General features: G+C 35.7%; 198 protein-coding genes, 2 tRNA genes and 1 CRISPR repeat array (1 of these 201 running past the window's edge). Of the genes, 70 read left to right on the plus strand and 130 right to left on the minus strand.

Annotated elements, in window-relative coordinates; all coding sequences use genetic code 11:
• Window positions 1-5: 5 nt before the first annotated feature.
• Window positions 6-78, minus strand: a tRNA-Met gene (locus tag H6W53_RS02605).
• 101 nt (window positions 79-179) lie between these two features.
• Between H6W53_RS02605 and H6W53_RS02610 the strand changes: the two genes are divergently transcribed.
• From H6W53_RS02610 to H6W53_RS02630, 5 genes are all read left to right on the plus strand, one after another.
• Window positions 180-791, plus strand: a complete 612-nt coding sequence (locus H6W53_RS02610) for an L-threonylcarbamoyladenylate synthase (RefSeq protein ID WP_185204746.1) — start codon at window positions 180-182, stop codon at window positions 789-791.
• Window positions 792-843: 52 nt separating this feature from the next.
• Window positions 844-1,545 (plus strand): CPBP family intramembrane glutamic endopeptidase, encoded by a 702-nt coding sequence (locus H6W53_RS02615; protein WP_185204747.1) that lies wholly within the window; start codon window positions 844-846, stop codon window positions 1,543-1,545.
• Window positions 1,546-1,549: 4 nt separating this feature from the next.
• Window positions 1,550-2,308 carry a peroxide stress protein YaaA gene (yaaA, locus tag H6W53_RS02620; RefSeq protein WP_185204748.1) on the plus strand — a complete coding sequence of 253 codons (759 nt, stop codon included), beginning with the start codon at window positions 1,550-1,552 and terminating at the stop codon, window positions 2,306-2,308.
• The gene (gene prmC, locus H6W53_RS02625; RefSeq protein ID WP_185204749.1) at window positions 2,309-3,160 is read left to right on the plus strand and encodes a peptide chain release factor N(5)-glutamine methyltransferase; all 852 of its coding nucleotides are present in this window, start codon (window positions 2,309-2,311) and stop codon (window positions 3,158-3,160) included.
• A 931-nt stretch (window positions 3,161-4,091) separates the two neighbouring features.
• The gene (locus H6W53_RS02630; protein ID WP_185204750.1) at window positions 4,092-6,590 is read left to right on the plus strand and encodes a T9SS type A sorting domain-containing protein; all 2,499 of its coding nucleotides are present in this window, start codon (window positions 4,092-4,094) and stop codon (window positions 6,588-6,590) included.
• 167 nt (window positions 6,591-6,757) lie between these two features.
• Here H6W53_RS02630 and H6W53_RS02635 read toward each other — a convergent pair whose 3' ends face one another.
• A complete protein-coding gene (locus H6W53_RS02635; protein ID WP_185204751.1) occupies window positions 6,758-7,138 on the minus strand; it encodes a helix-turn-helix transcriptional regulator in 381 nt (126 codons plus the stop codon).
• A gap of 144 nt (window positions 7,139-7,282) precedes the next feature.
• Between H6W53_RS02635 and H6W53_RS02640 the strand changes: the two genes are divergently transcribed.
• The 7 genes from H6W53_RS02640 (at window position 7,283) to gwsS (ending at window position 11,406) form a co-directional block, all read left to right on the plus strand.
• The gene (locus tag H6W53_RS02640; RefSeq protein ID WP_185204752.1) at window positions 7,283-7,519 is read left to right on the plus strand and encodes a TIGR04139 family peptide modification target; all 237 of its coding nucleotides are present in this window, start codon (window positions 7,283-7,285) and stop codon (window positions 7,517-7,519) included.
• A gap of 122 nt (window positions 7,520-7,641) precedes the next feature.
• On the plus strand, window positions 7,642-8,052 hold the full coding sequence (locus tag H6W53_RS02645) for a hypothetical protein (RefSeq protein WP_185204753.1): 411 nt from the start codon (window positions 7,642-7,644) through the stop codon (window positions 8,050-8,052).
• Complete coding sequence (locus tag H6W53_RS02650; protein WP_185204754.1) at window positions 8,037-8,519, plus strand: hypothetical protein; 483 nt, start codon at window positions 8,037-8,039, stop codon at window positions 8,517-8,519. Before H6W53_RS02645 ends, H6W53_RS02650 begins: the two co-directional genes overlap by 16 nt.
• Window positions 8,520-8,523: 4 nt before the next feature.
• Window positions 8,524-9,204: a TlpA family protein disulfide reductase gene (locus tag H6W53_RS02655; protein WP_185204755.1), complete on the plus strand. Its 681-nt coding sequence runs from the start codon at window positions 8,524-8,526 to the stop codon at window positions 9,202-9,204.
• A gap of 63 nt (window positions 9,205-9,267) precedes the next feature.
• On the plus strand, window positions 9,268-10,164 hold the full coding sequence (gwsG, locus tag H6W53_RS02660) for a grasp-with-spasm system ATP-grasp peptide maturase (protein WP_185204756.1): 897 nt from the start codon (window positions 9,268-9,270) through the stop codon (window positions 10,162-10,164).
• A 229-nt stretch (window positions 10,165-10,393) separates the two neighbouring features.
• Window positions 10,394-10,969, plus strand: coding sequence for a hypothetical protein (locus H6W53_RS21455; protein WP_228457737.1), 576 nt, complete (start codon window positions 10,394-10,396; stop codon window positions 10,967-10,969).
• Window positions 10,927-11,406, plus strand: coding sequence for a grasp-with-spasm system SPASM domain peptide maturase (gwsS, locus tag H6W53_RS21460; RefSeq protein WP_228457738.1), 480 nt, complete (start codon window positions 10,927-10,929; stop codon window positions 11,404-11,406). Before H6W53_RS21455 ends, gwsS begins: the two co-directional genes overlap by 43 nt.
• 50 nt (window positions 11,407-11,456) lie before the next feature.
• On the opposite strand, the gene H6W53_RS02670 is transcribed toward gwsS, so the two are convergent.
• The 4 genes from H6W53_RS02670 to H6W53_RS02685 are packed head-to-tail and all read right to left on the minus strand — an operon-like array spanning window position 11,457 to window position 17,135.
• The gene (locus H6W53_RS02670) at window positions 11,457-12,110 is read right to left on the minus strand and encodes a rhomboid family intramembrane serine protease (protein WP_185204757.1); all 654 of its coding nucleotides are present in this window, start codon (window positions 12,108-12,110) and stop codon (window positions 11,457-11,459) included.
• Window positions 12,111-12,121: 11 nt separating this feature from the next.
• Window positions 12,122-14,704: a DNA gyrase/topoisomerase IV subunit A gene (locus H6W53_RS02675; RefSeq protein ID WP_185204758.1), complete on the minus strand. Its 2,583-nt coding sequence runs from the start codon at window positions 14,702-14,704 to the stop codon at window positions 12,122-12,124.
• Window positions 14,705-14,715: 11 nt separating this feature from the next.
• Window positions 14,716-15,192 carry a hypothetical protein gene (locus tag H6W53_RS02680; protein ID WP_185204759.1) on the minus strand — a complete coding sequence of 159 codons (477 nt, stop codon included), beginning with the start codon at window positions 15,190-15,192 and terminating at the stop codon, window positions 14,716-14,718.
• Between the two features lie 53 nt (window positions 15,193-15,245).
• Window positions 15,246-17,135, minus strand: a complete 1,890-nt coding sequence (locus H6W53_RS02685; protein ID WP_185204760.1) for a DNA topoisomerase IV subunit B — start codon at window positions 17,133-17,135, stop codon at window positions 15,246-15,248.
• 286 nt (window positions 17,136-17,421) lie between these two features.
• On the opposite strand from H6W53_RS02685, the gene H6W53_RS02690 reads away from it, so the two are divergent.
• The 3 genes from H6W53_RS02690 (at window position 17,422) to H6W53_RS02700 (ending at window position 21,048) form a co-directional block, all read left to right on the plus strand.
• Window positions 17,422-18,138: a LytR/AlgR family response regulator transcription factor gene (locus H6W53_RS02690; RefSeq protein WP_185204761.1), complete on the plus strand. Its 717-nt coding sequence runs from the start codon at window positions 17,422-17,424 to the stop codon at window positions 18,136-18,138.
• Window positions 18,139-18,486: 348 nt separating this feature from the next.
• Window positions 18,487-19,695: a T9SS type A sorting domain-containing protein gene (locus H6W53_RS02695; RefSeq protein ID WP_185204762.1), complete on the plus strand. Its 1,209-nt coding sequence runs from the start codon at window positions 18,487-18,489 to the stop codon at window positions 19,693-19,695.
• Between the two features lie 204 nt (window positions 19,696-19,899).
• Window positions 19,900-21,048, plus strand: a complete 1,149-nt coding sequence (locus H6W53_RS02700; RefSeq protein ID WP_185204763.1) for a methionine aminotransferase — start codon at window positions 19,900-19,902, stop codon at window positions 21,046-21,048.
• Between the two features lie 415 nt (window positions 21,049-21,463).
• Here the strand turns inward: H6W53_RS02700 and H6W53_RS02705 are convergent, their stop codons facing one another.
• Together H6W53_RS02705 and H6W53_RS02710 are read right to left on the minus strand one after the other, a co-directional pair.
• Window positions 21,464-22,228 (minus strand): SDR family NAD(P)-dependent oxidoreductase, encoded by a 765-nt coding sequence (locus H6W53_RS02705; protein WP_185204764.1) that lies wholly within the window; start codon window positions 22,226-22,228, stop codon window positions 21,464-21,466.
• 90 nt (window positions 22,229-22,318) lie between these two features.
• A complete protein-coding gene (locus tag H6W53_RS02710) occupies window positions 22,319-23,257 on the minus strand; it encodes a helix-turn-helix domain-containing protein (RefSeq protein WP_407933583.1) in 939 nt (312 codons plus the stop codon).
• Between the two features lie 151 nt (window positions 23,258-23,408).
• Between H6W53_RS02710 and H6W53_RS02715 the strand changes: the two genes are divergently transcribed.
• Window positions 23,409-23,564 (plus strand): hypothetical protein, encoded by a 156-nt coding sequence (locus H6W53_RS02715; RefSeq protein ID WP_123956691.1) that lies wholly within the window; start codon window positions 23,409-23,411, stop codon window positions 23,562-23,564.
• 18 nt (window positions 23,565-23,582) lie between these two features.
• On the plus strand, window positions 23,583-23,741 hold the full coding sequence (locus H6W53_RS02720) for a bacteriocin (RefSeq protein WP_123956693.1): 159 nt from the start codon (window positions 23,583-23,585) through the stop codon (window positions 23,739-23,741).
• A gap of 78 nt (window positions 23,742-23,819) precedes the next feature.
• On the opposite strand, the gene ychF is transcribed toward H6W53_RS02720, so the two are convergent.
• From ychF to H6W53_RS02785, 13 genes are all read right to left on the minus strand, one after another.
• A complete protein-coding gene (gene ychF, locus H6W53_RS02725; RefSeq protein ID WP_185204766.1) occupies window positions 23,820-24,911 on the minus strand; it encodes a redox-regulated ATPase YchF in 1,092 nt (363 codons plus the stop codon).
• Window positions 24,912-25,118: 207 nt separating this feature from the next.
• Entirely contained in the window at window positions 25,119-25,670 is a 552-nt protein-coding gene (locus tag H6W53_RS02730) for a ferritin (protein ID WP_087711599.1), read from the minus strand.
• A 222-nt stretch (window positions 25,671-25,892) separates the two neighbouring features.
• Window positions 25,893-27,746, minus strand: coding sequence for an alkaline phosphatase family protein (locus H6W53_RS02735; RefSeq protein ID WP_185204767.1), 1,854 nt, complete (start codon window positions 27,744-27,746; stop codon window positions 25,893-25,895).
• A 180-nt stretch (window positions 27,747-27,926) separates the two neighbouring features.
• Entirely contained in the window at window positions 27,927-28,598 is a 672-nt protein-coding gene (locus H6W53_RS02740; RefSeq protein WP_087711603.1) for an HAD-IA family hydrolase, read from the minus strand.
• Between the two features lie 6 nt (window positions 28,599-28,604).
• Window positions 28,605-29,759, minus strand: a complete 1,155-nt coding sequence (locus H6W53_RS02745) for a TIGR03364 family FAD-dependent oxidoreductase (protein WP_087711604.1) — start codon at window positions 29,757-29,759, stop codon at window positions 28,605-28,607.
• Window positions 29,760-29,771: 12 nt separating this feature from the next.
• On the minus strand, window positions 29,772-31,073 hold the full coding sequence (locus H6W53_RS02750) for a DUF5690 family protein (protein ID WP_087711606.1): 1,302 nt from the start codon (window positions 31,071-31,073) through the stop codon (window positions 29,772-29,774).
• Window positions 31,074-31,083: 10 nt separating this feature from the next.
• On the minus strand, window positions 31,084-33,909 hold the full coding sequence (locus H6W53_RS02755) for a TonB-dependent receptor (RefSeq protein ID WP_185204768.1): 2,826 nt from the start codon (window positions 33,907-33,909) through the stop codon (window positions 31,084-31,086).
• Between the two features lie 363 nt (window positions 33,910-34,272).
• Window positions 34,273-34,842: a helix-turn-helix domain-containing protein gene (locus H6W53_RS02760; RefSeq protein ID WP_084196320.1), complete on the minus strand. Its 570-nt coding sequence runs from the start codon at window positions 34,840-34,842 to the stop codon at window positions 34,273-34,275.
• 733 nt (window positions 34,843-35,575) lie between these two features.
• Window positions 35,576-35,824, minus strand: coding sequence for a hypothetical protein (locus tag H6W53_RS02765; RefSeq protein ID WP_185204769.1), 249 nt, complete (start codon window positions 35,822-35,824; stop codon window positions 35,576-35,578).
• Between the two features lie 282 nt (window positions 35,825-36,106).
• Complete coding sequence (locus tag H6W53_RS02770) at window positions 36,107-37,711, minus strand: family 10 glycosylhydrolase (RefSeq protein ID WP_185204770.1); 1,605 nt, start codon at window positions 37,709-37,711, stop codon at window positions 36,107-36,109.
• An 813-nt stretch (window positions 37,712-38,524) separates the two neighbouring features.
• Complete coding sequence (gene typA / locus H6W53_RS02775) at window positions 38,525-40,330, minus strand: translational GTPase TypA (protein WP_087710637.1); 1,806 nt, start codon at window positions 40,328-40,330, stop codon at window positions 38,525-38,527.
• A gap of 189 nt (window positions 40,331-40,519) precedes the next feature.
• The gene (locus tag H6W53_RS02780) at window positions 40,520-40,777 is read right to left on the minus strand and encodes a DUF1294 domain-containing protein (protein WP_185204771.1); all 258 of its coding nucleotides are present in this window, start codon (window positions 40,775-40,777) and stop codon (window positions 40,520-40,522) included.
• Window positions 40,778-40,829: 52 nt separating this feature from the next.
• A complete protein-coding gene (locus H6W53_RS02785; RefSeq protein ID WP_087710641.1) occupies window positions 40,830-41,036 on the minus strand; it encodes a bacteriocin-like protein in 207 nt (68 codons plus the stop codon).
• A 171-nt stretch (window positions 41,037-41,207) separates the two neighbouring features.
• On the opposite strand from H6W53_RS02785, the gene H6W53_RS02790 reads away from it, so the two are divergent.
• Window positions 41,208-41,564, plus strand: a complete 357-nt coding sequence (locus H6W53_RS02790; RefSeq protein ID WP_185204772.1) for a hypothetical protein — start codon at window positions 41,208-41,210, stop codon at window positions 41,562-41,564.
• Between the two features lie 44 nt (window positions 41,565-41,608).
• Here H6W53_RS02790 and H6W53_RS02795 read toward each other — a convergent pair whose 3' ends face one another.
• From H6W53_RS02795 to H6W53_RS02880, 18 genes are all read right to left on the minus strand, one after another.
• The gene (locus H6W53_RS02795) at window positions 41,609-41,749 is read right to left on the minus strand and encodes a hypothetical protein (protein WP_185204773.1); all 141 of its coding nucleotides are present in this window, start codon (window positions 41,747-41,749) and stop codon (window positions 41,609-41,611) included.
• A gap of 16 nt (window positions 41,750-41,765) precedes the next feature.
• The gene (locus H6W53_RS02800; protein ID WP_185204774.1) at window positions 41,766-42,554 is read right to left on the minus strand and encodes an RNA polymerase sigma factor region1.1 domain-containing protein; all 789 of its coding nucleotides are present in this window, start codon (window positions 42,552-42,554) and stop codon (window positions 41,766-41,768) included.
• A gap of 2 nt (window positions 42,555-42,556) precedes the next feature.
• Complete coding sequence (locus tag H6W53_RS02805) at window positions 42,557-43,603, minus strand: AAA family ATPase (protein ID WP_185204775.1); 1,047 nt, start codon at window positions 43,601-43,603, stop codon at window positions 42,557-42,559.
• Window positions 43,604-43,732: 129 nt separating this feature from the next.
• Window positions 43,733-44,494, minus strand: a complete 762-nt coding sequence (locus H6W53_RS02810; protein ID WP_185204776.1) for a LytR/AlgR family response regulator transcription factor — start codon at window positions 44,492-44,494, stop codon at window positions 43,733-43,735.
• Between the two features lie 7 nt (window positions 44,495-44,501).
• Window positions 44,502-45,731 carry an McrC family protein gene (locus tag H6W53_RS02815; protein ID WP_185204777.1) on the minus strand — a complete coding sequence of 410 codons (1,230 nt, stop codon included), beginning with the start codon at window positions 45,729-45,731 and terminating at the stop codon, window positions 44,502-44,504.
• Window positions 45,731-47,590 (minus strand): McrB family protein, encoded by a 1,860-nt coding sequence (locus tag H6W53_RS02820; RefSeq protein WP_185204778.1) that lies wholly within the window; start codon window positions 47,588-47,590, stop codon window positions 45,731-45,733. Before H6W53_RS02820 ends, H6W53_RS02815 begins: the two co-directional genes overlap by 1 nt.
• Window positions 47,591-47,597: 7 nt before the next feature.
• Window positions 47,598-48,299, minus strand: a complete 702-nt coding sequence (locus tag H6W53_RS02825) for a hypothetical protein (RefSeq protein ID WP_185204779.1) — start codon at window positions 48,297-48,299, stop codon at window positions 47,598-47,600.
• Window positions 48,300-48,309: 10 nt separating this feature from the next.
• On the minus strand, window positions 48,310-51,453 hold the full coding sequence (locus tag H6W53_RS02830; RefSeq protein WP_185204780.1) for a type I restriction endonuclease subunit R: 3,144 nt from the start codon (window positions 51,451-51,453) through the stop codon (window positions 48,310-48,312).
• A gap of 56 nt (window positions 51,454-51,509) precedes the next feature.
• The gene (locus H6W53_RS02835; RefSeq protein WP_185204781.1) at window positions 51,510-52,247 is read right to left on the minus strand and encodes a transposase; all 738 of its coding nucleotides are present in this window, start codon (window positions 52,245-52,247) and stop codon (window positions 51,510-51,512) included.
• Between the two features lie 37 nt (window positions 52,248-52,284).
• Window positions 52,285-53,286 (minus strand): HNH endonuclease, encoded by a 1,002-nt coding sequence (locus H6W53_RS02840; protein ID WP_185204782.1) that lies wholly within the window; start codon window positions 53,284-53,286, stop codon window positions 52,285-52,287.
• On the minus strand, window positions 53,273-55,636 hold the full coding sequence (locus H6W53_RS02845) for an AAA family ATPase (protein ID WP_185204783.1): 2,364 nt from the start codon (window positions 55,634-55,636) through the stop codon (window positions 53,273-53,275). The genes H6W53_RS02840 and H6W53_RS02845 overlap by 14 nt, the downstream gene beginning before the upstream one ends.
• A 19-nt stretch (window positions 55,637-55,655) precedes the next feature.
• Entirely contained in the window at window positions 55,656-55,934 is a 279-nt protein-coding gene (locus tag H6W53_RS02850) for an AAA family ATPase (protein WP_185204784.1), read from the minus strand.
• Between the two features lie 152 nt (window positions 55,935-56,086).
• The gene (locus H6W53_RS02855) at window positions 56,087-56,560 is read right to left on the minus strand and encodes a DUF6998 domain-containing protein (RefSeq protein ID WP_185204785.1); all 474 of its coding nucleotides are present in this window, start codon (window positions 56,558-56,560) and stop codon (window positions 56,087-56,089) included.
• 38 nt (window positions 56,561-56,598) lie between these two features.
• Window positions 56,599-57,741, minus strand: a complete 1,143-nt coding sequence (locus H6W53_RS02860; protein ID WP_185204786.1) for a PD-(D/E)XK nuclease family protein — start codon at window positions 57,739-57,741, stop codon at window positions 56,599-56,601.
• 41 nt (window positions 57,742-57,782) lie between these two features.
• The gene (locus tag H6W53_RS02865) at window positions 57,783-59,024 is read right to left on the minus strand and encodes a restriction endonuclease subunit S (protein ID WP_185204787.1); all 1,242 of its coding nucleotides are present in this window, start codon (window positions 59,022-59,024) and stop codon (window positions 57,783-57,785) included.
• The gene (locus H6W53_RS02870) at window positions 59,014-60,597 is read right to left on the minus strand and encodes a type I restriction-modification system subunit M (RefSeq protein WP_185204788.1); all 1,584 of its coding nucleotides are present in this window, start codon (window positions 60,595-60,597) and stop codon (window positions 59,014-59,016) included. The genes H6W53_RS02865 and H6W53_RS02870 overlap by 11 nt, the downstream gene beginning before the upstream one ends.
• A 773-nt stretch (window positions 60,598-61,370) precedes the next feature.
• Window positions 61,371-62,012, minus strand: a complete 642-nt coding sequence (locus H6W53_RS02875) for a DUF6266 family protein (RefSeq protein WP_185204789.1) — start codon at window positions 62,010-62,012, stop codon at window positions 61,371-61,373.
• 1,075 nt (window positions 62,013-63,087) lie between these two features.
• Entirely contained in the window at window positions 63,088-63,354 is a 267-nt protein-coding gene (locus H6W53_RS02880; protein ID WP_228457740.1) for a helix-turn-helix domain-containing protein, read from the minus strand.
• Between the two features lie 364 nt (window positions 63,355-63,718).
• Between H6W53_RS02880 and H6W53_RS02885 the strand changes: the two genes are divergently transcribed.
• From H6W53_RS02885 to H6W53_RS02895, 3 genes are all read left to right on the plus strand, one after another.
• A complete protein-coding gene (locus H6W53_RS02885) occupies window positions 63,719-64,171 on the plus strand; it encodes a T9SS type A sorting domain-containing protein (RefSeq protein ID WP_185204790.1) in 453 nt (150 codons plus the stop codon).
• 15 nt (window positions 64,172-64,186) lie between these two features.
• Window positions 64,187-65,245 (plus strand): hypothetical protein, encoded by a 1,059-nt coding sequence (locus tag H6W53_RS02890; RefSeq protein ID WP_185204791.1) that lies wholly within the window; start codon window positions 64,187-64,189, stop codon window positions 65,243-65,245.
• Between the two features lie 109 nt (window positions 65,246-65,354).
• On the plus strand, window positions 65,355-67,574 hold the full coding sequence (locus tag H6W53_RS02895; protein WP_185204792.1) for an NADP-dependent isocitrate dehydrogenase: 2,220 nt from the start codon (window positions 65,355-65,357) through the stop codon (window positions 67,572-67,574).
• Between the two features lie 202 nt (window positions 67,575-67,776).
• A CRISPR array of direct repeats spans window positions 67,777-74,960; the repeat unit is 47 nt; unit sequence GTTGTGAATTGCTTTCAAAAATTATTATCTTCGTGATGAAGAACAAC.
• A 499-nt stretch (window positions 74,961-75,459) separates the two neighbouring features.
• On the opposite strand, the gene cas2 is transcribed toward H6W53_RS02895, so the two are convergent.
• From cas2 to H6W53_RS02915, 4 genes are all read right to left on the minus strand, one after another.
• Window positions 75,460-75,798, minus strand: coding sequence for a CRISPR-associated endonuclease Cas2 (cas2, locus tag H6W53_RS02900; RefSeq protein WP_007842732.1), 339 nt, complete (start codon window positions 75,796-75,798; stop codon window positions 75,460-75,462).
• A 127-nt stretch (window positions 75,799-75,925) separates the two neighbouring features.
• Window positions 75,926-76,819, minus strand: coding sequence for a type II CRISPR-associated endonuclease Cas1 (gene cas1 / locus H6W53_RS02905; RefSeq protein ID WP_185204793.1), 894 nt, complete (start codon window positions 76,817-76,819; stop codon window positions 75,926-75,928).
• A 1-nt stretch (window position 76,820) separates the two neighbouring features.
• On the minus strand, window positions 76,821-81,035 hold the full coding sequence (cas9, locus tag H6W53_RS02910; protein ID WP_185204794.1) for a type II CRISPR RNA-guided endonuclease Cas9: 4,215 nt from the start codon (window positions 81,033-81,035) through the stop codon (window positions 76,821-76,823).
• Between the two features lie 261 nt (window positions 81,036-81,296).
• Window positions 81,297-81,974: a YceI family protein gene (locus tag H6W53_RS02915; RefSeq protein WP_185204795.1), complete on the minus strand. Its 678-nt coding sequence runs from the start codon at window positions 81,972-81,974 to the stop codon at window positions 81,297-81,299.
• Window positions 81,975-82,605: 631 nt separating this feature from the next.
• Between H6W53_RS02915 and H6W53_RS02920 the strand changes: the two genes are divergently transcribed.
• Both H6W53_RS02920 and H6W53_RS02925 read left to right on the plus strand, forming a co-directional pair.
• Window positions 82,606-84,729 carry a Tex family protein gene (locus H6W53_RS02920; protein WP_185204796.1) on the plus strand — a complete coding sequence of 708 codons (2,124 nt, stop codon included), beginning with the start codon at window positions 82,606-82,608 and terminating at the stop codon, window positions 84,727-84,729.
• Window positions 84,730-84,918: 189 nt separating this feature from the next.
• Entirely contained in the window at window positions 84,919-85,482 is a 564-nt protein-coding gene (locus tag H6W53_RS02925) for an RDD family protein (RefSeq protein WP_185204797.1), read from the plus strand.
• A 416-nt stretch (window positions 85,483-85,898) separates the two neighbouring features.
• Here H6W53_RS02925 and H6W53_RS02930 read toward each other — a convergent pair whose 3' ends face one another.
• Window positions 85,899-87,464: a M20/M25/M40 family metallo-hydrolase gene (locus H6W53_RS02930; protein ID WP_185204798.1), complete on the minus strand. Its 1,566-nt coding sequence runs from the start codon at window positions 87,462-87,464 to the stop codon at window positions 85,899-85,901.
• 236 nt (window positions 87,465-87,700) lie between these two features.
• On the minus strand, window positions 87,701-87,877 hold the full coding sequence (locus H6W53_RS02935; protein WP_076394683.1) for a histone H1: 177 nt from the start codon (window positions 87,875-87,877) through the stop codon (window positions 87,701-87,703).
• Between the two features lie 333 nt (window positions 87,878-88,210).
• On the opposite strand from H6W53_RS02935, the gene H6W53_RS02940 reads away from it, so the two are divergent.
• On the plus strand, window positions 88,211-89,746 hold the full coding sequence (locus H6W53_RS02940) for a peroxidase, FMP-type (RefSeq protein WP_185204799.1): 1,536 nt from the start codon (window positions 88,211-88,213) through the stop codon (window positions 89,744-89,746).
• A 493-nt stretch (window positions 89,747-90,239) separates the two neighbouring features.
• On the opposite strand, the gene pgl is transcribed toward H6W53_RS02940, so the two are convergent.
• The 5 genes from pgl to ribA form a co-directional block, all read right to left on the minus strand.
• On the minus strand, window positions 90,240-90,950 hold the full coding sequence (gene pgl, locus H6W53_RS02945; RefSeq protein ID WP_185204800.1) for a 6-phosphogluconolactonase: 711 nt from the start codon (window positions 90,948-90,950) through the stop codon (window positions 90,240-90,242).
• A gap of 22 nt (window positions 90,951-90,972) precedes the next feature.
• Window positions 90,973-92,454 (minus strand): glucose-6-phosphate dehydrogenase, encoded by a 1,482-nt coding sequence (gene zwf / locus H6W53_RS02950; RefSeq protein WP_185204801.1) that lies wholly within the window; start codon window positions 92,452-92,454, stop codon window positions 90,973-90,975.
• Between the two features lie 9 nt (window positions 92,455-92,463).
• Window positions 92,464-93,882 carry an NADP-dependent phosphogluconate dehydrogenase gene (gene gndA, locus H6W53_RS02955; RefSeq protein ID WP_185204802.1) on the minus strand — a complete coding sequence of 473 codons (1,419 nt, stop codon included), beginning with the start codon at window positions 93,880-93,882 and terminating at the stop codon, window positions 92,464-92,466.
• A gap of 229 nt (window positions 93,883-94,111) precedes the next feature.
• Complete coding sequence (locus H6W53_RS02960; protein WP_185204803.1) at window positions 94,112-95,548, minus strand: SDR family oxidoreductase; 1,437 nt, start codon at window positions 95,546-95,548, stop codon at window positions 94,112-94,114.
• A gap of 48 nt (window positions 95,549-95,596) precedes the next feature.
• Window positions 95,597-96,187, minus strand: coding sequence for a GTP cyclohydrolase II (gene ribA, locus H6W53_RS02965; RefSeq protein WP_185204804.1), 591 nt, complete (start codon window positions 96,185-96,187; stop codon window positions 95,597-95,599).
• Between the two features lie 97 nt (window positions 96,188-96,284).
• On the opposite strand from ribA, the gene H6W53_RS02970 reads away from it, so the two are divergent.
• From H6W53_RS02970 to H6W53_RS03015, 10 genes are all read left to right on the plus strand, one after another.
• Window positions 96,285-96,944: a TetR family transcriptional regulator C-terminal domain-containing protein gene (locus H6W53_RS02970; RefSeq protein ID WP_185204805.1), complete on the plus strand. Its 660-nt coding sequence runs from the start codon at window positions 96,285-96,287 to the stop codon at window positions 96,942-96,944.
• A gap of 441 nt (window positions 96,945-97,385) precedes the next feature.
• The gene (locus tag H6W53_RS02975) at window positions 97,386-98,702 is read left to right on the plus strand and encodes an ABC1 kinase family protein (RefSeq protein ID WP_185204806.1); all 1,317 of its coding nucleotides are present in this window, start codon (window positions 97,386-97,388) and stop codon (window positions 98,700-98,702) included.
• A gap of 311 nt (window positions 98,703-99,013) precedes the next feature.
• Window positions 99,014-99,169, plus strand: coding sequence for a DUF2256 domain-containing protein (locus H6W53_RS02980; protein ID WP_185204807.1), 156 nt, complete (start codon window positions 99,014-99,016; stop codon window positions 99,167-99,169).
• On the plus strand, window positions 99,121-100,419 hold the full coding sequence (locus H6W53_RS02985) for a DASH family cryptochrome (RefSeq protein WP_185204808.1): 1,299 nt from the start codon (window positions 99,121-99,123) through the stop codon (window positions 100,417-100,419). The genes H6W53_RS02980 and H6W53_RS02985 overlap by 49 nt, the downstream gene beginning before the upstream one ends.
• Window positions 100,404-101,882 (plus strand): cryptochrome/photolyase family protein, encoded by a 1,479-nt coding sequence (locus H6W53_RS02990; RefSeq protein ID WP_185204809.1) that lies wholly within the window; start codon window positions 100,404-100,406, stop codon window positions 101,880-101,882. Before H6W53_RS02985 ends, H6W53_RS02990 begins: the two co-directional genes overlap by 16 nt.
• A 168-nt stretch (window positions 101,883-102,050) precedes the next feature.
• The gene (locus tag H6W53_RS02995; protein WP_087710706.1) at window positions 102,051-102,332 is read left to right on the plus strand and encodes a TIGR03643 family protein; all 282 of its coding nucleotides are present in this window, start codon (window positions 102,051-102,053) and stop codon (window positions 102,330-102,332) included.
• Window positions 102,333-102,532: 200 nt separating this feature from the next.
• Window positions 102,533-103,231, plus strand: coding sequence for an SDR family NAD(P)-dependent oxidoreductase (locus H6W53_RS03000; protein WP_185204810.1), 699 nt, complete (start codon window positions 102,533-102,535; stop codon window positions 103,229-103,231).
• Between the two features lie 132 nt (window positions 103,232-103,363).
• Window positions 103,364-104,026 (plus strand): MarR family winged helix-turn-helix transcriptional regulator, encoded by a 663-nt coding sequence (locus tag H6W53_RS03005; protein WP_185204811.1) that lies wholly within the window; start codon window positions 103,364-103,366, stop codon window positions 104,024-104,026.
• Between the two features lie 237 nt (window positions 104,027-104,263).
• On the plus strand, window positions 104,264-104,860 hold the full coding sequence (locus H6W53_RS03010) for a Crp/Fnr family transcriptional regulator (RefSeq protein ID WP_185204812.1): 597 nt from the start codon (window positions 104,264-104,266) through the stop codon (window positions 104,858-104,860).
• An 87-nt stretch (window positions 104,861-104,947) separates the two neighbouring features.
• Window positions 104,948-105,580 carry a ferritin-like domain-containing protein gene (locus tag H6W53_RS03015; RefSeq protein WP_185204813.1) on the plus strand — a complete coding sequence of 211 codons (633 nt, stop codon included), beginning with the start codon at window positions 104,948-104,950 and terminating at the stop codon, window positions 105,578-105,580.
• A 148-nt stretch (window positions 105,581-105,728) separates the two neighbouring features.
• On the opposite strand, the gene H6W53_RS03020 is transcribed toward H6W53_RS03015, so the two are convergent.
• The gene (locus H6W53_RS03020) at window positions 105,729-107,036 is read right to left on the minus strand and encodes a PQQ-dependent sugar dehydrogenase (protein WP_185204814.1); all 1,308 of its coding nucleotides are present in this window, start codon (window positions 107,034-107,036) and stop codon (window positions 105,729-105,731) included.
• Window positions 107,037-107,214: 178 nt separating this feature from the next.
• Here H6W53_RS03020 and H6W53_RS03025 point away from each other — a divergent pair, with 178 nt between their 5' ends.
• Window positions 107,215-107,586: a response regulator gene (locus H6W53_RS03025; protein WP_185204815.1), complete on the plus strand. Its 372-nt coding sequence runs from the start codon at window positions 107,215-107,217 to the stop codon at window positions 107,584-107,586.
• Window positions 107,587-107,962: 376 nt separating this feature from the next.
• A complete protein-coding gene (gene gcvP / locus H6W53_RS03030; RefSeq protein WP_185204816.1) occupies window positions 107,963-110,821 on the plus strand; it encodes an aminomethyl-transferring glycine dehydrogenase in 2,859 nt (952 codons plus the stop codon).
• Between the two features lie 105 nt (window positions 110,822-110,926).
• On the opposite strand, the gene H6W53_RS03035 is transcribed toward gcvP, so the two are convergent.
• The 10 genes from H6W53_RS03035 to H6W53_RS03080 form a co-directional block, all read right to left on the minus strand.
• Complete coding sequence (locus tag H6W53_RS03035; protein ID WP_185204817.1) at window positions 110,927-111,610, minus strand: hypothetical protein; 684 nt, start codon at window positions 111,608-111,610, stop codon at window positions 110,927-110,929.
• A gap of 21 nt (window positions 111,611-111,631) precedes the next feature.
• The gene (locus tag H6W53_RS03040) at window positions 111,632-112,204 is read right to left on the minus strand and encodes a hypothetical protein (protein ID WP_185204818.1); all 573 of its coding nucleotides are present in this window, start codon (window positions 112,202-112,204) and stop codon (window positions 111,632-111,634) included.
• Between the two features lie 98 nt (window positions 112,205-112,302).
• Window positions 112,303-113,184 carry an SMI1/KNR4 family protein gene (locus H6W53_RS03045; RefSeq protein WP_185204819.1) on the minus strand — a complete coding sequence of 294 codons (882 nt, stop codon included), beginning with the start codon at window positions 113,182-113,184 and terminating at the stop codon, window positions 112,303-112,305.
• A gap of 4 nt (window positions 113,185-113,188) precedes the next feature.
• On the minus strand, window positions 113,189-114,013 hold the full coding sequence (locus H6W53_RS03050) for a tetratricopeptide repeat protein (protein WP_185204820.1): 825 nt from the start codon (window positions 114,011-114,013) through the stop codon (window positions 113,189-113,191).
• Window positions 114,014-114,019: 6 nt separating this feature from the next.
• On the minus strand, window positions 114,020-114,733 hold the full coding sequence (locus H6W53_RS03055; RefSeq protein WP_185204821.1) for an ankyrin repeat domain-containing protein: 714 nt from the start codon (window positions 114,731-114,733) through the stop codon (window positions 114,020-114,022).
• Window positions 114,734-114,793: 60 nt separating this feature from the next.
• Window positions 114,794-115,162 (minus strand): hypothetical protein, encoded by a 369-nt coding sequence (locus tag H6W53_RS03060; RefSeq protein ID WP_185204822.1) that lies wholly within the window; start codon window positions 115,160-115,162, stop codon window positions 114,794-114,796.
• An 8-nt stretch (window positions 115,163-115,170) separates the two neighbouring features.
• Window positions 115,171-115,887, minus strand: a complete 717-nt coding sequence (locus tag H6W53_RS03065) for an ATP-binding protein (protein ID WP_185204823.1) — start codon at window positions 115,885-115,887, stop codon at window positions 115,171-115,173.
• Between the two features lie 938 nt (window positions 115,888-116,825).
• The gene (locus H6W53_RS03070; RefSeq protein WP_185204824.1) at window positions 116,826-117,908 is read right to left on the minus strand and encodes a hypothetical protein; all 1,083 of its coding nucleotides are present in this window, start codon (window positions 117,906-117,908) and stop codon (window positions 116,826-116,828) included.
• Between the two features lie 15 nt (window positions 117,909-117,923).
• Window positions 117,924-118,658, minus strand: coding sequence for an endonuclease (locus H6W53_RS03075; RefSeq protein ID WP_185204825.1), 735 nt, complete (start codon window positions 118,656-118,658; stop codon window positions 117,924-117,926).
• Window positions 118,659-118,709: 51 nt separating this feature from the next.
• The gene (locus H6W53_RS03080; protein ID WP_185204826.1) at window positions 118,710-119,255 is read right to left on the minus strand and encodes a hypothetical protein; all 546 of its coding nucleotides are present in this window, start codon (window positions 119,253-119,255) and stop codon (window positions 118,710-118,712) included.
• A 162-nt stretch (window positions 119,256-119,417) separates the two neighbouring features.
• On the opposite strand from H6W53_RS03080, the gene H6W53_RS03085 reads away from it, so the two are divergent.
• On the plus strand, window positions 119,418-120,773 hold the full coding sequence (locus H6W53_RS03085; RefSeq protein ID WP_185204941.1) for a deoxyguanosinetriphosphate triphosphohydrolase: 1,356 nt from the start codon (window positions 119,418-119,420) through the stop codon (window positions 120,771-120,773).
• Between the two features lie 238 nt (window positions 120,774-121,011).
• On the plus strand, window positions 121,012-121,962 hold the full coding sequence (locus H6W53_RS03090) for an SPFH domain-containing protein (RefSeq protein ID WP_185204827.1): 951 nt from the start codon (window positions 121,012-121,014) through the stop codon (window positions 121,960-121,962).
• Between the two features lie 35 nt (window positions 121,963-121,997).
• Here the strand turns inward: H6W53_RS03090 and H6W53_RS03095 are convergent, their stop codons facing one another.
• Genes H6W53_RS03095 through H6W53_RS03110 form a run of 4 tightly spaced genes read right to left on the minus strand, consistent with a single transcriptional unit; the run spans window position 121,998 to window position 125,028 of the window.
• Complete coding sequence (locus H6W53_RS03095; protein ID WP_087710746.1) at window positions 121,998-122,345, minus strand: DUF4377 domain-containing protein; 348 nt, start codon at window positions 122,343-122,345, stop codon at window positions 121,998-122,000.
• A 55-nt stretch (window positions 122,346-122,400) separates the two neighbouring features.
• A complete protein-coding gene (locus H6W53_RS03100; RefSeq protein WP_185204828.1) occupies window positions 122,401-122,739 on the minus strand; it encodes a DUF962 domain-containing protein in 339 nt (112 codons plus the stop codon).
• Window positions 122,740-122,741: 2 nt separating this feature from the next.
• The gene (locus tag H6W53_RS03105) at window positions 122,742-123,353 is read right to left on the minus strand and encodes a hypothetical protein (RefSeq protein ID WP_185204829.1); all 612 of its coding nucleotides are present in this window, start codon (window positions 123,351-123,353) and stop codon (window positions 122,742-122,744) included.
• Between the two features lie 4 nt (window positions 123,354-123,357).
• Complete coding sequence (locus H6W53_RS03110) at window positions 123,358-125,028, minus strand: APC family permease (RefSeq protein WP_185204830.1); 1,671 nt, start codon at window positions 125,026-125,028, stop codon at window positions 123,358-123,360.
• A 249-nt stretch (window positions 125,029-125,277) separates the two neighbouring features.
• Here H6W53_RS03110 and H6W53_RS03115 point away from each other — a divergent pair, with 249 nt between their 5' ends.
• From H6W53_RS03115 to H6W53_RS03125, 3 genes are all read left to right on the plus strand, one after another.
• Entirely contained in the window at window positions 125,278-128,241 is a 2,964-nt protein-coding gene (locus H6W53_RS03115) for a tetratricopeptide repeat protein (protein ID WP_185204831.1), read from the plus strand.
• 106 nt (window positions 128,242-128,347) lie between these two features.
• Window positions 128,348-130,114 carry a TonB-dependent receptor gene (locus H6W53_RS03120; RefSeq protein WP_185204832.1) on the plus strand — a complete coding sequence of 589 codons (1,767 nt, stop codon included), beginning with the start codon at window positions 128,348-128,350 and terminating at the stop codon, window positions 130,112-130,114.
• Between the two features lie 76 nt (window positions 130,115-130,190).
• A tRNA-Arg gene (locus H6W53_RS03125) sits at window positions 130,191-130,262 on the plus strand.
• Window positions 130,263-130,550: 288 nt separating this feature from the next.
• On the opposite strand, the gene H6W53_RS03130 is transcribed toward H6W53_RS03125, so the two are convergent.
• The 16 genes from H6W53_RS03130 to tpx form a co-directional block, all read right to left on the minus strand.
• Window positions 130,551-131,198 (minus strand): J domain-containing protein, encoded by a 648-nt coding sequence (locus tag H6W53_RS03130; RefSeq protein ID WP_185204833.1) that lies wholly within the window; start codon window positions 131,196-131,198, stop codon window positions 130,551-130,553.
• A gap of 420 nt (window positions 131,199-131,618) precedes the next feature.
• Complete coding sequence (locus H6W53_RS03135; RefSeq protein ID WP_185204834.1) at window positions 131,619-131,891, minus strand: hypothetical protein; 273 nt, start codon at window positions 131,889-131,891, stop codon at window positions 131,619-131,621.
• Window positions 131,892-131,978: 87 nt separating this feature from the next.
• Window positions 131,979-132,320, minus strand: coding sequence for a hypothetical protein (locus tag H6W53_RS03140; protein WP_076394606.1), 342 nt, complete (start codon window positions 132,318-132,320; stop codon window positions 131,979-131,981).
• 13 nt (window positions 132,321-132,333) lie between these two features.
• Window positions 132,334-132,888, minus strand: a complete 555-nt coding sequence (locus H6W53_RS03145; protein ID WP_228408211.1) for an RNA polymerase sigma factor — start codon at window positions 132,886-132,888, stop codon at window positions 132,334-132,336.
• 276 nt (window positions 132,889-133,164) lie between these two features.
• Entirely contained in the window at window positions 133,165-133,623 is a 459-nt protein-coding gene (locus H6W53_RS03150) for a hypothetical protein (RefSeq protein WP_185204835.1), read from the minus strand.
• A gap of 98 nt (window positions 133,624-133,721) precedes the next feature.
• Window positions 133,722-134,168 (minus strand): SRPBCC family protein, encoded by a 447-nt coding sequence (locus H6W53_RS03155; protein ID WP_185204836.1) that lies wholly within the window; start codon window positions 134,166-134,168, stop codon window positions 133,722-133,724.
• Between the two features lie 18 nt (window positions 134,169-134,186).
• Window positions 134,187-134,615: an SRPBCC domain-containing protein gene (locus tag H6W53_RS03160; protein ID WP_185204837.1), complete on the minus strand. Its 429-nt coding sequence runs from the start codon at window positions 134,613-134,615 to the stop codon at window positions 134,187-134,189.
• Window positions 134,616-134,654: 39 nt separating this feature from the next.
• Window positions 134,655-135,488: an SDR family oxidoreductase gene (locus tag H6W53_RS03165; RefSeq protein WP_185204838.1), complete on the minus strand. Its 834-nt coding sequence runs from the start codon at window positions 135,486-135,488 to the stop codon at window positions 134,655-134,657.
• 132 nt (window positions 135,489-135,620) lie between these two features.
• Window positions 135,621-136,487 (minus strand): VOC family protein, encoded by an 867-nt coding sequence (locus H6W53_RS03170; RefSeq protein ID WP_185204839.1) that lies wholly within the window; start codon window positions 136,485-136,487, stop codon window positions 135,621-135,623.
• Window positions 136,488-136,634: 147 nt separating this feature from the next.
• A complete protein-coding gene (locus H6W53_RS03175) occupies window positions 136,635-136,787 on the minus strand; it encodes a hypothetical protein (protein ID WP_194304436.1) in 153 nt (50 codons plus the stop codon).
• A 133-nt stretch (window positions 136,788-136,920) separates the two neighbouring features.
• Window positions 136,921-137,334 (minus strand): SRPBCC family protein, encoded by a 414-nt coding sequence (locus H6W53_RS03180; RefSeq protein ID WP_185204943.1) that lies wholly within the window; start codon window positions 137,332-137,334, stop codon window positions 136,921-136,923.
• Between the two features lie 75 nt (window positions 137,335-137,409).
• Window positions 137,410-137,841: a VOC family protein gene (locus H6W53_RS03185; RefSeq protein WP_076394588.1), complete on the minus strand. Its 432-nt coding sequence runs from the start codon at window positions 137,839-137,841 to the stop codon at window positions 137,410-137,412.
• A gap of 343 nt (window positions 137,842-138,184) precedes the next feature.
• Window positions 138,185-138,592, minus strand: a complete 408-nt coding sequence (locus H6W53_RS03190) for a VOC family protein (RefSeq protein WP_087710785.1) — start codon at window positions 138,590-138,592, stop codon at window positions 138,185-138,187.
• Window positions 138,593-138,668: 76 nt separating this feature from the next.
• On the minus strand, window positions 138,669-139,259 hold the full coding sequence (locus tag H6W53_RS03195) for a Crp/Fnr family transcriptional regulator (RefSeq protein WP_185204840.1): 591 nt from the start codon (window positions 139,257-139,259) through the stop codon (window positions 138,669-138,671).
• A gap of 173 nt (window positions 139,260-139,432) precedes the next feature.
• Window positions 139,433-140,644: a DUF763 domain-containing protein gene (locus H6W53_RS03200; protein ID WP_185204841.1), complete on the minus strand. Its 1,212-nt coding sequence runs from the start codon at window positions 140,642-140,644 to the stop codon at window positions 139,433-139,435.
• 121 nt (window positions 140,645-140,765) lie between these two features.
• Window positions 140,766-141,263 carry a thiol peroxidase gene (tpx, locus tag H6W53_RS03205; protein ID WP_185204842.1) on the minus strand — a complete coding sequence of 166 codons (498 nt, stop codon included), beginning with the start codon at window positions 141,261-141,263 and terminating at the stop codon, window positions 140,766-140,768.
• Between the two features lie 161 nt (window positions 141,264-141,424).
• Here tpx and H6W53_RS03210 point away from each other — a divergent pair, with 161 nt between their 5' ends.
• Both H6W53_RS03210 and H6W53_RS03215 read left to right on the plus strand, forming a co-directional pair.
• Entirely contained in the window at window positions 141,425-141,877 is a 453-nt protein-coding gene (locus tag H6W53_RS03210; RefSeq protein ID WP_185204843.1) for a T9SS type A sorting domain-containing protein, read from the plus strand.
• 15 nt (window positions 141,878-141,892) lie between these two features.
• Window positions 141,893-142,990: a hypothetical protein gene (locus H6W53_RS03215; RefSeq protein WP_185204844.1), complete on the plus strand. Its 1,098-nt coding sequence runs from the start codon at window positions 141,893-141,895 to the stop codon at window positions 142,988-142,990.
• A 552-nt stretch (window positions 142,991-143,542) separates the two neighbouring features.
• Here H6W53_RS03215 and H6W53_RS03220 read toward each other — a convergent pair.
• The 4 genes from H6W53_RS03220 to H6W53_RS03235 all read right to left on the minus strand — a co-directional run bounded on the left by H6W53_RS03220 (window position 143,543) and on the right by H6W53_RS03235 (window position 147,334).
• The gene (locus H6W53_RS03220; RefSeq protein ID WP_185204845.1) at window positions 143,543-144,733 is read right to left on the minus strand and encodes an MFS transporter; all 1,191 of its coding nucleotides are present in this window, start codon (window positions 144,731-144,733) and stop codon (window positions 143,543-143,545) included.
• Between the two features lie 75 nt (window positions 144,734-144,808).
• Window positions 144,809-145,810 carry an aldo/keto reductase gene (locus tag H6W53_RS03225; RefSeq protein ID WP_185204846.1) on the minus strand — a complete coding sequence of 334 codons (1,002 nt, stop codon included), beginning with the start codon at window positions 145,808-145,810 and terminating at the stop codon, window positions 144,809-144,811.
• An 88-nt stretch (window positions 145,811-145,898) separates the two neighbouring features.
• On the minus strand, window positions 145,899-146,792 hold the full coding sequence (locus tag H6W53_RS03230; RefSeq protein WP_087710808.1) for a helix-turn-helix domain-containing protein: 894 nt from the start codon (window positions 146,790-146,792) through the stop codon (window positions 145,899-145,901).
• A 119-nt stretch (window positions 146,793-146,911) separates the two neighbouring features.
• Window positions 146,912-147,334, minus strand: a complete 423-nt coding sequence (locus tag H6W53_RS03235; protein WP_194304437.1) for a hypothetical protein — start codon at window positions 147,332-147,334, stop codon at window positions 146,912-146,914.
• Window positions 147,335-147,578: 244 nt separating this feature from the next.
• On the opposite strand from H6W53_RS03235, the gene H6W53_RS03240 reads away from it, so the two are divergent.
• Window positions 147,579-147,866 carry a GNAT family N-acetyltransferase gene (locus H6W53_RS03240; RefSeq protein WP_087710810.1) on the plus strand — a complete coding sequence of 96 codons (288 nt, stop codon included), beginning with the start codon at window positions 147,579-147,581 and terminating at the stop codon, window positions 147,864-147,866.
• Window position 147,867: 1 nt separating this feature from the next.
• Here H6W53_RS03240 and H6W53_RS03245 read toward each other — a convergent pair whose 3' ends face one another.
• Complete coding sequence (locus H6W53_RS03245; protein WP_185204847.1) at window positions 147,868-148,965, minus strand: MBL fold metallo-hydrolase; 1,098 nt, start codon at window positions 148,963-148,965, stop codon at window positions 147,868-147,870.
• Window positions 148,966-149,809: 844 nt separating this feature from the next.
• Here H6W53_RS03245 and H6W53_RS03250 point away from each other — a divergent pair.
• Together H6W53_RS03250 and H6W53_RS03255 are read left to right on the plus strand one after the other, a co-directional pair.
• Window positions 149,810-151,291 carry a S41 family peptidase gene (locus H6W53_RS03250; protein ID WP_317169723.1) on the plus strand — a complete coding sequence of 494 codons (1,482 nt, stop codon included), beginning with the start codon at window positions 149,810-149,812 and terminating at the stop codon, window positions 151,289-151,291.
• A 3-nt stretch (window positions 151,292-151,294) separates the two neighbouring features.
• The gene (locus H6W53_RS03255; protein WP_185204849.1) at window positions 151,295-151,858 is read left to right on the plus strand and encodes a YdcF family protein; all 564 of its coding nucleotides are present in this window, start codon (window positions 151,295-151,297) and stop codon (window positions 151,856-151,858) included.
• A 39-nt stretch (window positions 151,859-151,897) separates the two neighbouring features.
• Here H6W53_RS03255 and H6W53_RS03260 read toward each other — a convergent pair whose 3' ends face one another.
• Together H6W53_RS03260 and H6W53_RS03265 are read right to left on the minus strand one after the other, a co-directional pair.
• Window positions 151,898-152,494, minus strand: a complete 597-nt coding sequence (locus tag H6W53_RS03260; RefSeq protein ID WP_185204850.1) for a hypothetical protein — start codon at window positions 152,492-152,494, stop codon at window positions 151,898-151,900.
• Window positions 152,495-152,511: 17 nt separating this feature from the next.
• Window positions 152,512-153,012 carry an RNA polymerase sigma factor gene (locus tag H6W53_RS03265; protein ID WP_185204851.1) on the minus strand — a complete coding sequence of 167 codons (501 nt, stop codon included), beginning with the start codon at window positions 153,010-153,012 and terminating at the stop codon, window positions 152,512-152,514.
• A 348-nt stretch (window positions 153,013-153,360) separates the two neighbouring features.
• Here H6W53_RS03265 and H6W53_RS03270 point away from each other — a divergent pair, with 348 nt between their 5' ends.
• Complete coding sequence (locus H6W53_RS03270) at window positions 153,361-154,191, plus strand: alpha/beta fold hydrolase (protein ID WP_185204852.1); 831 nt, start codon at window positions 153,361-153,363, stop codon at window positions 154,189-154,191.
• Window positions 154,192-154,493: 302 nt separating this feature from the next.
• Here the strand turns inward: H6W53_RS03270 and H6W53_RS03275 are convergent, their stop codons facing one another.
• Both H6W53_RS03275 and H6W53_RS03280 read right to left on the minus strand, forming a co-directional pair.
• Window positions 154,494-156,122: an NADP-dependent glyceraldehyde-3-phosphate dehydrogenase gene (locus H6W53_RS03275; RefSeq protein WP_185204853.1), complete on the minus strand. Its 1,629-nt coding sequence runs from the start codon at window positions 156,120-156,122 to the stop codon at window positions 154,494-154,496.
• 713 nt (window positions 156,123-156,835) lie between these two features.
• Window positions 156,836-157,531 carry a TonB-dependent receptor plug domain-containing protein gene (locus H6W53_RS03280; RefSeq protein ID WP_185204854.1) on the minus strand — a complete coding sequence of 232 codons (696 nt, stop codon included), beginning with the start codon at window positions 157,529-157,531 and terminating at the stop codon, window positions 156,836-156,838.
• 238 nt (window positions 157,532-157,769) lie between these two features.
• Between H6W53_RS03280 and H6W53_RS03285 the strand changes: the two genes are divergently transcribed.
• Window positions 157,770-158,270, plus strand: coding sequence for a hypothetical protein (locus H6W53_RS03285; RefSeq protein ID WP_185204855.1), 501 nt, complete (start codon window positions 157,770-157,772; stop codon window positions 158,268-158,270).
• 140 nt (window positions 158,271-158,410) lie between these two features.
• Here H6W53_RS03285 and H6W53_RS03290 read toward each other — a convergent pair whose 3' ends face one another.
• The 5 genes from H6W53_RS03290 to H6W53_RS03310 all read right to left on the minus strand — a co-directional run bounded on the left by H6W53_RS03290 (window position 158,411) and on the right by H6W53_RS03310 (window position 162,357).
• On the minus strand, window positions 158,411-158,680 hold the full coding sequence (locus H6W53_RS03290) for a hypothetical protein (RefSeq protein WP_185204856.1): 270 nt from the start codon (window positions 158,678-158,680) through the stop codon (window positions 158,411-158,413).
• A gap of 5 nt (window positions 158,681-158,685) precedes the next feature.
• Complete coding sequence (locus H6W53_RS03295; RefSeq protein WP_185204857.1) at window positions 158,686-159,456, minus strand: hypothetical protein; 771 nt, start codon at window positions 159,454-159,456, stop codon at window positions 158,686-158,688.
• Window positions 159,457-160,456: 1,000 nt separating this feature from the next.
• Window positions 160,457-160,915, minus strand: coding sequence for a hypothetical protein (locus H6W53_RS03300; RefSeq protein WP_185204858.1), 459 nt, complete (start codon window positions 160,913-160,915; stop codon window positions 160,457-160,459).
• 37 nt (window positions 160,916-160,952) lie between these two features.
• A complete protein-coding gene (locus H6W53_RS03305; protein ID WP_185204859.1) occupies window positions 160,953-161,414 on the minus strand; it encodes a hypothetical protein in 462 nt (153 codons plus the stop codon).
• Window positions 161,415-161,430: 16 nt separating this feature from the next.
• A complete protein-coding gene (locus H6W53_RS03310) occupies window positions 161,431-162,357 on the minus strand; it encodes a tetratricopeptide repeat protein (RefSeq protein ID WP_185204860.1) in 927 nt (308 codons plus the stop codon).
• Between the two features lie 483 nt (window positions 162,358-162,840).
• Between H6W53_RS03310 and H6W53_RS03315 the strand changes: the two genes are divergently transcribed.
• A complete protein-coding gene (locus tag H6W53_RS03315) occupies window positions 162,841-163,293 on the plus strand; it encodes a hypothetical protein (RefSeq protein WP_185204861.1) in 453 nt (150 codons plus the stop codon).
• Window positions 163,294-163,431: 138 nt separating this feature from the next.
• The gene (locus H6W53_RS03320) at window positions 163,432-164,418 is read left to right on the plus strand and encodes a hypothetical protein (RefSeq protein WP_185204862.1); all 987 of its coding nucleotides are present in this window, start codon (window positions 163,432-163,434) and stop codon (window positions 164,416-164,418) included.
• Window positions 164,419-164,531: 113 nt separating this feature from the next.
• Here the strand turns inward: H6W53_RS03320 and H6W53_RS03325 are convergent, their stop codons facing one another.
• The 9 genes from H6W53_RS03325 to H6W53_RS03365 all read right to left on the minus strand — a co-directional run bounded on the left by H6W53_RS03325 (window position 164,532) and on the right by H6W53_RS03365 (window position 177,003).
• Window positions 164,532-165,470 carry an alpha/beta hydrolase gene (locus tag H6W53_RS03325; RefSeq protein ID WP_185204863.1) on the minus strand — a complete coding sequence of 313 codons (939 nt, stop codon included), beginning with the start codon at window positions 165,468-165,470 and terminating at the stop codon, window positions 164,532-164,534.
• 646 nt (window positions 165,471-166,116) lie between these two features.
• Window positions 166,117-168,102, minus strand: a complete 1,986-nt coding sequence (locus H6W53_RS03330) for a urocanate hydratase (RefSeq protein WP_185204864.1) — start codon at window positions 168,100-168,102, stop codon at window positions 166,117-166,119.
• 269 nt (window positions 168,103-168,371) lie between these two features.
• Window positions 168,372-168,791 (minus strand): endonuclease domain-containing protein, encoded by a 420-nt coding sequence (locus H6W53_RS03335; RefSeq protein WP_228457741.1) that lies wholly within the window; start codon window positions 168,789-168,791, stop codon window positions 168,372-168,374.
• 188 nt (window positions 168,792-168,979) lie between these two features.
• A complete protein-coding gene (locus H6W53_RS03340) occupies window positions 168,980-173,182 on the minus strand; it encodes a T9SS type B sorting domain-containing protein (protein ID WP_185204865.1) in 4,203 nt (1,400 codons plus the stop codon).
• 203 nt (window positions 173,183-173,385) lie between these two features.
• Window positions 173,386-173,679 (minus strand): hypothetical protein, encoded by a 294-nt coding sequence (locus tag H6W53_RS03345; protein WP_076394522.1) that lies wholly within the window; start codon window positions 173,677-173,679, stop codon window positions 173,386-173,388.
• Between the two features lie 52 nt (window positions 173,680-173,731).
• Window positions 173,732-174,706: a 2-hydroxyacid dehydrogenase gene (locus H6W53_RS03350; protein WP_185204866.1), complete on the minus strand. Its 975-nt coding sequence runs from the start codon at window positions 174,704-174,706 to the stop codon at window positions 173,732-173,734.
• Between the two features lie 106 nt (window positions 174,707-174,812).
• Entirely contained in the window at window positions 174,813-175,040 is a 228-nt protein-coding gene (locus H6W53_RS03355; RefSeq protein ID WP_185204867.1) for a prevent-host-death protein, read from the minus strand.
• A gap of 231 nt (window positions 175,041-175,271) precedes the next feature.
• Entirely contained in the window at window positions 175,272-176,081 is an 810-nt protein-coding gene (locus H6W53_RS03360) for a hypothetical protein (protein ID WP_185204868.1), read from the minus strand.
• A gap of 268 nt (window positions 176,082-176,349) precedes the next feature.
• Window positions 176,350-177,003 carry a protein-L-isoaspartate(D-aspartate) O-methyltransferase gene (locus tag H6W53_RS03365; RefSeq protein ID WP_185204869.1) on the minus strand — a complete coding sequence of 218 codons (654 nt, stop codon included), beginning with the start codon at window positions 177,001-177,003 and terminating at the stop codon, window positions 176,350-176,352.
• Window positions 177,004-177,160: 157 nt separating this feature from the next.
• On the opposite strand from H6W53_RS03365, the gene H6W53_RS03370 reads away from it, so the two are divergent.
• The 7 genes from H6W53_RS03370 (at window position 177,161) to H6W53_RS03400 (ending at window position 184,346) form a co-directional block, all read left to right on the plus strand.
• Complete coding sequence (locus H6W53_RS03370; RefSeq protein ID WP_185204870.1) at window positions 177,161-178,123, plus strand: Gfo/Idh/MocA family protein; 963 nt, start codon at window positions 177,161-177,163, stop codon at window positions 178,121-178,123.
• A 299-nt stretch (window positions 178,124-178,422) separates the two neighbouring features.
• Complete coding sequence (locus tag H6W53_RS03375; protein ID WP_185204871.1) at window positions 178,423-180,144, plus strand: cellulase family glycosylhydrolase; 1,722 nt, start codon at window positions 178,423-178,425, stop codon at window positions 180,142-180,144.
• 270 nt (window positions 180,145-180,414) lie between these two features.
• Window positions 180,415-181,290, plus strand: coding sequence for a CGA/CIA family class A beta-lactamase (gene bla-A / locus H6W53_RS03380; protein WP_185204872.1), 876 nt, complete (start codon window positions 180,415-180,417; stop codon window positions 181,288-181,290).
• A gap of 31 nt (window positions 181,291-181,321) precedes the next feature.
• Entirely contained in the window at window positions 181,322-181,735 is a 414-nt protein-coding gene (locus H6W53_RS03385) for a hypothetical protein (RefSeq protein ID WP_185204873.1), read from the plus strand.
• 24 nt (window positions 181,736-181,759) lie between these two features.
• On the plus strand, window positions 181,760-182,650 hold the full coding sequence (locus tag H6W53_RS03390; protein ID WP_185204944.1) for a 3-hydroxybutyryl-CoA dehydrogenase: 891 nt from the start codon (window positions 181,760-181,762) through the stop codon (window positions 182,648-182,650).
• A gap of 101 nt (window positions 182,651-182,751) precedes the next feature.
• Window positions 182,752-184,068 (plus strand): hypothetical protein, encoded by a 1,317-nt coding sequence (locus tag H6W53_RS03395; protein WP_185204874.1) that lies wholly within the window; start codon window positions 182,752-182,754, stop codon window positions 184,066-184,068.
• A gap of 38 nt (window positions 184,069-184,106) precedes the next feature.
• Window positions 184,107-184,346 carry a hypothetical protein gene (locus tag H6W53_RS03400; RefSeq protein WP_002977986.1) on the plus strand — a complete coding sequence of 80 codons (240 nt, stop codon included), beginning with the start codon at window positions 184,107-184,109 and terminating at the stop codon, window positions 184,344-184,346.
• Between the two features lie 47 nt (window positions 184,347-184,393).
• Here the strand turns inward: H6W53_RS03400 and H6W53_RS03405 are convergent, their stop codons facing one another.
• From H6W53_RS03405 to dnaN, 3 genes are all read right to left on the minus strand, one after another.
• Complete coding sequence (locus tag H6W53_RS03405; protein WP_087706307.1) at window positions 184,394-184,804, minus strand: META domain-containing protein; 411 nt, start codon at window positions 184,802-184,804, stop codon at window positions 184,394-184,396.
• Between the two features lie 481 nt (window positions 184,805-185,285).
• On the minus strand, window positions 185,286-187,688 hold the full coding sequence (pheT, locus tag H6W53_RS03410; RefSeq protein WP_185204875.1) for a phenylalanine--tRNA ligase subunit beta: 2,403 nt from the start codon (window positions 187,686-187,688) through the stop codon (window positions 185,286-185,288).
• A 589-nt stretch (window positions 187,689-188,277) separates the two neighbouring features.
• Entirely contained in the window at window positions 188,278-189,408 is a 1,131-nt protein-coding gene (gene dnaN, locus H6W53_RS03415) for a DNA polymerase III subunit beta (RefSeq protein WP_076394496.1), read from the minus strand.
• A 196-nt stretch (window positions 189,409-189,604) separates the two neighbouring features.
• Between dnaN and H6W53_RS03420 the strand changes: the two genes are divergently transcribed.
• Window positions 189,605-189,976 carry a diacylglycerol kinase family protein gene (locus H6W53_RS03420; RefSeq protein WP_185204876.1) on the plus strand — a complete coding sequence of 124 codons (372 nt, stop codon included), beginning with the start codon at window positions 189,605-189,607 and terminating at the stop codon, window positions 189,974-189,976.
• A 7-nt stretch (window positions 189,977-189,983) separates the two neighbouring features.
• On the opposite strand, the gene H6W53_RS03425 is transcribed toward H6W53_RS03420, so the two are convergent.
• From H6W53_RS03425 to purB, 8 genes are all read right to left on the minus strand, one after another.
• Window positions 189,984-190,598 carry an SGNH/GDSL hydrolase family protein gene (locus H6W53_RS03425; protein WP_185204877.1) on the minus strand — a complete coding sequence of 205 codons (615 nt, stop codon included), beginning with the start codon at window positions 190,596-190,598 and terminating at the stop codon, window positions 189,984-189,986.
• A gap of 33 nt (window positions 190,599-190,631) precedes the next feature.
• Window positions 190,632-191,015 (minus strand): ribonuclease inhibitor, encoded by a 384-nt coding sequence (locus tag H6W53_RS03430; RefSeq protein WP_185204878.1) that lies wholly within the window; start codon window positions 191,013-191,015, stop codon window positions 190,632-190,634.
• A 68-nt stretch (window positions 191,016-191,083) separates the two neighbouring features.
• Window positions 191,084-192,604 (minus strand): hypothetical protein, encoded by a 1,521-nt coding sequence (locus H6W53_RS03435; RefSeq protein WP_185204879.1) that lies wholly within the window; start codon window positions 192,602-192,604, stop codon window positions 191,084-191,086.
• A complete protein-coding gene (locus H6W53_RS03440) occupies window positions 192,604-193,566 on the minus strand; it encodes a hypothetical protein (RefSeq protein WP_185204880.1) in 963 nt (320 codons plus the stop codon). The genes H6W53_RS03435 and H6W53_RS03440 overlap by 1 nt, the downstream gene beginning before the upstream one ends.
• 15 nt (window positions 193,567-193,581) lie before the next feature.
• Window positions 193,582-194,616, minus strand: a complete 1,035-nt coding sequence (locus H6W53_RS03445; RefSeq protein ID WP_087706294.1) for a hypothetical protein — start codon at window positions 194,614-194,616, stop codon at window positions 193,582-193,584.
• 156 nt (window positions 194,617-194,772) lie between these two features.
• Window positions 194,773-198,471: a phosphoribosylformylglycinamidine synthase gene (locus H6W53_RS03450; protein ID WP_185204881.1), complete on the minus strand. Its 3,699-nt coding sequence runs from the start codon at window positions 198,469-198,471 to the stop codon at window positions 194,773-194,775.
• A 42-nt stretch (window positions 198,472-198,513) separates the two neighbouring features.
• Window positions 198,514-199,530 (minus strand): hypothetical protein, encoded by a 1,017-nt coding sequence (locus H6W53_RS03455; RefSeq protein WP_185204882.1) that lies wholly within the window; start codon window positions 199,528-199,530, stop codon window positions 198,514-198,516.
• A gap of 45 nt (window positions 199,531-199,575) precedes the next feature.
• Window positions 199,576-201,003: an adenylosuccinate lyase gene (purB, locus tag H6W53_RS03460; RefSeq protein ID WP_185204883.1), complete on the minus strand. Its 1,428-nt coding sequence runs from the start codon at window positions 201,001-201,003 to the stop codon at window positions 199,576-199,578.
• 229 nt (window positions 201,004-201,232) lie between these two features.
• Between purB and H6W53_RS21695 the strand changes: the two genes are divergently transcribed.
• Window positions 201,233-201,382: a bacteriocin-like protein gene (locus tag H6W53_RS21695; protein WP_273077771.1), complete on the plus strand. Its 150-nt coding sequence runs from the start codon at window positions 201,233-201,235 to the stop codon at window positions 201,380-201,382.
• Window positions 201,383-201,420: 38 nt separating this feature from the next.
• On the opposite strand, the gene H6W53_RS03465 is transcribed toward H6W53_RS21695, so the two are convergent.
• The 4 genes from H6W53_RS03465 to H6W53_RS03480 form a co-directional block, all read right to left on the minus strand.
• Window positions 201,421-201,831, minus strand: coding sequence for a hypothetical protein (locus tag H6W53_RS03465; protein ID WP_185204884.1), 411 nt, complete (start codon window positions 201,829-201,831; stop codon window positions 201,421-201,423).
• Window positions 201,832-201,942: 111 nt separating this feature from the next.
• Window positions 201,943-204,270, minus strand: a complete 2,328-nt coding sequence (bglX, locus tag H6W53_RS03470; RefSeq protein WP_185204885.1) for a beta-glucosidase BglX — start codon at window positions 204,268-204,270, stop codon at window positions 201,943-201,945.
• 176 nt (window positions 204,271-204,446) lie between these two features.
• Entirely contained in the window at window positions 204,447-205,154 is a 708-nt protein-coding gene (locus H6W53_RS03475; protein ID WP_185204886.1) for a prolyl oligopeptidase family serine peptidase, read from the minus strand.
• Between the two features lie 193 nt (window positions 205,155-205,347).
• Window positions 205,348-206,283 (minus strand): sulfate/molybdate ABC transporter ATP-binding protein, encoded by a 936-nt coding sequence (locus H6W53_RS03480; protein WP_185204887.1) that lies wholly within the window; start codon window positions 206,281-206,283, stop codon window positions 205,348-205,350.
• Between the two features lie 85 nt (window positions 206,284-206,368).
• On the opposite strand from H6W53_RS03480, the gene H6W53_RS03485 reads away from it, so the two are divergent.
• The 4 genes from H6W53_RS03485 to H6W53_RS03500 all read left to right on the plus strand — a co-directional run bounded on the left by H6W53_RS03485 (window position 206,369) and on the right by H6W53_RS03500 (window position 210,706).
• Complete coding sequence (locus H6W53_RS03485) at window positions 206,369-207,028, plus strand: YceI family protein (protein ID WP_108411032.1); 660 nt, start codon at window positions 206,369-206,371, stop codon at window positions 207,026-207,028.
• Between the two features lie 131 nt (window positions 207,029-207,159).
• Entirely contained in the window at window positions 207,160-208,170 is a 1,011-nt protein-coding gene (gene pheS, locus H6W53_RS03490) for a phenylalanine--tRNA ligase subunit alpha (RefSeq protein ID WP_076395712.1), read from the plus strand.
• 176 nt (window positions 208,171-208,346) lie between these two features.
• Complete coding sequence (locus H6W53_RS03495; protein WP_185204888.1) at window positions 208,347-210,065, plus strand: sensor histidine kinase; 1,719 nt, start codon at window positions 208,347-208,349, stop codon at window positions 210,063-210,065.
• The gene (locus H6W53_RS03500; RefSeq protein ID WP_185204889.1) at window positions 210,062-210,706 is read left to right on the plus strand and encodes a response regulator transcription factor; all 645 of its coding nucleotides are present in this window, start codon (window positions 210,062-210,064) and stop codon (window positions 210,704-210,706) included. The genes H6W53_RS03495 and H6W53_RS03500 overlap by 4 nt, the downstream gene beginning before the upstream one ends.
• Window positions 210,707-211,218: 512 nt before the next feature.
• Here the strand turns inward: H6W53_RS03500 and H6W53_RS03505 are convergent.
• Both H6W53_RS03505 and H6W53_RS03510 read right to left on the minus strand, forming a co-directional pair.
• Window positions 211,219-213,642 carry a DUF5916 domain-containing protein gene (locus H6W53_RS03505; RefSeq protein WP_185204890.1) on the minus strand — a complete coding sequence of 808 codons (2,424 nt, stop codon included), beginning with the start codon at window positions 213,640-213,642 and terminating at the stop codon, window positions 211,219-211,221.
• A gap of 117 nt (window positions 213,643-213,759) precedes the next feature.
• The gene (locus tag H6W53_RS03510; protein WP_116099000.1) at window positions 213,760-214,530 is read right to left on the minus strand and encodes a DUF3108 domain-containing protein; all 771 of its coding nucleotides are present in this window, start codon (window positions 214,528-214,530) and stop codon (window positions 213,760-213,762) included.
• Window positions 214,531-214,686: 156 nt separating this feature from the next.
• Between H6W53_RS03510 and H6W53_RS03515 the strand changes: the two genes are divergently transcribed.
• Window positions 214,687-215,742: an NAD(P)/FAD-dependent oxidoreductase gene (locus H6W53_RS03515; RefSeq protein WP_076395722.1), complete on the plus strand. Its 1,056-nt coding sequence runs from the start codon at window positions 214,687-214,689 to the stop codon at window positions 215,740-215,742.
• Window positions 215,743-215,804: 62 nt separating this feature from the next.
• Complete coding sequence (locus H6W53_RS03520; RefSeq protein WP_087707626.1) at window positions 215,805-216,134, plus strand: 2Fe-2S iron-sulfur cluster-binding protein; 330 nt, start codon at window positions 215,805-215,807, stop codon at window positions 216,132-216,134.
• A gap of 65 nt (window positions 216,135-216,199) precedes the next feature.
• Here H6W53_RS03520 and H6W53_RS03525 read toward each other — a convergent pair whose 3' ends face one another.
• The 6 genes from H6W53_RS03525 to H6W53_RS03550 form a co-directional block, all read right to left on the minus strand.
• Entirely contained in the window at window positions 216,200-218,350 is a 2,151-nt protein-coding gene (locus tag H6W53_RS03525) for a prolyl oligopeptidase family serine peptidase (RefSeq protein WP_185204891.1), read from the minus strand.
• Window positions 218,351-218,394: 44 nt separating this feature from the next.
• Window positions 218,395-218,976, minus strand: coding sequence for a TIGR00730 family Rossman fold protein (locus H6W53_RS03530; RefSeq protein WP_185204892.1), 582 nt, complete (start codon window positions 218,974-218,976; stop codon window positions 218,395-218,397).
• A gap of 201 nt (window positions 218,977-219,177) precedes the next feature.
• Window positions 219,178-220,623 (minus strand): aminoacyl-histidine dipeptidase, encoded by a 1,446-nt coding sequence (locus tag H6W53_RS03535; RefSeq protein WP_185204893.1) that lies wholly within the window; start codon window positions 220,621-220,623, stop codon window positions 219,178-219,180.
• Window positions 220,624-220,707: 84 nt separating this feature from the next.
• Window positions 220,708-221,199 carry a hypothetical protein gene (locus tag H6W53_RS03540; protein WP_185204894.1) on the minus strand — a complete coding sequence of 164 codons (492 nt, stop codon included), beginning with the start codon at window positions 221,197-221,199 and terminating at the stop codon, window positions 220,708-220,710.
• A gap of 95 nt (window positions 221,200-221,294) precedes the next feature.
• The gene (locus tag H6W53_RS03545; RefSeq protein WP_185204895.1) at window positions 221,295-221,753 is read right to left on the minus strand and encodes a hypothetical protein; all 459 of its coding nucleotides are present in this window, start codon (window positions 221,751-221,753) and stop codon (window positions 221,295-221,297) included.
• A gap of 27 nt (window positions 221,754-221,780) precedes the next feature.
• Window positions 221,781-222,386: a hypothetical protein gene (locus tag H6W53_RS03550; protein WP_185204896.1), complete on the minus strand. Its 606-nt coding sequence runs from the start codon at window positions 222,384-222,386 to the stop codon at window positions 221,781-221,783.
• 178 nt (window positions 222,387-222,564) lie between these two features.
• Between H6W53_RS03550 and recR the strand changes: the two genes are divergently transcribed.
• Genes recR through H6W53_RS03575 form a run of 5 tightly spaced genes read left to right on the plus strand, consistent with a single transcriptional unit; the run spans window position 222,565 to window position 227,342 of the window.
• On the plus strand, window positions 222,565-223,179 hold the full coding sequence (gene recR, locus H6W53_RS03555; protein WP_076395741.1) for a recombination mediator RecR: 615 nt from the start codon (window positions 222,565-222,567) through the stop codon (window positions 223,177-223,179).
• 21 nt (window positions 223,180-223,200) lie between these two features.
• Window positions 223,201-224,355 carry a hypothetical protein gene (locus H6W53_RS03560; protein WP_185204897.1) on the plus strand — a complete coding sequence of 385 codons (1,155 nt, stop codon included), beginning with the start codon at window positions 223,201-223,203 and terminating at the stop codon, window positions 224,353-224,355.
• Window positions 224,356-225,165 carry a glycosyltransferase family 2 protein gene (locus tag H6W53_RS03565; protein WP_185204898.1) on the plus strand — a complete coding sequence of 270 codons (810 nt, stop codon included), beginning with the start codon at window positions 224,356-224,358 and terminating at the stop codon, window positions 225,163-225,165. It begins immediately after the preceding gene.
• An 18-nt stretch (window positions 225,166-225,183) separates the two neighbouring features.
• Entirely contained in the window at window positions 225,184-226,314 is a 1,131-nt protein-coding gene (locus tag H6W53_RS03570; RefSeq protein ID WP_076395747.1) for an NAD-dependent epimerase/dehydratase family protein, read from the plus strand.
• The gene (locus H6W53_RS03575) at window positions 226,311-227,342 is read left to right on the plus strand and encodes a lipopolysaccharide biosynthesis protein (RefSeq protein ID WP_185204899.1); all 1,032 of its coding nucleotides are present in this window, start codon (window positions 226,311-226,313) and stop codon (window positions 227,340-227,342) included. The genes H6W53_RS03570 and H6W53_RS03575 overlap by 4 nt, the downstream gene beginning before the upstream one ends.
• Window positions 227,343-227,419: 77 nt before the next feature.
• On the opposite strand, the gene secG is transcribed toward H6W53_RS03575, so the two are convergent.
• From secG to H6W53_RS03590, 3 genes are all read right to left on the minus strand, one after another.
• Window positions 227,420-227,767 (minus strand): preprotein translocase subunit SecG, encoded by a 348-nt coding sequence (secG, locus tag H6W53_RS03580; protein WP_185204900.1) that lies wholly within the window; start codon window positions 227,765-227,767, stop codon window positions 227,420-227,422.
• A gap of 132 nt (window positions 227,768-227,899) precedes the next feature.
• On the minus strand, window positions 227,900-229,945 hold the full coding sequence (locus H6W53_RS03585) for a M16 family metallopeptidase (protein WP_185204901.1): 2,046 nt from the start codon (window positions 229,943-229,945) through the stop codon (window positions 227,900-227,902).
• A gap of 49 nt (window positions 229,946-229,994) precedes the next feature.
• Window positions 229,995-230,686, minus strand: partial view of a M16 family metallopeptidase gene (locus H6W53_RS03590; protein WP_076395751.1) — the 3' portion only. Its footprint extends 622 nt past the window's final position; the window shows 692 of its 1,314 coding nt (coding positions 623-1,314); its start codon lies beyond the right edge, outside the window; its stop codon occupies window positions 229,995-229,997.

Raw genomic sequence — 230,686 nt, forward strand, 5'->3', positions numbered from 1 at the left:
CTTAGTAGCGGGAACCGGACTCGAACCGATGACCTTCGGGTTATGAGCCCGACGAGCTACCTACTGCTCCATCCCGCGATATTGGACTGCAAATATACGAATTATTTTTAAAACTCCTAATTTTTCTTTTAAATAAAGGACTTTCATGAAAACTATTTTAATATTCGTATCTTTGAGGTATGGCAAAAATATTGAAAATTTATCCGGACAACCCTCAGGAAAACCTTATTAATGAGGTTATTAGAACCTTAAACAATGGTGGATTAATTATCTATCCTTCCGATACCGTCTATGCTTTAGGCTGTAATATTTTTGATATTAAAGCGATGGAAAAGCTTGCCCAGATCAAAAAAATAAAGCTCGAAAAGTCAAAATTCTCTATTATCTGTAATGATTTAAGCCATCTTTCGGATTTTACAAGACCGATTGACACTTCTATCTTCAGATTTCTGAAAAGCCATCTTCCGGGACCTTTTACCTTCATTCTGGATGCCAATAAAAGTCTGCCACTGGCTTACAAAGGACACAAAACAATCGGAATCCGTGTTCCCGATCATCCGATTCCACAATTAATTGTTGAAAAACTGGGACATCCCATAGCTTCCACTTCCATTAAAGATGATGATGAAATCATTGAATATTCTACCGATCCTGAACTGATCGCCGAAAAATACGATCATCTGGTTGATATCGTAATTGATTCCGGTTATGGAGATAATATGGCATCCACGATTGTAGACCTTACTTCGGGAGAACCTGAAATTATCCGTCAGGGAAAAGGAAATATTTAATTATAAAAAAGCTTTGTCTTTTTATTTAAAATGATGGTTGAAGGTTTTTAGTATGAGTCTGAACGGAAAATATTCCTTAGGAATTCTTCTTACATTTGTTTTGCTCGCCGCAGTAATGCTGTATATTTTTCCTTTTATTACGATGATGACGGGAGAAAAAACCTTTACTGCAACTGCATTTTTATATTCCAGAATGGTGCTCTGGATGGTTTTGGCAATTACTTTTCTGTACAGTTTCCTTATCGAAAAACAACCTTTTCTGCTGTGGAAAGACCAAAACTATTCTTTCACGTTTTATCTGAAAAAAATACTCCGTCTTTATTTAATTTGTGCCGTCGGTGGCGCTTTTTTAAATCTTTTCATCAAAATCATCACCCACGAAAATACAAGTGATAAAATCGCACAGCTTTCATTCATTTTTAAAAACAATTATCCATTGATTATTTTTACCTGCTTAACAGCGGGAGTGGTGGAAGAACTTCTGATGCGCGGTTATAAGCAGCCGAGAATTGAAAAAATTTATAAAAATCAATACGCAGGCATTGCAGTTTCCGCTTTTCTATTCGGAATTCTTCACATGACGTATGGAACGATAAGTCAGGTGATCATTCCTTTCTTCATTGGAGTTGTTTTTGCTTTGTTTTATAAAAAATATTCTAACATTAAGATTGTAATCATGTGTCATTTTATGTACGATTTTGTCTCACTGATGATCATGAATCTTATTAATTTCAAACATTTATCTGCCTTTTAACATTATGAAAATAGTTACATCCCCTGCCAAATTAATGAATGTGGAAAATTCAACCGACCTGTTGAAAACCACAACGCCTAAATTCATTGAACAGTCAGAATTTATACACTCTTATTTAAAACAGAAATCGCCGAAATATCTTTCGGAACTGATGGAAATTTCTGCCAAATTAGCAGACGAAAACTGGGAAAGAAACCAAAAATGGAAGGCAAAACCTTCCGCAAAAGAATCCGCCCCTGCTCTATTTGCCTTTACAGGAGAGGTTTACAGAGGATTAGATGCCAAAACATTAGACAAAGATGCAGTAGATTATCTTCAGAAAAACCAGAGAATTCTTTCCGGACTATACGGATTGCTTAAACCTTCGGATAAAGTAATGCTTTACAGACTGGAAATGGGAAGACCTTTTGAATTTGATGAATATAAAAATCTTTACGAATTCTGGAGAGAAAAGATAACGGAACAGCTAAATTATGAAATGAAAAAGAATGAAATCCTCCTGAATCTTGCAAGTAATGAATATTTTAAAGCGGTTGACCGTAAAAAGCTGAATCACCCAATTATTGATTTCGATTTTTATGAAATGAAAGAGGGGAAACTGAAAACCATTGTGGTTTACACAAAACATGCAAGAGGTTTAGTCGCAAGATTTTGCGCACAGACGAACGCACAGACTTTGGATGATGTGAAGGCTTTCAACTACGAAGGTTATTTGATTAATGAAGAAAAATCGACTGAAAACAAACTGGTTTTTGTAAGATAAATGACTATTTCCGCATTAAAAAAACGCTTTAAAACAGAACTTTCCGGGTTGTATACCGATTCGGAAAGCACTTTTTTAAGCTCCATATTCATCGAAAAAATTGTTGGGTTTGATGCTTTTGACCAGAGAAGATTTGCAGAACAGGAATTGCTTTTGGAAGATGAAAAAAGGCTTCTTGAAGTTATTTCAGAGCTAAAAACTTCAAAACCCTATCAACATATTTTAGGCGAAACAGATTTCTACGGAATGACATTTTTTGTGAATGAAAATGTGCTGATTCCCCGTCCTGAAACGGAAGAACTTCTGGAATTGGCAATAAAAAACATTAAAAGTTCAGCGTTTGATGCTCAAAATTTAAAAATTCTGGACATCGGAACGGGAAGCGGGATCATTCCGTTGGTTTTGAAAAAACATTTTCCGCAGGCGGAAGTTAGTTCTATCGATCTTTCTGAAAAAGCACTGGAAGTTGCCAGAAAAAATGCAGCATTTCATCAGCTTACTATCAATTTCATCCATGCGGATTATCTGAATTTTGATTTAAAAGAAAGCTTTGATATCATTATTTCAAATCCGCCTTACATCGCAATCGATGAAGAACAGGAAATAGAACATTCCGTAAAAGGTTTTGAACCGACCATGGCACTCTTCTCTCCTACTTCCGATGCATTGATTTTTTATAGAAAAATTGCCGAAGATTCTAAAAAATACCTGAATAAAAACGGATTGTTATTTTTGGAAATCAACCAGAAATTAGGTTCAGAAACACTGGATTTATATCGTAATGATTTTGAAGAATCAGCATTGATTAAAGATTTATCGGAAAATGACCGGTTTATTTTTGGAAGAAAGTAAATATGAATGGTTGATGACTGTTTAAATAAAACTCTATGGATTTTTATATGTTTAGCAATCATATTCTGGAGATGCTTAGCGTTCCTGAACTTTAACTAATTTAATAATGATGAAAACAATTGGCTTTAGCCAAAGCTATTATAAATTTTGAATATCCGTTAAACAACCTATTACTATGCACTGATATGAAAATCAATTATTTATAACAGGCACTTCGACAAGCTCAGTGTGACACCTCTAATACTAAATGCTTGATTTTTAGCGATGTCAAGCTGAGCCTGTCGAAGCTGTAGGTTAATAAACGGACAATCAAAAAACTTTTTATTTAACCGCAAAACTCACAAAAGATAACTAAACTTTTATTTAAGGCTGATCATTGTAAATGAAAAAGCTCACCATAGTTTTTAAAAATCTTTGATTTTTATTCTTTTGAGTGCTTTGATTATTCTGGAAATTCGCTTTAATATTGTCTTTTGTGCCTTTTGTGGTTAATTCTGAAATTAGTTTAAACAACTTCACAATTAAAGAACACAACATTTTGATAAATTTTAAGCTCATTTTTTGATCTTTTCATTTTAAATAAAAATTCATACAGATTCATCTTTTATTTTAGGTTTCAATTAAACTTGCATATAAACTTTAAAAAACTTAACTGGATTTTAACCAATCTCCGTTTAATTTTTTATAACAAAATAGCTTTTCAGTACTTATATTGATTTTTTGGTAATCCAAAATCATCAGCTTTAATTAAGGTTATACGATTAAACAATTTTCAACAAATCACACCAATCATTGAACAATAAAGGGTTTTAAAACTTTTTTCAAACAAATTTCACAACAAAAAGATTTAATTTAAATATTTATATATATTTGTGTGTAATCGATTACACATTGTTAAATTTATTTTAAAACTATTAAAACATTATTAATCATGAAAAAGCTCTTATCTTTTTTTATTCTGGCTTTCGGCTCTTTTCTGCTGAATGCACAGGTAACGATTACACAGGCTACAGGATGGCTGGAAACAGCTTACGTAAAATGGAATCCCGTAAGCGGAGCCGATAGCTACAGAGTATATTACACAGGCGGCGGTTTTACCAACAAAATAATTGATAATCAGTTAATCAGAAATTACGGTTCTTACTTTCGTGCAGATATTTTAGGATTAAGCCCCGGAAACTACACCATAAAAGTAGCTCCTGTTACAAATAATGTGGAAGGAACTGCCACAGTTTCAGGTTCGGTTACCGTTCTTCCTCATGACAGAAACGGTTTTGCACACAGCAACGGAAGAATTCCCGGTACTTACAATCTGGACGGAACTTTAAAAGCCAATGCCGTTGTTCTTTATATAACTCAAAATAATAAAAATACGGTTTCGCTTAATGTAACGGGAGCTACCGCGAATCCATGTGTTGGTTTGCAGACGATTCTGGATGGTTTTAAAAAGGGATATGACACACGTCCTCTCGCCATCAGATTTATAGGAAACATAACCGATCCCAGTTATCTGCTAAACGGAGATGCGGTTGTAGAAAATAAAAATATCGCTGCAAGTTCAATTACTCTGGAAGGTGTCGGTTCGGATGCCCTGATCAACGGATGGGGAATCAGAATTAAAAATGCCACCAATATTGAAGTCCGAAATCTTGGTTTTATGCTGACTGATGCTGCGGAAGGAGACAATCTGAGTTTACAGCAGGATAACAGTTATATCTGGGCGCACAATTGTGATCTTTTCTACGGAAAACCGGGAGGTGATGCAGATCAGGCAAAAGGAGACGGTGCGCTGGATGCAAAGAAATCTACCTACATTACTTTTTCCTACAACCATTTCTGGGATAACGGAAAGAGCTGTCTTCTGGGTTTAAGCGAAGGAACGACTTCGGGATTGTACATTACTTATCATCACAATTGGTTTGATCATTCAGATTCCAGACATCCGAGAGTGAGGTATTATTCTGCCCATGTTTACAACAATTATTACGATGGAAATTCTAAATACGGAGTGGGTTCTACATTAGGCTCTTCGGTTTTTGTAGAAGGAAATTATTTCAGAAATGCTAAATATCCAATCCTGATCTCCAAGCAGGGAACTGATGTTGCCAATGGTGCAACCGGAACTTTTTCAGGAGAAAACGGAGGCGTTGTAAAAGCTTTTAATAATTTTATGACGGGACAGACTGCTTTCATTCCTTACAATTCTTCCACAGCAGCAAGCCATTTTGATGCTTATGTGGCTTCCTCGAGAAATGAAGTTTTAGGAACCAACATTAAAGCATTACAGGGAAACGGAACGTACAATAATTTCGATACGGACAATACATTGTATGTTAACGCTCTGGTTCCGGATGCTCCAGCAACTGCAAAAGACAAAACAACGCAATATTCCGGCAGAGTTTCCGGCGGAGATATTAACTGGACTTTCAATAACGCTGTTGATGATACTTCTGATGCTGTAAATACAGGATTGATGGCTTTGCTGCAAAATTATACGTCTTCGCTTGTATCCGTGCAGGGAGAAACTGCCGCTCCGGTAAGCTCACAGACTTTAACGATTGCCTCCAATAATGATCAGACCGTCGCTTCGGGAAGCGCAATTGCTCCGATGGTATTTACATGGGGAGGAACAGCAACCGATGCTACGGTAACGGGACTTCCGGCTTCGGGAATCAGCTTTGTTAAAAATACTACGGCAAAAACAATTACTGTTTCCGGAACACCGACTGCGGATCTGGATTTTACGATAACCACAATCGGTTCTTCGGGAACTCCGATCTCAGGAACAGGCAGTATTTCGATTACGCCAACAGGAACCAATCCGCAGGGAAATGAAATTCACAATTTCACAACATCCAATTTAACGAGTTCTTTCTATACGTTTACATCTGCAAATATGAATTCTACGGACGGCTCTGCAACCTATAATGGATTAACTTTAACGAAAAGATTAAAGATAGAATCTGCAACGGGAATTACTTATACAACTACTGCTCCGTCCTCGCTTACACTTGTGTTTGATCCTAGTTTCGGCGGAACAATTAAGGTGGATAATGTTTCTTATACTGCTTCTTCAGGAATCGTGAACGTTTCAAATATTCCGGCAGGTTCGCATTCCATTACCAAAGGAAGCGTAGCAAATTTATTCTACATTAAAACGGAATATGCTTCTGCCACTATTTTAGCGGCTCAGGAAAATAAAGCATCTCAGAAGTTAACAATTTATCCGAATCCTGTAGAAGATTCTTTCAGTATATCCACGAAAGATACTGTGGAATGGGTACAGATTATTAACAACGGAGGTGAAGTCTTAAAGACCATCAGAGGAAATATTAAAAATGTAGACATCAGAGAATTTAACCGTGGTATTTATTTCGTTCAGATCAAAACCAATAAGGAAATGATTCATCAGAAGATTATCAAAAAATAAATAAAATCAGGTCATTAACATTTTGTTGAGCCGTCTCATTTCTGGGGCGGCTTTTTATTTAACCAGTTTATAAAGTAAAGTAAATTGTATTACTTCATAGACCTGTAATTTTTTAATAATTGAAAAGATGTTGGAAAACCAAAATAATTTACAGTTTGTTTTGCTGACTACTTGTTATTCAATTTTTCTTTTAATGCCTTATTTTCTTCTTTGAGTTCTTCAATTTCTTTTTTTAGTAAGTTGATGTATTCCTGTTGATTTTCTAAAATAAACTCCGGAATATTATAGAAGTAATTATTACTTCCAAAGTAATGTCCTTCATTATTATCAAAATTATTGATGATCTGTTTATTTTTGTCTTCTTCTTTTATATCTTCGATATTCATATTTAATATTTTAGCTATTTTTTCCCATTCGAGATCAGAGATCATAATGTCTCCTTTCTCTCTTCTCTGATATTGAGATTGCGTCATGTGTAATTCTCTAGCCATTGCTCCCTGTGTAAATTCTCTTGCTTTTCTTGCGTTAATAAGTTTAGTTTTTATCATTGTGCTTACAAATTATAAATAACAAATGTAATATTTTATGCTAAAATATTCACATAAATTCACATAAAAACCATATATTTATTTCCAACCTCTTTGATATTTTTGAATTGTCAATAGTGGCAAAAAATATTAAAAATTTTTACGATGAAAAAATTATCAGGTATGAAGAAGAATTTTTCTTCTTTGGAAAACAAGAAATTAAAAGATTTGGGCTTAATATCTGGAGGTACAGGCACACAAACGAATGAATCATGGTCAACATCATCTTGTGATCAATGGAATTGTGCCGATATAGATCATTATTTTAATGATGGAACTTCCAGTCAACGCCAAACAGCAGAAGAAGATTGTGGAACTCAAATACCCACGAAAACAACATAGTGAGTATATTCCTAAAGGAACTTTAATCTAAAGAATGAGTTTGTTTTATTTTAAAACAAACTCATTTTTAAATATTTATTACAAGTTCAACATTTTATAATTTGTCCTTAAAATTGTAATCTATGCAAAAAAACTTTTTTTTTGGTTTTATTCTAATCATTGTATTTTCATGTCAAGTAAGAAAGTCTACATCATTAAATCACATCAATTATCTGAATGAAGTTAACCAAATAGACAGCATTTATCGTATAAAAAATGATACTATCAAAGCTCTTGCAATGTATCAAAATTTGTTTAAAAAATATCCTCCTCATAATTCATACCTTATAAAAGAATATGAAACTTATATTTTTCTGTCTGATAAATATCATCAAGATTTTGGTGGGAAAGAAGGTCTTTACAAATTGATTCCTTTGGTTGCTCCTAATTGGAAGTACAACAGGAAGGATAAAGATTTTTTTGCTTTATATAAAAAATATGGAATTGACAGCTTAGAAATAAAGAGTAGGATAACTGATTGGAAAAAAGTTTAAACAAAAGATTAGTAGATTCTTTCTCCATTGCATTTTTCAGGAATAGTGAATTTAGAACTCCTAAATATGTGAGAGAACAGCAAACTATTAATGATAAAAAAAATGCCCAATTATTTGTATGGGCTTTCAATAATTATGGATTCCCCTCTCTTCAAAAAATAGGACTTTGGGGGAATAATGATATTTTTATGCCCATGGGAAATCTTTTAAATCATATGGCAGATGAAAAACAGTATCCATATCTTAAAGAAAAAATATTGCAATATATAAAATCTGGAGAATGTGAACCTGATAATTACGCAGAAATGATTGATAAGCATAGTTTAATGACTAATGAAGACTCTTATGGCACCTATTCTAATGTACCAATAAAGGATTCTGCATTAGTGAATAGAAATAGAAAAAAAATAGGAATGCCAAGTCTGAAGCATAGTAAAAAAATTCATGATGATTATTTAAAATATTAAAACGATGAAAAAAACAATTTCTCTATTTTTTATCTTATTCACAATTTTAGGTTTTTCCCAAAACAAATACTATCTTATAACAGGAGATAAAGCTCTAAATGAAGCTGCTTATAAAAATTTTAAAGACAGCGTTTCTGTAAAGGGAAAAGTTACAGAAGTTATAGCATTGGTTTTTAAAAAAAATGACAGCACTTTTGTTTTGCCCCATTTAGAGATTAAATCAACAAATACAGTACAGCATTACTTTGACTATCAAACCTATTTTGAAAAAATATTTAAAAAGAATGTTAATTTCACTTCGCTAAAAAGCATAAAATCTAACAAAAATATAGACACTTCAAAACCTTATTTTATCAATTGCTGGTTTATTAACTGTAGTCCTTGTGTGGCAGAAATTCCAGATTTGAATAAACTTCAGGAAGAATATAAAGATAAAGTAAATTTTGTTGCCATTACTTTTGATGATGAAAAGCTTGTAAAGAAATTTCTGGAAAAAAGAACATTTAATTTTATCCATTTATCTAATCAAAAAGCTTTATTACATAAAATGGAAATATCTTCATATCCTACAAGTTTGATTTTAGATAAAGAAGGCAATTTTATAAGTTTCTCTTCTTACGGAAGTTCTATAGGACAAAAGTATACAAGAAAAATATTAGAAAAATTAGTAAATAACCAAAAGTAAGGTCTCAAAAACCAAAAATTCTGAACACTTCAAAAAATATAATGATTATTTCAAACAATAATTATGATACTCGTAATTTCTGAAAATAACGAAAGAACAACAACTGAAATCATACGTTGGCTAATTTATTTAAACAAAAAATTCATCCGAGTGCATGAAGATGAAATCTTCGAGACTAAGATCGAAAATAAGCGAATATTTATCCAAAGCCAAAGAAACTGTTTTTTTATAGATGATATTACAAGTGTTTGGTACAGAAGAGGCGGATTAAGATTTGAAAGGATGAAATATATGGATTCTGCTGTTAATTTACACATGAATGAATATCAGCATTGGCTTGAAGATTACGTTAGAAGTTCCCTTGAAAACAAAAGGCACATTAATAAAGAAAGTAATTATCATGTTAATAAACTTATAGTTCTAGATCTTGCAAAAAAAACAGGTTTTGATGTTCCTGAATATTTTCTGGCTGAAAACACAAATCAGGTGAATATTGAGGATACTATTACTAAAACTATAGCAGGAAATTGTATTCTGGAGTTTCCAGAAAATCATGGATTCATTTATACTTCAATAATTGAGAAAAAAGAAAAAGAAGATTTTTTTATTACATTTTTTCAGCAAAAGATTGAAAAAGATTTTGAAATAAGGACTTTTTATCTTCATGGCAAAATGTGGTCGATGGCTATTTTTTCTCAAAATGACAATCAGACAAAAGTAGATTATAGAAGATATAACAAGGAAAAGCCAAATAGAAATGTTCGGTATAATCTTCCTCAAGAAATAGAAAAAAAAATTATCAAACTAATGACCGAGCTTGGTTTAACTTCCGGATCTTTAGATTTTATTAAAAGTGGGGAGAAATTTTATTTTTTGGAAGTTAATGCTATTGGGCAGTTTGGCAATGTGTCGTTTCACTGTAATTATAACTTGGACTATGAAATTGCTAAAAGTTTATGAAAAAATTTATTGAAGAAAAAAATAAGTTACCACTTATATTTAACTATATTGAATTTAAAAAGAGTAAAATAATTATCAAAAATAAATCTAATCTTACTTTTTTTTTAGAATGTGAAAAATATCAAACAGACTATATGGTGAGATCCAAACCTTATAAACATATTACCAGATTATTGTGAATTATTTTAATTTGTTTAGTAACATTCAAGTTACTAAAGGATTCCAAAGAGTGCTAATTTCAGATCTACAGAGAGAAAAGTCGGAATTATACCCTTTAGAAATATATGAGATTATTAATGATCTTAAAAAATTATCCATAGAGCAAGTAATCGCTTCTTATGATCTAGAATCTCAAAAGTTTGTAAAGGAATATATTGAGGTACTGTTGGAAAAAGAATTAGGCTTTATCTCAAAAAATGATTGGGATAATAATTTCCCGCCACTTTCTCACCAGTTTCTTACTCCAAATAATATTACGAACGCTTATATAGAGCTTGATGATATTAAGCTTTTGTCGAAAGTAAGCCATTCATTATCTTTATTGGGTACAGAATATATTGTTATCTATTATTATCGTACATTAGACATTAATGATATTCAATATATTGAACAATCTTTCAAAGATTCTACCATTACTTCTATAGAAATTATTTCTGAATATAAAGAAATTCATAACGAGTTATTTTTTGAAACTGTAGAGAATTTTTGTAAAAGAATTTATCATTTTCCTTTTTACGGCTGTAAAAAAATCCTTTCAAAATTATGGATAAATATAAATTTACAATTTCTTTTACAAAAGAAATGATAAATATAAATTCCTGTGGAAAGGTGGATCTAAAATACTTTAATACGAATATTCAAAAGGTCGTAGAAGCAATGAATTATAATTCTTGTCTTCACAAAAAAATATCAATAGATAAATACGGCAATATTAAAAATTGTCCTGCCATGCCGCAGAGTTATGGTAATATCAAAGAATTATCTTTAGAAGAAGCCTTAAATCATACAGAATTCAAAAAATACTGGAACTTAACAAAGGATAATATTGAAGTATGCAGAGATTGTGAATTCAGATATATTTGTACAGATTGCAGAGCATATACTGAACAATCACATAGTAATTCTGATGGACTGGATACTTCCAAACCCTTGAAATGCGGCTACGATCCTTATACAGGGGAATGGAAAGAATGGAGTACAAATCCATTAAAACAAAAATCTATAAAATATTACGGTATATAAAATAGAAAAGTCAGCAGATTAATCTTGCTGACTTTTTTATAATATATCTTTTATCCAATTCTTTTCTTCACAAAAATCTCATACCCCAAATAAATTAAAGGAAGCGACATGATTCCGAGATACATTGAATTTTCAATCGCCGCCTGTGGCTGATTGGCAACGGCATAAATAAGTCCGAAAAATGCTCCTCCTAAATGGGCGGCATGACCGATATTATCGTTGTGATTAGGATTCAGCATCATATAAACAGAATAGCTGAAATACACAAGACCAAATATATATCCCGGAATTCCGATGGGAATAAAAAACATATAGATTTCTAAATGCGGAATCAAGGCAATAGAGGCGAACAAAATTCCCGAAACTCCTCCACTAGCGCCAATGGCTGAATACCAAGGCTGTCTCTGGTAAACAAATAGAGAAAACATATTTCCCAGCAGGATTGATCCGAAATAAATGATCAGAAAACCCAGATTTCCAAATCCCTTAATAACAACCGGACCGAAAAAATACAAGGTGAGCATATTAAAGACCAGATGCATAATATCGGCATGCAGAAATCCTGAAGAAAGCAAACGGATATATTCTTTCCTGTTTAATATGGCGCCTACGCTGAATTTGTATTTCTCAAAGTTGGCACTTCCCATAGGAGCAGCAAAACTTATTACTGCGGTTATGATAATGATTGCTATTAAAATATTCATTTTCTCAACATTTAATGTTCTGTATTATCGTCATTTTGAAACAGGTTTCCAATGGTTCCGTCTTCATCAAATCCCGCCATAGGCTCCGGTTCTTCATATACTTCCGGTTCTTCTTCCACAGGTTCAGGAATGTTGATGTTGATGGATTTCACCTTGAATTTGGTAAACTGATTTCCGATGGCTTTGATTCCTTTTACGGCAATAAATTCATCGATATTCACTTCTTCCGGCTCTCGTTCTTTGCCTTTGTCTTTTGCGAAAATAATTTCGGCAGTGGCTCCGTTGGCAACAATTACATTTTCAATGAACGATTTCGAATGTTCCGAAGGCATAAAAGTCTGCACATTCGGCGTGTTTTCGAATAAAAACCGTTTGATGAAATAAATATCTTTTTCACCATCGTAATAGATGCAGGTTACCGGCTGATTCGGACGCCATTTTTCCAGCACCAGATATTCGTCATCGAAGCGGTTTCCGAGATCAAAGGAAACTAATTTCGCTTCTCCGTTGGTGTTGATGGTTAAAATTTTATCATCCCCTTTGAAGCTTCCCAGTAAAGTCCCTCTTCCGTCTGCATTCAGCCTTCTCACCGTATCATCAAACCAGATTCGTCGCGGTGCTAATGTAGAAACGCCTTCTTCTTTCAGATCCACTTTCTTCACGGAATATTTGGTTACCAGATTTCCCTTGGAATCACGACCTTTAATCGCGAGTTCTGAGAAATCGATGTCCATTTTATTTTTTCTGATTCTTGGATTGGGTTTCAGAAGAACTGTCACCGTTTCAGCTTCTCCGTTTGGATTTGCCGAAAAATAAAGCACTTCCGATCCTTTTTTATCCGAAGCTAAAGGATAATCCGTATTTCGGGTAACACCAGTTACGGAAAAACGCTTCATATAATAAGGTCCTTCCCTTCCTTCGCGATAGATCATGTTGTAGACCGTTCTTTTATCGTTTTTCTTCCAGATCGCAACATGGAGAATATCTTTGCCGATAAACGTTTTGGCTTCCACTTTTACCACTTTCATGCTTCCGTCTTTTCGGAAGGTGATAATATCATCGATATCCGAACAGTCGAACAAATACTGGTCTTTTTTCAGGGAAGTTCCGATAAATCCTTCTTCGAAATTGGCGTAGAACTTTTCATTGGCAACCGCAACTTTTGTCGCATCGATCGTGTCAAAAATTCTAAGTTCAGTTTTTCTCTGTCTGTCTTTACCATATTTTTTCTGAATGTTCAGATAATAATCAATCGCATACTGAATAAGATTTGCAAGGTGATGTTTCACCTGCTCGATCTTACCTTCCAGCGCAGCGATATTTTCTTTAAATTTATCTAAATCGAACCTTGAGATTCTCTTGATTCTGATTTCTGTCAGTTTTAAAATATCTTCTTCCGTTACGGCTCTTAAAAGATGTCCGGTATGAGGTTTCAGCCCTTCATCAATCGTTTTCAGAACATCTTCCCATGTTTTTACCTCTTCAATATCGTGGTAAATTCTGTTTTCAATGAAGATTCTTTCCAATGAAGAAAAATGCCAGCTTTCCTGAAGCTCATGAAGTTCGATCTCCAGTTCTTTTTTAAGCAAAGAAACAGTATGATCTGTATTCATTTTCAGGATTTCAGAAACATTCAGGAACATCGGCTTATCGCCGACAATCACACAGGCATTCGGAGAAATGGTGACCTGACAATCGGTGAAAGCGTATAAAGCGTCAATGGTTTTATCCGGCGAAACATCATTATGAAGATGGATCAGGATTTCAACTTTATCTGAAGTATTGTCTTCAATTTTTTTGATCTTGATCTTCCCTTTTTCATTGGCTTTAATAATGGAATCAATCAGATCGCTTGTGGTTTTAGAATACGGAAGCTCCGTAATAATAAGGGTATGCTTATCGTAAGGTGAAATTTTGGCTCTGGCTCTTACCTTTCCGCCACGGTGTCCGTCGTTGTATTCTGAAACATCCAGATAACCCGCCGTCATAAAATCGGGGAAAAGCTCAAACTTTTTGCCTTTCAGATATGCTACGGAAGCATTGATAAGTTCGTTAAAATTATGCGGAAGAATTTTGGTTGAAAGTCCAACTCCGATCCCTTCAACGCCCTGCGCTAAAAGCAACGGGAATTTTACGGGAAGATCGATCGGTTCATTATTTCTGCCGTCATAAGATTTTGCCCATTCCGTTGTTTTCGGATTGAAAACCACTTCGAGAGCAAAAGGGGTTAATCGGGCTTCGATGTATCTCGCCGCCGCCGCAGAATCTCCGGTGTAGATGTTTCCCCAGTTTCCCTGTGTATCGATCAAAAGTTCTTTCTGACCGATTCCTACCATCGCATCCGTAATGGAAGCATCACCATGAGGGTGATATTTCATGGTATTTCCAACGATATTGGCAACCTTGTTATAACGTCCGTCTTCCAGCTCCCGCATGGAATGCATGATCCTTCGCTGAACAGGCTTAAATCCGTCATAAACCGATGGAATTGCCCTGTCTAAAATTACATAAGAAGCATAATCCAAGAACCAGTCTTTGTACAGTCCTGAAACTTTTTTTAAGCTTTCGCCTTCATGCGAGTATTCTTCTGTCATTCTTTAATTTATTAACTCTTTTTCTCTTTATTGGCCTTAACGACCTTATTTAAGGAAACTTTTAAATCACTAATTTCTCTTTTGGTAAGATATGAAATTTCATACCTCAAAATGGTAGAACCGCTGTTTTTGCTTGAGATCGTAACATAAAGTCTTTTCATAAAGAAAAGATCTACAACCTCAAATTTTTGCAGTTTGTATTTCGGAAACTCATCACTTAACGGTTTTTGCAGAAAAGGAATAATGTTCCTGTTTCTGAAATGCAGAGCTTCTCCATCACTGTCATATTCAAAGATCTGCCTTCCGTTAAAATAAAAGAGTACTACCAAAATAATTGGAACAAAAATCAATAGTAATTCTTCTCTTCCCAAGATCCTAAACTTATACTCTTCTAAAATATAAGCTCCGATACCTCCGACTAAAAGCATAGCCAATAAAGTACTAATGAAGCTGTATACCGAAGTTTTATTGCGGTTACTAAGTCTCATATTAATATTTGTATTAGTGGATTATTTGTGTTTTTTTAAAATAAAGATTTTAATTAGCTTTCATCTATGACTTCACTCAATATTTCTTTTTTATTAATATCAGGGTCTTCAACTACCAGATTTTCAAGGATAAAAGTTTGTCTGTCCGGTGTATTTTTTCCCATGTAGAATTCCAAAAGCTGATCAATGGTTTGGTCTTTTCCTACCACAACAGGTTCCAGACGGATGTCTTTGCCGATAAAGTGTTTGAATTCGTCAGGAGAAATTTCTCCCAATCCTTTAAATCGGGTAATCTCCGGATTTTTCCCCAATTCATTTAACGCTTTTACTCTTTCCTGTTCTGTATAGCAATATCGTGTCTCTTTTTTATTTCTTACTCTGAATAAAGGGGTCTGAAGAATATAAAGGTGTCCGTTCTTAATCAGATCCGGGAAGAACTGAAGGAAAAACGTAATCATCAGCAGACGAATATGCATCCCGTCGACATCGGCATCGGTGGCAATAATTACCTGATTGTATCGAAGATCTTCAAGACTTTCTTCAATGTTCAAAGCTGCCTGAAGAAGGTTGAACTCTTCGTTTTCATACACTACTTTCTTGGTTAAACCATAACAGTTTAAGGGTTTTCCTTTCAGAGAAAATACTGCCTGTGTTTCCACATCTCTGGATTTTGTGATGGATCCGGATGCTGAATCTCCCTCGGTGATAAAGATTTGGGTTTCTCCTTTTCTTTCGTTTTTCTGATCGTTGTAGTGCTGTCTGCAGTCGCGAAGTTTTTTATTGTGAAGAGAAACTTTTTTGGCTCTTTCTCTCGCTAATTTCTGAATTCCGGAGAGTTCTTTTCTTTCTCTTTCCGAGATTAAAATCTTTCGTTGGATCGCTTCAGCAACTTCAGGGTTTTTATGTAAAAAATTATCTAATTTACTTTTCAGGAAATCAATAACAAAAGTCCTTACGGTGGGTCCGTTCGGTCCGATGTCATTCGATCCTAATTTTGTTTTGGTCTGAGACTCGAAAACAGGCTCTTCCACATTAATGGAAACTGCGGCTACAATGGATTTTCTAACGTCGGAAGCATCAAAATTTTTATTAAAAAACTCACGGATTGTTTTTACGTAAGCTTCTCTGAAGGCATTTAAATGGGTTCCTCCCTGTGTTGTATTCTGTCCATTAACGAATGAAAAATACGTTTCGGTCTGAGATTTATCAGTGTGCGTAATGGCAACTTCAATATCATTGTCCTTCAGGTGAACAATGGGGTAAAGCGTTTCGTTTTCCAGCTCTTCGTCCAGCAAATCTTTCAGACCGTTTTCTGAGAAGAATGTTTCTCCGTTGAAAAGAATTTTCAACCCGGGATTCAGATAGGCATAATTGCGGAGCATTCTTTCGATATACTCTTTTCTGAATTTGAAGTGAAGGAAAATATTGGCATCCGGAATGAAGGAGATTTCCGTTCCGTTTCTGTCTGAAGAATCTTTTTCTTCAAAATTTTCTGTAATAATACCTCTGGAAAATTCTGCGGCTTTCATTCTGCCGTCCCGGAAAGAACGAACCCTGAAATAATCGGAAAGTGCATTTACAGCTTTTGTACCGACTCCGTTAAGACCTACGGATTTTTTGAAGGCTTTACTGTCGTACTTCCCTCCTGTATTCATCTTGGAAACTGCATCCACTACTTTTCCCAACGGAATTCCGCGTCCAAAATCACGGATCGTAACTTTACCGTCGTCTAATTTTATTTCAATTCTTTTACCTGCTTTCATTCTGAACTCATCGATGGAGTTGTCCAGAATTTCTTTCAGTAAAATGTAGATACCATCATCGGCGGAAGAACCGTCTCCCAGTTTCCCGATATACATTCCGGGACGCAGGCGGATATGCTCCTGCCAATCGAGGGTTCTGATATTATCTTCGGAATAGATCGGATTTATTTCTTGTGACATATGTAATTTCAGCAAACATACAAAAGTACGAAATTGAAGAAAATTATCCGAATATTTTGGTTCATTTTTTTGTAAATATTCTCATAGGTATTGCATTATTAATAATGAAATTCTATATTTACATTATTCAATATCAAGTGAAAAACCAGCTTTATTTTATTTTTTTCGTTAAAATTAAAGCTGATTATGTTTCAAATTAATAATCTTAATAACATCAATAAAATATTATCTTATGATTGTCTCTCTATAATTACCTAGTAAAACTGAAACCAAAAACCAAACTCACATGAAAAATAAATTGAACGCCTGTATTATTGACGACTTAGATGAAGGCAAATACGTTTCCCAACTCCTGAAAAAGGAATTTCCTGAATTCGAAACTGATCTTCAGACGAGCTGTATTCTCTTCGCTTCGGATTATTTCACAAAACATTCCACGGATATTTTATTCGTTGATATTCAGAATTTTAAAGAAAACGATATTGAAGCATTAGTGCAGTTTAAAGAAAATGATTTCCCGATTATTCTCATCACAGAATCTGAAAAATCCGCTATTCAGGCAATAAAAAGAGGATTTATCCATTATATTTTCAAACCTTTAAAAAATCTGGATTTCGTTCTCACCGTTAATAAAGCTCTCGAAAAATTCAGAAAAAACAGAATCTCTTCACTTTCAGGTTTCCAAAACAAAATCAATCTTCCTACCCTGCAAGGATTTAAGCGGGTAAATATTGACGAAATCATCCGTTGCGAAGCAGATTCCAATTACACTTCTATTTATCTTTCGGATAAAAGCAAAGTACTAGTTTCCAAAACATTGTGTGATTTTGAGAAAAATCTTTCCGAATATAATTTTTTCAGAATTCATCACAAACACCTCATTAACCTCGAGCATCTTAAAGAATATATCAAAGGAAAAGGCGGACAGGTCGTAATGGCAGACAATTCCGTCCTCGATGTTTCCATTCGCAGGAAAAACGAATTCCTCCATAAAATGGCTTAACGTAAGAAATAATATTTTTTTCATCTTACCTGTGATGTTAGATTACAGGAAACATTCAGTTTTTCAATACTATAACAATATCATTCAGACATTTTAAAATAAACCATTGCCATTTTTTGAAAAGAAAAACACATTTACGTGCAAAAAAACTACACTTACTCAAAATCCATCCGCATTTACTTAGTCACTTTAGTGTGAGATTATTATATGTGATACTTTTAAGGTCTTAACTACATGTAGAAAATTTAATAGCTAAAAGGTGAAAACCAAAATGTATTCAATGAGTATTAATTCTTAAAGTTTTTGTTGGTTTTTGATGTATAAAATCAACTTAGCATCATGGTAAGAATGTATTTTTTAATCTTCTGCTTTCTTTTAGGAAACATAATGCTTTTGGCACAAAATCCTCCCTGTTCAGATTTTAATGATCCTGTAAATCCTTACGGAAACTGGGCTCCCGCTGCTGCACCCAACGGAAATGTAAGTGTAGGTGTAGGTTCTCCGAATCCTCTGGACGGATCGCAGTTTCTTATTATAAAAGACAAGTCGGGAGGATCGTGGTACCAGAACTGGAAAGATTACCAAAAGCTGGGAAACTATTTTTTGGGGCAGTGTCTTTATTTTGATTTTTATCTGGACAATGACAGTGGTTACGGATTGCCTTATCATCCATACATCACACTTTCTGACGGAACCAACAGCGCTACATTTGTAGCAAGTGTAACGGTAACTCCGGGAAGCGGATGGGTTCGTATAAAAGCGCCTATTCAGCTTTCCAGCGGCGGTGTTCTTCCAAGCAATTCGGACGGAGCATGGACGATGAGTCCTGTAAATGCGGCAATTTTTGATAACATCATCATGAATTCCCAGGTTCTTTCCATTACGCCGGATATTACATCTACACAACAGGAAGTGATGTATTTCGATAACATCTGTGTAAAGCCTTGCGAAGGATGCAACGAATGTAATTCTAACTTTAAAATCCAGACAACAACAAGCACATCAGGAAATTACACCACAGCTCAGATATTTCTTGAAAGCACCAATTCTCCAAGTTTATATAAAGTAGACTGGGGCGACGGAACGACAGGAGATGTACTGACTTCGCACATCTACAACACTCCGGGAAGCTACACGGTTTGTGTTATACAGTTTGAAGGAGATCAACCTAAGTGCAAAACCTGTATTTCTATTTGTATTCCGAAACCTGCGGAAGGAGGAAACGCTAAAAACCCTGGCAATTTGAAATCTCCTTTAAAAGATGTTGCCGAAGCAGCAAGAGCTGAATCGGAAACAGCCAGTCAGCCGGAGTACAATCTGGTTCCCAATCCCGCAAAAAACTATGTTGATGTACAGACTAATCTTTCCAAAAGAGGCACTGTAACCGTTAAAATAATGGATACTTCCGGAAAGATTCTGATTAATAATTCCGAAACGGTAGAAAGCGGAAGACAAAGTATTAAAATCAATACCGAAAAACTGATTCAGGGAACTTATATTGTTGAGATACAATCCGAGAACGTAAAATCTTCACAGAAACTGCTCATAACGAGGTAGTGCAATTCATATCTTCAAAAAAGCCATCCGAAATCGGGTGGTTTTTCTTTTTTAAGCAATCCTTTAAACCATTATCAGTCTTTTATTCATCTTTCAACAAACTGAAATCAAATCTCTTTTGTTTTTTGTGATTAATTTAAACCTTTACATATCTTTTGATTGTAAAAAATAAATTAAATTCGAGAGATCAAAAATTTAACCTTAATGATACAACTTCCTTTATCCAAACTTTCCAATGTGGGAACTACCATTTTCAGCCAGATGACGCAGCTTGCCAACGAAAATGAAGCCATCAATCTATCGCAGGGGTTTCCCGATTTCATGCCGGATTCCGAATTGCTGTATTATGTGGATCATTTCATTAAAAAAGGCTTTAATCAGTATGCTCCGATGGGCGGAATGATTGGTTTGAAGGAAGAAATTGCCGGAAAAATAGAAAATTCTCATCAGGCAATGTATCATCCCGATTCTGAAATTACGGTTACTGCAGGCGGAACTCAGGCTATTTTCACTGCAATTGCGACTTTTGTAAAGAAAGAAGATGAGGTGATTATTTTTGAACCGGCTTATGACTGTTATGAACCTACGGTAGAACTTTTTGGGGGAATCGTAAAGCGTTTCGAAATGAAAGCTCCCGATTATGAAATCGACTGGAATGTGGTAAAAAGTTTAGTTTCGGAAAAAACCAAAATGATCATCCTGAATAACCCGAACAATCCTTCCGGAAAGATTTTAAAGGAACATGACATTCAGGAAATAATTAAAATTGTTGAAGGAACTTCTATCCTGATTTTGAGTGATGAAGTGTATGAAAATATTGTTTTTGACGGAAAACAGCATTTAAGCATCTGCAAATATCCCGAACTGAAAAACAGAAGCCTTTTAGTGGCTTCATTCGGAAAACTGTTTCATGTGACCGGCTGGAAAATAGGCTATTGTGCGGCTCCGAAATATCTGACGGATGAATTCAGAAAAATACACCAGTTTAATGTATTCTCCGTGAATACACCGATGCAACTTGCTTTGGCGGAATATATGAAAAATCCGGATCATTATAATCAGCTTAATCAGTTCTTTCAGGAAAAAAGAGATTTTTTAAGACAAGGGTTAGCCAATACTTCTTTTGAATTACTGGATTGCGAAGGAACATATTTTCAGGCTTTAAAATATGATAAAATTTCAGACAAAAGAGATCTTGATTTCGCGCATGAACTCACGATTAATCATAAGGTAGCAAGTGTACCTTTCTCTTCTTTTTATAAAAATAAGCTGAATGAAAACGTAATCCGTTTGTGTTTTGCCAAGAAGCAGGAAACTTTGGAAAAAGCTTTGGAAAATTTGTCTAAACTGTAATTTCGTTGATCGTTGATTTAGCAAATAAGAAGACTTAAAAAAGCTAATTTAACTAATTTTAATTTGATTGTCCGTTTATTAACCTAAAGCTTCGACAGGCTCAGCTTGACATCGCTAAAAATCAAGCGTTTAGTATTAGAGGTGTCACACTGAGCTTGTCGAAGTGCCTGTTATAAATTGATTTTCATATCAGTGCATAGTAATAGGTTGTTTAACGGATATTCAAAATTTTAAATTTAACCGCAGAAAATACAAAAGACTTTATTGAATTTATTTAGAGTATCTCAAAAGTCTGCAAAGAGAAAAAATCTTTGATTTTTTAAACGTATGTGCTCTTTTTTTCCATTTAAGTAGTAAACTTTAAAAACTAAAGTATTACAATTTTTTGCATCTTTTGCAGTAAAAAGTTTAAGCACTATAAAAACATTCCACCGGAAGCTTCAATTCTCTGTCCGTTGATCCATCTTGCCTCTTCAGTACATAGGAAAGCCACTATTCCGCCGATATCGTCGGGAACACCTGCTCTTCCTAAAGCGGTATTATTGGCAACCATAGTGTTGATGTTTTTATCATCCCTTGTTCTTCCGCCGCCGAAATCCGTTTCAATAGCACCGGGAGCCACAACATTGGATTTAATTTTTCTTGCGCCCAGTTCTTTTGCCTGATATTTCGTAAGCATATCAATGGCAGCTTTCATAGAACCATATACGGAAGATCCGGGTAATGCAAACCTTGCCAATCCTGAAGAAACGTTGATGATTCCACCACCTTCATTCATAAAAGGCAAAAACTTCTGAGTCAGGAAAAATACTCCCTTGAAATGAATATCCACCATATCGTCCAACTGCTCTTCGGTAACCTCCGGAATCGGGCAATATAATGCTGTTCCTGCATTGTTGATGAGATAATCGATGTTTCGGCTTCCCGTATTTTCTTCAAGATGATCTCCGACCGTTTTCACAAAAGCATCAAAACTTTTCACCTCTTTTGTATCCAACTGATAAGCAATTGCTTTTTGTCCCAAAGACTGAATTTCTTCTACTACCCTATCCGCTTCTTCCCTGTTGCTTTTATAAGTTAAAATCACATCAAGACCTCTCTGGGCAATTTTAATCGCTGAATTTTTTCCTAATCCTCTGCTTCCTCCCGTAATTAGGGCAATTTTTGTTCTTGTTTCCATTATTTAATGATTTATTTTAATGAGACAAAGTTCAGATAATTTACGGTTCAGGCGTTTGCTTTATTCAAACTTAAATTTGCAAAATTCAAATCATGACCGAAATTCCAAAGGAGCGAGAGATGTCTTCTTTTTGAAAAAGTTAGAGAAGTGTGCAATCTCTTCAAATCCGAGAGCGTAGGAAATCTCAGAAACATTCCACTTGGTCTGTTTCAGAAGAATTTTTGCTTCCTGAATAACCCTTTCTGCAATAATTTCCGTAGTGGTTTTCCCTGTACTTTCTTTCAGTTTTTTATTTAAATAATTTACGTGAACCGCCAATCGGTCTGCATAATCTTTTGCCGTTTTCAGCTGCAGTCTCTGATCCGACGATTCTATGGGAAACTGCCTTTCCAACAGTTCGATAAATAAAGAAACAACACGCAGTGAAGCGTCATTTGACGTTGATAATTTTGAAGCCGGCTGCAACTTTTGTCCATAATGAATAAGCTCCAGAACATAATTTCGGATAAGATCATACTTAAAAATATAATCGGAATTAATTTCTTTTTTCATCTTATCAAACAGGAGTTCTATTTCGTCTGCCAAAGCATCATCAATTTCAAACAAAGGAACATTTCCCGGCTGAAAGATCGGTAGATCTTCAAGCGTATTGTGTGATTTGTCTTTAATAAAAAAATCTTCTGTAAAAACGCAGAAACTCCCCGACTGGAAAGGATCTTCGGGAATCCAGTGATAAGGAACTTTAGGAGTCGCAAATAAAAGTGCATTCCCTTTTATCTGAATAATTTTATCTGCATATTCCGCTCTGTTTCTGCCTCTTATTAAGCTTATCTTGTAATATTTCCTTCTGTTATAAGGCATTTCGGAGGTTGTTTTGATTTTTTCAATCGTTTTGGCGATATCAAAAACATTGAAATGACCAATTTCTTTATGAAGCCCTTTCGGAAAAATGGTTTCGAGATCCGTTCCGAGTTTCGCGGTCATTTCTCTGTAAAAATCATCCAGCGAAGTGTAAGAAGTATGCTGCATTTTTTCCATACCTAAGAATTTGTAAAATTCAAATGTACGGAATATTCTTTCTGAAATCCACAACAATAATTTTATAAATTTATCAAACCAAAGTGATTTATATTGAAATATTTTATAAATTAGTAATTACCAAATTAAAATTATGTCTTATATGAAAAATCAAAATCTATCAAATGGAAAAAAGCTTAATAATAAGCAGCTAAGATCCATCAAGGGTGGACTACAACAATGTGTTGATCCGGAAACAGGACTTTGTAAAGCTTATGGCAGACGTTGTGCAGAACCTGAATGTTTCGAACTTCCTTAATCCTTTAAAATCATCATTATGAAAAATCAAAAGTTACAAAACGGAAAGAAACTGAATAAAAAACAGTTAAAATCTATTACTGGCGGAAAAGAAATATGCACAGATCCTTTTACCAAAGAATGTCTTAAATATGGTATTGGCTGTGTAGAATTAAAATGCCAACTCATTGATTTATAAACTATTTAAATAAATAAAAACGCTTCGAAGCAATGCTCCGGAGCGTTTTTCAATATAACTAACTTTAATACTTTATTCTTATACGTTGAATCTGAAGTGCATGATATCACCGTCTTTTACGATGTATTCCTTTCCTTCTACAGAAAGTTTTCCGGCTTCTTTTACTTTTACCTCAGAACCGTAGTTTACATAATCATCATACTTGATTACTTCTGCACGGATGAACCCTTTTTCAAAGTCGGTATGAATTACACCTGCAGCCTGCGGAGCCGTCCAGCCTTTTCCGATTGTCCAAGCTCTAACTTCTTTTACTCCTGCTGTGAAATAAGTCTGTAATTTCAATAGATCATAAGCTTTTCTGATCAGTCGGTTCACTCCCGGTTCAGTAAGACCAAGTTCTTCAAGGAAAATTTCTCTTTCTTCAAAAGTTTCCAGTTCATTAATGTCTGCTTCAATCTGAGCGGCTAAAACAACTACTTCTGCGCCTTCATTTTTAGCCATTTCTTCAATTTTACCAATCCATTCGTTACCATGCTTGATGGAATTTTCATCCACGTTACAAACGTAAAGAACCGGCTTATTGGTTAACAGTTGAACATCTCCTATAATTGATTTCGTAAGATCGTCTGTTGCAAATTCTCTTGCATTTTTACCGTCTTCTAAAAATTTTTGAAGACTCTGAAGTGTTTCATAAGCCAGAACATCTTCTTTTTTACCGGATTTGATGAACTTTTTAGCTTTCTCAACTGCTTTTCCTACCGTTTCAAGATCTTTCAGCTGAAGTTCGATATCAATGATTTCTTTATCTCTTAACGGATTTACCGAACCTTCTACGTGAACAATATTTCCGTTATCAAAACATCTTAAAACGTGGATAATTGCTTCACACTCACGAATATTGGCAAGAAACTGGTTTCCTAAACCTTCTCCTTTACTTGCTCCTTTTACAAGTCCTGCAATATCTACGATCTCTACAACGGCAGGCAAAACTCTTTCAGGTTTTACCAATTTTTCCAGCTCAAACAATCTGTGATCCGGTACTGAAACAGTCCCCAAATTCGGTTCGATGGTACAGAAAGGATAGTTTGCCGACTGCGCTTTTGCATTGCTCAGACAGTTAAAAAGAGTTGATTTACCTACATTCGGTAAGCCTACGATTCCACATTTCATAACGAAATTTTTATTTTATTTATAATGCTATGTAACCTTTCGGTTTCATATTGTAAAATTCTATGGTTAAGATTAATATTCAAATTGGAGGTTATTCCGATCTGAACTTTCAGCGTGCAAAGATAGTGATTTTAAAGAGAGTTTCATAATAAAAAAATCTGCCATTTTCTGACAGATTTTTCAATAATTTAATTTCAAAAAAGATTGTTAAGGATTATCTCCCGTCGCTTCCTGCGCCAAAGGAACATCTCCCGGAGTTTCCTGTAAAGTTTTATCTAAGGTAAATAAAGATTCATCAGATGCTCTGTCTCCTCCCGCAATTTTTAATTTATCAATTAAATTCTGTGCCAGTGTTTCCTCTTCAATCTGCTCCTGTACAAACCACTGCATAAAGTTCCACGTTGCCCAGTCCTTTTCTTCAAGTGCCATATCTACAATTTTATAAATGGCAGTGGTATTATCTACTTCATGTTTAAAAACCCCTTCAAAACAATCGGTAAGCGATTCCGGATCTGTCGGAGGAGCAGGAATTGCATCTACTTTCGGCTTTCCGCCTCTGTTTAATACATATTCCATGAATTTGATGGAGTGATTTCTTTCTTCCTGAGCGTGCCTGTACAGGAAATTCGCAATTCCCTGATATCCTTTGTCGTCTGCCCAGATTCCGTATGATAAAAAGGTGTGTGAAGCGTGAATTTCTTTGTTCATCTGGTCGCTTAATGCTTTTTCAATGGAATCGGAAAGTCTTTTGGTATTCATAATAGATATTTTTTGTGATTATGAATCTATGGATACAAAAATGGTTCCGAGAAGTTTTTATTTTTAGCCAAAACATTTAAATACATTTACAAGCTCCTGAATTACATTATTTTAAGCTGATAATTTATAGTTATTCTAAAATATGAAGATAAAATTTTTCAGATCAAAAGAAAGCTTCCGGTATAAAACCGGAAGCCTTCTTAAGTAAAAATTATCTCTGTACTATTGTTTTATCAATGTTTTGGTAAGCGACTTTCCTTTTCCTGTTATTTTTATGAAATAAATCCCAGCCGGAAAATGATTAATATTTAGTTTTTCATGGTAATCATCGTTATAAAAATTGACATTTTTTGATAAAACCAATGATCCTTTTGCATCCATAATTTCCAGCTTCATTTCCTTTTCCTTCGATTTGAATTTTATATTCACCTCCTGATTCGAAGGATTGGGATAAATCATAAAATCATTCGTTGTAATCTCTTTTTCTTCGGCAGATAAGCTTCCGTTGGCGCATAGCGGAATTCTGTTGATCCCATCAATTCCCCAAGATGGCTGAACAGGAATACAAAGCCAGTTCAATACAGTCGGCAAATGATCTGTTTCCCGGGTTGTCGATAAATAATTATAAATTTTAAAATTAGTAACCGTGTTCAGATTTCTGGCGGGAGATCCGGTAATCGTAACGGTGTTTGCATTCGGACCAAAATCTGCCAGTGTATTTCCCGAAACCTCATCACATTTCCAGTTGGCAACCAATTGAGAATAATAAGGATGTGAAGCCGTAATATCCTGATTTGCCCAATTCACGATGACCTCATTCGGAAGCGCAGATTTCCACACTCTGATGTCTCTGTAGGAAGCTGCAAGCGTTGGACTGTAGGTATTTGTCCCGTCCTGATTGATCGTAAACGGAAGTCCCGAATCAATATTTCCAATGGTGTTCATTTTTGCAAAAGTTACGGGAACACCATCTTCATACATTGTTACAAGTCCGTCTCTGTCGAAACTTACAGCAATGTGTTTCCATGTATTGAGTTCCATTTTTCCGCCCACAAGATCAATCCTGTTGGTTCCGTCGCCGATATTCATTTTAAAAGTCTGTCCGGAATATCCTGAAATTACAAAACCTTTGTTCTTTCCGTTTGCCCAGTTTTTATTACTGATCATTACAGGATCACTGGTGTAGGCAACGTTCGGTTTCATCCAGAATTCAATTGTAAAATCCTGAGTTGCTCCGAAATTAAATGGAGCCTGATTCGCCGGTTTTGCATACGTTCCTGCCGGAAGATTGAGCTGATTGAACGTTTTAGAAGATTCTGAAATGGTTCTGCTGATTTGCTGAGGAGTAAAATTAGGATTAGAATAGATGGTAAAAATATTTCTTTCTGAAAGATTTCCGCCTCCATGACCGTTATCTACCGCGCCGTGATCCGTGGTTAAAACAACCAGCCAGTCTTCATTACTGTACGTTGATCTGTTTTTCATGGCGTTTATAATTTCTCCGATGTACGTGTCGATGGTTTGTATGGCAGCAACATACTGCGGTACAGAAGACGAAAAACCATAAGAATGTCCGGCGTGATCCACATCATCAAAATCAATAAATAAAATGTCCGGATTATCGTTTTGCAGTGCATTTACAGCAGCATTTTTCACTGCAAGATCCGTTGTGAAATTAGTCTTCACATCGGCGTTCTGAACAATGGTATTGTTAACCGGAGCCCAATGAGCCAGAGAAATGGTTCTTAAATTGGGATTATACGCTTCTGCTCTCGTTAAAAAGTCAGGGTAATTTGCATAGTTCGGACTGGTAAAATTATTGTCCTGCACATTGTGTTTCGTATGCCAGACTCCTGTAAGCATGGTGCTCCAGCCGTTTCCGCTCAAAGTAATTGCGGCACAGAGTCCGTCTAAAGAATAAACTGACTGATCTGCCAGTGCATGAATGTTCGGCGTACCGGAAGACATCATAACATCCGCCCGACAACCGTCGATCCCGATGAAAAGAACTTTCTTCGTCTGAGCTCCGAGAAAACAGCTCATTACGACTGCCATTGAAAATAGTTTTGCTTTCATAATAATAAGTGGGTTTTGAATTTTAAGATTTTACAAACTTTAGGTTGATTGAGTAATTTAAAAAAGGGATGTTCGGAACTTTGGGAACTTTGTCAAAGTTTAAAACTTTGACAAAGTTGATTTCCTGATGTTCAGAAAATAAAAAAGAGGCTGAATTGGGATAAGCGTAATTTGAAAGAATTAGTAAAAAAATCGTTCAGCCTCAGAAATCGTGTTAAAAATATAGTCGGGATTGGATTTTTCAAGTTCAGCCTTGCTCTGTGCTCCGGAAAGGACGGCTACCGTAACTCCGCAGCCTGCATTTTTGCCTTCTTCGATATCAATGACAGAATCTCCTGCTTTTAAAACTTTTTCAGGTTCCTGAATATTGAATTTTTTCATTGCCAGAAGAATCATTTCCGGACTTGGCCGGCTTTCCGAAACGTCATCGGCTGTAATTAAAGCATCAAAGTGGGCATTTTCTTTCCAGCCCAGTTTTTCTAAAAGCTGCAGGGCAATTTCGGAAGTATAACCTGTATTTAAAACAATCTTTTTATCCTGAGCTCTCATCTTGATGAGGAAATTTTCAACGCCGTTAATGGGTTTTACCTCTAAATTCTGATAGGCTGTTTTTAACTGATCCGAAAAGCTTTCAAAAATGGCAGCCGCGTCTTCTTCATTTCCGCCTATTTCTTTTAACAGACTGCTGATTGCTTCCAGTTTTTCCATTCCGGCACAGCTTAATAAGACTTTTTCCAGAGAAACGTTGTATCCGTAATCATTCACGGCTTTCATTAACGTTTTATATACCACGTTATCTTCATCAATGGTGGTTCCAGCCATATCCAGAACCAGTAATTTTATGTTCTTCATTTAATTTTATGCGTAAATTTTATCTATATTAAATTTTGAAAAGCCTCCGCTTCCCGTCATTCCCTTTCCTCCGATTCCCGTTACAATATGAATGTTGGGAGACGGACTGTACTCGAAAATATCTTTTGTTTTGCACTGGGAATACACTCCAAACCATCTTCTCTGGATTTCATAGGTCGGAAGATCTATGATTTTCTTTGCTTCATTAATCATAAATTCATCTATTTCCATATTCAGATCAAATCCTAAATCATCTGCATTTTTAGCATCTGCATATTCATGGGAATCTCCTAAAATAACCGAACCGTCCAAAGCCTGTTTGAATAAAATATGGACTCCGTATTTTTTCTCAAAGGAATTCGGGTCTTCCATTGTTTTGATTTTTTTGAAAGACGGACATTCTTCAAAGGATTCATACCTTCTGATGGAAAGTCCTGTGAGAATATTTCCCTGAAGCTCATAAATTCCCTGTGGTTTTGTCTGAAGCATCTGCAGTTTGCTTACTTCAAGATCACTTTCGTTAAAAACTTCGGGATATAACGTTTTAAATTCATGTCCGCCGCAAATGATTATTTTTGAAGCCATCAGTGCTGTTCCGGCTGCAGTGATGGCAATACATTCTCCGTCATTTTCATGGGTTTCAACAATAGTTGTGTTATAGAAAATTTTAAGATCCAGTTTTTCCTTTAAGAACCGATGAAGTTTTACAATCATTTCAGCAGAATCTACCGATAATTCCTGAGGGAAAAACAATCCGCCCTTACAGTAATCTGAACGAAGACCATCAAATTTGCTGATACATTCGCTTTTTGAAAGAAGAACAGATTCATAATCATTATTTTTATTGATTTCATGCAGCTCATTAATTAGCTGAAGCTCTTCGTCATTGGATGCGATATAGACCGAACCGTTTTTTCGTACCGTTAAATCAGCCTGAAACTGAAGTTCGTCATACATGGCTAAACTTTCTCTTCCGAAGTTCTGCCATTTGAGATCCATTCCGGAAGGTACGACCTGTCCGAAATTTCTTACCGTTGCTCCTTGAGGAACAGAATTTTTCTCTATTAAAGCTACTCTAAGTCCTTTTTTCAGCGCATGATAGGCATGAAAGGTTCCTAAAATGCCTCCTCCTACAACGATTAAATCAAATTTTGTTGTCATTCTTACTATAATTTATATACTTTTCGAAGGATCGAAACTGATGTATGGTTTGTTATTGATTTCACTTTTTCCTGATTTTCTTCTGAATGCGACCAATGCAATGAATGAAGAAACCAGCACAATGGTTACGATAATGTAGTTCAGCCGGATATAAAAATTCAGCCATGAAGTCTGCGGTGAGCCGAAATTTTTGTAAAGCAGAATCAGAACGCTTCCCAGATACCCGAAAGAATCTACGAGATAGATCAGAAATCCTACATTTCCTTTGATATTGAAAGCAGCAATCATTCTGTCGAAATACATTCCGTTGAACGGGATATAACAGAGGTACATTCCGAAACCTGAAAGAACCATCCATAAAAAAGGCGATATAACTTTGCTTTCAAATAAAAAGGTTGAAAAACCTACGGTTAAAATTCCTCCAAAAAGAAGATAATGATAGCAGGCAAAAGCTTTTCTGTTGTTTTTGATCTTTACCATAAAACCTAAGATCAGAAGCACCATAACAGCAATCGGAATTTCCGTTAAGGTAAAGACAGAGCTGCTGAATCTGATGTGCAGATTATCCCAGATCTCGCGGTTGAAATTATCTCTGAAGTCCCTTAAAACCGTAAGACTTACGTACAACAATGTAATGCAGACCATCGGAACCAGAAACTGCTGAATGATTTTTTTTCTTTCTGCTTTATTAAGCGGCTCTCTTTTGTTTTTTAACAGAATGTCTTCTTCCGTAGGTTGCGGAAGTTTTTCCAGCATCAGTCCGAATATGAGCAACGGAATGATGAATAACAATCCTGCCGAAAAGGGCATCCAGAATTCTGAAATACGGAAAGTATCCATTAAAAACTTTCCTGCGGATTTTGTAAATCCTGAAGAAACCACAAAGCTCGAACACAAAAACAATCCGATGATTTCCGTTGTTTTCCTTCCTTCAATATAAGAAAAAACGATTCCCCAGATCATCCCGAGCGGAATCCCGTTAATGAACATACAAAGAATATTGTACGGAGCGGGAATGACGGCAAAGCCCAGCAAAGCAATTTCTGCAAATGCAATAAAGATGAATAAATAGAAGATCCTTTTTTCCGGCTTTAGTTCTGAAATAAACTTAATTCCAAGAAATTTTGAGATAAAATATCCCATAACCTGAGCAATGATTATCAAAACTTTATAATCGATCCCGAAATAAGAAAGTTCTTCGAAGGAGGCGACTGTAAAGGGTTTCCGGAAACCATACATGCAAAAGTACACTCCAAATGCCGCGAAAGCCGCTTTCAGCGTAACTGCTGTTTTTTTATTGACTGCTTTTACCATGATGATCCGGTTAGAAATTAAATTTTATTCCCAAGTTGCATCTTACTCCGTAATATTCAACCTGTTCCGGTCGGGTTTCGTCTTTTCCGAAATGGTAGATCAGCGGTTTATTCAGAATGTTGTTTACGTCTGCATATAACATGAGGTGTTTGGTGAACTGATAGGAACCTCCGAAATCCAGACTGCTGTATTTTCCGTAGTAGGAATCATTGATATCGTCTTCCGCATATTCCACAGCATATTTTCCTTTGTAATTGTACGCCAGTCTTGCGTTGAATCCTTTTTTCTCGAAAAACAACTGAACATTGTATAATTCTTTTGCCTGATAAGGAAGTTTTACTTTCCTTCCGCCTGGTTTTACCATTTCAGAATCCATGAAAGTGGCGTTAAGCTGTGTTCCGAAATATTGCAGGAAACCGGGTAAAAAATCGAATCTTCTGTTGATGCCCAATTCGATTCCGCTTAGTGAAGCGGCTTTTCCGTTATTTGGTGCGGTGAACTGTACGCCGTTTATTCCGTTGTAGTTTCCGATGAAAGAATCCTGAAAAATAGGATCTGTAATGGATTTATAGAATACTCCCCCGCTCAGAATTCCTACGTTTGAAAAATAGTATTCTCCCATCAGATCAAAATTCAGTGAATAGGTCGGATTCAGATTCGGGTTTCCGCCTTTGAATTCGTTGTCTGCTTCGCTGTATGTTCCTCCCGGAGTTAAATCTCCGAAATTGGGTCTGGAAAATGTTCTCGTAGCGGCAAAACGCAGATTTATTTTATCATTTACAGTGTATTTAACATGCAGCATCGGCAAAACGGCAAGGTATTTTTTTGTGTTTTCAACAGGAACCAAGCTATTGTTGATTACATTATATCCTTTTACTTGCGTATTGGTATTTGATAATCTGATCCCTCCTAAAATGGTGATCTTGTCATTCACTTTATACGTTCCCATTCCGTAAGCATCGGCGTGTTTTTCAAAGACATCGAAATTTCTTCCGAGTGCTTTATTATATTCCAGAGCTTCCGAATCGGCTGTATTGATCTTTAAATTTCCCTGATTCTGAAACCAGAACTGATCCATTCCCGATGTCGACAGAACAGGACCGAACGTATTCCCGATGTGGGTGTTCATTTCGCTTAAATATTGAGTTCCATTCGCCTGACTCGTAATATATTGTCCAAAATCTGATAAAAGCGGTGCCGTTCCGTTGTTCCAGTTGTAGAAAATATCGGAGAATCTGGCGTTCCGTTCTTTATCCCTGTATTTGAAACCGTATTTTAAGGTTAAACGGTCTGAAGCATTGATCTCATGGTTAAAAGCAGCGACAATCTTATCCTTTTCTTCAACAAAGACTTTGTAAAATTCCAGATCGGTAAATTTCATTTTGGAAGCATCCATTTTAAAATTGGGATCGCTGTAAAAGCCAAATAACGCGTCCGGATCTTTATAGTCCAATTTTCCGCCATCGGCTTTCCAGTAAGCTCTCGGACCTATTCCGTGATTGGCAATATAAGCCGGATCGATTCCCACTCCGGATTGAGTGTACTTAATGACATAATAGGAGTTGTTCTGTTTATCGGGAATGTTTCCGTATTTGAATTTATTGTCATAATACGATAGATCCCAGTCGATCTTCCCTTTGTTTAACTGATGAACTGCGCCTAAAGAAACCGAGGTTAATTCTGTAATCAGACGGTTATGGATGTTCTGCAATTCCACTCTTGCGGTGTTGTTGGCGGAACTGAATTTATCAAAACGGATTCTGTGTTTGTAGTGCGTTTCATCATCAGACAGCGTTCCATACATTCCTTTGAGATAAAATGTGGTTTTTGGAGACAGCACATATTCAAAAGCCGTGTTGATTCCTGTCGTTTTTCTCACTCCGTTGTAATCGCGAAGCTCTAACCTGAAAACACCTTCATCCCCGCTTCTTCTCGCTTCAAAATTATCGGTAGACCAGTTTCGGATGAAGTGTGCAAAATTGAATAAATACCCGAATTTTTTATCCTTTGTTCTTCCGCCGTAAAGCAGTCCGATGTTGTAGACTCCTTTATCAGATTTAGCATTGTAACCGCTTCCCAGTGTTGCTTTGAACTCGGTTTTCATAGGCGGTGTTTTCGTAATGAAATTCACGCCGCCTCCAATTCCGTCGGCTTCCATATCGGGAGTGAAAGATTTATTTACATGAACATAAGAGATAAGTTCTGTCGGAAAAAAATCGAAAGCGGTTGCTCTGGAAGTGGTTTCCTCTTCCGCAGTCGGAAGCCTGTTTCCGTTGATGGTTGTTGATGCCCAGAATGGCGGCAATCCTCTCAGAGAAACAAATCTTCCTTCTCCCTGATCTCTTTCTATGGAAACTCCCTGCACACGCTGAACGGTTTCCGCGGCATTTCGGTCCGGTAATTTTCCGATTCCGTCGGAAGCAATAACGTTGGAAATATTGATTGCGTTTTTCTGAAGATTTAAAGCTCTTGCCTCGCTGTTTTTCAGAGAGCCGGTAACGATGACTTCATCAATGTTTTTCTGTTTCTGAAGCATGGAGATCATTCCCAGATCCATAGTCTGCTGAGACTTCAGATCTATTGTAATATTCTGATTTTCAAAACCAATATAAGAGATCTGCAGTTCATAATGCCCCGGTTTCAGATCATTGACGGAAAACTTTCCTTCCAAATCGGTCATGATGATTTTAGAGGTTCCGGCAACCTTTACGGCAGCTCCCGGAAGCGGCTGGTTATGGTCTGAAACAATTCCTGTAACGATCTGTTGCTGGGCAGAGATAAAAATACTGCAACAGGCAAAAAGAGAGAATAGAGATTTTTTTATTATCGGCTCCATTGTTTACATATATTAAATTTATACCGCAAAACAAGTCAATAATTTTAATATATGTAATTATTTTATATTAAGTAATGTTTAATAAATGAAGCAGAATTGTTACCTCAGTTTTACCTGCAGAAAGTACCGTATTCTTTTTTCATAATGGAAAAACATGAGTGTTAATCAGTGTTTCAGAAGACGGAACACCATATGCAATGCATATTTGTTTAATAAAATTTTAAAAAAAACAACCGCCCAAAGATTAATTTAAAGTTAAATCAGAAGGTTTGATAAAAAACAGAAAGTTGCGTATTTGTAAACTTTTATGAAAAATAATAATTGAATATTTGTAAATAAACAATTAAAAAAGAGACGTAAAATTTATCCTGAGTAAAAATACAAAACCAGCATAATACAGCTTTCATTACTGATGCTCACCGGAACGTGCGGGAATTTTCCGTTAAAATAAAGAGAATCTCCTTCTTTTAATATAACTTCTTCATTATCGATCAGATATTTTACTTCTCCTTTCAGAATATACTTGAATTCCCATGCATCAGTTATTACTTTTTCTCTTTTGGCATTGGGTTCAAGGGTGAGTAAAACCGCTTCAAAACCTAAAGAATGAAGGCTTTTGCTGAAGATATGCATGTATTTAAACCCTTCGGCTTCCACTTCTTTTTCAATAAGCTGCTGGTTTTCTTTGGGCAGATAAATGAATTTGGCGTTTGATTTTTTCTCAACCCCTTCAAAAAAGTAACTCGCATCAATTTCCAGAGACTGGATTAAATCCAACAGCACGGGAAGCGAAGGAATCGTTCTGCCGTTTTCTATTCTGGAAACAAGCCCGTTGCTTACATTGGCTCTGAAAGCTAATTCGTTAATGGTTAAATTATTTTTTTTCCTGATATCTTTTAGTCTCTTTCCAATGCCTATTAAAAAATCATTCATATCATTACAGTTAGCCAAGATCCGGTTATTATATGCAGAAGCAAATTTACTATATTAAATGATATTTCTTTTATACTATTTCGAATTTGGATATCTTTAATTTTATATTGATGATCTTTTATTCATCATAATGCTGAATTTTAACCCAAAATTGATGAACTATTTTTCAATTATCCATTGTTCTTAGGCTCACAAAGCTATTGTTAAGCAGAGATTTATAATCAGATAAGCTTTTTACATTAACTTCTTTAAAAATAAGATCAAAATCTTTGCTTTTCAAAAAACTAATGTGTTCTTGCAGACAATGCGGCGATGATTTAAAATCTTATGTGGCCTATGTGGTTAAAAAAGTATGTCCCATTCAATCTGCAACGCTGTCATTTTGAGCGAAACGAAGTGGAACCGGAAAATCTAAAAGAACTGCATTTCAAGAGATTCTTCATTGCATAATGCTGCGCAAAATTTCATTCTGAATGACAGGGAAATTTAGGCACAAAAGATAACGATAAAGCTCAGTTTCAAAATAATTAAAATCCTCAAAAGCATAAAAATCAAAGATTTTTAAAAACTGTTATTTTCTTTTATTCTTACGCTTGTTAACTTTTAAAAATGTATCAAAATCTTTTGTGACTTTGTGGTTTAAAAAAAGCTTTCTTAATCTGCAGTACTGTCATTTTGAGCGAAACGAAGTGGAGTCGAAAAATCTAAAAATAACTGCATCTTAAGAGATTCTTCATTGCATAATGCTTCGCAAAATTCCATTCTGAATGACAGGGAAATTTAACCACAAAAGGCGCAAAAGATAATGATAAAGCTCAATTTCAAAATAATTAAAGTACTCAAAAGCATAAGAATCAAAGATTTTTAAAAACTGTTGTGTGCTTTTATTCTTACGCTTGTTAACTTTTAAAAATGTATCAAAATCTTTTGTGACTTTGTGGTGAAAAAAAGTGCTTACATTTTCAACCAATAAAACTGTCATTTTTAAGAGATTCTTCATTGCATATTGCTTCGCAAAATTTCATTCAGAATGATAGGAAAATTTAACCACAAAAGGTACAAAAGATAATGATAAGGCTCAGTTTCAAAATAATTAAAGTATTCAAAAGCATAAAAATCAAAGATTTTTAAAAACTGTTGTGTGCTTTTATTCTTACGCTTGTTAACTATTAAAGATGCATCAAAATCTTTTGTGACTTTGTGGTTAAAATAAAAAAACAGCAGCCTGTTTAATACTGCTGAATTTTATCTTTATTTGCTAAAATTATTTTATTTTCTTGGCAATATAGTCGCTTTCGTTTCCTAATCGGTCAATGGCTTTGATCGCAACTGCATTCAGTACTTTTCCGTCTTTATTTTTAGGAATTTCTCTGGAAAGCTGATCCAGAGTAAGGATTTCAGTTTCCCAGATTCCGTTGTACTGGGTAAAAAGCACCCATTGGAAAACTTCTTTTATATTTTTTACGCTCCAGCTTATCTGCGCAGAATTTCCGTTGTTATTGATGAACAAAGTCGGGGTCTGCAAAGGAATAGCTTTTATCCATGATGTTTTTGGAACCAACGCTTTTTCTTTATAGGGTCCGTTTTTCAGGGTCGGAAGCATGTTGGCATTTTTGGTTAAACCGGCAATGCTCCAATGAATTTCCCCTGCATCTTTCCCTAAAACCTGCCGCGATATTTCGATCTGATTTTTAATCTCAGTCGGACGGTCAGAAGTTTTAATTTCCACCGTATTCAAACCGGGCCACAAATGGCGGTTCATGGTATTTTCGGATTTCCACCAGTTCAATAATCCTTCAAAAGGCTGTCCTTTAGATTCTATCGGCCAGTACAACTGTGGCGAGAAATAATCTACCCAGCCTTTATTTAACCATAATTTGGCATCCGCGTAAAGCTCATCGTACTGAGAAGAACCAACCACACCTTCAGGATAACCGGGTTTCCAGATCCCGAACGGACTGATCCCGAATCGCACATAGTTCTTTTCTGCGTGGATTTCTTTGTAGATTCGTTCAACAAATTTATTCACATTATCTCTTCTCCAGTCGGCTCTCGTTAAGTTTCCTCCATTGCTTACATAAACATTCCATGTTTTATTGTCGGGAAAATCTGCTCCTTTATTATAGGTTGCATAAGGGTAAAAATAGTCATCAAAATGTACGGCATCAATATCATATCTTTTTACAATATCTTTTACCACGTTCGAAACGTGTCCCTGCGTTTTCGGGTCAGCAGGATCAAACCAGTACATTCCGTTTTTCAGGCGGATGACGATATCGGAAAGTTTATTCACCATAGATAAACTGTTGGGTGAGCCTCCGTTCGAATGATGGGCGCGGTACGGATTCAGCCAGACATGAAGTTCTAATCCTCTTTTATGAGATTCTTCGATCCAAAACTGTAACGGATCATAATTTGGATAAGGAGCGGTTCCGGTCTGTCCGGTCAGGAAATATGACCAAGGTTCCAGATTACTGGTGTACAAAGCATCTGCGGAAGGTCTTACCTGAAAAATCACCGCGTTAAAATTGTTATCTTTCAGCATATCCAGCATGGAAATGGCTTCTGCCTTCTGCTGATCGACGGATAAATTATTTCTTGAAGGCCAGTTGATATTGGCAACACTCGCAATCCATGCTCCGCGAAATTCTCTTTTAATTTCCGGAAGATTGGTTCGGAAAGTATCATCTTTCGGAGGTATAGCCGAAGGATCTGTGCTTGTAATAGGAAGAGGAGGTTTTGGTATGGCAGGTTTCGTAGAATTTTTTACGGGTGTGGAAGCTTTCACTGCACTGTTCTGTGTGGAGCACGCAATAAATGATGTAAAAAATCCCGATAAAACGATTATTTTTAGGGTATTCATTCTCATAGTCTGCAAAACTACATTAATTTATTTTGTTGATTTTAAATTACGATAATAAAATGAATTATTTGGACTTTGATTTAAATTATTAATGTTTTAACAGGAAGCAAACAAAGTTTTTTTGACTGCTATCTGTTTTAGGTTTGCTGAGGTATTTCACTCAGGTAAACTCTAAATAATTTCCTTACTTATAGGATGTTTAAACTCATTTTAAAAAGTCGTTTAAAGTAAAATGGCAGAAACTCTATAGAGTTTTTATCTGTGCAGAAAATATATTCACAAGGCGTTCTGCGTTCTTTAGGAACGCTATCTTTAGAAAATTTATCGCAGTATAGATATCAATCCTATGGATTGATTGACGGATTTATTCTTATTTCTACACAGATTCTGCTCCTAAAGGAGAAAATTCTTTTACTTTAAAAAACTTCTAAATTTTACCGCAAAAGACAAAAGACTTTATTGGATTTATTTAAGGTATTTCAAAAGTCTGCAAAGAGAAAAATCTTTGATTTTTTTTTTAACTTGTGTGCTCTTTTTTTCCCCATTTAATTATTAAACTTAAATAATTAAAGTGTTACAATCTTTTGCATCTTTTACGGTAAAAAAGTGTAGACAAGTTTTATATTGAATTCTGACTAAAGCCAGAATTTTTACCGAATATTTAAAGCGAGTAAAATCCTCTCCTATTTTGATTAATTTCTAAAAAGATTCTTCATTTCATAATGCTTCGCAAAATTCCATTCAGAATGACAGATTGAATTTTAATTTAAAACAAAAAAAGCCCCGAAAAATCGGAGCTTTATTATTATAAAAACTGAATTAAGCTTTAGCCGCTCTTTCCACTTTTTTTCTGTCTTCTTCAGAAAGTAATTTCTTTCTCATACGGATGAAGTTCGGAGTTACCTCAATGGCTTCATCACCCTGAATATATTCCATACATTCTTCAAGAGAGAATAAGATTTTCGGAGCAACTCCTGTATCTTTATCTTTTCCTGCCGCTCTCATGTTGTTCAACTGCTTTGCTTCCACGATGTTTACCACAAGGTCACCCGGTTTGTTCTGTTCACCGATGATCATTCCTGCGTAGATTTCCTCTCCCGGATCTACGAAGAACTTACCTCTGTCCTGTAGTTTGTTGATGGAATATTCTGTAGCCGGACCCTGCGTTTTGCTGATCAACACTCCGTTGTTTCTTCCCGGAATAGCTCCTTTGAAAGGCTTATATTCTGTGAAACGGTGTGCCATAATCGCTTCTCCCGCAGTCGCTGTTAACATCTGAGAACGCAATCCGATCAGACCTCTTGAAGGAATCTCGAATTCCATGTGTTGCATTTCTCCTTTTGTTTCCATGATATGAAGGTCACCTTTTCTCTGAGTAGCCAAGTCGATTACTCTTGAAGCATATTCTTCAGGAACGTCTACTACCAAAGATTCGTAAGGTTCGCAGCTTACTCCGTCGATTTCTCTAAGGATAACCTGTGGCTGACCGATCGTCATTTCGTACCCTTCTCTTCTCATGGTTTCAATAAGAACTGATAAGTGAAGAATACCTCTACCGAAAACAAGGAACGTGTTTGCATCATCAGTCTGCTGAACTCTTAACGCTAAGTTTTTCTCTAATTCTTTGGTTAATCTTTCTTTCAGGTGGTTAGACGTTACATATTTACCGTCTTTCCCGAAGAAAGGTGAATTGTTGATGGAGAACGTCATGTTCAGCGTAGGCTCGTCAATTGCCGTTCTTTCCAACGGTTCAGGATTTTCAAGATCTACGAAAGAATCTCCGATCTGGAAAGCGTCGAAACCTACCACAGCACAGATATCTCCTGCCTGAACTTCAGTTACTTTTTTCTTTCCTAAACCTTCGAAAACGTATAATTCTTTTACTTTTCCTTTTGCTATTTTTCCGTCTGCCTGTGCAAGACCGATCCACTGAGATTCTTTAATTTCTCCTCTCGTTACTTTTCCGATTGCAATTCTTCCTAAGAAAGAAGAATAATCCAAAGAAGTAATCTGCATCTGAAGGTTACCTTCTGTAACTTTCGGTGCAGGAACATACTGTAAAATACCATCCAGTAAAGGTAAAATATCTTCAGTCTGCTCTAATGAAGTGTTGAACCATCCCTGTTTAGAAGAACCGTAGAACGTTGGGAAATCCAACTGCTCTTCAGTTGCATCCAAATTGAAGAAAAGATCAAATACCTGATCGTGAACCTCATCCGGACGGCAGTTTGGCTTATCTACTTTATTGATTACCACCAAAGGTCTTAAACCAAGTTCTAAAGCTTTCTGAAGTACGAATCTTGTCTGTGGCATTGGTCCTTCGAACGCATCCACCAACAAAATAACTCCGTCTGCCATCTTTAGTACTCTTTCTACCTCTCCTCCGAAATCGGCGTGACCCGGTGTATCAATTACGTTAATTTTCGTGTCTTTATAAGTAACAGAAATATTCTTGGATAAGATGGTGATCCCTCTTTCTCTTTCAAGATCGTTGTTATCCATAATTAACTCCCCACTCTCCTGATTTTCTCTGAAAATGTTGGTAGCGTGGATGATCTTGTCAACCAAAGTAGTCTTACCGTGGTCAACGTGTGCGATAATCGCAATATTTCTAATGTTTTGCATATAAGATTTTTACGGGTGCAAAAATAGTGATTTTTAATGAAATATTCACCAATAACTTTTGTTAATTAACAAATTCATAATGAGCATCTTAAAAGAAGTTTATTATTTAAACTACTATGAACAAAGCATTTATTGAATATTTGTATTCTTAGAATTTTGAATAATTGATTAAATTTTTAACCATCAATCCTATGAATATTTTTCAAAAAGGTAAATGAAAACCGCCTGTAATAAAACAATGAGTCCAAATTTTAATAAAAAGGAAGTCTTGGAAATTTTATGTCTGAAGAAGATCATTGCCAGTAAAGCTCCGATAGTTCCACCCAAAAAAGAAACCGCCAAAAGCGTATTTTCAGAAATTCTCCGCCGGTGCTTTTCTGCTTTTCTCTTGTCGGCTCCATAAATAATAAAGGTAAAAAGACTGATGGCTGTTAAAAAATAAAACATTGGCAAATCTAAAATAAAAAAGAGTGTTAATAAACACTCCTTTAAATATTTTTTATATACATAAAGTATATTCGCAAGGATCCTGCGGAGGAGCTTCTCCACAAATAATATCAAAAGTACCGCAGTTACTTGATGATCCTCCACCCCATCCCCATTGAACAACGCATGTATTTGGATCTTTACATCTTACCATACCTTTAATGATACCTCCCTGAATAGATTTCATCGCATTTCTAGAAACCTTTTTTAGATTTTTCATGATATATTTTTTATAGTTTGAGAGATAAAAATATAAAAAAACATTAGATCTGCAAAATATTTCAACACTTATTGAATAAAAAATATCCTTAGCAGATTTATTCTAAATAATTGTAAAGAATCCTCTGTAAAATCTCATATTAATTTACATTTGTATGATTAATTAAATTAAATGACAGTACAGGATTTAGCAGGAAGTTATTCTATTCAGGGAAGCAATCAGGAAGAGTTTGCGGAAGTTTCTTATTATGGGATTCTCACCTTATCCATAGACGAAAACCAACGCATCATTGCTGAGTGGATGATTGGGGATCATATGCAGCAAGGCACCGGTTTTTATAAAGACGGAATTCTGGTTATTAATTTCCGCTATGAAGGTGAAGATCTGAAAATCTACAAGGGTGTGGCAGTTTACCGCTGCATCAGCAAAGATATTCTGGATGGTTTCTGGTCTGAAAAATATGGTGATCCGAGATTTCTGGGAAGTGAATACTGTGTGAGGATTTTTGGATCGGAGGTATTGAACTAATTCCTTAATAATTTAAAAAGTCCGGCAATTACCGGACCTGATTATTACGTCTTTTGCTGATTAGGATTCATTTGTTTTCCTCTGTTTCCCTGATTCTGATCATATTGGCGGTTCGTACCATTTGTTCCTTTGTTAGGATTTTTCAAGTTAGCACTGTTTTGTGCAGGAGTGATTTTCTTTTTCATTGCTTAAAAATTTTAATTAGTTATAATTAATTGTTACACCAAGTTTTTTTAATTGTGATATTACACATTCAATAGCCTTTGAATTAACAACTTCCCGGCTGAATATTTTGTTGATATACAGATCACCTTTGTCCTTAGCATCCGCAGGATATCCATAGGCATAAGCATAGTCAGACCATCCTTCCTGTTCTTTAACAGAAAACATCATGCGTCTGAACATCGCCGGATGTGCCAGACAAAAAACTGTTTCAGCCATATTAAGGGTCTGATTAGCTTTTTTTATGCATACATCTACTTCAAATCTTGAGGAGTAAAAAGAACAGGTAGAATTAACAATCACTTCACATCGGTATCCTAACATTTCCAATGCATCTATTAATGCACAAATAACAGCTCCTTTCTTTATGATTACTTCAGGAGAAATGCCAGCTGAGCAGGCAATAGAGCAGACCACTCTTATAATCTTTCCCTGATTTTCATATTCTGCCGGAACAGATTTTATAAAGTATTCCGGAGATCCGCAAAGATATTCCCCGACATCAATCACACCTCCAGCAATACCATATTCCGGCAGGCGTATTTCCATTTTTCCGGTAATAGTCTCCAAAAGGTTCACGCGGATCTTACTTATTTCCTCCAGAACGTCTGTCCATCCGCATATCGCTAAGTTTTTCGCTTCCTGCCAACCTGCTCCCCCATACCAGTCTGAAGACGCTTCTCTTGAGCTTTTTATATATGCTGTGCTTTCTCTGAAAGCACAACTCCAAAAGTCATGCAGGTTATCAAACCTTAAATACTTATTCATGATCAGATATTGTTTTTAATCATTTGTATTCTGGATTTATCTATCCCTTTCCATAAAACAGCCTGCTCTACTTCTTCCCATGCTATATTCATTTTCAGAAGGTCTGCTCCTTGTATAGAAGCTCTTGGACTTATCACGACCCTATCACCTACTTTCTGTACAGCTCTTCTTACTTTCTGCACATGGCTTACCCAGCTATGATTTTTAGCCATTTCATATTCCAGATCTTCATCAATTTCCCAGTTTATCGTAATGAAACGATCCAGACTCGCTGCATCTAACTGATTTCTTCCTATGTACTGGCGGTCCGCTCCTGTCCCAAAAGTATTGGCAGCCGCTACGCAGTAAAAATTTTTATTCTTATAGATTCTGCCATCCGGAAAGTCCATAAAGTCATTTGCCAGGGCAGCATTGAAAGCTAGCAGAGCCTGAGGAAAACTCGCATCAATTTCATCAAAAAGGAAAAGCCCGCCATCTTTGTAAGCTCTTCTGAAATCAGTATTTACCACTCTTCCGCGAGCATCTGTAAAACCTGCTAACTTATGTTCACTGGTAATAGCCCCCGTAAAGTAAAATTCCAGATTCAAAGCTTTGGCAACATTAGCTGCCGCAGTAGTTTTGCCGGAACCTGCAGATCCAACCAAAAAAATGTTATGCTTAGTCTGCAGATATTTCAATAGTTTTTCAAACTGGAAGTGCTGTGCACCCAAATCTTTAACTCTATCATGATCAATAACTCTGATGCTTACATTTCTGTAATTTTTCATCTTATCTATTCTTGTATCCAGCTGATCCGCCTTTTGCTTTAATAGATTATTTTCTTCCTGTAATTGAGAGATCAACATCTGTAGCTTTTTAATTACAGCATTTGCTCTACCTGACTGAGAACTCAGCATTTGTCTTATCTCTTTTTTAAGATTAAGCCTGATATCATCTTCCACCTTCCTTTTAATAAGATCAAGATCCTGATGCAAATAATTTTCAAGAATACTGTTACCATTTTTCTGAGAAGCAAATTTTGAAGTTCTGTGACTTCTTTTAATTTCCATAATTGTTTTTAAATTAGTTGTTATATGATAGATCTATCAAAAAAACATCCGGAAAACAAAAAAATGCGTTTCCGGAAAACATCATCGGAAACGCAGGAACAAAAGCTTTTTTTTGAGGAATAAGAGCGGTTAGCCCAAAAGTTTTTTTATGTCATTCTGATAATTTTCTGACACAGGCAGGTAATGACATTTTGTCTTGTTTTTTTCATCAAATACAATGATTTCTACGTGCTCATCTTTTTTATGATAGCACTGAATGTATTTTTTATTGACTCTGAAAGATTTATGAATCGTTATAAACTGGCTTTTCATCAGTCCTTTATCTTCCATTTTCGAAAAGGAAAAATCAATAAGATTCTCCGTTTTCCGGTTAATGAAATGAATCTGCTTGTTGTTGGATTCAGAGCCGGAAGACTTATCTGCGCTTAAATAGACGATATCATCAATCAGAACCCTGTTTCTTTTTGTTTTATTAAAATCCAGATAAACGTATTGAAGACTAGAAAACAAATACACTTCCTGTAAGAACCTTTTAAAACTTTTAACCAATTTTTCTTCGGTAAAAGGCTTGGTAATATGATCTACACAAATCCCGGAATCGCGCTTCAGATTCTCAATATCTTTGATGTATTCTCTGGTATTGGCACTTGCAAAGAATACCGGAATCCCGATTTCCTGCGCCACTTCCATTCCCGTCATGCTGTCGTTACCCAGATCCAGATCCGCCAGCAAAATATCCGGTTTTACCGTTTTCAGTTCCTCAAAAAAATGATCTGAACTGCTGCTTTTTAAAACAATCTGAACATTGGGAATATGCTGAAGATACAGCTCCAGTTTTTCCATTTGTTTGGGGCTGTCTTCCAGAATGGCAATGTGGTATTGAATAGACATTCTATGGCTAATTAAATAAATTTAATATTTTTTCTCCGATCAAGGCATCAAGCGTATCAGCATCAAAAATTGAAACTTTACCTAATGAGCAGGAGTGTTTATTATCATCAAACAAGATGAATCGTTCTGAATGTAAAGATGTTATCTGTGATGGGTATAAAAGCATTGCTCTGGTTGATTTCCAAAATTCATTGTATACATACATCTGCCTTAAATCATGTGTTGATGGCTGAGACTGCTCAATATTTTTCCATTTGGTATCAATAACTAAAATCTCTTTCTCTGTATCATTGATTTTTTTTTCCAGAACAATATCCGGACGGATGGTTATCCCGTTCCAAAAACCTGTAGAATTTTGTCCGTACACTTGTATGTCTTTATTCTGACAGGCTTGTTTTAATCGAACCAAAATATATTCTTCCCAAAGATTATTCATATCAAACAATAAAGCCAGCATATTTTCAGAACCGCCGCAAAAGTTGGGTGCATAATTCAGAATAATTAACCGTGCTATGGATAATGCCGTTTCATAAGGTGCGGTCTTTCTCGATTTAGGAATTTTACTAAATGTGTTTTCGTTTGCCTGAATGCTTTTCACCTCCGGAAAATCAAGCTGTATGGTTTTGCATTTGCCGTACAGACTATTTCCTTTAGATAACGTTGCGATAATTCCCAAAGCCTGTCCTAAAATCTGGTGAATTAAATGGTCTTTATCATACACCTGATGCGTGGTATAAAACCTTTCTTTATGCACAAGATTTTTCTGAATATGCCCTGCAAATTCGAGTTTTCCTTTTAATGCTTTTACGTTTCCTTTCTCTTTGTAATATTGTTTGATTAAACCCTGATGAATGAGCAATTGCACTTCATTTAGAAACCATTCAAAGTAAATATCCAAGAGATGAATAGATTGTCTGGAAACATTTGCCTGACCTGCCTGCTGAATTTTCAGTTTTTTGGTTACACGCAACATTTCTATTAATACCTTTTGCCACTTTGTTTTGTTTTCCTGATCTTCAGATTCGTAACGGTCTATCTTTGGGAGAATCTCTATTGTGAGATTATCTGCCTGAATAACTCCGACAAACTGTTTGAACACTACTCCATTATGTTTCAAATCAAAATATTGATAATTGTGTAGGGCGTTAAGTTTTGATAACGCTACAAAATGACGTTTTTCAAAACCTCTTTCTCCAATGGTAAGAGAACTGTGTTCAAAAACTTGGATTCTATTCATTATTGATTTGAGTTATTACCCAATAATATGTTTATTGCATTGATGATATTAAAATTTTCATCAATCGTTTTTAATCTAAGAATATTTCCTCCTTCAGGATAATTTTGTGTAGGAAAAGCGGCAAAAAATTTATTATCATATTTTTCTAGTTCTTCAAAAAATCCAATTCCTAAAATCATCCCGATTTTTTCATAGTCTCCATAGAAATATTCCTGCAATAATGGAATGATATTAGTCTTAAAAGTATTTCTAAGATCTTGTTCTGTTTTTACGTTAATAAAATAAGAATGACCAATGGTGTGATCTCGATCCAGTAACACTTCTATTCTTTTATTTATTGTGGTTAATAGTTCGTCTAACTTAACTGTACCAATAATCATATCGTTAAGCAGGTTAGGCTTGGGCAACATTTCTTCAAAACAAAAACGTCTTCTCAAAGCTGTATCTAACGCTTCTATACTTCGGTCTGCTGTATTCATTGTTCCGATGATGTAGAGATTGGATGGTACTCCGAATTCTTTTTTACTGTATGGTAAAGTGACTTTTAATTCTTCCTCGTTCCCAATGCGTTTGCTTTCTTCTATGAGTGTAATAAGTTCACCAAAAATCTGAGAGACATTGCCGCGGTTGATTTCGTCGATGATTAATACAAAATTCTTATTCTGATTTTTGCCGGTGTTTTTTTCATCTTTATAATTATAATCTGGCAACCCAAAATTCTCTTTAATGTATTTAACAATATCCTCCATATCCTTTTGAAATGCTCCGGAAGGTCTTGCCTGCTTATTTTGATATACATCTTGTATATTTTGTTTTGTAATGGTAAATGTATATTGAGAAGGCGAATTTAATGATGAGTACTTTAAAGAGTCTTTTGACGATAAGCCATATTCCCAATTTCCAATTTTAAGAAGTTTGTTATCTGCTATTTTTTCTTTTATTAATACAATTAACTTATTCCAGCACACTTCAAAATTATCAACTACTGTTTCATTTATTTCATTGGTATTTTTACAGATTTCTTTGAAAATTCCATTTTGTACTTCATAACTTAGTTCCCCTTCATCTTCATTCATTATTGGTTTTATCCCTTCTACAAAATCTTCATAGCTCATGCTTTGATGAAATGTGGTAAACACAATTCTGCCATTTTTTACATAATTATCAAATCTTGATTTTAGAACTTCTCTGTTTTCTTTATTAATTTCTTCTTCCGATTTATCTTCTATAATCGATAAACTTTTATTAATGGTATTGTATGTTTTACCTGTTCCGGGAGGACCGTATAGAATTTGGTTGAGAGATGTTATATCTTTTTTATTTTTAGATTCATTAACATCACTATTAATAATATTTTGTGAAACGAGAATACTTTTTAATTGATTGTAATATGGTTTAAAGTACCTTAAATTTTCAACAGTTATATTTATCAAATCATCCCATCCTGAGAAATCTTTTAAATAATATTCTTTAACTATTGGGTTTTCTTTTCTGAATTTATAGTATTTTTGTCTCAATGGATTATTATCAAGCAATCCAACACTATCAATTTTAATTACTATTTTTTCACTTTTTTCTATACTTACTGTATAAGCCAGAATTTTATTATTAAAATCTTCTTTGGTAGGATAAATTTTTGCCCATTGATAAAACTCAAAGACATTTGCTTGATTAGTTGGCTTTTTAGTAATTTTTATTTTACCATCAGGAAAAATTTGTTTTTTAACCTCTAAAGCCCAATGCTCAACTTTCTGATAATTTCGTTGTAAATCGTTGTAAACCGACTGTAATTCATCAGTTTTCATTTTACCTGCATACTGAGTTAATATATTTATCTCTTGTTTATCGAAAAAATTCATTGTTTAATTATTTTATTGGAATATAGATGCCGCCCTTTCCCTCAAGAATTTGCGAGCTAAGATCTTTAATATATTTATTTTTAGATATTTGTTTAAGCTTATTATAGAGAATTTTAAACTCTTCTGAATCCTTTGAAATTTTAGTAAAAAACTTAGATAAAGCAATCTGTGTAGCCCCTCCTGTACCTGAAGAATTATATGAAGTAATTGTTCTATTTTTATATCCTAAAAATTTACTCGGTGCAAAGATTTCCTTTTCAGGCAAGTAATACCAATGATAAAATTGAGAGTATGTTTTTAATACTTTTGATTGGGAAGTACTTTCAAGTTTTTCAAACTCAAGAAAATTATCCAAAATTTCATCCCAATTTTCAATAGTTTCTAATCCATTATCTTCAAAAGTAAATTTATCAGATTGATAAACTAATTTAAACTTATAATTATTTATTAAACTGTTGTCTACTAAATCATCCCATTGACCATTTTTAAATAATTTCCCTTCATAAATAATTTCAGAATTATTATTCTCAAAACTAATAATCAAAAAATCATTTTCCCCCCATTCTCCTATTTCATTTAAAATAAGGTCTACTTCTTTTCTAGCATTTTTTAAATATTTATTTTCAAAGTATATAGAATTGTGTAATTCTAAAAATTCTCCTAATTCATCAATGCTATATACATCAAAGTAAAAATTAATATTTTCCATAATTTATTTTTCACCTATTCCTCTTAAAATTCTCCGCCTGTTCCAGCACATTCTTATACACCTCATCCTGCGTAATCGGCGGATAGCCGAACTGATGAAGCTTGACGATGATTTCCATTTTCAATTGTGCTTTGATGTCTTCTCTGTCGCTCCAGTCCGGGAACTTGGCGGTGTCGTCTACAATTTTTTTAATTTCTCGGGCGAGTTCCAGCATTTTGTTTTTGTCAAAGGTAAAACCGTATTGCGTGCAGACCATATCCAGAATGTCGTAAAAGGCTTTTTCTTCGTAATCAATTCCTAAGTCTTCAAAAGATGCCATTTCGGTACGCAGTTTTAAAATCAGGTCGAGGATCTGTTCGGAAGTATCGGCCTGGATGCCGTCATAATCCAAAATATCCAGTTCGCTTCTTTCGTTGTAGCTGTTAATGATTTTCTGAAGCCTTTCAGAAAACTCGATACCTTTTACTTTATTTACTTTTTTAAAATCAGAGATCGCCTGTTTCAGCAATCTTTCAAGGATTTTAATCTTGGTATTCGGTAATTCCAGCGCATTTACTTTTTCCAGAAACTTATCATTAAACAAATCAATTGCGTTGGCTTTGTTGTCGTCCAGTTTAAAGATTTCTTCCACCCCTTCCGAAACAATGGCCTCTTCTACCATTTTACTCACTTTCGCATTCATTTGTGCGGTGTCGGGCGCTTCGCCTTTGGTCAGTTTTACGACAATTGATTTGATGGCAAAGTAGAAATGAATCTCATCGGTTTCTTTTTCGTTAAAGATTTCTGCACTACAGGTCAGGTTGTAGGCCGCTTTCAGTTTTTTGGTCACCTCTACAAAGAATTTTTCAGATTTCTCTGTCATCAGAACAATTTCAGAAGCCCGGTTTAAGCAATTCAGCTGTTCAATAGGTGAACCTTTAAAATAATCCGTCGTGTCGAACTGATAGAAAAACTGTCTCAAAAGTTCCAGTTGATCTTTCACGATAATAACGGCTTTATCGATGTCTTCAAAATCATCTGCTGCCGTGGTATTATTGAACATTCCCAAAGCGTGATTCAGATTTTTCTTGATGCCGATATAATCGACTACCAAACCTTTGTCTTTCCCTTCAGACTTTCTGTTCACACGGGAAATGGTCTGGATGAGATTATGCGTCTGCAAAGGTTTATCAATGTAGATCGTATCGAGAAACGGCACATCAAAACCAGTGAGCCACATATCCACAACGATGGCTATTTTAAAGTTGGAATGCTTTTGTTTAAACTGTCTGTCCAGTTCCTTTCGGTCTTCTTTCGTTCCGAGGAGATTCCACAGGCTTTCTTCATCATCTTTGCTTCGGGTCATTACCATTCTGATGCGCTCTATGGGCTTAATTTCTTTCTGTTCTTTCTCGCTCAGATGTTCCGCAATGGTTTTCTCATTCCATTCCGGTCTTTGCCTGATAATTTCTTTGAATAATTTATACGCAATTTCTCTGGAAGCACAGACGAACATTACTTTTCCGGCAACGGTCGCTTTTTCCTCGATTCTTTTTTCATAATGACTGATAAAATCCTGCGCAATGGCTTCAATTCTTCCCGGATCTCCCAATACAGCTTCCATTTTGGCAATCGCCTTTTGGCTGGCTTCCACGTGGTATTCCGAAGCGCCTTCTGCAACCGCATTTTGATAATACTGTTCGATTTCCACTACTTTAGAATGGTTCAGATTTACTTTTGCAGCACGACCTTCATAGACCAGGCGAACCGTAATTTCATCGACCACCGATTCAAACATTGTATAAGAATCTACCACAGGACCGAAAACATCCAGTGTTTTATCAATCGGTGTTCCCGTAAAACCTACATATGTGGCGTTGGGAAGCGAATCGTGCAGGTATTTTGCAAACCCATACGATTTCTTTACGCCGTCTTCATCAATGCGGACTTTCAAATCCAGATTCACCTGCGAACGGTGCGCTTCATCGGAAATACAGATGATATTGTTACGCTCGCTCAACACCTCATCATCTTCTGCAAATTTCTGAACGGTTGTCAGAAAAACACCGCCACTTTCCCTGCCCCGCAATCTTGTGCGAAGATCGGCTCTGGATTCTATATTGATGATGTTTTCATCGCCAATAAAGTCTTTGGCGTTGGTAAAATCTCTTGATAACTGATCGTCCAGATCGGTACGGTCAGAAATAATAATGATGGTCGGGCTTGCCAATTGTGTAGAACGCATCAGCAGTCTGGAAAGGTATAGCATTGTGTAACTTTTCCCGCACCCGGTTGCACCAAAATAAGTTCCGCCTTTTCCGTCGCCTTCCGGTTTGCGGTGCTTTTGGATATTGTTGAACAGTTTGTTGGCAGCGTAATACTGCGGATAACGGCACAATATCTTTTCTTCTTTTTTGGAAGTATCGGGAAACCAGATGAAATGATGCAGAATATCACACAGCCTTTCCTTGTTCAGCATTCCGTGAACGATGGAAGTGGCAGTATGAATGCCCGTTAATGCTTTCTTTTCGTCGCCTGTAATTTTATGCCAGCCGTAGAAAAAATCGTAAGGTGCAAACAGAGAACCCGCTTTGTTGTTCACACCATCGCTGATGATGCAGAACGCATTGTATTTCATCAGTTCCGGAATATCTCTCCGGTAACGTTTTGCCAATTGTTCGTAGGCATTAAAAATGGTAACGTTTTCTTCAATCAGTGTTTTAAACTCAAAAACCACCACCGGAATCCCGTTGATGTATACAATCAGATCCGGAATGCGCAGCTCTTTACCCTGAATCTCCAATTGGTTCACCATCTTGAAACGATTGGTTTCTAAAAGACTGGCTGAATCTACATCGATATAACGGATATGCAGATCTTTTTTTGCAGGATTGTTTCGCTTGAAAATCAGACCGTCTGCCAATAGTTTTCCAATGTATTTATTGCTGTCATAGAGATTGGAAGCCGGCTGATACGCCAGTTCATTAATCAGGGTTTCCAGTTCCATCGTTTCCAAATCCGGATAACGCGACAGCAGAAAATCACTCAGATCTTCCCGAATGAGGATCTCCTGGTTTGATGCCCGTACTACCTTTTTGCCATTTACGTACTCATAACCTTCTTTTTTCAGAAGATGGATGAATGATTTTTCTAATTGGGATTCGGTGTATTTCATAATTATTTTTTTTTTATAGCCTACGAACGAAATATCTTTCGTACGTAAGTATCTCATTAAATACCGTTATCATAAAACCTATCTTCTTTCCAAAGAATCGGATTGTTTTTTATGTATTCTGATATTCTGTGGTAATCCTTTTCGTTTCTTATAATGTGGTCATAATAATTCCTTTGCCACACATTCACAACATTGGTATTATTACGCATCCATTTTGTAACCCCGATTTTAAACCCGCGAACAACGGAACCAATTGTTTTTGATGGTGACCGCCATAGGGTCGAAAAATCTTTCGCCCCATTCGCCATTTCCACATTTTTCGCCCCTATATTCGCCATTTCTGCATCTGCATCATTTCCCCCATTCATAACATTTCCCTTTGCATTTGTAATTTCTGCATCTTTCGCCCCATTCGCCATTTCTATATTTTTTCCACCATTCCCCATTTCCGGATCATTCACACCAAAATTATGGGGCAATGGTTGTTGGGGTAATGATTGGTTAGGCGAATAATTATTCGCCCCAACGAATTCAATAATGCCGTGGATATGATTGGGCATAATAATAAATTCGTGCAGCACCACATTTGGAAAATGATTCGGAATATCTAACCAATATTGTTGTGCCTGAATTCCTGCATCATTCAATTGTAAACATTTCTCTGCAATTTTCCCAAACAAATGCGCTCTATCCTGACAACAAATCGTAGTAAAATACAATCCTTCCCGGCTATAATCATAGCCTTGTAACCGTATCGAGCGGCGATGGTGTTTTTGGGGATTGTAGTGATTCATAGATTACTTTTCTAATTGGGATTCGGTGTATTTCATGTCAAGAAAATTTTAATTTGCCACTTTTTTTATAGCTTTCTAACTCTTTATAAAAGTCACTCTTAAATTTATGTAAAGGCATATTCTGTAAATTTTCGTCTGTGTAAGGTGTTTCGGAGATAAAATATTCCAAATCAGCAGATATTCCTTTTTTTACTAACTCTTCAATATGTTCTTCATAAGAGTTAGAATTAAATTTATTATATCTTTCTAACAAATTTTCAATTGGTGATTTATATTCTTTATATAATGATGTCAATTTTAATCTAGTCTCTAATGTAGGATTAATATTTTCGATTTTTAAATCAGTCAAATTTTTAAGATTAGCCTGCCCATTATTAACTTCTAAAACATCTTCAAATTTAAAAACTGGAACATGAATGGAATCAAATGGATTAAAATTAAATTCTGAAAGAGATGCATTTAATTTTCTTTGATTACAATGTCCACAAACGGGCACTAAATTATTAATGCTTAAACTGACCAAAGCATTTAAACTTTTAGGATAAATATGATCTAAATTACCTTTTACATAGATTTTTTGCTTATCAAAACCATAAGAAGTGGTATACTGAGCGAGACAATATACACAATTTTGAAGATCTATTTTACGCAAAACTTTTTTTAAAGTTTGAGTTCTATTTTCTGAATGATAGCCAAAAATAAATTCTAATATATCATTTAAAGTACAGTTATTATACTTTCCCTTTTTTTTCAAATATGGAGCTAATAATTTGAATTTTGTATTAAAAGATCTTAAATCATTGATAATAATAGATGTATCTATCTGTTTCAGTTGTTCAATCTTATTTCTTGGAGCTTTTATAAATGAAGAATCATCTTCAATATTAATTATTGGTTCTAAATCTTTGAAAAAAGATTCAATAGTTTTTATTCTAGAAATTTTTTTTAAATCTGACTTTATCTGATTGTCTATTTCTTTAATATCTTCATCCAGCTCCGATTCTATAGTATCTAAATTATATTCCTTAATTTGTATCATTCTCAGAGCGGTTTCTTAAAATTTTTTGTAATCTCATAATCTCTTTATTTAATATCTCAGTAGAAACTTTATTTTCAATTTGCTTGCTGATGACTCCTTTTAGAAATGGATCCCCAATTAAATTGATAATATTTATATCCTCTTGTTGTATAACATTGTTTTCTAAAATATTAGCTATTTTTTTTGAAGCATACGCACCGATAGCTCCATTTTTCAAAAAGAACTCGTCTTTTAGCAAATCATATATATTTGCTGCAAAAGAATTAATACCATCATTAGGTTCAGGCTTACCATCTTTCAATTTTAAAATATTTTGAGAAGGAATATCGGAAAGAATAAATGGTGAATGTGTTGAGAGAATCACATTAAAAATTAAGCCTTTATATTTTTGCTGACTTAACAAAACAACTAAATTTCTGATGTATTCTCTCTGATATTCGGGATGATTGTATAATTCTATTTCATCTAATATTATATTAATTTTTTGATATGACCTTAATTTAAATCCTTTATTTTCTAATATGGAAAGTAAATTGTCAATATGGTAAGATATGGAGACTGTAGAATGTAATAACTGCTGTTCTCCTGAACTTAAATATTTTAATTCGAACGGTGCATTAGCCTTGCTTTTATTGAACTTAAAAATAGGCTCGAGAAAGGCATTAGGTATTTCTTCAATTGAAAGATTTTTACTTTTCGATAGATATTCCTTTTTGACTGTAAAATAAATTACTTGTGTATCATCGTGTACTGATAAATTTTTCCTATCAGTTACTACCAGATTATCAAAAAAATTAGATTCTTGCATATTTAAAACTTGTCTAAGTTTTAATGTTACATGACTAAAATCTGTAGCTAGCTTATCTAACAATAATTTAATCAACCTATGTTTAATCTCTTTACTGTTTAACAACTCATTGAATTTATTTAAAAAATTATTTATAGAGTCGTATATCGAAATGTAATTATTTGTATCAATATTATTAATATAATCACTTTCATATAAGTCATTAATAAATGATTCTTCATAAAATCTGTAAAAATATTTTAATAGTGATTTTTCAATTATTTTTAACTCGTCTATATCAAAATCAGATCTTTTTTTTGCATCTTCAATTATCTTTACAACATTTAGTTGTTCGTCAACTAAGAATAATTTAAAATACTGATTGACAAATAATTGTCTTAAATTAGAATTAGATTTTAAATCACCGATATTTACTTTTATAAAAATATTTTCAAAGACTTTATAATTCGTATAACTGTGAACTATTTTAATAATTTTTTTAAAAACATATAAATTACTTAAATCCATCCAGATAGGGAAAGAATTTTCATTAACTAGGAAACTATATCTACTATACACATACCTCAAATCTCTAAATATGATATCCTTTTTAAAGACAGTATATAATCTGTTAAAAAAATTTTTGATCTTATATTCATTGATTGATTCAAAAGTATTTACAATAGTTTCAATCTCTGTATGCTCACTTCTTAGGTATAATTTGAGATTTTTATTGATATCTAATTTAAATAACAATTCGTCTACTGAAATATCTTTTATCAAATTGGAAGTATTAAAATCATTAGACTCTTTAGAAGTAGAAAGAAATATTTTTAGAAGGCGTGAATTAGCCAATTCAAATTCTCGATTAACATTTATATTACCATCCTCTCTATATGGATTTAATACAATAGGAGTTTGATAACCGTCATTTTTTATAAAAAGCCTATCAAACCATCTATCTTCGTCCGAATTACTATTCAAACCATATATTGAATAATTTATAACAATATTATATATAGGGATTTGATAATTATCACCTTTATTAAAAGACTCTGTATTAGAATCTCTTTCATACGTTTTATTTTCAGCGTTATATTTATAACTTGTTTTTATGAAGTTATTTATATTATCCCATTCAATGCAATTAATTTCGTCATCTATTAAATAATAAAATTCGAAATGAAATTCTTTCGAATTTATTTTTACTACGTCTGTACCACTTTCTAATAAGCCTTCAGTTCTTGAATATTCAAATAAGAAATAATAGAAAATTTCAAGCAATGAACTTTTTCCACTTCCGTTTTGACCGACTATTGCAGAAATACTAATATTTTCGCCATACAAATTTGATGGCACAATCGGAGTATATTTTATATTTTCTATTTCATGGTACTCATCGGAACCTACTATTTCTTTTCCGTTCTCATTTATATATTTATAATCACTATAAAAAGAATAAATATAATTCTGTTGCAAGCCCTTTAATAATTCTGTTGATGTGCCTTCTAGGGGGCGAATGGCTAATAATTTAAATTCATTATGGTTCTCTAAATTACTCATACTTTCGTTTTCAATAGTTTTAGCTTTTCAAATTTAAATACTCACTCATTTTTCTTTGCAACTGCCATAATAGTAACAATGCCATAGGATCAATAAAATATTGCTTTACGAAATTGTATTGGCGATATTTCATTATTAAAAATAAATTCAAGGCTCTCAAAACATTTGACTTCCCACTATCATTAGCTCCCGAAAAAATATTAAAATCTCCTAATTCTTCGATGTGAACTTTTTCTTGATCTTTTCCACCATCGAATAATCTAAAATGTTTAATCTCAATTTTTGATATAATATCCATAGTTATATTTCTTTTTTACCCACTTCCTCCCCAACCGCGACAACAACAAGCTTTGCAGTTGTGTGAGTTTTTGATTTTAATCTTTATATTTTACCCTGGTAAGATGTTATATTTCCTTTTAGCCATCGAACTCGTTACGAATAAGTTCTGACTTATGAAATCTCAATGATCCTCATTATCCTATCAATATTCTCCTCAGACATATTCAACTCTCTCAATTTTCTCACAGATAATCTGTAAGGATGCTTTCTGTCAGTTGGTAAATGGGCAAGTAATTTATTAAAAAGCAGTTTTCCTGTTCCATTATAAATTTCTTCAAATGTACCATCTTCATAGAGTTGCACTGCAATAAAATATTTTGGTTTTCGATCAATATGTTTAGTAAAATAAAAATACTCTTTAAAGGAAGCTTTTATCTGGACTTCCCTTTCCTTTGAATCTGTCACAAACCCATCGTGAATGTGAGTATTATCTCCATAAAGAGTTAACCCATAATGTTCTGCAACCAGTACTTCTCCTATATCTCCTACCAGCTTTCCATCTAAAGTAAAATTCTTTTTATGATGCCTGTATTTTTCCTTTAATATCTTAATCGTAGTGAACAGTATTTTAAACTCATCTTTCATATTTCTTTATATAACATCACAATAATGATATCAGTTTTCTACACCCCTTCAACCTCTGCCAGCAATTCAAAAAACTTATTGATTTCATTTTTTATAATCGCTTTCATCTCGCCGCTGATAATGGCTTTCATTGCATCAGCCTGCCAATTCTGATATTTAGGAAATCTGGTGTACGCAAGCCTTGCATTTCCGCCTCCTACTTTTTCTTTAATCTTTGAAAGCGCTGATGTATCAACCTGATCATTTTTAGGAGCCAGACCAATGATACAGTTTCTTAGTCCCTGTGCTCCGAATTCTATGAATACTTTGTAATTTTTCCAATGAGGAACTGAAAACTGGAAACCCGCCCAGCTTGTGTTAACGTAGTCTCCAGGATCACTTAGCAGATCAAGTCCCATTTCTTCGCACAGTTGTTCAAGCTGTTTAAGGAAAACAGTATTGATCAGATTATTTTTTACATTGCCGAGATTGGCAGAGATCATAAAAACGGCATCTAAATTTTCCGTTAAGGACAGTTGATCAATTAGTTCTTTATCCATGGCTGAAGTTGTATTTTGATTGGTTAACTCTTTAAGGTGATTGCTGTATTGTATCAGTGTTTCCCGGACGATGGGAGACCTTACCGCTATTTCAATGCACCGCTCCAGCCAGTCTAAGATGACTTCACAATAAGAAACCTGCAGGTAATCTGTTTTATCAGGTGCAGTCTGAGGAGATTCATTCCCCCATAATGTTAAATAAAGCAATTTAAACGCAGTCCCGTATTGCTGGACTCCGAAAGCATGATACCTTTTCAGCTGCTCGAATTGATCGTTTGCATATATTTTATTTTCTATTAAAATAGCTTCGCCCGAAGAATTCTTTATTAAAATATCAAGTCTTCCAAACCGTGTAGCATATTCCCGGTGAACTTCGACATCCTGATATCCAAAAACATATTCCGGAGGCAATATACCCGATTTAATAAGCGTATTGATAAAAGCATCTAAAAATTTATGGTGTAGCTGATGGCTTCCATTGGGATCTAACAGTTCTGCAAGGATGGATGAATGTGTATTTTCATAATGATTAACCCCACAGATCCTGAACATATTAAATGAATCATCATTCTTAGCAAGCTCTGATTTTCTATTTTTAATTATCCAGTTAACTTCCTGAAGAAGCTTTGCGATTTCTTTCATGGTAACAGTTTTCAGGTTTAGTTTTTAATTTTAAAATGTTTTTATGATGCTTCTACTTCCTCCCCAACCGCCAAGCGTGACAACAACAAGCTTTGCAGTTGTGTGAGTTTCTGGTTTTGTTTAGTTTTTAATTTTTTCACTTTATTGACCAATTGAATTTCCTTAGAGTAAAATTCTAAAACTGAAACGCTTGGTAATAAGATTTTGTAATCTAATATCCAATCTTTATCACCTCTTGGCATTTTAGTCCCCTTTGCACCTTGCATTACATAATCAAAGAATTGGTCATTAAAAAGAATATTAAGAGCGAAAAATTGAAAAACAGGTTCTTTTGACCTTAGACATAAAACATCATTCGAACATCCTCCATTTATATCAGCAAACCATATTTTTTTTAAGTAAGGTCGGATGTTTGAAATTAGTATATCGCCTTCAATAAATTCTGAAACATTGTTACCCTCAGGAACATTTGAAATAAAATCTACTCCTCTTTTATCTGCCAACATACTTTCAGTGGAAATATAATTTTGAGAAGTTAATTCTCTCAAACTGATTTTTGTATTGGAATAATAAATTATATTCTTCAATTTCCCAACTTCCCACCCCTCCGGAATTTCCTTCCCAAGTTCTTCGTTCCAAACCATTTTTCCGCCGGAAGATTTATAAGGTTTTTCTATGGCCACCCCGTCCTGCGGACCCCCCTCCGACGGAAGGGAATAGGGAAAATCAAAATCCACAAACCAATGCTTATACAAAGCTTGCGCAACAGCTTCCAGTTTCTCGCAAATCTGCTCGTTCACTTTTATTTTGTTGGCTATGCTTTGGTATTGCGCTACAATTTGTCGCTGTTCTTCGATTGGTGGAACATTCACTTTCATTTCTAAAAACATTTCCCAAGATATACCTCCCCGTACATCGCCTCCACTAATATAACCCACCCAACGATCTGTTTCTGATCTTCTGAACCACATATTTAAATAGTCAGGTAAAATTATATTTTCATTTATAACTTCAAAGACATAATAGGCGGATGAAATAAGTGCAAGACTTTCCTCTTTGTATAAATCTATTGGTAATTGTAAATCACGTCCAACACTCATCAACTTGCAGGCAAATTGATTTTTCTTTATTAAGTTATATTTTGTTAAGTCAACACCATTCAAATTTGCAACCGAAGGAATAAAATTTTTAGAAATACTAACACCAATAACTCTTTTAACTTTTCCATCTGTATTTTTAATATTTACCGATTTAACAAGGTCTTTGAGCTGTTTATAAATCATAGCCTAAAGTTTTAAAAACATTAAAAACTTCTTCTTTCAATTGGTTTTCCTGTTCAAATAAATCTTTTAATTCGTTCTGTAAACTTTGCATCCGTTCATCATAATCCAGACTTTCATCACGGCTAACAAATTCGATATATTTACTTGGCACTAAAGAATAATCTTTTTTGCGGATTTCTTCAAGAGTCGCACTGTAAGAATATTCAGGAATATTATAACCACCCCGTCCTTCGGACACCCCTCCAGTGGAGGGGAATTGCTGCCAGTTGTGATAATGGGCAGCAATCGCAGTGATCTCTTCTTCCCCAAACTGAATGAATTTCTTTTCAAACGGTTCACCTTTCTGTCTCAGATCCATAAAAAGAACTTCGCCTTTGCGGTTACGGTACTTTTTTATACCATCGTTTACTTCAATATTTCTTTCTTCTTTATTTCTATTAATTATCCAAAGTGTAACACTAATTCCTGTAGAATAAAACATACTTTGTGGTAAAATCACCACGGCTTCCACCAAATCATTTTCAATGATCTGTTTCCGTATTTTATATTCTTCGCCGCCGCCACTCAGTGCTCCGTTTGCCAAAATAAATCCGGCAACGCCGTTCTGAGAGAGTTTGGAGATTATATTCAGAATCCACGCATAGTTGGCATTAGATTTTGGGGGCACTTCATAGCCTGCCCATCGTGGATCGGTGGTCAGTTCGTTTTCTGCACGCCAGTCCTTTAAATTAAAAGGCGGGTTGGCCATGATGTAATCGGCTTTCAGATCTTTGTGTTGGTCGTCGCTAAAAGTATCTGCCGCTTTGCTTCCGAGGTTACAGGAGATTCCACGGATGGCAAGATTCATCTTCGCCAGTTTATAGGTCGTATTGGTAAGCTCCTGACCATAGATAGAAACATCTTTTTTGTTTCCCTTGTGTTTTTCAATGAACTTGAGCGACTGTACAAACATCCCACCCGAACCACAGGAAGGATCATAGATTTTCCCTTTGTAGGGTTCTATCATTTCCGCGATGAGGTTGACGATCGATTTCGGGGTATAGAACTCTCCTTTTCCTTTCCCTTCGGCAATGGCAAATTTGCTCAGGAAATATTCATACACGCGTCCCACAATATCGTGGGCTTCATCTTTCAGGGTATCAATATTGTTAATCGTATCCAGCAAAGCCGAAAACTTAGACTGATCCAGCCCGAGACGGGAGAAATAATTATCGGGCAATGCGCCTTCCAGAGATTTGTTGGTACGCTCGATAGTTTTCAGCGCAGAATCTACAATCAGGGTAATATTTTCCTGCTTGGCGTTTTCCATAATGAAAGTCCACCGCGATTCTTCCGGCAGATAAAATACATTTTCTGCCTGATAAAATTCGGGAATATCTAAGAACGCTTCTTTGTGCTCATTAATGAGTTCCTGTCTTCTTCTCAGAAATTTGTCATTCGCAAACTTTAGGAAGATCAGACTCAACACCACGTGTTTATATTCGGAAGGCTCTACAGAACCTCTTAATTTATTGGCAGAATCCCAGAGGATTTCTTCGGTACTTTTTGTTTTTGCAGCTGTTTTCGTTGCCATTGTTAAATCTTAGATATAATAGAACAGCAAATATATCGCAATTCTTCGATTCCTTCCCTCCTGCATATTTCTGAAGTTAAGAATTTTCAGCTTTTCACTTCCAGAAATATAGTGCTGTTTTCATACGGCGGGAATCATCATATGATATCGGTATAACCTATGACGATTGATAATCAATCGAATGTATCGTAAAGATGATCATGGTTCATCGTTTTTTTAAATTATAATTCAAATATAAATAAAAAAAACATTTCACTATTACGGGATACCATAAAAAATATCGTTGGATTTTGTATTTATTCAGCGTGTTTAAATTGATAATTTATTTTTACCCTTAAGGAGTTAAGCCTCTTTAGCTTAAAAACCTAATAAAAATCAATGGATTGATTCCTTAATCAGAATCAGCTTAACCAGCTTGCATTGATGCCGTCTAATCTGAAGATTTCTTAATGCTAAATGTAAGAATAAACAAAGTTTATTGTATATGAGATAATAGACTTATCCATTTTACTCATAAAGGCTTCGACAGGCTCAGCCTGACAATGTTAAAATATTGCGGTGAATATTCCAGATGTCACCCTGAGCCTGTCGAACGGACACTATCAGAAAACCGCCTGCTAATTGTTGTTCTCCAATATCAGGTAAAGGAATAAGTCAATCAGATCATTAAGAAAAACCTGTACAACTTTTATTGAGCAGTATGTAAGCAGGCTCTTAAAATGATATATTTATTGGATAAAAAAACCTCCACCCTTTCAGGCAGAGGCTTTTCTTTAAATCATCGTCATGGCCCCGAGATACGCGCTGTTACACGCAAGGGTTTCTTTCGCATTCCTGAAAAACACCCAGACCTGAACTTCCTTTCCTGTGTAAGAAGCAGGCATCGTGACATCGGCAGTCAATGCTCCCCTTTCGGCAACGGATTCGAAAATTTCAAACGTTCCCAATTCTTCGCAATAACACACCGCATTGGCTTTGTCGATGGTATCTGCGTTTCCCTGTGCGGAATTATCTTCCCAGCTCAGCGTAATGATATTTCCGGTTTGCGGAGCAGCAGCGACGTTCTGGAAACCTGACAGATCACCTTTCGTGATCAGCACCTTGTTGTATACCAGTTCGGGAACATCGCCATTCATCTGTAACGCTTCGCTGATGGTATAGGAAACCGCCATATTCACCCTTGATTTTGAACCGCTCCCCGATCCGAAATACTTCGTCTGGATGTTTTTAAGCGGCTGCAGAAAGCTGATCACCATGCTGAACTTGGTCTGCTGCAGAAGCTGTTTTTCGGTGGGCTGCTTCGAGCTTGGTTTGGGAATGCTTCTGATAATGTCCTGTCCGCGCCAGTTTGCCCCTACAACCGTTCCCACTTTTCCTGAAAATCCTCCAAGGATTCCTTTTGTTATTCGTGCCATTTTGTGCATTTTTATTGGTTAACAGAACGAAGGTATTACAGAATTTTCCCATTTCAGGCACCTGTGAAAAAGATGACGGGTTTTGACTGCTTTTGACCGGTTTGAAAACCCATTTCTTCGGATCATGTTCGGGTCTTCTTCGGATCGGCTTCGGAAAAATGGGATTTTTTCCGAAGAAAGACCGAACAACAGTCGAAGGATTTCGGGAGAATTTTGATTACCGTATTTCTTTAATTGTACGCTTCGGCTCCGCTCAGCGTACTTCAATGCGACTCCATTTTAAACACAGCATTGTAAACCAAACCCTCCACCGTGAGCTGAGCGTAGCCGAAGCGCACATCATCGTAAATAATCATTCCTAAAGTTGTTCAAACCCGCAAAGACGCAATATTTTTTAACTTACTCTATCTATTTAAGGCGCAAAGATTTTATCTCCGATAAAATGTAATACGGATATTTTTCGCTTCGACTCCGCTCAGCGTACTTCATTTCATTCCATTTTAAACAAATCATTGTAAATAAAACCCGCCACCGTGCGCTGAGCGGAGCCGAAGCACACATCACTGCAACACAATTTTAAATAAATCATTGTAGTAAAAAAAGATCCTTCGGCTGCTTAACATACTTAAAAAGCAACTTAAGAAGTTACATTGTACATCTGCGTAATCTCCACAATCTGCTTGAAGTAATCACAAGACAATCAAGACAACAGATTATTGTGATAAGAAAAGAGACCCTTCGACTGCTTACTATATTTAGAAAGTAATTTAATAAGTTACGTTGTGCATCTGCATAATCTCCACAATCTACGTGAAGTAATTGCACGACAATCAAAACAACAGATTATTGTGATAAGAAAAAGAGATCCTTCGACTGCTTCGCGCTCAGGATGACAACGCAGAAAGTCATTGATTTTAGAGTATGGTATTGAATTGAAAGTGTTAGACAATTATTTATTGTAATAAAAGAGATCCTGCGGTGTTTCGCGCTCAGAATAACATAAGAGTGACCGTCGATCCGCATCATTCCGCAGAAACCGGTTTTAATCCCACCAACGAAAGACATAAAAATACCCTCATTTTTTGAGGGCTGTATTGAAAAACGATTTCGGATAGTATATTTTCTTTCCGATTTTTATATGCGGAATATTCTGTGATTTCCGGATTCTGAATAAGGTACTGTCGCTGATATTCAGCAGCCTTTTTACATCGGCACTGTCATAATACTGCGAATCGGTAATCTGCTTTTTCCTGAGGGTATCCAGAATTTCAGAAAAAATGTCCAGAACGGTATGCATCAGCTCTTCATCATACAACGGTGGATTGTTGGGTTTCTTTTTCATCCTGTGCTTTTTTAAAAGAAATAATGTTATTAATTTTTATTTCAAACGTTGAGGAAATATAAAATATTGTTTTATTTTTCTAATAGATAGAGAAGCTGAAAAAACGATAAAATACAATCATTCATTTCTTCGATAAAATTTATGAAAATTTTTTGTTAAAATCTTGGTTATCCGGAATGAGAGGAATGAAATCCTCTGTAAAGATGAATGATATTTACCAGAAAAAAAATATTTTTTTTATGATGGTTGCCAACATTCCGGGTCTTCGGGTTGTAATGATATCAGAACATAACAGTTTTCGGATCCGAAAAGATCTTCAGCATCAAAAATTTATTTATATTCGCAGTCCTTAAAATTATTGACCATGAGAAAAAAAATTACTCTATTCTTATTCGGAGTTCCTTTTTTTGGTTTTGCCCAGTCTGTGATCGGGAATATGAACTCGGGAGCGGTTTCTGCAGATAACTTTACGCATTCGGTGGGAGAAATTTATGTGATTCCTACGGAGCCCGACAAAGCGAATTCCGGAACAATGGGAATGTTTTACCAGTCTGTTTTACAGGTTTTGGGTGTTTCAGAACTTGAAAAAGACCATGTGAAAATCTATCCCAATCCTACTGTTGATTTCATTTATGTTAAACTGAATTCAAAATCAAAAATCGAAGGTGCGGAAATCTATGATCTTTCGGGAAAGCTTGTTTTCAAAACTAAATTAGATTCTGAACAACTGGATCTCAGACCGCTTCAACAGGGAGTTTATATGATCGTTTTCAAAAACTCCGACATCAAACCTATCAAAATTATCAAAAAACCTTAAAAAAACTATTTGAACATGAAAAAGCTTTATGCAACTATAGGATTATTTTTAGCAAGTTTAGTAAGCGCACAGGTTCCGCAGGCTTTCAGCTATCAGACGATTGCTTTCAATGCGGCAGGAGCTCCGATTGCTAACGGAAACGTTTCTTTGAGAATCAGCATTCTGGATAATGCAGCCAACGGAACGGTTTTATATACAGAAACACAAAACAAAACGACCAACGCCAAAGGTCTGGTAAATCTGAATATCGGACAGGGAACGGCTACGACAGGAAATTTCGGAGCAATCAACTGGGGAACCAACGCCAAATTTGTAAAAGTGGAAATGGATCCTGCAGGAGGCTCTAACTATACGAATGTCGGGGTAAATCAGTTGATGAGTGTGCCTTATGCAATGGTGGCAGATAAAGTAAATATGAACTCTAATGGTTCATCCTTAAATGATGATATTGTAGAAAATAAATTTTCAAATTTTGGATTTATTGATTCCTATGATGCCAAAGCATATGTTTTCAACAGTAAAACAGGAACTTGGGTTGCTCAGACATTTAATACCTATGCAAGCCCAACTTTGGTTACGTCCAATGGTAACTTTGCATTTATTGATGCATATAGCGCAAAATCTTATGCTTTTAGTAATAAAACAGGAACTTGGATAGCCCAGACATTTAATGCTTCTGCTAGTCCTACTTTAATTACATCCAATGGTAACTTCGCATTCATGGATATGTATGATGCCAAAGCTTACGTTTTCAACTCAAAGACAGGAATTTGGACTGTACAAGCATTCAATCCTTCTGCCAGTCCAAGTTTAGTTTCATCCAATGGTAATTTTGCCTTTATGGATATGTATGATACCAAAGCCTATGCTTTCAATACTAAAACAGGAACCTGGATCACACAGGCATTTAATTCTTCAGCCAATCCAAGTTTAACAAAATCTAACGGTAACTTTGCATTTGTAGATAGCTATAGCAGTAAAGCGTATGTATTTAATAGTAAGACAGGAACCTGGATCTCGCAGACATTTAATTCTTCTGCCAATCCAAGTTTAATATTGTCAGAATCAAACTGAAAATTAAAAAAGAGGCTCTCGCCTCTTTTTTTATGCAAATGTTTAAATAAAACAATCATAATCACTAAATTTGTGAGTCTTAAAAAATCAAATAATAAATTACAGTATAATGTCAGACAAATCAAAAATCTATTACACGCTTACGGATGAGGCTCCTATGTTGGCTACACACTCGTTTTTACCGATTGTGAAAGCTTTTACAAAATCTGCAAATATTGAGATCGCCGTTCCGGATATTTCTTTGGCAGGAAGAATTTTAGCCAACTTCCCGGAATTTTTGAAGGATGATCAAAAGATCGGTGATGCTTTGGCTGAATTGGGTCAGTTAGCGACTCAACCGGATGCCAACATTATCAAGTTACCGAATATTTCAGCTTCTGCTCCTCAATTGGATGAAGCAATTGCAGAACTGCAGTCTAAAGGTTTTGCAGTGCCTAATTATCCTGCTGAGCCTAAAAATGATGAAGAGAAAGCAATTAAAGCAAAATATGCCAAAGTTTTAGGAAGTGCCGTAAACCCTGTATTAAGAGAAGGAAATTCTGACAGACGTGCTCCAAAAGCCGTTAAAAACTATGCAAAAGCAAACCCTCACAGAATGGGCGACTGGGCTTCTGACAGCAAAACAGACGTTGCTCACATGAACGGAGGAGATTTCTACGGAACTGAAACCTCAACAACGGTAGAAAATGCTACAAAATTTAAGATCGTTTTCAAAGGAAACGACGGTTCTGAAACGCAATTGAAAGATTTTGCCAACCTTCAGGCAGGAGAAGTAATTGATTCTTCCGTAATGAATCTCAATGCTCTAAAAGCTTTTGTACAGGAAGCTATTGAAGAAGCTAAAAACAGAAACGTTCTTCTTTCGGCGCACCTTAAAGCAACCATGATGAAGATTTCCGATCCGATTATTTTCGGAGCGATTGTAGAAACGTTCTTCAAAGAGGTTTTCACGAAATATGCAGAGACATTCAAGTCTTTAGATGTTAATCCAAACAACGGTCTGGCTGATCTTTTTGAAAAAATCAAAGGAAATGCACAGGAAGCGGATATTAAAGCAGATATTGAAGCGGCTCTGGCAAACGGACCGAGAGTGGCGATGGTAAATTCAGACAAAGGGATTACCAATTTCCACGTTCCTTCCGATATCATCGTTGATGCTTCTATGGCTGCATTGGTAAGAGGCGGCGGAAAAATGTGGAGCAAAGACGGAAAAGAAGAAGATACGGTTTGTATTATTCCGGACCGTTCTTACGCAGGTTTCTATCAGTCTGTTATTGATGATATGAAAGCACATGGGAAATTAGATCCTACCACAATGGGTTCTGTTCCGAATGTAGGTTTAATGGCTCAAAAAGCTGAAGAATACGGATCTCACGACAAAACGTTCCAGGCTTCAGCAGAAGGAACCATTGAAGTCCAGGACGAAAACGGAAACGTTCTTCTTTCTCAGAAAGTAGAAAAAGGAGATATTTTCAGAATGTGCCAGACGAAAGATGCTCCGATTCAGGACTGGGTAAAATTAGCAGTAAACAGATCCAGATTATCTGATACTCCGGCTATATTCTGGTTAGATAAAGGAAGAGCACACGACAGAGAAATCATCAAAAAAGTTGAAAAATACTTAGCTGATCACGACACCAACGGATTAGACATCAGAATCATGGATGTAAAAGATGCCATGACGGAAACATTAAAAAGAGCAAGAGAAGGAAAAGATACCATTTCTGTATCCGGAAACGTATTGAGAGATTATTTAACTGACCTTTTCCCAATTCTTGAACTTGGGACTTCTGCTAAAATGCTTTCTATTGTTCCATTAATGAACGGAGGTGGTCTTTTTGAAACCGGTGCGGGAGGTTCTGCTCCTAAACACGTTGAGCAGTTCATCGAAGAAGGTTATTTAAGATGGGATTCTTTAGGTGAATTCCTTGCTTTACAGGCTTCTTTAGAGCATTTGGCACAAACTCAGGGGAATACAAAATCTCAGGTGTTAGCGGACGCACTGGATGAAGCTAATGCTAAATTCTTAGCTACCGACAAGTCTCCTGCAAGAAAAGTAGGACAAATCGATAACAGAGGTTCTCACTTTTATCTGGCAATGTACTGGGCGGAAGCTTTAGCAAACCAGACTGCTGATGCAGAATTAGCGACACAATTCGCTCCGATTGCAGAAGCAATGAAGGAAAACGAAGAAGTAATCAACGCAGAATTAATTGGTGCTCAGGGAAAACCTCAGGATATTGATGGTTACTACAAAACAGATACGTACAAAACGTATGCTGCTATGAGACCAAGTACGGTTTTAAATGAAATCATCGACGGAATTTAATTTCATTTTTGCTTAAAATATTTTTTAGCCATAGCCGACTGTAGTTCGGTTATGGCTAATTTTTTATAGTCTGTAAAATCAGCCTAACTTAATCGAACCCTTTTCGTCGAATCCGCCTACGCCTTTCCTGCAACGGATTTCAAAAATTATTATCTTCGTGATGAAGGACAACCTGACTAAATTAAAAGCTCAATACGATCTCGTTGTGAATTGCTTTCAAAAATTATTATCTTCGTGATGAAGAACAACTTCGCTCATTCCTTTTTTATCCGTAGCCCAGTTGTGAATTGCTTTCAAAAATTATTATCTTCGTGATGAAGAACAACTTTACGGGAAGGCGAGTTTATAGAACTCGAGTTGTGAATTGCTTTCAAAAATTATTATCTTCGTGATGAAGAACAACTTTTCCACTATACCCCAGTTTTGTACTATAGTTGTGAATTGCTTTCAAAAATTATTATCTTCGTGATGAAGAACAACGAGGGCTAAATTTAGCCCTGAACGAATTAAGTTGTGAATTGCTTTCAAAAATTATTATCTTCGTGATGAAGAACAACTAAGGTTAATAAAGGACGGCGCTATTAACGGTTGTGAATTGCTTTCAAAAATTATTATCTTCGTGATGAAGAACAACCATCATACTTTGACTGAGTTTCGGTAGCAGGTTGTGAATTGCTTTCAAAAATTATTATCTTCGTGATGAAGAACAACATTTGCATAATTCTTCACGTCCTGACCAACTGTTGTGAATTGCTTTCAAAAATTATTATCTTCGTGATGAAGAACAACATCATCAGAATCAATACCTTCATCAATATCGTTGTGAATTGCTTTCAAAAATTATTATCTTCGTGATGAAGAACAACCTCAAATGTTACCGCATTAAGATCTGCTGGGTTGTGAATTGCTTTCAAAAATTATTATCTTCGTGATGAAGAACAACGTCAGCGCAATGGGAGGGTTTTGTGTATTGGTTGTGAATTGCTTTCAAAAATTATTATCTTCGTGATGAAGAACAACAGGCATTAAATTTACGCAATTTGCAGATTAGTTGTGAATTGCTTTCAAAAATTATTATCTTCGTGATGAAGAACAACATCTCCTCTTCAGATATTAGCATATCTGCGGTTGTGAATTGCTTTCAAAAATTATTATCTTCGTGATGAAGAACAACTCAAATAGAAGGTGGCATGGTTGGCATTTAGTTGTGAATTGCTTTCAAAAATTATTATCTTCGTGATGAAGAACAACATCATCAGAATCAATACCTTCATCAATATCGTTGTGAATTGCTTTCAAAAATTATTATCTTCGTGATGAAGAACAACCTCAAATGTTACCGCATTAAGATCTGCTGGGTTGTGAATTGCTTTCAAAAATTATTATCTTCGTGATGAAGAACAACGTCAGCGCAATGGGAGGGTTTTGTGTATTGGTTGTGAATTGCTTTCAAAAATTATTATCTTCGTGATGAAGAACAACAGGCATTAAATTTACGCAATTTGCAGATTAGTTGTGAATTGCTTTCAAAAATTATTATCTTCGTGATGAAGAACAACAAGATCGCGGTCTGGTTCCCGCCTAAAAAAGTTGTGAATTGCTTTCAAAAATTATTATCTTCGTGATGAAGAACAACTCATGATCAGATTTTCCGGACGTTTTCCTAGTTGTGAATTGCTTTCAAAAATTATTATCTTCGTGATGAAGAACAACATTAAAGGAGTTAACCCCAGTTCATTGTAAGTTGTGAATTGCTTTCAAAAATTATTATCTTCGTGATGAAGAACAACTAGCTGGACTGGTTGGAATACTTTCATCATGTTGTGAATTGCTTTCAAAAATTATTATCTTCGTGATGAAGAACAACCAGGTAAGTGAATTAGATTTGATTCGGCGGGTTGTGAATTGCTTTCAAAAATTATTATCTTCGTGATGAAGAACAACAATGCGCCCAACCTTAATCAAGAGAGTTGGGTTGTGAATTGCTTTCAAAAATTATTATCTTCGTGATGAAGAACAACTCAATCAATATCTATAAATAACCTAATTAAGTTGTGAATTGCTTTCAAAAATTATTATCTTCGTGATGAAGAACAACTACCTCTGGTATTTATGATCCAACCATTCAGTTGTGAATTGCTTTCAAAAATTATTATCTTCGTGATGAAGAACAACTGCTAAAAAGGGCATTGCATTTACGTCTAAGTTGTGAATTGCTTTCAAAAATTATTATCTTCGTGATGAAGAACAACATCGTAATATCTTTTTAATGGTCTTGTTTTGTTGTGAATTGCTTTCAAAAATTATTATCTTCGTGATGAAGAACAACATCCGGGACCCATTCTTAAACTGTATATAGGTTGTGAATTGCTTTCAAAAATTATTATCTTCGTGATGAAGAACAACTGAGTTTATATTTGCAAAGTATAGGAATGGGTTGTGAATTGCTTTCAAAAATTATTATCTTCGTGATGAAGAACAACGCTGAAATAAAAGTCAGCTTCAGCTTCGTAGTTGTGAATTGCTTTCAAAAATTATTATCTTCGTGATGAAGAACAACTTCAATACACATTTGAATGATTCGAATGCAGTTGTGAATTGCTTTCAAAAATTATTATCTTCGTGATGAAGAACAACTATGAAAACTCCTTTTTTAATACGCTTTAAGTTGTGAATTGCTTTCAAAAATTATTATCTTCGTGATGAAGAACAACTCCCTCGGTCTGCCGTTATAATGTTTTTCGGTTGTGAATTGCTTTCAAAAATTATTATCTTCGTGATGAAGAACAACTTCCAGATTTTGAATATCAATAGTATCAAAGTTGTGAATTGCTTTCAAAAATTATTATCTTCGTGATGAAGAACAACACATAAGTAAGATGCAATTTGTTTTGTTTCGTTGTGAATTGCTTTCAAAAATTATTATCTTCGTGATGAAGAACAACATTTAACGCCTTGTCTACTGTGGGGCGAGAGTTGTGAATTGCTTTCAAAAATTATTATCTTCGTGATGAAGAACAACTTCCATCCTTTAATCATTGATGGAACCGTAGTTGTGAATTGCTTTCAAAAATTATTATCTTCGTGATGAAGAACAACGGATTGTTATGAACACATTTGAAAAACTAAGTTGTGAATTGCTTTCAAAAATTATTATCTTCGTGATGAAGAACAACCAGAAATCTTCTGTAAACCTTGCCATGATCGTTGTGAATTGCTTTCAAAAATTATTATCTTCGTGATGAAGAACAACAGGGCGTTTTGACCTGCAAAACACAACTGAGTTGTGAATTGCTTTCAAAAATTATTATCTTCGTGATGAAGAACAACAATTCCGAAGAATTGCGGTCTGATTTACTAGTTGTGAATTGCTTTCAAAAATTATTATCTTCGTGATGAAGAACAACATATGTTGAAACTTTTAATTGTGATGCTGGGTTGTGAATTGCTTTCAAAAATTATTATCTTCGTGATGAAGAACAACATTTCTATTACAAGAGTTGAAAAAGGAAATGTTGTGAATTGCTTTCAAAAATTATTATCTTCGTGATGAAGAACAACTGGGGTTCTTTTTAAGCTTTTCCGCCCATGGTTGTGAATTGCTTTCAAAAATTATTATCTTCGTGATGAAGAACAACGAATTCCGACGGATCTGCCTTTTTGCTTAAGTTGTGAATTGCTTTCAAAAATTATTATCTTCGTGATGAAGAACAACGTAAAATTGGAATGTTTCCTCCGATTTGAAGTTGTGAATTGCTTTCAAAAATTATTATCTTCGTGATGAAGAACAACTCTAAATTGTTTAGCCAATTCGCTTCAAAAGTTGTGAATTGCTTTCAAAAATTATTATCTTCGTGATGAAGAACAACTTGGCTTTATTATTCCCGTTTTTGTTTTCGGTTGTGAATTGCTTTCAAAAATTATTATCTTCGTGATGAAGAACAACGGACTGGGACGCAATCGAAGACCGTTTGAGGTTGTGAATTGCTTTCAAAAATTATTATCTTCGTGATGAAGAACAACGTTCTTCTTTGTAGTTCCCGACGGGCTTGTGTTGTGAATTGCTTTCAAAAATTATTATCTTCGTGATGAAGAACAACGCAAATGCACACAAATACGACTAATATAAAGTTGTGAATTGCTTTCAAAAATTATTATCTTCGTGATGAAGAACAACTAAAAGGTAAAATAAATTCTGAATATTTTAGTTGTGAATTGCTTTCAAAAATTATTATCTTCGTGATGAAGAACAACTATTTCCAGCCAGTTACTAACATTTGAGTAGTTGTGAATTGCTTTCAAAAATTATTATCTTCGTGATGAAGAACAACTAAACCAACACAGGAGCGAATAGCGAAACTGTTGTGAATTGCTTTCAAAAATTATTATCTTCGTGATGAAGAACAACATTTTACCTGTGAAATACTTAAAACATCTAGTTGTGAATTGCTTTCAAAAATTATTATCTTCGTGATGAAGAACAACTTTGCACAAATCAAATTGTGACACAAACGTGTTGTGAATTGCTTTCAAAAATTATTATCTTCGTGTTTAATTACTTTGTACTGGGTAAGCGTTGGGTTGTGAATTGCTTTCAAAAATTATTATCTTCGTGATGAAGAACAACAAAAGTAATTCCTTTCATTGTAAACTTTGAGTTGTGAATTGCTTTCAAAAATTATTATCTTCGTGATGAAGAACAACCCAGCACCTCAACGGCTATATATTTCTGCAGTTGTGAATTGCTTTCAAAAATTATTATCTTCGTGATGAAGAACAACTCGTCTATTTCACTGTTGTACTGATCTATAGTTGTGAATTGCTTTCAAAAATTATTATCTTCGTGATGAAGAACAACGTTGCAACGGCTGGCAATACCTGCGGCAATGTTGTGAATTGCTTTCAAAAATTATTATCTTCGTGATGAAGAACAACTTAAAATGAGTGGAGGAAACACACGGTATAGTTGTGAATTGCTTTCAAAAATTATTATCTTCGTGATGAAGAACAACGCCGTAAACTTACACCAGACGAAGCTACAGGTTGTGAATTGCTTTCAAAAATTATTATCTTCGTGATGAAGAACAACGTAAAGGACGTAAACCAGTGGAATTTAATAGTTGTGAATTGCTTTCAAAAATTATTATCTTCGTGATGAAGAACAACTATTTTCGACGGAAACGCACAAATTTTCTAGTTGTGAATTGCTTTCAAAAATTATTATCTTCGTGATGAAGAACAACGCGATTTAAAAATACTTATCCTAATCCTTTGTTGTGAATTGCTTTCAAAAATTATTATCTTCGTGATGAAGAACAACAACCGCGTAATTTTCTCCAACGTACGTTAGTTGTGAATTGCTTTCAAAAATTATTATCTTCGTGATGAAGAACAACATACCCAACTGATAATGCTTTTCTTCCACAGTTGTGAATTGCTTTCAAAAATTATTATCTTCGTGATGAAGAACAACATAAACATCTCCATACTCCGTTATCTCGTAGTTGTGAATTGCTTTCAAAAATTATTATCTTCGTGATGAAGAACAACAAATTGAGCGTTTACCAATTCATTACGACGGTTGTGAATTGCTTTCAAAAATTATTATCTTCGTGATGAAGAACAACCCGTAGCAAAGACTACTAAATTTACAGACCGTTGTGAATTGCTTTCAAAAATTATTATCTTCGTGATGAAGAACAACGATAAGAAAAAACAGCCTTTAGAGGATTTAGTTGTGAATTGCTTTCAAAAATTATTATCTTCGTGATGAAGAACAACCTATACACTAAATGGACGGAGGAGGAATTTGTTGTGAATTGCTTTCAAAAATTATTATCTTCGTGATGAAGAACAACAATGCGCCCAACCTTAATCAAGAGGTTGGGGTTGTGAATTGCTTTCAAAAATTATTATCTTCGTGATGAAGAACAACAAAGCTTCCATTGTTTACATCCGGTATGTAGTTGTGAATTGCTTTCAAAAATTATTATCTTCGTGATGAAGAACAACAATTATATCAGACGTTACATTAGGTAATGTGTTGTGAATTGCTTTCAAAAATTATTATCTTCGTGATGAAGAACAACTGACGAAACAAACGCAGCCTCCGCAGCTAAGTTGTGAATTGCTTTCAAAAATTATTATCTTCGTGATGAAGAACAACCTCAAGGGGACCTGTTATAGTCATATCGGAGTTGTGAATTGCTTTCAAAAATTATTATCTTCGTGATGAAGAACAACACCACCAATAGGCTTACCAGCTAATGCTCCGTTGTGAATTGCTTTCAAAAATTATTATCTTCGTGATGAAGAACAACAACCGCTGATCCGATTGTTGCTATCTCCGCGTTGTGAATTGCTTTCAAAAATTATTATCTTCGTGATGAAGAACAACTGTTTATCATTGACGCTGTAGTGGTGTCAAGTTGTGAATTGCTTTCAAAAATTATTATCTTCGTGATGAAGAACAACAACCTTATTAATTTGAAATTAATTGTTATAGTTGTGAATTGCTTTCAAAAATTATTATCTTCGTGATGAAGAACAACCATTACATTCTGCTGAAAGTCTGACATCGGGTTGTGAATTGCTTTCAAAAATTATTATCTTCGTGATGAAGAACAACTTACCGTTTTCCTCGTAAATCTGTGGTGTAGTTGTGAATTGCTTTCAAAAATTATTATCTTCGTGATGAAGAACAACGTACTGTAACTCTTTGGCTGCGTCGTAGTAGTTGTGAATTGCTTTCAAAAATTATTATCTTCGTGATGAAGAACAACAAATACTCCTCTATACCCTCGCCCGTAATAGTTGTGAATTGCTTTCAAAAATTATTATCTTCGTGATGAAGAACAACATAAGTTTGTCGCGCTCCTTTGCCAGTCTGGTTGTGAATTGCTTTCAAAAATTATTATCTTCGTGAGCTACTGCGGTCTTTCCAATGCTGGGACGGTTGTGAATTGCTTTCAAAAATTATTATCTTCGTGATGAAGAACAACATTTTCAAAAATAAATCTACGTGCCTATTAGTTGTGAATTGCTTTCAAAAATTATTATCTTCGTGATGAAGAACAACGTTACTCTTGTAAGGGCTTAAACCCATTATGTTGTGAATTGCTTTCAAAAATTATTATCTTCGTGATGAAGAACAACGTCTCAGCTACTACTGTGATCTTTAGCCTAGTTGTGAATTGCTTTCAAAAATTATTATCTTCGTGATGAAGAACAACTAGCATAGGCTGCCAAGTTAATGGGATCAAGTTGTGAATTGCTTTCAAAAATTATTATCTTCGTGATGAAGAACAACTAGAAGTACCATCAGGATTTGCGTAATTTAGTTGTGAATTGCTTTCAAAAATTATTATCTTCGTGATGAAGAACAACCTCAAAATCTAATCCATTGGTTTTCAATGGATTTTTTTTATATTTTAAAAATAACAAAATCTCTAAAAGTTAATTATAATCTATCTCTAATTATCTTTTTTGATTTTCTATTTGGGAATTGCTTTGACTCAGCCAAATCGAATCCAACGCTTTTCGTCGAATCCGCCCACGCTTATCCGGCTGCGGATTTCAAAATTATTATCTTCGTGATGAAGGACAACCTCAAAAAATAATCCATTGGTTTTCAATGGATTATTTTATATTTTAAAAATAACAAAATCTCTAAAACTTAATTATAATCTATCTCTAATTATCTTTTTTGATTTTCTATTTGGGAGTTGCTTTGACTCAGCCAAATCGAATCCAACGCTTTTCGTCGAATCCGCCTACGATTATCCGGCTGCGGATTTCAAAATTATTATCTTCGTGATGAAAGACAACCTCAAAAAAATAATCTACTGGTCTTCAGTAGATTATTTTTGTTTTCAGGATTTAAAATTCAGAACAATTCGAGCTGTTGGAAGGTCGGTGGCGGTTCTTCTTTATTTCTGGCAAAAAAGATTTCGATGTCTCCAAACTGTTTATCGGTAATGCACATAATGGCTACTTTTCCGGCTTTTGGAAGCATAAATTTCACTCTTTTGATGTGTACTTCTGCATTTTCCCGGCTCGGACAGTGACGCACGTACATCGAAAACTGGAATAAAGTAAATCCGTCATCAATCAATGCCTTCCGAAAACGGTTTGCATCTTTCATATTCGCTTTCGTTTCGGTCGGGAGGTCATATAATACTAAAACCCACATAATTCGGTATGCATTAAACCTTTCGGCGTTCATTTTTGGTGACTATTCTTTGTTTATTGTAATGATCGCAGCCCGACCTGAGTGGAGCTCTTTTTGCAGATTTTTATCCTTCGGCTCCGCTCAGGATAAACTACAGGCGGATAAAGCTGCCATAAAAAAATTAAATCAATTCCGGATAGGAAATCAGTCGCTTTTCTCCTGTATAGCATTTGTAAAGCGATGACGTGGTCATTTTTACAGCAACCAGCAACGGTCTTGTTTTGTCATCGATACGCACATCTTTGGTTGCAACCTGGAGAATATGCGCTTTAAATTCTTTCGTCAGTTCTTCGGTATCCGTATGAATTTTCAGCCACTGCATCACGAGTAAATCAACAAACGGACGATAAGGTTCCATTAAATCATCGGCAAGGCAATACGGATTGTATTTATTTTTATGAAAAATGCCGAGAACAGGCAACAGTCCGGTTTCTACAATGGCTCTTGCCACAATGCTTCTAAGCACGGCATATCCAAAATTAAAAAACTGATTGGGTGAATCTCCAAAACGCTGTCTCAAAAAGTCCAGACTGATGAGGTATTTCCAGTAATGCTGCGCCGCAATCCCTTCCATATTCGTTATATCGCCGGATTTTACGTTTCTCTGATATTCAATCATCGGTTCGTAGTAATTCCCCAGTTTCATCAGGACATTTTTCTGGTTTTCAATCTTGCATTCCACCGTCTGTTTCCAAAGCTGTTTTTTCAGCGGTTCACTGGCTTCCAACTGATCTTTTACCCGGTCGGAATGTTCGGTATGCCCATACAGCGGAAGCATTATTCCGTGCGGTAAATGATGGGCATCGCAACTCACCACCACGACATTATTTCCCATCATTTTCTGAATCAGATGGTGCGAAATGGTAATCTGATAATGATCCAGCATCAACAACCCCAAATCTTCCACAGGAACACTCCCCTTTTCCGTTTTGGTTTCCGGACAGAGGATTTTCAATTGCTCGTCTTTGAGCTTAAGGTAAGCGGGATTGCCGATGTAGATGGAGCGGGTGATCATATTAGAAATTCCATTTTATTGTACCATCAATAAACATCTCAAAATCTTTTCCTTCTATTGCAAAATTCCATTGCCCCTGTCTTAATCTTAAGAATATTTGTTTCTCATTGAAATTTACAGATGAATATTCAGGATTATCTTTTTTCAATTCAGTATCAATACCTGCTGCCAAATGATGACGGAATTTAATTCTACCATCTTTTTCAAATTGATATATTTTAAACATTCTGTTGGATAATTCAGGTTTTTCTAAATCTTTTAATTCGTGAATACTTTCTTTATAAAACAAGACTTTATCACCGCTTTTTAAAACTGCATAAAGAGGCAGATTTATTTTATTTTTTCCTTTACTAGATTCAAAACTTGAGAACTCCGGCTCGGCAAAAAGATTTTGAACATTTTTTAATTTAATTTCCGCCAAATCCACAATAGAAAGAATTCTCATAGCTTTACCGGAATCACTTTTGTAAAACAGACAATACGTGTTCTCACCGTTAGTTGCTAATGTAGATTTTTTGTAATCTTTATCTGAGACAAAACTGTGATTATGAACTTTAATTGCTGTAGTATATTTTAATCCATTTTCGAAACAACGTATTGTTCTGATTTTATTCACTTTGTCACCTTTTTTATCAAGCATGTAAACACCTTCAGTCAAAGCTGTTTTAAAATCTGTTTCTTCAACTTGTTTTTTAATTATTTTAAACAAATCTTTATCAACAATTGCTTTTTCAACTTCTTCAAGGCTTTTGAATCCTGGAGAATTTGCATCCTTTTTATAAACCAAGGGTTTTCTGACAGCCAAATAAATTTCATCATTAAGAATCATTTTTTTATTTTCATCAAACAAAATCTTATTATCTTCATCTCTTACAGGCTGTTTGATGGCTCCGTAAAAAGTTTCTCCGTGCAACTGTCCACGAATTGTATCACCTTTGGCAACTCGTTTTTTTCTATTGCCCGCCTGATCTATGTCGTAAACGATTTTACCTCTTTTTCTTATTATTTTAGATGTTTGAGTAATCGTTCGGCTATCTGTAAGGTTATTAATCAAAACTTTATCTTTTAATTCCAAAATATAATTTTCAGAAAAATTATTCCAATCCATAGGAAGTTCGTGATAGGTTTTGCCCGTTCTGTTATCAATTTCGTTTTGATAAGCTTTGATAATTCTTTCTCTATGAAAAGCATTTGGAATTAAGGTAAGAATTGCAGCATCCTGTGCGTGGTGACTGTGTACGCTTCTGTCTTTTTTAAAATCTTTTGACTGTACTTTATAAACTTTCTTAAAGATATCCGTAACTCTTCCTTTTTCCACAGAAACTCTTTTGAATAAGGTCTTAAAATATGGCAAAGCGTACTTGGTGATAATCTGAGTATCTCTCAACTGATTATTTCTCCATCCTGCTCTATATTCTGTAATGGTAAAAGTGGCTAATTTGGCTTTTAGATAATCCAAATCCATTTTTATGGTGTGATACTTTACAATACAAAAATCTTTGTACTCTTTTGTACTTGCATAAGAAGCCTTCTTTTTCCATTCATCAAATAGTTTTTCAACCTCCTCAATCTTCTTCCAAGTAACTATTCTCTCTGTTTTGCCTTTTAACTCTTTGTATTCTACTTTTCTTTCTCCAAAGAGAAATTCTATATTTCTGATTATTGGATTATAGAATTCACCATTAATAACCTGTTCAATATCATAATTGACTAATTGTGTCGGAAATTTCTTTCCTTTTTGTAAACGGTTATATCCCGAGTCGGCAATCGTGAGATTTTTCAATTCGTTATCAAAACTGATACTTGCAGGAATTGTATGCTCAAAATCATACTTGTTTCCAATGATTAAGTCTGAAAAGGAAATTGGCTTGCCTGTATAAAGGCAAATTTTGTTTTGTTCGTGCCACAATCTGATTTTATGGACTAATGTATCTTCATCGATAAGATTCACATTAGGAAACTGTTCCCGATAAATTGCCAGTTCTTTCCTGTAAGCATCATTTTCTTTTTCTCTTTCCTTTTGCCAAATCTCAATTGCTTTTCTTTTATTCTTATCATTAAGTTCTCTTGCAATTTCAATTACCACTTTTGTTTCTTCATCTATCTTCCCTGCCTGCAAAAGATAATTCACCAAATTTTTCAGTTTATGTAGAGACTTCAGCGCCATAGGATTTTTAAATCCTTTGCTCAGTGGCTCAGGATTGCCTAATAATTTAATTTCCCGACCTTCAAACTCTGCATCGGGATTTCTTGTTAAGAAACCACTTCTGTTATTTTCTTTAACGTAATATTTTTTCTTTCCTACCGAATATTCTAAATAATTGTCAGCTTCAGCATAATTCTCCTGTTCAGAAGGATGCCAAAGATATTTCTTCATATCTTCTGAAATATGATAAGTATCTTTTAAAAAATTAAATATCTTTTCATCAATTCTTTCAGGCTTTACAAAAAGATTTTTCTTATTAAAAAAAGATTTCTTTAAAAACTCAAGGTATTTTCGTGAAACATATGTAACAATATTTGTTTTACTTTCTTCTTCGAGTTTATCCCAGCTTTCCTGTCCGTAATTATCAATAATGCTTTTTAAAACTAGTTTGTTTTCAGTACTATCCAAATCTCTTTCATCAGTAATATAATAACGGTTTTCATCATTAAGCATTTCCGATATCAAACTATTGACAATCGCTGCATTTTTTCTGTTTGTCGAATCCAAATTTAAAATCTTAGAAATCTCTTCAGAAAAATGATTAATTAATGTCTCGGAAATTTCATTTTCTCCAAGCATTTTATATAGATTAGCCATATACACAGCGTGGCTGTATAAAAATCCTTTTTGTAAATAAGGAAGAATTTTCTTAATCGCAGAAAGACTTAAAGTCGCAAAACCTTGTTGTAATTTGATTTTAGAAAATTTATTCGCTTTTTCTTCATCTAAATTTAGTTTTTCTAAAGCAAATTTCTTAAGATTTTCCTGTCCGTCAAAGGTCATTAGAACGTGCCAAACGTCTTCAAAAGTATATTCGGTGTGAGATTTTTTGACAGGCTGTGAGCTTCTTTCTCCATTAATATCCCATTTTAGTATGTCTTTCCAGTTTATTCCAAAAACATCCTGAAATTGTTTAAGTAATTTTACGGAGAGTAATTTTGTTTTTTCGTGATGTTTTGATGTTCTTTTGGCACCGTCTTTCTTTAGTTGTTTATCAATTTCGCTGAGTTCAAAATCAGGTTTTGATTTATAAAATATCGGATAAATCTTAGCTTGGATATATTCCTGTTTATTTTCATCTAAAGGCGGAATGATATTTAAGTTATTAATCAAAACCCAAGTTCTATATTCTTCATACAGAGGATGACTTACAGCCACTCTCTTTTTCCCTTTTTCGTAAATACAGTTTCCAATCAAGCCTTTTTGTGTTCTTAAAGGACGTTGCCAGATGATGGCTTTCCATAGTTTTGAATAGTCATCCTTAGAAATATCGTGTAAATCACAAATCCATTTTAATTCTGCTTCACTGTCTTTTCTTAAGTTATATCTTTGTCTTATTCTTCCTCCGAAGTCTTTTTGATAATGATACAGTGCAGCGCCTAAAGTTTTATGTTTATCTAAATATTCCTCAATATCATTTCTTCCTTTTGTTCCGTTCTTATCACTTCCGGTTAACATCGTCTTAGCTTCTTCCTCATCTCTTCCTTTAAAACCTCTTCTTTGAACAAGCTGATAAAAAACTCTTCCTAAAATTTGAGGATCATTTGTAAATACATCTTTATATTGTGGATTACCTGCGAAGGCTCTGAAAATGTAATAACTTTCGTTTTTATCTTTTCCAAACAAATGAAAGTCTGGTAAACCGTCACCATCAAAATCAAATCTTATCCAATTCAGAAATTCTTCGGATTGGGGATACTCTCTTTTCTTTCCTTTCCTGTAAGTTTTCCAATTATTAAAATCTTCGATAGACAAAGGACACATATTTCTTTCTATAAGAAATTGCAAAATTCCAAACTTTCTGTATTTTTCAGCTTGGTAATTTCTTCTCTTACCTCTACTCTCTGTTCTTTTCTGAACTTTAGGGAATTCATTACCTTTTTCTGAAGCAACACCCTTCTCAAAAGTAATCACTCCAAAATCTTCTATCTGATTGCCTTCTAAGTCTAAATTTCTAATTGCCCAACCTGTGCTATTACTGCCAAGATCAACTCCTAAAACTTTTCTCATAATTATTAGTTTTGGTATTTTATAAAAATAAAAAGAAAAATAATAAAATTTATATGGTTTTCCGTAAATCAGAATTAAAAAACTTGTCTATATTTGTACTAATAATTTTGAAAGCAATTCACAATAAGGCTAAAAGCCGAAGAAAATCTTTAATCCTGCGTACTCCGTGGGATTTTTTCTTAACTACTAAAGATAAATCTCAAACACAAAAAAAGCCGCCTCAAAAAAGGCAGCTTTACAAATCTGAAATATCTAACAATATTATTTTTTAGCTTTTACATCTACAGCGATTTCGATGTCTTTGCTGATCATCCATTCTGCAGGATCCGCTTCGGAAGTTCCGAATTTAATTCCCCAGTCTGCTCTGTTCACCGTGAATTTAGCCTGGATTGCCGCTGAATTTTCTGTTACATCCACTTTGGCTGGGAACGTTACATTCATTGTTTTTCCGGATAACGTAAGGTTTCCGCTTACTGTTTTGTTAGCACCTGCTACTGCATCTTTTGGAGCTTCCTTAAGATCTGCTACGCTTGTAATTTTGAAATCTGCCGTTGGATTTTTTGCCGTGTCGAAGAAATCAGGGTTTTTAAGGTGTGCTTCAAGATCTGCCGGTTTTTTATCTTTTTCCGTTACAGAAGCCGGATCTACTTTAATAGAGTTCATGTCGATCACAAAGTTTCCTGCCGTTACGCCTCCGTTTTCAATGCTCAAATCTCCCGATTTTACCATTAAAGTTCCCCAACGCGGAGCCATTCCTCCTTTGTGGAATGCTTTCCAGTTTACCACAGAACCTACCGTATCTACAGGCAATACTTCCCCTTTGCTTTCTGCTACTTTCTGCTCAGTAGAAGTTGCTGCATTTTCAGCCGATTTTTCTTTGTTACAAGACGCTGCAAGCAATCCTACTGCAACCAATGCAATAACACTTAGTTTTTTCATATTATTTAAATTGTTTAAAGTTTATTCTGAATTCTAAATTCCGGAACCAAAAATAGAAAACATCCCACACTTTTATCTTATCATACATCAAGAAATCAAATTTCAGGGTTTCCATTACTGACCTTTCCGCTAAAATAAGAATTATTAAACACACATGATACAATTAAAATCTTTGTATCAGGTTTAAATTTATTTTTACCATTAAGGAATTAAGACTTTTTAGCTAAAAAACTAAATAAAAATAAACTTATTAATTACAATTAACTGAACTAACTGAAATTCTTAGTGTTAAAATTAAGAAAAGCTATAAAAACTTTTATTTAGCAATATTAAATGAGCTCTTAAAGTAAAGTTGTTTAAAGTAAAATGGCAGAAAACTCTATAGAGTTTTATCTGTGTAGACCCCATATTCGCAAGGCGTTCTGCGTTCCGTAGGAACGCTATCTTTAGAAAATTTATCATATTTAAGATATCAATCCTATGGATTGATTGATGGATTTATTCTTATTTCCACACAGATTCTGCTCCTAAAGGAGCAAACTCTTTAACTTTAAACAACTTCATAATGTAGTTAAACTTAAAATAGGTTTACAAAAGACATTTTGATTATTTTAGCCGTTTAAATTTTAAAATGAACACAACACAATACATACAGCAATCCCTCAACATATTCGAAAAAAGCATCAATGCCACTTTAGAACTATTGGCGGAAGACTGCACCATTCCTTTCATTTCCCGCTACCGAAAAGATAAAACCGGAAACCTTGACGAAACACAGATTGAACAGATTTCGAAACTCAGTAAACAGTTTGAAGAAATTGTAAAAAGAAAAAAATCCATCTTAAAATCGATTGAAGAACAAAATGCTTTAACACCGGAACTGAAACAGAGAATTGAAGAAAGTTTTGATATTCAGGAAATTGAAGATCTTTATCTGCCGTTCAAAAAAAGAAAGAAAACCAAAGCCGATGCCGCGAAAGAAAAAGGACTGGAACCTTTAGCGAAAATGATTATGAGCCAGAAAGTTCAGGATCTGCAGTTTTTGGCTTCAAAATATCTGAACGATCAGGTTGCATCCGAAGAAGAAGCTTTGCAGGGCGCAAGAGACATCATGGCAGAATGGATCAACGAAAATATGTACGTGAGAAAAAATCTCCGCCGCCTTTTTCAGCGAAAAGCAATGGTTACTTCAAAAGTAGTGAAAGCCAAAAAAGACGAAGAAGAAGCACAGAAATTCTCACAGTATTTCGAATGGGAAGAAAGCCTGAACAGAATGCCTTCTCACCGCCTTTTAGCCATGTTGAGAGCCGAATCCGAAGGTTTTGTGAAAACCAATGTGGGGATCGATAAGGAAGAAGCTATTGATTTTATTGAAAATGCCATCATTAAATCCAACAACGAAACATCGGAACAGATTTCACTGGCAATCAAAGACAGCTACAAAAGATTACTGGAACCCGCAATCTCCAATGAAACCTTACAGGAAGCGAAAGAAAAAGCTGATAAAAAAGCCATCGAGATTTTCTCTGAAAACCTCACGCAGCTTCTTCTCGCGCCGCCTTTGGGAGAAAAAAGGATTCTGGCAATTGATCCGGGTTACAGAAGCGGCTGCAAAGTAGTATGTTTAGACGAAAAAGGCGATCTGCTCCACAACGAGACCATTTATCCGCACGCTCCGCAAAATGAAAGCGGAATGGCAATGAAAAAAATCCGCTCTATGGTGAATGCCTATAACATTGAAGCCATTTCCATCGGAAACGGAACCGCAAGCCGCGAAACCGAGTTTTTCATCAAGAAAATTGCATTCGACAAACCTTTACAGGTTTTCGTTGTTTCAGAAGCCGGAGCTTCGGTGTACTCTGCAAGTAAAATTGCGCGTGAAGAATTTCCAAGCTATGACGTGACGGTTCGAGGATCGGTTTCTATCGGAAGAAGACTGGCGGATCCGTTGGCAGAACTGGTAAAAATAGATCCGAAATCCATCGGAGTCGGACAATATCAGCATGACGTAGATCAGACTCAGTTAAAAAATGAACTGGATTCTACGGTGATGAAATGTGTAAATTCTGTAGGAATCAATCTCAATACAGCGAGTAAATCTTTATTAAGCTATGTTTCGGGAATCGGCGAGAAAATGGCAGAAAATATAGTGAACTACCGTACAGAAAACGGAGCTTTTGAAGATAGAAAACAACTTAAAAAAGTTCCGAGACTGGGAGAAAAAGCTTTTCAGCAGGCAGCCGCATTTGTAAGAATCCATAATGCCAAAAATCCGCTGGATAATTCTGCCGTACATCCCGAAGCCTACGGAATTGTTGAAAAAATGGCAAAAGATTTAGGCATAAAAACCAATGAGCTGATCGCCAATAAAGAAAAAATTGCAGTGATAAAACCCGAAAACTACATCACAGGAGACATCGGAATTTTAGGAATCAAAGACATTTTAAAAGAGCTGGAAAAACCGGGACTGGACCCAAGAAAAGCGGCTAAAGTTTTTGAATTTGACCCGAATGTAAAAAGCATCAAAGATTTAAAAGCAGGAATGATTCTGCCCGGAATCGTCAATAACATCACTGCCTTTGGCTGTTTTGTAGATCTGGGAATCAAGGAAAGCGGATTGGTTCATATTTCCCAGTTAAAAGACGGCTTTGTTTCTGATGTGAATGAAGTGGTAAAACTGCATCAGCACGTTCAGGTAAGAGTAACGGAGATTGATGAAGCGAGAAAAAGAATTCAGCTGAGTATGGTTTTGTAAGAATGATTAAGGTTTTAAATTCAAGTCTGTTTAGATGGTTATTTTATTTACGAAATTGTCATTTTGAGCGAAACGAAGTGGAGTCGAAAAATCTAAAATAACTGAATTTTAAATGATTTTGCCTTTATCATTACTAATAAAATTCTGTTCAGCATAACACAAAAGGTTTAAATGGAAACACATGGTAAGATGAAAATTTCAGAGCTTAAAGAAAATAAGACAACAAGAAGGGCAACCCGAAATTTTGATTCGGAAGGAAGACGCATCTATGAATTTTTTGAATATGAAATCTCTTATGATACTACCTACGAAAAGAACCGCAGGGACAGATTCTGTTCCAAAATTATAGACATGATTCCCTTTACCCTGCTTTTTGTTTTCATATTGCATAAACCTCTGATTGTCGCTGTGATTCTTTCAATTCCGTGTGCAATTGTTTTAGGATCAGTAACAGAACATTTTTTCGGGTGTACTCTTGGCAAAAAGATTTTTAAAATAAAAGTGATTGATGATTACGGTAACTATCCCAATATTCTGAAATCATTTGCAAGAAATTTACTTTGTCTGGCAAATCTTTTCTTTTTTTGGATCAATTATGAACATCCCGAAAATGAATCATCAAACAAATCCATGCGGATGGATTTTCATATGCATTTCAACAACGAGATCTGTAAAACCTACATTGTAAAAGAAATAAAAATGGAAGAGATCAGAAAGGTTCTTCATAACCGGTTTTCTCTAAATAAAAAGTGACTCATGAATTGAGTCGCTTTTTTTATTATAAAAATTTTGATTGTCCGTTTATTAACCTAAAGCTTCGACAGGCTCAGCTTGACATCGCTAGAAATCAAGCGTTTAGTATTAGAGGTGTCACACTGAGCTTGTCGAAGTGCCTGTTATAAATAATTGATTTTCATATCAGTGCATAGTAATAGGTTGTTTAACGGATATTCAATTAAAAATTTAAAGTAAAAAAGTTTTGCTCCTTTAGGAGCAGAATCTGTGTAGAAATAAGAATAAATCTATCAATCAATCCTACGGATTGATATCTGCAATTCTCAATGAATTTTCTAAAGATAGCGTTCCTACGGAACGCTGAAAGCCTTGCGAATATGTTTTCTACACAGATAAAACTCTATAGAGTTTTCTAACTTTTCACTTAAACTTTATTAATAATCCTTAAAATCCCTTATCGGTTTTCTCATTTCCGGCCATTGGGTAACCTGCCCTTTATCGTCCAAAGGCATTGCTCTTTTTTCCCTGTTCGAAAATTCGGGATCTTCTGAAGCCATGTACGCTAAAGTTGCCGTTAGAATCACATTGCTTTTCACCTCATCAAAAATGATTTTGTCGTACGTATCTTTTGTCGTATGCCATGTGTAGCCAAAATATCCCCAGTTTAAAGAACCCAATCCGAACGATGGAACTCCTGCTGCCACGAAAGAAGCATGATCGGAACCTCCTCCTCCGGGAATTCCTGGAAAGTCTGTTTTAATCTGGCTTTTAATATTTTTAGGAACCGCATTCAGCCATTTTCCAAGATAATCGTAAGCATGTACAAAACCCTGTCCGCTGATATTTACGATTCTACCTGTCCCGTTGTCCTGATTGAAAACCGCCTGAACTCCCTTTACAATTTCAGGATGATCCGCCACAAAACTTCTCGATCCGTTCAGTCCCTGCTCTTCACTTCCCCAAAGTCCTACAATAATGGTTCTTTTGTTATCTGGATAATATTTCTTAAGAATTCTCATCGCTTCCAACATGGTTAAAACTCCCGTTCCGTTGTCTGTAGCGCCTTGCGCGCCGTCCCACGAATCCAGATGCGCAGAAAGAATGACGTATTCATCAGGCTTTTCTTTTCCTTTAATCGTTCCGATGGTGTTGAACGATTTTGCTTCGGGAAGGATTTTTGATTTCACCTCGATCCTGATCTTGGGTTTTGCACCGTTTTCCGCCATTCTGTACAACATTCCATAATCTTCAAGCTCAATATCGAACATGGGAATATTTTTCGTTTTTGCCTCAAAAACTCTGTTGGCTCCCATAATTCCTGTCCAGTTGGAAATCGCAATTCCTGCCGCACCCGCTTTTTCCAGAGCTTCGGGAAGCGTTTCGTTATTATAGCCGATGCTTTTTATATAATTCTGATACTCTTTGGAAGCCTGTTCTTTCTCTTTTTTGAGTTTCTCATACAGTTCAGGTGTAGCAAATTCTTTAATCTGATCGTCGGAACGACCAATTTTCTGGTATTGTGCCATCAAAACAACCTTTCCTTTCACGGAAGACATCCACTCATCAAATTCAGCTTTGGAAGAAACTTTAGGGAGAATAATAACTTCTGCTTCCACCGCTTCTTTGGTTGCCGGACTCCATGCTAACTGGGTTGCCGATAAACTTTTCATCCGCGGAAACGTCATATCCACATGGGTAATTCCTCTTTGCCATCCTTTCCATGTTCCAAACTGTTGCAGACTGGCTTCAATATCCCATGATTTCAGTTTATTTGCCGTCCATTCATTGGCGGCAAGCATTTCCGGAGTTCCGATCAGACGCGGACCGATTCCGTCCAAAAGTTCATACGCCATCGTTTCAAGCTGAGAATTATTGTTTACCTCATTCACGAAATTCTGAACAACGGGATTAAGTTTTTCCTGAGGAACGGCATTCTGAGCCAAAGAAAATTGAGTCATTGCCATCATAACAGGCAACGTAAGAAATCTGTTTATCTTCATATTAATCATTGATTCGTTAAAGATAAAGAGATTTGCGGAAATGGGAAAATGCAGAAAGGATTTGGTGATGGTGAATTGTTGCTGTGAATGGTGAAAAAGTCAATGGTGAATGTGAGATTCATTTTTGATTTACAATCCACAAATCAAGACTGTATGAAAGTGATGATTTTAAAAACAGAATTTCTTATTTAAAATTCAAATAAAAAAAACCGACTGAAAGCCGGTTTTGGGAACAACTATTTTTTTGATTCTTCAACAGAAACTTTTCTGAATTCCTTGAAAAGCTTGCTTAGTTCCAAAGCTGCTTTACGAGCTCTTGTTCCAGCTGCTTTGTTTCCTTTTTCTGCTTGTTGGTTTGCTTCAGTTGTGAAAGCTTCAAATTCTGCGTTGATTTTTTCAATTAGTTCTTTCATTATTTTTAAAATTTAGGCTGCAAATATAGCTTTTATGGTGATTCCAGCCTAATAGTGAAGAAAAAATTTCCAAGAATTCACAAATAATTTCAATTTTACTACAAAATGCCTGAGATTACTGTAAAATGTAGGGATGTAAAAGATATCAGGGATTGCAAAAGCAAGTTATGATCAACCAATAGAATTAAGTAAAACTACTGAGTTTTTTGTTTCCCAGACTGATTAATTTTGAAGAGTAAAACTGATGATTTCGGAAATCTTTAAATCTCTATTTTGAAGTTTAAAATAATTTTCAGAATCAAAAAAACTAATCATTATAAAAACGAAATTACCATGCTGAAAAGACAAAAAGAAAGTATTGAGCAGGAAAGCCTGTTTCTGAGAACATCCGCAGACAGTTCTCAGGGTTTTCTGGAAAACCTTATGAAAGGGTATTCCAAACTCACGATCGATGATCCGCTGATTCCTTTCAGAGAAAAAAATCTGAACCAGATTGTAGATAATGTAGACTATGGAATTTTAAAGGCTCTGGACGTAACCTGGGTGAGCTACAACGCCGATTACAATAGAAATATCGACAGAACAATGAACGGAAGCGGCGTTCATACCACGATTATGCCTTCACCGGGAACCAATTCGGGAACAATTCCGGGAAAGTTCAGCTTCGAATGTGAAGAATACATTGAAAAACTGGTTTTTTCTCTTGTTCCGGGAGGTGTGCGCAATCGTGGCGGGGCAAATGAGCTTTTCTGCGGGGCTATAAAGTACGAGCAAAGCATTAAAAGTGTAAATACCCAAAAAGATAATCCGGATTTGCTGTACACGCCTATTCATGAAGAAAACGGGATGTATCTCTGGCTGAGTGATGTCTACAATCACGCAGCTACAAAGGAATCTATAGAAAGAGACCGCGGAATTCATGCTTTTGATGAGGAAGATTACAAAAACTACGGGTACAAAGGCGAATACAGAAACGAGCCTTTGGTTCAGGTGAAAGATGAAAACGGAAATCCTCAGTATATTCTGATGAGTGAACTGAAGGAAGGACAGGAATATTATGAGATCATTCCGGCAAAAGAACTAAAACCGGGAGCGGGTAATCGCGGACCGTATTTTATTCCGGATTATTCTATTTCGCGAAGCGGAGTGATTCCTCACGGAAGCACGATCACTTTACTGGGCGACATTGTTCCTTCCCAGTCCAATTATCTTATACAGGGAGCGCCGCAGTTTCCGGAAGGCGATAAGGCATGGAATTATGATTTCCTTTCTGTTTCGCCAACGATGGGAGGAGCAGGAGCGAGTGAAACCCATCCTATCAATCTGGATGAGCCCGCTCCGGCGTGGGTTCACGAAACGCTGAATGACCAAAATGATCCGGGAGAAAATAAAATTTATACGCAGAGAATTCTTGCACACGATCTTTATCCTTATTCGGTAAGACCAGATCTGAGATTAAGAGATACGCTCAGCGGACAGGAAGTTAAGAATTATGTTTTTCTTCAGATGTCTTCCAAAAACAAAACCGGCGCACAGGGCGGGATTTTAAATGTTCCTTTCGTAAACCGTTTTGTTCCGACGGTGGAGGTAAATTTCAGAATGTGGATTGAAACAGTTGTAGAAAACGGAAGAGAGATTCTTCAGCTTCAGTATGAGCAGATTATTCTTTTTGAATTCCATTTCGGAGATGACGGCGGAACGACAAGCTGGCCGCATATTCAGGTGAATACGCTTCGAAAACTGGAGGATATTCCTGAAGATCAAAGAAAAATTATAGAAGAGCAGTTTTTTGAAGGAACAAAAACTCCGGAAAATATATCCTTAAATGCTCCGGCTGCGACATCAGGCTGTCCGTATCACAAAGGGTAAGTAAATATTTATACTATAGTTTTAAAGAAAGCAGCGACGGCACGAGTGCCGTCGCTGCTTAATATATATGCAATATTTATTTAAATACTTATTAATTTAACCTGAGTTCGGGATAAGTCTTCTTAAACGCAAGGCTAAACAAAGAGATTCAATTGTAAATAATTCAGCTTTTAAGATATACAAAGGCGTAAAACTTATCAAAGTAATACCATTTTTGTCTTTTTAAATAAACGAAGTGCCTTTGTTTAGCTAGCTTACAAACTTTCAATAAGTAAAAAAATATTTTGTTTTTCTTTGCGATAAATCAATATAATTTTATAAATCAATTATTTAAATTTATTTATTATCCCGAACTGAGGTAAATTTAATCTGAAAAGATTTTATCTTAACGTGGGTTTGATGTAAAGTTTTCAAATTAAAATTGAACAGCTATACCCATTGCAAAGACGCAAAACATTCAGATAAAGAGTTTAAAAAAGTTTAAATTTAATGATTATCCTTTTGCTTTTTCGTCTGTGAACAATTCTACACAATCTCTTTTTTCAATGAGCTGCATCGGATACTGTTCGGGATTGTAAACTCCGTTTAAAACTTCATTCAGAGCGTGTTTTTTGCTTTCTCCAAAGGTGACGATTAAAATATTTTCAGCGTTGTTAATCACGGGAGCTGTAAGAGTGATTCTGAACATTTCCTGAGGTTTCAGATAATAGGCATCCACCCACTTTTCTTTTTCCCAGAGCACTTTTTCTCCAGGAAAAAGTGATGCTGTATGTCCGTCGTCTCCCATTCCCAGAAGAATAAAATCAAAACGTCCGTCATTTCCCAAAACATTTCTGATCTGATTTTCATATTCCACAGCAAATTCTTCTGCAGAAACTCCTTCTTTATACATCGGAAAAATATGATTTTTATTAACGGAAACATGATCGAGAAGGGTATCGAATGTCATTTTAGCATTGCTTTTCTCGTCATTCAGCGGAACCCATCTTTCGTCTACCCAGAAAAAAAAGACTTTGCCCCACTCTATTTTATCTGCATATTCCCCGGAAGCCAGCAGCTTAAAGATCGCTTTCGGAGAAGAACCTCCGCTTAGTGCCACCACAAAACGATCGTGATTTTTAATGGACTTTTCAGCCAAATCTACAAATCGGTCTGCAGATTTTTTATATAATGTATCTAAATCGTTAAATACGGTAATCTTCATTTTTACTTTTCTTTATTAAATTTTAAACCCAGTGATGCCCCTGTCTTTCTACCAGAGCCGTACTTTCTTCCGGACCCCAGCTTCCGGCTTCATAGTTCGGGAAAGAGGTATCTTTTTCATTTGCCCACGCTTCCTGAATGGTTTTTACCACATCCCATGCTTCTTCCACCTGATCGGAACGCATAAACAGGGTTAAATCTCCTAAAAGAGCATCCAGCAATAACGTTTCGTACGCTTCCGGTGTATCTTCCTGACAGGCAAAATTATCAAAAATCATTTCCACAGGTTTTAAAACCAGAGAAAGTCCCGGCTTTTTTGCCATAAACTGCAGTCTGATATCCATTAACGGCTGAATATTGATAATCAGTCGATTGGCAGACAATTGTTGCGAGCTTTCTGAAAACGTAGAATGCGGAAGCGGCTTAAACTGAATGGTGATGTAAGAATGTTTCTCCTTCATCTTTTTTCCGGTACGAACGTAAAACGGAACACCTTGCCATCTTTCATTATCCAGATAGAACTTTACGGCGGCAAAAGTTTCTGTGTTGGAATCCGGCGCAATCCCTTCTTCCTGCCTGTAACCTTTCGCTTTTTCGCCATTTAACTTTCCTTTTCCATATTGTCCTCTCACGGCATAATGGTCTACTTTCTCCGCAGGAATTCTTCGTATAGATTTCAGGACATCTACTTTACGATCTCTGATTTCTCCGGATTCCAGTGAAGCAGGCGGTTCCATTGCCACCATACAAAGGATCTGCAAGAGGTGATTCTGGATCATATCTCTCAATGCACCGGTCTGTTCATAGAAGCTGCCTCTGGTTTCCACTCCTACTTCTTCCGCTACCGTAATCTGTACAGATTCAATATGTTTACGATCCCACAAAGGTTCAAAAATAGCATTTCCGAACCTGAAGGCAAGAATATTCTGTACGGTTTCTTTTCCCAGATAATGATCGATGCGGTAGATCTGTTCTTCTTCAAATGCTTCTGCCAAAAGGCTGTTCAGTTCAATGGCAGACTGTTTATCGTGTCCGAAAGGTTTTTCGATGATAATACGGTCTTTTTTAGGATCTGAAGCAAGCGATGCATTTTTGATATGATTGGAAATGGTAGCGACAAAATTAGGACCTATTGAAAGGTAAAAAAGTCTGTTTCCTCTTGTTCCGTAGACTTTGTCAAAACTTTCCAGTTTCTGATTAAGATTTTTATAGGAACTCTCTTCATCAAGCTGATGCTGTACATAGGTAATATGTGCCTGAAAACCCGCCCAGTCTTCCGAAGTTACTTTTTTTCTGGAAAAGCTGTTCAGGTTTTCTCTGATGTAATTTTTAAAATATTCGTCGGAATTATCTGCTCTTCCCAAAGCGATGATGTTAAAGCCTTTCGGCATTCTTCCATCTATATACAGGTTGTAAAATGCAGGAAAAAGTTTTCTTTTTGCTAAATCTCCTGTTGCGCCAAAAATGATAATTGTGGTGGGCTGCAAAACTTTATTTTCGCTCATTTCTGAATTTTAATGATTAAAACTTTCCCAGTTGGTGTGAAAAACTCCCTCTCTGTCGGTTCTCTGGTAGGTATGCGCTCCGAAATAGTCTCTCTGTGCCTGAATCAGATTCACCGGAAGAGATTCCGTAGTATAGGCATCGAAATATCCTAAAGCCGTCTGAAGTCCTAAGCTTGAAATACCGTTTGAAACTGCAAAAGCTGCTGTTTTTCTCAATGAAGAAACCTTTTCTTTAACGATAGCTGCGATATTTTCATCAAGCAGAATATTGGAAAGCTGAGGATTTTTTGTGTAGGCAGTATAGAATTTCTCCAATAAAACAGAACGGATAATGCATCCTCCTCTCCAGATCTTTACTACATCTTTCAGAGGAATTTCAAACTGATATTCTTCAGAAGCTTTTACCAGTAAAGCCAGACCTTGTGCATAGCTGATTAGTGTAGATAAATACAGAGCTTCTCCCACTTCATTAATGAAAATTTCTTTGTTCTCAGGAGTTACAACCTCACTGTGAGAATATAGTTGCGACGCTTTTATTCTTTCGTCTTTATAAGCTGATAAAATTCTGGACGTTACCGCAATATCAATCGTCGGAATTGAAACGCCGATTTCCATTGCCTGTTCGGAAGTCCATTTTCCGGTTCCTTTAGCACCTGCTTTATCTAAAATCTGATCAACAAGATAACCATCGGTTAAAGAATCTTTCTGCTGGAAAATGTCTCTTGTAATTTCGATCAGGAAAGAATTCATTTCTCCGTTATTCCATTCTTTAAACACTTCATAAAGCTCATCATTTGTAAGCTTTGCTCCTTTTCTCAGCAAATCATACGCTTCGCTGATGAGCTGCATGATGGCATATTCAATCCCGTTGTGAACCATTTTCACATAATTTCCGGCAGAACCTTTTCCCATGTAGGCTGTACACGCATCACCATCTACTTTGGCTGCAATGGCTTCCAGCATCGGCTGTAAAAGTACGAATGCTTCCTGATCTCCGCCCGGCATAATACTTGGTCCCGTTCTCGCTCCTTTTTCACCTCCGGAAACTCCCATTCCCATAAAATGAAGCTTTTGGGAAGCCAGATCTGCCACACGTCGGTCGGTATCTTTAAAGTAAGAATTTCCGGCATCTATTACGATATCTCCTTCGCTCAGAATCGGTTTAAGATTTTCTAATACCGCATCTACCGGTTTTCCGGCAGGAACCATCAGAATAATTTTTCGCGGTGTTTCCAGCTGCGATACAAAATCTTCCAGAGAAGGTATTCCTTTGATATTCATATCGGAAGTTTTCTGTTCTTCCAAATCTTTTATTTTTTCATGATCAAGATCAAATCCTGCAATAGAAAATCCGTGATCGGCGATGTTGTACAGGAGATTTCTCCCCATAACTCCCAGTCCGATCATACCATAACTGTATTTTTCCATTATGATGATGTATTAGTAAATGTTTAAACGTTTAAAACTTTAAAATTAAGCATTATGAAAGTGATATAGAAATAAGATTCATAAAAATTTTCTATCTGATGTTTAAGGCAATATTTAAAATTTGCTTAAAAATATAATCCTCAATTGTTTACTACAGAAATGTCATACAAAAACTGGCAACACGCTTATGTGCTGCCAATTCTTAAAAAATAATCGGATATATTTGAAATCAAGAAATTTTTCCTGCCAGTCTTCTTACCATCCCTTTAAAGATAATTCCGTGAAACGGCAAAACAGAATACCAATAGAGTCTTCCCGTTAATCCATGAGGTCGGAAAACCGCTTTTTGCCAAAGTTTACCTTTATACACTTTAAACATTAACCACGCTTCTCCGGGAAGTTTCATTTCTGCGAAAAGAATCAGTTTTCCTTCTTCTTTGTTGGCATACAGAACACGCCAGAAATCCAGTGCATCACCTTCGTGAAGTTTATCGGGATGCGTTCTTCCACGTCTCAATCCTGGTCCGCCAACCAATAAATCCATAAAACCGCGAACCTTCCAGAGACTCTGACCGTACCATCCGTTTGCGCCGCCTAAAGAAAAAACTCTGTGGAGACATTTTTCACGGTCATCATATTCTTCAGTTCTTAAATCTACAAAACAGCCGTATTTCGGGACATCAAGATAATCTTTCAGGCTGGAATCGCTTCTGCTACTGATAAAGCTGTCTTTCCAGCTTGAAGCAATTTCATTATCCTGAATTTTAGCCAAAGTTCTTCTTAACGCCGTATCATAAGAAAAAGGCTGAACTCCGGTAATCTGCTTGATTTCAGCAAGGCTTTCCGGTCTGCAGATGACTTCAATCTTCATGCTTCCGACCAATGCAGAAGCTAAATTATAGGATGTTGAAGTAATAAAATACAGCCAGTATGAAGACAGTTTCGGAGTCATTACAGGAACGGTAAAAATCTTTCGTTTCAGTCCTCTGATTTTAGCAAACTCCAAAAGCATTTCTTTGTAGGTCAAAACATTATCGCATCCGATATCAAAATTTCTGTGATATGCCTGTTCTTTAAATAAAGTAAAAATCAGAAAATCCAGAACATTGGCAATTCCGATCGGCTGACATTTTGTGTGGAGCCATTTCGGAGCCACCATCACCGGTAATTTTTCCACCAGATCTCTGATGATTTCGAACGATGCACTTCCTGAACCAATGATAATTCCAGCCCGTAAAACGGTTGCCGGAACTTTACATTTCATCAGGATTTTTTCAACTTCAAATCTTGAACTCAGATGTTGAGAAAGCTCTTTTTCATTCGCCAAACCCGAAAGATAAATAATGTGTTTACAATCTGTGGTTTCAATATAATTTGAAAAATTAACGGCGCATTGTCTTTCAATTTCTGCATAATCGTTGCTGTTGCTCATCGAATGCATCAGATAATACGCTCCCGAAATATCTTTCGGAATATTTTCCAGTGTTTCGGGTTTCAGAAAATCCACTTCCACCACTTCAATCTGGGCATCATCAATATCCACACTTTTAGAAAAACGGTTTTTATCTCTGCAGCAGCAGATTACCTGATAACCTTGTGCAGCGATTACGTTTATCATTCGTTTTCCGATGTATCCGGTAGCGCCGGTAAGCAGAATTTTTTTCATAAGATTGGTTTTGGTGACTGGAATTTGTTTCTCAGCGTAATGAGAAAATTATACCTTTTCTAAGAGATGTCCAAAATAATCTTTCTTTTTTGAAAGATAACTTTCGTTTACCTCGTTAGATTCTATTTCCAAAGGAACTCTATGATTGAGAATAATTCCGCTGTTTTCCAGAGATTTAAGCTTATCCGGATTATTAGTCAGCAAATTAATTTCTTTCACATCCAAAATCTTAAGCATTTCCACCGCTACATCAAAATTTCTTCCGTCTGCGGGCAAACCCAGCTTTAAATTGGCTTCCACCGTATTAAAACCTTTTTCCTGAAGCGCATATGCTCTTAACTTATTGATGATTCCGATATTACGCCCTTCCTGTCGAAGGTAAATAATTATTCCTCCGTTTTCCGACATATATTTCATTGCCGCGTCCAATTGTTGTCCGCATTCACACTTTTTAGAATGAAAAATCTCGCCTGTGATACACTCCGAGTGAAAACGTACATTTACCGTTTTGCTGAAATCTGTATTTTCTGCCACCCAAACCAAGTGCGGATTCCAGTCTTCTTCATGTTCTGAGAATGCATAAACAGTAAACATTCCAAAATCTGTAGGTATATTCGATTGTGCCTGTATTGTCAACATAATTCAAAAATTAAATTGTTTATATAGTACAAATTTATACTTTATTTTAATTAAATGTAAATTTATTTACTAAATTTGTCAATAAATAAATTCTATTATGCAAGAACAAGCCAATATCACGCAGGAAAAAATATTTGAATTATACGGAGACTATCTTTTGAATCACGGAGAAAAACCGAAAAACGTTTACCTTTTTGCGAAAGAAAACAATTTTGAGGAGAAAGAATTTTACCACTATTTCTCAGGATTCGAGCAAATCGAAAGAGAAATAGTGAATCATCTTTTCACGAAATCTCTGGAACTCGCTTCGGAAGTAAATTCCTCGAGCGAAGTGACAACCAAAGAAAAACTCCTGAATGTGTATTACATTTTCTTTGAAAATATGACGATGAACCGTTCATTGGTATTATCTATTTTAGGAAGCAATAAAATTCAGAACATTAAAACGCTTCAGAATCTTAGGGAAACCCACAAACAATTTGTTAATACTCTCAATTTCAACGAATGGGAAATGATTGAAAAAGCGAAGGAAGATATCAGAAAATTCAACGAAAAATCTAGACAGGAAGCACTTTGGCTTCATTTGGTTTCATCCATTGATTTCTGGAAAAAAGACACTTCTCCTGATTTTGAAAAGACTGACATTTTCATTGAGAAAACCATTGACACAGGTTTTGAATTAATGGATAATGAACCGTTAAGAAAAGTTTTCGACCTCGGAAAATTTCTGTGGAAGGAAAAATTTAAAATGAGTTGATGAATAGCGATTGGCAAATGGCTTTTCGTTTCGAATAAGCTAATATTTATTTGGGCAGCTATTTCCGTCCGAAGTTTATCTTGAGTCTGTCGAAGGATTTCCGCTTTTTTGTGCCAATGCTTTTCCCAGTCTTACAAAAAGAGCTCCACTCAGGTCGGGCTGCGAGATTCGCCGGTTCAAAAATTAAAGGTAAAAAAAGAATAAAGCACTTCGTCTGCGAAAATGAATGAAAATAATCTAGAGAATAGTGCGCTCCGTAGGAGCGGAATCTGTGTAGAAATTACGAATAATTGTGTTGAAGAGAACTCCGTAGGAGTTCAAGGTGAATTAAGAATAGCACTCCTACGGAGTGCCTCAAAATGGAAAATAAATTCTTTTTCTACACAGATAAAGCTCCCAAAGGAGCTTTGATTACCAAACACATAAAAATAAGATTTAAAAATGAAAACATTAGATAAAATTCCAACAGGAAAAATTGAACGGACAAGCAGCCTGCTCAAAGCAGGAGCGAAAGTCGGTGTCAATTACCTTAAATATTACGGAAATAAAATAACGAAAGATGAAGATGAGGCACGTAAAATTCTGAACGAAGACAATGCTGCAGACATTTACGATTCGTTAAAAGAATTGAAAGGTTCTGCTCTGAAAGTCGCACAAATGCTGAGTATGGAAAAAAATATTCTTCCGGTGGAATATGTGGAGAAATTTTCGCTTTCACAGTTTTCGGTTCCGCCTTTGTCTGGTGCTTTGGTGAAGAAAACATTCAGAAAATATTTCGGGAAAAATCCGGAAGATATTTTTGATGAATTTTCCGCCGAATCGGTTAATGCTGCGAGTATCGGACAGGTTCATACTGCGAAAAAAGATGGTAAAAAACTTGCGGTAAAAATCCAGTATCCCGGCGTGAGAGAAAGTATTTCGAGCGACCTTAAAATGGTAAAACCGATTGCAATGAAGATGTTCAACATCAAAAAAGAAGGTTCGGAATCTTATTTTCAGGAAGTGGAAGACAAACTGTTTGAAGAGACTGATTACAATCTGGAAATGAAACGCAGTCAGCATTTTGCAGAAGAATGCAGTCATCTTCCGAATGTGAAGTTCCCCCATTATTATCCGGAATATTCGTGTGAGAAAATCATTACGATGGATTGGATGTCGGGAATTCATTTTTCGGAATTTACTAAAAAACAGAATCCTCAGGAAGATTTGAATAAAATCGGACAGACACTTTGGGATTTTTATATGTTTCAGATGCATATTTTGAAAAAAGTTCACGCCGATCCGCACCCGGGAAATTTCCTGATTTCGGAAAACAATGAATTATTGGTTATTGATTTTGGCTGTATCAAAGAGATTCCGGAAGATTTTTACATTCCGTATTTCGAACTGGCGAAAGAAGAAAATTTAAAAAATCCTGAGATTTTCCGTGAGAAATTATTCACACTGGAAATTCTTCGAACAGAAGATTCAGAAAAAGAAAAAGAGTTTTTTGCCAAATTATTCTACGAATTGCTTGAATTGTTTACGAGACCGTTTAATCAGGAAAAATTTGACTTTTCAGACGAATCATTCTTTCAGGAAATTGCTGATTTAGGACAAAAATATGCGAAAGCAAGTGATATGAAAGGAATGAATACCAACCGCGGTTCACGACATTTTATATACCTAAACAGAACGTTTTTCGGATTGTACAATATGATGCACGATCTGAAAGCGAAAGACGTGGCAATTAATAATTTTAAAAATTATTGTAAGTAATATTAACCGCAAATCGAAGATTCGACGGAATCAAAAGTCACAAAAGATTTTGATGAATTACAAGGTTATTAAAAGAGTCGAAAGGTTTGAAAACGATTTTGTTGGAATAAATAAATTATTAACAGGTCGCTCCTACGGAGCTCATATCTTATAAAAATGTTAGCTATTAACAGTCAGCTCCTATCGGAACATTATAAAATTCCGTAGGAATGTACTGTTAATAGAAAACAGAAAGCCGTAAAAAGGAAGCTCCGTAGGAGCGACCTGTTAATATTACAATTGTATTTGAATTAAAGTTTAATATAAAAAATATGCCTTCAGGATTACCTTCCAAAATCTGTGAAGTCTGCGGACTGCCCTTCAACTGGCGGAAAAAGTGGAAAAAAAACTGGGACGAAGTAAAATATTGCAGCGAAAGATGCCGGAAAAACAAAAAATCAACATACTCTGGTTCACCAAAGATTTGAGAACGAGAGATTCAGAATCCTTATACAATGCGATGCAGGAAGACTTACCTTTTCTTGCGGTGTATGTTTTTGACGCTGAATTTTTTGCTCAAAAACAGTTCGGTTCCAAAAAAATCGGAAAATACCGTGCAAAATTTTTGCTGGAAAGTGTAGAAAATTTAAAGCAGAATTTAGCGAAACAGAAGATTCCTTTTTTAGTTAAATACGGCAAAACGGAAGACGTTTTCAAAGACATTTCCGAAGAATTTGAAGTCGTGAAGATTTTCTGTCAGGAAGAATGGACGAAGGAAGAAACCGAACTTCATACAAAAATCCGAAGTGTGGTTCCGGCTGCCATTTGGGAAAAATCGTATTCTCAGTTTCTGGTTCATCCGCTTTTTGTTTTTAAGACTTTGGATAAAATTCCGATGCTTTTTACAAGTTTCAGACAAAAAATCGAAAAAAATCTATTGATTCGCCCTGAATTTGAATCAAAAGATTTAACGTACAACAAACCGGAAATTCATTTTAAAAGTGATACCATTTCGTTAAAATCGCTCGGTTTTGAAGATTTTGAAACGGACGAAAGAACAGCTTTTCCTTTTTCGGGCGGAGAAAATGAAGCATTGAAAAGATTGCATCATTATTTCTCGGAAACACAGAATCTGAGTCAGTACAAGCAAACCCGAAACGGTTTGGTGGGAAAAGATTACAGTTCGAAATTTTCGGCTTGGCTATCAGATGGAAGCCTTTCTGCGGTAACCATTTACCACGAGATAAAAAAATATGAGGAAGAATTCGTAGCCAATGATTCAACGTATTGGTTGATATTTGAATTGCTCTGGCGGGATTTTTTCAGATATGTTTCTTTACAGTATAAAGATTTGATTTTCTGGAAAAGCGGAATTAATCATCAAAAATATTTCGCGGAAAACAATAAAACATTGATTCAAAAATGGAAGGATGGAGAAACGGATTCCGATTTCGTGAATGCCAATATGCTCGAACTGAAAAATACAGGCTGGATGAGCAATCGCGGTCGTCAAAATGTAGCTTCCTATTTCTGCAAAATTGTGAAACAGGACTGGAGAATTGGAGCGGCTTATTTTGAGGAAATGCTGATTGATTACGATGTTCACAGCAATTATGGCAACTGGATGTATCTCGCCGGAGTCGGAAATGACAACCGTGACCGAACTTTCAACCCTGAAAAACAGGCAGAAATGTATGATTCTAACCAAGAATTCAGAAAATTATGGCTAAAACAGTAAAACATACCGCCCAACTGATTTTTCCGCATCAGCTTTTCGAGGATACGGATTATCTGGATAAAAGTCAGCCTGTATTTTTGATAGAGGAATTTTTGTTTTTTAAGCAGTATTTATTTCATCAACAGAAGATTGCATTTCATCGGGCAACTATGAAATTTTATGAAAGTGAATTAAAAAAGGCAGGTTTTGAAGTTGAATATGTTGAAAGTTCATCGAAATTTTCGGACATCAGAAATTTAAATCTGAAACTTGAAAAAGAAAATTTTACAACGATAAAAACAACGGATGTTTGCGACAACTGGCTGGAAAAAAGATTAAAGGAAACGAAATTAGAACTCGAAATTTTTGATAGTCCGCTTTTCATCAACAGCAAAGAAGACCTTAAAGATTATTTTGAAGGTAAAAAAGCCTATCATCAGACTGATTTTTATAAGCAGCAGAGAATTACCCGAAATATCCTGATGAAATCCGGAAAACCTTTGGGCGGAAAATGGACGTACGACACCGAAAACCGGAAAAAATATCCGAAAAATAAAAAAGTGCCCGCAATTCATTTTCCGAAAAACAATGAATTTTACGAGGAAGCAAAACAATACACCGAAAAGCATTTTACGAAGAATTACGGAATTCTTACGAATGAACAGCTCTACCCGACTACTTTTAAAGAAGCGGAAAATTGGCTGGAACAGTTTCTTGAAAACCGCTTTCTGGAATTTGGCGTTTACGAGGACAGCATCGTGGAAAAGGAATACTTCCTTCATCACAGTGTGCTTTCTCCGTTAATGAACGTCGGACTTTTAACGCCGGAAAATGTGCTGGAAAAAGCGATTTCATTTGCAAAAGATCACGATATTCCGGTGAATTCTCTGGAAGGTTTTGTCCGCCAGATTTTGGGCTGGAGAGAATTTGTTCGCGGGGTTTATGTTTATCAGGGAACGTATCAGCGGAATAAAAATTATTGGAAACACAAGCAAAAACTTCCGGAGTCTTTTTACACCGCCAAAACAGGAATCCGCCCGATTGACAGTTCGCTCCAGAAAATCCGGAAAACAGGTTATGCGCATCACATCGAAAGACTGATGATTTTTGCCAACTTTATGAATCTCTGTCAGTTCAATCCTGATGAAGTCTGTCAATGGTTTATGGAAATGTTCATTGATTCCTACGACTGGGTGATGGTTCCGAATGTGTATGGAATGAGCAGTTTTTCAGACGGCGGAAAGATGAGCACGAAACCGTACATCAGCGGAAGCAATTACATTAAAAAAATGAGCGATTATCCCGATGGAGAATGGGCGGAACAATGGGATGCGCTTTTTTGGAATTTCATCAATGACAACAAAGATTTTTTTGCTAAAAATCCAAGATTGGGAATGATGCTGAGAACACTGGAGAAAATGCCGGAAGAGAAACGAAAACAGCATTTTAAAATGGCAAAGGAATTTATTGAAAATCTGAAATGATATTTTAACCACAAAAGACACAAAAGAATTGATTGGTAAAAAGTTTTCAAAAGAGCAAAAAAGATTCTATAAAAAGACTTTGCTGAGTGAAACGCCTTTGCGAACAAAAAATATTTTCAAAATTTTAAAGAAAAATCTTTGCGGACTTTGCGTTAAAAATCAAAAAAAATGAATAAAAACCTCAACATAAAAGAAATCGACAGAATCATCGAAATGGCGTGGGAAGACCGAACACCGTTTGAAGCGATACAATTTCAGTTTGGAATCAGTGAATCGGAAGTAATTGAACTGATGCGTTCGGAGCTGAAAGAATCGAGTTTTAAGCTTTGGAGAAAAAGAGTGAATTCGGGAGTGAGCCAGAAACATCTGAAAAAAAGAAGCGAAGAAATCAACCGCTTTAAATGCAGCAGACAGAGAATTATCAGCAATAATAAAATTTCTAAAAGATAAATTTTACCACAAAAGTCACAAAAGAATTGTTTGAAGATAGAGTGCTTCAAAAGAGCAAAAAAGCATTGTAAATAAAAATCTTAACAAGATTAGTCTCACAATGCAGATTATTAAATGAGCAGTATTAAAGATGTCACACTGAGCTTGTCGAAGTGTCTCTAAATAAAAACCTTCGTGTTCAAAACATTAAAATAAAAATTATGAAAAATATCGTCATCATCGGTTGCGGAAAAGGAATCGGATTAGCAACGGCAAAAATTCTTGCAGAACAACACAAAATCATTGGAATTTCCAGAACGGAAAATCACGAACTGAATCATCCGAATATCGAATTCCACACAATGGATATTCTTTCGGGAAATTTAGATGACATTAATTTCCCTGAAGTGGTGGATGGATTGGTTTATGCACCGGGAAGCATTAATTTAAAACCTTTTAACCGACTTTCTTTAGATGATTTTAAGAATGATTTTGAAATCAATGTTTTGGGAGCGGTTAAAATTATTCAGAAACTGTTGCCGAATCTTAAAAAGTCGGAAAGTGCCTCTGTTGTGCTTTTCAGCTCAGTGGCAGCAAAACTGGGAATGCCTTTTCACGCTTCGATTGCGGCGAGTAAAAATGCAGTGGAAGGTCTTACGAAAAGTCTGGCGGCGGAATTTTCGGCACAGAAAATCAGGGTCAATGCGATTGCACCATCTTTAACGGACACGAATTTAGCATCACAGCTTTTAGCAACGCCTGAGAAAAGAGAAGCCTCTGCAAAAAGACATCCGTTGCAAAGAGTGGGAACGGCTGAAGAAATTGCAGAAATGACGGCTTTCCTTGTTTCGGATAAATCGTCGTGGATTACAGGACAGGTTTTCGGAATTGATGGCGGAATGGGAAGTGTTAAGCTTTAGGGTTAGTGAGTTGTAGAGTTTTAGGGGTTTTAGGGTTGGAGAGTTTGAGAGTTGAAGCGTTGGAGGATTTAGATTCTTAAACCCCTTTTAGATTATAAAAAATATTTAAAATACTTAGATTAAATTTGCACTATGAATACTGATTTTTTCATTGATTTGCTGCATCAGGTTAAAGAATTTGAAAATTCCGAAGCTTATAAACCTCACTCTACGGTCGAGGATTTCCGTCTTTGGCTGAATGATAAAAAATACAGAAAAGAGAGTCCAACCAAGCTTTTTAAAAATGAACAGCATCAGGTTTCGTTCACAGAAAATGAAATCTGCAAACAGGTTCTGCTTTTGGGACGATATTCTAAACAACTGATCCGAAAGGGACTGAATGATTTTCCTGAACTCGCCAATGAAGAATTTACCTATCTCTACCGACTGAAAGACGAACCGAATCTGACTAAAATTCAACTGATTGAAAGAAACGGGCACGAAAAACAGACGGGAACCCAAATCATCAAACGTCTTCTGGAATATGGCTTAATCGAAGAAAAGAACGACAGCGAAGATAAAAGAAGCAAGCGTCTCAACATCACCGAAAAAGGTGAAGATTATTTCCACCGTTCTGTTGAAAAGGTAAATATGACGTCGAGAATTCTTGCCGGAAAACTTGAAAACAAAGAAAAAACCGAACTTCTGGAATTGCTCAGAAAACTGAATGATTTTCATTCGCACGTATACTCGGAGTACAGAAATGAAGATATTGGAAAAGTAATGGATTTGGTTGCCCAAAAAAGGCATTCATAAATATATTCTACCAACAAACTTTAAAATTCGTAAAAACTTTCAGACATTTTTGTTTTGTTTGAAAGTTTTATGCGGAGTTATACATTCACATAGAAAAAATAAATGTCTGAACCTTAGCATAATTTTCCCAATCAGATAACAGAAATTGTGATATTCTTTATAATGGTACGATTTTTTTATTTTTAAATTTAATTAATCCGCTTCCGCCAATACCATTATCATCACAAAATCTTATATATGTTAATATCAGAAGAACTTTTACTCCACTATGGCGCAGAAGAAGAAACTTTCGATCGCCATCAAACCATTTTTAATGAAGGGGAAAAACCGAAGTATTATTATCAGGTTGTAGAAGGCAGAATAAAATTGAACCATTACAATGATGAAGGCAGAGAGCTTATTCTTGCCATTCTGGATAGAGGACTGAGTGTATGCGAACTTTTGCTGTTCATTGATCAGACCTATCCAGTAAATGCCGTTACTTTTGAAAAATGTACCGTATTAAGACTTTCGAAACAAAATTTCGTAAAGCTTCTTGACGAAAATCCTGAAATTTCAAGAGACATCAACAAATTCTTGTCCGAAAGACTTTATTACAAATATATTATGCTGGAAAACAATTCGTCTCTTCGTCCGGAAACAAGAATCGTAGGCGTTTTAGATTATCATAAAAGTTTTTTTGAAGACCAGTCGAAATATTCATACGAAGTTCCGCTGACCCGACAGCAAATTGCCGCTATTACCGCCTTAAGAGTTGAAACAGTGGTGAGAGCTGTGAAAAAGCTGGAAAAAGAGGAATATCTGAAAATCATCAACAGAAAAATCTTTGTCTGATCTTTTCATACCACAGTTCTGGCTTTTACGCTAAAGTGGTCTTATAGTTGCAGATTCACCAGCAACCAAACACTAAAATAGTATATTATGGAAACAAAAACCGCAACTAAAAAAACACCTGCGAAAAAATCAGCACCAGCAAAAAACGCAGCAAAATCAAATGCCAAAACTCCAACAAAGGCAACCTCGAAAACTTCAACAAAAGCAACCTCTAAAACTCCAGCAAAGAAAAACGCGGCAAAAGAGCTAAAAGATCTTTTTGAAGATTCTTTGAAAGACATTTACTGGGCAGAAAAAGCTTTACTGAAAGCGTTGCCTACCATGATGAAAAATGCAACGCATGAAAAACTGAAAAAAGCAATAGAAAATCACATCACAGAAACTGAAGGTCATGTGGAAAGACTGGAAGAATGTTTCAAAGCTTTAGGCAAAAAAGCTCAGGCTAAAAAATGTGATGCCATGCAGGGTTTACTGGATGAAGGAAAAAGCATTATCGAAGAAACAGAACTGGGACCTGTAAGAGATGCAGGAATTATTGCCGCAGCACAGAAAGTGGAACATTACGAAATTGCAACGTACGGAACTTTGGCAGCCTTCGCAAAAGTATTGGAAGAAAAAGAGTGCCTTCAGCATCTTCTAAGTACTTTGGAAGAAGAAAAAAAGTGTGATGAGCTGCTTACAAAAGTTGCAGATACCAATCTTAACAGCAAAGCATTGTAAAATATTTTACGGAAGGTAAAAGAACTTTTAAATCAAATAAATAGAGCTTGATCATTCAGGCTCTATTTATTTTTACTTGCTATGAAAACAATATGGTTAATAAAAAGCAGCCCTGAATGACTGCTTTCTGACACTCTATTGAATTTCATTAATTTTTACGAGATACTCTCCAGACAATTCCTCCTACATCATCTGCGACCAGTAAAGATCCATCTGCTAACTGCAAAACCCCAACCGGTCTTCCGTAAACATCGCCTTTTGCTTCATTTGCTATAAAACCTGTAAGAAAAGGCTGATATGAACCGGAAGGTTTTCCGTTTTTAAAAGGGACAAAAGCAACCTGATAACCTACCAAAGATGAGCGGTTCCATGATCCGTGCTGTCCTATAAAAGCTCCGTTTTTATATTTTTCCGGAAACTGAGAACCTGTATAAAATGTTAAACCTAAAGATGCGGTATGGCTTCCCAAAGGTACATCCGGAACTATTGTTTTCTGTACAAGATCGGGTCTTTCTCCTTTTCTTCGCGGATCTTCGTTTTTACCGAAGTAAGAATATGGCCAACCGTAAAAAGCATTCTGTTTTACACTGGTAAGATAATCCGGAACTAAATCGTCTCCTAATTCATCTCTCTCATTTACAACAGTCCAGAGTTCTCCGGTTACGGGATTCCAGCTCATTCCGACAGGATTTCTGAGACCTGATGCATAAATTTTCTCCCCTCTTCCATCGGGATTTACTTCTAAAATATTGGCTCTTCTCAACTCTTTATCCATTCCGTTCTCCCCTACATTGCTTCCCGATCCTACAGAAATATAGATTTTAGATTTGTCTTTGTTTGCTATTAAATTTCTTGTCCAGTGATTGTTGTATCCACCCGCAGGAAGATTTACGATCTTTTTCCCAGGTTTTGAAATCTTCGTATCTCCCAATTTGTAAGGATAAACCCATAAACCATCGGTATTGGCAACATAAAACTGATCATTGATAATCAACATTCCGTATGGCTGATTTAAATTCGCTAAAAATACGCTGGAAGATTCCGGAATTCCGTCTTTATTGGCATCACGATAGAGAATGATTCTGTTGGCAGATTTTCCTCCTACTTCAGCATCACTTTTTCCACTAATGTCGTTTTTAATTTTCTCCGAAACGGTACGTTCAGAATTAGACAACACCACAAATACGTCTCCGTTTTCAGCCTGAATTATATTTCTGGGGCTTTTAATATTTTCTGCAAATCTTGTTACGGTAAATCCTTCCGGAGCAATAGGCGATTTTCCTTTCGGCCAGCCAAGAACGTTACTAAACTTTGTTTTACTGCTTTTTTCATCCGGTGCAGGAAGTTTCAGCGTATCGGTTTTGGTAACGGCGGTATTGCCCTCTGTTTTTTCTGTTTTATTTTCTTTGCAGCTCAACGTCAGCAAAGTTAACATGGGTAGAAAATAGTGTTTCATATATTTTAAGTTGTGGTTTTGTTTCTCAGAGATTACAAAAAGTATTCCTTTAAGAAAATAACTTATATCGATGAATATTATTAACCGATTTATTCCGAATCAGATAAAATTGATCTTCAATTTTTCATTAATTTAAGATTTCGTTTAAGATTGGCTTTGTTTTTGCGATGCAACGGATATGAAAACAATTTTTATCGTTGAAGATGAGACAGGCATCAGAGATGCATTGCAGCTACTCCTGTCATTTGAGAATTATGATGTACGTTCTTTCGCCAATGCTGAAGTATTTAACAACAGAGATCAATCCGTAGTTCCCGATATTTTTATCATGGATGTGAAATTACCGGATGGTTTGGGAACAGATTTATGCAACCAGATCAAAGAAAATCCCGCAACGTCTCATATTCCCGTAATGATTATCAGCGCTCATGCAAAAGCGGCAAACGTTGTAAATTCCTGCAAAGCGGATATTTTTATCCCAAAACCTTTTGATATTGATGATGTTATTGTGAAGATTGAAGATTTGATAAAACAGCCTAACCTTCAATAAATTAACATTGTCTTACTATAAATAGATCCTCCAAATTTAAATTTTGGAGGATTTTTTAATTGATAATATTATGAATTTCCGTAAACAGATTTGGAAAACTTAACATTTAAATAATTATAAAACCTGGCGAGTTTAAAAATAAGTACTTGTAATATTGATTATTTTTAAATTTTAGAAAATCTAACTGGCAGTAAAATTTATTCTCAACTGCTTTTTTTAACAAATTTTATGTTCAATAACTCAACAAAAAGGCTTTAATTTTAAATAAGTTAAAATACTTTATATTATTTATTTATGATTTTAATTTAGTTGTACAATTTTCTAAAAAATCGTAATTTTACGAATCTTTTTTACAAACAAAATCTAATAAATAAAAATGAATACAGAACAGTTTGTGAGCCGTCACATTTCCTTAAATGAAGCCGATAAACAGGCAATGCTGGAAAAAGTTGGCGTTTCAAGTATCGAGGAGCTTCTCTCTCAAACCATCCCTTCTTCTATCCGTTTAGAAAAAGATCTTGAAATCTCAGAACCGCTTTCAGAATACGAAATGCTGATCCATTCTAAGGAACTGGCGTCGAAAAACACTGATTATACAAGCTACATCGGGTTCGGATATCACAACACGTTGTTGCCATCGGCTATTCAGAGAAACATCTTTGAAAATCCGAGTTGGTACACAGCATATACTCCTTATCAGGCGGAAATTGCACAGGGAAGACTGGAAGCACTTCTTAATTTTCAGACTGTTGTGTGTGATCTTACAGGTTTTGCCTTGGCAAATGCTTCATTATTAGACGAATCTACGGCTGCTGCAGAAGCAATGCATATGTTCTTCAACAACAGAACGAAAGATCAGAAAAAAGCGGGAGCAAACAAATTCTTTGTTTCAGATCTTGTTATGCCTCAAACGGCCTCTGTATTAAAAACAAAAGCGGAAGGTCTTGAGATCGAAATCGTAGAAGGAGATCACAAAACGCATGAGTTTGACGGTTCTTACTTCGGAGTTTTATTACAATATCCCGGGAAAAACGGAATTGTTTTAGATTATACAGAAAACATCGTAGAATATAAAAAATTAGATCTTCAGGTAGTTGTTGCCTGTGATCCGATGGCTTTGGTGAAGTTAAAATCTCCGGCTTCAATGGGCGCTGACTGTGCTGTTGGAACAACGCAGAGATTCGGTATTCCATTGGGTTACGGTGGTCCTCACGCAGCATTCTTCTCTTGTAAGGAAGATTATAAGAGAGATATTCCGGGAAGAATTATCGGAGTTTCTCAGGATGTGTACGGAAGACGTGCTTTAAGAATGGCTTTACAGACGAGAGAACAGCACATCAAGAGAGAAAGAGCAACGTCAAACATCTGTACAGCTCAGGTTCTTTTAGCCGTTATGGCAGGAATGTACGCTGTTTATCACGGTCCGAAAGGATTAAATTATATCGCAGATCAGATTCATTTTAAAGCCAATGCTTTGAAGGGAGGTCTGAAAGCTTTAGGATATGAAATTGTGGAAGAGCCGATCTTTGATACGGTAAAAATCACGATGAATGAAGATGAGAAAGGAAGACTGATGAGAATGATGCTTGATCACAAATTAAATTTAAACTACTTCACGGAAGGAGTGGTAAGTATTGCGATCAACGAAAGTACAACATTGGATAAATTAAATTATCTGATGGCTTCTTTTGCCCAGTTCAAAGACAAGCAGACTTTCAAACTTGAAATTAAAGAAGGATACAGCATTCCGGAAGAGAATTTAAGAAAAGACGAAATTCTTACGGAAGAAGTATTCAACAAATACCATACGGAAACGGAATTGATGCGTTACATCAAGCATCTTGAAAGAAAAGATTTATCGTTGACCCACTCAATGATTTCTTTAGGTTCCTGTACGATGAAACTGAACGCTGCAACGCAGATGTTACCGCTTTCATGGGACAATTGGGGTTCTGTTCATCCGTTTGTACCGGTTGACCAAGCGGGAGGTTATCAGGAAATGATCCGTGAACTGGAGAAAGATTTAGCTGAAATTACAGGTTTCGCAGGAACTTCTCTTCAACCGAATTCCGGAGCTCAGGGAGAATATGCAGGATTAATGGTGATCAGAGAATATCACATTTCAAGAGGTGAAGGTCACAGAAACGTGGTTTTAATTCCTCAGTCTGCACACGGAACCAACCCTGCTTCAGCAGCAATGGCTGGAATGAAAATTGTTGTGGTTAAAAATCTTGAGAACGGAGAAATTGATTTCGAAGATTTAAAAACAAAAACAGAACAGCATTCTGAAAATCTTTCCTGCGTAATGATCACGTATCCGTCTACATACGGATTCTTCGATGCCAACATTAAAGAAATTACAGCTTTGATCCACGAACACGGAGGACAGGTTTATATGGACGGAGCGAACATGAACGCTCAGGTTGGATACACAAGTCCCGGAAACATCGGAGCAGACGTTTGTCACTTAAACCTACACAAAACATTCGCAATTCCTCACGGAGGAGGAGGTCCCGGAGTTGGCCCGATCTGTGTGGCTAAACATTTAGTTCCTTTCTTACCTTCCAATGCCAATATCAGAATCGGATCAAAAGATGCGATTGAAGGTATTTCTGCAGCACCTTACGGTTCTGGATTAATTCTGAATATTTCTTACGCTTACATCAAAATGTTAGGAAATTCAGGTCTGAAAAAATCAACGGAACATGCTATTTTAAATGCCAATTATTTAAAAGAAATTTTAGCTGAGCATTTCCCGATTTTATATTCAAACGAAAACGGAAGAGTTGCCCACGAATGTATCGTAGATTTCAGACAGTTCAAATCTTTAGGAATTGAAGTTGCCGATGTAGCAAAAAGATTAATGGACTATGGATTCCACGCTCCTACGGTTTCTTTCCCGGTTGCAGGAACTTTAATGATTGAACCGACAGAATCTGAAAGCAAATCTGAAATTGACCGTTTTGCAGAAGCTTTAATCGCCATTAAACATGAAATTGATGAGATTGCAAACGGTGAAGCAGACGCAGCCAACAACGTGTTGAAAAACGCGCCTCACACAGAACAACTGGTAATCTCCGATTCTTGGGATAAACCATACAGCAGAGAAAAAGCAGCTTATCCTTTAGACTGGGTAAGAGACCACAAATTCTTCGCTACAGTTTCCAGAGTGGATGAAGCTTACGGAGACAGAAACTTAGTTTGTACCTGTGAGCCGATTGAAGCTTATATGTAATTAAAAGTTTTTTTTTAAATAAAGTAAATCCCTTTCAGTGATGAGAGGGATTTTTTATGTCATTTAAAAGTAATTTCAAAAGATTTACAAGTAAAGCAGCATCAGTTATTTTTTAAAAAAGCTGCCAAAAAGCTTTTTTAGAATAGGTTGTTGATCAGCCATTTCTTCTAAAAAATCAAACACTTCAGATGACTCTTGCTTTTCTGATGAAATATAATCTGAGATTTGACACGGGTTGGTAACATCAACTTTTATATTTCTATCTACAGAGTTGTAACCGTTGCTGTACGCAGCAGAATCGAATTCCTGATACTTTTCAAGGTGATCAGTCCACTGAGAATCCGTTGTAGTAATTCTATAAATAGCCCACGGAATTCTATTATAATCTTTCCAAAATTCTCTCCAGTGTTTATCCCAGGTTTCGTCCCAATCGTCATCATCTTCTTCAAGCCCGTCCTTTTCACATAATTCGTCCATTTGTGCATGCGCCTCACTTTCATCCCAAGGAAGATTATGAGCCTCATAAATAATGGTATCCTTTACATAAAGATCTACCAAATCATCCAGATCATCCGGCTGAAATTTATAGGGGGAAATCGCTTTTCCAAGAGGAGAATTAGGAAACCTGTTAAAACTTTCATCAAAACCATAGGCTTCATGAATCAAAAGCTGTAAGGCGAAATTTTTATCCTGAGGAAAGGGGCCTGCATCCGGATGGCTAAATTTAACAAGCAAGTCAATATAGTCATCCTTCTTTTCCATGACCGTAATTTTCCATAATGTACTCATGTAGTAATTTTTATTGGTTATTTATGTATTGTTATCAATTATTTCACACAAAGCCGTCACCACTTCGCGTTGTTTTCCATTCGGGTATTTTTCCAAATAGTTTTTCTGTAATGCCGAAGAATTGTAGTTATTGTTTTCCAGCAGTTCTTCTGATAAGCTGAAAATGTAATTGAGTTCTTTAGCTTCATCTGCATATTTTCCATTCGGGAAAAGATTTTCGTATTTTTGAACCAAATCATTGGCGGCAATAAATTCGTGCGTATCTTTAATCATCAGTGAACAGAAACCTTCTTCACTGTCAATAAGAAATTTGTAAGAATCTACAGCCGATTCCCAGATGTTTTCTTCACAGGCTTCCGCGTCGAAACCATATTCTAAAGCTTTGGTATAATGCGATGTTGCGCCCCAGTAATCATTCTTGGAAAGATAGATCATTGCGCCGATCTGGTTATGGTAAATGGCTTTATTGTCGGGAAATCTTTCGAGTAAATTTTTAGAAAGGTTTAAAGCTTCTCCATAGTTTCCTGCCTGAATAGTGTTAGAAAGTTCCCAGAAACCGTTTTTCTCTTCTTCTGATGCAAAATTGATTGCCATGGTATATTAGTTTTAAATTTAGAGCCCTAAAGTATTAAAAATGTTTAATTTCAGCTATTATTTAATGAAAACTTTTATATAATTCTAAGATTTTCAATTTATCGTGAAGGTATTTCAGATGATTTTTTAATCGCATCTCCTAATTTGGTCTTTGAATGATTATTGCTGGAAAAATGTACAAAATAACCTACTCTTTCTCTCAAACCATGGAGATTTAGCGTTAAAGAAACATAATCAGTAAAGCTCATTGTAGAATGATCTGTAAAAGAATTGCCGTAGTTATCTCCTTTATACACAGTTGGATCGTCATCAGAATTAAGATCTAAAGCAATCATATTGTACTCCGAATAAAAATCAAATATTTTCAGGTCATCATCAACGTCGAAATGCGCATCCCATTTATCAAATAAAACCGTTTTTAAAGGCAGTATCTGAATGGATCCGATATGATTATCATAAGCATCTAAATTCCAAGCTTTACCCGCTCTTACCCTTCTGTCCACGTAAGGTTCCTTATAATCCCATAAAATTTGAATGTGACCGAATTGGCTGTAAAACTCTTTGACAGCCGAAGGAATTTTCCGTTTTAATTTTTTCTCATATTTTTCAAAATCCTCATTGCTTAGAGGCTTTCCGATCGAAAAATAGTGTATGTAAAGATCTTCACGCTGAAGCAGACCACGGATCATGTTGTAGAAATCTCTTTTAAGATTCGGGAAAAAGCTGAGTGACAAGTGATTTTCCAGCAGTTCATCTTCAAAAAGATAGTTGCGGTTGATGTAACTGTAATTACCGGAAACAAAAAAATCCCGACCGATCAGCAAATAAACATCCTGCTCTTTGTTAAATTTTTTCACTACGGCTCCATAATTCTCAAGCCTATTTTTAACATCACCTTTCTTACCGGCAAGGATAAATTTTTTCGACTCTGTATATACTTCAATCTGTCTTCCTTCGATTTCTTTTCTGATCAATTCCATTCTGCTATTTTTTTTCAGTTATTGAGTTTAGAGTAAATTTTGCAAGCTCAATATTGGCTGTGGTAGCATCAGATGAAAAAATAAGATGTCCTAAAAGGTTTTTGGCTTCTTCCTTCTTTCCATTTTGGTCTAGTAAAATTGCCTTATTTATTTCCAGAATTCCTTTGGTATCTGCGTCAGGATTTTTTAACAGACCTTGTTCAATAGCGTTAAACTTTTCTGCTTTGTTATCCATAAGATTGGCAAGCTCTTTCCATGCAGGAGCAAAATCAGGAACTTTTTCGGTCAGGGTTTTGGTAATTTCTAATTTCTGTTCCTTATCATCCGTCGATTCTATTTGCAGATAAGCTAAATAGATACCTTTAGGAAATTTTCCCGACTGTTCACCCTGAAGAGTGTATAAAGCTGTTTTTGTAGTGAAAAATCCTTTGGGTGAAAGATCATCAGTTTTTTTATAAAATTTTAAAGCATTATCGAAATCCCCTTTTAAAAGATATGTAAAAGCAAGATCATAGATAGGATATGACCAGTCGGGTTGAATTTTTATGGCTTCTTCAAGTTTCGCAATGGCAAGATCATACTTTCCTGACTGACCGAGTTCTCTAGCTTCTGTATGCAGTTTTCTTGCTGTTGGATCAATATTTTTATTATCCATAATTTCATAATCTATTTTTCCTGTTGTATTTTCTAATTCGCTTTTCGTAATCATATGACCTGCTTTATCTTTAAAAACAATATCATTTGTCGCAGATTTTATTTCCTCTGATTTATTTTGGCAGGAATTGAAAATTAAAAGAACATACCCGAAAATAAGGATTGTTTTTTTCATTATTTTTTACTGTAGAAGCTTAACAATTTCTGCGTTATTTTTCTCTTTTGCCATATCCAAAGCTGTTTTGCCGTCCTTATTTTTAATTGTTAAATCAGGCTTATATTGAAGCAGAAATTTTACCGTTTCCAAATTTCCACCCTGAGCACAGTACATAATCGGGGTTTCTTGATCAGCATCGATATTATTAATATCGGCGCCGTTTTTTATAAGATATTCCGCGATGTTTAAATAGCCTTTGCTGATTGCGCTTGCGAAAGGTGTTGCAAGATCTTTTGCTCTGGAGTCTACCGTAGCTTTATTTTCGACTAGAAGTTTTACCACCTCAAGTCTGTTATTTCTTGTGGCAAAACGTAATGCAGTCCATCCGTTAACATCCTGAAAATTTGGATTTGCTTTATTGCTAAGAAGTAATTCTACAATTTTTATAAATCCTTCCTGAGAAGCAAAATTCAGCGGAGTGGCAGTGCTTTCTAAAGGCACATTAACATCGGCGCCTTTTTTTATTAAAAGTTCAACCAGTTTTACGTTTCCAGTTCCTACTGCAGAATATAAAGGCGTTATACCCTCTTTTGATTTTTGATTTATATTTTCTCCTTTCTCCAATAATTTTGTTACCTTTTCGATGTCCTGACTTTCAATAGCATTAAAGATTTTTTGAGAAAATACAGAGCTGAACGTAAATAGAGATAAAGCAACAAAAAGGCTTTTAGTTTTCATAAGGTTAAAGTTTTATTTGAAATTTAAATTTATAATTTCCAAATATAAAACAATATCTTATTAATCAATGATCATTGCCGGATCAAAAATTCTTTTCCTATTCATTAAAATAGAATCAAAATTTATTTTCTCAAAAGAATCATTTCTGTTATAATATTCGAATTTATACTTGTAGATTTCAATAATCTTATCTTTGATTTCCTTAGTAGGTTTCCGATCGTATTCATCACACAAACAAAGTGCTAATTCGCGCAAAGCAGACTCATACTCCCACTGATTTGTAACAGTTCCATCATTTATTTTTCTTTCTTTTTCTTCATCATGCAAAGGATAGTTGACTTTACAGTTTTTAAAAGTTATTTCTCCACTATATTTTTCGGAGCACGAAAGCAAAAACATCAGAAAAACTGAAAAAAATCCTGATTTCATTTAGCACACTATATCTTTTCCGTTTTAGCTTCCAATGATTTAATCAAATTCCCTTTCACCACCGTAAAAGCATGATCTTTCGCCTCAGCAAAAGAAACATCATATTTCCTGTCTATATTTCTTAAATCTGCTGGAAACTTCATCAGTAAATCGTCATAAAAATCATCTAAAAATTGTTTTGAAGGGAGTGCATAATCTATTCTAAGCTGAAAACGTCTTAATAAAGCCGTGTCGATAATTTCAGGATGGTTTGTCGCACACAAAAGCAGGGCATTTTCCGGAAAATAATCAATCAACTGAATAAGAGTATTTACGAGACGTCTCATTTCGCCCACATCTTTATCATCGCTTCCTCTTGCCTTCCCGATCTGGTCGAGTTCATCGAGAAATAGAACCGATCTTTCTCTTGCCGCTTTATCAAAGATCATTTTGATATTCTGCGAAGTCTCCCCGATTCTTGAAGAAACGATATTGCTTAAATTGAGGATAATAATGCTTTTTCCCAAAGCATTGGCAATGGCTTTTGCTGTCATTGTTTTTCCGCAGCCGGAACTTCCCTGAAGAAGAATTTTATTGTTTACCGGAAGTCCGTATTCCAGAAGTTCTTTGGAAAATGTATTTTCTTTAATAAGCTGTACAAGCTGTTCTTTATTTTGGGGATCAAGGAAAACATCATTAAGGCTAACTTCTTCTTTGTCTTGAATAATAAGATTGTACAGATTCATTTTGCTGAAATTATATGCAAAGATAAAGGTTATCCAACAAAAAAGCCGAACAAATGAATGTTCGACTTTCTATCGGCTATTATAAAAATTAAAATTTGTCTTCCTTAGTGTAAAATCTTGTCCTATGTTTTTTGTGCCCTTTTACTCACGCTGAGTAAAAGAGCAGTCAATCTTTGCAGATTGAAAACATATAACAATATAATTTCGTCTTGTGTTCAGAACCTGAATTTCTCCAGTTCAGAACTTTCTAAATTAGTTTCTTTCTCTTCTTGCTGCTGCAAAATAAGAGGCGAATACTACTAAACATGTTGCAATTCCGATGTAAGTGATCATTTTGTTTAATTTTTAATTATTTGACTATTTATTATCAATTTTACATTTGCAATATTACGACTTTCAAACAAGGTTCCAAAATAAATAATCATGATGTATATCAGTGTTTTAAGTGGTTTTTGTTTAAAATTTAGATAAAAATAGTTTACAAATAATTAATATAAAAATGAAAAAATAATACGGCTTTTTTTGATTTATGTGTAAAAAATTATTAATCTGTTAAATATTTTACAGCTTGTATTTAAAAGTTGATAATCCAAAAAAGAAAAAATGCAATACATAATAACATTTTCGGGGACAATAATATCTCACTTATTTTTGATATTTAGCCTCCGCAATATTAAGAAATATTAGCATAGAAACTCTACAAGGCACATTTTCGAGTATTTTTTTGAAAATTTTGTTTTAGAGTAAAGAAAAAAACAGCTTTTTCTCAGGACGAAAAATGATAGTATTTTTTCTCATTTCCTATTAACATAACAGAAATTTTTGAAGAAGAATAATTATTTCCTACAATTTTTTCCGGATGATATTGGAAAATGATAAAAGCGGAATCTATAAACTCACTCAATTATAAAGAGGAATCAGATCCAGAGATCGATAAATCAAATTACGATCGTCTGTGTCTTTTTTAATGTCCATTTACCGCTTTTGAAAACAGCTTCTATAAATCCGCCACCCGCACCACTTCCGTAATTGATCAGAAACCGTTCTTTATCATCGGTTTTTTTGATCCTTCCGATATAATCAGGAAACATTCCGAGACGATAATCTGACTCTAAATGAGATTGTTCTTTTTCAGGATAAATAAGAACTTTGATGCTTTCAGGATATATTTTTTGAAAATAATCGCAGTCAGAAAAATATCCGGCAAAAAAGTAATGGCTTTCAGAGAAATGAAGCTGTTCGTAATCATCATTCACAATTTGAGAATACAGATCCGAAAACTTTGATTTTTCAGATTTGTACAGGGGATTTTTATCGGTAAAATCACTTATTCCGTCTTTATCCGTATCTGATGAATCCGGATTTAACAAAACCAATTTTTCAAACAGGTCATTAAAGCGGTCTTTATCGCTGTCTTTTAAAACTTCTTTCAGATCAATTTCAAAAACCAGCCGGTCTTTTACTGCCTCTTTCGATGGAAATTCGGGATATCCCCAATTTTCGCTTATTCTTACAAAACTTCCGGAAAGTATTATTTTATTACCGGAAACAAAAATTTCAGGCTGCTTTTCATTAAGATAGGTGAATTTACTCAAACCCAGATAATAAGCATTGGGAATATTGTTTTTAATTTCAAGAAGCCAGTATCCGAACTGGTTTTCACCAATTCCGTAGATCAGACCATTTTCTTTCTGAATATTTTTATAATAAAACTGATCACCAAAATTTTTCTCCAGTTCAGAAAATTTCAGTTCATATTCATCCATCCGCTTTTTGCTTTCCTTTTCATCAAAGAAATTACTGTTAATTTCATCCTGTTCTTCCTCAAAACTTTTAACGTTTGCATCGACAGAAAATTTTACATGTTTCGGATTGGATTTGATAATGGTTTCAGGCTGATCCAACTCAAACTCTTTGTATTGAGGTTCTTTTTTATTTCCGCTTTCAAAACAGTTTCTGTCAATTTCATACTGTTTGCAGGAAAACAACACAAGAGGAATTAAAATATAAATGAATTTCATGGCTGATTAATTTTTCTAATACAATTTCTGATCTTTTCCACAGAAAAAACTCGTTCTTTTCCCTTTTCCGGTTTCTTTTTTTACAATTTCCAGACCGCATTTCGGGCATTTTTCCTGATGATACACCTCAAAATGTTTTCTCAGGACATTCGCTTTTTTCCATTTTTTGAAATCGAAACTGTAATTTCTGGCTTCTGCAATCAGTTCCTTTAATTTTTTTGAAGGTAAATTTTTAATAAAAGTTTCAGGATGAACTCCAACTCTGAACAAAGCTTCATTTTTAATGATATTTCCTACTCCAGCAAAAATATCCTGATCCATTAAAGCATCACAAACCATCATTTCAGGATTTGCTTTCAGTCTTTCTTCTGCCTTTTCGGGATTCCAGAAATCACTCATTACATCGGCTTCCCAATCGATATCTTTTAAAAACTTATCTTTTACCGTTTTTACATTACAGGTATAAAAATACATTCCGCCGTTCTTAAAGGTTAAGCCCAGACGAAGATTCTGCGCCTGATCTTTTCTTTCAAATAAGCTGTAAGAACCAAACATCAGCAAATGAATTCGGATATTGGCTTTATCAAAAATTAAAAACGTCTGCTTTCCGAAGGTTTTTATTTCGCGCAAAATATGGTCTTTAATTCCTGCAGTTTCAGTAATCGAATTTCCTTTTACTTCCATTACTTTTTCGCCTGCAAATTTCTGCAGATCTTCTTTCATCAGAACAATCGGTGGACCTTCGGGCATAGAATATGATTTTGAAAATGTACACAACAATTATTTTGCCATGAAAAAAAATTAAGCCCGATGCAATTCATTAAACATTTCAACATATTTTTCTTTGAACAGTTTTTCGGCATTTTCAGGGAAACGGAAACCATCGGGTCCCACGTAAATCTGTCTGGTTGTGTGATCTTGATCTGAAATCCTGATCTGATTGTATTTCGTTAACCACACATCGAAATGTTCGATCAGTTTTGTGGCTTCGTCCAGTAATTCAGGAGGCAAAGCATGACCGTTATTGATGAGCAGATCTCTGATGTGCTGATTGGATTTTAAAATAATTTCATCTTCATAAAATCCGTCATATTTCTGTATTTTGGAATATTTGTTCTGAAAAGCAAGCTTCAAACGGTTCAGATGAATGTAAACCTGTCCTAACAATTCTACGGTATTTTTTCGCCATTCAAAATAAGCCGTATCTTTTTTTGATAACGCTTCAAATTCCCTTTTCAAAACCGAATTGTATTTTTCTGTTCTTTTGTGAAAGAAATAAGCGATTACTGCGGTGAAAAATCCTGTAACAATCGTGCTTCCAAGGATTTGTTTAAAAAATTCGGACATGATTTCAGTTTTTTGGAGTTAATAATCCTAAAATTACGATGAAAATCTGCAAAATGTCACAGGTATTTTACGGAAAAACTAAAGCGGGAAACACGATATTTTTAAGAAAAATTCTTCCGATTAGTTCGTAAAAAATAAAATTTGAAGTAATTTTGAAAAATGATGAACTTAAACCAGATTTTCACGAATCAGCGTACTGGAAACAATCCACAGACAAAGGCTTCAAGAACGGATTTTCAGAGGGATTTTGACAGAATTATTTTCTCTTCAGCTTTTCGCAGACTGCAGAATAAAACGCAGGTTTTTCCGCTTCCGGGAAGTGTTTTTGTACACAACCGTTTAACGCATTCGCTGGAAGTTTCGTCCGTTGGAAGAAGTCTGGGAAGTGTGATGGGTGAGTTTATTCACGATGAATTTAAAAATGATCTCACCGAAGATGCTAAAAGTTTTTACCTTCATAATTTAGGCAACGTTATTGCCGCGGCTTGTCTCTGTCACGATGTCGGAAATCCCGCTTTCGGACATTCCGGAGAAGATGCGATTGCGAGTTATTTTGAAAGAAATGAATCTGATTTAAAACCGAAATTCAACGAAAAAGAATGGGCGGATCTGGTGAATTTTGAAGGAAATGCGAATGCAATAAGAGTTCTGGCGCAACAACAGCAGGGAAAAGATGCGGGAGGAATTCAGCTTACGTTTTCTACTTTGGCAAGTATCGCCAAATATCCGTGTGAAGCCATTGCTAAAAAGAAAGGAATCATTCACCGTAAAAAGTTCGGATTCTTTCAGAACGAAAAAGATATTTTCCTTGAAATTGCAAAAGGCACAAATTTAATTTCAGAAAGCGAAGAACCTTATATTTTTAAAAGACATCCTTTTGTCTGGCTTGTTGAAGCTGCGGATGATATCTGTTACAATATTATCGACATGGAAGATGCGCACCGATTGGGAATCGTTTCCACAGTGGACTGCAAAAACCTGTTCTTTGAACTCGTAAAATCTGAAACCGACGATATAAAAAGAGTAAAAGACAAGCTGGATTCCATCGGAAACGAAAACGAACAGATTTCTTATTTAAGAGCAAAAGTAATCAATGCGTTAATCAACAAATCGATTGGGCTTTATAAAAATAACTTTAATACCATTCTGGAAGGAAATTTAGAAAAAGGTCTTCTTGATATTTATAAGTACGAAAATAATGCTTTGCAGGATATTGAATCTTTCTCGATAGAGAAAATTTACAACCATAAAGCGGTGGTGGAAATTGAAAATGCAGGTTATAATGTAATGTACGAATTGCTGGATCATTTTATTCCCTCCATTCTCAAATCACATGATGAAAGAAAATCTTACGACAAAAAAGCGTTAAAACTATTACCTAAACAGTTTGTATACGACGATGGAACCGATTACCAGAAAGTTTTGGGCGTAATAGATTTTGTCTCCGGAATGACCGACAATTATGCCACCGATCTTTACCGTAAAATTAAAGGAATCGACATCGGAATGACGGTGTAATTGCTTTTTAGTTATACAAAAACGACTATCAGGATTTAAAAAATCAGGAACTTCTTCAATTTAAAATTGTTGAAGTTTTTTTATGCCCTAAACTCACCGTAAATTTCTTTTTTCTCGTGCAAATCAACCGTTCATTGTCATAGCGGTAACGTTTAAATTATTTTTTATATATTTAAACAAACACAGACAAATGTTTTTCAGTTAATTAAAAATTTACACCCCATAAAAAAATCAAATTATGACATATTTAGGAATTATTGTTTTTATCGGATTGGTAACCTTATTTGCTTCTTTTTTCACAGTGAAACAGGAAACCGCGGCAATTGTAGAGCGACTCGGAAAATTTCACTCCGTCCGTCATGCAGGTTTGCAGCTTAAAATCCCTTATCTGGACAGAATCGCAAAAAGAATGAACCTCAGAATCCAGCAACTGGATGTAATTATTGATACAAAGACTCTGGATAATGTTTTTGTGAAAATGAAGATTTCCGTTCAGTTTCAGGTCATCAGAACTCAGGTTGCCGATGCTTTTTACAGGTTGGAAAGTCCGCATGACCAGATTACATCATATGTTTTTGATGTCGTAAGAGCCGAAGTTCCGAAATTAAAGCTGGATGATGTTTTCTTAAAAAAAGATGATATTGCCATTGCCGTAAAAGCAGAACTTCAGGAAGCGATGCAGAGTTACGGATATGATATCATCAAAGCTCTGGTTACAGATATCGATCCGGATGAGCAGGTGAAACACGCCATGAACAGAATCAACGCTGCCGAAAGAGAAAAAACGGCAGCAGAATACGAATCTGAAGCCCAGAGAATAAGAATTGTAGCCGTGGCAAAAGCCGAAGCGGAATCTAAAAAACTGCAGGGACAAGGTATTGCAGACCAGAGAAGAGAAATTGCAAAAGGTCTGGAAGAATCTGTAAGAATGCTGAACAACGTTAATATCAACTCTCACGAAGCCTCTGCGCTTATTGTTGTTACGCAGCATTATGACACGCTTCATTCTGTGGGAGCAAGCAACAGAAGCAATCTTGTTTTACTGCCCAATTCTCCTACCGCAGCAAGCGGAATGCTGAACGATCTGGTTGTTGCCATGACTACTGCCAATACCGTAGGAGAAGCAACCAAAGGAAATTATCCCAAACTGCCGAATGATCACGATCACAATACAAACAGCAACAGATAAAGCAAAACCTCCGGAAATTCCGGAGGTTTTATTGTTTATTTTTTAGTTTTAGATATTTGCTTTACCAAAGTATATTTTATGGAAGATCCGTCTGCCGGAGGATTTTCTATTTTTTCTGTTTTTACTTTTAAAACATATTCGTAACCCGGTTCATAAGTGAAGCCTTCGATATTGGTATAAAAATTCGTCCATGAATCTGAAGCGTTTTCTTTTACCTGAAGACATTTCATGGGTGCAACTCCGGTGCAGTCTGCGGTTTCAGGACCTACAATAAATGTTTTTTCGTTCGCAGCAGCAACGTTGGAAGAAGTTGTACATTGTGTAAGAATCATAACAAAAATTGCCGAAAACGTTACTTTTAAAAATGTTGTGAAATTTTTCATAAATAAAATTTTAGGACAGGGTTGCAATTACTGTGCCGTGAAATGATCTTATAATTTACTTTTCAGCAGGTTTTTTATCTGAAACTCCCCAAAATTTCTGTCTCCCGATCAACAGTTCGAAAAAAAGTCTGAAATCTGAGATCAGCGACCAGAGCGGATATTTAAAGGTTGCAGGTCTGTTTTTTTCAATCACTGCATGACTGAACCATGCAAATCCGTACCCAAAGATCGGCACATACCAGAGAAATCTTTCTTTTCCGGAGCTGATAACATATCCTATGACGAAAAAGACAAGCAAGGTTCCCAGAAAATGAAAGATGCGGGTTCCCGTTTTACTGTGTTCCGTAAGATAAAACTCATAGAACTCTTTGAAGGTTTTAATTCTTTCAGACATGATTATTTGTACTTTAAAGTTCCAATCATAAAAGTTTCAGAAGCATTCAATGCACGTGAATTTTTAGTCAGTTCCTTTATTACCCCTTCATTCTTAATGTAATTGGAATGAATAAAATAAGTATCTTTGTTTTCGCGGGTAATGTAACCTGTATGAAAATCCAGTCCTACAATATAAATCTGATTTTTATTTTTACCTAAAATATAATGCTCCAGATCCTGCCTTTTGCTGAAATATTTTATCTCTGTACAAAGCTTTTTAATCATTACAGATGAAGCCTGCTGCGCGAGATACGTTCTGTTGATATCAAAACCGTAATCCGATAAAGTATTCGTTACAAAATATCCGCAGGCAATACTGCCTTTTTGCGGTTCTCTGGAGGTTCCTGCAAAAGACCATGGCGTTTTTGCCCAGTATTGAGGAACATCATTATTGATAAATTTAAAAAAATACTGCTTTTTCTCTGCTTCTGTTTTTTGATGAATTGCTGTTAAACATTCCTTATAACTCCGTTTTACTTCTGTACGGTTTCTTTGGGAATTGCCTTCATGATCAGATGTCTTTTTACAGCCTCCCAATATCAGAAGCGAAAAAACAAGCAGATATTTCATCATACAATTAAGCTTTTCCCAGTTTGCTGTTTCGGTATCCGTAGCAGAAATAAATTACCAAACCTATAGCAAACCACAGTCCAAACCAGAACCAGTTGTCATGGCTCATTCCGGTAAGAAGATATAAACATGAGCTTAAACCGATTAACGGAATCAGTGAAAGATTTTTAACAAATGCCAATACACAAAGCAGTAAATTAACCAGAATAAAAAAGAAAATAGAAGCTCTGAATTCACCTTCTTTAGGATCTTTCCAGTCCATTAAATTATGAAAAAAATCAGGCTGCCAGAAATAGAAAACCACTAATCCGCCAATAAAAATAAGAGGGAAAATAAGCTTTCCGTTCACATAAGGCAAGTGAAATCTTCCTTTGATCTTTTCTTTTGCCGGAAGCATTAAAACTCCCGCACAAACCAAAACAAACGCGAAAATGGTTCCGATACTTGTAAAATCGAGGATGAAAGATTTATCGGTAAATAAAATCGGAATTCCGACAACAATTCCTGTAACCAAGGTTGCAAACGAAGGGGTTTTATATTTTGGATGTACTTCCTGAAATTTCTGCGGCATCAGTCCGTCACGGCTCATGGCGTACCAGATTCTCGGCTGTCCCATCTGGAACACCAAAAGAACAGTTGTAATCGCTACAATGGCTACAAACGAAACGACAAGTTCCATCCATGCAACATTGGCGTTTCCTTTTTCAAAAATAAAGGAAAGCGGATCTCCAACACCGTCAAATTTTCTGTAATCCACCATTCCGGTAAGAACCAGCGTTAAAGCAATATAAATAAATGTACACAATACCAAAGAAATGATCATTCCCTTCGGAAGTGTTTTCTGGGGATCTTTTGTTTCTTCCGAAAGCACACTTAAGGCATCAAACCCGATATAAGCGAAGAAAACCCCCGAAACCGCACTCATTACTCCCGCAAAACCATTCGGCATGAAAGAAGTAACCTGAGTTTCCGGATTTAAAGGCGTCCAGTTATCTGTATTGATGTAAGCAAATCCCACTAAAATCACTAAAACAATTACCGCTAATTTCAGGATTACCAAAGCGTTATTGAAGTTTTTACTTTCCTTAACTCCTACATAACACAGCCATGTAATCAATCCGTTGATGACCAAAGCCGGAATATCAACGATGAATTTTAAACTTCCGATTAATGGAGCATTTGTCCATGCATTAATCAGTTCTTTGTTTTCGGAACCGCTCATAAAAGCTTTCTTAGCTTCGGTATAACTGCATGTTAGATAATCAGGAATATGCATTCCTAAACGGTGCAGGAAACTTGTAAAATAATCCGACCACGAAAATGCGACGTAGATATTTCCGAAAGAATATTCCATAATCAGCGCCCAACCGATGATCCAAGCAATTAATTCCCCGAAACTTGCATATGCGTAAGTATACGCGGAACCCGCTGTCGGAATTCTGCTGGCAAATTCTGCATAGCAAAGTGCAGTAAAACCGCACGCAAAACCACAAATCAAATATAGTAAGATCACACCGGGACCTCCTCTGAAAACGGCTTCTCCCAAACTGCTGAAACTTCCGGCTCCGATAATAGCGGCAATACCAAAAAATACGATGTCCCAAACACCCAAAACCCTCAATAAACTCGTAGATGTGTCTGTCTCTGAATAGATTTTTCTTCTAAAAAGTTGATTCATTCAATTCTATATTTGATTCGAAAAAAGCAAATGTAATTATTTCTCTGAAATAATTTTTATTTTCTTAATCTTTCTTATCAAAAAGTTAAGAAGTCTTAAAAAAAATTTTGGTTACTAACAATGTGTTAAAACGCTTGCTTATACAATATCTTTTCAATATTTTCGTTGATAAATTGTGGATAAAAATTCCCGTAATTTTAAATATCTGAACCTGATTTTCAGGCTTCTTCATGTTAAAATTTAAAATTAATGAAATCGAAAAAAATACTTTTAGCGGCTGCTGTAATGTATTTCGGGATCTCCGATGCGCAACAGTCTCAGTACTTTACACAAAAAGAAAACTACAGATTCAATCTCGCTGAAAATCTTTATCAGACCAAAATATACAACGCTTCACAATACGAATACGCCAGACAATATTTCTACAATCAGCATTTGTCGCGTTCGAGAAAAGAAGCTGCACAATTTTTTGATAATGTAATCGGCGTTATTCTTCAGAAAAATCATGCGGAAGAAGGATTAACCGCTTTCATGAAAGAGTATCCGAACTCTGCGTATTTTGCACAGGCAAATTTACCGTTGGCTGATTATTATTTGGCTAAAAAAGATTTCGCCAAAGCTCTGGAAACTCTGAAAAAAGTAAACCAGTATCAGCTTTCCAAAGAAGAAAATACACAATACATTCTGAAACTGGGATACGCCAAATTCATGATGGGCGATTCCAAAGGTGCAACAGATGCACTGGAAGAAGCTTATAAAACGGCAGATCAGTCTCAAAAAGGCGATATTGCTTATATGTTGGGACATTTATATTATTCTAACAGGCAGAATGATAAAGCGTTCCGTTATTTTGATTCCATTAAAGAAGAACCGAAATATTCTAAACTGGTGCGTCCTTACTATGTTCAGATGTACTACAATGACAAAGATTATGATAAAGCGATCTCCGAAGGAACTGCTTTACTGAATGAAGATATTTCGGAATCTTACAAAGCTGAAGTTCACAAGATCATTGGCGAAAGTTATTTCATGAAAGATGATTACACTTCGGCTTATCCTCACTTGAAAGATTATCTGAGCGTTCAGCAAAATCCGTCCGAGAATGATCTTTATGAGATGGGATTTGTAGCAGCTCAGCTTAAAAAATATGACGAAGCGGTTTCTTACTACAATCAATTGCTGAACAGCAATTCGGCATTGGCTCAGAATGCTTATTATCAGCTTGGAAATGCTTATCTGGCGGTTGGTAAAAAGCAGGAAGCGCTTTCGGCTTTCCGTTCTGCCTATCAGATGAATTATGATAAGAATGTAAAGAAGCTTGCGCATGAACAGTACGCCAAATTAAGCTACGACATCGGAAATCCGTTTGAAAGTGCTTCTACGGTAATCCAGAATTATATTAATGAAAACCAAAACGGCGCGAATGCTTCGGAAATGAGATCGCTTTTGGTAAAATCCTATTTATATTCCGGAAATTATAAGGAAACGCTGAACGCGATTGACCGTTTACAGAGCTCAACGCCGGAAATCAATAAAATCGATCAGGAAGTTTCTTATCTTTTGGGAACGGAAGAATTCAACAAAGGAAATTATGATGAAGCGGAAAATTACTTCTTAAGAAGTTTAGGATTCAACATCAATAAAGAATTCAACAACAGAGCATTATACTGGTTAGGACAGGTGTATTATCAGAAAGGAAATTATCCTTCCGCAATCGCCCGTTATGAAAAATTACTGGGTGAAAATTTCCCTGAAAAACAACAATTACCTTATGATTTAGGCTATGCTTATTTCAAATCTAAAAAATTCGATCAGGCGGAAACGTATTTCAAGCAATATTTAGCAAACCCGAAACCTGAGTTTAAAAATGATGCAGAACTTCGTTTGGCAGACATCAATTACGCCAACAATAATTTGAACGAAGCGATTGCCATTTATGATAAAAATGAAGACGCAACAGATTATACACTGTATCAGAAAGCAATGGCTTTAGGATTTAAAGGTGATACTCAGGCGAAAATTACCAACCTGAAAAACCTTTTATCCAAATATCCGGATTCTGATTATTATGACGATGCGCAGTACGAAATCGGGACAGCTTACGCAGCGCAGGACGATTTCAGTAACTCGAATGATTACTTTAATAAAGTGATTAAAACTTCATCTGATAAAGATTTGGTTGCCAATGCATCGATTTACAGAGCACAAAACTACATTGACCAGAACCAGAGTGATAAGGCTTTATCTGAACTGAGATCGCTTGGCGAACAGTACAAAAATACAGCCTATGCTGAAAAAATCGTTCAGGCTGCAAAACCGATCTTTACAAAGAACGGAGATGTTTCCGGCTATGAAACTTTCGCAAGAAATTTAGGAGTTAATATTGATGCATCAGAAATTGATGAAATTAATTTATCGACTGCAAAACAGTATTTCACGAAAAAAGATTATAAAAACGCGATTTCTTACTACGAAAAATATTTAACGCAGAATCCTACCGGAGAAGGGCTTTATCATGCAAAATATGAGCTGGGTGAAAGTTATTATCAAACCAAAGACACTACAAAAGCTCTGTTGGTTTTACAGGAAGTTGCCAATGTTCAGAACGATTATCAGGATGATGCACAAACCCGTTTAGCACAAATCTTTTTCAATCAAGGGAATACGGCTGAAGCTAAAAAATATCTTGAAAATATTAAAAACTCATCAGACGTCAACATTAAAAATTACGCCAATGTTGAACTGATGAAAGTTTATGCCGATGAAAAGAACTTCTCTCAGGCTGAAAAATTAGCCGATGCGGTGATTGCAAACAATAAAAACTCCGCGGCGGTTATTGAGACGGCAAAAGTAATTAAGGCAAGAAGTCTGATGAATTCAGGAAAAGACAAAGACGCACAGTCGGCTTACGCTTCGCTTGAAAAATCATCCAATACCTCGGTTGCCGCAGAATCTCTCTACGCGAAAGCTTATTATCAAAACAAAGGAAAAGCGTTTAAATCCTCTAATGAAACGATCTTTAAATTGGCCAATAATTATGCTTCCGAAGAATATTGGGGAGCAAAAGCGCTTGTTCTGATGGCGAAAAACTATGTTGGTCTGAAAGACAATTATCAGGCAAGTTATACCTGTGATCAGATCATTGAAAATTATAAAGATTTCCCTGAGATTGTTGCAGAAGCGAAGGAAGTTAAAAAGCAGATTAAAAAGTAAAAATATATTTAATGTATCAATTTATCAATGTAACAGTTTACCAATCAAACTATACATTGCCGGATTGTTGCATTGATAAATTGGTACATTATTAATACAAAAAGTAATGAATAAAAGAATTCAATTATTATCCATCATATTTTTAGGGGTTTCGTCGGTAGCGTTTTCCCAGATCAAAGAAGAAAAACTGATTCTTAATAAAAAAAGGGAACCGGAAGTAAAGAAGATCGAAAAAAAGAAAACTTCGGTAGAAACCATTAAAAATTATCCGCCGGAAGAAAAATCTCAGAATCCTGTACAGTACAACATTACGGATGTTCCTGCGGTTTCGGATTTTAAAACGTCAACCATTCAGGGAGCAGATGTGACCCCGAAATTCGAAGGTTCGGCGCAAAACAACTATATCCAGTTCGGAATGGGAAATTTCGGTAAAATTCTGGGCGATGCAAATATTTCGAAAACGCTGGAAAATAAAATTGAGGTTGGAGTGGATGCTCATTTTCTTTCAACACAGGGTTTAAAAAAGGAATACGACTGGGATTCTAAGCAGAGTTCAACCACTTTAGGAGCTTTCCTGAATTCTTACGGAGATAAAGGAAAATTCAATCTGAATGCGGAATATGGTTTGAACAGCTATAATTATTACGGAATTTATGCGCTGACTCCGAGCAATGATGTTGATCTGGATCAAAGAGTCAATCAGTTTAAAGTAAATGGTTATTATGACTTTTATTCGAACGAAATTCTGAATGATGTGAGGGTGAAATCTTCATTTTTAAAAGATCATTTTGATGCTCAGGAAAATCAGGCTTCCGTTTTGGCGAATTTCTCGAAACATGGGGTTGAAATCGGCAAATCAGGCATCAGTCTGAATGCAGATTTAGGTGTTGGTCTGGAAACGGTAAAAACTGAATTTTCAATCAGAGATAAAAATTCGTCCAACTTTTTTAATACAAGTCTGAGCCCGAAAGTTACTTTCAGAAAAGGGGATTCTTATCTGAAATTAGGATCGCAGTTTGCGTTTCTAAATGGTAAAAACCAAAATGATCTGATGGCTGAACAAATGAAAAACAACAAGACCTATTGGTTTCCGGAAGCTGAATTTCAGGTTGCTGCTGCACAGGAATTTAAATTTTACGGAGGAGTTGACGGAGGTTTAAAGCTGAATACATATTCGGATTTACTACAGCAGAATCCTTTCATCGTTTCTGACCAGTATTTAAGACCAACTGAAACAAAATATCATTTTTATGTAGGTTTAAGAGGAGATATTGATGAAACTTTTAAGTATGATGTTTCTGCAGGGTACGGAAAAATGAGAGACATTATGTTCTTTAAGGCCAATGATCTTTTTGACACGAATTTCACCCTGAACCGTTCTGCCTATAACTTCGCAAATACTTTTTCTGCGGTGTATGATGACGGAAATGTAGGAGACATCAAAGGTAGTTTACAGTATTTTCCTCTGGCAAATTTAGTGTTGGACGGAGAAGTGAAATTTACCAAGTTTGATCTTAAAAACTACGAAAATATCTACAATGTACCTTTGGTTACTGCCACAATCGGAGCAAAATATACGATGCTGGATCAAAAATTATTGTTAGGTTTTAAAGGGATTTTTGCCAGCGACAGAACCACGAATTCATTTATGATTCAGGGAGTTGGAAGTCCCATGTTCTATCAGTCTACAGAGAACACCAACGATAAAGTGGGAGGTTATGCAGATTTAAATTTGTCTGCAGAGTATAAAATTCACAAAAATTTCAGTATTTTCGCGCTTGGAAATAATCTTCTGAGCTCAAAATATCAAACGTACAAAGGCTATAAAGTTCTGGGTGCACAGATTTTGGGAGGCGTGAAGATTACGTTTTAGAGTGGGAGAGTTTGAGAATTTAAGCGTCTTAGCGTTTAGTTTAACTCTAAAACTCTCAAACTTTGCAACTCAATACGGCTGCATAGTTTAATGGATAGAACTTCGGATTTCGGCTCCGACAGTGAGGGTTCGAATCCTTCTGCGGTCACTTTTAAGGACAGACATTTGATGTTTGTCCTTTTTTATTGATCATAATTGAAGTTGATTTTATTTCTTTGATATAAGTCATTAATTTTTTGTCAAATTTATTATCTGGATTTATTCTAAATTAATATATTTGCATCATGAATATGATCGTTCCTTTCAAAGTAGCTCCGTTAGCTCCTGCTTTTTCAATGAATACCGAAGAAATGTATTGCGGCGATAAGAAATCATGCTGCAAAAAATTTAAAAAGGGAAAAAGATGTAAAAAGTGCCCGGGAAGAAAGAAAATGGCTTAATTAAAGCTTTTTAACAGGAAATAGACCGCCAGAATTAGTAAGACTACCCCGATAATAATTCTCGCGATTTTTGGCTGTCCATGAGGATTTGCAACAGTTCTTGGCTGTGACTTAAATAATTCCTCTGCCTTATCTTTAAATTTTTCCGAATTGTTTTCGAAAACTTCGGTAATCGTAATTCCCTGAACGGCTGTTTTGTGCAGTAGTGAATTCGTAGCGTGAAGCAAAATCTGGAATTTTCCGTCTTTAAATTCTGTTATTTTAAAAACTCTTTCTCCATAAGGTTTTTCCAGTCCGAAAGGTAAAACTTTCACCACATCGGCATTTTGAGTCTGCCAATTAATGATGATCTCCTCCCCTTTTTTCGCATGAATTTTGTTTGCCGTAAAAGTTTTAATAGAAGGCGGAATATTGTACCTGAAGCTTTTCTGATGACTTTCTAAATTCTGATCGTAAGAGTGTCTTCTGCTTTTGTCGCTCAATGTTTCGTAAGCTTCCTGAATTTCACGGAATCGGTTTGCAAAAAAGTCATCGTTATCATTTTTATCAGGATGATATTTTAAAGATAATTTTCTATACGCTTTTTTGATGTCTTCTTCCGAAGCATCGTGAGAAATTCCGAGAAAATAGTAGTAATCTTTCATTAAACTATGCAAAAATAAGGATTTTATTTTCTTTTTTAAACGCAAATGGCACGAATAATTTCACAAAGATCTCGAATAATTTTGTGTTATGCTTTTCAATTCTTTTCTTTTAAAACAAAAAATCGTATAAAGTAAAATTCCTAAAAACTCTTTGGAGTTTTATCTGTGTAGAAATCATATTAAGAGGATGTTCGGCGTTCCGTAGGAACGCTATCTTTAGAACATTTATCAAAATATCTCAAGCTTGCATGTTTAAATCTTTTTGATGTTTCGGTTCAGGCGGCTTCGCCGCCTGAACCGAAATCCTATTTTTTAAGATTGCTTCTTTGCTTTGCTCATCGCAATGACTGTAAAAAATTCCGGCTCGGGAAGCGAAGCTTCCCGAGCCGGAATTAAACAATTTCAATTGAGTTACTTTTATTATGCTTCTGCGACGTTTTCTTTTCTTTCGAAACCTCTGTGGCGGCATCTTGAAGCGAATTCTTTTTTAAACTTACCTTTCAGCTCCTGATATTGCTCGTCGTTCATTTCTCTGATTTTATCCGCCAATCCGAAAGGAGATTTTTCTTTGATTCCGTATTCATCAAAAATACCCTTTACAAATCTTTTTCTCTGCGCTGCTTTTTTAACAACTGCTGCAACTCCTACTACGGCTAAAGCAGCTAAAGCGCCTTTTAATACTGAATTTTTCATTTTCTCAAAATTTTAAATTTTACTACTTCTTGTTTTTTATATAGACGAATAGATTTCCATTTTTCTTTACTACTTCTAAAATTTTCACTATTCGTTTGTTCTGTTGTGCCTGTTGAAAAATCCTGTTGAACAACGGTCTCTCCAAACTTCTTTGAATTTTTCTCTTTCTTCGGGTGTAAGATGCATCATTTTTTCTCTCATTTTCTTTTCTTTAAAATCTCTCATCCCTTTTCCGAAATGGAAACCTCCGAAAAGAATTTTACTAAGAATAAGAATTCCCATTGCCTGCCAGAAAGTAATGGATTTTACGCCCAAAATTTCAGGGAGAAGGCAATTCCAGAGCGCCATCACGATCCATGTAACGCCTAAAAAAATCAATGGCGGACAAAGAATCAGAAAAATCCAGCCTTTTTTATGTTTATGATTCATATCTTTTTATTTACTAACTGTTTAAATCTTCGTATAATTTTTTCAATCGGTTTCTTAAATGTTTTACGGCGTAATTTTTACGGCTGATAATCGTTTTAATGTTTTCGCCATGCTCATCCGCAATTTCCTGAAGGGTTTTGTCATTGAGTTCGTTTTCCACGTAGACGAGTCTTTGTTTTTCCGGCAGTTCATCCAGAGCTTCGAAAAGTTTTTTCCAGATCTCATCCTGAAACATTTTAATTTCGGGACCTGCACTTTCATCCATGAGCAGAATATCTTTAATGGAAAAATCGCCGTCTTCATCTTCGTACACGAAATCTTCAAGATTTTCGGTTTTCTTCTTGCGGTATTTGTCCGTGATTTTATTTGCCGTTACTCTGTACAACCAACCGCCAACATTCACAATCTCAGAAAGATTGGTAAGACTACTGAACTGATACCACACTTCCTGCAGAATATCTTCCGCATCCTCCGTATTTTTCACTTTCGGACGAATGTACGACATCAGCTTTCCTCCGTACTTTGAAACGGTCTGTGAGATGATATTTTCCTTCTCCTTCTGTGGCATTGTTATTTTTTCGACAATCTCCATATTGCTATGACGATTGAAAATTTTGTTTTACTTTAATAAATTTAAAATAATTTTTAAGAGATTAAAATTTTCTTTTATTCATCCGTATTTTAAAACACGAATAACACCAATATTTTTTTCGCTTGTAACACAAATCCTTTTATTATGTTTAATTTTTAATGATGAAATTTTTGAAAGATATATATATCACATTTATATTTAAACAAAAAACGGAAAGCTGAGCCTTCCGTTTCTATTTTAAATGATATGTTTTTAGTTCAGATAAATTCCGAAGTACCAAGTCCAGAGAATTAAAATAATCTGCATCGGAATTCTTTCTTTATACAGATAAGTCATTCCGGGACCTGTGAAATCCGCTTTAAAAATATTGATATTTTTTCGGGATGAATTGATATTGGCAATGAATACCAAAACGTAAAAAACTATCAATAAAATGGCAGTCAGTTCACGAATGGAAGGAATCATCAATCCGATTCCGGCTGCAACTTCAATAATACCTGTAAAATAAACCCAAAATAGTTTTGCAGGGATAAAATCAGGAATCATCATTACCATTCCTTTCTGGAACTTAAAATGAGAAAATCCTGTAAATATGATGAAAACAGCCATTCCCAAATTTCCTGAAAACAAAAAATTCCAGTCGCCCTGAAAAATTTTGGTTGCTACTAAAGCCAAAATGAATGTTGTAAAAAGAATGGTAAGTAATTTCATAAGATTTCTTTTTGTTTCCAGTAGATACTAAGATTTACACTATGATTAATCGTAATTTTATCAACTGTAAATATAGCCTAAAATAAATTCGAAAATAATTATTTTTCGGCAAGATCCTTTACAATTTGCAGACCTTTAGTAAAGCCTGTATTCATATGCTCTTGCCAATCTTTTTCAGTCTGTACTTCGGCATGAAGTTTTGTTTTGCCATCAGAATCAATTAAAAAATATTTTTCAAAGCAGCCGCTCCACTGTTTCACCTCCATGCTTTCTGTGTCTTCGTTACCTTCTTCATCTCGCATTCCCAAATGTTTAAAAACAATCTGATCCGGCTTTTTCAGACTGTCTATTGTAGAAACCATTCCTGCTCCTTCTGCATTTGTAAAATAGGTTTTCCCGTTTACTTTCCAGTCAGATTTCATGAAAGAAGCAGAGTTTGGATTAAAAAATTTTGTCCACTCACTGTATGTATTTTCATTCCACAAAACGTCCCATACCTTTTCTTTGGGAGCGTTGATGATGATTTCGTAAGATAAAGTTTCCATATTGTTTTTATTAAATGTTTAGAGTTGGTTTTCGGATAAATGCTTCACATTGGAAAGGGCATCCGGAAATTTTTCTTCAAAAAAGCTTTTAAACTCTTTTGAAGTCTGGATTTCGACCTGAAGATGAGTTGTATTTTCATCTTCAGTCAAAATGTATCTTTCCGTGGCTTCACCCCAGTTCTGCGGTGCTTCTACTCCATTGTAAATCTCACCGAGATGGAGAAATTTAATTTCCTGATTGGGAATTAATGTAACAATTTTACTGAACATCCCGTTGTTTTGGGGATCCAGAAATTTAATGATCTCATTTTCTTTTAAATTTCCCTGATAAAATGAGCCTTCCGTAAATGCAGAAGTCCACTGTCTGAAGGAAAAATCATCCCAAAGTACACTCCAAACTTTTTCCGGTTCCGCATTGATCTGAATATCAAAATGTAATTTTTCCATAAAAAACTGTATAAACTAGCTGTTATTTTAATTAAGATTTTATCCTCCTACAAAGTCTCCGCCATTAATATGAATGATTTCTCCCGTTATAAAACTGGAATCTTCCGAAGCCAGAAAAACATAAGCGGGAGCAACTTCCGATGGCTGCCCAGCTCTTTTTAACGGATTGTCTTTTCCAAAAGTTGACAGATCGTCGAAAGTTTCCTTTACAAGAGGAGTCCAGATTGGACCGGGAGCAACGCCGTTTACTAAAATTCCTTTTTCAGCAATATTCACAGCCAGAGAACGGATGAAAGTGGCAATCGCTCCTTTCGTAGCCGAGTAATCAATTAAATGATCGCTTCCGCGGTATGCTGTAACAGATGTGGTACAGATAATTCTCCCCCCTTTTTTCATTAATGATAAAAAATCTCTGGTGAAAGCAATCATAGAAACAATATTGGTATCAAAGGTTTTCCGGATCTGATCGTCTGAAATCTTTTCAATGTCATTTTTAGGGAACTGAATTCCCGCATTGTTTACAAGAATATCCACTGTTTTCCAGTCTTTTTTGATCTTCTCCAGACATTTTGTTCTGAAAGTTTTTTTTGAAACATCCCCTTTCAGCAAAATACATTTTCGACCTTCTTTTTCTACGAGTTTTTGTGTTTCTTTCGCATCCTTGTCACTTTCTTTATAAATAACTGCAACATCGGCTCCTTCTCTCGCAAAATGAACCGCAACTGCCTGTCCTATTCCACTGTCTCCTCCGGAAATTACCGCTTTTTTATTTTGAAGTTTTTTACTTCCCAAATAGCTTTTCCGTATAATTTCGGGATAAAGTTCGTCTTTAGGAACTTTAGATTTTGAGTCTGACTTGTTCTGTGTCTTCATAAGCAAATCTTTTATGAATACCCATCAAACAGCAAGCCGAAAAGGAAAATTAAGAATTTGAAGAAGATGAGCAGAAAGTTTTTAAACGGTTAAAAAGCTTCAAACCTTCTGCTTTCTTATTTTATTTGAATACTAAGAATTATAAGCGTCTTCCAGATCCTGAATAACAATTTTGTGCATTCCCATCATCGCCTGAAATACTTTTTGCCCTTTTACCGGATCTGATCCGTTTATCAATTCAAGCAGTCTTTTGGGAACAATCTGCCAACTGAAGCCAAATTTATCTTTCAGCCAGCCACACATACTTTCCCTTCCTCCGTCAATCGTTAAGGCATTCCAGTAATGATCGGTTTGTTCCTGATCATCAGTCATTACAACCATTGAAATTCCTTCATTGAAATCGAACTGATGATCGTAAGAATTGTCCATACAGAAGAAACTGTAGCCATTGATTTCAAAATGGGCATGCTGAATATTTTCAGCAGGTTCGGGAGTCGGATGTCCTTCACTTCCATCACCGTATCTTAAAATATTTCCGATTTTAGAATTCGGGAAAACTTTAGTGTACAATTCCATCGCTTCCATTGCTTTTCCGTTATTTTCGTGGATAAACATCAAAGTAGGAATAATCTTTTGGTCGCTTTGTTTTTCTCCTAAAAATATTTGCCAGGTTACGTCATATTTATCTTTCAGCCAGCCATATTTTTTGCTCCAGGAATAAGAATCCAAAGGCATTAAAGCCATTCCGCCTTCCAATAATCCGTCCCAATATTTTTGAACCTCATCTTCCGTTTCGCAAATCACCATAAAAGAAACCGAAGCATTTTTCTTGAAATGCGGACCGCCGTTCAGGAGCATCATTTTCTGCCCAAAAAGTTCGATGTTCATCACCATTGGAGTATCTGTGGTAATTTTTCCATCAAATATTTTGCAGTAAAAATCTGCGGATTCTTTTGCGTCTCCATCGTACCAGAGACATGGGAAAATATTGTTGTTCATAATTTTAAATTTTATTTTTTGCTTTAAACACTAATAGCCACAATTTTTTTTCACGAATAATCATCAATAGTTCAACAGAATCTGTACTATCGATGAAGCATTTAATCAAAATTTAGAGTGAAAATTTTGTAGATCTCGGTATAATTTCTATTCAGTATCAATTTTAAAAGAAACGTGGTTTTCTTTCATATAAGCTTTAAGTTTCTGCATTGCATTTTTTCCGAAACCGTGAAGCTGCATGATTTCCTTTTCAGAATACTCTGAAAGTTTTTCAAGAGAATCAATCTTTTCCTTTGCCAATGCTCTTTGCGCGGGAGCAGCCAGAATTCCCTGTAAAAAGTTCCGTTAACTACATGACTCACCGCGCAAATGGAACTTAAACATTTTGCCATTATCACTAAATTGATCATGATTCTGAAAATTAAAATCGTTCTTAATTGTTTTCTACATACTTATGAAAATTGTTCAGAATTGCGTACCATCCTTCTCGCTGCATTTCGACAGGATTCTGTGTTTCCGGATCGAAAATAATCTGTACGCTGGTTGTATTTTCGTCCATTTTATCAAAAGTTATCTCTGCTTTTCTTCCGTCTTCCATATGATACCTGATCTTTTCATACGGAATAACTTCATCATACGTTCCCACAAAATCGAATCCGAAACTTTTATCTTTGGCTTCCATTCTGTTTTTAAATTGTCCGCCAACCCTTAAGTCGTTTTCAGAGCTCGGGCATTCCCAGGATTCGTGGGCAAAATTCCATTTTGTAATATGTTCCGGTCCGTTGTAATAATCCCAGACTTTCTGAACGGGAGCCAGAATGGTAATATCAATGTGAATAGGTTCCATCATATTATTTTTAAGTGTATAAAAGGCAACTGATTCTAAGTTGCCCTTTCAATATAATTCAGTTTAAAGATAAGTCTATTTTACGTATTCCTCGTTATAATTGATCATCCAATGAACACCATATTTGTCCTGAAAGCTTCCGAAATAGTCTCCCCAAAATTGGTCTTCAATCGGCATTTCTATATTTCCGCCTTCAGAAAGCCCTTTAAAAAGTCTGTCGGCTTCTTCTCTGGAATCTGGAAAAACAGAAACGTAATTGTTATTTCCCACATTCAGTTGTTGTCCAAAACTTGGGACGATGTCTGAAGCCATGAGCAAATCTCCGCCTACAGGAAGTGCAATGTGCATTACTCTGTTTTTTTCTTCTTCCGATAAATGTTCAGTTCCGGGAGCATTGCCCATTCTGTAAATTTCACCAACGAACTCTCCGCCGAAAACGGATTTATAAAAATTGAAAGCTTCTTCCGCTTTCCCATCAAAATTTAAGTAAGGATTTAATTTAGCCATGATTTTTTTTATTTTTTTTAGTTAAACACAGATAGCACTAATTTTTTCACTAATACCACGAATAATATTTGTGGAATTTGTGTATTAATATTTTAAACACAAATAGCTCTAATATTTTTCACGAATAACACGAATACTATTTGTGGAATTTGTGTAGAGCGTTTGTGTGATTAGTATTTTTATCAAACGTATAATTGTCATTCTGACGAAGGAAGAATCTATTTTATCATTTTTTTAATATCAGATCATTCAAGAGAATTTCTGTTAAAAATGACAAAGAAATATCCCCACAAATTTTATTTTACCAAAATTTATGTAAGAATTAATTGTATTGACTTAAATTTTAGTCTTTAGGCATTTGGGATGGATCTGCAAACATTACATTCCAGCCATGTCCGTTGATGTCCCAAAAAGAATTATGATACATCCATCCGTAATCCTGCGGTTCTTCATGCTGTGTTGCGCCATTCGCCACAGCGGTATTTACCATCTGATCTACCTGTTCACGGGTATCTAAACTGATTGCGACCAAAACCTGTGTTGTATCTCCTTTCGGAACCGGTCTTTCTGAAAAAGTCTGGAAAAACTCTTCCGTTAAAAACATCACATAGGTATTTTCGTTCATAACAACACAAACTGATTTGTCGTTTGACATTTCATCATTAGTTGGGAAGCCTAATTTTGTCCAGAATTCTTTGGTTTTCTGTACATCTTTCACCGGAAGATTCACATAAATCTGATTGATTTTCATTTTGCTGTTTTTACTGTTAAAATTATACTCAAAGTTATCAAGTTAAAATAAAAATCAACTTGCCATAAGACAAGATTTAAATTTTCTTCGGATGGGAAACCAGCTCTTTACGGATTCTGCTTAAGGAAGTATCTGTAATTCCCAGAAATGAGGCAATCTGCTTTAAGGGAGCAAACTGTACTACATGCGGCTTCTGCTCTAAAAGATTGAGATAACGTCTGGTTGCGGAAAGGGTAAATATCTCTACGGAACGCTGTTTCCCGATGAAAAGCTGCTGAGACATCCAGGCTCTTCCCCATTCTCTGAGATTCGGGATTTTATGAAATAATTCCTGAAAAGTTTCAAAATCAAACTTCCAGCATTCGCAGTCTGTAATGCAGACAATATTTTCCTGAGTGGGAATTCTCTGAAACAGTGAAGAAACTTCGATGATGATTTCATTTTCAACAAAAAAATTGATCGTTACTTCATTTCCGTTAAAATCGTTGACAAATGAGCGAGCCAGACCTTTCTCCAGAATATAATATTCGTTGGCTGTTTTTCCTTCTTCCAGAATGAAATCTCCTTTATGAAAAGAAACTTTTTCATGTGCCTGAAATATTTCCTCAAGCTCATCATCCAGAAAAAAAGGAAAATCGTAGCAGATTTCTAAGGCTTTATTGCTCATCAAGTGAATGTTTTTCAAAGCTTTAAAAATAAAATTTTTATTGGAAATGATGAAGTAAATCTTATATAAAGTGATGATTTGCGGAATCATAAACTAATCACGCTCTTACTTTGAGATGCTTCAATCCACTTTGTTCTATTAGGATAACAAATATATTTGATTATTAACAGATTTTAAAACAGAGAAAGCTGAATAGGTTTTGGATTCGAAGGTTTCTGAGCATCTCCGAAAACGGTTTTACCTCCAAAACGCCAGGAATTCTGTCTTTCTTCTTCAATTACTTCCTGAATATCAAAATCGGGAGTAAAATCTTTCTCAGTCGATTCGATAATCTGATGTAACTTGTTTAAGGTTTTTAACTTGTCTGAATTGCCAAGTTTAGATTTTTCAATTCCTGATTTTAAAATCTGTAAGCTTTCATCATAGACTTTGGTAGGAACCGGAAACGGATGACCGTCTTTTCCGCCATGCGCAAATGAAAATCTCGCAGGATCTTTGAATCTTGACGGCGCACCGTGAATAACTTCGCTTACCAAAGCCAAAGACTGCATAGTTCGCGGACCGACACCTTCCAGCATGAGTAAATCTTCGAAATTTTGCGACTGTTGCTCTCGCGTTATGTATAAAAGAGCTCCAAGCCGTTTCAAATCTACATCCGAAGCCTGAATGTCGTGATGATTGGGAAGAATTAATCTTGAGAAATCGCTCATTATTTCCGCGGAATTGGTGTGGGAAATTTCCAGAATTCCTTTTCTGTTCCCGGAAGCTTCCGCATCTGTAAGATTTAAAATAGTTCCTCTTGAAATTCCGTTGATTCCGGTGTGAGGCTCTTCCACAAAGGATTTAATATTTTCTGAATGCCAATGATAGCGTCTTGCTGTTCCGTCCGATTCATGCATTCCCTGCTGAACAACGCTCCAATTTCCGTTATCCGACAGAATAAAATTATGCAGATACAGTTGGTATCCATCCTGAATTGCGGTGTTATCTACTTTCGCCGAAAGTTTGCTGGCTTTTACAAGATCATTTCCGTTTAAACCCGTTTTATCGGCAATCTGAAGGAGTTCTGAAGGTGTTTCGCGGGAAAATTTTCCTTTTCCGCCACAAATATACAATCCCAACGACTGGGAATTCGGATTGATGGAACGCTTCAAAGCGCCCATTACGGAAGTTGTAATTCCTGAAGAATGCCAGTCCATTCCCATCACCGCGCCAAAACTCTGAAACCAGAAAGGATCTGCCAGTCGGCGGAGAACTTCGTCTTTACCATACTCCATGAGAATTACCTCAACGATAGAAAGACCGAGGATCGACATCCGTTCGTAAAGCCAACGCGGTACTTTGCCATAGTGAAGGGGTAAATCTGCGGTTCCGGAACGTTTCATTGTGTAAAGGTAAGCGGAAAGTTTTTAATTTTTAATGATTGTGATCAGTAATTTTATGGAAAACAGGAAAGAAAAAAGTCCTGCAGACTGTGCAGGACTCCGATTTTTTATGGATCGGTTTTTATTTCAACGCAGCTAATGCAGCCTGATAATCAGGTTCATCTGCAATTTCTGATACTTGCTCTGTGTAAACCACTTCATTGTTTTCATCCGCTACAATGACAGCACGGCTTAAAAGTCCTTTCATAGGCGAATCTGTAATGGTTACTTCGTAATCGTCTCCAAAACTGCTTCTGAAATCCGAAAGGGTTTCTACATTGTTCAGACCTTCCGCAGCACAGAATCTTCCCAAAGCAAAAGGCAAATCTTTAGATACGTTGATCACAACAGTATTATCTAAAGCTGAAGCTTCTTCATTGAATTTTCTTGCGGATGATGCGCAAGTCGGAGTATCAATACTCGGGAAAATGTTGAACACTTTTTTCTTTCCTTCAAAAGTTTCCAGAGTTTTCACATTCAGTCCTGCATCTAAAAGAGCAAAATCTTTGATTGTACTTCCTACTGACGGAAGGTTTCCTATTGTGTTTACCGGGTTTCCTTTTAATGTAATACTTGACATAATTTATTTTTTTGTTTTTCAAATTTAGCTAAAAAAGAAAACTTTTCCCATCAAATAATGGTTAAAAAATAATTAAACCGGAAATAAAATAACATAAGTCTGAAAAACCTTTTTGTAATGGAAAATTTATTTATATTCGCAGTCCTTAAAAATGATTAACCATGAGAAAAAAAATTACTCTACTTTTATTCGGAGTGCCTTTTTTTGGTTTTGCCCAGTCTGTGGTAGGAAATATCAATTCAGGAGCGGTTTCTGCTGATAACTTCACGCATTCAGTGGGAGAAATTTATGTGATTCCTACAGATCCGGACAAAACAAACTCCGGAACTATGGGAATGCTTTACCAATCTGTTTTACAGGTTTTGGGTGTTTCAGAACTTGAAAAAGACCATGTGAAAATTTATCCGAATCCTACTGCTGATTTCATTTATGTTAAACTTAATTCAAAATCAAAAATTGAAGGTGCTGAAATCTATGATCTTTCGGGAAAGCTTATTTTCAAAACCAACTTAGATTCTGAACAACTGGATTTAAGACATCTTCAGCAGGGAGTTTATATGATCGTTTTCAAAAACTCCGACATCAAACCTATTAAAATTATCAAAAAACCTTAAAAAAACTATTTGAACATGAAAAAGCTTTACGCAACTATAGGATTATTTTTAGCAAGTTTAGTAAGCGCGCAGGTTCCGCAGGCATTCAGTTATCAGACGATTGCTTTCAATGCGGCAGGAGCTCCGATTGCTAACGGAAACGTTTCTTTGAGAATCAGTATCCTGGATAATGCAGCCAACGGAACGGTTTTATATACCGAAACTCAAAACAAAACGACCAACGCCAAAGGTCTGGTAAACCTGAACATTGGACATGGAACGGCTACTACAGGAAACTTCGGGGCGATCAACTGGGGAACCAACGCCAAATTTGTTAAGGTGGAAATGGATCCAAATGGAGGTTCTAACTACACGAATGTTGGGGTAAACCAATTGATGAGCGTTCCATATGCACAAGTGAGTAAGACAGTTGTAACAGGCGCAGGACAGGGAATTACCCTTACTTCTCCTAATGGAACAACTTATATTTTGGGAGTTGATAATTCGGGTAATTTAAATTTGCCTGTTGCGTCTGGATCATCAAATACTACATTTCCTGCAAATCTTTATATGTTCGGAACTTATAATAATTTTAACGCCTCTTCTGCTGAATTACTTAGAAATAGTTCTTCTAATCAGAAAACAGGATACAAATATTTTCCAGCAAATACACAAATTAAATTCATAGCTGGACAAAATTCTTCTGCGCAGGTTTATGGATCAGATAATCAAAATAATTTAATAGCGAATGGAAGCAGTTTTAATATTACTTCTAATGGATTTTATAGAATAGGTCTTTCTAATTATGGAATGTATTCTGTCGTTTCAACAGAGAATATAAATCCTTCAACGAGTTATCTAAGTTCTTCCATTATTGTATCTAACACTACTTACAATACAGCAACAAATAAATTTACCATAACATTTTCCGGAGTTACTTCATCAAATTTCTCAGGATTTGTAATTACTTTAAGTAATGGTGAACAATTAGGCGATAATCTTAGTGATGGAAGTTTTGATGTAAATGGAAGCAGTATAACAATTCCAAATTTAACGTTAACACCTAAAAATTTCAAAATGGAATTCAGTATCAATTTCGATGCAACAGGAACATACACAATCACACAAATTTAAGCAAGAAATTATTAGCAATGTACTTAACAGAAGCTCCTTTCATAAAGGGGCTTTTTCTATTTAAAAATTACTTTAAAATTTGAAAGGTAAAAACAAATCCTCCCGAAAAGAGAGGATTTATTATGAAAACTATGTCGTAGAAAATTTAAATAAAAAGTCTGTTTAAACTTTTATTTAACCGCAAAAGTCACAAAAGATCTACTATTTTTTTTGATTGTCCGTTTATTAACCTAAAGCTTCGACAGGCTCAGCTTGACATCGCTAGAAATCAAGCATTTAGTATTAGAGGTGTCACACTGAGCTTGTCAAAATGCCTGTTATAAATAATTGATTTTCATATCAGTGCATAGTAATAGGTTGTTTAACGGATATTCAAAATTTTTTTATTTAAAGCTGATCATTATAAATGAAAAAGCTCACAATAGTTTTTAAAAATCTTTGATTTTTATTCTTTTGAGCGCTTTGATTACTCTGGAAATTCGTTTTAAATTATCTTTTGTCCATTTTGCGGTTAATTCTGAAATTAGTTTAAACAAGTTTAAATATAAACTTTTAAGCATGAGCTTTTCTGAATTTAATCATGCTTAAAATAAACAGTCCTAAAAGTCCCAGAATAAAATAGCCTTCCGCAACATGAAGCTGAATCTGAGGTTTTATGAAAGCTGCAATTCCATAGCTCAATGCTGAAGTAATAATGAAGGCTACTCCACCCGTTAAACCACCTGCAATTCCGGCAGAATTGGGAAATCTTCCGATACAGTAGGAAAAATAATTATTGAAAATAAATCCTGCTGTTACGTGAATTAAAAAAGCAAAAGCAACCAGACTGTAAATATTATTGGAGAAATACGAAGCGGCAAACATAACAGCAATCAGAAGCAACTGAATAAAGTTAGCGTTTCTTATTTTCGGTAAAAAAGCTTTATTAATTAATGCCTTTCCTAAAAATCCGCCCGTCATCCACGCAAAACCGAGAATAAGAGAAACATATCCTGCCACAACTTCGGAATAGCCCATTTTATGCTCAATAATAAAGGAACCACAAAGATTAAAAAACATAATCATTGAGTAACTCAAGCCGCACATAATTATTCCGTAGAAAAAATCTTTAGCTTTGAACATGGAGTTGTATTCTTTAATCAGGAATTCCACATGAAAAGGATTCCTCTTTTTTAATGTTTCACCAGAGAATATAAATTCAAGAATCAGCAGCAGCAAACTGTACCCTGCCAAAACGTAAAAATTTGACTGCCATCCAAAGTTTTTCTGCAGATATCCTCCGATAAACGGTGCAACAATAGGTCCAACCGACCAGACAATCGTCATGATGCTGAGATAATGTTTCCGCTCTTCTCCTTCATAAACATCCACAAAAAAAGCTCTTTTGGCAACGACAGCGAAACCCGACAAAACACCCTGCAAAATACGCATTGCATAGATCACAAAAATGTTCTGCGTTGTAGCGGTAATTAAAAAAGAAGCGACAAAAAGTGCCAGAGAAATCATGGAAACTTTATATCTCCCGAAAGAATCTACAATACTTCCGGCAAAAAACTGGGTAAGTCCGTAACTGATTAAAAATATGGATAAAGTAAGCTGAATATTGCTTTCCGTCTGATGCAGTTCCGTTGCCATACTCGGCATAGAAGGCAGATAAATATCCGTTGCCAATCCGGACATCGGAATAACGGCAAATGCTAAAACCGTAGCAATAAATTTGTTTTTTTCTTTAAGGGTAACCATTGCTGATGTTAAAAATTTTCAATTGAAAATCCAGATTTCCGGAAAAAGATCCTGAAAATCTGAATTCATGCAATTTTAATTATTGACTAATTTCATTGATCCTTCGCTGTATCTTTCACCAACGTTGGGATATTTTTTTAAGATTGAATCTATAATTTTCAGGTCTGATTCTGAAAGCTCAATTTTGGCTGCTTCAATATTTTCTTCTAAATATTGGATGCGTTTCGTTCCCGGAATCGGAATGATGTCATCTCCCTGATTCAGAACCCATGCTAAAGCAAGCTGAGTTCCTTTTACGCCTTTTGAAGCCGCAAAATCATTGATCTCCTGAGCTAAATTTCTGTTATTTTCAAGATATTTTTCCTGATAACGCGGTAAAGATTTTCTGAAATCTTCATCCGTAAAATTCTGAGCTTCGTTAATATTTGAAAAAAGTCCTCTTGCTAAAGGTGAATAGGGCACTAAAGCGATTCCCAGTTCGCGGATTACAGGCAGAACTTCACGCTCCACATCTTTCGTAAGCAGGGAATATTCTGATTGCAAAGCTGTAATCGGATGAATTTTATGTGCTTTTCTGATCGATTCCGCAGAAGCTTCGGATAAACCTAAATACTTTACTTTTCCTGCTTTTACCAAATCTGCCATTGCTCCTACCGTTTCTTCCACAGGAATATTGGGATCCACTCTGTGCGCATAATACAAATCGATTTCATCAATTTTGAGGCGCTGAAGGCTTAAATCCACTGCCTTTTTAATCCATTCCGGTGAACCGTCGAAATACGTTCCCGGAGCGCCGCTGTGACCTGCTTGTCCGTCTTTAAAACGGAATCCGAATTTGGTTGCGATAAAAATTTTGTCACGGTTCGGAACCAAAACTTTTGAAATTAATTTTTCATTTTCTCCGTTGGCATACATATCGGCTGTATCCCAAAAGTTGATCCCCAGATCTAGCGATTTATGAAGGGTTTTGATGCTTTCCTGTTCATCTGTGGGTCCGTAAGCAAAGCTCATTCCCATACATCCCAAACCGATGGCTGATAAATCTTTTCCGGTGTTTCCTAATTTTCTAAATTTCATGATAGCTTGTGATTTAAAAGTTACAGTACAAAATTATAACAGCCACTGAATGATTTCAATATAGAATTCAAACGAAGAATTATAAAATTCAAACAAGAGCAGTTCTTACTGCATTGGGGGTCATTCCGGTTTGTTTTTTAAAATAATTGGTAAAATAGGCAGGTTCTTCAAAGCCTAATCCGTAGGCAATTTCAGAGACATTCCAGTCGGTATGTTTTAATAAGGCATGAGCTTCCTGAATAATTCTTGCCGCAATCTGCTGACTTGTCGTTTTTCCCGTAATTTCCTTTACGGAACGGTTTAATGAATTGACGTGAATGGAAAGACTTTCGGCATAATCTACCGGACTTTTAAGTTTTAAAAATCTTTCGGGACTGTCAATCGGAAATTGTCTTTCCAGCAATTCCATGAATAAGGAAGCTACTCTTTGCGAAGCATTCTGATAAGGTTCAAAATTTTCCGCAGGATGCATTTTCATTGTTTCGTGGATCAGAAGATGAAGGTAAGCACGCAGCATATCATATTTATGAAGATAATCGGACTGAATTTCGTTCATCATTTTAATAAAGATATCGGCAACGGTTTTCTGCTGTTCTTCATTGATGAAAAAAACTGGAGTTCCGCCAATTTTGAAGAGCTGGGAATCCTGAAGATTTCCCAGACGGTTTCCGTCATGCACAAAATGATCTGTAAAGAGGCAGAAGAAACCTTTCTGATCATTGTCTTCTGCTTCCCAAGAATAAGGAATTACCGGATTCGAAAAAAGCAAAGCCGGCTGATCCACATAGATCCATTTGTCAGCATAATGCAGTTTTCCTTTCCCGATAATTAGTGAAATTTTATAATAATCTCTTCTGCTGTACGGCGTAATGAGTGAGCAGTTTTCGCGTGAAAAAACATTAAAATGTCCTACTCCGGGAGTTTTGATGCACTCCAGACCGACGCGTTGATAAAATCCTTTTACAGTTTCATTAGATTCCATGCTTCAAAATTATAAAATTCAAACATAAATCTGATCATGAAATAATCATTATAGATAAAATAAAAACGACTGATCTTTCGACCAGCCATTTAAGATTAAATATAATTGATTAATTGGTTTTAATGATGACCTTTTCCGTTTTTATGCCTGTAAACTTTGGCTTTTTTATCCATGTGTTTATAGCGTTTGTCATTATTTTTATTTCTATTGTAAACTGCTACAGGGTTTTGTCCTTTGTAATATCTGTTTTTAAATTTAGCATATTTATCTCTTCCTAAAATTCTTTCCAACTCTACATAACGGTCATTTCTCCATCGATCAGGATTATTATCATATACTCTGTTCCAGGAATCATAATCTCTGTAACGGTCGTTCAGTGCATAAATCTGGTTTGCCTGTGTTGTTGAAAGCACCAGATCTGAAATTACACTCTGCCAGTTAACATCGGTAATACTTCTTCTGTAATCGTTGTAATAATCTGTCTGTGCGTAGGATAAACCAAAAGTTCCTACCAACATCATTGTTATGATTAACTTTTTCATCTTTCATTCAATTTAAATTCTACTGTACAGAAATTTTCAATTTGAATGCCAAAATATTTTTCATCATTTTTAAAGATCATCAAACCAATTATAAATCATTGATTTCCTTATATTTACAATCTATTCATAAATTTTTCTTAACGGTTTTAAAAATTCTTAAAATTTTCGAAGATTTCAGTTTTAATTTGTAATTTTAAAAGAAGAAAGTTTTCAATACTTCTTACTCACCAAAAATCTCAATTGTATGGAAAATATAAAATTTGAAGTATCTCCGTATCAGGATGAATTGCAGATACTTATTGACGGAAAAAAGTCGGGCTATATGTCCATTGAGATCGACGGCAGACTTTTAATTGTCTACTACACCAAACTTGAAGAGGAGCATGAAGGAAAAGGCTACGCCAAAATGCTTCTGGATGAACTTGTTCGCTATGCCGAAGAAAAAGATCTTCTGGTAGATCCAGAATGTGATTTTGTAAGACAGCAGTTTGAAAATCATCCTGCCCGTTACAAAGACATTTGGCACGCGTAAATTAGTCTTTCCACCAGACTCTGAACTTATTATCTGAAGCATTTAGATCAACAGGTTCGCCGATCATGGGTGTTAAAATATTAAGATTTTTATCTTTTCCGAGCTTCGTTACTCTTTCCAGCGGTTCGTTCCAGGCGTGGAGCGCCAATGCGAATTTGGACGAATGCACCGGAATGATATTTTTCGCCTTTACCTCAATACTTGCCTGAATAACATCTTGCGGCAACGCATGAATGTATTTCCATGCTTCATTATACTGTCCGTTCTCCATAAATGCATAATCGAAAGGTCCGTATTTTTCACCGATCATTTTGAAATGGGTATCGTAGCCGCTGTCTCCGCCTAAAAACAGTTTCTTTGTTGGGGTTTCTAAAACATAGGAAGTCCAGAGTGTAACATTTCTTTTGACTTTTCTTCCTGAAAAATGTCTTGCAGGAGTATAAATTATTTTGATATTATTTTTTAAAACAACTTCACTTCCCCACTCGTCTTCGATGAGTTGTTCCGGTTGATATCCCCATCTTTCCAGATGTGAACCGACTCCCAATGGTAAAATGACCTTTTTTACTTTATTTTTAATGGCTTTTACCGTAGGATAATCCAGATGGTCGTAATGATCGTGGGTAATCACCAGATAATCAAGTTCCGGAATATCTGCGGGCTTAAAAATATCGGCTCCGGAAAAGGCTTTGTTGAAAAACTTAAACGGCGAACCGTAAGAACTTAGCACCGGATCAATAAGAAATGAAACGCCATCGGTCTGGATATAATATGATGAATGTCCCAACCACACAAAAATATCTTCATTTTTAGGAAGATTTTTTAAATTTGTATGAATGGATGGAATATTTTTCAGTGGCTTTAAAAGCGGATTTTTTTTGGCAAAGAAGAAATCGAACATTACTTTCGGCATGGAATATCCTTCTGCAAGAGAGGGTGTTTCGCTGAGGTTCTGAAACTGACCGTCTCTGTAATGAGCGGACTGCTGCATTCTTTTTAACCTCTCTCCTTTTGCTTCCGCACCAAAGACTTCCTGTCCTGTAATTACAAAATATAATAAAACCACTAAAACTGCGACTGCAATAATTGTATAAACCATTTCTTGAAATAATTGTCAAATGTATGACTTTATAAGCTATGACGATTTAAAACTGAAATTCCTTTATTTTTTATCTGAACAATTTTTAGTAATTGTTTATAACGTCAAATTAGCAAAGTTTTTTTTCGGAGTTTTTGTGAATGTTTTTTGTTCGCAATTGCGTTTCATTTATTAAACTTGTCTAAACTTTTTTACCGCAAAAGATGCAAACGATTGTAACACTTTAGTTTTTTAAGTTGAATACTTAAATGGAAAAAAGAGGAAGAATTCAATATCAATTATGAAGAAAATAAAAATACAGACAGGGTTTCGCCTGTCTGAACGGGATAAACAATAGCTTTCCAAAAAAATAGTTTAAACAAATTTAAAAAATAATTTGCATATTAACATACCTTTTGAGGTTAAATTTAAAATGAATTAAAAAACTCCATTTTAATAATTAAGTCTGTTTAAACTTTTATTTAACCGCAAAAGTCACAAAAGATCTACTAAATTTTTTATTTAAAGTTGATCATTATAAATGAAAAAGAACACAATAGTTTTTAAAAATCTTTGATTTTTATTCTTTTAAGCGCTTTGATTATCTTGGAAATTCGCTTTAACATCATCTTTTGTCTCTTTTGCGGTTAATTCTGAAATTAGTTTAAACAAGTTTAATACAAAGTGGCGAAATCCAAAATGCTTTATTTAATTTGAAATATGTTAAAATTTTAAATATTTTGATTGTTTTTGGTAAACGTCAACAATTCATTATGTTAAAGTAATTATTTTAGCATTGGTAAAATTGAAAATGCGCCTCAGAAATTATTTCATATTAGTATTAATTGTCTCGCTATGCTCTTGTGTGTCTGTAAAAAAGCACAATGAGCAGCAGAAAGTATGTATTTCCCCCGAAAAACTGAAAGAGGATGTTGATTTTGCGTATTCTAAACTGAAGGAAACGCACCCAAATCTTTATTGGTACATCACCAGAGAAACACTGGATTTTAAGTTTGACAGTCTTAAACAAACGATTCAGGAGCCGCTTACGCCACTTCAGTTTTATTTTAAATTGCAGCCTGTGATTGCCGAAATCCGTGAAGGTCATCTTTCGTTGAGAATTCCGTCTAAAAGAATTAACAAAAAAGAAATTAAAGCACTGGAAGGGAAAAAAGGAATGTTCAGCCGTTTTGAATATTATGTGAAAAACGACAGGCTTTACATTATCGAAAATAAAGATTCGATCCAAAATATAAAGCCGGGAACAGAAATTCTCTCGATTGATAAGGTTCCTGTTTCTGAATATATTAAACGGTATAAAAAACTGATCAGCAGTGATGGTTTCAACACGACTTTTCAGCCTTATTTCCTGAAGGATGTTTTCTTCAATTATTATGTTGCAGAAAAAGGCTACGAAAACCGTGCAACTCTGGAAACGGTTTATCATGGAGAAAAGAGGACTTATGAAATCACAAGGGAATCAAAATCTGACGAGGATCTTAAGAAAGACAAGGAAAACAAAAAGCGGACGCAGGAGAAAAAAGTGAATGATTACGTTGCTTTCAGCAATTCTTATAACCGGAATTTTAAATTTTTAGATCAGGACAGTACGGTTGCGTACATTCAGGTGAAAAGTTTTTCGGGTGTTTTTTCTTCGAAGTTTTATAAAGAAACGTTCAGAAAGATTAAAAAAGCGGATGCAAAATATTTAATTATCGATATTCGGAATAATTACGGCGGTTCGCTTGAAGAAATTAATAATCTGTATTCTTATCTTAGTTCTGAGCCTTATACTTTGATAAAACCGTCACAGGTAATCTCGAAATCGTCGCCTCTGAAAACCAATTATTTCAGAAAATCCGGTTTTTTGCAGTATGCTTTCAAAACATTGATGTATCCTGCATTTTTCTTCGGACAGACTTTCAGCACGTATAAAAAAGACGGCAAATTTTATTACAAAACCAGAGCCGATAAAGTATCTAAACCCAAAAATGATGTTTTTAAAGGGAAAGTTTTTGTACTGATTAATGGCTCGAGTTTTTCAGCATCTTCTATTTTAACCTCAAAGCTTAAAAATGATAAGAAAGCAGTTCTTGTGGGTGAGGAAACCGGAGGAGCCAATGACGGTACGGTTGCGGGATTTTATTCTTTTCAAACGCTGCCTAATTCAAAGATCGATCTGCCTATCGGAGTTCTTCTGGTACAGCCCAATATTACGTTTACTGATACTAAAAAGGGAGTTGTTCCGGATGTGAAAGTTTCTGAAACCATGGAGGATATTCTTGAGAAAAAAGATCCGCAACTGGATTGGATAATCAACGAAATTGAAAAAGAAAAACGTCCATAACTGATGTCAAAAAGTATTTTAAAAATCTTAAAAATCATAGCTACTGCTCTGTTTTTATGGTTTATCATTCACTCCATTTATATTGTTACCGATGGTCTTTCTGATCAGGGAAAACGTGCCGATCTTTCCGTTATTCTGGGAAGTAAAGTGAATGAAGACGGGACTTTATCGACAAGGCTTGAAAAACGTCTGGAAACCGGAATTGCGTTGTATCAGCAACACAGAGTCCAAAAGATTCTCGTGAGTGGCGGATTGGGAAAGGAAGGATTTTACGAAGGGGATAAAATGAAAGAGTTTCTCCTTAGCAAAGGAATTCCTGATTCTGTAATTATTGTTGATAATAAAGGAGATAACACAAGATTAACCGTTGAAAACACGCTTAATCTTGAGCCTCAGTTACATTTTAAGAGTATTATCGTTGTTTCCCAATATTTTCATGTTACCCGAACCAAAAAACTATTTGAAGATCAAGGTTTTGAAAATGTAAGTTCAGCAAGTCCGGCTTATTTTGAATGGCGGGATCTGTATTCGATTTTGCGTGAATTTCCGGCTTATTATACGCAATAAAGGTTTTCGGCGGCTTCGCCGCCGAAAACCAATCAAAATTTATTTTTTCAGTTCAGAGAAAAGCGTTTCAATCTGCTTGATATATTTTCCGTAGAACACATTAAACCAAAGTTTCCCCAGTAAAAGCAGCAAAGGCATCGTGATAATCATGGTAGAAATTAGCGTGATGGCAATCTGTGTATCCGATAAAGGAACCGGTCTTGGTATAAACTCCAGAACGATAATAAGTTCGCAGACTAAAAACGGGACAAAAGCAAGATAAAAAGACAAATAGTATTGCTTATTCAGGTTAAACTGATGCAAAAGATCCTGCAGACTGTCATACGTTTTCATCATCGTCTCGCTCATGTTTTTATACAGCTTAAAAAACTGACTGTAGAAGAAAAAGGTTACAAAAACCATGGATCCTATAAGAATCGTGATGTAAAATTTAAACTTAAAAGATCCTGCACAGACGGCAATTAAGGCAAAAGCAAAAACGAAAATAGCCACGGTGGACCAAAATTCCATCCGCATATTTTTACGGATTTTTTCCAGCGGAAGATGGATTCTGTTTTTCTGCTCAATGCTTATTTCAGGGGTTTCGTCGAAAGAATGATCTTCATTCCATGTATTTTTAAGGTCGTCTATATTCATGATGTCTGATTTAAATGTTATTGTGTATTTGCGTTTAAGATATCTTTCAGCTTGTTTTTGGCGCGGTTCATTTTTACCCTTACATTTCCTTCGGAAATCCCCATTTGTTCGGCAATCTGCTTTCCGGAAAAATCTTCGAGATAATAGAAAATAAAAGCTTTGTCAATAGGATTCAACTGATGAATGGCTTTGTACATGGCATTCAGTTTTTCTTCTTTTTCATGATCAAATTCTTCCTGTATGATTTTATATTCCGAAAAATCTTCAGTTCCTATAAAACTCCTTCTTTTTTCGTTTTTAAGAAAAATAATGGCTGTATTCAGGGCAATTCTGTACAGCCAGGTCGAAAATTCACTTTCTCCTTTAAATTTCGGATAGGCTTTCCAGACCTGATAGGTGATCTCCTGAAAAAGATCATCGCGGTCTTCTTTTTCGCCCATGTACATTTTAGAAATCTTAAAAATGATTCCTTTATGTTTTTCTATTTCTCTTAAAAATTCGTGTTCTAATGAGGTCATAATTTTACGCTCTATAGAATTAGTTTGCCCTTTATAAAAATGTTACAGTTTTTTAATTTAAAACAGCGTAATTTCATCAGGAAAAGCTTTAAAAGCATTTAATATTCAAATGATTGCATTTTACTAATTGTATCAGACTTCTGCTTGATGTAAAGATTCCAAATCAAAATGAATTTATGTTTTGGCTGCAGCTAAATCTTTCTGATTATTAAAATGGATTAAAGCCTATTTCTATCAATATTTCTAAATGCTGCATTTTGTTACAATAATTGTTTTAAATTTTTACATACCACATTGTTATTTATGGCTTAATATTTGAAATTCATCAGTAACACCAAAAATATAAATATGCCTTACATTACAAAACAGGACGATCAGAACGTTCAGCTTTACTATGAAGATTTCGGATCCGGACAACCCATTATTTTAATCCACGGATGGCCGTTAAGCGGAAAATCGTGGGAAATGCAGATTCCGGTACTTTTAAATTTAGGATACCGCGTGATCGCATACGACAGAAAAGGTTTCGGAAAATCTTCACCAACTTATGACGGATACGATTATGACGGACTGGCAAAAGATCTTTATGAAATCATCTCACAGTTAGACCTTAAAAATGTTATCCTCTTCGGATTTTCTATGGGAGGTGGAGAAGTCGTGCGTTATTTAACGAATTATGGTTCAGAAAATGTAGACAAAGTCGCTTTAATTTCATCCATCATTCCGATTGTAAAACAGAAAGAAGACAATCCGGACGGAGTTCCTAAGGAAAAACTGGACGAGATCATGAATGCGCTGAAAACAGACCGAATCACTTTCCTTGAATCTTTCCACAAAGATTTTTATAATTTCGGAATGCTTTCAAAGCCTGTAAGCCAGAAACAACTGGATTTCGACTGGGCAATTGCTTCTTTCGCGAATCCTATTGCCACCATAAAATGTGCTGAAAGCTGGGCAAATACAGATTTCCGTCCCGAATTAGCCAACGTTAACGTAAGAACACTGATTGTTCATGGAGACTCGGATAATATTGTCCCGATTGATACTGCGGGAAAACAGGCTGCACAGGGAATTGCCAATAATGAATTTGTTGTCATTGAAGGTGCGCCTCACGGTTTAAATGTAACCCATGCAGATGATTTAAACAGTATTATCAGCAGATTTTTAACGGAAAAATAACTTTTCTTCCAAATATATGTTTTTGATTTTTACTAATCAAATAATCCGCAGTCCTTTCAGACTGCGGATTTTGTTTTATGGTCTTTATTTAACTAATTTCAAATTAAGCCGAAAAAATAAAGCTAAGCTTAAGAATAATCAAATTGCTTAAAATAGGAAAATCAAAGATTTTCATGGACTAATGTGTTCTAATATTAAGCTTAGAAATTATTTAAAATCTTATGTGACTAATGTGTTTAAAAAAAACTCTTAAGCCTGTTAACTCTTAATAAAGTTCCAAAATCACGTTAAAAGATCATTAATTAAAAAATATAATCCGTACTCAGGAAATTAGAGTCATGATCTCTTACAATTGTGTTCAGGAGATTTTTATTGGAATCTGTAACTTTTGCAGCCACCAAAGAACGGATTGAGAATGAACGAAGCGCATCAAAAACAGAAAGCGTTCCTTCCGCACTGTCTTTTCTTCCGGTGAAAGGAAAAACATCCGGTCCGCGCTGAGCCTGACAATTGATATTCACTCGGCTTACCAGATTCACAAAAGGATCAATTAATCTGGAAACTTCCATCGCATCTTCACTGAAAATACTCACCTGCATTCCATGATCTGCATGAACCTGATACTCGATGGGTTCCTCGATATCATCAAAAGGAACCACCGGAATTACAGGACCGAACTGCTCTTCATGATACAGCTTCATTTCATGATTTACCGGATAAACCACTGCCGGAAAAACAAAAGATTCTTCTGTAAAACCACCGTTTTCATTTAAAACTTTAGCACCTTTCGACAGCGCATCATCTATACATTCTTTCAGATAAGAAGGCTTATTCACTTCCGGAAGCGGAGTGATTTTCACGTCTTTTTCCCAAGGAAGTCCCGGTTTCATGGCAGAAACGGCTTCTGTCAATTTGCGGGTAAATTCTTCTGCCACCTCTTTCTGAACAAAAATCAATTTCAAAGCGGTACATCGTTGTCCGTTAAAAGACAGAGATCCCAAAATACATTCGCTCACGGCAACATCCAGATTGGCGTGTTTTGTAACGACAGCCGCATTCTTAGCATCTAAACTTAAAATCGCTCTTAAACGATTAACTTTCGGATGCAGTTTCTTCAGTCCATTCGCAACTTTACTCGATCCGATGAATGCAAGAACATTCACCTTTCCGCTTTCCATGATCGGTGTGATGATTTCAGAACCTTTTCCGTACAATGTATTTACCGTTCCTTTCGGGAAAGCTTCTTTAAAAGCATTTAATAAAGGGTAATGTGCTAAAACACCATGTTTTGGAAGTTTAAACAGAATGGTATTTCCCATAATCAACGCCGGAATAAGCGTCGTGAAGATTTCATTTAAAGGATAATTGAAAGGTCCCATGCTTAACACCACACCAAGCGGAGCTCTTCTTATCTGGGCAATCGTACCTTCCGCCTGCTGAAAACGGGAAGATTCTCTGTCGAGATCTTTCAGCGCATCAATCGTATGGTTGATGTAATCCACCGTTCTGTCGAATTCTTTCGTAGAATCTGCCAATGTTTTCCCGATCTCCCACATCAGCAATCTGATCACAAGATCTCTCTGCTGAATCATTAAGTATACAAATTTCTGCATACATTTTATTCTCCCTTCCACAGACATTGTTGGCCACTCTCCCAGTCCGTTGTCATACGCTTTTACGCAGGCATCCAAAACTTTCATGGCTTCATCGGGACCGATATTCGGGATGCTTCCCAACAGTTTTCTCTTTAGACCATTTTCTGTACGAATACAGACCGGAGAATAAATATTCTGAATCTCTCCGTTCCATTCTACCAATTCGCCATTGAGAAGGTATTCCCGCTGATGAATTTCAGGAACTTTATATGCTTCGGGAATTTCGTTTTCGGATTTGAATATTTCATGAAATGACGGGGTGTTTGCTGAACTCATAAATCTTTTATTTTTTTAATATAGGTAAGGTTACAATTTGTATATAATAAAGGTAGACCTAAAAATCGGTTTTAAAAAGACGGATGCAATAGATTTGCTCTATTTAAAACAAAAATTAACATTCCGCTTCCAGATTACGAACGTCTATCATTTTTTTCTTCTGTGACCTTCTAAGTATTGAAAATAAAAACTCATGTGATTGATGTGTTATATTTAAAATAATAAAATTGCTCTGTCATTCAGAATGAAATTTTGCGCAGCATTATGCAATGAAGAATCTATTAAGATGCAGTTATTTTTAGATTTTTCAACTCCACTTCGTTGCACTCAAAATGACAGTGTTGCAGATTAAAATGTAAGTGCTTTTTTTTTAACCACAAAAGCCACAAAAGATTTTGATGCATTTATAAAAGATAATAAGCATAAGAATAAAAAGAACACAACAGTTTTTAAAAATCTTTGATTTTTATGCTTTTGAGGACTTTAATTATTCTAAAAATAGGCTTTATCACTATCTTTTGTGCCTTTTGTGGTTAAATTTTTCTGTCATTCTGAATGGAATTTTGCGAAGCATTATGCAATGAAGAATCTATTAAAATGCAGTTGCTTTAGATTTTTCGGCTCCACTTCGTTACGCTCAAAATGACAGCCATATCAATTAAAAAATTTTTGATTAGTATAGTATTTTGCTATTATTATTTACATTGAAAAAATCATTTCGTCTTCACCAAAATAACTCCGTTTTTTCCTTTCTCACCATAAATTGCAGTTGCTGAAGCTCCCTTCAAAATATTCATTGTTTTTATGGACTTCTGGTCTAATTTCCGGAACTTCTTTTCGCTGATGATCTTTCCGTCCAGAACATACAACGGTCTGTAATCATCAATTTTAACGGAATGAATTCCTCCGAGAATCAGCCTGTCCGAATGAATTGTATCACTTATCTTTACACCAGAAGTCATTCCTCTTAATTGAGCTGCAGATTTTTCAGCCGGATGTTCTTCAGAAGTTACTGTTGTAATACCTGTAACCATTTGTTTACATTCTTTCTTAGTAGTAAATCCTGTGAGAATAACCTCATCTATCATTTCCGCTTTTACAGAATCATTAACCATTTTCTTCTGCGCATTCAGTGCGACAAAGCCCGCTGTTGTAAAAACAAAGCCTACTGCAAATTTGGTAAGGAGTGAATTGAGATAAGAATACTGCAGATCTCTGTCGAGTTGAGATTCGTTGAAATTTCCGCAGATATTTTCTGATGTGTTGGAAAAAGCATTGATGATTTCTTCATCCGAAGCGTTCGTAAAATCTCTCACCGTCTTTGAACAGACAGCGCAAAATCGTCCTTTGTCTTCGGGAGTCATTGTCGCCCAGTTTTCGTGACATGGTTTTGGTATCGTGATTTTCATACTGATCTTTTCTTATAAAGATGCATGGCTTGATGAAAAGGTTGGAAAAGGGAATGATTTTTTTTAAACCGGATCAAAATTTTCATTAATAGCAAACCGAAGGTTTAACGAAGTTAAGAGTAACAAAAAGATGGGGATAATAATTTAAGTTTGGATGTAACATATCAATCTACTCAAAAAATTTTACGATATTTCGGAACTTAAAAACAGGACAATTATTTATTGATTTTTAATTACCATGAAGGAAGAAAATATAGAACGGCTTAATTCTCTGTTTTCCAATTTAAAAACGGAAGAACAAAAACTGCAGGAAAGTCTTGCCAAGAAGAAAAGCGAGGAAGATATGTTTATTGAAGGGTTCAGAACGCTGAGTAAAAACCTCATCGAACCCAAAATGCAGGAATTCAGAAGGATGTTGAGAGAAAACGGATTTGGCTGTAGGGTAACTTTTAATGAAGAAAATAAAAACGGTTTGGGCGTCAATTCACAAACCCATATGAAACTTCAGATTTCCAGAAATGTGGAATCTAATTTTTATGCGAATGATAAATTTCCGCACATCATGTTCGTTGCCGATAAAAATCTGAAACGCATCGGAATTCATCAGGACACCATCTTCCAGAACGGAACCGGAACCGCTGCTTTCAAAGAGCAGAAATACACTCTGGAAACAATTACCGAAGAAAATATTGAAAAAGAAATTTTAGAATCGATTGAAAATATACTGATGAACAGATAAAAATAAATTGCCCGTCAATTATTTTATCATAAACCTTCTACAGGCTCAGTGTTACACCGTTGAAAATAACAGTTTGCACCGAAGAAGTCATACTGAGCTTGTAGAAGGATCTTTTTACTTTAAAATTTAAGTCAAAAACTCTAAAAATTCTTGGTATACCAGAAAACAAGTGCCGTAAACATAAAGGTGAGAATAAACCAGACAAAAGCTGTCACTACAATTCCTGCTGCACCATACAGAATAATGCTGAACGTTTTGTTCGCGGTTCCTGAATTTTTCAACAGGGCATAATTTTCGCCTTTAAAGAAACGAACCGTTAAAAATATAAGAATTCCAATACAGCTAACCGTAGAAAACAGCACCCCCATTAAAGGCTCAAAAATAGATCCGCAAGATAAAACAGTCATCATTTTCATTAATTATTTACATTCAGGTGAAAATATCTCGGATCGGGATATTGAAATTCAAAATTCAGTTCTTCCATTAATTTTGCAGGGGAAATTATTCTTCCCGTAGTTCTTCTTTCTCCTTCGTAAGGCAGATCTTTCTGCGCATTGATGACTTCTTCTTTGTTGGGATGAATCGGCGCAACAATATTATAAACTTTAGCCTGAGATTTCTGGTCTAACATTTTTTCAACAACCGAACAGATGTCTGCATAATGAATATGATTCACCAAGTGATCCGGATGGGATATATTGTAATTTTTCAGCAATCTTTCGCCGCCCATTAAACCGCCTAATCTCAGGATATTGGTTTGAGGGAATTTCTCCAGCATAAAGTTTTCACTTTCCACTTCCGCTGCCGGAAGATCATCCTCTGTAAATTCTTTTTCGATATCCGGATAAACGCCTGTGGAACTTGTATAAAAAATCTGTCGGTTAAAATCTCCTATAAAACGAAGCAGGTTTTCCCTTTTTCCCGTCATCGGAATTCTGGAACCTCTGAGTCCCGAAAAAGGAACGGCAACAATAATGGCGTCCAGTTCAGAAGCTGTTTTCCACGGTTTCATGTAAGAATCAATTTCATCGGAAAATTTTACCAGATCCACATGATATCCTTTAGATTTCAGAATATCCAGTTTTGATTCTGTTGTAGTGGTCGCAAAAATTTCATAGTTTTTAGACAGATGCTCCGCCAAATGATTTCCCAACCAGCCACAGCCGATGATCCCGAGTTTCTTCATATTTTTTATTTGCCGAAAATTACAATTTTATTATGACTTCTCAGCGCTGAAAATTGTAAAAAATAAGCTAAGTATGATCACTTTTTTTAACCACAAAAGGTACAAAAGATTTTGATTAAGCTGATTTTTAGAATTATAAAAGTTCTCAAAAGAATAAAAATCAAAGATTTTTAAAAACTGTTGTGTTCTTTTATTCTTACGCTTGTTAACTTTAATGAAGCATCAAAATCTTTTGTGACTTTTGTGGTTAAAAAAAGCCTTCTTAAGCTGCAACACTGTCATTTTGAGCGGAACGAAGTGAAGCCGAAAAATCTCAAATAACTGCATTTTAAAAGATTCTTCATTCCATAATGCTTTGCAAAATTTCATTCAGAATGACAGAGTGATTTTACTGTTTTAAAATATAACACTTAAGTCACATAAGTTTAGTTTAATGAATAATTAGAAGTTCACATAAGAAAAAAATCAAAGATTTTCATAAACTAATGTGTTCTGATCTAAAGATTAAATTATTTAAAATCTTATGTGACTTAAGTGTTTAAAAAAAACTCTTTCATTTAATCTGCAGCACTGTCATTTTGAGCGCAACGAAGTGGAGCCGAAAAATCTAAAAATAGATTTATTTAAAGAAATTCTTCATTGCATAATGCTTCGCAAAATTTCATTCTGAAGGACAGAGGAATTTTACCACAAACGGCACAAAAGATAATGATAAAGCGAAGTTTCAGAATAATAAAAGTTCTCAAAAGTATAAAAATCAAAGATTTTTTAAAACTGTTGTGTGCTTTTATTCTTATCCTTGTTAACTTTAAAAGCTTTTGTGGCTTTTGTGGTTAAAAAGTACGTGTATTTAATCTACAAAGCTTTCATGTTAACAAATTCTTCATTGCATATTGCTTCGCAAAATTTCATTCAGAATGACAGATTTCCTTTACGGATTTCGTGGTTAAATTTAAAACGATTGTTATCTAAAAATTCATTTCAAAAAATTACGTTCAGATCAATCTTCAGATTCTCTGAGATTGTGATGAAAAAATACGGTTAAAAGCAATGGATTGTTGAAATCATCTGCTGTTTCGATCTTCGGCTTTTGTTTAAAAAAAGAATTTCTGAAGCTGAATGTCATCATTAAAGCATCATCCTGAAAACGGTATAAAGAAACATTTATATTGATAAAACCCTTTGATCTGTAGAAATATATTTCGGTATATTGATCCTGATAATGAAATATTCTTTGGTTTACGCGATCAATCATTACGACAACATTTCCCTTTTCATCAAAGTATTCAGTTTTCTCCCAAAAAAAACCTGAATATTTAATTCTGTATATCTGATCTTTGATTTTCAGCCTTTCGTTTGTTGAAAAAACAAAATCAGCAAGCCTTTCCCCAACGATATTCCCTGCTTCATCTAAAAGCTGACAAGAAGATAAAATTTGTTTTATCGTGAATAATTTCATCCTTTAAAAATATCATTTTCCTGATGAAAAACAATTTTTACTTTACAAATAAATCTTCGCAGGTATACTTAAGCTTTTTGTTATTGATGCTTACTCTTCCCTTATATTCGTAGAGAGAAACCGAATCGAAATGCACTGCAATTTTATGAATCTCAATTTCAAGATCCACATCATGGTTGTTCGAAAATCTTAAGATCTGTTTTTTCTGGTTGCCCAATGAATCTGTAATCTTTTTATTCTCGCTTAATTTTACGGTATCTTCATAGACTCTGTAATCTTTTTTCCATCCCTGAAATTCATCAAGCCCGATGTAGAACAATGAATCATTGATCCTTTTTAGGGAAAACAGATCATACATACAGTGCATCGTAAGATCGCTCAGGTTTTCTTTGTTATTAAAACTGCTGTTTAAATAATCCCACTCGTCCTTTTTCACCTCATGATCTTTTTTACAGGAAACCAAAGCCAGAAATAGAAAAATGTAAAATATTTTATTCATAAAAAACAAGTTGAGATTAAAAAATTTTCTTTCTGAATACAAAAACAATCACTCCCGAAAATAGCAGATACGCGATTGCTACACAAAAACTAATCAGTTCGGTTCTTCGTATGGGTTTGGTCTGAAACTTAATTTCCTTAATTGCTTTCTTTTGTACATGATCGATTACAGGCGGTGTATACAACGCCAGTCTTTCTTCAAGAACAGGCTTATTAAAACCGTACTCTTTTGCCATTTTATAAGTTTCTGCAGCTTCTTCTTTTTCCTGCATCAGATAAGAAATATTTCCGAGATCAAATAAAAGCTGTGCTACGATTTTATCCTTCGGTTTTACAAAAGAAATCCTCTCATTAAGCTGGTAATACAATTGCTTTCTTAAAACAAAAAGTTCCCCATTACCTCTTTCCGATTCAGGAAATTTTCCATTCCCAAAATCATTTCCGATTAAAAATCTGGAATTGATCAATTTTCCGCCTTTCATTTTGGCTTTCAGAATATTGATGTGAATCCATTCGGAGCCGTAGTGAGAATTCGGGTTTATTTTTACTGCTTTTTCAATCCAGCGCAACGCTTCGGCATTATTCCCGATCAGTTCATAAGCGGTACCGATATTGGAAGCGGTAGAATATCGGTTGGGTTCCGCTTTTTCAATCTTTTTGTAAAGTTCAATGGCTTCCTTATATTTTCCCTGAATAATCAGGATCAGTCCTTTATCTGAAAGGTAATTCAGTTTTCCTGTTTCCCTGTAACCCTTTTCCAGCGATAACAGTATTTTATTCAGTTCTTCGGTATTGGTAAAAGAATGACCATAAGGAACATATCCTTCATAGTCTTCATAAAGAATAGTTCCGTCTTCGAGATGCAGTGTTTCTCCGTTCAGGCATCCGAATGCAGGAACAGAAAATAAAACACCGAACAGTACACTAAAAAAATATTTCCTCATATCCGATTTCTATGGTTATAAGTTTAAAAAGTTTTTATTTGCAAAAGATACAAAACCTGCTGCATAAAATTAATTTTTATAATTAAATAAGTCACATTATTTTAACCAAATATAAAAGATCACACGAGAAGAAAATCAAAGATTTTTAAAACTAATGTGTTCTGATCTAAAGCTTAGAAATTATTATAAATCTTATGTGACTGATGTGTTTAAAAACACTGTCATTTAATCTGTAACACTGTCATTTTGAGCGCAACGAAGTGGAGTCGAAAAATCTAAAAATAACTGCATCTTAACAGATTCTTCATTCCATAATGCTTCGCAAAATTCCATTCTGAATGGCAGCATAAGAAAATCTACGCGCTTGATTCGGTACGCACATCAAGCGAAATCTCCAATTTTTTCTGGGGTGGTTTTTCTCAACGGTATGAACTGACGGAAAAGGAAGCGGCAGACAAACCGAATCAGTTTTTAAAACAAGGCATGATTAACGAGGACAGCCATATTCAGTTTCTGAAGGATCATTTTTCGGAGTTTAAAACACTGGCTGCACTGGTAGGGAAAAGCAGAAATTTAATTTATGTAAACCAAAGTTCTCTGCAAAGGGTAGATGGTATTTTTAAAGAAAACAATGGATACTGGTCTTATGTGATTCCGCAAAAATCGCCTTTCCCGATCTCGGCAAAAATAAAAGCGGAAGGGAATTACCGCTTCAGCTCCTTGCAGCAACAGATTCTTGAACAGATGAAGAAAGTAAATATTTATTCGATTGTGAAAACAGACTTGGGAATGTTCTTTCTTCTGGACGGATTTTCAGATAATTCTTACGGCTATTATTTTTCTCCGTCGGGAATGCTGGAAAACAACAATCACTTGTTTGAGATCATGAGTTCCCGGAATATCAGCGACGGATTTTACTATTATATTGCGAATTAGGGAGGGTTAAAATTGATATTGCATCGCTGTTTGCCAAATGTATCGTCATTGGTTTCTCGTTAATAATTGGATTATATTTGCTGATAAATCTAATAAACTTAGATTTTCAATATAAAAAACTACAGACAACCATTAATTATGCAAAGACAGACCATAAATGATGCCTATTTTTCAACATTAACATGGACGGATCATCATTTAATAGACCTGGCAAATTCGGCAACTCTTTTTTTACCGGACGAACAGATTAAAAAGCTTGAAAACTATTATTTACCATTTTCTTTTGACAGTGCGTTAAGTTCTTCCGATGGTGTATACTCAGTTGTTTACAACAGACTCGGCACAAAGGGTCTCATCATGAAGAATAAAAAAATCTTAAGAGAAATCAACCGTTCTTATTATCATGCAGGCGTCTACGAGTACCCTATTGCATTCGCTAAACTTAAAGATGGAAGAGATATTCTTATTCACTGCCCAAATGAATACAACAGGCTGGAATTTGAAGAAGTTGAAACAGGATTACTTCTGACAGACCATGCAGACAGAAATCCTTCACATTTTTTTCATTCACGCCTTGAAGTAAGCCCGGATAATAAAACTTTTTTAAGCAAAGGCTGGGCATGGCATCCGTATGATTTTGTGGAAATTTTTGATATTGAAGAATGTTTAGAGAGTCCTAAAGCATTGGATAAAAGCAAACTTATTCCTGATGTTTCTGCTGAAATCTGTACAGCAAGTTTTATTACTAACGAATTGGTTTTAATTGGCTCTCCAAATGAAACGGAGCCTTTTGATGATGAACCCTCCGATCTGCTTGAAAACGGTGAAATTGGGATCTGGAATGTTACAACAAATGAAATATCAGATATAATTAAGCCCAACTGTAAGGTGGGCGGAAATTTAATAGCAATAGATGATACATTCGCTTGGGAATTATTCAGGCATCCTAAAATTATCAATTTCAGAACAGGAGAAATTGTAGAAGAAATAAAAGAAATTTATTCCGGTAAGCAGATTTCATCAATTATACACTCTACATCTGATTTACCTTTAATAACATTTAATAGAAAAACAAAACAGATTGCAATAGCTAAAGATACAACGATTGAAATACTTACTAAATAATATCAATACGAAAGTTTTGAGAACTTTTTAATTAAAAACACATGATAGCAAAATATGCATCATAAATTATATCACTTCATTCATTCTAATTTTTTACATTTTCATACATCAGGTTATAAATTATCTTTCATAATTGAAGAACTGGAGGCAGAAGATATATGTCCAAGTGTTTCTTTAAAATAATCCACTATTTTCTGAATAACAGGAGGTTGAAACCAGAAAATATCTCCATGTCCCGCATCTTTTACCATAACAAGTTTAGCATCGTTATTTTTTGCTTTCAATTGCTCGAACAACTGGATACTCTGTACAGGAGAAACAAGCTGATCTTTGGTTCCGTGCATGATCATAAAAGGAGGATGTCCGGATTTAATATGTCCTACAGGACTTGCAAATTTTGCTTTATCTAAATCCCCGAATACAGTGTTGCCCGGAGAATTGTAAAATGCAGGACCATGAAGCAAAAGAGCCTCCGTAGAAGCCGGTGAACGGTGAAATGCCTTTAGTTTTTCTTCATATCCTTCTCCAATATTAGTAAGATCGCTTATGCCAAACATAGACACCACAGAAGCCACATCGCTATTCTCATCAAGGTACTCTCCTTCTTCGAAAAAAGTTTCGCCCATTGTGGTTCCAAGCATCTGAACAAGATAGCCTCCCGCAGAATCGCCGAGAAGCCCTATCCGTAATGGATCGATGCCAAAATTTTCAGCATGTGCCTTTAGATATCGTATCGCTGCTTTACCATCAACCACAGGCGCAGGAAAAGTATCGGGAATGGTTCTGTATTCTGCTCCTGCAACTACAAAACCTGCCTGAGCTAATGCGTGTCTGATTTCATAAAACTTATTATAATCTGCTGATGTAAAACCACCTCCGGGAAAATAGAGAATAGCCGGTTTCGGTTCGTCGTTTCGCGGAACAAGCACCGTCATCTGCAATGATTTTACAGAACGCTGAGAAATAATCTGGCGGTAAACGATTCCGGTAATCATATCAATCTGTCCGTTACTGATCTCGACACAGATTTCTTCTTTATTCTGGCTGCTCATCTTTAAGGTTTTTAGAGTTAAAAAAAGAATTAACAGATGTCCTGTAATTTTCAAATTCTTATATCAGGAGTTACTCTTGTACACTTAAAAAAGTGCCAAACTTAAAATGATATTAATTTAATGATAATTCTGGTACTGTTATCCGATGTAATTTAAAAAGGAATGTTTTGGTTCTTAGTAACTCCAACAACATAAACTAACCTGAGTTCGGGATAAGAAATAAATTTAAATATTTGATTTATAGTGTTGTATTGTTTTATCGCAAAGAAAAACAAAAGATTTTTTTTAATTATTAAAAGTTGGTAAGCTAAACAAAGGCACTTCGTTTATTTAAAAAAGACAAAAATGGTATTACTTTGAGAAGTTTTACGCCTTTGTATATCTTAAAAGCTGAATTCCTGATAATTGAATCTCATTGTTTACCTTTGCGGTTAAGAAGACTTATCCCGAACTCAGGTTAAACTATTAAAAACAGACCATTAAAATCCTTTACTTTAGCTCAGAATTTTGTTCAGAAGCATTACATTTTAGTTCAGAATGAAACTTTTTGAAAGTCTCTGAATAAAAAAAACCGGTTTTGAAGCCGGTTTGTTGTGAAACTTTGTCAAAGTTCTTAAACTTTGACAAAGTTGATTTCATTTCTAAGTTAAAAAAGATTCTCATCTACAAAATTCGGAAGCGTTACTTTCAGATTCGGCTCCATTTCCATGGCTCTTTTGATGGCGAAAACAGCACCTTCATTTCTTGCCCAGCTTCGTCTTGAGATTCCGTTGTTCACATCCCAGAACAGCATGGATTTTAGTCTTCTGTCGGCATCATCGCTTCCGTCCAGCAGCATTCCGAAACCGCCGTTAATCACTTCTCCCCATCCTACTCCGCCTCCGTTGTGGATCGAAACCCAGGTTGCCCCACGGAAACTGTCGCCAATCACATTGTGGATCGCCATATCTGCCGTAAATCTGGAACCGTCATAAATATTAGACGTTTCTCTGTACGGCGAATCTGTACCGGAAACATCATGATGATCTCTTCCCAAAACTACCGGTCCGATTTCTCCGTTTTTAATGGCTTTATTGAAGGCTTCTGCAATTTTCATTCTTCCTTCGGCATCGGCATATAAAATTCTTGCCTGCGAACCGACCACCAGATTATTTTCCTGTGCTCCTTTGATCCACTGAATATTGTCTTTCATCTGCTGCTGGATTTCTTCAGGGGAATTCTGCTGAATTTCTTCTAAAACCGCACATGCAATATCATCCGTTTTCTGTAGATCTTCCGGTTTTCCGCTCGTACAAACCCAGCGGAATGGTCCGAAACCGTAATCAAAACACATCGGTCCCATAATATCCTGCACATAAGAAGGGAATTTAAATTCTCTTCCCAACGTAGGATTTTCCGCCATTACATCGGCTCCGGCTCTGGAAGATTCCAGCAAGAAGGCATTTCCGTAATCGAAGAAATAGGTTCCTTTTGCCGTATGTTTATTGATGGCTTCTGCGTGTCTTCTTAAACTTTCCTGAACTTTATCTTTAAACAGTTCCGGATCTTCCGCCATCATTTTATTGGATTCTTCAAAGCTCTGTCCCGCAGGATAATATCCTCCCGCCCAAGGATTGTGAAGCGAAGTCTGGTCTGAACCAATATCGATTCTTAAATTCTCCTGATCGAATTTTTCCCAGACCTCAACAATATTTCCCAGATATGCCAGAGAAACAGATTCTTTATTTTCCTGCGCCTGTCGAACTCTTGCAACTAATGCGTCAAGATTTTCATGAATTTCGTTCACCCACTTCTGCTCGTGACGGATTTTGGTAATCTTTGGATTGACTTCGGCACAAACGGTAACACAGCCTGCAATATTTCCTGCTTTTGGCTGCGCGCCGGACATTCCGCCTAATCCTGAAGTCACGAACAGTCCGCCTTTCGGATCTTTATTGATTTTTCTGAACGCGTTCAGTACCGTAATGGTTGTTCCGTGAACAATTCCCTGCGGACCGATGTACATATAGCTTCCCGCCGTCATTTGTCCGTACTGTGTAACGCCCAAAGCATTGAATTTCTCCCAGTCGTCCGGTTTGGAATAGTTAGGAATCATCATTCCGTTGGTTACCACTACTCTCGGCGCATCTTTATGGGAAGGAAACAATCCCATCGGATGCCCGGAATACATGACCAAAGTCTGTTCATCCGTCATTTCAGACAGGTATTTCATCGTTAAAAGATACTGCGCCCAGTTGGAAAATACTCCCCCGTTTCCACCATACGTAATCAGTTCATGAGGATGCTGCGCTACGGCATAATCCAGATTGTTCTGAATCATCAGCATGATGGCTTTTGCCTGCTCCGATTTTCCGGGATATTCAGAGATTGGTCTCGCTTTCATCTCATAATCCGGACGGAAACGGTACATATAAATTCTTCCGTATTTCTCAAGCTCTTCCCTGAATTCCGGCAGTAATTCGGCATGAAATTCTGGCTCGAAATAGCGCAAAGCATTCTTCAGTGCCAATTTTTTTTCTTCTTCCCCTAAAATTTCTTTACGCTTCGGCGCATGATTGATGTTGGTTTCGTAAGGTTTCGGCTGTGGCAAACAGTTGGGTATGCCCTGCTGTATCTGTTGTTGGAATGTCATGTATTTGTTGATCGTTGTTAGTTTAGTAGATTTATTTTTGTGGTTTTAAAGATATTCAAATTAGAAAATCCCTGCAACTAATGTGATAAAATTTGAAACAGCATGAAAGATTCCCCTCCTTTGGAGGGGTGGCGAAAATTCGGAAGAATTTTTGACGGGGTGGTTTTAATAATCACCGAGTGATGTTTTTGTCTATGATTTTATCACCCCGTCTTCTCCCTTTGGTCGAATCCACCCCTCCGGAGGAGGGAAATTTTGTGATGGATATTTTACTCATATTTATAATGTTCAACAATGAAATATTCTAAATCTTTCATCACAACAGACAAATTATGTCGTACATCAAAATCTGTTATCCTGAATATTTTCAGACCTAAAGATTCCAGATATTTCTGCCTTACCTCATCATCAATTTCTTTGGTTTCGTGGCTCCAGCCATCAATTTCTATAACTAACCCCAGCGTTTTCACATAAAAATCAACAATGTAATTTCCGATGATTCTCTGTCTGTCAAAATCAATTCTATGAAATATTCTTGCGCGAACCTGTTTCCAGAAAATGACTTCACTCAAAATTCCGGCTTTACGTTTTCCTTGCAACAGAGGTTTTAATTTTGGATTGTAGGGAAGATTTTCCACAAAATTCCTGCGAACAGGAACTCCATTGATGATGGTAAGGATTTCTTTCATTATTTGTTGTTTTTATTGCTTTGTGTTTTTCAATTAAACCACCCCGTCAAAAATTTTCATCAATTTTTGCCACCCCTCCAGAGGAGGGGAATTTCCATAATGGAAATTTCGAAGGTTTAAGATTTTCAAAAATAAAAAACCTCACTGAACATTTCAATGAGGTTTTAGTATAAAAGGATTTTTTAGATTTAATTATGATTTTTCACCACAACCCAGCCGGTAAATGTTCTGCCGTCCGGTATGGTAATTACGTACCAGTAACTTGCGGTTGGAAGCACTCTTCCTTTTATCATTCCGTCCCAATAGAACTGGGTATTTGAATTCTGTTCAAAAATCAGCATCTGATAACGGTCGAAGATTTTAAGGTTAGACATTTTTGTTCCGAATACCTGAAGATCTTTAATTACCCAATGGTCATTAAGTCCGTCACCGTTTGGTGTAATTGCATTGGTAATATCCAGTACCAGACCGTCTTTTTTAACGATACAGTCGCTGTCGGCAAATCTCACGTAGAATGTGGTAATTCCTGTCGGTAAATTATTGAAGCTGTTGCTTACCTGCCAGTTGATACCGTCTATAGAATACAATATTGTTTTCGAGCCTGTAGCATAAATAATTACATTATTACCGCTAAACTGAATGCTTGTAATAACGGGAACCTCATAATGTTTAATTTCGAAAGTCTTGGTGTAAGAACATCCGTTGTCTGCCGTCACGGTTAATGAATAAGTTCCTACCGTGTTTATTCCTGTAATCGTATTCGTTGTAGAGATGGTCTGCCCTGCAGGATTAGTCCACTGATAGCTTACAATAGTATAATTGGTAATGTTTACAGAATAACTGCTCAGTGAGCCTTCCGGACAGAAATACAATGTCGGAATATCAAAAATAGGCGTTTTCTTCAGTGAAAGCTGAATCTGAACAAGATTCGAGCAAAATCCCGGAACGCTTACTTTTACATAAATGGTACTGGAACCTGACACCTGATTATAAAGATACGCTGAGGGATTGGCAATGGCATTGGTTCCCGCATTAAGATCTGCTAAAGACGAATAATATGTAAACGTAACGTTAGCTCCATTGTAAATCTGTGTCTGAAACTGGGTTAGATTGACCGTCTCAGATCCGTCATTTCCGATATCACAGGTTGCTAAAGGGAAAGGTCCGTTGTTCAGCAGGGTTACTTTATTTCCGTAAGTAAAGGTTATGGTTGCAATATCATTACAGCCCGGAATATTCTGCACATTCACCCACATCTGTGCAGGGAAAGGATTGGGTGTAAAGTTAGAAGGATTGGCAATAGGATTGGTTCCGTTCTGCGCATCCAGAAGTGTAAGATAGAAGGTAAATGTATTCGCAGGATTCGGTGCGTCAACCATTAAATTGGTAAAATTCAAAAGGTTCACTTCATAACTTCCGTCGAGATTTTCATCACAAACTGAAATGGTAGAATTGATGGCTTTCGGAGGGAAATACGTATTCAGCTCAATTGACGCTACGGAATAGCATCCCGTTGTATTCACCTGAAATCTTGCCCAGACCTGAACAGTCGAAATATTGGTTGTAACGGTATTTCCGATCTGGTTGGCAGGGTTTCCTGCATTGGCTTCAGTCTGTGTATTATAATAAGTAACGGTAATGTTTGATAAAGGATAGGTGTTCTGAGCCGGAATAAACATCTGAGAAGTAGCATCACTCAACTGGAAAGTTTCACTTAAGTTAAAATCTTCATCACACTTGTTTAATACCGCATTATTCAGAACTACAGGAGGTAAGAATGACATCTGAATGGTTAATTTAACGGCTGAAAAACAATCGTTGTTATTAAATTTAACCTTTACATAAACTGTTGCAGTTCCTCCGGTAACCACAAACTGGGTAGGGTTTGTAATTTCATTGGTGAAAATGTGTGTCACCGGATCATAGTTCAGATAATATGTAAAATTCACATTGGAACTTGTTGTAATCTGGCTTTGTGCCTGTGTAAGATCATAGATTTCAGTATTGTCATTATTGTTGTCACAAATATTGGTCAGGTTAACTGTTACCTGAGGATTTACGGCAGGTGTAGAAGTTAATCCTACGGTGAAAGGATAAATCTGCTCACAGTTATACGAGTTGATTTTCACAAAAAACTGCTGTGTTCCGGTGAAGGTAACGTTATTCACAGGATTGTTTCCGCTTGCAGCATCTGCAGCAGTAAGGTAGAAAGTTACCGCAGCATTCTGGCTTCCGATCATCGCAGATGAAAATTGTGATAATTGTACATTTTCTGTATTATCATTATTAAAATCACAAACCGTAAAACTGGACTGTTCGATCACCGGATGAACCAAATTGATCGTGATAGGTCTTATGGTATAACACGAATCTGAAATTTCGAAACGTACATAATAGGTCTGCGTAACAAAATTTCCATTGGTCGTGATGATCTGATTCGGGCTTATAGGATTTATTCCGAAACTTGCATCCGGATAATTTGAATAAAACTCTACCACAGGAACTGTTGCCGGAGAAACCAGCATTCCGTTTGAAAGGGTATTTAAATTGATACTGATATCATCCGTTCCGTTAAAGCAGATGTATTCTGTTTTAGAATTCACCACAATTTTATTAAACGTAACATTCAGATTTACGGTAGCAACCGCAATACATCCGTTCGGAATCTGAACTCTGATAAAAATCGTGTAAGTTCCTTCATGCACGGTACTTAAAACTCCTCCTGAACCTGTAAGTGCCTCATTGTAGGTAGCGTATGCGGTAAAAACAGCTCCCGGTTGTGATGAAATCAGCGGTCCGAAAGTTAAAGGAAAATCAAAAGGCTCTGCATCATCATTGTTGATATCACACGTTGAGTAGTTATAGTTAATCGGAGAATTGAGATTAACTCCCGGTTTGAACTGGAAAGTGACCGGTCCTAAAACATAGGTACAGTTTCCTTCCTGCAATCTTACCCAAACCGTTGCACCAGCCGTTACATTAATGGTACTGATTGCGTTGGTGTTGTTCTGAGCATTTGCCTGTGTTGCAAAATAAGAAATTCCTGTAGTTCCGGGTGGGAAAAGTTCAGGATCCAGAAACGATAAATTGTAGTTCGCTTCTACTCCATCGTTATTGGTATCACAAATCTCAACTGTATTTTTGAGTAAGCTTTTCGTCTGTAAATTTAACGTTAAAACAGCAACCCGGTAACAGCCCGGGACATTGGGATTCTGAATTCTTACATATAAAACCGTACTGGCTGTTAAAGTATAATTATTGGGAATCGGACTGACGTTATTTTGAGCATTCTGTAAGCTTGTATGAAAGCTGAAGACAAAATTCGCCGGATTCTGTGTGGTTACATTTCCCTGAAAACTGCTTAAAGTAAGGTTTACGGGATTGTTTCCGCAGTAATCCTGTGTGAAATTTTTAGCAGCGGGATACGTAGGGTCAAATGTTAAAGGAAAATCATCTGTTAAAGTTAGGGTACTGGTTCCGCAGGTATTAAAGACCGCAGTTGCCGTATACACTTCATTCTGGGTAGGGCAAATTGTTGCCTGAATTCCTGTAGCAACCGTCTGTCCTGCGGAATTTGTCCACGTTACATCCGGTTGAATGGCATTTCCAAGCGGATTAAATCTATATCCTTCCTGCAAAGCCTGCCAAACGCCCGTATTTCTGTTGGGAGGAGAAACACCGAGTGTTCCGTCTGCATTAATTACGCCTATTAAAGCATTTTCAAATTTTCTTGTCGGACACGGCGTTGGTTTTTTATCCACGAAAACCTCAATCACATTCGTGGTTTCATGCAGAACAATCTGCGAGGAAGCTCTTTCTGTACATCCTGCAATTCTTCCTTCATAAAAACTGATTACGAATTTTCTGTAGGGAGCCGTTCCGATGGTGGAATAATATATTTCGGAGGGATCATTTGACGAAAAAACCATGTCGTTGTACACTCCGAAAATAGAATTTTTGGGAAGACTAACATTGGGATTCTGCCACTGAATATTGGGATAGTTAATGTTTCCCAACTGGCTCAGATCAAAAGTAACCATTCCGTTCGAGCCGACAACCAAGGCATTGAAATTCTGATTGTAAAAACAGAACTGAAAAGGCAGATCCAGTTTGGTAGGAAAAGCATCATCATAATTAGCATTAAGCGGAGTTCCCTGATTCAAAGCAACGGGAGGGGCAAAAGCCTGTGAAACGACTTCATAATTTGTGGTCTGCTTAATGACAGGATACTCCACATGAAGATCAATACAGCCGTTTGCATTAAGACCATTGGTACAGGTAACATTAAAGCTCTCGTTGCCGACTGCGTCTTTGATGATGATATTTCCGGGAGTTTGGGCAAGCCCGAAAACACTCATCCATACAAGGATAAATTGTAAAGGTTTTATCATAATCAAGTTTTCTTTTTAATCACTATTTATTGATAAATTTACCATTTTTTATGACACAATTATCAATTGTAAACAATTATTTACATGGTATTCATAACAAATTTTTAAATAAGTTCAGAATATAATAATTTACAATATAAATATAGACAAAAAAAACCTTGCCTGAACAGCAAGGTTTACAATTATTTGATACTGAGTTGATATTACGTTAAAACATCGTCATTTTCCTCTTCATGATCGTCGTCATTATCGCTTAGACTCCAGTAGTTATTTTCTTCATCTTCACTCCCGATTTCTTCCATTTCATCATCATCTTCCACTCCGGGAATATCCAATCCTTTATCCAGTTTGTCATCATCATTTTTTTCATTAAAAATCGGTTTTCCGTTTCCGTCTAAGGAAATATGCTCTTCCTGATTAAAAATATCTTCACTGGATTTATACTCTCGCTGTTCCAGTCTTCTTTCCTGTTCCTGTTCGCTGTTTTCGGGTATCATAATGCTATTTTTTTGGTGTTACTTATTATTAAACAAAAATAGTTCCAAGATATTAACCGTAAATTTCCGGATTTACACAGGCTGGCATTTTTTCTCCTTTCGAAAATGCGATAAGATTTTCAACCGCCAGTTTTGACATGCCGTTTCTGGCTTCTTCCGTTGCAGAACCGATGTGAGGAAGCACACAAACGTTAGAAAGTTCTAAAATAGGATCGTCTTTAAAAATAGGTTCAGGATTTGTGACATCAAGCCCTGCTCCCCAGATTTTGTGTCCTGAAAGTGCATCGTAAAGATCTTTCTGATGATGAAAGCCTCCTCTTGCGGTATTGATGAAGATTGCATTTTTCTTCATTTTATCGAAAACAGAAGCATTAAAAAGCTCGTTCTGCTCCGGTTTGAAATTGGCATGAATGCTCAGAACATCGGACTGCTCAATAAGCTCATCAAAAGAAACATATTGGGCTCCCAAATTCTTTTCTGCTTCTTCATTGCGGTGACGATTATGATAAATAATATCCATATCAAAAGCAGCTTTGGATTTTTTTGCCATTTCGTACCCAATTCTTCCGAGACCGAAAATACCTAAAGTTTTTCCGTATAGTTCCTGACCTAAAGCGTGGAGAGGATCAAAATCTCCCCAGTTTCCGGATTTTACTTTTTCAAAATTATAACTTGCTCTTCGTGCAACCGACTGCATAAGTAAAAAAGCAACATCTGAAGTAGCTCTGCTTAACACATTGGGGGTATTTCCGACCGGAATTTTTCTTGCACTTGCCTCCTGAATATCCACATGATCAAAACCTACCGAATATAAAGCGATCGCCTTAATATTTGGGCATTCATTGAAAAAGTCTTTATCGAATTTAAACTCTCCTCCAACGCTTAAAATGACATCATTGCTTTTGCAGTAACTCAGCCATTCTTCATGTGAGAAGTTTTCATGTTCAGGAATGAATATTTCAAGATTGGCTTCTTTAAGAAGTCTGATACCTACTTCAGGAATTCTTTTGTTGATGAATATTTTCATATTTTTTTGTGATGGTTAAATGATTTCTTTAAGTAAAAAACCTCACTTTTCACAAGCAAGGTTTTTCAACTTTAATATTAAAAATTATACTTTAAATTCATTTTTTCTAAGATTCGGATGCCAGTTCTTCTATTTCTTCCCAGATTTCCAGTGCAGATCTTCTTACTTTTCTTTTCGGTTCCAACTTTTTAGCTTTGAAATCCTTTATCTGAAGATTATTTTCGGATTCTTTTTTATCCGGATTATCTTCTGCTCTGTTTCGGAAATTCATTTTAAAACTGTTCTGAATATTACTGAAATCTTGTAATATTTTAAATCTTTTGGTATTCATCATATTAAGATTTTAGTTAATTAGACAATTATGACTATTCAATTTTCGTTCCGAAACGTTATGTAATATTTGTTTTTTTAGTTGATTTTAATAACAGATGATTATAAATCGAAGATTTAAAGGTTAATAATAAGACTTAAAACTATAATATATAAGTCAGTAATAAAGTTTGCTTACAAAAAAAGATACTACCTTTTAAGACAGTATCTTTTCTTATTCTCATTGTCCGGTTAATTAATTGTGATTATACTCGTAATTAGTCGTATAAGTCCCCGTTAATGTATTATTATTGTCATAGCTTTTTAGGACACTCTGTGTAGGAAAATTATTAGAGTTGTACTGATAAGTTTGCGTGAATATATCAGAACTTACACCACTTGACCCACTTCCTGTAGTCGTATTGACTAATTTGTAAGACAGTACATTATGTTCAGATGATTGATCTACCTGATAATAAATCTGAATATTCCTTAAACCTGTAACATTTTTGAAAGGATTGTTTTTATTATCATAAACAATAGGTTGCAGATTACCTGTTCCACTTTCAACCACAGTTCCGTTTTGTGTTGCTTGTATCGTTTGGGTATAGCTTTTTACAGATCCGTCAGTATTTAAATAGGCGTCTCTGGTATATGTTTTTACATAATTTCCACTTGTGTGTTTTTCTATTATGGTAACATGATCGGCAGATAAATAATTAAACGTTGTAACTGTACTGTTCGAACCCGAAATATCCTCCGCTTTTATTAAACGATTAGAACTGTCATAAGTGAAGGTCTCTGTAGAAGGTAATCCGCCGGATGAGATGGTAGCGATTTTTGTAATCAAATCACCCGTATAAGTAAAGTTACTGATATCTCCGTCAACTAAACCTTTTTCCTGTATCATTTTTGAACCATTGTATGTATAAACATAGGTTTCACCATTATCCATCATTTTGGTAAGAAGAATCGGGGTTGAATCTGCAGGATCTACAGTATTTGAATCATTAGAGCATGATATTGCAAGCAATGCAACAAACAGAAGCATAATTTTTGTTCTCATGGAGTTTTTTTAAAAAAATTTCGGCTAAAATAGTTTTTTTAATTGTCTTTTTGATATTTTTTTTGAAAGATTTCTAAGAAGCTGTAGCTGATTACGAAACACACACTGTAATAAAAATCTTCCTTATGTGATAATTATAAAATTTTATTTTCTGAACGTTGACTTATACCATTTTTTATCCTAAAATAAAGCTTTTAATCAAAATTCATTTTTTTTGAAATTTCTAACATTTAAAAAGTTTCAGGGCGTCTGAAATTAGTCTGGAAATTTATTGATTCGTTTTTCCCAGCATCGGAACAAATTTATAAGCCCCGAATTCCTCCTTTTCAAATTCGGTCTGCGAGATTTTTGTAAACCTGTATAAAACCTGCTCATCGGTTGGTCCGAGAGGAATAACCATTTTTCCGCCGACTTTAAGCTGTTTCAGAAGTTCGGTTGGTAAAACTGAAGCGCCGCAGGTCACGATAATTTTATCAAACGGAGCAAAAGTAGGAAGTCCGGCAAAGCCATCCCCGAAACTCTGAAATTTTGGATATAAATTCATTTCACGGAGTTTCTTTTTGGAAAAATCGAAAAGATCTTTCTGTCGCTCAACCGTGTAAACATGGGCTTTCATTGCCATTAAAACGGCGGTCTGATAACCACAACCGGTTCCTATTTCCAACACTTTTTCTCTTTCTTTCACCTGAAGAAGTTCAGACTGTTCGGCAACGGTTGAAGGATGCGAAATCGTCTGATGCGCAAGAATAGGAAAAGCACGGTCTTCGTAGGCAAAATCTTCGAAAATACTTTCAATAAAAAGGTGTCTCGGAACTTCATTCATCGCTGAAAGTACGTTTTCATCCGAAATCCCGATTCTGTTTCGGAGATATTCCACTAAAATCTTTCTTTTTCCTTTATGTACAAACGAATCTTGCGCCATTATAGATAGTAGTTATTAGGTTGCAGGTAACAGTTCGCACAAAAATATGAAATTTTGTCCGGGGTTAAAAACTGTTGCATGCAGTTTTTAATTTTCTGATAGGGGTCTACGTACAACCAACAACAAATTGTTATATTTACAGAAATTTAATACAGCTATGTTGAAAGCAGGTTTGGTAGGAGCCGGACATTTAGGAAAAATACATTTACGACTTTTAAATCAGTCAGATAGATACGAATTCATCGGTTTCCACGATAAAGACGCAGAAAACGGAAAAAAACTGGAAGCGGAATTCGGGTATAGATATTTTGAGAATTTTGAGGAATTGCTGGAGCAGATCGATATGTTGGATATTGTAACACCCACCATTTATCATTACGATTATGCGCTAAAAGCAATTGAAAAAGGTCTGCATTTTTTCATTGAAAAACCTGTAACCCAAACTCTTGAACAGGCGGAAGAAATTCTTCAGAAATGTCAGGAAAAAGGTATCAAAGCTCAGGTGGGACACGTTGAAAGGTACAATCCAGCGTTTATTGCAACGAAAGAGTACATTAAGAATCCGATGTTTATCGAGATTCACCGGTTAGCAGAATTCAATCCGCGCGGAACAGATGTTTCTGTGGTTCTGGATCTGATGATTCATGATCTGGATATTTTATTAAGCATTGCTAAATCTAAGGTTAAAAATATTCACGCAAGCGGCGTTTGTGTGGTTAGCAAAACACCGGATATAGCGAATGCGAGGATTGAATTTGAAAACGGCTGTGTTGCAAATTTAACGACTTCCAGAATTTCGATGAAAGCGATGAGAAAGAGCCGTTTCTTCCAGAAAGATGCTTATATTTCCGTTGATTTTCTTGAGAAAAAAGCGGAAGTGATCCGCATGAAAGATGCTCCTGAACACCCTACTCCATTCGACATGATTATTGAAAATGCAGAGGGAGAGAAAAATCAGATTTTATTTGAATATCCGAATATTCAGCCGAATAATGCCATTTTGGATGAACTGAATTCTTTTGCAGACTCTATTACAGAAGACAAACACGTAGAAGTTTCTATTGAGGACGGAACGGAAGCGCTGAAAGTTGCGTTGGAAATCATGAAGTTAATTTCTTAAATTTTTTAACACAAACCGCACAAATATTTTCACGAATAACACGATAATTTATTGATAGAAACGGGCTAAAAACCCGTTTTTTTTGTTTTCAATTGGCTTTAATCCATTTCATCGAAACAGTACTAATTTTCTCATTCATCCCGATCCGGATTTGCACCACACAATATTCATAATCATCATTATTTTTTTAATTCAATTTCTGTTTTTAATATTATTCAACATATTTTAAATATATTTGCCATTATTCAACAATAATTCCTTTATAACAATCCCTTAACAATTCAATAATTAAAATCACTATGAAAAGAGCCATCCTATTATCCGCTTTTTTATTGTCTCAATTTGGGACATCACAACTTTTAAAAACACAAGGTGAAAATATTATTAATGATAAAGGTGAAAATATTCAGTTGCGAGGCCTTGGCCTGGGAGGCTGGATGCTTCAGGAAGGATATATGCTGAAAACGGCTGACTTTGCAGGTCCGCAATACAAAATCAAGGAGAAAATTGCTGAACTGATCGGTGAAGACGGAATGAATGAGTTTTACAAAGCTTATCTGAAAAACGGAATTACCAGACAGGACATTGATTTTCTGAAAAAAGCAGGATTTAATTCGATCAGACTTCCAATGCATTATAATCTGTACACTTTACCGATTGAAAAAGAATCTAAAAAAGGAGAAAATACATGGCTGGAAGAAGGTTTTAAAATGACTGATGATCTTCTGAAATGGTGCGCGGACAATAAGATGTACCTGATTCTCGACCTTCACGCAGCACCGGGCGGACAGGGAAATGATGTGAATATTTCTGATAACGACAAATCGAAACCTTCTCTTTGGGAAAGTGAAGAAAATCAGAAAAAAACCATCGGATTATGGAAGAAACTAGCCGAAAGATATAAAGATTCTCCATGGATTGGCGGTTATGACCTTATTAATGAACCGAATATCAATTTTACAGGAAAAAATATAAACGGAACGGATGAAATGTCGAATGCTCCGCTTTGGAAGCTTCAGAAAGAAATCACGGAAGCGATCCGTACTGTTGATAAAAAGCACATCATCATTATTGAAGGAAACGGCTGGGGAAATAATTACAACGGTTTAACGCCGCTTTGGGACGATAATATGGTATTCAGTTTCCATAAATACTGGAATAACAATGATGACGCCACACTGAAATTTGCTTTGGATTTAAGAGAGAAACACAAAATCCCGATCTGGCTGGGCGAAACAGGAGAAAATTCGAATGTATGGTTTACAGAACTGATCCGGCTTTTGGATGAACACAACATCGGTTACGCATTCTGGCCAATGAAAAAAATAGACAATATCGCAGGAATTACCAACGTAAAAATTACTCCGGAATACCAGAAATTATTGGATTACTGGAATAACGGAGGTGAAAAACCCTCTAAAGAATTTGCCAGGAAAGCATTGATGCAGATTGCTGAAAACTATAAATTCAGCAATGTGGAAGTTAAAAATGATGTGATTGATGCGATGTTCAGGCAGACAAAAGACGGTTCCACAAAACCTTTCAAGAATCTTCAGGCTCCGGGAAAAATATTCGCAACCGATTATGATCTGGGAAGAATGGGTTCTGCTTATTCGGATAAAGATTTCATTAATCTTTGGGTAAGTGACCCTGCAAAAAGATCGGAATGGAATTCAGGAAATCAACTGAGAAATGACGGCGTTGATATTTACAGTACAAAAGACAATGAATATTACGTCGGAAAAACGGAAAGCGGAGAATGGCTTCAGTATACCATCAACTCAAAAGCAGATAAAAAGTATACTTTCGACATAAAATATACAAGTGAAAACGATGTGAAAATACGGATTGAGGATGCTTCCGGAAAAAAATTAGCTTCAGTTTCCTTAGCTTCAACAGGCGGAAATGAAATTTGGAAAACGGCTTCTGCAAAAGGAATTCATCTTAAAAAAGGAGAAAATAAAATCAGAATTTATTTCGAAAATGATGGCGTTAATCTGAATTATTTTGAAGTGAGATAAAGAAAAAATCATAAATTGCAAATCCCTTTTAGTTTCTAAGAGGGATTTATTTTTAAAACTATTTAAACTTTTATTTTAACCGCAAAAGAAGGAAATTTTTAACACTTTGGTTATTTTAAGTTCAATACTTAAATAAAAAAAGAACACATAAGTTTAAAAATCAAAGATTTTTATCCTTTACAAACTTTTAATCAACTAAAAAGTATTTAAACAATACAGCATTTCTTTTGCTTCTTTTGCGGTTAATAAAAATATGATTAAACAAATATTATGAAAAAAATCACCTTATTATTTCTTTTGATTTCGGCATTTGTTTTTGCCCAGAAATCCTCTTTAGAAACGCAAATCAACTCCATTATTAAAAATAAGAAAGCAACGGTCGGAATTTCTGTTTTAGGATTCGAAAACGGCTTTACCTATAACAAAAATGCAGACAAAAAACTTCCGATGCAGAGTGTTTTCAAGTTTCATATTGCTGCTGCTGTTTTAGATTATGCAGATAAAGGAAAACTTTCTTTAGATCAAAAAGTTACCCTTAACCAATCGAATTTACATGAAAACACATGGTCGCCTCTTCGCGAAAAATATCCAAATGGCGCTATTGTTTCTTTAAGCGAAATTATTGAATACACCGTTGCTAAAAGTGACAATAACGGCTGCGATATTCTTTTAAAATTATTAGGCGGAACACAGGTTGTTCAGAAATTTATGAATGTTAAAGGGGTGAAAAACTTTCAGATCAAATACAATGAAGAAGCGATGCATAAAGACTGGAATGCACAGTATGAAAATTATAGTACAACGAATTCTGCGGTTGATGTTCTGAAAAAGTTTTATGACGGAAAATTATTATCAAAAAAATCAACAAATTATCTGATGAAAGTAATGCTCTCCACTTCCACAGGAACAAATAAATTAATTGAACAGCTTCCTAAAGATACGCCTGTCGCAAGAAAAACGGGATCTTCCGGCAAGAATAATGCAGGTTTAACGGGTGCTGAAAATGAAATTGCGATCATCACTTTACCGAATGGCAAGCATTATGCAATAGCTGTATTTGTCAGTAACTCAACGGAAACAGCCGAAGTAAACTGTAGAATGATTTCAGACATTTCAAAAACAGTCTGGGATTATTTTAATAAGTAAAAATTTAAGCTTAATTTTAAAACCATTAAAAATGAAAAAAATAGTATTAATAATCGGGTTATTCACTTCCGCAGTATTTTTTGCACAGAAAAGCGAAAATTATCTGCAGGTAGGCTATCACAGTATTTGCTGCGGTACACCTTCGGCTAAACCTGTGATGGATTTTATTAATCAGTTTCAGAAAAAAAACAAAATAAAAAATTTCGAAGTGTACAAACAAAGCGGTTTGGGAAGAGAAGGTGAATTTAACATTTATATCGGAACAGATACATTCTCCAGAACCCAGAAAACCAAATTTGTAGAAGGACTGAAAGCTGCCATCAATACTCAGAATCAGATGAAAAAACCGAACAGAGACGGGAATGTGAGTTTTGATGAAACAACGACGGTAAAAAAAGCAGATCTTTCCAATGCACGAAATTTAACTTTAATCAACAGCAAATAATTAAAACTTAAATAAGGAAAAATGATCAAAAACATTGTAGTTATCGGAGCCGGAACCATGGGAAATGGTATTGCGCACACATTTGCACAAAGCGGTTTTAAAGTAAATCTTGTAGATGTATCTCAGGAAGCTTTAGACAGAGGTCTTAAAACCATTACCACCAATCTCGACAGAATAATTGCAAAGGGAAACCTTACCGAAGAACAAAAAGCAGAAACTTTAGGGAACATCACCACATTCACGGCACTTCAGGATGCAGTTGGATCTGCCGATCTTATTGTGGAAGCTGCTACTGAAAATCAGGAATTAAAGCTGAAAATTTTCGGACAGATGGATGAGTTTGCTCCTGAAAACTGTATTCTGGCAACGAATACTTCTTCTATCTCAATCACTAAAATTGCGGCGGCTACAAAAAGAGCAGATAAAGTAATCGGAATGCACTTTATGAATCCGGTTCCAATCATGAAACTGGTTGAAATCATCAAAGGCTACTCTACTTCCAAAGAAACGTTTGACGCGATCTATGAAATGAGCAAAACGTTAGGAAAAGTTCCTATAGAAGTAAACGATTATCCGGGATTTGTTGCTAACAGAATTTTAATGCCGATGATCAACGAATCTATCGAGACATTGTACAACGGAGTTGCAGGTGTTGAGGAAATCGATACGGTAATGAAACTGGGAATGGCGCATCCGATGGGACCGCTTCAACTTGCCGATTTTATTGGTCTTGATGTTTGTCTGGCGATCTTAAATGTAATGTACGACGGCTTCAAAAATCCTAAATATGCTCCGAATCCATTGTTGGTAAACATGGTAATGGCAGGAAAATTAGGGGTAAAATCAGGAGAAGGTTTCTATGATTACTCCGAAAGCAAAAAAGCGGAAAAAGTAGCGAAAATGTTTTCAAAATAAAAAAAGTGAATTGTGAACGGTAAATTGTGAGTTTTTTGGAATTCAATTTTAAATCTGATTAAGATTGACTGGCTTTGCAAAATTTACTAATTTCACGATCCATGAAATTTAAAGAAAAAAATATTCAGATATCAATGGTCATCATTACTTTAGTGATGACCATTTTGCGTTTTCTGCTTAATGAAAAAGGGCGTGTAAATCCGGATTCCATCCGTTATATGAGATTTGCACACGTTTTCCCGACGATCGACAATACCACGACTCCTTTAGGATATCCTTTAGCGATAAAATTTTTTACGTTTTTCGGGTTTGATGAATTCTGGGGAAGTAAAATCGTGGGAATTTCCGCATTTCTATTCATTATTTTTTTCACATGGAAAAAGAAGTTTTTCTTTAGAGAATCCGTTGTTTTATGTGCTTTATTCAGCTTCCTCTCCATTTTCTCCTATACTATGAGCGAACCGCTGATTTTGCCGTTTGTTATGGTATTTTTATATGTTTCCACATTAATTATTGAAGGAAAACTAGAAAAAGGAAAAGCCGTTTTTTATCTTTCACTAAGCCTTATTGCATTGTATAACATAAGATACAGCGCTCTTTTCATTATGGGCGGAACCGGGCTTTTCGGATTGATTTTCTGGAAACGAAAATATTCGGGAATATTTATTATTTCAGGAATCATCGGAGGAATTTTTGTGGTTTTGTATAAATTTCTTTTTATTGATTACTTTAACGAAAACTATGTCAGTCAATTTCTGGAAATCGGTCTGCATCCTACCTCTAAACTTCTTGCTGAATTGTTTCAGGGATTATGTACCACTTTCAACCCATTCATTCATATTGCAGATCCGGGAGGCGGAATGATCAATTATGCGATCTACGGAATCGGCTTTTTAAATATTCTTCTGATTGTGTTTTTGTTTATTAAATACAAACTCTCAGAAACGGAGGCATTTTATATTTTTGTAAGTGTTTTCGGGATGATCTGCTCGTATTTTATTCAGTATTTTTATTCTGTGAATGCGATTGATTACAGATTAATGGCTCCTTTCAGTCTTCCGGTCTGGCTGGTTTATTTCAGGAAATTATTCATGATTTTTGAGGTTAAAACGTACGCTTTAGGCTTTTTAAGTCTGCTTTCCGGAATGTTATTTACATGGCTTTCCAAAGGAAATTATCTTGAAAACAGAAAAGAAATGAGACAGTTTCTGCAATCTGAAAAAATGGAGAAGATTCCGCTGAAGTTTTATCTTGAAACGGCAGAAGATCTTGACAAAATACAGGTTGCCGAACTGATGAGTACCATCAACCCGAATATTACGTTAACTTTTAAACCGAAAGATACGCTTCAGAAAACAACGTTAACAAGGTATAAAGTTTTGCAAAAAATAAAGATTGACAAGAACAAATACCAATAATTTTATTATCTTTGATTTAAAGTTAAAACATTAAAAAAATGAAATTACCAAAGTTTTTATTAGCAGATAATTCGGAATTTCCAGAAGATTTATTCGTGGTTCATACAGAATATCCAAGATTTATCTTGAACGTTGAGGAAGAAGAAGTTGAGTGGCTGGATGATCTGGAAGGTGACGACGAAGAAACAATGGCAGACGAGGCTACAAAAGTAGTAGAAGCTGCGTTTAAATGGTGTGATGAAGAGTTGGCTAAGTACGACGAAGAAGAGGAAGATTAATAACAATTTAAACATAAAAAAGGAACTCGATTGAGTTCCTTTTTATTTTATTCAGCTTTATTGAATTTTAAAAGTAAAAGATTGTCCTGATACAATTCCAGAACATTTCCGGTTACTACATATTTATTGGCTTTTCCTACCATATCCATAAAGTTTTTTTCTACACTCATGTTATCGCACGCCATTCTTGTAGAACCTAAAGCTCCCGCAGAAAAATTTCCCATAGAAGGATCTACTTTTGCCGTTCCGAAGTAATTGTTGCATCCCGCATTACCGCTGATTTTTTCTCCTTCAATATTCAGGGTAGGAATTTTCCCTTTCACATTATCAGCCAAAGCCCATTTTGTACCCGCAAGAGAAGGCTGTGCTTTTCCTACTTTGGAAGCAGAAGAGCTCGACATTGTTCCACATGAAACCAAAACTGCAGCAGTACATATACTTAAAAAAAGATTCTTCATTGTTTACTTTTTGATTTAAACCAAATTTACGGAATTATTATTATTTAAACGGGTTTCGGAAGATTTTATTATTCTTTAACACTTCAGATAAAATTGTAATTGAATATGATTTATCTGAATTTAACCTAAGTTCGGGATAAGTATTAAACGCAAGGTTAAACAAAGAGATTCAATTATCAGGAATTCAGCTTTTAAGATATACAAAGGCGTAAAACTTATAACAGTAATACCATTTTGTCTTTTTTAAATAAACGAAGTGCCTTTGTTTACCTTACAAACTTTCAATAAGTAAAAAAAATCTTTTGTTTTTCTTTGCGATAAAATAATACAACACTATAAATCAATTATTTAAAATTTTTCTTATCCCAAACTGAGGTTATTTAATAAAATATTCAATCTTTAAACTATTGGCAATTTCGGTTTTTACCCATAAAAAAAACGGACAAATGTCCGTTTATATTGTATTCGAAAGGTAATTTTTTTAACCTCTTAATTCTGCATTGAATTCTTTCTTGAAAGATTTGATTAATGAATCCATTACCGCAGTAATTTCTTTTTCTTCCAATGTTTTCTCTTCGTTTAAAAGTTCGAAACTCATTGCATAAGATTTCTTGCCTTCCGGAAGATTTTTACCTTCGTAAACGTCAAATAAATTAATATTTTTCAGGTACGGAGATTTATTTTTCTTTGCCGTCTGATAAAGATCTTCGTAATTCACATTTTTATCAATCAATAGAGCAAGATCTCTTCTGATTTTATTGAATTTAGGAATATCTTTGAATTTCAATTGATTTTCAGAACGTAATTTCTGCGCAAATTCAAGTTCGATTTCAGCATAGAAACATTCCTGCTCAATATCGAAATCCTTCAGCATCTGAGGAGCCACTTTCCCGATTCTTACCAAAGCTTTTCCGTCCGCTTCATATGCTAAAGCATCAGAAAATCTTTCATCAGATAAAGCCACTTCTTTGTAATCAACTGCTAATCTTTCCAGTAAAACTTTTACATAAGCTTTCAGGTTATAGAAGCTTGTCGCAGATTTCGGCTGTAACCAGTTTTCTGCAACGTCTCTTCCGGAAACAAGGATAGCCAATTGCTTTCTTTCCTCGTATTGATCTCTCTTATGATAGATTTTCCCGAATTCGAAGAATTTAATATCCTGATTTTTTCTGTTGATATTGTAGATTGCATTCTGCAAAAGCCCTTCCAGTAAAGACTTTCTCATAAATGCCAAATCATTGCTTAAAGGATTTAATAATTTTACAGCATCCGTTTCATCTTTTAAAGAAGTCAATGAATTGTTCATTACTTCATTGAAACCTAATCCCTGTAACGTTCTTGCCCAGTTATTTTCCAGCTCATCCTGATCCTGTGCAGCCAGTTTTACCGGCGTAAACGAAATTTTCTGAGGTGCATCGATCTTATTGTATCCGTAGATTCTTAAAATCTCCTCGATAACATCAATTTCTCTGGTAACATCTGCTCTGTACGCAGGAACAGAAATTTCATAACCATTCTGAATTTCATTTAGAACCTGAATTTCAAGGGCTTTTAAAATTTCTTTTACTTTTTCTCTGTGAATTTTGGTTCCTAAAATCTGCTCGATTTTTGAAAATCTGATGATGACATACTGATCTTCAATTTTCTTAGGATACTGTTCCAGCAATTCTCCCACCAGTTTTCCTTCAGTAAGTTCCTGAATTAATTTAATAGCGTGCGTAATTGCTGTTCTTGTAATATTAGGATCCACACCTCTCTCGAATCTGAAAGAAGCATCGGTATTCAATCCATGGAATTTTGCCCCTTTTCTCACCGCAACCGGATTGAAATAAGCACTTTCCAAAAAGATGGTAGTAGTTTCAGCAGAAACCCCTGAATTGGCACCTCCGAAAACTCCGGCAATACACATCGGTGTATCTTTTCCATCTTTGATGATGATTTCAGAACCGTTCAAAGTTCTTTCAACGCCGTCTAAAGTCGTGAATTTTGTTCCTTCTTTTACTGTCCCTACTTTTACTTTTTTATCTGCAATTTTATCTGCATCAAAGGCATGAAGCGGCTGTCCGTAACCGTGAAGGATATAATTGGTGATATCTACAACGTTATTGATGGGGCTTAATCCGATGGCTTTCAGTCTGTCTTTCAGCCAAGCCGGAGAATCTGCCACTTTTACGTTTTCGATTACCGCTCCGATGTATCTCGGACATAATTCTGCGTCTTCCACTTCTAATGTAAAATCGTGAGAACCTTCGTTGTTCAGTGCAACAGAAGATACTTTTTCGAACTCAGATTTCTGCTTGTTTGTGGAAAGATAAGCATGAAGATCTCTTGCAACACCGTAATGAGACATTGCGTCGGTTCTGTTCGGCGTTAAACCGATTTCCAGAACTTCATCGTTTGTTATTTCAAAGTAATCTGCGAAATTTTTTCCGACTTCAAACTTTTCTTCATCCAAAACCATAATTCCGCCGTGATCGTCGCTAAGACCCAATTCGTCTTCTGCACAGATCATTCCCTGAGAAACCTCTCCCCGGATTTTTGCTTCTTTGATCTCGAAAAAGTTTCCGGTTTTATCATAGATTTTTGTTCCGACAACTGCTACGGGAACGGTTTGTCCGGCTTCCACATTGGGAGCTCCGCAAACGATGTTTAAAATCTTTCCGTTTCCTACTTCTACGGTTGTCTTTTTTAATTTGTCTGCATTCGGATGTTTCTCGCAGGTTAAAACTTTACCTACAACAATTCCTTCCAGGCTTCCTTTTATGCTTTCAAATTTTTCTATCCCTTCAACTTCAAGTCCTATATCTGTAAGGAACTCACCGATTCTTTCAGTTTTCAGGTCCGTTTTGATATAATCTTTAAGCCAGTTGTTTGATATTTTCATCTGATAATTTATTATTTTTCAAGGTTAAAAGAAACCCTGTTTATTTTGAAAATTTTACTTGAATTTTTCGCGTTACAAATATCGTGTTTTTTTAAGAAACAGAGAAATGTGAGAGAAACTTTAAGAGTTATTTAGCAGCTTTCTTTTTCCTGCCGGATTAGCAAGGCATTGTCATTACGAAGAGCGAAGCGACGGGCAGTCTAAAAAACCTTCTTTTTAACTCTAAAGACCGATAAGAAAAGAATTGTTAAATTTCGAATATTTTTGTTCGCTAAGGCGTTCTACTCAACAAGTGACAGCGGAATTTAAATCTGTCATTACTGTTTCTAAAACTAAGCCTCGATTTCTACTTGTAGATGTATTCCGGAGATCACTTCTTTTCTTTGTTCATTGCAAAACGGCGGACTGCAATTCTAGCCCCGATTGCAGCTTTGTTTGAGCTCATTTACTTAGGATTTGGCTGCGGCAGCGAAGCTGCCGCAGCCAAATCCTAAGTAAATAGCGAGTGCGGAAAGCGGGAAACAGCTCCTAAAAAATAAGAGGTTCTGAAAAAATCAAAACCTCTTATCCTATTTTATTTACGTTAAAATTACAATCCGATTACCGGCATTGATAACATTAAAATACTTTCGTTTTCTTCAAGACCATCAAGAGGTTCGATAATTCCCGGTCTGTTTGGCTGAGACATTTTCATGGTGATATCGTCTGAACCAAGAATCGTTAACATTTCCGTTAAGAATTTAGAGCTGAAACCGATGTTGATATCTTCTCCGTTGTAATCGCAAGGAATCTGCATATCTGCTTTGTTTGCATACTCCGTATCTTCTGCGTGAAGGTGAAGAATGTTTGCAGAAAGCTTAAATCTTACCTGATTGGTGGATTTATTAGACATTATGGAAGCTCTTTTAATCGCTCCTAATAAAAGATTTCTGTTGATGGTTAATACATTCGGGTTTTCTTTTGGAATTACCGCTGTATAATTCGGATATTTCCCGTCGATTAATCTACAGATCCAAACGTGCTTTCCAAAAGTAAATTTTGCCATATTCTCGTTGAATTCGATCGTTACGTCTTCATTGGAACTTGCTAAAATATTTTTGAAAATGTTTAAAGGCTTTTTAGGCATGATGAATTCCATCGGTTCGGCATTCATCAGATCTTTTCTTTTGTATACTACCAGTCTGTGAGAATCTGTAGAAACGAAGTTGGTTTCATTTTCTCCAAACTGGAACAGTACTCCCGTCATTACCGGGCGAAGAGAATCGTTACTTGTTGCGAAAAGTGTATTGGTAAGGGCTTCAGATAAAACTCCTGCGGGCATGGTAACACTTTGTGCGGCATCAAATTCCGGCAATTCCGGATAATCGTCTGCGTTATCCAATGCTACGGCGAAGTTATCTTTTTCATCTAAAATCTCAAGCTGACTTCCTGTTCCTTCCGCATTGTCCTTCACAACCAACGTAAGAGGCTGTTCTCCATAAGTCTTGATGAAGTCCTGAAAAATCTTTGCAGGAACGGCAAATTTACCCGTATCATCAGACTTTGCCTCAAGAGAAGTTACAAGAGTCGTTTCGCCGTCAGATGCGGTAATGGTAACCTGGGTTCCGTCTAATTCAAAAAGATAGTTTTCTAAAATCGGTCTCGACTGAGAGCTTGATATTACGCCACTTACAGTTTGCAAAGCCTTCTGTAGTTCACCACTTGAAATAATAAATTTCATAGATTTAAAAATAAATTTTTACAAATATAATAAATAGAAAACAGAATGAAAAGAATAATTCTGAGAGTTATTAACATCTATCAAAATAATTTTACAACTTCCCTACTCTGCTTTTTGATGCCCGAAAACATCCTAAAGCACTAAAGATAAGGATTTTCTTTTAGCAATTGACTATATTTGCAAATAAAGTTTCAATATGCGAAAACCTCCTTTACATAAGAGTTTAAGAAATGCTTTCCGGGGTGTTTTTCTCATGATGAAGCATGAAAGAAATTTTCAGCTTGAATTTGCCGCTTTCCTTGTTAATGTGTTTCTGATTTTTTACCTGAATCTTTCTTCTACAGATACTATTTTAATTTTAATGGTTTCCTTCGGCGTTTTAGCGACTGAAATTCTGAATACTGCTATTGAGAAAATCTGCGATTTTGTTCAGCCTGATTTTGATAAAAGAATTGGTTTCATCAAAGATATTTCCGCCGGAGCCGTAGTTTTGATGGCTATTTTATCGGTTATCGTTGGAATAATGGTCTACTGGAAATATGTTTCAGGATTTCTTCAGAAGTTCTGAAGGTTGTTTATAAATATTTTTCTATAATCGGAATGGCAATTTCAGCCATGATTCCATAACCTTTTTCGTTGGGATGAATGCCGTCTTCTGAAAGCAGGATTTCTTTATCCTGCAGAAAAGCAGAATGAAAATCTATGTAATTCAGAGAGTTTTCTTTGGCAATTTGTTTTAGAATCTGATTGTATACCAAAACCTCATCATTTGTTCTTAATTTTCCGGAGGCAGTGATAATTCCGTCTAATTTTTCAGCAATCGGGAGAATGCTTATTAAGTAAATTATTGGTGAATATTTTTCTGCTTCCTGAACCGCCTTTAATATATTTTCCCTGAACTTTTCCGGATTTACAAGGTAATTATCTTCTTTTACAGCCAGATCGTTTGCTCCGTATCCCAGAAAAATAATATTTCCTTCATCTGAATTTCTTGCTGCTATTTCGGAAGAAATTCTTTTTACCAAACCTTCGGTTGTTTCGCCGCCGATTCCAAGGTTGAAAATAATCAGTTCTTTGCTTCCTTCATTGTATTTTTGCAGAGCATATCTTTTCAGAATGTCGACCCAGCCGCCAAAAACGCCATCGTATTCTCCATAAGTGATGCTGTCGCCAAAAAATAATCCGTACATAGTTTAGGCAAATGTTAATTGTTCAATTAAAAATCAATCCAAAATTAGGGTAATATTTTTATGCGATTCTATAATTTTTAGTAAAATTTCAAATAGCGTTTGTCCGTTTCCATTGATTAAATCATCCAGTTTTTCCTGAATCAATGTAACGTTGAAGGGTTTTCCCTGTCGGATTTTATTTTCGTAAAATTGTTTCGTGAGATCAAAGCCTAAATCTTGTTTTGATTTTCGGGCATTTTTCCAGATAATTTCACCTTCGTATCCATACAAAATATCATCAAAACCATCTAAAGTTCCGACTTTCCAATCCTCATCTTTCAAAAAAAGTAATGAAACTTCTTCGTAGAATGCTTCCAGATTTGAAAAATGACTGCCATTGATGACAGTCATTTTGTTTTTATGATTTTGTTTGCTCATGTATTCAATATCAAAATTCTGCTTCCTTTTTTAAATAAGCTATCCTTTTTAAAATTACAAAAAATTAATTATTTAAAGATGGGTATGAATTTTAAATCGCCTGTATATATTGTATCGATCCCTGAAATTTTAAAACTTTCCTTATTGTTTTCAAAAAGCTGCTTGGAATAGTCTTTCTTTTGATATTTATAATATTTTTCTACGCTCTGCGGATTCGCCTTAAATACAAAACCTGTAACAGAATCAATTTTTAAGTCCGTCGTCAGCTTTCTGTTCATTTCATTGAGGATCAGAAATTCTGCTTCTGCGTTAGGTTTTGGATTCAATGCAGAGACTGTAAACTCAGAGACCGCCTCTGTTGTTACTTCTGGCTCCGGTTCTTTATAAACAATCTGTTTTTTAGGCTCTTTAAAAAACTGAAACCATGCTAAACCTGAAACTGCAGAGAGTAAAAAAACAGAAAGAATGACTGTTGCTGTTTTAAAAATATTAGACTGCTCTGTTTCCGCTTCTTTTCTGCCAGAGTTGCTGTAATAAGAAGATGAATATACGGGAATTTCACGTTCCCGAACTGATCTTGGCTGCGAAACAGAATCCAGTTCCGGTATTCCTAAGTTTCTGATGTTTTCTAAAAAAGTATTTTTATCTGCCTTGTAAGACTGCGTTATATTATTCAACATAAGACTGTCGGCCGTTTTCAATTGGTTCAGAAATTCATCAATTTTCTGAGAGAATGCATAATAAACTTCGTTTAATTTCTCTAAATTTTTCTCAGATTCTTCTATCTTTCTGCCGTTAGCAAGATGCAGTTCTTTGTTTCTTTCAATTTTAGATTTAAAATCTTCACCACTCTGTTTTCTGGAATTTTCCCATTTTATTTTTTCATTTTCAAATTCCGTAACGGTTTCCTGTATTTTACGTTTTCTTTCGTCGTTCAGTTTTTTGATTTCATTTTCAAACCCATCTTTCTGAACAAACTGAAAAATATTTTTCTGATGAACAAATTTTGCAATGTCCGAGCTTTCTGTGAAGTAAATTGTATCATATACATTCAGCAGATCAACTGCTTTTTTCAGAATGATCTGTAATGCGGAAGGATTGGTTTCACAATATACCATCAGTTGACGGTTTGTACTCTGTATGGAATCGAAGATATCTATTTTTTTCAGATTAAAATTTATTTTATCAAAATCTGCAGGTTTACCAATTGAGAAATTTTCTGAGTGATTTACCGTAAGTGTATCGTTCTGAACGTTTCTGCTGATAAGATTGGAGTGGAATTCGTTAAGACAGCGGACGGTAATATTTTCTTCTGCAATTTCGTCTGTAAACATAATACTGGAGCCTATAAAAGACCCTTCCCGCGCCGAAGTAGGTTCTTTGGCATAAGTATAAATGGTGTAGGTTATTATATAAAAACCATCTTTATATTCTTTCCGTAGAGAATACAGTTTACTGTTCGGATAAATAAGTACAGCTCCTCTTATGTCTAAAGTCTTTATTTCTACGGGTGTTCCTGCAAAAAAAGTCTGGGTAAAGCCATTGGGATTTCCAAAAGTTCCGAATGCAATTAAATTAACACTGCTCATTAATTTGTAAGACTAAATTTTATACGTTCCCAAAAAGTTCCTTCATAAGACAGCGGATAACCCACAATACTTTCATACAGCCACTCTGATAATTTCTGCGCTCTGTCTAAATTCAGAATGGTGATCTGATTGGTTTCTTCATTAAGCTCTCCCACGGTGTAGAATGTTTTTGCCAGACCATAGGTATCCATTGCAGTAGAAGTCATCGGAAGCCTTTCCTGAATAAAATCATCTAGCTCCGCCGAGGCTTCCACATTGGCTCTTCCGGATTTATCCCATTTTGAGATGACCAGAATAATATTGACGGATTTTAATTTTTTCTCATACTTTTCAAGCTTATTTAAAAAAGTGTTGATTAAAATATCATCTTTATGTGCGCTTTCATAGCTTGTAACAATTATAAATGTAAGAGGAAGATTGGCAGAAAGATAGGTTTCTATGCTGCTGTGATAGCTTCCTCCCCTTTTTATCTCGTTATGATTTTCTCCTGAAGTTTCTAAAAAAGTAAGGTTAATGGGATTTATTTTCTTAGATTTATTGTTAGGTTCGAAAACAAGATCCAGTCTCGTTACCTGATCTTTTACTGTTCCTGCAGGTAAAATTCCTTTACTGATGTTTTCAAAAAAATCATACAGAAGGCTTTCTGCTTCAGCGGTATTTGGCGTCCCTATTTTAGGTCTTATAACCCCTGCTTTCGATCTGAGATAATAAAGCATGGTTGCCAAAATAACAGATTTCCCGGAAGAAGCAGTTCCGAAAAAAAACACGAAATTGCTGTCTTTATTTTTAATTTCCGAGACATTGCCTTTTGCAATAGGAACAAAACGATCGTTCACAGCTTCTTTGTTATGATCTAAAGACAAAGGCTTCAGCGCGTCTTCTTCATCAAAATTCAAAGGTTTAAGAACTTCCTGATCTTTATCAAAAGACAATGGTTTCAAAGGTTCATTTTCCCATTCCATATTTTATACTTTGTATTAGATTATTGTTTTTCCGCTGCGTTTGCTGGTAAAGATACTTTCGCTGCTGTTTCCTGTATTTCTGTTAGTTTCTGTTGGCATTAAAAGAATGATAAACATAATACCGAAATCCAGTAATATACATCCTGCTAAAACAACCAACTGAAACATCCCGAAATTCTTGATTGCATGGCTGAAAGCATATCCTATTTTTCCTACTTCCTGCGTTTCAGAATGGGTAGGCTCAAATTTCAGTTTATCTTTTCCCAAAATAGATTCTGCTTTTGATCCGAGTCTGTTATACTCTGTTAAAGATTTATCAATCTGCCCTTGAGCCATTAGGTTTATTACATCAGGATTCATCTGTAAAAGATTCTGAATTTCTTTATTCCATCGTACGGAAGCATTATTAATATCACTCATCAGATTTTTTTCTTCCGGAGTAAGGTTATAAACCATCTGTACGATCTGTTCTTCCATTCTGTCGGCAAGATCTGCATATCCGTCAGGAGTTTCACTTACAGGTGTAAGAGGTGTTACTTTTTTGCCAATCATTTTTTCAATTCTTGCAATAATTTGTCTTGCTTCCGGTCCGATCCCGACATTTTTAGGATCACTGATCTGAATTTTCAGAAGATTTAATTCACTTCGGATCGCCTGTCTTGTCTTAGCATCGGGGACGGAGTAATTCAGCTTAGATTCTACATCTGTTTCCAGCGCGCTGAATTTTTCGTTAACATTACGCAGTTCTGTTGTATAAATATCGGTCCTCATAAACCTTGTATACAATGCATTGAAATTGGCAACGAAACAAAATGAAGCAAAGAAAAAATAGATCCAGCTTAGTGAAGACGGAGACTGTCCGCTGGTTTTTGCCCTTCTTATCTGCCAAAGTAAAAAAAGCAGGATAAGAGAAAGCACCAAAGCAATAACAAAGGAGCTCCCTCCAAAAATCTGCTGTAAACCGAGCCAGGTCTGGTAAAAACTAACACCGATAAGCATTACAGCTAAAATACCGAGAAATAAATCGGTTGCAGTAATTTTTGTTTTCATAGTTAAAATTTTTGTTTAAATCTTTATTTACAGCGGCAATTTATTACGGTTTTCAGCATTTTCTTTACGGTTTTCCGTAAATCAGGAAAAATTACTGTAAAAAGAAAAATGCCTCCGTTATGTAACGAAGGCATTTTTATATTTATTGATGATCTTTTACTTGAAGTACTCCACTCCATTTTTAAAGATGTTGTGATAATTTGCGGTTGGAATATTTTTAAACAGACCTTCAGCAAAACGTTCCGGATGTCCCATTCTTCCGAAAATTTTTCCGCAAGGACTGGTGATTCCTTCAATTCCGAATAAAGAATTATTAGGATTGAAAGGCATTCCGTGAGCGATATTTCCTTCTAAGTCTAAATATTGAGTGGCAATCTGTCCGTTTTCATATAGCTTCTTAATTTCCGCTTCCGAAGCCATGAAACGACCTTCACCGTGAGAAATAGGGATGGTGAAAACCTGATCTTTCATTCTTTTTAACCAAGGCGATTCGTCATTTACGACTTTTAAGTTTACCATTTGGGAAATATGTCTTCTGATTGCGTTGTGAGCCAACGTCGGTGAATTTTCATCCAAATCTTTGATTCTTCCGTAAGGCAATAATCCGGATTTAACCAACGCCTGGAAACCGTTACAGATCCCGATGATCATTCCGTCTCTGTCGAGCAATTCGTGAACGGCATTTCTCATCTTCTCGTTTTTCAAAACGTTAACGATGAATTTTGCAGAACCATCCGGTTCGTCACCCGCTGAGAACCCTCCTGAAAAAGCCAGAATCTGAGAAGTTTTGATCTCTTCAACCCAAGCATCAATACTTTCATCCAATAATTGGTGATTGATATTGATTAATGGTAAACTGCTGATTACAGCGCCTTCTTTTGCGAAAGCATTCAGTGTATCATATTCGCAGTTTGTTCCCGGGAAAACTGGTGCAAATACTTTTGGCTGAGCAATTCCGTGTTTCTTAATGATGATATTTCTTGGGTTGACTGAATTTAATTTTTCATCAATTTCAACCGTTATTTTTTCTTTTTCAACTGTTGGGAAAAGGTTTTCGAAGGTGTTGCTGTTGGAAGCGAGAAGCTGGAGGATGGAAGTTTCAAGATTGTTGATGGTTAAAACTTCATTCGCAACAACTTGACCTATCAATTGAAGATTTACAGAACTTAATTCTTCTTTCGATTCTATAATTAAGCTACCAACTCGCTTACTGAGCAATGCCGAAGCATCATCTACTGTAATGTCTGCGCCTAATCTGTTTCCAAAGCTCATTTTTGCTAAAGCAACTGCTACTCCGCCTTCTTTTACTGTTTTTACAGAAACGATTTTTCCGGCTTTGATATTTTCGAAAATAAATTCATAAATATTTTTTAAAGCATCGTAATTCGGAAGTCCGTTTTCCTGAGCGATATGATTGAAGAAATACAGTTTATTTCCTGCCTGTTTAAATTCCGGAGAGATGATGTTCTTCTTTTCGCCATTAGCACAAGCAAAAGAAATCAACGTTGGCGGCACATTCAGATCCTGATACGTTCCGCTCATTGAATCTTTTCCTCCGATAGCTGCTAAACCGAAATTAATTTGCGCATCATAAGCTCCCAAAAGTGAAGCCAAAGGTTTTCCCCATTTTTCAGGATTCTGACCTAATTTTTCAAAATATTCCTGAAAACTGAATCTGATGTTTTTATAGTCTCCCCCCATTGCAACGATTTTCGCCACACTTTCTACAACAGCGTAAGAAGCTCCTAAAAGTGAGTTTTGCTTTGAAATTTCAGCATCGAATCCCCAACTCGCCAAAGAAACGGTTTCAATATCTTTTGCTCCGATGATCGGCAATGTCTGAACACTTCCTTCCATTAAAGTCTGCTGATATTTTCCACCCAAAGGCATTGCAACCGTAGTCGCACCAATCGATGAATCGAACATTTCCAGCAATCCTTTCTGAGAAGCAACATTTTTATCGCTTAAAATCTTTAGGAAATTCTCTTCATTAAATGCAGGTGTTTCTTCTTTTACTTCATTCAGATGGGTAATTTTAACTTCCTGACTTTTTGAACAGCCGTTCGTATCTAGAAACGCTCTTGAAAGGTCAACAATTTTATAGCCTTTCCAGAACATCTGCATTCTTCCTGAGTCTGTTACTTTTGCCACCTCAACAGCAACAATGTTTTCAGCCTCACAGAATTTGATGAACTGTTCTTTATCTTTTGGTTCTACTACAACCGCCATTCTTTCCTGAGATTCGGAAATAGCAAGCTCTGTTCCATTTAACCCTTCATATTTTAAAGGTAATACATCTAAATTAACTTCTAAAGAATCTGCGATTTCGCCAATTGCCACGGAAACACCTCCCGCTCCAAAATCATTGGATTTTTTAATCAGTCTCGTTACTTCAGGATTTCTGAACAATCTCTGAATTTTACGTTCTTCAACAGCATTTCCTTTCTGAACTTCAGAACTCATCGTGTGAATTGAAGTTTCGTCCTGTTCTTTCGAACTTCCGCTTGCTCCACCTACACCGTCACGACCTGTTGCTCCACCTAAAATAATGATTGAATCACCAGCTTCAGGTTTTTCACGTCTTACCCAATCTACAGGAACGGCTCCGGCAACGAAACCAACTTCCATTCTTTTGGCTTTATAACCTTCGTCATAAATTTCAGAAACCATTGTTGTCGCCAAACCGATTTGGTTCCCGTAAGAGGAATATCCGTTTGCCGCCTGTTTCGTGATTGTTTTTTGAGGCAATTTTCCCGGTAATGTTTTATCAACCGGTTCCAGAACATCCGCTGCACCCGTTAATCTCATCGCTTGGAAAACAAAAGAACGCCCAGACAAAGGATCTCTGATGGCTCCTCCTAAACACGTTGAAGCACCACCAAAAGGTTCGATTTCTGTCGGGTGATTGTGGGTTTCGTTTTTGAATAATAAATACCACGGTTCTTTTTTACCATCGTATTCAGCTTCGATCTGGATTGTACATGCGTTGATCTCGTCAGAAACCACAAGATTTTCCAAATTGCCTGTTTTATGGAAATATCTTCCGCAAACAGTTGCCAGATCCATTAAGGAAATAGGTTTCAATTCGCGTCCTAAGAATTTTCTTTTCTCGATGTAATCATTGAAAATGGTTTCCAATGTATGTTTAAACTGTCCTTCGAATTCGATATTTGACAATTCTGTTTCAAATGTTGTGTGACGACAGTGGTCGCTCCAATAGGTGTCTAAAACTTTAAGTTCCGTTTCCGTAGGATTTCTCTGTTCCGATTTAAAATATTCCTGAATGAATTTCAAATCATCCAAACCTAAAGCAAAACCGTGATTATTAAAGAATTCCTCAAGCTGTGCATTATCAAAATTGATAAAACCTTCATGAACAATTACTTTTGAAGGGGCGTCCTCCGCAGGAATGTTTAAAGTTGATAAATCTTTTTCCTGAGATTCCACTTTATTAATCAAAAGGTCTTTGATTTTCACCAAATCAGATTCGGAAATACCTTCGAATTCGATCAGCTTTCCGCTTCTTACTTTAGATTTTTCATTTCCAGTCAGCAAAGCAATACATTGTTGGGCAGAATCTGCACGCTGATCGTATTGCCCCGGTAAAAATTCCAATGCGAAATAAATTCCCTGTGCAGGATTTTCTTCGATTAAAATATCCGTAACCGGATCTACGAAAGTACTGTTAACTACCTTTTCGAATTCACCGTCATTTAATCCGAAAATATCGTACACGTTGTATACTTTTACTTTTTGGATGGACGGAATAACCGCTTTTACTTCATCAAAAATTTTTGGACTTTCTACATCGAAAATTCCTCTTTTTTCTACGAAAATTCTTTTGTTTTGAGACATTAGATGTCAGATATTTAAATATTATTAGACTTATTAGTTAATTTACTCATCTTTGTTAAGATCAGTTTTCTTGCGGGAATTTACAATAAGATAATACTTTTGAGAAGTATTATATTCGATTGAATTTTCCTGTTTCCACTTTTGGTAGCCTTTGTAATCAAATTGATGATTTTCAGGAGGAACTAATAAATAATAGTAACTCTCCATCAAAAATTCATCTATAAAGCCGGATTCTCTTAGTTTTATAAAGAAGCCAATTAGATTATTTGTTTCGTAACCTCCTTTGCTTGGTTTCGGATTTTTTTCCGTTTTATAATCAATAAAACCATTAATACCAGCAATCTGATAGTTTAAAAGTATACCCGGAATTCCTGATGCTCTTTCATATTTATTGATATTTTCATAGATCCACCTCATCTTATTAGTTGCACTACTCATAGCACTTCTAAGCATTAGAGAATCACGAAAACAGGCTCTTGCGTAATAAATATTTGAATATCTCGTCAAAGGATTTTTTTTAACAATTTTTGATGGCATTATTTTTTTCAAAAACTCATCCTGTCTGTTATCTAGAGCCAAAGTATCATTTCCTTTCTGACTTGTTTCTGAAACAAAGATCCAAAATCCTGCATCATAAACTCTTACATTTATTAATCTGTCAAGATGCGAAAAATAAGTGCTAATTCCATTGAGTTTAAAATTGCCGTCATTAAAACTTATTGTTTTATTGATAGCCTCTTTAGGACTGTATCTTCTGCTTTTAAGATTTTCGAAATAATAATTAAAAAGCCTCTCTTCATCTAAACCTCCTAAAACTATTTTGAACTGAAAAAGAACATCATTATTTTCATTTTTATATTCTGCAGAAAAGACACTATCATTTTTAGAGTTTGCAAATAAAGCTATTCTTGAAAAATTACCCAAATTCATTGGCGCAGAAATTCCGGAAATAGGATGTTCAAAATCTGTATTTGATTTAATTTTTTTATTCAGTTTTAATTCCTGCGAAAATATCATTACAGGTAATAAGAGCAAAACAAAAAAGATACTAATCTTCATACAATTATTAATAAAATATGCAGCCCAAAAAGACTGCATATTGATTTATACTTTAAGATCAGCTTCTAACCCTATCAAATCTTTATTTGCATCAATAATCGGCTGAACTTCATTGGCAATGAATTCTTCCGTCTGAATGGGTGCAAAACCGATAAAGTTTTTAGGATCGAGAACTTCTTTTAATTTTGATTTATCCAGTTTTAATGAATCGTCGTTCAGGATTCTTTCGATAAGGTCGTTTTCTTTACCTTCCACTTTTACCTGCTTGGAAGCTTCCATAGAATGAACTCTTATCACTTCGTGGATTTCCTGACGGTCGCCTCCAGCTTTCACTTCTTCCATGATGATGTATTCCGTCGCCATGAAAGGAAGTTCTTCCATAATATGTTTGTTGATTCTGTTTGGATACACCACAATTCCGTTCATGATGTTGTTCCAAATTAACAGAATCGCATCAACTGCTAAAAAAGCCTGAGGAATAGTTAATCTTTTGTTGGCAGAATCGTCCAATGTTCTTTCAAACCATTGTGTAGAGGCGACCATCGCAGAACTCGTTGTCAAAGACATCACATATTTTGCCAATGCCCCGATTCTTTCGCTTCTCATTGGATTACGTTTGTAAGCCATTGCAGATGAACCGATCTGGTTTTTCTCGAATGGTTCTTCAATTTCTTTCAGATTTTGAAGCAAACGTAAATCGTTAGTGAATTTATGAGCCGATTGAGCAATATTTCCTAATAAAGCGACTACTTTAGCATCTATTTTTCTGTCGTAAGTCTGTCCGGAAACGCCAAAAACTTTCTCAAAACCGAATCTTTTTGACAATTCTTTATCTAAATGCTTCACTTTAGAATAATCTCCGTTGAAAAGCTCTAAGAAGCTTGCTGCTGTTCCCGTTGTTCCTTTTACTCCTCTGAAACGTAATGTTTCTAAAAAGAAATCAAGCTCTTCGATGTCAAGGACTAAGCTCTGAAGCCAAAGGGTTGCTCTTTTTCCTACCGTTGTTAATTGCGCCGGTTGGAAATGTGTAAATCCTAAGGTTGGTAAATCTTTATATTGAATTGCAAAATCCGCTAAGTTTTTAATAACGTTAACCAACTTTTTCTTTAAGATTAAAAGTCCGTCGCGAATCTGGATTAAATCTGTATTATCCCCTACAAATGCTGAAGTTGCTCCCAAATGAATAATTCCTTTTGCTGAAGGTGCCACATCACCATATGTATGAACGTGAGCCATTACATCATGTCTGAATTTTTTCTCGTATTCGGCAGCCTTTTCGTAATCGATATTTTCAGCATTGGCTTTCAATTCGGCGATTTGCTCGTCTGTAATGTCAAGACCAAGATCTTTTTCGATTTCAGCAAGGGCAATCCAAAGCTTTCTCCAGTTCTGGAATTTATTGTTATGAGAAAAGTTAAACAACATTTCTTCGCTTGAATAGCGTTCTTCCAAAGGATTTTTGTAGGAATTCATTCTTTTCTTTTACTTTTTTTAGATATGCAAAAATACGGTTTTTCAATGAGAGATAAAAATGGTTTTTTCTTAGAAATGCTTATCTGCGTCTGAATGAAACCAGAAAGCAATAACGGAGGAAAACTTTCATAGAAAAGCTGTAGAAAATATTTTTCAACATTAAATGAATTATTATCAGATTTATTTTTTATTTTAGCTTCTACAAAAGAAATATTAAATCAAATTAATTATGAAAAATTTAAAAAAATTATCAAAGTCAGCTCTGAAAAATATTGCAGGAGGATGGGTACCTCCGCCTGGTGAAAGTTGTCCTGCAGGCAGTTGTCAATATAAAGAAAATGGACCTTGCAGACCGTATAATGCTAATCTTTGTATTTAAAAACTAAAAAACAGGAAACTAAAATTTCCTGTTTTTATTTATTGATAAATCACCACATCATTTTTTTTAATCTGATAACCTGTTTTTTTATAAGGAACTAAAATGTAGCTGTCTTTGATGTGCTTTCCGCTTTTCCAAACCTTGCTTTTTCCCTGTCTGTCCAAGATAATGCTGTTTGCGCTTCCGTCCGGAATAAATATTTCGGCTTTCTTCATGTTTTTACTGAAAATAACCGCTGTTGATGTGGTATAGCTTTTATCTGAACTTACTTCCTTTAATTTGATTTTCTGTTCAAAAACTCTTACGCAATCATTTTTGATCTGAGAATAAGTGTAACCTGCGGAAGCTTTGCAGCCATGAACATCTTTGTCCCCGCCTACAACATGCGTTTGCTGCGCAAAGACTAATGAACCAAGGAACATTGTACTGAATAAAATTGTTTTTCTCATTTTAAAAAATTTTAAGTTTTCAATTATCTAAAAAATTATGCCAAAGCATTGATGAGTTATTGTTTATTCAAAAATACAAAAAAAGCCACTCATTGTGAGCGGCTTATAAAATTATTTTGTCCAGTTGATTTTGGAGTGTTTCACATCGGATGAGTTGGTTCCGATCATGATATCAAATTCACCCGGTTCCCAGTCGTATTTCAGATCTCCGTTGTAGAATTTCAGGTTTTCCGGAGTAATATCAAAGGTAACTTTTTTAGATTCCCCTTTTTTCAACATTACTTTCTGGAAGCCCTTCAGTTCTTTTACGGGTCTTGTAATGCTTCCTACCATATCTCTGATGTAAAGCTGAACGACCTCTGCTCCATCATAATTTCCGGTATTCGTTACGGTAACGGATGCCTGAATGGTCTGATTTCCTTTTGGATTTGCATTGGAAACTGTAACATCAGAATAATCGAATTTTGTGTAGCTTAATCCATAACCGAAAGGATACAACGGCGTGTTACACTCATCCATATAATTGGAACGGAATCTCTGGTACTCGCATTTATCAACCAATTTCTGATCTAACGGGCGTCCTGTATTTTTAGCATTGTAATAGATTGGAACCTGCCCTAAACTTCTTGGGAAAGTCATCGGTAGTTTTCCTGAAGGATTTACTTTTCCGAACAGCACATCAGAGATTGCATTTCCTGCTTCGGAACCTGCAAACCAGACATTAAGAATTGCATCCGGAGTATCTTTAATGTTTGTTAAAGCTAAAGGACGACCTGTGAAAAGAACTACTGCAATTGGCTTTCCTGTCTTTTTTAGTTCATTTAAAAGATCTACCTGAGACTGAGGAATGGTAATTTCTGTTCTTGAAGACGATTCTCCGCTCATTTCAGCAGATTCTCCGATTGCCAGAACAATAACATCGGATTTATTGGCAACATCTACCGCTTCTTTTAATAAAGCTTCTTTTGAACGGTTGTCTCTGTCGGTTTTTTTACCGTGCGCTGCGTAGATATCTTCCAGTTTTGCATCATAATCAATATTTGCTCCTTTTGCAGAAAGGAATTTCACTTCTTTGCCGAAGTTTTCCTGTAATCCCTGCATCAGATTAACAGCTTTCTCATGTTTTGCTGCAACGCTCCATGTTCCTGCCATATTCAGAGAATTGTTTACCAATGGTCCGATTACGGCAACGGTTCCTGATTTTTTCAAAGGCAGTACCTGATTGTCATTTTTCATCAAAACCATAGACTGTGCTGCTGCATTTCTTGCGATGTTTCGGTTTTCCATATTGTACACCTCTTTTGCTGCCAGTTTTGCATCTCCGAATTTATAAGGATCTGAAAATAGTCCTAAATCGTATTTCGCTTCAAGAATTCTCTTTGCTGCCATATCGATTTCAGCCTGAGTTATTTTTCCTTCTGCTAAAGATTTTTTTAACGTCGTTAAAAATCCTTCACCTACCATATCCATGTCAACACCCGCTTTTAAAGCCAATGCAGAAACTTCCTGAAGATTTCCCATCCCGTGATCTACCATTTCATTGATTCCGGTATAATCGGTCACTACGAAACCTTTGAAGTTCCATTTGTTTCTTAAAACTTCGGTTTGCAGCCATCTGTTTCCTGTTGCCGGAACTCCGTCTACTTCGTTGAAAGAGGCCATTACAGAAGCTACTCCTGCATCTACTGCTGCTTTGTAGGGCGGAAAATATTCGTTGAACATTCTTACGTGGCTCATATCCACTGTGTTATAGTCTCTTCCTGCTTCACCTGCACCGTACAGTGCGAAATGTTTAACGCAAGCCAGAATATTGGTTCCATTGGCAAGGTCTTTTCCCTGATAACCATAGACCATATTTTTTGCAATTTCGCTTCCTAAGTATGGGTCTTCACCGGAACCTTCGGAAACTCTCCCCCATCTTGGCTCGCGGGAAATATCCACCATTGGCGAGAATGTCCAGTTGATTCCGTCGGAAGCTGCTTCTTTAGCGGCTATTCTTGCAGACTGCTGCACCAAATTCATATCCCATGAAGCGGCTAATCCCAATGGAATCGGGAAAGTGGTTTCGTAACCGTGGATGACGTCCATTCCGAAAATCAATGGAATTTTAAGCCTGCTGTTTTCCACTGCCACTTTCTGAACGGCTCTGATTTTATCTGCTCCTTTTATATTGAAAAGCCCTCCTACTAAACCCTGTTCGATTTTTTTTCCGATGTCTGAACTTTTAGCCAAACCGGTTGTAAAATCGCCTGAACTTGGTAAATTAAGCTGTCCGATTTTTTCATCTAAAGTCATTTTCGACAAAAGATTATCCACAAAAGCTTTCTTTTTAGCCTGATATTGAGCCGTCTGATAAGACTGAACGGGCTTCGTTACCATTTCCTGTGCCGAAAATACAGGAGCCAATGCTAAAGTGGCGATTACAATTAACTTTTTCATAACTCTATCTTCTTTTAATTATAGTTCTATTTTTAATTTTTTGTTTATCTAAACGAAAAGTCGAAAAGTTTTTTTTAATTATCCTGCCTATTTTCTGTTTGCGAAGGTAATTCTATAAGGTAAAAGTATGAACTATTCATTCAGCAAACACTTTTCGTTTAACGATTTATACTAGATTATTTCTCTTTTCTTTTTGACAGCATCCATTCGTATAATTTAGGATTGGAATAGGTTGAATCCCAAGAATTATGGTTGTCATTTGGAAAAATTGTCAATTCGGCAGAGGGATTTACAGGATGCAGTGCCTGATAAAAATTAAATGCATTTTCCGGTAAAACAACATCATCCATTCCGCCATGAAAGATTTTCATATTCAGATTTTTGTACTGATGGATGTTTGCGTACATTACTCTGTCGGTAGGCGCGCAAACCGGAACGACCGCCGCAAACATTTCGGGATGTTCCATTGCAAGTTTCAGTGTTCCCCAACCTCCCATTGAAAGTCCGGTAAGGTAAATTCTTGAAGAATCCACTTTATATTTTGACTGAATTTCTTTGATCAAATTATATACGGTAACGGTATCCCACCACATATTTTCAGGACATTGAGGTGCTAAAATTGCCACCGGTTCTTTTATTAAGTTTTTATAGGTAAACGGACTGTGCGCTTTTACGATTTCCAAATTATTGCCTCTTTCTCCGGAACCGTGAAGAAAAACAATAAGCGGAACGTTTCCTTTTGCATTCTGAGGAAAATCCAGAATGTAAGAAATTTTTTCCTGTCTTTTTACTTCTTTGTTGAGTTCTGCTTTTATTTCCTGAGCATTTGCTTTTACAGAAAACAGAAACGGCAGCAACAAAGCGTATTTTAGTTTATATTTCATATCAGAATTTGTATGTTTTGGATATTCTAATTTAACCATTCTTTTTTAATAGCCCCGATTGCAGCATCTGTCTGAGCTCATTTTAGGGTTTCGGGGGGGGGGGAGCCCCCCCCCGAAACCAACGAAAAGAGCTCAGACACGCCGCTTAATCTGGGCTATGATATTCAGCTTCGACAGAAATATTCATCAGAATTTAGCCAAATGAAACAGCGATAGTTCCGTTCAGTTTTTCATCAGAATACAGAATAATTTCTTTATCTTTTGCCCTTACTTTATTCCAGTAATGGTTTCCTGCGAAACGGCTTTCCAGAACTTCCGCCTCAAAACCGCTTTCAGAGATTTTTATTTCTTTCGGATAATAAGAAAATTTTGAAATCTGAAAATCCTGCATTTCACTTTCACTGAAAATATTTACTTCCCCGAAAAGTTTGGCAACGTAAGAATTATAAGGATTTTTAAAAGCTTCTTCGGGATTTCCTTTCTGTACTATTTTTCCGTTTTGCAGCACGATAATTTCATCCAGCCACGGAATAATATCCTGAAGTTCGTGTGTTGAAATCACCAGAGAAATATTATTCTGCTTTACGTACCGGAAAAGCTTTTCCCTCAGTTCAATCTTTCTCGGAAAATCCAGATTGCTGAAAGGTTCATCAAGGATCAGAAGCTTAGGAAGTACAGAAAGTGCTCTTGCGATGGCAACTCTTTGCTGTTGTCCGCCACTCAGATATTTAGGTAAAATAGAAGCAAACTCTTCTAACCCGACAACTTCCAGAAGTTCAGAAACGCTTTCTTTCTTTTTTGCCAGATTAATATTGGAAATAAATTTTCCTACATTTTCAGCAACCGTTGCATAAGGCATCAGATCAAAATTCTGGGCAACGAATTTCATCTCGGCTTCTCCCGGAACCAGATTTCCTTTAGGTCCCAGTAATTTTTTACCGTCAAAAATAATGTCACCGCTTTCCCAGTCCAGCAATCCGTAGATCAGGCTCAGTAAAGTAGATTTTCCGCATCCGCTTTCTCCGGCAAGCGCAATAATTTTACCTTCCTCAAAGCCGAGATTAAGGTTCTGAAACAAAGGTTTTTCTTTAGAATAGGAAAAGTTTAAATGATTTATTTCTAATAGCATACTACAAAAGTAATGAATTGAAATGTTTTTAGGAAAGAACAATATTTTTTATTATTTTAGCGGGAGTAATAAAAATTTATAAATCATGAAGAAAAAGCTGTTTTCGCTGGTTATTCCTGCGTTTTTCGCGTTAGCTGCAGTGGTTTCCTGTAAAAAGGAAAAGCCCCTTTCCAGCGATAGCAATGAAGTGGCAACTACAAAAGACGGGGCACAATATGTTGTGGATACCCTTAACAGCAGAGTGGAGTGGAAGGGATATAAAATTTTTAAATCTGAAAACACAAGCCATTTCGGAACCATTAAATTCGAAAGTGGCGATGTTACCGTAAAAGAAGGCAGGCTGGAAAGCGGAAAATTTGTTGCAGATATGGCTTCCTTAACTTCTGAAGATCTGAAAAACGATACCGAAAATCTGAACAAACTTAACGGACATCTGAAAAGCGGAGATTTTTTCGAGGTAGAAAAATTTCCAACGGCTTCGTATGAAATTACCAAAGTAACCCCATCATCCGAGGGAGATTATAATACTTTACTGGATGGGAATTTAACCATTAAAGGAATTACAAAACCGGTTCAGTTTAAAGCCAATGTTTCCGTGAAGGAAGGTCTGGTAAATATTGCTACCGAGCCGAAAGACATTATGAGAGAAGAGTTTGGGGTGAAATTTCAGGCTCCCGCCGAAAATGGCGTGATAAAAGATGAGGTAACTCTTCAGATCAACGTGAAAGCTTTAGAAAAAAAATAATTTTTTTATTTAAGTGAAATAAGTGATTGAAGTCTGCCTCCCCAAAAGAGGCAGATTTTTTTTAACATTTTTAAGAAAATTATTCAACTGAAAAACCGTATTTTTGCAAAACATTTTGAAAGGGTAAAACAATGATAGAAAAGATAGAAGAATTACTCGTTGAGGTAAACGGCTTTAATGCTACATCTAAGGAGGAGATCGAAAACTTCCGAATCAAGTACAATGGTAAAAAAGGAATTCTGAATGATTTTTTTGAAAAATTCAAAGAAGTTCCCAACGACCAGAAGAAAGATTTCGGACAGAAGATCAATACTCTGAAGCAGGCTGTTAACGTAAAACTGGAAGATTTAAAAAATGCTTCCGCATCTTCTATTATCGTAGAAAAAGAAGACCTTACAAGACCGGCGTTTCCTTTGGATCTGGGATCAAGACACCCGATCAATTTAGTGAAAAACAGGATCATCGAGATTTTTAAATCTATTGGTTTTGCTGTTGCGGACGGTCCTGAAATCGAGGACGACTGGCATAACTTCACGGCACTGAATCTTCCGGAATACCATCCGGCGAGAGATATGCAGGATACTTTCTTCATCGAGCAGAATCCGGATATTTTATTAAGAACACATACTTCTTCCGTACAGATCCGTTATATGGAAGAAAATCAGCCGCCGATCAGGATTTTATCTCCGGGAAGAGTATTCAGAAACGAAGCGGTTTCCTCGCGTTCTCACTGTATCTTCCATCAGATCGAAGGTTTATATATTGATGAAAATGTAAGCTTTGCAGATTTAAAGCAGACCATTCAGTTCTTTACAACAGAGCTTTTCGGAAAATCAAAAATCAGACTGAGACCTTCTTATTTCCCTTTTACGGAGCCAAGTGCGGAAATTGATGTGTATTGGGGATTAAACTCAGAAACAGATTACAGGATCACGAAAGGAACGGGATGGCTGGAAATCATGGGATGCGGAATGGTAGATCCTGCCGTTTTAAAGAATGTAAACATTGATCCGGAAAAATATTCAGGTTATGCTTTCGGGATGGGAATTGAAAGAATTGTAATGCTTCTTTATCAGATGAGTGACATCAGAATGTTCTTTGAAAATGATATCAGAACATTAGAGCAATTCAAAACTTTATAATTCGTAAAGTCTAAATAAATTTAAATCCTGTAAAAATTCAATTTACAGGATTTTTTACTATTTTTATGGTAAACTTGTTTAAAATTTTCAATTTTTACAGAAAGTTTTAACAAATGGATCTGTTTCTTTACTGTTAAAAAATAAACAAAAACACACTTACTAATAACTTACACAAAATGTCCAAAAAATTATTGAATTTTAAAGCGAGAAAAATTATCCATTACTCATTGCTCGTTTGTATTCTGCTCATTCAGCTTCTTATTGCCGGTTTTTTCTATAATGAATTTATTTCGAGGAAAAATTTAACCTTTTTTGAAAATCAGCTTAAAGAAGTTCATACGCTGGAAAATCTTACGGACAATTCCCGCGGAGAACTCCTGAATGCACAGAGTTTTCTTCAGAAATATATGGTGAGTAATGATAATACCTATCTCGATTCTTATTTTACTTCTCTTAATAAACTGGGTAAAAATCTCGACAGCATCGGACATTACGAAAACAAATATCCGAAGCTTAAAAACGTTTTAACCTCCAAGAAGAAAGATTCTATGGAGATAAAAAAGCTGAAATCTCTGATAGATTCTACCTACGAATATTCTACGAAATCCAACTTTAAGGTAGAGAACAGCCTTCCGAAACTGGAAAAATACAGCGTCAACTACGATTTCGATAAATTTAAAGTAGAAACAAAAACAATCTCTGATACGGTAAAGAAAAAAGGACTTTTCGGACGTTTGGGAGATGCTATTTCCGGAAAAGAAAATGTACGGAAGGAAAGTACAATTATCACGGTAAAACAGGGAAAGGAACCCAATCCCGCCAATATTAAGGCTGAATTCGACAGCATTTTTAATGAAGTGAACAATCATTATAAAGGTGAAATTAAGAAGATTCAGGTAAATGTGGTCAGAAACCAGAACAACAGCGGCAATTTCTATAAAATCTTTAATAATCTTCTCGTTTACAGCAACGGTCTGATGAATATTTATGATGTTGCCATTAAGGATTCAAAAGCTGAACTGGAAAAAGAATATCAGAAGCAGAATTCAGAAAGCAACAGAATTAGAAAAAATCTGGTATTCGGTGCGATGATCCTGATGTTCATTGTTTCCGTTTTGATTATGTTCCTGACCAGAATTGCATTTATTTATGAGAAAAAACTGAATGCTGCCAATAAGCAGATCAGTGAAAACCTGAATTTCAAAAACAGAATTTTAGGAATGCTGAGTCACGAACTGAGATCTCCGCTGAAAATTATAGGGTTATTCATCAACAGAATTAATAAAAGAACAGAAGACGAAAAGGTGAAAGAGTATCTGAAATCCATCAGTTTTACCAACGATTCTCTGCTGATGCAGGCAAACCAGATTTTGGAATACACAAAAAATCAGGCGGTTGAAAATAAACTGATTCCGGTGAAATTTAATCTTAAGAACGAGATCACTTCCATTCTTACTTCTATTGAACCTTATATAGAAACAAGAAATAATCAATTTATTGTTGATGAAAATATTAACCAGAACATCAACGTTTATTCAGATAATAAAAAAATCAACCAGATTTTCATGAATATTCTGGGAAATGCCAATAAATTTACTGAAAACGGACAGATAAAAGTCATCACAAAAACGCAGCCTGTTGACGAAAATACAATATCTTTGATTACAGAAATCAGCGATACTGGTGTCGGAATTTCCAAATCTGATCTTGAAAAGATATTTGAACCGTATTATCAGGGAGTTTTATCAGAAGATGTGGAAAATCTCGGAGCAGGATTGGGATTGAGTTTATGTAAAGAAATCATTGGTTTGTATGATGGCGATATTTCGGTTTCCAGCGAGGAAGGAAAAGGGACTACCGTACATTTTTCTGTTAATTTAAACATCAGTAAATGAGTGAAATAAAATCGGGAGCTGTGAAATTTTTGCTTGCAGATGATCATAGTCTGATAAGACAGGGAGTTGTTTTTCTTCTGGAAGATATGGATTGGGAGAGTGAGATTTTTCACGCTTCCAATTTGCAGCAGCTTATGAATTCTATACAGGAACAACCGGTGGATATTGCAATTATAGACGCTCATTTTCCCGATGGAAACAGCATTACTGTTGTTCCGGAGATTAAAAAAATAAGTCCGGAAACCAAGATTCTTATTTTTACAGGAATTGAAGAAAGCGCCCATTCTTTAAAATTCTTAAATGCGGGAGCAGACGGATTTCTAAGCAAACTGAGCGAAGAAGAGGAAATTGCAGAAGCAATAAAGAGAATGTACAGCCATGGAAGTTATATTTCTGAGGTTACACAGGCTTTGTTGAGAAATTCCATAAGCAACCCGACACTCATTAATCCTTTGTTGTCTTTAACGGAAAGGGAACTCCAGATCGCGGAAATGTATGCGGAAGGTCTTGGAAATCTTGAAATTGCCAACCGGCTTGATATTAAACAGAACACGGTAAGTACACTCAAGAAAAGAATTTTTGATAAACTTAACATCGAAAATATTGTAGAACTTATTGAAGTGATGAAAAATCATTACTAAACTTTAAAATACATTTTGAAATTGAGATCATGAAATAATAATATTTCGTGATTTTTTTTATTAAAATGATTGCTTTTTCGCTAAAGTATTGAATTATTTATCGTTGTAGATAAATATCTACAAGCTTAGCGATATATATCTAAAGGATTTATTAGAATTATATACCACAATGTGCCTACATTTGTATCAACAAAAGCAAACAATTATTAACCGATAATTAAAGGTGATTTTTGATTCTGAAAACACAAATGATGAAAAAAAATTATTTCAGAATCAGAGATACTAAGACACAAATGATATTTGTATCGTGATTGCAGAGCAGCAATGCTCTGTAACAGATACTAAAAAAAGGGTAGCAAAGGTTAGAAAGCAGCCTAAAAAAACACACACAATGAAAATCAAGCCTCCGAAATTTCGGAGGCTTGACGTTTTTAATTACTGACCTAAGAAACAAAACGTAATTAAAAACAAGATTCTATTGAAAATATACAACGGTTCTGTTAAATCAACGATTAACCTTTCTTCTTCGTCCAGTTTTTTATCCTGTTATAATCCAGAAAGTACGTTAACTTTAGAGAAATATTATTTACAGTAGGTTCGCTGAAAAGCATATCATAGTTTTTCTTCACATTCAGCCTTGAAAATTCAAGATAATTGGAAGTGGCATTCCTGTATAATAATGTCAACTGACTTCCCGGAGCAAACCACCACGAAAATCTAAGGTCTACATTCCATGCATTGTAGGTTCCGTTCAGGTTTTTGTCAAAAGCATTTGTCTCTGCAAGACTTCCGTCCTGATTCAGCGTGTAAAACTGTTTGTAGGTAACATCCGAAAAATAATGTCTGAAAGTTAATGTAAGAGCCATTTTTTCATTAAAAGTATACTTTGAAGTCAGTGCATTTTCGTAGGTATTTCGCTGTCTTCTTCCGATGAAAATATCAGAGCTGTTTTTCCCTGCAAAACCTGTTTCATTATTGCTGAAGCTCGGATTAAAGCTCCAGTTTACATTAAATTTGTCTGAAAAACGGTAACGAAGTCCGAAATTGGTAAGAACCTGATTTCTGCCTTTTTCATCATACGCATAATAATCGAAACTGAAATTAAGCTGTAATTTCTTTCGGCTGTCGCTTTCAAACCAGATCCAGGAATCAAAATATTTAGGAACCTGAAGATGTCTCCCAAGAGTTCTCGGCTCGTAAATATCATTCTGGGTAAAAGGTGTAAACTCTATTCCTCCTCCGAAAACCCTGAAGTTTTTATCCGTAAAACTGTTATTGTTATTAAAAATCAGATTCTGAAAAATAAAAGGTTCCAGTCTGTGGAAATAATTCAGGTTGAAATTCAGATACATATTGTTGAACGTTTTCGTAGGCTGCAAAATTCTGTAACCGTACCACGCGTTGTAATTTCCGAAATTCGTTCTTGTCGAAAATCCTACATCGTTGATGTCCCAGTCTTTTGTAGTGACATTTCCGTTGATATTAAAACGGTTTTTCCCTGAAATTTTTGCAAAGCCAAGCTCACCTCTAGTCCCGAATTTCGTTTCACCATCCATCACCCAGCTTCCTTTTAAACTTCCGAAAGTATTGTAAGTATTTTTTTTGTTGTTGATATCCCAGAGAATTCCCGTTGCATTGGCATCGCGGAAATCTCCGTTTCGGGTAACGTTGGTATTCACCAAAGAGACAGAAGAATTCCCGTTAAATCGCTGATCAAAAACCAGAACATTGTAATTCGTCCACGGTTCTACCACCTCTCTTCTCACTTCTCCGGTTTCATGGTTTAATATCGTAGCTTCCATTTTTTGCGTTATTCCGTTAAAAAAACCTATTCCCAATCCTTTTTTTGTTCTTCCCGAAATTTTAAAAGCATTGAATAATTTTACCTTTGAAGGATATTCCGTTACCTCTTCATTGTCATTGGTTGCAGGATATCTCGAAGGTTCTCCGCCGACTCTTCTTGAATAAAACATTCCGCCTTTACTGAATAATTCGGTTCCTTCTGTGAAGAATGTTCTCTGCTCGGAAAACTGCTGTTCAAACGGGGTTAAATTTAAAATAGAATTATCAAAATTTGCCTGCCCGAAATCCGGAATCAGAGTCATATCGAAGGTAAAAGCATCATTAATACCGTATTTTACGTCCATTCCGCCATTCACATTGGCAGTAGTTTTTCCGTCGAAACTGTTGACGTACGTGGAAAAATAAGGCGTGAAAGACAATCGTGTCGGAGGATTGATGTTTTCAATTCCTTTTAAAACACCATCAAACAGGGTATAAGAATTTTTTGCATTATCCACAAAATTCCAGTCATAAGTAGTTTTTGTACGCTGAATCCTGCGGAACATATTCATTCCCCATTCCTGAACGTTACTTTTTGGAAATCTAAGTTCGGAATAAGGGATTTTCATTTCTACCGCCCATCCTTTTTCGTTGATTTTTGCGCCGCTGTACCAGATGGAATTCCATGTGTCATCTTCTCCGTCCGTCGTAATTTTTGCATCAAACTGAACGCCGGCTGCGGTTACCATAAATTCCAGACTCTGCTGTTTGTCGTTGTATCCGTTTAAAGTAATTCCAAAAAAATCATCATTTCCTACGCCGTCTCTTTCTGTGAGTTCTTTGGCAATTTTATGGGGAGTAGGATCGTACATCTGCGCTCCGAAGTAAATTCCTGTATCATCATATAAAATTCTGACTTCCGTTCTGATAGAGTCTGCCTGAAGTTTTCCGTTGTTGGGCTGTCTTTCTATAAAACTGGTAGCAACAGGAGCATTCCGCCATTCTGCATCATCCAGAATACCGTCTATTTTGGGAGATGATGAGGTTTTTGTGATGACGATGTTTTTTCTGACAATCTGCGCATCTTCCTTTTTCTGAGAATAGGTAAGTATGGAAGATAAAGTAAGGCAAATTGCCAGGATCTGAGTTTTCATAGTTCAGTTCTTAATGTTTTAAACAAGACAACCGAAATCTGAAATCTATTACATCACAAAACAAAAAAAATGTCTGCAGATTTTGCAGACATTTTATTTCTAATGATTTATAATGTTTTATTTTGTAAATTTTAAAGGATATTTTACATTTTTATATCCGTCGATACTTGCTTTTAGCGATCCGACTGCCAATTCAGCTTTCAATAAAATAGGAATATGGTTGGCGTCGTTGGAAACCCACATCGTTACTCCTTCTTTTTCTTTAAAAACCCTTCCGCTTTTCACAGACGGAATAATTTTTAAACAATTAATTGTCCCGAATTTGGTATCCAGATTTTCAGTTCCCACTACTTTTAGCTGAAAAGGAAACATTTCATCATCAATCCATACATTCATGTTGATTACTGTTCCGGTTCTCAGTTCCGCGGCAGTTTTACTTCTTAAATAGTAGAAGCACGAAAGCATATCCTGAACTCCTTTTACAGATTTTATTACTTTCGATCCGTTTGCCGGCGTTTTCTTGTCCGTTAAAACCAATGTATTGTTGTCGTGGTTGAATGTCGTTTCCAGATGCTGTCTGTAGCTTCCTTCCCTCACGTTTCTTACATAAAAGCTCGGAAGTTCAGTCTGCATATTAATGTAGCTTTCATAAAAATCTTCTACCTTAAAGAATGCTCTTACTGCTCCCGTTGTCTGTCCCGTTCCTCTTACATGAAGATGCGGAGCTCCTTTGAACGTAGTTTTCTGTGCCGTAAGATTAGCGGTACCCGCATTCAGAAATCCGTAATGGATTCTCAGCGTAATAGACTCTCCGTCTGCAATATTATCAATCTGTCCAAATCCCAGAATGAATACAAATATCGAAATAATACTTAAAAATTTCTTCATAATTTAAATTTTACAAAAACATTGCCAAATTCAATAACTTTAAAATATGAAATATATTTGACAAATCTCAGTTTTTTATTTAGACTGAATTAAATATGCTTCGCATTAAAATTAGTAAATTTGCGATCACAAGTATAATTAAATTATCTTATAATTATGATAACGACGGATATATTGATCATAGGAGCCGGTCCCACAGGACTTTTTGCTGTATTTGAAGCAGGTTTATTAAAAATGAAGTGCCATATTATTGATGCACTTCCTCAACCGGGAGGACAGTTGGCTGAGCTTTATCCTAAAAAGCCTATTTTCGATATTCCGGGATACCCTTCTGTAAATGCGGGAGAGCTTGTGGATAATTTGATGGAGCAGATCAAGCAGTTTCAGCCGGGATTCACTTTGGGAGAAACAGCAGTTTCTTATACAAAAGTAGATGATGAATGGTTTGAGGTAGTTACGAACAAAGGAACTGTTCACAGAGCGAAAGCTATTGCTATCGCAGGAGGTTTGGGAACTTTCGAGCCGAGAAAGCCTACGATTGAAAATGTAGCCGATTACGAAGAAAAAGGTCTTGAATATTTCGTAAAAGAGCCTGAACATTTCAGAAATAAAAAAGTAGTAATTGCCGGAGGAGGAGACTCTGCACTGGACTGGAGTATTTTCTTATCAAATGTGGCAAGTGAAGTTACTCTGATCCACAGAAGAAACGAATTCCGTGGCGCTCTGGATTCTGTAGAAAAAGTTCAGGATCTTAAAAATCAGGGTAAAATTAAATTAATAACTCCTGCAGAAGTTACAGCAATTAAAGGTGACGGAAAAGTAGAAGCTATTACGGTTGCTATTGACGGACAGGATCCTTACGATATTGAAACAGATTATTTTATTCCGTTATTCGGTTTAACACCAAAATTGGGAGAAATCGGAAACTGGGGACTGAATATCGAGAAAAATGCGATCGTTGTAAACAATGCACTTGATTATCAGACGAATATTGACGGAATTTACGCGATCGGAGATATCAATACTTATCCGGGAAAATTAAAGCTGATTCTTTGCGGATTCCATGAAGCTACTTTAATGTGTCAGAGTGTTTATAACAGACTGAATCCGGGTAAAAAATTCGTTCTGAAATATACAACGGTAAGCGGAGTAGATGGTTTCGACGGAAGCAGAAAAGAGGCTGAAAAAGCTGTTGTTAAAAAAATTGACTAATTTTGTTGTCTGTTGTTGAATATCAATTACATCAACAATCAACTATTAACGATCAACAAAAGATGAGCGATATTAATATAAAAATTACCGATAGGGAAGGAGTTACGCACGATGTTGTTGCGCCAACGGATATGTCTATGAATCTGATGGAAATCATCCGTTCTTATGAACTGGCGGAAGAAGGAACCATCGGAGTTTGCGGAGGAATGGCAATGTGTGCTTCATGTCAGGTTTACGTGACCAACGATCCGGGACTGGACGAAATGGGCGCAGAAGAAGATGCCATGTTGGGGGAAGCTTTCCATGTACAGGAGAACAGCAGACTGGGTTGCCAACTGCATATCGTTCCAGAAATGGAAGGTCTGGAAGTCGAGATCGCTCCTTATCCTTAGAAAGGTTTTAACTTACCATAAAATAAAAGCCTCCCGAAGATTTTCTTCGGGAGGTTTTGTTTCTATTATTTTACAGGCTGAAATTTTGGATGTCCCACCTGCCACAAAGAAAACGAATAAATATCAGCGTATTCTTTAAAAATAACATCGAAATCACTTGTGAAATGTCCGTTTTCATAGTTTACATATAGCAAAACAGGTTTTTTTGAGGCGGAATCTTTTTGCAGTATGGCTGCAAATTTTCCGGGTTCCCAAGGTTCAACTCTGGAGTCGTTCATTCCGGTGCGGATGATTACAGCGGGATACTTTACTCCCGCTTTTACTTTACTTTGAGCATCCATTTCAAGAAGGTTTTTGGTATCTTCTTCATTTTTTAAAGTTCCTATTTCCGGAATCTGATTGGGACCATTAGGGGTAATCTCAGAACGTAAGGCATTGGTCATTCCCACTTCTGCTATAGCTACAGCATACAGATCAGGTCTTTCCGTTATGGCTCTTCCAATGAGTACTCCGCCCATACTTACGCCATTTCCTATGAGTTTTGAAGATGAAGTATATTTTTGGGAGATCAGGTATTCCGAACATGCAATAAAATCTTTCCATGTATTCGGTTTTTTTGCTTTCATACCGTATTTATGCCAGTTTTCACCTTTTTCACCTCCTCCTCTTACGTGGGCTATTGCCAATACGACACCCTGTTCCAAAAGTACGGAAAGTCTTGTTGAGAAACGGGGCTCATATGAAAATCCATAACCGCCATAACCTGTAATATAAGCAGGATTACTGCCATCCATTTTTATATTTTTAGGATAAATAACAGATAGCGGAACCATAACGCCGTCGTGGCTTTTTACTTCCACCTCTTTTACGTTGTAAAGTGTGCTGTAATCCGGATATTTTGTTTCTGAATTAAGGTATTTACTTTTTACAATATCTCCTTTTTCAGGGTTATATTCGTAGGTCGTTAATGGAGTCAGCCAGTTAACGTTGTTACAGAATATGTTGTCATTTTCTCTTTGGTCGAGAGATAATGAACTGTTAACCCCGGTTGGGAAATCAATTTTTTTTCCGGCAAGCGTATTGATATTGACCTGATATTTATCTCTTACAATACCGTCTCCTAATGAATAATAAAGATAGTTTTTAGAATTATGAATACTTATGATTACTTTATCCTTGTTTTCCGCAACTACTGTGGTGGCTTTATCAGGATCAGGATTTGATAAGCTTGTGAGAGTGATTTTATATTTAGGTGCATCTTTATGAGTCAGCAGAAATAATTTGTCGCCGGAAATAAATACATCAGTAATATCGTCTGATGGTTTTACGATTTGTCTCCAGTTTATTTTTTTATTTTTTAATTCAGAAAAAGGTGCAACAAAAATCGGATTTTCAGATTTTACAGAACTTAATCTTAAAACAATATTTTTATAGTCATCGGTAAAATAAATTGAGGGAAATTGCTCTGTTAAAGCATTCAGTTCCGGATAATCTTCTCTGGATGCTAATACCTTGTCAGCTTTTGTGTCGGTTCCAATCACATGAAGCATCGCTTTCATATCTTTTAGAAGCATATTGCTGCTTGGATCTGCGGTACTCATTTTTGTATAAAGAAGAGCCTTATCGTCGGGAGTAAATTCAAAAGCAAATTCACTCCAGATAGGACCGATTTCATCCTTTAAAAATTTCTTGGTGGCAAGATCAAAAATTCTTAAATCGCATATTTCCCCACCTGCTTTTGACAGTAAAATGGCAATTTTCCCCGCTTTCGAGTCAAGTACAAAATTGGTGATTTGTGTATTTTTGCCAAGCATTTCAGGATCAAAAATCAGCGATTCTTTTCCTGTTGCAAGATCTCTTGAATAAAGCTTAGAAAGGTTTTCGCTTTTTTTAGTCTTTGTGTAGAAATAGGTGTTTCCTCTTTGATAGATGACGTCGAAAGAATCACCGTTCATTTCCTGTACTTCTTTCATGCGTCTGTAAAGATCTTCACGGTGCGGAATTTTATCAATCACGGTATGGCTGAAATCAGACTGAGATTTGAACCATTTTTTTACTTCCGGATTTTTGATGTCTTCCAGCCATCTGTAATGATCTGTGATTTTTGTACCAAAATAATCATCCACCACCGCTTTTTCAGGAGTTGCAGGATAAGTGTACTGTGCGGATATTATTTGACTTAAAAATAATCCTGCTGAAAGAAATATATTTTTCATGGCTATATTTTTTTTGACAATTAAAAGTCTGTAATGTAAATATACTAAACTTCCTCCCTCGAAATCCATTTTCCAACATTCGGAGCCTGATAATTTTTCATCATTTCCAGTAATTCTTCAATATTTTCACAGATTAAAAGCATCTCACGGTTAATCTGCTTTAAAAATCCTTTTTCCACCATTGTTTCCACAAGCCTGATCAGATCGTCATAAAATCCGTTGATGTTTAAAATTCCAATCGGTTTTTTATGAAGTCCCAGTTGCGCCCAGGTTATCATTTCAAAAAATTCTTCCATTGTTCCGTAACCTCCCGGAAGAACAATAACGCCGTCGCAAAGTTCATTCATTTTGGTTTTTCGCTCATGCATGGTTTCCACCAGAATTAATTCTGTCAATTGTTTGTGGGCAATTTCTTTGGACTGTAAAAAGCGGGGAAGAACTCCGATTATTTTTCCTCGTTTACTTAAAGATCCGTCTGCAACAGTGCCCATTAATCCTACATCTGCTCCACCATAAACCAATTGAATATTTTGTTTTGCTAAAGTCTGTCCGAGTAAAGCTGCCTGTTCTTTGTAAATAGATGCAGAACCGAAGCTGGATCCGCAGAATACGGTGATGCTTTTCATTGTTTATTTTTTTGTTTTATCGCTTAGATGCTTCGACAAGCTCAGCATGACACTGCTCCAAATAAATCGCTAATAATACAGTTGGTATTAGAGATGTCATGCTGAGCTCGTCGAAGCATCTTTAATTAAAATTTTATATCAAAAACAAAAATATCCAAAATCAAAAAGACTTTGGATATTCAATATAGCAATTTTACAATTTTATTTCTGAGGGATATTGGCTAAAATATCTTTCAGGAAACTCCAGAATTTCTGTGCCGAAGGAATATTTGCTTTTTCATCCGGAGAGTGCGCGCCGCGAATGGTCGGTCCGAAACTTACCATTTCCATTTCAGGATAATTGGCTCCGATGATTCCGCATTCCAGACCTGCGTGACAGGCTACAACGTGAGGCTTTTCACTGAATTTCTCCACGTAGATTTTTTCCATCAATTGAACGATTTCAGAACCCGGTTTTGGTTTCCATCCCGGATAAGAACCGCTGAAAACGGTATTCATTCCGGCAAGTTCAGCAACTGATTTCAACTGTTCTGCCACTGAATCTTTCGATGATTCTACTGATGATCTTGAAAGGTTTAAAATTTTTAATGCACCGTCTTTTAATTCAACTCTTGCGACGTTGTTGGAAGATTCTACCAGATCTTTTACATCCGGACTCATTCTATACACTCCGTTATGAAGAGATTTCAATGTTAAAATAATCTTTCTGGAATCTGCTTCCGAAATCGCTTTTTCTGAAGTGGTCGTGTTTTCGATATTGATCTGAAGACCGGCTTCAATGCTTGCAAACTCGTCTAAAATTTCTTTTTTAAGTCCGTTCGTCACTTCTTCGATAAATTCCTGAGCATTTCTTACGGAAGCAACAGCAACGGCTTCTCTCGGGATAGCATTTCTCAATCCGCCTCCGTCAATAGAAATCAGCTGAATGTTTTCTTTTTCCAAAGCCTTATAAAGAAGTCTTCCCAAAATAACATTTGCATTTCCGAAGCCTTTGTGAATATCCATTCCGGAATGCCCTCCTTGTAAACCTTTTACTTCAAATCTCACGATTTGTCCGTTTGCCGCTTCAGTTTCGTAGTTTTGAGAAACGGTAACATCAATTCCTCCGGCGCAGCCGATATCGATTTCATCGTCTTCTTCGGTATCAAGATTCAGAAGGATATCTCCGGTTAACTGTCCCGGTTTCAGACCTAAAGCTCCTGTCATTCCTGTTTCTTCATCAATGGTGAAAAGTGCCTCCAAAGCAGGGTGCGGAATATCTGAACTTTCCAGAATAGACATGATTGTTGCTACTCCTAAACCATTGTCGGCTCCCAAAGTGGTTCCTTTTGCTTTTACCCAGTCTCCATCAATCTCCATTTTGATTCCTTCTGTTTCAAAATCAAAATTTACATCATTGTTTTTTTGGCAAACCATATCCAGATGCGATTGCAAAACCACAGATTTGCGGTTTTCCATTCCCGCTGTTGCCGGTTTTTTAATGATCACGTTTCCTACTTCATCTACCGTAGTTTCCAATCCTAAGTTTTCACCAAATTCTCTGATGAACGCAATTACTTTTTCTTCTTTTTTTGAGGGTCTCGGAACCGCATTTAATTTGGAGAAATTTTTCCAGATAATCTGCGGTTCTATATTAGATAGCTCCATGAAATTTATTTTTATCAAAATTACGAAATAAAAAATGCTTCCGATCATTCAGAAGCATTCTTTTTTATTGTTTTAAATGTATTTTCAGCATCCGCATTCTCCGTAAATAGGTAGGTTAACAACCGTTCCGTCCGGTTTTTCAATCGTAAGCGTACCTTCAAAAAGTAAAGCTTCTTCTCCTTTTATTTTTTTACCTTTTACCGAGATTTTATAGTCGTTGCTTTCAATTTCCTTGCTGAGTTCTTCGTCTACTTCCATATCGCTTGAAGAAATCAGATTCATGGCGAGTCTTTTTCCGTCCAGCTTCATATAGGCTGTTTTTCCGGCATCATCTGCATAAATGTACTTTTCGTTTTCAAAGTCTGATTTGCTTTTGGCAAAATAGCATGAACATTCCTTAATTTCTTTTGGAAAAGGAAATGGATCAACGGCAATACCTGTTTTCTGTGTATCTGTTGTTACAGAATCCTGAGCCACAGTTACAGAATCTTTTTTTGCCGGATCGGAAACTGTTTCTTTATCCTTTTTGCAGGCAACCAGAAGGAAAGCCGAAAAGAAAATGATTACATATTTCATCGTGTATTATTTAATTTAACCTAAAAATTTTCGAAACTTAAAGGTATGAAAAATTTAATTTATTGATTTTTCTGATAAAGTTTGACCGTTTAAAATCATTCATATCTCATTCTGAATTTATCAATTTTATTCAGAATGATGTTTGTCCAGTCTCCTTCATCCGGTGAAATGATGATGGTTTTAAATCCGAATTTTTTTCCTTCCATTTCAACTCCGGCAGAATCATCAATATGAATATCAATGCCAAATTCCGGAGGAAATTTAGAGATATTTTTACCTTTCTTTTTTACTTTTCTGTCGTGCAATTGCTGATTGATGATAAAATCAACCGGAATACTGTAAGATAGAAACATCAGCTTAATTTTTAAGGTACTCCTGTAAGAAGTCGTATAAATATAAATTGTATGTTTTCTGTTTCTTAATGCTTTAAACAATGCAACTGTTCCGGATCGAATCCTTTCGCATCCGATAATTTTAGCCCAAAAAGTCTCTTTTTCTAAAGGAAATCTATGGTTGGAAATAATGGTATCATCTAAATCAAAAGATATTTTCATAGATTGAAAACTGCGGAAATTCTGAGGCTATCCTCTCGCTCTTTCAAGCAGCGTCATCATAAGCAATGAAAGAATGACCAGGCTTTCTTCTTCGTCATCAATATCAACCAGTCTGTCCAATTGAAATCTTCTTCCGAAGAAAGACGGCATTTTTTTCAGTTTAAAATAAGCTTTTCCATCTATTCCGGCTACGGTGTAGGAAGGATTTAAGAAATATCCGGTAAACATTCCGATTACAGGGATTTCGCTCACCATTCCGTCCAGAAACTTTGTCCATGCGTTGTCTTCTGTGATGGTGAATTTCTCTTTATCATTGCTGTCCAGAATATTGTAAGTAGATTTCCAAAGAGAACGCATTCCTTTTCTTGCCAGTCTTCCAAAGCTTCTTCCGGTTGCAATTTCAGTTAAAGAATAAGAGGCATTAAAATCAAGCCATCGATCGGCTTTGATTCTGAAAAGTTCTTTAGACTTGCTTTCATCATTAAAAATGATAACGTCTTCTTTCAGTTTGAACATTTTCTGGCGCACATAAGCGACGTAATTTCCGTTTTTGTCTGTAATATTGAAATCACTTGCCAGTGTTGAAATTTTAAATTTAAAATCCAGTGGATAGTTTAAATTGTTAAGAACCATTGAGTTTTATTTTTTTAAGTTAATATTTGGATGATCAAATATAAGGTTTTTAATCTGAGCTTAGAAAACGGAACTGTGGAAATGGATGATTATTAAAAAGATTTAAAATTTATTTTTAGGCTCTTAACATAAAAACAACAGGTAGTAAACTGTCAACAATTATCATTATTTTTGTTCTATGGATTACCCGAGTAAAGTTTTAGCGAAAGCAGTGGATGAAATTGCCGGATTGCCCGGTATCGGAAGAAAAACGGCTTTGCGTCTGGCGTTACATTTACTGAAACAGCCCAATTCCAGAGCGACGAGCCTTGGAAATTCTCTCATTAACCTCGTAAACGAAATAAAATACTGCAAAGAATGTCATAATTTTTCAGATTTTGAAATTTGTGAGATTTGCAGCAACGAGAAGCGAAATGATGAGGTGATCTGTATTGTGGAAGATGTACGCGATGTAATTGCTATTGAAAATACGGGAAAATACACAGGGAAATATTTAATTCTTGGGGGTAAAATCTCTCCGATGGAAGGAGTAGGACCCAATCAGCTAAACATTCCGAGCATCGAAAAAAAACTGAATGACGGAAAAGTGAAGGAGTTTATTTTTGCTTTAAGCGCAACGATGGAAGGGGATACCACTGCTTATTATATCTATAAAAAATTTAAAAATTTTGAGGTAAACTTTTCCAGCATTGCAAGAGGAATTTCTGTAGGAGATGAACTGGAATACGCAGATGAAATTTCTCTGGGAAGATCGATTATGAACAGGCTGCCTTATAATGAAGGAAATTCTTAAAAATTAAAAGAAAAATACTTCATGGAAACTGCATTTTCAAATATCCCAATATCAGAAAAACTGAAAACCTACAGTTTGGTCTGTATTTATCTTGCTGTAAATTCTCTTTTTATCATTAAATACGGAGAACAGTATAACATCCCGCTTTTGGCAGGATATCTTGTTGTATTTTTAGGATTGGGTTTCTTTTATCTGAAAATTCGTGTGAAGGAATTTTTTTATAAAACGGCTTTTTTCCTGGGAATATTTTTCTTCTTTCTCATCAGTATTTATCTGAATTATAAAGTAGATGGCAATACGCTGAATGTTGATCGCTGGTCGGCAATGGAAATCGGGATAAAGGCTGTTTTCAACGGACAGTATCCTTACAACATTCCGGATCATATGGAAAGGGAATCTTCCAATCTGCCGGTTCTTATTATTTTTGGGATGCCTTTTTACCTGCTTTTCGGAAGTGTAGGCTATCTGCAGTCTTTTTCTTTCCTGCTTTTTGCTTATTTAATTTTTAAAATTTTTTCGGATTACAGGCAGAGACTGGCTGTATTAATATTGCTTTTCCTTTCGCCAAGTTATCTGTGGGAAATATATGTTAAAAGTGATTTGTTTTCCAATTTTATCATCATTGTAGGATCGGTTTATTTAATTTGGGAAAAATTTATCAAAGAGAAAAAGATAAATTCTGCGGTTGTATCGTTTTTATCTGCTTTAATTTTACTCACGAGGCTTTCCGTAGTTATTCCGCTGACTATTTTATTGTTTAAAAAGTTTGTTGAATTTTCAATAAAAGAAAAACTGCGCTTTACGGCTGTTTTTTTAGTTACAGTGATTGCGGTCTGTTATATTTTCTTTCAAAACGCACCAGATTTTGATGTTTTTTTGAAGCATAATCCTTTTGCTATTCAGGGAGCAAAACAACCTTTGATATTAAGTATTTCTTATATTGTTGCAGGCTGTATACTTTCATTTAAAGTAAAATCTTTTTATGAAACCCTGCTTTGGTCAGGAGTTTTACTGTTTATCTGTGTTTTTGTCCCGTTTGCGATGTTTTTCGCAGAATATGGCTATGAAAATATGATCGTTAATTCATATTTTGATATCAGTTTTTTCAATATGTCGATGCCGTTTGTAATGACCGCTTTAATTTTGGGCATTTTTAAAAATAATATAAAAGTATAGATGGTTTCCGTAATTATTCCTATGTATAATGCTGCACAATCCATTGTTTCTGCTTTGGATTCTGTGAAAAATCAGACTTTTCCACTGGAGAAATTTGAAATTATCATCGTGAATGACGGTTCCACAGACGAGAGTGCTTCTAAGGTTACAGCTTACATTAAAGATCATTCTCAGCTTAATATAACTTTATTACATCAAAAAAACGGTGGGGTTTCGAGTGCAAGAAATACAGGTTTAAGAATCGCAAAAGGAGACTATATTGCTTTGCTGGATGCCGATGACGAATGGGATTCTACGAAAACGGAAAAACAGATACAGTATTTTGAAAATAGTCATCTGAAAATAGATTTTCTTGCCACGGCGAGAAATAACAATAAAATTCTTTTTCCGTACCGTATAAAAAATGGTCTTGCGGAAATTACCTTTAAAAAGCTTTTGATAAGAAATGAAGCACAGCCTTCTACGGTAATGTTCCGAAGAAAAGTTCTTGAAAATACAGGATATTTTGATGCAGACCAACGATACGCGGAAGATGTAAACTACTGGATGAAGGTTTCCCTGAAAAATAAAATGTACATTCTGAATGAAAGTCTGGTTCTGGTAGGCAAAGGAAAAAGAAGTTTCGGGGTTTCGGGTTTGTCTGCAAATCTTCCTGAAATGGCAAAAGGTTTTAAAAAGAATCTGAAGGAAATGTATGATTTAAAAGAAATAAACGTTATTCAATATACCACATTTAAGCTTTTTTATAAAGCAAAATATTTACTTTTGCTCCTTCGGACTTTTTATTATAATTTAAACAGAACAAAATAAACATTTCACAAGTATCAAATGAAAATACTCATCACAGGAGGAGCCGGATTTATTGGGAGTAAGTTGTCTTTAGAACTTAAGAAGAAGGGGTATGAAGTTACGGTTCTGGATAATCTTTCTTCTCAGATTCACGGAGAAAATCCTGATGAGGATTCGCCTTTGTACAGAAATATTTTAGGGAATGTAAATTTCATTAAAGGAGATGTTGCTCATTTTGAAGACTGGGAAAAAGCGATTGAAGGGCAGGATGTTATCGTTCACTTTGCGGCAGAAACCGGTACCGGACAATCCATGTACCAGATCGAGAAATATACGGATGTGAATGTTTCCGGAACGGCAAAAATGCTGGATATTCTCGTAAATAAACCCCATCAGGTAAAAAAAGTGATTATTGCTTCTTCCAGAGCGGTTTATGGAGAAGGAAAATATCTTCATCCCGAATTGGGACTGATTTATCCCAGACCCAGAAACGTAGAAGAGATGCGAAAAGGAAATTTCGAAATTATTTATCCCGATGGACAAATTCTTCGTGCTTTGCCAACGGATGAAGAGTCTAAAATACATCCGACTTCCATCTACGGAATTACAAAATATACACAGGAACAGATGGTAATGACTGCCTGTTCTTCCATGGGAGTTGCTCCGGTTGCGCTGAGGTTTCAGAATGTTTACGGAGAAGGACAGTCGCTTTTAAATCCTTACACAGGAATTTTATCTATTTTTTCGTCCCAGATTCTTAACGGAAACGATATTAATGTTTTTGAAGACGGAAACGAATCCAGAGATTTCATTCATGTGGATGATGCCGTGGAAGCAACAATTCGTTGTATTGAAAATGATGCGGCGAACGGCGAAGTTTTCAACGTGGGAACTGGGGTTTCTACCGCAGTAACTACGGTAGCGGAAAATTTCAGAAAATTTTACAATGTCGATTTTGAAATTAATGTTTCCGGGCAGTTTCGTCTGGGAGACATCAGACATAATTTTGCAGACATCAGTAAGATTAAATCAAAATTAAATTTTCAGCCGAAAATATCTTTTGAGGAAGGGATGTCTAAATTTACCCATTGGGTTCTGCAACAGAATATTCAGGATGTAAAGTTCAAAGAATCTCTGGAAGAAATGAAAGTAAAAGGGCTTTTAAAATGATCAGTTTAAAAGACAAAAAAATACTTTTTCTGTCAGTCAGTTTTTTTAAATATGAAAGAGCCATAGCAAAAAGACTTTCTGAACTGGGTGCTGAAGTGGATTTTTATGATGAAAGACCTTCCAATTCCAATTTTTCGAAGGGCATTATCCGTCTTAATAAAAGATTCTACCATCTTAAAATAAACAATTATTATAACCGGATTCTTGAAGAAATTAAAGACAAAGAATACGATTATTTTTTCCTGATAAAAGGAGAGGCCATTCCTGTTTTTTTTCTTGAAAAAATAAAGAATGATAATCCCGGAATGGAAATGATTTACTATAATTTTGATCCATTGACGGAATATCCCAATCTGATTGAAAATCTTAAATATTTCGACAAAAAGTTTACGTTTGAATACAATGATTCGGTAAAATATAACATAAGTTTCAGACCTTTGTTTTATGTGGATGAATATAAAAGTTTACAACAGTATTCTCAGAAACCGGAATATGACATTGTTTTTATCGGAAGCGCTCATACGGATCGGTATATTGTAGGAGAAAAGATCAGGGTAATTGCAGATCGGCTGAATCTGAAATCTTACTTTTATTACTATGCAATGGGAAGAATCGCATTCCGACTGAAAAAGATGATTGATAAAAACCTGAAGCAGTTTGATATTACAAAAGTAAGTTTTGATAAACTGAATCATCATCAGATCATCGATTTTTACAAAAAAACAAAATCTGTGATGGATATTAATAAACCTTTCCAGAATGGCTTAACCATAAGAACCTTTGAGGTATTGGCTTCGGGAAGAAAATTAATTACCACCAATTCGGATATCAGGAATTATCCTTTTTACTGTCCTGAAAATATTTTAATTGTCGACAGAGAAAATATTCAGCTCAATCCTGAATTTTTTGCAACCGATTGTAAAGAAATAGATCAGGAAATTTTATATAAGATGTCTTTGGATTCTTTTATAGATTGCCTTTTTGGGGAAGATCAGAATGATTACTGGAATTCTTTCAGATCTAATTAAACTTAAATCAGTTTATCATAAAAACAAAAAAGCAACTCGATCGAGTTGCTTTTTATATATGTAAAAATAAAATTTACTTACTTCGTTGGTGCAGGAGTCCGAACCGGAGTTGTTGCTGAAGCAGGAGCAGAAGACTGCTTAGCCGGAGCTTCTTTTTTTGCAGGCGTCTGAACCGGAGCTGTTGCTGAAGGTTTACCGGTAATTACAACGCTTAAAAGAATAAGAACGATAATTGTTCCTCCTAAAGTCCATGTTGCTTTCTCCATAAAGTCGTTGGTTCTCTGCACTCCAAACTGAGCAGAAGATGCTCCTCCGAAAGTACTGGAAAGACCTCCTCCTTTAGGATTTTGAGCCATAACGATGATAACCAATAAAATACTGGCGATCATAATAAGAACCATCAATAGTATAAATATAGAATCCATTAATTTGATATCTTTTTGAATGGGCAAATTTAATCTTTTTTTACCGAATGACAAAGAAAGATATTATAAATGTTAAGAAAAATAAAAAACGGCAACAATTGTTGCCGTTTCTACTGTAAGAACAGAAGGTTTTTATTTAAAATCAGAATCTTTCGCCTGATTCACTTCGTAAGATTTTACGTTCATTGTCATATCCATTCCCATTTGGCTTACGGTAATGGTATAAGGCATTTTCACACCTGCAACATCTTTGTAATCTGAGTATGTTGTAGGAACAGTCATGGTTTGTCCCATCGCTTTTACTGTTTTTGTTTCTCCGGTTTTAAGACCTGTTTTTACACTGTAATAATAAGTGTTATCACCATTTTTTACAGCATAAGAATCTTCACCGCCGATTTTTTCAATTCCTGCAAGTTTGTAGTCAGCAGATTTTGCAAAACCAAGCTCCGGGAAAAGTTCAGTATTTTTAAGCTTTTCAGCAATTTGCTCAGGCTTCATTTCCACTTTTTTACCCATTTGCTCAGAGTATCCTGTCTTTCCGTCGAATACCTGTTTCTGAAGAGTCTGTCCCATACCTGTAACCATAGTAAGATCTTTTCCACCTTTCGCTTTCATCATTTTCAGATCGATATTCTGTCCCTGCATAGACATGGAAGCATTTACCGTGTAAGAAGAAACTTTATCGATGTTTGCTTTTCCTCCGATAGCATTAATGTATTTATCTGCAATAGAAGCAACAGTAACTCCGGCATCCACTTTCTGTGTTGTTGGTTTTGCCACAGGATTGGCTTCTTTATCAAAATATTTTACCGGATATCCTAATTTTTCCAGACCTTCAGAAATATCTGCTGCTTTTCCGGCAATGAAAATTCTGCTCTGGTTAGGAAGGATGGTAGATTTTACAGCATTAGAAACATCGGCAGCCGTTACTTTATCAATAGATTTCAGATAATTGGTATAAAAATCATCAGGAAGATCCTGTACTTTCTGGTTTAAAGCAAATCTCGCAATAGTTGCAGGCTGCTCCAGAGACATGATGAAAGAACCTTTCAGTTTAGCTTTTGCATTTGCAAGTTCTTCAGGCTTTACGGTAGAAATCGCGTTAAGTTCATTCATAAATTCCTTTACCGCTTTATCCGTAACTTCATTTCTTACACTTGCACTTGCCGAGAACTGCGGAGAATATTTGCTTGCGCTAAGATTAGAGTAAGCGCCATATGTAAATCCGTTTTTCTCACGAAGGTTCATGAAAAGTCTTGCTTCACCACCACCACCAAGAATGTAATTGGCAATCGTTGCAGGGAAGTAGTTCGGATCTTTCATTTTCAGCGTGTTCAGGTTGTTTAAAGAAACCACAGATTGTACCGCAGAAGGAACATCTACAACATTAATTTCCGTTTTAGCAACATTAGAAGCCGGTTCTAAAGGAGAAACCGGAGTATTTGCTTTTTTCCATCCACTGAACGCTTTTTCAACCATAGGTTTTATCTGATCAAATTTTACGTCTCCAACAATTACCAGATAAGCATTGTCCGGAGCGTAATATTTTTTGTACGTATTCTGTACATCTGCCAATTGAATTTTGTTGATAGATTCTACCGTTTCAAATTCTCCTCTCGATGTATTTTTACCATACATTAAAGCGTTAGAAACCTTTGAAGCAATAGAAGAAGCATTTTTCTCTTCAGATTTTAAACCTTCAATTGCTCTATCTTTAGAATTCTGGATCTCTTCAGCAGAAAATTTAGGATTGATGATCGCATCTGCCATCAGGTTAAGAACCTGAGGAAAATATTTTGAAAGTGAATTTGCCGCAGCTCCGTTAGAAGAAAAGTTTAAGTTCGCTCCAAGATAATCCACCTTTTTGTTGAATTCATCCTTGCTCATGTTAGTGGTTCCGTTTTCGAACTGTTCCGCCATGATTTCGCTTACGCCTGCTACACTACCTTCATAATAAGGTGCTCTGTCCATGCTAAGACTTGCGCTTACTCTCGGAAGTTTATTGTTTTCCACTACCATTACCGTAAGTCCGTTGCTTAGCTGGAAAGTTTTTGGCTTTGCAATGTTAATGGCCGGAGTGGGTCCCGGTTTTGGCATGGCATTAAGATCTATCTTTTGTGCTGAAACCATTCCTGCGAAGAAAAATGCTGCAGCTATATATGTTAATTGCTTTTTCATTTGTAAAAATTTAATTTTTAATAATCATTTTAACCTAATTACTGGTAGATTACTTCTTCTCAGGTACGTAATTGATGATTATTCTTTGGTTGGAATTAAGATACTTTTTAGCTGCATTCTGAAGATCCTGTCTTGTGATGCTTCTGTAGATATCAATTTCTTTGTTAATCAGGTTTGTATTGCCCATCAAAACGTGGTTGGTTGCCAGTGAAGCAGCAATCCCCTGAATATTGGAATTAGAATTTACAAACTGGTTTTCAAACTGGTTCTGAAGCTTTTGATAATCTTCCTCAGAAATTAAAGTCGTCTGCAGTTTTTTGATCTCTGCATCGATGTCTGCCTGCAAAGTAGCCTTTGTGGTTTGTCCCATCGGGATCGCAAAGAATGCAAAAATACCGTAGTCCTCAAGACCTTGGTTGAAAGCCTGAACCTGAAGTGCTTTTTTATCCTGATCTACTAATTTTTTGTATAAAACAGAAGATTTTCCGCTGCTTAAATAAGAAGAAAGCATATCTAAGATATAAGCATCTTTCTCCTTGTTACCCGGCGTTCTGTACGCAAATACATAAGCAGGAAGCTGAATATTAGGATCTGTAGCCGTTACTTCTTTTTCCTGAGTGATAGGAGCGTCTTTCGGGAAATCTTTCGGGTAAACTGTTCCTTTCGGAATTCCTCCGTAATACTCCTTAATCCATTTTTTAGTCTGTTCCGGCTTAATGTCTCCTGCCACTACCAAAGTAG

Origin of the sequence: Chryseobacterium sp. C3 (assembly GCF_014218905.1) — a bacterium.
Classification (GTDB): Bacteria; Bacteroidota; Bacteroidia; order Flavobacteriales; family Weeksellaceae; genus Chryseobacterium; species Chryseobacterium mucoviscidosis.

Coding starts and splice junctions, on each gene's coding strand:
- H6W53_RS02610 (WP_185204746.1), top strand. CDS start 180: ATGGCAAAAATATTGAAAATTTATCCGGACAACCCTCAGGAAAACCTT.
- H6W53_RS02615 (WP_185204747.1), top strand. CDS start 844: ATGAGTCTGAACGGAAAATATTCCTTAGGAATTCTTCTTACATTTGTT.
- yaaA (WP_185204748.1), top strand. CDS start 1,550: ATGAAAATAGTTACATCCCCTGCCAAATTAATGAATGTGGAAAATTCA.
- prmC (WP_185204749.1), top strand. CDS start 2,309: ATGACTATTTCCGCATTAAAAAAACGCTTTAAAACAGAACTTTCCGGG.
- H6W53_RS02630 (WP_185204750.1), top strand. CDS start 4,092: ATGAAAAAGCTCTTATCTTTTTTTATTCTGGCTTTCGGCTCTTTTCTG.
- H6W53_RS02635 (WP_185204751.1), bottom strand. CDS start 7,138: ATGATAAAAACTAAACTTATTAACGCAAGAAAAGCAAGAGAATTTACA.
- H6W53_RS02640 (WP_185204752.1), top strand. CDS start 7,283: ATGAAAAAATTATCAGGTATGAAGAAGAATTTTTCTTCTTTGGAAAAC.
- H6W53_RS02645 (WP_185204753.1), top strand. CDS start 7,642: ATGCAAAAAAACTTTTTTTTTGGTTTTATTCTAATCATTGTATTTTCA.
- H6W53_RS02655 (WP_185204755.1), top strand. CDS start 8,524: ATGAAAAAAACAATTTCTCTATTTTTTATCTTATTCACAATTTTAGGT.
- gwsG (WP_185204756.1), top strand. CDS start 9,268: ATGATACTCGTAATTTCTGAAAATAACGAAAGAACAACAACTGAAATC.
- gwsS (WP_228457738.1), top strand. CDS start 10,927: ATGGATAAATATAAATTTACAATTTCTTTTACAAAAGAAATGATAAAT.
- H6W53_RS02670 (WP_185204757.1), bottom strand. CDS start 12,110: ATGAATATTTTAATAGCAATCATTATCATAACCGCAGTAATAAGTTTT.
- H6W53_RS02675 (WP_185204758.1), bottom strand. CDS start 14,704: ATGACAGAAGAATACTCGCATGAAGGCGAAAGCTTAAAAAAAGTTTCA.
- H6W53_RS02680 (WP_185204759.1), bottom strand. CDS start 15,192: ATGAGACTTAGTAACCGCAATAAAACTTCGGTATACAGCTTCATTAGT.
- H6W53_RS02685 (WP_185204760.1), bottom strand. CDS start 17,135: ATGTCACAAGAAATAAATCCGATCTATTCCGAAGATAATATCAGAACC.
- H6W53_RS02690 (WP_185204761.1), top strand. CDS start 17,422: ATGAAAAATAAATTGAACGCCTGTATTATTGACGACTTAGATGAAGGC.
- H6W53_RS02695 (WP_185204762.1), top strand. CDS start 18,487: ATGTATTTTTTAATCTTCTGCTTTCTTTTAGGAAACATAATGCTTTTG.
- H6W53_RS02700 (WP_185204763.1), top strand. CDS start 19,900: ATGATACAACTTCCTTTATCCAAACTTTCCAATGTGGGAACTACCATT.
- H6W53_RS02705 (WP_185204764.1), bottom strand. CDS start 22,228: ATGGAAACAAGAACAAAAATTGCCCTAATTACGGGAGGAAGCAGAGGA.
- H6W53_RS02710 (WP_407933583.1), bottom strand. CDS start 23,257: ATGCAGCATACTTCTTACACTTCGCTGGATGATTTTTACAGAGAAATG.
- H6W53_RS02715 (WP_123956691.1), top strand. CDS start 23,409: ATGAAAAATCAAAATCTATCAAATGGAAAAAAGCTTAATAATAAGCAG.
- H6W53_RS02720 (WP_123956693.1), top strand. CDS start 23,583: ATGAAAAATCAAAAGTTACAAAACGGAAAGAAACTGAATAAAAAACAG.
- ychF (WP_185204766.1), bottom strand. CDS start 24,911: ATGAAATGTGGAATCGTAGGCTTACCGAATGTAGGTAAATCAACTCTT.
- H6W53_RS02730 (WP_087711599.1), bottom strand. CDS start 25,670: ATGAATACCAAAAGACTTTCCGATTCCATTGAAAAAGCATTAAGCGAC.
- H6W53_RS02735 (WP_185204767.1), bottom strand. CDS start 27,746: ATGAAAGCAAAACTATTTTCAATGGCAGTCGTAATGAGCTGTTTTCTC.
- H6W53_RS02740 (WP_087711603.1), bottom strand. CDS start 28,598: ATGAAGAACATAAAATTACTGGTTCTGGATATGGCTGGAACCACCATT.
- H6W53_RS02745 (WP_087711604.1), bottom strand. CDS start 29,759: ATGACAACAAAATTTGATTTAATCGTTGTAGGAGGAGGCATTTTAGGA.
- H6W53_RS02750 (WP_087711606.1), bottom strand. CDS start 31,073: ATGGTAAAAGCAGTCAATAAAAAAACAGCAGTTACGCTGAAAGCGGCT.
- H6W53_RS02755 (WP_185204768.1), bottom strand. CDS start 33,909: ATGGAGCCGATAATAAAAAAATCTCTATTCTCTCTTTTTGCCTGTTGC.
- H6W53_RS02760 (WP_084196320.1), bottom strand. CDS start 34,842: ATGAATGATTTTTTAATAGGCATTGGAAAGAGACTAAAAGATATCAGG.
- H6W53_RS02765 (WP_185204769.1), bottom strand. CDS start 35,824: ATGACAGTTTTATTGGTTGAAAATGTAAGCACTTTTTTTCACCACAAA.
- H6W53_RS02770 (WP_185204770.1), bottom strand. CDS start 37,711: ATGAGAATGAATACCCTAAAAATAATCGTTTTATCGGGATTTTTTACA.
- typA (WP_087710637.1), bottom strand. CDS start 40,330: ATGCAAAACATTAGAAATATTGCGATTATCGCACACGTTGACCACGGT.
- H6W53_RS02780 (WP_185204771.1), bottom strand. CDS start 40,777: ATGTTTTATTTTTTAACAGCCATCAGTCTTTTTACCTTTATTATTTAT.
- H6W53_RS02785 (WP_087710641.1), bottom strand. CDS start 41,036: ATGAAAAATCTAAAAAAGGTTTCTAGAAATGCGATGAAATCTATTCAG.
- H6W53_RS02790 (WP_185204772.1), top strand. CDS start 41,208: ATGACAGTACAGGATTTAGCAGGAAGTTATTCTATTCAGGGAAGCAAT.
- H6W53_RS02795 (WP_185204773.1), bottom strand. CDS start 41,749: ATGAAAAAGAAAATCACTCCTGCACAAAACAGTGCTAACTTGAAAAAT.
- H6W53_RS02800 (WP_185204774.1), bottom strand. CDS start 42,554: ATGAATAAGTATTTAAGGTTTGATAACCTGCATGACTTTTGGAGTTGT.
- H6W53_RS02805 (WP_185204775.1), bottom strand. CDS start 43,603: ATGGAAATTAAAAGAAGTCACAGAACTTCAAAATTTGCTTCTCAGAAA.
- H6W53_RS02810 (WP_185204776.1), bottom strand. CDS start 44,494: ATGTCTATTCAATACCACATTGCCATTCTGGAAGACAGCCCCAAACAA.
- H6W53_RS02815 (WP_185204777.1), bottom strand. CDS start 45,731: ATGAATAGAATCCAAGTTTTTGAACACAGTTCTCTTACCATTGGAGAA.
- H6W53_RS02820 (WP_185204778.1), bottom strand. CDS start 47,590: ATGAATTTTTTCGATAAACAAGAGATAAATATATTAACTCAGTATGCA.
- H6W53_RS02825 (WP_185204779.1), bottom strand. CDS start 48,299: ATGGAAAATATTAATTTTTACTTTGATGTATATAGCATTGATGAATTA.
- H6W53_RS02830 (WP_185204780.1), bottom strand. CDS start 51,453: ATGAAATACACCGAATCCCAATTAGAAAAATCATTCATCCATCTTCTG.
- H6W53_RS02835 (WP_185204781.1), bottom strand. CDS start 52,247: ATGAATCACTACAATCCCCAAAAACACCATCGCCGCTCGATACGGTTA.
- H6W53_RS02840 (WP_185204782.1), bottom strand. CDS start 53,286: ATGATACAAATTAAGGAATATAATTTAGATACTATAGAATCGGAGCTG.
- H6W53_RS02845 (WP_185204783.1), bottom strand. CDS start 55,636: ATGAGTAATTTAGAGAACCATAATGAATTTAAATTATTAGCCATTCGC.
- H6W53_RS02850 (WP_185204784.1), bottom strand. CDS start 55,934: ATGGATATTATATCAAAAATTGAGATTAAACATTTTAGATTATTCGAT.
- H6W53_RS02855 (WP_185204785.1), bottom strand. CDS start 56,560: ATGAAAGATGAGTTTAAAATACTGTTCACTACGATTAAGATATTAAAG.
- H6W53_RS02860 (WP_185204786.1), bottom strand. CDS start 57,741: ATGAAAGAAATCGCAAAGCTTCTTCAGGAAGTTAACTGGATAATTAAA.
- H6W53_RS02865 (WP_185204787.1), bottom strand. CDS start 59,024: ATGATTTATAAACAGCTCAAAGACCTTGTTAAATCGGTAAATATTAAA.
- H6W53_RS02870 (WP_185204788.1), bottom strand. CDS start 60,597: ATGGCAACGAAAACAGCTGCAAAAACAAAAAGTACCGAAGAAATCCTC.
- H6W53_RS02875 (WP_185204789.1), bottom strand. CDS start 62,012: ATGGCACGAATAACAAAAGGAATCCTTGGAGGATTTTCAGGAAAAGTG.
- H6W53_RS02880 (WP_228457740.1), bottom strand. CDS start 63,354: ATGAAAAAGAAACCCAACAATCCACCGTTGTATGATGAAGAGCTGATG.
- H6W53_RS02885 (WP_185204790.1), top strand. CDS start 63,719: ATGAGAAAAAAAATTACTCTATTCTTATTCGGAGTTCCTTTTTTTGGT.
- H6W53_RS02890 (WP_185204791.1), top strand. CDS start 64,187: ATGAAAAAGCTTTATGCAACTATAGGATTATTTTTAGCAAGTTTAGTA.
- H6W53_RS02895 (WP_185204792.1), top strand. CDS start 65,355: ATGTCAGACAAATCAAAAATCTATTACACGCTTACGGATGAGGCTCCT.
- cas2 (WP_007842732.1), bottom strand. CDS start 75,798: ATGAACGCCGAAAGGTTTAATGCATACCGAATTATGTGGGTTTTAGTA.
- cas1 (WP_185204793.1), bottom strand. CDS start 76,819: ATGATCACCCGCTCCATCTACATCGGCAATCCCGCTTACCTTAAGCTC.
- cas9 (WP_185204794.1), bottom strand. CDS start 81,035: ATGAGAAAAGTTTTAGGAGTTGATCTTGGCAGTAATAGCACAGGTTGG.
- H6W53_RS02915 (WP_185204795.1), bottom strand. CDS start 81,974: ATGAAAAAACTAAGTGTTATTGCATTGGTTGCAGTAGGATTGCTTGCA.
- H6W53_RS02920 (WP_185204796.1), top strand. CDS start 82,606: ATGAACACAACACAATACATACAGCAATCCCTCAACATATTCGAAAAA.
- H6W53_RS02925 (WP_185204797.1), top strand. CDS start 84,919: ATGAAAATTTCAGAGCTTAAAGAAAATAAGACAACAAGAAGGGCAACC.
- H6W53_RS02930 (WP_185204798.1), bottom strand. CDS start 87,464: ATGAAGATAAACAGATTTCTTACGTTGCCTGTTATGATGGCAATGACT.
- H6W53_RS02935 (WP_076394683.1), bottom strand. CDS start 87,877: ATGAAAGAACTAATTGAAAAAATCAACGCAGAATTTGAAGCTTTCACA.
- H6W53_RS02940 (WP_185204799.1), top strand. CDS start 88,211: ATGCTGAAAAGACAAAAAGAAAGTATTGAGCAGGAAAGCCTGTTTCTG.
- pgl (WP_185204800.1), bottom strand. CDS start 90,950: ATGAAGATTACCGTATTTAACGATTTAGATACATTATATAAAAAATCT.
- zwf (WP_185204801.1), bottom strand. CDS start 92,454: ATGAGCGAAAATAAAGTTTTGCAGCCCACCACAATTATCATTTTTGGC.
- gndA (WP_185204802.1), bottom strand. CDS start 93,882: ATGGAAAAATACAGTTATGGTATGATCGGACTGGGAGTTATGGGGAGA.
- H6W53_RS02960 (WP_185204803.1), bottom strand. CDS start 95,548: ATGAAAAAAATTCTGCTTACCGGCGCTACCGGATACATCGGAAAACGA.
- ribA (WP_185204804.1), bottom strand. CDS start 96,187: ATGTTGACAATACAGGCACAATCGAATATACCTACAGATTTTGGAATG.
- H6W53_RS02970 (WP_185204805.1), top strand. CDS start 96,285: ATGCAAGAACAAGCCAATATCACGCAGGAAAAAATATTTGAATTATAC.
- H6W53_RS02975 (WP_185204806.1), top strand. CDS start 97,386: ATGAAAACATTAGATAAAATTCCAACAGGAAAAATTGAACGGACAAGC.
- H6W53_RS02980 (WP_185204807.1), top strand. CDS start 99,014: ATGCCTTCAGGATTACCTTCCAAAATCTGTGAAGTCTGCGGACTGCCC.
- H6W53_RS02985 (WP_185204808.1), top strand. CDS start 99,121: ATGCCGGAAAAACAAAAAATCAACATACTCTGGTTCACCAAAGATTTG.
- H6W53_RS02990 (WP_185204809.1), top strand. CDS start 100,404: ATGGCTAAAACAGTAAAACATACCGCCCAACTGATTTTTCCGCATCAG.
- H6W53_RS02995 (WP_087710706.1), top strand. CDS start 102,051: ATGAATAAAAACCTCAACATAAAAGAAATCGACAGAATCATCGAAATG.
- H6W53_RS03000 (WP_185204810.1), top strand. CDS start 102,533: ATGAAAAATATCGTCATCATCGGTTGCGGAAAAGGAATCGGATTAGCA.
- H6W53_RS03005 (WP_185204811.1), top strand. CDS start 103,364: ATGAATACTGATTTTTTCATTGATTTGCTGCATCAGGTTAAAGAATTT.
- H6W53_RS03010 (WP_185204812.1), top strand. CDS start 104,264: ATGTTAATATCAGAAGAACTTTTACTCCACTATGGCGCAGAAGAAGAA.
- H6W53_RS03015 (WP_185204813.1), top strand. CDS start 104,948: ATGGAAACAAAAACCGCAACTAAAAAAACACCTGCGAAAAAATCAGCA.
- H6W53_RS03020 (WP_185204814.1), bottom strand. CDS start 107,036: ATGAAACACTATTTTCTACCCATGTTAACTTTGCTGACGTTGAGCTGC.
- H6W53_RS03025 (WP_185204815.1), top strand. CDS start 107,215: ATGAAAACAATTTTTATCGTTGAAGATGAGACAGGCATCAGAGATGCA.
- gcvP (WP_185204816.1), top strand. CDS start 107,963: ATGAATACAGAACAGTTTGTGAGCCGTCACATTTCCTTAAATGAAGCC.
- H6W53_RS03035 (WP_185204817.1), bottom strand. CDS start 111,610: ATGAGTACATTATGGAAAATTACGGTCATGGAAAAGAAGGATGACTAT.
- H6W53_RS03040 (WP_185204818.1), bottom strand. CDS start 112,204: ATGGCAATCAATTTTGCATCAGAAGAAGAGAAAAACGGTTTCTGGGAA.
- H6W53_RS03045 (WP_185204819.1), bottom strand. CDS start 113,184: ATGGAATTGATCAGAAAAGAAATCGAAGGAAGACAGATTGAAGTATAT.
- H6W53_RS03050 (WP_185204820.1), bottom strand. CDS start 114,013: ATGAAAAAAACAATCCTTATTTTCGGGTATGTTCTTTTAATTTTCAAT.
- H6W53_RS03055 (WP_185204821.1), bottom strand. CDS start 114,733: ATGAAAACTAAAAGCCTTTTTGTTGCTTTATCTCTATTTACGTTCAGC.
- H6W53_RS03060 (WP_185204822.1), bottom strand. CDS start 115,162: ATGAAATCAGGATTTTTTTCAGTTTTTCTGATGTTTTTGCTTTCGTGC.
- H6W53_RS03065 (WP_185204823.1), bottom strand. CDS start 115,887: ATGAATCTGTACAATCTTATTATTCAAGACAAAGAAGAAGTTAGCCTT.
- H6W53_RS03070 (WP_185204824.1), bottom strand. CDS start 117,908: ATGAAATTCATTTATATTTTAATTCCTCTTGTGTTGTTTTCCTGCAAA.
- H6W53_RS03075 (WP_185204825.1), bottom strand. CDS start 118,658: ATGCCCGAAGGTCCACCGATTGTTCTGATGAAAGAAGATCTGCAGAAA.
- H6W53_RS03080 (WP_185204826.1), bottom strand. CDS start 119,255: ATGTCCGAATTTTTTAAACAAATCCTTGGAAGCACGATTGTTACAGGA.
- H6W53_RS03085 (WP_185204941.1), top strand. CDS start 119,418: ATGAACTTAAACCAGATTTTCACGAATCAGCGTACTGGAAACAATCCA.
- H6W53_RS03090 (WP_185204827.1), top strand. CDS start 121,012: ATGACATATTTAGGAATTATTGTTTTTATCGGATTGGTAACCTTATTT.
- H6W53_RS03095 (WP_087710746.1), bottom strand. CDS start 122,345: ATGAAAAATTTCACAACATTTTTAAAAGTAACGTTTTCGGCAATTTTT.
- H6W53_RS03100 (WP_185204828.1), bottom strand. CDS start 122,739: ATGTCTGAAAGAATTAAAACCTTCAAAGAGTTCTATGAGTTTTATCTT.
- H6W53_RS03105 (WP_185204829.1), bottom strand. CDS start 123,353: ATGATGAAATATCTGCTTGTTTTTTCGCTTCTGATATTGGGAGGCTGT.
- H6W53_RS03110 (WP_185204830.1), bottom strand. CDS start 125,028: ATGAATCAACTTTTTAGAAGAAAAATCTATTCAGAGACAGACACATCT.
- H6W53_RS03115 (WP_185204831.1), top strand. CDS start 125,278: ATGAAATCGAAAAAAATACTTTTAGCGGCTGCTGTAATGTATTTCGGG.
- H6W53_RS03120 (WP_185204832.1), top strand. CDS start 128,348: ATGAATAAAAGAATTCAATTATTATCCATCATATTTTTAGGGGTTTCG.
- H6W53_RS03130 (WP_185204833.1), bottom strand. CDS start 131,198: ATGAAAGATTACTACTATTTTCTCGGAATTTCTCACGATGCTTCGGAA.
- H6W53_RS03135 (WP_185204834.1), bottom strand. CDS start 131,891: ATGAAAAATTCAGTATTAAAAGGCGCTTTAGCTGCTTTAGCCGTAGTA.
- H6W53_RS03140 (WP_076394606.1), bottom strand. CDS start 132,320: ATGAATCATAAACATAAAAAAGGCTGGATTTTTCTGATTCTTTGTCCG.
- H6W53_RS03145 (WP_228408211.1), bottom strand. CDS start 132,888: ATGCCACAGAAGGAGAAGGAAAATATCATCTCACAGACCGTTTCAAAG.
- H6W53_RS03150 (WP_185204835.1), bottom strand. CDS start 133,623: ATGAAATTACTTACCATTCTTTTTACAACATTCATTTTGGCTTTAGTA.
- H6W53_RS03155 (WP_185204836.1), bottom strand. CDS start 134,168: ATGGAAACTTTATCTTACGAAATCATCATCAACGCTCCCAAAGAAAAG.
- H6W53_RS03160 (WP_185204837.1), bottom strand. CDS start 134,615: ATGGAAAAATTACATTTTGATATTCAGATCAATGCGGAACCGGAAAAA.
- H6W53_RS03165 (WP_185204838.1), bottom strand. CDS start 135,488: ATGAAGACACAGAACAAGTCAGACTCAAAATCTAAAGTTCCTAAAGAC.
- H6W53_RS03170 (WP_185204839.1), bottom strand. CDS start 136,487: ATGAACAACAATATTTTCCCATGTCTCTGGTACGATGGAGACGCAAAA.
- H6W53_RS03180 (WP_185204943.1), bottom strand. CDS start 137,334: ATGGAACCTATTCACATTGATATTACCATTCTGGCTCCCGTTCAGAAA.
- H6W53_RS03185 (WP_076394588.1), bottom strand. CDS start 137,841: ATGGCTAAATTAAATCCTTACTTAAATTTTGATGGGAAAGCGGAAGAA.
- H6W53_RS03190 (WP_087710785.1), bottom strand. CDS start 138,592: ATGAAAATCAATCAGATTTATGTGAATCTTCCGGTGAAAGATGTACAG.
- H6W53_RS03195 (WP_185204840.1), bottom strand. CDS start 139,259: ATGAGCAATAAAGCCTTAGAAATCTGCTACGATTTTCCTTTTTTTCTG.
- H6W53_RS03200 (WP_185204841.1), bottom strand. CDS start 140,644: ATGAAACGTTCCGGAACCGCAGATTTACCCCTTCACTATGGCAAAGTA.
- tpx (WP_185204842.1), bottom strand. CDS start 141,263: ATGTCAAGTATTACATTAAAAGGAAACCCGGTAAACACAATAGGAAAC.
- H6W53_RS03210 (WP_185204843.1), top strand. CDS start 141,425: ATGAGAAAAAAAATTACTCTACTTTTATTCGGAGTGCCTTTTTTTGGT.
- H6W53_RS03215 (WP_185204844.1), top strand. CDS start 141,893: ATGAAAAAGCTTTACGCAACTATAGGATTATTTTTAGCAAGTTTAGTA.
- H6W53_RS03220 (WP_185204845.1), bottom strand. CDS start 144,733: ATGGTTACCCTTAAAGAAAAAAACAAATTTATTGCTACGGTTTTAGCA.
- H6W53_RS03225 (WP_185204846.1), bottom strand. CDS start 145,810: ATGAAATTTAGAAAATTAGGAAACACCGGAAAAGATTTATCAGCCATC.
- H6W53_RS03230 (WP_087710808.1), bottom strand. CDS start 146,792: ATGGAATCTAATGAAACTGTAAAAGGATTTTATCAACGCGTCGGTCTG.
- H6W53_RS03235 (WP_194304437.1), bottom strand. CDS start 147,334: ATGAAAAAGTTAATCATAACAATGATGTTGGTAGGAACTTTTGGTTTA.
- H6W53_RS03240 (WP_087710810.1), top strand. CDS start 147,579: ATGGAAAATATAAAATTTGAAGTATCTCCGTATCAGGATGAATTGCAG.
- H6W53_RS03245 (WP_185204847.1), bottom strand. CDS start 148,965: ATGGTTTATACAATTATTGCAGTCGCAGTTTTAGTGGTTTTATTATAT.
- H6W53_RS03255 (WP_185204849.1), top strand. CDS start 151,295: ATGTCAAAAAGTATTTTAAAAATCTTAAAAATCATAGCTACTGCTCTG.
- H6W53_RS03260 (WP_185204850.1), bottom strand. CDS start 152,494: ATGAATATAGACGACCTTAAAAATACATGGAATGAAGATCATTCTTTC.
- H6W53_RS03265 (WP_185204851.1), bottom strand. CDS start 153,012: ATGACCTCATTAGAACACGAATTTTTAAGAGAAATAGAAAAACATAAA.
- H6W53_RS03270 (WP_185204852.1), top strand. CDS start 153,361: ATGCCTTACATTACAAAACAGGACGATCAGAACGTTCAGCTTTACTAT.
- H6W53_RS03275 (WP_185204853.1), bottom strand. CDS start 156,122: ATGAGTTCAGCAAACACCCCGTCATTTCATGAAATATTCAAATCCGAA.
- H6W53_RS03280 (WP_185204854.1), bottom strand. CDS start 157,531: ATGAAAATCACGATACCAAAACCATGTCACGAAAACTGGGCGACAATG.
- H6W53_RS03285 (WP_185204855.1), top strand. CDS start 157,770: ATGAAGGAAGAAAATATAGAACGGCTTAATTCTCTGTTTTCCAATTTA.
- H6W53_RS03290 (WP_185204856.1), bottom strand. CDS start 158,680: ATGATGACTGTTTTATCTTGCGGATCTATTTTTGAGCCTTTAATGGGG.
- H6W53_RS03295 (WP_185204857.1), bottom strand. CDS start 159,456: ATGAAGAAACTCGGGATCATCGGCTGTGGCTGGTTGGGAAATCATTTG.
- H6W53_RS03300 (WP_185204858.1), bottom strand. CDS start 160,915: ATGAAATTATTCACGATAAAACAAATTTTATCTTCTTGTCAGCTTTTA.
- H6W53_RS03305 (WP_185204859.1), bottom strand. CDS start 161,414: ATGAATAAAATATTTTACATTTTTCTATTTCTGGCTTTGGTTTCCTGT.
- H6W53_RS03310 (WP_185204860.1), bottom strand. CDS start 162,357: ATGAGGAAATATTTTTTTAGTGTACTGTTCGGTGTTTTATTTTCTGTT.
- H6W53_RS03315 (WP_185204861.1), top strand. CDS start 162,841: ATGATTAACGAGGACAGCCATATTCAGTTTCTGAAGGATCATTTTTCG.
- H6W53_RS03320 (WP_185204862.1), top strand. CDS start 163,432: ATGCAAAGACAGACCATAAATGATGCCTATTTTTCAACATTAACATGG.
- H6W53_RS03325 (WP_185204863.1), bottom strand. CDS start 165,470: ATGAGCAGCCAGAATAAAGAAGAAATCTGTGTCGAGATCAGTAACGGA.
- H6W53_RS03330 (WP_185204864.1), bottom strand. CDS start 168,102: ATGACATTCCAACAACAGATACAGCAGGGCATACCCAACTGTTTGCCA.
- H6W53_RS03335 (WP_228457741.1), bottom strand. CDS start 168,791: ATGAAAGAAATCCTTACCATCATCAATGGAGTTCCTGTTCGCAGGAAT.
- H6W53_RS03340 (WP_185204865.1), bottom strand. CDS start 173,182: ATGATAAAACCTTTACAATTTATCCTTGTATGGATGAGTGTTTTCGGG.
- H6W53_RS03345 (WP_076394522.1), bottom strand. CDS start 173,679: ATGATACCCGAAAACAGCGAACAGGAACAGGAAAGAAGACTGGAACAG.
- H6W53_RS03350 (WP_185204866.1), bottom strand. CDS start 174,706: ATGAAAATATTCATCAACAAAAGAATTCCTGAAGTAGGTATCAGACTT.
- H6W53_RS03355 (WP_185204867.1), bottom strand. CDS start 175,040: ATGATGAATACCAAAAGATTTAAAATATTACAAGATTTCAGTAATATT.
- H6W53_RS03360 (WP_185204868.1), bottom strand. CDS start 176,081: ATGAGAACAAAAATTATGCTTCTGTTTGTTGCATTGCTTGCAATATCA.
- H6W53_RS03365 (WP_185204869.1), bottom strand. CDS start 177,003: ATGGCGCAAGATTCGTTTGTACATAAAGGAAAAAGAAAGATTTTAGTG.
- H6W53_RS03370 (WP_185204870.1), top strand. CDS start 177,161: ATGTTGAAAGCAGGTTTGGTAGGAGCCGGACATTTAGGAAAAATACAT.
- H6W53_RS03375 (WP_185204871.1), top strand. CDS start 178,423: ATGAAAAGAGCCATCCTATTATCCGCTTTTTTATTGTCTCAATTTGGG.
- bla-A (WP_185204872.1), top strand. CDS start 180,415: ATGAAAAAAATCACCTTATTATTTCTTTTGATTTCGGCATTTGTTTTT.
- H6W53_RS03385 (WP_185204873.1), top strand. CDS start 181,322: ATGAAAAAAATAGTATTAATAATCGGGTTATTCACTTCCGCAGTATTT.
- H6W53_RS03395 (WP_185204874.1), top strand. CDS start 182,752: ATGAAATTTAAAGAAAAAAATATTCAGATATCAATGGTCATCATTACT.
- H6W53_RS03400 (WP_002977986.1), top strand. CDS start 184,107: ATGAAATTACCAAAGTTTTTATTAGCAGATAATTCGGAATTTCCAGAA.
- H6W53_RS03405 (WP_087706307.1), bottom strand. CDS start 184,804: ATGAAGAATCTTTTTTTAAGTATATGTACTGCTGCAGTTTTGGTTTCA.
- pheT (WP_185204875.1), bottom strand. CDS start 187,688: ATGAAAATATCAAACAACTGGCTTAAAGATTATATCAAAACGGACCTG.
- dnaN (WP_076394496.1), bottom strand. CDS start 189,408: ATGAAATTTATTATTTCAAGTGGTGAACTACAGAAGGCTTTGCAAACT.
- H6W53_RS03420 (WP_185204876.1), top strand. CDS start 189,605: ATGCGAAAACCTCCTTTACATAAGAGTTTAAGAAATGCTTTCCGGGGT.
- H6W53_RS03425 (WP_185204877.1), bottom strand. CDS start 190,598: ATGTACGGATTATTTTTTGGCGACAGCATCACTTATGGAGAATACGAT.
- H6W53_RS03430 (WP_185204878.1), bottom strand. CDS start 191,015: ATGAGCAAACAAAATCATAAAAACAAAATGACTGTCATCAATGGCAGT.
- H6W53_RS03435 (WP_185204879.1), bottom strand. CDS start 192,604: ATGAGCAGTGTTAATTTAATTGCATTCGGAACTTTTGGAAATCCCAAT.
- H6W53_RS03440 (WP_185204880.1), bottom strand. CDS start 193,566: ATGGAATGGGAAAATGAACCTTTGAAACCATTGTCTTTTGATAAAGAT.
- H6W53_RS03445 (WP_087706294.1), bottom strand. CDS start 194,616: ATGAAAACAAAAATTACTGCAACCGATTTATTTCTCGGTATTTTAGCT.
- H6W53_RS03450 (WP_185204881.1), bottom strand. CDS start 198,471: ATGTCTCAAAACAAAAGAATTTTCGTAGAAAAAAGAGGAATTTTCGAT.
- H6W53_RS03455 (WP_185204882.1), bottom strand. CDS start 199,530: ATGAAGATTAGTATCTTTTTTGTTTTGCTCTTATTACCTGTAATGATA.
- purB (WP_185204883.1), bottom strand. CDS start 201,003: ATGAATTCCTACAAAAATCCTTTGGAAGAACGCTATTCAAGCGAAGAA.
- H6W53_RS21695 (WP_273077771.1), top strand. CDS start 201,233: ATGAAAAATTTAAAAAAATTATCAAAGTCAGCTCTGAAAAATATTGCA.
- H6W53_RS03465 (WP_185204884.1), bottom strand. CDS start 201,831: ATGAGAAAAACAATTTTATTCAGTACAATGTTCCTTGGTTCATTAGTC.
- bglX (WP_185204885.1), bottom strand. CDS start 204,270: ATGAAAAAGTTAATTGTAATCGCCACTTTAGCATTGGCTCCTGTATTT.
- H6W53_RS03475 (WP_185204886.1), bottom strand. CDS start 205,154: ATGAAATATAAACTAAAATACGCTTTGTTGCTGCCGTTTCTGTTTTCT.
- H6W53_RS03480 (WP_185204887.1), bottom strand. CDS start 206,283: ATGCTATTAGAAATAAATCATTTAAACTTTTCCTATTCTAAAGAAAAA.
- H6W53_RS03485 (WP_108411032.1), top strand. CDS start 206,369: ATGAAGAAAAAGCTGTTTTCGCTGGTTATTCCTGCGTTTTTCGCGTTA.
- pheS (WP_076395712.1), top strand. CDS start 207,160: ATGATAGAAAAGATAGAAGAATTACTCGTTGAGGTAAACGGCTTTAAT.
- H6W53_RS03495 (WP_185204888.1), top strand. CDS start 208,347: ATGTCCAAAAAATTATTGAATTTTAAAGCGAGAAAAATTATCCATTAC.
- H6W53_RS03500 (WP_185204889.1), top strand. CDS start 210,062: ATGAGTGAAATAAAATCGGGAGCTGTGAAATTTTTGCTTGCAGATGAT.
- H6W53_RS03505 (WP_185204890.1), bottom strand. CDS start 213,642: ATGAAAACTCAGATCCTGGCAATTTGCCTTACTTTATCTTCCATACTT.
- H6W53_RS03510 (WP_116099000.1), bottom strand. CDS start 214,530: ATGAAGAAATTTTTAAGTATTATTTCGATATTTGTATTCATTCTGGGA.
- H6W53_RS03515 (WP_076395722.1), top strand. CDS start 214,687: ATGATAACGACGGATATATTGATCATAGGAGCCGGTCCCACAGGACTT.
- H6W53_RS03520 (WP_087707626.1), top strand. CDS start 215,805: ATGAGCGATATTAATATAAAAATTACCGATAGGGAAGGAGTTACGCAC.
- H6W53_RS03525 (WP_185204891.1), bottom strand. CDS start 218,350: ATGAAAAATATATTTCTTTCAGCAGGATTATTTTTAAGTCAAATAATA.
- H6W53_RS03530 (WP_185204892.1), bottom strand. CDS start 218,976: ATGAAAAGCATCACCGTATTCTGCGGATCCAGCTTCGGTTCTGCATCT.
- H6W53_RS03535 (WP_185204893.1), bottom strand. CDS start 220,623: ATGGAGCTATCTAATATAGAACCGCAGATTATCTGGAAAAATTTCTCC.
- H6W53_RS03540 (WP_185204894.1), bottom strand. CDS start 221,199: ATGAAATATGTAATCATTTTCTTTTCGGCTTTCCTTCTGGTTGCCTGC.
- H6W53_RS03545 (WP_185204895.1), bottom strand. CDS start 221,753: ATGAAAATATCTTTTGATTTAGATGATACCATTATTTCCAACCATAGA.
- H6W53_RS03550 (WP_185204896.1), bottom strand. CDS start 222,386: ATGGTTCTTAACAATTTAAACTATCCACTGGATTTTAAATTTAAAATT.
- recR (WP_076395741.1), top strand. CDS start 222,565: ATGGATTACCCGAGTAAAGTTTTAGCGAAAGCAGTGGATGAAATTGCC.
- H6W53_RS03560 (WP_185204897.1), top strand. CDS start 223,201: ATGGAAACTGCATTTTCAAATATCCCAATATCAGAAAAACTGAAAACC.
- H6W53_RS03565 (WP_185204898.1), top strand. CDS start 224,356: ATGGTTTCCGTAATTATTCCTATGTATAATGCTGCACAATCCATTGTT.
- H6W53_RS03570 (WP_076395747.1), top strand. CDS start 225,184: ATGAAAATACTCATCACAGGAGGAGCCGGATTTATTGGGAGTAAGTTG.
- H6W53_RS03575 (WP_185204899.1), top strand. CDS start 226,311: ATGATCAGTTTAAAAGACAAAAAAATACTTTTTCTGTCAGTCAGTTTT.
- secG (WP_185204900.1), bottom strand. CDS start 227,767: ATGGATTCTATATTTATACTATTGATGGTTCTTATTATGATCGCCAGT.
- H6W53_RS03585 (WP_185204901.1), bottom strand. CDS start 229,945: ATGAAAAAGCAATTAACATATATAGCTGCAGCATTTTTCTTCGCAGGA.